Origin of the sequence: Pseudoalteromonas ulvae UL12 (genome assembly GCF_014925405.1) — a bacterium.
Classification (GTDB): domain Bacteria; phylum Pseudomonadota; class Gammaproteobacteria; order Enterobacterales; family Alteromonadaceae; genus Pseudoalteromonas; species Pseudoalteromonas ulvae.
Map to the genome: position 1 here is coordinate 1 of NZ_AQHJ01000029.1, position 230686 is coordinate 230686.

The 230686-nt window shown below is 41.1% G+C and carries 209 protein-coding genes, 1 tRNA gene and 1 riboswitch (1 of these 211 cut by a window edge); of the genes, 123 read left to right on the plus strand and 87 right to left on the minus strand.

What is annotated here, in order from left to right; all coding sequences use genetic code 11:
* Window positions 1–489: 489 nt before the first annotated feature.
* Genes PULV_RS12430 through PULV_RS12440 form a run of 3 tightly spaced genes read right to left on the minus strand, consistent with a single transcriptional unit; the run spans window position 490 to window position 4852 of the window.
* Window positions 490–1230, minus strand: coding sequence for a phosphoadenylyl-sulfate reductase (locus tag PULV_RS12430; RefSeq protein ID WP_193331875.1), 741 nt, complete (start codon window positions 1228–1230; stop codon window positions 490–492).
* Window positions 1231–1283: 53 nt separating this feature from the next.
* On the minus strand, window positions 1284–2993 hold the full coding sequence (cysI, locus tag PULV_RS12435; protein WP_193331876.1) for an assimilatory sulfite reductase (NADPH) hemoprotein subunit: 1710 nt from the start codon (window positions 2991–2993) through the stop codon (window positions 1284–1286).
* Window positions 2994–3043: 50 nt separating this feature from the next.
* Window positions 3044–4852 carry an assimilatory sulfite reductase (NADPH) flavoprotein subunit gene (locus PULV_RS12440; RefSeq protein WP_193331877.1) on the minus strand — a complete coding sequence of 603 codons (1809 nt, stop codon included), beginning with the start codon at window positions 4850–4852 and terminating at the stop codon, window positions 3044–3046.
* Window positions 4853–5304: 452 nt separating this feature from the next.
* On the opposite strand from PULV_RS12440, the gene PULV_RS12445 reads away from it, so the two are divergent.
* Window positions 5305–6933, plus strand: a complete 1629-nt coding sequence (locus PULV_RS12445) for an endonuclease (protein ID WP_227009403.1) — start codon at window positions 5305–5307, stop codon at window positions 6931–6933.
* Window positions 6934–6998: 65 nt separating this feature from the next.
* Here PULV_RS12445 and PULV_RS12450 read toward each other — a convergent pair whose 3' ends face one another.
* Window positions 6999–7379: a hypothetical protein gene (locus tag PULV_RS12450; protein WP_086744873.1), complete on the minus strand. Its 381-nt coding sequence runs from the start codon at window positions 7377–7379 to the stop codon at window positions 6999–7001.
* 164 nt (window positions 7380–7543) lie between these two features.
* Between PULV_RS12450 and PULV_RS12455 the strand changes: the two genes are divergently transcribed.
* The 4 genes from PULV_RS12455 (at window position 7544) to PULV_RS12470 (ending at window position 10393) form a co-directional block, all read left to right on the plus strand.
* Window positions 7544–8281 (plus strand): hypothetical protein, encoded by a 738-nt coding sequence (locus tag PULV_RS12455; protein WP_086744872.1) that lies wholly within the window; start codon window positions 7544–7546, stop codon window positions 8279–8281.
* Between the two features lie 332 nt (window positions 8282–8613).
* Window positions 8614–9237, plus strand: coding sequence for a chemotaxis protein (locus PULV_RS12460; RefSeq protein ID WP_086744871.1), 624 nt, complete (start codon window positions 8614–8616; stop codon window positions 9235–9237).
* Window positions 9234–9965 (plus strand): oxygen-binding di-iron domain-containing protein, encoded by a 732-nt coding sequence (locus PULV_RS12465; RefSeq protein WP_086744870.1) that lies wholly within the window; start codon window positions 9234–9236, stop codon window positions 9963–9965. Before PULV_RS12460 ends, PULV_RS12465 begins: the two co-directional genes overlap by 4 nt.
* A gap of 80 nt (window positions 9966–10045) precedes the next feature.
* Entirely contained in the window at window positions 10046–10393 is a 348-nt protein-coding gene (locus PULV_RS12470; RefSeq protein ID WP_193331878.1) for a hypothetical protein, read from the plus strand.
* A gap of 4 nt (window positions 10394–10397) precedes the next feature.
* Here the strand turns inward: PULV_RS12470 and PULV_RS12475 are convergent, their stop codons facing one another.
* Window positions 10398–10991, minus strand: a complete 594-nt coding sequence (locus PULV_RS12475) for a hypothetical protein (RefSeq protein ID WP_086744868.1) — start codon at window positions 10989–10991, stop codon at window positions 10398–10400.
* 272 nt (window positions 10992–11263) lie between these two features.
* On the opposite strand from PULV_RS12475, the gene PULV_RS12480 reads away from it, so the two are divergent.
* From PULV_RS12480 to PULV_RS12505, 6 genes are all read left to right on the plus strand, one after another.
* The gene (locus tag PULV_RS12480; RefSeq protein WP_193331879.1) at window positions 11264–13123 is read left to right on the plus strand and encodes a methyl-accepting chemotaxis protein; all 1860 of its coding nucleotides are present in this window, start codon (window positions 11264–11266) and stop codon (window positions 13121–13123) included.
* Between the two features lie 147 nt (window positions 13124–13270).
* Complete coding sequence (locus tag PULV_RS12485; RefSeq protein ID WP_086744866.1) at window positions 13271–14059, plus strand: VOC family protein; 789 nt, start codon at window positions 13271–13273, stop codon at window positions 14057–14059.
* A gap of 82 nt (window positions 14060–14141) precedes the next feature.
* The gene (locus PULV_RS12490; RefSeq protein WP_193331880.1) at window positions 14142–14807 is read left to right on the plus strand and encodes an SDR family oxidoreductase; all 666 of its coding nucleotides are present in this window, start codon (window positions 14142–14144) and stop codon (window positions 14805–14807) included.
* A gap of 45 nt (window positions 14808–14852) precedes the next feature.
* A complete protein-coding gene (locus PULV_RS12495; protein ID WP_227009404.1) occupies window positions 14853–15254 on the plus strand; it encodes a hypothetical protein in 402 nt (133 codons plus the stop codon).
* 2 nt (window positions 15255–15256) lie between these two features.
* On the plus strand, window positions 15257–17587 hold the full coding sequence (locus PULV_RS12500; RefSeq protein ID WP_193331881.1) for a fatty acid cis/trans isomerase: 2331 nt from the start codon (window positions 15257–15259) through the stop codon (window positions 17585–17587).
* Between the two features lie 151 nt (window positions 17588–17738).
* Window positions 17739–18233 (plus strand): hypothetical protein, encoded by a 495-nt coding sequence (locus tag PULV_RS12505; protein WP_086744862.1) that lies wholly within the window; start codon window positions 17739–17741, stop codon window positions 18231–18233.
* A gap of 106 nt (window positions 18234–18339) precedes the next feature.
* Here the strand turns inward: PULV_RS12505 and PULV_RS12510 are convergent, their stop codons facing one another.
* A complete protein-coding gene (locus PULV_RS12510) occupies window positions 18340–18975 on the minus strand; it encodes a peroxiredoxin-like family protein (RefSeq protein WP_086744861.1) in 636 nt (211 codons plus the stop codon).
* Window positions 18976–19088: 113 nt separating this feature from the next.
* On the opposite strand from PULV_RS12510, the gene PULV_RS12515 reads away from it, so the two are divergent.
* Window positions 19089–19709, plus strand: a complete 621-nt coding sequence (locus tag PULV_RS12515) for a dUTP diphosphatase (RefSeq protein ID WP_086744860.1) — start codon at window positions 19089–19091, stop codon at window positions 19707–19709.
* A 66-nt stretch (window positions 19710–19775) separates the two neighbouring features.
* Here PULV_RS12515 and PULV_RS12520 read toward each other — a convergent pair whose 3' ends face one another.
* Window positions 19776–22097, minus strand: a complete 2322-nt coding sequence (locus tag PULV_RS12520; protein ID WP_193331882.1) for a Tex family protein — start codon at window positions 22095–22097, stop codon at window positions 19776–19778.
* Between the two features lie 100 nt (window positions 22098–22197).
* Between PULV_RS12520 and greB the strand changes: the two genes are divergently transcribed.
* The 3 genes from greB to envZ all read left to right on the plus strand — a co-directional run bounded on the left by greB (window position 22198) and on the right by envZ (window position 24894).
* Complete coding sequence (greB, locus tag PULV_RS12525; RefSeq protein WP_086744858.1) at window positions 22198–22671, plus strand: transcription elongation factor GreB; 474 nt, start codon at window positions 22198–22200, stop codon at window positions 22669–22671.
* Between the two features lie 119 nt (window positions 22672–22790).
* A complete protein-coding gene (gene ompR, locus PULV_RS12530) occupies window positions 22791–23516 on the plus strand; it encodes an osmolarity response regulator transcription factor OmpR (RefSeq protein WP_140372860.1) in 726 nt (241 codons plus the stop codon).
* A gap of 76 nt (window positions 23517–23592) precedes the next feature.
* Window positions 23593–24894 (plus strand): two-component system sensor histidine kinase EnvZ, encoded by a 1302-nt coding sequence (envZ, locus tag PULV_RS12535; protein ID WP_086744857.1) that lies wholly within the window; start codon window positions 23593–23595, stop codon window positions 24892–24894.
* A gap of 88 nt (window positions 24895–24982) precedes the next feature.
* On the opposite strand, the gene PULV_RS12540 is transcribed toward envZ, so the two are convergent.
* From PULV_RS12540 to hslR, 3 genes are all read right to left on the minus strand, one after another.
* Complete coding sequence (locus PULV_RS12540; RefSeq protein ID WP_086744856.1) at window positions 24983–26524, minus strand: phosphoenolpyruvate carboxykinase; 1542 nt, start codon at window positions 26522–26524, stop codon at window positions 24983–24985.
* Window positions 26525–26791: 267 nt separating this feature from the next.
* Complete coding sequence (hslO, locus tag PULV_RS12545) at window positions 26792–27640, minus strand: Hsp33 family molecular chaperone HslO (protein ID WP_086744855.1); 849 nt, start codon at window positions 27638–27640, stop codon at window positions 26792–26794.
* Between the two features lie 13 nt (window positions 27641–27653).
* Entirely contained in the window at window positions 27654–28064 is a 411-nt protein-coding gene (hslR, locus tag PULV_RS12550) for a ribosome-associated heat shock protein Hsp15 (protein ID WP_193331883.1), read from the minus strand.
* 235 nt (window positions 28065–28299) lie between these two features.
* Between hslR and gspC the strand changes: the two genes are divergently transcribed.
* The 13 genes from gspC to PULV_RS12615 are packed head-to-tail and all read left to right on the plus strand — an operon-like array spanning window position 28300 to window position 40192.
* A complete protein-coding gene (gene gspC, locus PULV_RS12555; protein ID WP_193331884.1) occupies window positions 28300–29235 on the plus strand; it encodes a type II secretion system protein GspC in 936 nt (311 codons plus the stop codon).
* A gap of 27 nt (window positions 29236–29262) precedes the next feature.
* Window positions 29263–31332, plus strand: a complete 2070-nt coding sequence (gene gspD / locus PULV_RS12560) for a type II secretion system secretin GspD (RefSeq protein WP_193331885.1) — start codon at window positions 29263–29265, stop codon at window positions 31330–31332.
* Window positions 31325–32812, plus strand: a complete 1488-nt coding sequence (gene gspE, locus PULV_RS12565) for a type II secretion system ATPase GspE (RefSeq protein ID WP_176365202.1) — start codon at window positions 31325–31327, stop codon at window positions 32810–32812. The genes gspD and gspE overlap by 8 nt, the downstream gene beginning before the upstream one ends.
* Window positions 32812–34029: a type II secretion system inner membrane protein GspF gene (gene gspF, locus PULV_RS12570; RefSeq protein WP_193331886.1), complete on the plus strand. Its 1218-nt coding sequence runs from the start codon at window positions 32812–32814 to the stop codon at window positions 34027–34029. The genes gspE and gspF overlap by 1 nt, the downstream gene beginning before the upstream one ends.
* A gap of 38 nt (window positions 34030–34067) precedes the next feature.
* On the plus strand, window positions 34068–34493 hold the full coding sequence (gspG, locus tag PULV_RS12575) for a type II secretion system major pseudopilin GspG (RefSeq protein ID WP_193331887.1): 426 nt from the start codon (window positions 34068–34070) through the stop codon (window positions 34491–34493).
* A gap of 29 nt (window positions 34494–34522) precedes the next feature.
* Window positions 34523–35098, plus strand: coding sequence for a prepilin-type N-terminal cleavage/methylation domain-containing protein (locus PULV_RS12580; RefSeq protein ID WP_086744849.1), 576 nt, complete (start codon window positions 34523–34525; stop codon window positions 35096–35098).
* A complete protein-coding gene (gene gspI / locus PULV_RS12585) occupies window positions 35098–35496 on the plus strand; it encodes a type II secretion system minor pseudopilin GspI (RefSeq protein ID WP_086744848.1) in 399 nt (132 codons plus the stop codon). Before PULV_RS12580 ends, gspI begins: the two co-directional genes overlap by 1 nt.
* The gene (gene gspJ / locus PULV_RS12590; protein ID WP_086744847.1) at window positions 35493–36098 is read left to right on the plus strand and encodes a type II secretion system minor pseudopilin GspJ; all 606 of its coding nucleotides are present in this window, start codon (window positions 35493–35495) and stop codon (window positions 36096–36098) included. The genes gspI and gspJ overlap by 4 nt, the downstream gene beginning before the upstream one ends.
* Window positions 36099–36100: 2 nt before the next feature.
* Window positions 36101–37120 (plus strand): type II secretion system minor pseudopilin GspK, encoded by a 1020-nt coding sequence (gene gspK / locus PULV_RS12595; protein ID WP_086744846.1) that lies wholly within the window; start codon window positions 36101–36103, stop codon window positions 37118–37120.
* A complete protein-coding gene (gene gspL / locus PULV_RS12600; protein WP_086744845.1) occupies window positions 37117–38322 on the plus strand; it encodes a type II secretion system protein GspL in 1206 nt (401 codons plus the stop codon). Before gspK ends, gspL begins: the two co-directional genes overlap by 4 nt.
* Window positions 38319–38789 (plus strand): type II secretion system protein GspM, encoded by a 471-nt coding sequence (gspM, locus tag PULV_RS12605; protein WP_193331888.1) that lies wholly within the window; start codon window positions 38319–38321, stop codon window positions 38787–38789. Before gspL ends, gspM begins: the two co-directional genes overlap by 4 nt.
* Window position 38790: 1 nt before the next feature.
* A complete protein-coding gene (locus PULV_RS12610; RefSeq protein WP_193331889.1) occupies window positions 38791–39549 on the plus strand; it encodes a type II secretion system protein N in 759 nt (252 codons plus the stop codon).
* 19 nt (window positions 39550–39568) lie between these two features.
* The gene (locus PULV_RS12615) at window positions 39569–40192 is read left to right on the plus strand and encodes a UPF0149 family protein (protein WP_193331890.1); all 624 of its coding nucleotides are present in this window, start codon (window positions 39569–39571) and stop codon (window positions 40190–40192) included.
* 39 nt (window positions 40193–40231) lie between these two features.
* Here PULV_RS12615 and PULV_RS12620 read toward each other — a convergent pair whose 3' ends face one another.
* Both PULV_RS12620 and PULV_RS12625 read right to left on the minus strand, forming a co-directional pair.
* Window positions 40232–40432, minus strand: coding sequence for a hypothetical protein (locus tag PULV_RS12620; protein WP_193331891.1), 201 nt, complete (start codon window positions 40430–40432; stop codon window positions 40232–40234).
* 1 nt (window position 40433) lies between these two features.
* Window positions 40434–40784, minus strand: coding sequence for a hypothetical protein (locus PULV_RS12625; RefSeq protein ID WP_086744840.1), 351 nt, complete (start codon window positions 40782–40784; stop codon window positions 40434–40436).
* Between the two features lie 193 nt (window positions 40785–40977).
* On the opposite strand from PULV_RS12625, the gene ccoG reads away from it, so the two are divergent.
* The 4 genes from ccoG to PULV_RS12645 all read left to right on the plus strand — a co-directional run bounded on the left by ccoG (window position 40978) and on the right by PULV_RS12645 (window position 44741).
* On the plus strand, window positions 40978–42402 hold the full coding sequence (gene ccoG / locus PULV_RS12630; RefSeq protein ID WP_086744839.1) for a cytochrome c oxidase accessory protein CcoG: 1425 nt from the start codon (window positions 40978–40980) through the stop codon (window positions 42400–42402).
* Window positions 42403–42463: 61 nt separating this feature from the next.
* Window positions 42464–43438, plus strand: a complete 975-nt coding sequence (locus tag PULV_RS12635) for a serine/threonine protein kinase (RefSeq protein ID WP_086744838.1) — start codon at window positions 42464–42466, stop codon at window positions 43436–43438.
* A gap of 12 nt (window positions 43439–43450) precedes the next feature.
* A complete protein-coding gene (locus tag PULV_RS12640) occupies window positions 43451–44074 on the plus strand; it encodes a thiol:disulfide interchange protein DsbA/DsbL (RefSeq protein WP_086744837.1) in 624 nt (207 codons plus the stop codon).
* A gap of 34 nt (window positions 44075–44108) precedes the next feature.
* Window positions 44109–44741: a thiol:disulfide interchange protein DsbA/DsbL gene (locus tag PULV_RS12645; protein ID WP_086744836.1), complete on the plus strand. Its 633-nt coding sequence runs from the start codon at window positions 44109–44111 to the stop codon at window positions 44739–44741.
* A gap of 81 nt (window positions 44742–44822) precedes the next feature.
* Here PULV_RS12645 and PULV_RS12650 read toward each other — a convergent pair whose 3' ends face one another.
* A complete protein-coding gene (locus tag PULV_RS12650; RefSeq protein WP_193331892.1) occupies window positions 44823–47561 on the minus strand; it encodes a choice-of-anchor B family protein in 2739 nt (912 codons plus the stop codon).
* Window positions 47562–47636: 75 nt separating this feature from the next.
* Here PULV_RS12650 and PULV_RS12655 point away from each other — a divergent pair, with 75 nt between their 5' ends.
* The 11 genes from PULV_RS12655 to PULV_RS12705 all read left to right on the plus strand — a co-directional run bounded on the left by PULV_RS12655 (window position 47637) and on the right by PULV_RS12705 (window position 58231).
* Window positions 47637–48389, plus strand: a complete 753-nt coding sequence (locus PULV_RS12655) for an MbnP family copper-binding protein (protein ID WP_193331893.1) — start codon at window positions 47637–47639, stop codon at window positions 48387–48389.
* Window positions 48386–49492 carry a methanobactin export MATE transporter MbnM gene (locus PULV_RS12660; RefSeq protein WP_086744833.1) on the plus strand — a complete coding sequence of 369 codons (1107 nt, stop codon included), beginning with the start codon at window positions 48386–48388 and terminating at the stop codon, window positions 49490–49492. The genes PULV_RS12655 and PULV_RS12660 overlap by 4 nt, the downstream gene beginning before the upstream one ends.
* Before the next feature lie 223 nt (window positions 49493–49715).
* A complete protein-coding gene (locus PULV_RS12665) occupies window positions 49716–50702 on the plus strand; it encodes a sugar transferase (RefSeq protein ID WP_086744832.1) in 987 nt (328 codons plus the stop codon).
* Between the two features lie 341 nt (window positions 50703–51043).
* Entirely contained in the window at window positions 51044–51844 is an 801-nt protein-coding gene (locus tag PULV_RS12670; protein ID WP_193331894.1) for a hypothetical protein, read from the plus strand.
* Between the two features lies 1 nt (window position 51845).
* Window positions 51846–52865 (plus strand): hypothetical protein, encoded by a 1020-nt coding sequence (locus PULV_RS12675; protein ID WP_193331895.1) that lies wholly within the window; start codon window positions 51846–51848, stop codon window positions 52863–52865.
* Window positions 52862–53737, plus strand: coding sequence for a hypothetical protein (locus PULV_RS12680; RefSeq protein WP_193331896.1), 876 nt, complete (start codon window positions 52862–52864; stop codon window positions 53735–53737). The genes PULV_RS12675 and PULV_RS12680 overlap by 4 nt, the downstream gene beginning before the upstream one ends.
* Window positions 53727–54641: a glycosyltransferase gene (locus tag PULV_RS12685; protein ID WP_193331897.1), complete on the plus strand. Its 915-nt coding sequence runs from the start codon at window positions 53727–53729 to the stop codon at window positions 54639–54641. Before PULV_RS12680 ends, PULV_RS12685 begins: the two co-directional genes overlap by 11 nt.
* 85 nt (window positions 54642–54726) lie before the next feature.
* On the plus strand, window positions 54727–55773 hold the full coding sequence (locus PULV_RS12690) for a proline racemase family protein (protein WP_193331898.1): 1047 nt from the start codon (window positions 54727–54729) through the stop codon (window positions 55771–55773).
* Window positions 55770–56849 (plus strand): M24 family metallopeptidase, encoded by a 1080-nt coding sequence (locus tag PULV_RS12695; RefSeq protein WP_193331899.1) that lies wholly within the window; start codon window positions 55770–55772, stop codon window positions 56847–56849. Before PULV_RS12690 ends, PULV_RS12695 begins: the two co-directional genes overlap by 4 nt.
* A 9-nt stretch (window positions 56850–56858) precedes the next feature.
* A complete protein-coding gene (gene lhpI / locus PULV_RS12700; RefSeq protein ID WP_193331900.1) occupies window positions 56859–57806 on the plus strand; it encodes a bifunctional Delta(1)-pyrroline-2-carboxylate/Delta(1)-piperideine-2-carboxylate reductase in 948 nt (315 codons plus the stop codon).
* A 20-nt stretch (window positions 57807–57826) separates the two neighbouring features.
* Window positions 57827–58231 carry a hypothetical protein gene (locus tag PULV_RS12705; RefSeq protein ID WP_140372859.1) on the plus strand — a complete coding sequence of 135 codons (405 nt, stop codon included), beginning with the start codon at window positions 57827–57829 and terminating at the stop codon, window positions 58229–58231.
* On the opposite strand, the gene PULV_RS12710 is transcribed toward PULV_RS12705, so the two are convergent.
* Window positions 58228–58965, minus strand: coding sequence for a hypothetical protein (locus PULV_RS12710; protein WP_140372858.1), 738 nt, complete (start codon window positions 58963–58965; stop codon window positions 58228–58230). The genes PULV_RS12705 and PULV_RS12710 overlap by 4 nt on opposite strands.
* A gap of 175 nt (window positions 58966–59140) precedes the next feature.
* Here PULV_RS12710 and PULV_RS12715 point away from each other — a divergent pair, with 175 nt between their 5' ends.
* Window positions 59141–59461 carry a hypothetical protein gene (locus PULV_RS12715; RefSeq protein ID WP_193331901.1) on the plus strand — a complete coding sequence of 107 codons (321 nt, stop codon included), beginning with the start codon at window positions 59141–59143 and terminating at the stop codon, window positions 59459–59461.
* 52 nt (window positions 59462–59513) lie between these two features.
* Here PULV_RS12715 and adhP read toward each other — a convergent pair whose 3' ends face one another.
* Window positions 59514–60530 (minus strand): alcohol dehydrogenase AdhP, encoded by a 1017-nt coding sequence (gene adhP, locus PULV_RS12720; RefSeq protein WP_193331902.1) that lies wholly within the window; start codon window positions 60528–60530, stop codon window positions 59514–59516.
* 171 nt (window positions 60531–60701) lie between these two features.
* Here adhP and PULV_RS12725 point away from each other — a divergent pair, with 171 nt between their 5' ends.
* Together PULV_RS12725 and PULV_RS12730 are read left to right on the plus strand one after the other, a co-directional pair.
* On the plus strand, window positions 60702–61319 hold the full coding sequence (locus PULV_RS12725) for a paraquat-inducible protein A (RefSeq protein ID WP_193331903.1): 618 nt from the start codon (window positions 60702–60704) through the stop codon (window positions 61317–61319).
* 1 nt (window position 61320) lies between these two features.
* A complete protein-coding gene (locus PULV_RS12730; protein WP_193331904.1) occupies window positions 61321–62400 on the plus strand; it encodes a hypothetical protein in 1080 nt (359 codons plus the stop codon).
* Window positions 62401–62430: 30 nt separating this feature from the next.
* Here the strand turns inward: PULV_RS12730 and PULV_RS12735 are convergent, their stop codons facing one another.
* Entirely contained in the window at window positions 62431–63054 is a 624-nt protein-coding gene (locus PULV_RS12735; protein ID WP_193331905.1) for an FMN-binding negative transcriptional regulator, read from the minus strand.
* Entirely contained in the window at window positions 63054–63644 is a 591-nt protein-coding gene (locus PULV_RS12740) for a GNAT family N-acetyltransferase (RefSeq protein WP_193331906.1), read from the minus strand. Before PULV_RS12740 ends, PULV_RS12735 begins: the two co-directional genes overlap by 1 nt.
* Window positions 63645–63733: 89 nt before the next feature.
* Between PULV_RS12740 and pdxR the strand changes: the two genes are divergently transcribed.
* Window positions 63734–65191 (plus strand): MocR-like pyridoxine biosynthesis transcription factor PdxR, encoded by a 1458-nt coding sequence (gene pdxR, locus PULV_RS12745; protein WP_193331907.1) that lies wholly within the window; start codon window positions 63734–63736, stop codon window positions 65189–65191.
* A gap of 60 nt (window positions 65192–65251) precedes the next feature.
* Window positions 65252–66310, plus strand: coding sequence for a metalloprotease (locus tag PULV_RS12750; RefSeq protein WP_086744816.1), 1059 nt, complete (start codon window positions 65252–65254; stop codon window positions 66308–66310).
* Between the two features lie 52 nt (window positions 66311–66362).
* Here the strand turns inward: PULV_RS12750 and PULV_RS12755 are convergent, their stop codons facing one another.
* On the minus strand, window positions 66363–67718 hold the full coding sequence (locus tag PULV_RS12755; RefSeq protein WP_193331908.1) for an MBL fold metallo-hydrolase: 1356 nt from the start codon (window positions 67716–67718) through the stop codon (window positions 66363–66365).
* 282 nt (window positions 67719–68000) lie between these two features.
* Here PULV_RS12755 and PULV_RS12760 point away from each other — a divergent pair, with 282 nt between their 5' ends.
* A complete protein-coding gene (locus tag PULV_RS12760; RefSeq protein ID WP_086744814.1) occupies window positions 68001–68225 on the plus strand; it encodes a hypothetical protein in 225 nt (74 codons plus the stop codon).
* Window positions 68226–68768: 543 nt separating this feature from the next.
* On the plus strand, window positions 68769–71663 hold the full coding sequence (locus tag PULV_RS12765; protein ID WP_086744813.1) for a TonB-dependent receptor domain-containing protein: 2895 nt from the start codon (window positions 68769–68771) through the stop codon (window positions 71661–71663).
* 61 nt (window positions 71664–71724) lie between these two features.
* Here the strand turns inward: PULV_RS12765 and PULV_RS12770 are convergent, their stop codons facing one another.
* Entirely contained in the window at window positions 71725–72648 is a 924-nt protein-coding gene (locus PULV_RS12770) for an AEC family transporter (RefSeq protein WP_086744812.1), read from the minus strand.
* 432 nt (window positions 72649–73080) lie between these two features.
* Here PULV_RS12770 and PULV_RS12775 point away from each other — a divergent pair, with 432 nt between their 5' ends.
* Complete coding sequence (locus tag PULV_RS12775; protein WP_193331909.1) at window positions 73081–75912, plus strand: TonB-dependent receptor plug domain-containing protein; 2832 nt, start codon at window positions 73081–73083, stop codon at window positions 75910–75912.
* A 462-nt stretch (window positions 75913–76374) separates the two neighbouring features.
* Window positions 76375–76761 (plus strand): YacL family protein, encoded by a 387-nt coding sequence (locus PULV_RS12780; protein WP_086744810.1) that lies wholly within the window; start codon window positions 76375–76377, stop codon window positions 76759–76761.
* A 25-nt stretch (window positions 76762–76786) separates the two neighbouring features.
* On the opposite strand, the gene PULV_RS12785 is transcribed toward PULV_RS12780, so the two are convergent.
* The 6 genes from PULV_RS12785 to glnA all read right to left on the minus strand — a co-directional run bounded on the left by PULV_RS12785 (window position 76787) and on the right by glnA (window position 83070).
* Window positions 76787–77761 carry a tetratricopeptide repeat protein gene (locus PULV_RS12785; RefSeq protein WP_086744809.1) on the minus strand — a complete coding sequence of 325 codons (975 nt, stop codon included), beginning with the start codon at window positions 77759–77761 and terminating at the stop codon, window positions 76787–76789.
* A gap of 90 nt (window positions 77762–77851) precedes the next feature.
* Window positions 77852–78316: a Crp/Fnr family transcriptional regulator gene (locus PULV_RS12790; RefSeq protein ID WP_193331910.1), complete on the minus strand. Its 465-nt coding sequence runs from the start codon at window positions 78314–78316 to the stop codon at window positions 77852–77854.
* A 34-nt stretch (window positions 78317–78350) separates the two neighbouring features.
* On the minus strand, window positions 78351–79742 hold the full coding sequence (glnG, locus tag PULV_RS12795; RefSeq protein ID WP_193331911.1) for a nitrogen regulation protein NR(I): 1392 nt from the start codon (window positions 79740–79742) through the stop codon (window positions 78351–78353).
* 24 nt (window positions 79743–79766) lie between these two features.
* Window positions 79767–80843 (minus strand): nitrogen regulation protein NR(II), encoded by a 1077-nt coding sequence (glnL, locus tag PULV_RS12800; protein WP_086744806.1) that lies wholly within the window; start codon window positions 80841–80843, stop codon window positions 79767–79769.
* A gap of 169 nt (window positions 80844–81012) precedes the next feature.
* Window positions 81013–81531 (minus strand): DUF4124 domain-containing protein, encoded by a 519-nt coding sequence (locus PULV_RS12805; protein ID WP_140372857.1) that lies wholly within the window; start codon window positions 81529–81531, stop codon window positions 81013–81015.
* Between the two features lie 132 nt (window positions 81532–81663).
* On the minus strand, window positions 81664–83070 hold the full coding sequence (glnA, locus tag PULV_RS12810; protein WP_086744804.1) for a glutamate--ammonia ligase: 1407 nt from the start codon (window positions 83068–83070) through the stop codon (window positions 81664–81666).
* A 516-nt stretch (window positions 83071–83586) separates the two neighbouring features.
* Between glnA and typA the strand changes: the two genes are divergently transcribed.
* Window positions 83587–85407, plus strand: coding sequence for a translational GTPase TypA (gene typA, locus PULV_RS12815; RefSeq protein ID WP_086744803.1), 1821 nt, complete (start codon window positions 83587–83589; stop codon window positions 85405–85407).
* Window positions 85408–85485: 78 nt separating this feature from the next.
* Here typA and PULV_RS12820 read toward each other — a convergent pair whose 3' ends face one another.
* The gene (locus PULV_RS12820; protein WP_193331912.1) at window positions 85486–86130 is read right to left on the minus strand and encodes a DUF2959 domain-containing protein; all 645 of its coding nucleotides are present in this window, start codon (window positions 86128–86130) and stop codon (window positions 85486–85488) included.
* Window positions 86131–86241: 111 nt separating this feature from the next.
* On the opposite strand from PULV_RS12820, the gene PULV_RS12825 reads away from it, so the two are divergent.
* Genes PULV_RS12825 through dtd form a run of 3 tightly spaced genes read left to right on the plus strand, consistent with a single transcriptional unit; the run spans window position 86242 to window position 88595 of the window.
* Window positions 86242–87132, plus strand: coding sequence for a virulence factor BrkB family protein (locus PULV_RS12825; RefSeq protein ID WP_193331913.1), 891 nt, complete (start codon window positions 86242–86244; stop codon window positions 87130–87132).
* A 57-nt stretch (window positions 87133–87189) separates the two neighbouring features.
* On the plus strand, window positions 87190–88149 hold the full coding sequence (gene pip / locus PULV_RS12830; RefSeq protein WP_193331914.1) for a prolyl aminopeptidase: 960 nt from the start codon (window positions 87190–87192) through the stop codon (window positions 88147–88149).
* 8 nt (window positions 88150–88157) lie between these two features.
* Window positions 88158–88595, plus strand: coding sequence for a D-aminoacyl-tRNA deacylase (gene dtd, locus PULV_RS12835; protein WP_193331915.1), 438 nt, complete (start codon window positions 88158–88160; stop codon window positions 88593–88595).
* Here dtd and PULV_RS12840 read toward each other — a convergent pair.
* Entirely contained in the window at window positions 88584–89273 is a 690-nt protein-coding gene (locus PULV_RS12840; protein WP_193331916.1) for a spermidine synthase, read from the minus strand. The two genes, dtd and PULV_RS12840, sit on opposite strands and share 12 nt — an antisense overlap.
* A gap of 158 nt (window positions 89274–89431) precedes the next feature.
* Between PULV_RS12840 and PULV_RS12845 the strand changes: the two genes are divergently transcribed.
* Window positions 89432–90331 carry a bifunctional GNAT family N-acetyltransferase/hotdog fold thioesterase gene (locus tag PULV_RS12845; protein ID WP_086744797.1) on the plus strand — a complete coding sequence of 300 codons (900 nt, stop codon included), beginning with the start codon at window positions 89432–89434 and terminating at the stop codon, window positions 90329–90331.
* A gap of 56 nt (window positions 90332–90387) precedes the next feature.
* On the opposite strand, the gene PULV_RS12850 is transcribed toward PULV_RS12845, so the two are convergent.
* From PULV_RS12850 to PULV_RS12875, 6 genes are all read right to left on the minus strand, one after another.
* The gene (locus tag PULV_RS12850; RefSeq protein WP_086744796.1) at window positions 90388–91413 is read right to left on the minus strand and encodes a phospholipase A; all 1026 of its coding nucleotides are present in this window, start codon (window positions 91411–91413) and stop codon (window positions 90388–90390) included.
* Window positions 91414–91616: 203 nt separating this feature from the next.
* Window positions 91617–92729, minus strand: coding sequence for a succinylglutamate desuccinylase/aspartoacylase family protein (locus PULV_RS12855; protein ID WP_193331917.1), 1113 nt, complete (start codon window positions 92727–92729; stop codon window positions 91617–91619).
* Window positions 92730–92733: 4 nt separating this feature from the next.
* On the minus strand, window positions 92734–93939 hold the full coding sequence (locus PULV_RS12860) for a PLP-dependent decarboxylase (protein ID WP_193331918.1): 1206 nt from the start codon (window positions 93937–93939) through the stop codon (window positions 92734–92736).
* Window positions 93939–94679, minus strand: a complete 741-nt coding sequence (locus tag PULV_RS12865) for a 2,3,4,5-tetrahydropyridine-2,6-dicarboxylate N-succinyltransferase (protein WP_193331919.1) — start codon at window positions 94677–94679, stop codon at window positions 93939–93941. Before PULV_RS12865 ends, PULV_RS12860 begins: the two co-directional genes overlap by 1 nt.
* A 12-nt stretch (window positions 94680–94691) precedes the next feature.
* Window positions 94692–95576: a 4-hydroxy-tetrahydrodipicolinate synthase gene (dapA, locus tag PULV_RS12870; protein WP_193331920.1), complete on the minus strand. Its 885-nt coding sequence runs from the start codon at window positions 95574–95576 to the stop codon at window positions 94692–94694.
* A 122-nt stretch (window positions 95577–95698) separates the two neighbouring features.
* Window positions 95699–95892: riboswitch (Lysine riboswitch) on the minus strand.
* Window positions 95893–96168: 276 nt separating this feature from the next.
* Window positions 96169–96789, minus strand: a complete 621-nt coding sequence (locus PULV_RS12875; RefSeq protein WP_086744791.1) for a hypothetical protein — start codon at window positions 96787–96789, stop codon at window positions 96169–96171.
* A gap of 546 nt (window positions 96790–97335) precedes the next feature.
* On the opposite strand from PULV_RS12875, the gene ilvG reads away from it, so the two are divergent.
* The 9 genes from ilvG (at window position 97336) to PULV_RS12920 (ending at window position 107417) form a co-directional block, all read left to right on the plus strand.
* The gene (gene ilvG, locus PULV_RS12880) at window positions 97336–98985 is read left to right on the plus strand and encodes an acetolactate synthase 2 catalytic subunit (RefSeq protein ID WP_193331921.1); all 1650 of its coding nucleotides are present in this window, start codon (window positions 97336–97338) and stop codon (window positions 98983–98985) included.
* Window positions 98982–99221, plus strand: a complete 240-nt coding sequence (gene ilvM / locus PULV_RS12885; RefSeq protein ID WP_193331922.1) for an acetolactate synthase 2 small subunit — start codon at window positions 98982–98984, stop codon at window positions 99219–99221. Before ilvG ends, ilvM begins: the two co-directional genes overlap by 4 nt.
* Window positions 99222–99281: 60 nt before the next feature.
* Entirely contained in the window at window positions 99282–100205 is a 924-nt protein-coding gene (locus PULV_RS12890; protein WP_193331923.1) for a branched-chain amino acid transaminase, read from the plus strand.
* Between the two features lie 57 nt (window positions 100206–100262).
* Entirely contained in the window at window positions 100263–102119 is a 1857-nt protein-coding gene (gene ilvD, locus PULV_RS12895; RefSeq protein ID WP_193331924.1) for a dihydroxy-acid dehydratase, read from the plus strand.
* Between the two features lies 1 nt (window position 102120).
* Complete coding sequence (gene ilvA / locus PULV_RS12900) at window positions 102121–103662, plus strand: threonine ammonia-lyase, biosynthetic (protein ID WP_086744786.1); 1542 nt, start codon at window positions 102121–102123, stop codon at window positions 103660–103662.
* A gap of 106 nt (window positions 103663–103768) precedes the next feature.
* The gene (locus tag PULV_RS12905) at window positions 103769–104836 is read left to right on the plus strand and encodes an ABC transporter substrate-binding protein (protein ID WP_086744785.1); all 1068 of its coding nucleotides are present in this window, start codon (window positions 103769–103771) and stop codon (window positions 104834–104836) included.
* Window positions 104837–104891: 55 nt separating this feature from the next.
* Window positions 104892–106079: a methyltransferase gene (locus PULV_RS12910; RefSeq protein ID WP_086744784.1), complete on the plus strand. Its 1188-nt coding sequence runs from the start codon at window positions 104892–104894 to the stop codon at window positions 106077–106079.
* On the plus strand, window positions 106076–106732 hold the full coding sequence (gene can, locus PULV_RS12915; RefSeq protein ID WP_086744783.1) for a carbonate dehydratase: 657 nt from the start codon (window positions 106076–106078) through the stop codon (window positions 106730–106732). Before PULV_RS12910 ends, can begins: the two co-directional genes overlap by 4 nt.
* Window positions 106710–107417, plus strand: a complete 708-nt coding sequence (locus tag PULV_RS12920) for a substrate-binding periplasmic protein (protein ID WP_193331925.1) — start codon at window positions 106710–106712, stop codon at window positions 107415–107417. Before can ends, PULV_RS12920 begins: the two co-directional genes overlap by 23 nt.
* A gap of 37 nt (window positions 107418–107454) precedes the next feature.
* On the opposite strand, the gene ubiK is transcribed toward PULV_RS12920, so the two are convergent.
* Window positions 107455–107712, minus strand: a complete 258-nt coding sequence (gene ubiK, locus PULV_RS12925) for a ubiquinone biosynthesis accessory factor UbiK (protein ID WP_086744781.1) — start codon at window positions 107710–107712, stop codon at window positions 107455–107457.
* A 184-nt stretch (window positions 107713–107896) separates the two neighbouring features.
* Between ubiK and rep the strand changes: the two genes are divergently transcribed.
* Window positions 107897–109912 (plus strand): DNA helicase Rep, encoded by a 2016-nt coding sequence (gene rep, locus PULV_RS12930; RefSeq protein ID WP_086744780.1) that lies wholly within the window; start codon window positions 107897–107899, stop codon window positions 109910–109912.
* Window positions 109913–109919: 7 nt separating this feature from the next.
* Here the strand turns inward: rep and PULV_RS12935 are convergent, their stop codons facing one another.
* A complete protein-coding gene (locus PULV_RS12935; RefSeq protein ID WP_227009405.1) occupies window positions 109920–112490 on the minus strand; it encodes a bifunctional diguanylate cyclase/phosphodiesterase in 2571 nt (856 codons plus the stop codon).
* Between the two features lie 143 nt (window positions 112491–112633).
* Complete coding sequence (locus PULV_RS12940; protein ID WP_086744779.1) at window positions 112634–113029, minus strand: c-type cytochrome; 396 nt, start codon at window positions 113027–113029, stop codon at window positions 112634–112636.
* A 363-nt stretch (window positions 113030–113392) separates the two neighbouring features.
* Between PULV_RS12940 and PULV_RS12945 the strand changes: the two genes are divergently transcribed.
* The 3 genes from PULV_RS12945 (at window position 113393) to polA (ending at window position 119357) form a co-directional block, all read left to right on the plus strand.
* Window positions 113393–114730: a M16 family metallopeptidase gene (locus PULV_RS12945; protein WP_193331926.1), complete on the plus strand. Its 1338-nt coding sequence runs from the start codon at window positions 113393–113395 to the stop codon at window positions 114728–114730.
* Window positions 114714–116099, plus strand: coding sequence for a M16 family metallopeptidase (locus PULV_RS12950; RefSeq protein WP_193331927.1), 1386 nt, complete (start codon window positions 114714–114716; stop codon window positions 116097–116099). Before PULV_RS12945 ends, PULV_RS12950 begins: the two co-directional genes overlap by 17 nt.
* Window positions 116100–116609: 510 nt before the next feature.
* Window positions 116610–119357 carry a DNA polymerase I gene (gene polA / locus PULV_RS12955; RefSeq protein WP_193331928.1) on the plus strand — a complete coding sequence of 916 codons (2748 nt, stop codon included), beginning with the start codon at window positions 116610–116612 and terminating at the stop codon, window positions 119355–119357.
* Window positions 119358–119643: 286 nt separating this feature from the next.
* On the opposite strand, the gene yihA is transcribed toward polA, so the two are convergent.
* Window positions 119644–120306: a ribosome biogenesis GTP-binding protein YihA/YsxC gene (gene yihA, locus PULV_RS12960; RefSeq protein WP_086744775.1), complete on the minus strand. Its 663-nt coding sequence runs from the start codon at window positions 120304–120306 to the stop codon at window positions 119644–119646.
* A gap of 300 nt (window positions 120307–120606) precedes the next feature.
* Between yihA and PULV_RS12965 the strand changes: the two genes are divergently transcribed.
* From PULV_RS12965 to PULV_RS12980, 4 genes are all read left to right on the plus strand, one after another.
* The gene (locus PULV_RS12965) at window positions 120607–121239 is read left to right on the plus strand and encodes a c-type cytochrome (protein WP_086744774.1); all 633 of its coding nucleotides are present in this window, start codon (window positions 120607–120609) and stop codon (window positions 121237–121239) included.
* Window positions 121240–121826: 587 nt separating this feature from the next.
* The gene (locus PULV_RS12970; RefSeq protein WP_086744773.1) at window positions 121827–122465 is read left to right on the plus strand and encodes a class I SAM-dependent methyltransferase; all 639 of its coding nucleotides are present in this window, start codon (window positions 121827–121829) and stop codon (window positions 122463–122465) included.
* Window positions 122466–122520: 55 nt separating this feature from the next.
* On the plus strand, window positions 122521–123090 hold the full coding sequence (yihI, locus tag PULV_RS12975; RefSeq protein ID WP_193331929.1) for a Der GTPase-activating protein YihI: 570 nt from the start codon (window positions 122521–122523) through the stop codon (window positions 123088–123090).
* Window positions 123087–123590 carry a DUF2489 domain-containing protein gene (locus tag PULV_RS12980; protein ID WP_086744771.1) on the plus strand — a complete coding sequence of 168 codons (504 nt, stop codon included), beginning with the start codon at window positions 123087–123089 and terminating at the stop codon, window positions 123588–123590. The genes yihI and PULV_RS12980 overlap by 4 nt, the downstream gene beginning before the upstream one ends.
* A 51-nt stretch (window positions 123591–123641) precedes the next feature.
* Here PULV_RS12980 and hemN read toward each other — a convergent pair whose 3' ends face one another.
* Window positions 123642–125012 (minus strand): oxygen-independent coproporphyrinogen III oxidase, encoded by a 1371-nt coding sequence (hemN, locus tag PULV_RS12985; RefSeq protein WP_193331930.1) that lies wholly within the window; start codon window positions 125010–125012, stop codon window positions 123642–123644.
* A 598-nt stretch (window positions 125013–125610) separates the two neighbouring features.
* On the opposite strand from hemN, the gene PULV_RS12990 reads away from it, so the two are divergent.
* Entirely contained in the window at window positions 125611–126852 is a 1242-nt protein-coding gene (locus PULV_RS12990; protein ID WP_086744768.1) for a malic enzyme-like NAD(P)-binding protein, read from the plus strand.
* Window positions 126853–126899: 47 nt separating this feature from the next.
* On the opposite strand, the gene metJ is transcribed toward PULV_RS12990, so the two are convergent.
* Complete coding sequence (gene metJ / locus PULV_RS12995; protein ID WP_086744767.1) at window positions 126900–127223, minus strand: met regulon transcriptional regulator MetJ; 324 nt, start codon at window positions 127221–127223, stop codon at window positions 126900–126902.
* A gap of 237 nt (window positions 127224–127460) precedes the next feature.
* Here metJ and metB point away from each other — a divergent pair, with 237 nt between their 5' ends.
* Window positions 127461–128720, plus strand: coding sequence for a cystathionine gamma-synthase (metB, locus tag PULV_RS13000; protein WP_193331931.1), 1260 nt, complete (start codon window positions 127461–127463; stop codon window positions 128718–128720).
* A 5-nt stretch (window positions 128721–128725) separates the two neighbouring features.
* Window positions 128726–131071 (plus strand): bifunctional aspartate kinase/homoserine dehydrogenase II, encoded by a 2346-nt coding sequence (gene metL, locus PULV_RS13005; RefSeq protein ID WP_193331932.1) that lies wholly within the window; start codon window positions 128726–128728, stop codon window positions 131069–131071.
* 51 nt (window positions 131072–131122) lie between these two features.
* Here metL and PULV_RS13010 read toward each other — a convergent pair whose 3' ends face one another.
* The 4 genes from PULV_RS13010 to PULV_RS13025 form a co-directional block, all read right to left on the minus strand.
* Window positions 131123–132973, minus strand: coding sequence for a cation:proton antiporter (locus PULV_RS13010; RefSeq protein ID WP_193331933.1), 1851 nt, complete (start codon window positions 132971–132973; stop codon window positions 131123–131125).
* Between the two features lie 212 nt (window positions 132974–133185).
* Window positions 133186–134700: a polyamine aminopropyltransferase gene (locus PULV_RS13015; RefSeq protein ID WP_193331934.1), complete on the minus strand. Its 1515-nt coding sequence runs from the start codon at window positions 134698–134700 to the stop codon at window positions 133186–133188.
* Window positions 134700–135515 carry a hypothetical protein gene (locus tag PULV_RS13020; protein WP_193331935.1) on the minus strand — a complete coding sequence of 272 codons (816 nt, stop codon included), beginning with the start codon at window positions 135513–135515 and terminating at the stop codon, window positions 134700–134702. The genes PULV_RS13015 and PULV_RS13020 overlap by 1 nt, the downstream gene beginning before the upstream one ends.
* Before the next feature lie 8 nt (window positions 135516–135523).
* On the minus strand, window positions 135524–136360 hold the full coding sequence (locus PULV_RS13025; RefSeq protein WP_193331936.1) for a DUF350 domain-containing protein: 837 nt from the start codon (window positions 136358–136360) through the stop codon (window positions 135524–135526).
* Window positions 136361–136649: 289 nt separating this feature from the next.
* On the opposite strand from PULV_RS13025, the gene PULV_RS13030 reads away from it, so the two are divergent.
* The gene (locus tag PULV_RS13030) at window positions 136650–137966 is read left to right on the plus strand and encodes a tyrosine-type recombinase/integrase (protein ID WP_193331937.1); all 1317 of its coding nucleotides are present in this window, start codon (window positions 136650–136652) and stop codon (window positions 137964–137966) included.
* A gap of 54 nt (window positions 137967–138020) precedes the next feature.
* Here the strand turns inward: PULV_RS13030 and PULV_RS13035 are convergent, their stop codons facing one another.
* The 6 genes from PULV_RS13035 to PULV_RS13060 form a co-directional block, all read right to left on the minus strand.
* On the minus strand, window positions 138021–139322 hold the full coding sequence (locus PULV_RS13035) for a hypothetical protein (RefSeq protein ID WP_193331938.1): 1302 nt from the start codon (window positions 139320–139322) through the stop codon (window positions 138021–138023).
* 133 nt (window positions 139323–139455) lie between these two features.
* Window positions 139456–139698 carry a hypothetical protein gene (locus PULV_RS13040; RefSeq protein ID WP_182732031.1) on the minus strand — a complete coding sequence of 81 codons (243 nt, stop codon included), beginning with the start codon at window positions 139696–139698 and terminating at the stop codon, window positions 139456–139458.
* 490 nt (window positions 139699–140188) lie between these two features.
* The gene (locus PULV_RS13045) at window positions 140189–140977 is read right to left on the minus strand and encodes a replication initiator protein A (protein WP_193331939.1); all 789 of its coding nucleotides are present in this window, start codon (window positions 140975–140977) and stop codon (window positions 140189–140191) included.
* 8 nt (window positions 140978–140985) lie between these two features.
* Entirely contained in the window at window positions 140986–141186 is a 201-nt protein-coding gene (locus PULV_RS13050) for a helix-turn-helix transcriptional regulator (RefSeq protein WP_033032042.1), read from the minus strand.
* A 517-nt stretch (window positions 141187–141703) separates the two neighbouring features.
* Complete coding sequence (locus PULV_RS13055; RefSeq protein ID WP_193331940.1) at window positions 141704–142081, minus strand: hypothetical protein; 378 nt, start codon at window positions 142079–142081, stop codon at window positions 141704–141706.
* Window positions 142082–142139: 58 nt separating this feature from the next.
* Window positions 142140–142349 carry a hypothetical protein gene (locus PULV_RS13060; protein ID WP_193331941.1) on the minus strand — a complete coding sequence of 70 codons (210 nt, stop codon included), beginning with the start codon at window positions 142347–142349 and terminating at the stop codon, window positions 142140–142142.
* Window positions 142350–142463: 114 nt separating this feature from the next.
* Between PULV_RS13060 and PULV_RS13065 the strand changes: the two genes are divergently transcribed.
* The gene (locus PULV_RS13065; RefSeq protein WP_193331942.1) at window positions 142464–142745 is read left to right on the plus strand and encodes a helix-turn-helix domain-containing protein; all 282 of its coding nucleotides are present in this window, start codon (window positions 142464–142466) and stop codon (window positions 142743–142745) included.
* A gap of 23 nt (window positions 142746–142768) precedes the next feature.
* Here the strand turns inward: PULV_RS13065 and PULV_RS13070 are convergent, their stop codons facing one another.
* Window positions 142769–143695, minus strand: coding sequence for a hypothetical protein (locus PULV_RS13070; protein WP_193331943.1), 927 nt, complete (start codon window positions 143693–143695; stop codon window positions 142769–142771).
* A gap of 493 nt (window positions 143696–144188) precedes the next feature.
* Between PULV_RS13070 and PULV_RS13075 the strand changes: the two genes are divergently transcribed.
* Window positions 144189–144410 (plus strand): hypothetical protein, encoded by a 222-nt coding sequence (locus PULV_RS13075; RefSeq protein ID WP_193331944.1) that lies wholly within the window; start codon window positions 144189–144191, stop codon window positions 144408–144410.
* Window positions 144403–145284 carry a site-specific integrase gene (locus tag PULV_RS13080; RefSeq protein ID WP_193331945.1) on the plus strand — a complete coding sequence of 294 codons (882 nt, stop codon included), beginning with the start codon at window positions 144403–144405 and terminating at the stop codon, window positions 145282–145284. Before PULV_RS13075 ends, PULV_RS13080 begins: the two co-directional genes overlap by 8 nt.
* A gap of 3 nt (window positions 145285–145287) precedes the next feature.
* Here the strand turns inward: PULV_RS13080 and PULV_RS13085 are convergent, their stop codons facing one another.
* The 8 genes from PULV_RS13085 to cutA form a co-directional block, all read right to left on the minus strand.
* Window positions 145288–146235: a sce7725 family protein gene (locus tag PULV_RS13085; RefSeq protein ID WP_193331946.1), complete on the minus strand. Its 948-nt coding sequence runs from the start codon at window positions 146233–146235 to the stop codon at window positions 145288–145290.
* Between the two features lie 27 nt (window positions 146236–146262).
* Window positions 146263–147129 carry a sce7726 family protein gene (locus PULV_RS13090; RefSeq protein WP_193331947.1) on the minus strand — a complete coding sequence of 289 codons (867 nt, stop codon included), beginning with the start codon at window positions 147127–147129 and terminating at the stop codon, window positions 146263–146265.
* 177 nt (window positions 147130–147306) lie between these two features.
* Window positions 147307–147383, minus strand: a tRNA-Ile gene (locus PULV_RS13095).
* Window positions 147384–147694: 311 nt separating this feature from the next.
* Window positions 147695–149035 (minus strand): acetyl-CoA carboxylase biotin carboxylase subunit, encoded by a 1341-nt coding sequence (gene accC, locus PULV_RS13100; RefSeq protein WP_086744760.1) that lies wholly within the window; start codon window positions 149033–149035, stop codon window positions 147695–147697.
* A 26-nt stretch (window positions 149036–149061) separates the two neighbouring features.
* The gene (gene accB, locus PULV_RS13105; protein ID WP_086744759.1) at window positions 149062–149514 is read right to left on the minus strand and encodes an acetyl-CoA carboxylase biotin carboxyl carrier protein; all 453 of its coding nucleotides are present in this window, start codon (window positions 149512–149514) and stop codon (window positions 149062–149064) included.
* Between the two features lie 35 nt (window positions 149515–149549).
* Window positions 149550–149996, minus strand: coding sequence for a type II 3-dehydroquinate dehydratase (aroQ, locus tag PULV_RS13110; RefSeq protein ID WP_086744758.1), 447 nt, complete (start codon window positions 149994–149996; stop codon window positions 149550–149552).
* Window positions 149997–150203: 207 nt separating this feature from the next.
* On the minus strand, window positions 150204–151988 hold the full coding sequence (locus PULV_RS13115; protein ID WP_193331948.1) for a protein-disulfide reductase DsbD: 1785 nt from the start codon (window positions 151986–151988) through the stop codon (window positions 150204–150206).
* Window positions 151988–152290 carry a divalent-cation tolerance protein CutA gene (gene cutA / locus PULV_RS13120; RefSeq protein ID WP_193331949.1) on the minus strand — a complete coding sequence of 101 codons (303 nt, stop codon included), beginning with the start codon at window positions 152288–152290 and terminating at the stop codon, window positions 151988–151990. Before cutA ends, PULV_RS13115 begins: the two co-directional genes overlap by 1 nt.
* 212 nt (window positions 152291–152502) lie before the next feature.
* Between cutA and PULV_RS13125 the strand changes: the two genes are divergently transcribed.
* The 3 genes from PULV_RS13125 to groL all read left to right on the plus strand — a co-directional run bounded on the left by PULV_RS13125 (window position 152503) and on the right by groL (window position 155127).
* Window positions 152503–153015, plus strand: a complete 513-nt coding sequence (locus PULV_RS13125) for an FxsA family protein (RefSeq protein WP_193331950.1) — start codon at window positions 152503–152505, stop codon at window positions 153013–153015.
* Between the two features lie 110 nt (window positions 153016–153125).
* Window positions 153126–153413 carry a co-chaperone GroES gene (locus PULV_RS13130; protein ID WP_086744754.1) on the plus strand — a complete coding sequence of 96 codons (288 nt, stop codon included), beginning with the start codon at window positions 153126–153128 and terminating at the stop codon, window positions 153411–153413.
* A 67-nt stretch (window positions 153414–153480) separates the two neighbouring features.
* Entirely contained in the window at window positions 153481–155127 is a 1647-nt protein-coding gene (gene groL / locus PULV_RS13135; protein ID WP_086744753.1) for a chaperonin GroEL, read from the plus strand.
* A 421-nt stretch (window positions 155128–155548) separates the two neighbouring features.
* On the opposite strand, the gene PULV_RS13140 is transcribed toward groL, so the two are convergent.
* A complete protein-coding gene (locus PULV_RS13140; protein ID WP_193331951.1) occupies window positions 155549–158026 on the minus strand; it encodes a penicillin-binding protein 1A in 2478 nt (825 codons plus the stop codon).
* A 135-nt stretch (window positions 158027–158161) separates the two neighbouring features.
* Between PULV_RS13140 and PULV_RS13145 the strand changes: the two genes are divergently transcribed.
* From PULV_RS13145 to PULV_RS13185, 9 genes are all read left to right on the plus strand, one after another.
* Window positions 158162–159241, plus strand: coding sequence for a pilus assembly protein PilM (locus PULV_RS13145; protein ID WP_086744751.1), 1080 nt, complete (start codon window positions 158162–158164; stop codon window positions 159239–159241).
* Window positions 159229–159795, plus strand: a complete 567-nt coding sequence (locus PULV_RS13150; RefSeq protein ID WP_086744750.1) for a PilN domain-containing protein — start codon at window positions 159229–159231, stop codon at window positions 159793–159795. The genes PULV_RS13145 and PULV_RS13150 overlap by 13 nt, the downstream gene beginning before the upstream one ends.
* Entirely contained in the window at window positions 159792–160391 is a 600-nt protein-coding gene (locus tag PULV_RS13155; RefSeq protein WP_193331952.1) for a type IV pilus inner membrane component PilO, read from the plus strand. The genes PULV_RS13150 and PULV_RS13155 overlap by 4 nt, the downstream gene beginning before the upstream one ends.
* Window positions 160391–160921 (plus strand): pilus assembly protein PilP, encoded by a 531-nt coding sequence (locus PULV_RS13160; RefSeq protein ID WP_086744748.1) that lies wholly within the window; start codon window positions 160391–160393, stop codon window positions 160919–160921. Before PULV_RS13155 ends, PULV_RS13160 begins: the two co-directional genes overlap by 1 nt.
* Window positions 160922–160940: 19 nt before the next feature.
* Window positions 160941–162986, plus strand: a complete 2046-nt coding sequence (locus PULV_RS13165; RefSeq protein WP_086744891.1) for a type IV pilus secretin PilQ — start codon at window positions 160941–160943, stop codon at window positions 162984–162986.
* 151 nt (window positions 162987–163137) lie between these two features.
* Window positions 163138–163656 carry a shikimate kinase AroK gene (gene aroK / locus PULV_RS13170; protein ID WP_086744747.1) on the plus strand — a complete coding sequence of 173 codons (519 nt, stop codon included), beginning with the start codon at window positions 163138–163140 and terminating at the stop codon, window positions 163654–163656.
* Between the two features lie 22 nt (window positions 163657–163678).
* Window positions 163679–164758 carry a 3-dehydroquinate synthase gene (gene aroB / locus PULV_RS13175; protein ID WP_193331953.1) on the plus strand — a complete coding sequence of 360 codons (1080 nt, stop codon included), beginning with the start codon at window positions 163679–163681 and terminating at the stop codon, window positions 164756–164758.
* Window positions 164748–166208 carry an SPOR domain-containing protein gene (locus tag PULV_RS13180; RefSeq protein ID WP_193331954.1) on the plus strand — a complete coding sequence of 487 codons (1461 nt, stop codon included), beginning with the start codon at window positions 164748–164750 and terminating at the stop codon, window positions 166206–166208. Before aroB ends, PULV_RS13180 begins: the two co-directional genes overlap by 11 nt.
* A 3-nt stretch (window positions 166209–166211) precedes the next feature.
* Complete coding sequence (locus PULV_RS13185) at window positions 166212–167030, plus strand: Dam family site-specific DNA-(adenine-N6)-methyltransferase (protein WP_086744744.1); 819 nt, start codon at window positions 166212–166214, stop codon at window positions 167028–167030.
* Here the strand turns inward: PULV_RS13185 and PULV_RS13190 are convergent, their stop codons facing one another.
* Window positions 167031–167204, minus strand: coding sequence for a DUF2970 domain-containing protein (locus PULV_RS13190; protein ID WP_086744743.1), 174 nt, complete (start codon window positions 167202–167204; stop codon window positions 167031–167033).
* A gap of 10 nt (window positions 167205–167214) precedes the next feature.
* Window positions 167215–167529, minus strand: a complete 315-nt coding sequence (locus tag PULV_RS13195; RefSeq protein ID WP_086744742.1) for a hypothetical protein — start codon at window positions 167527–167529, stop codon at window positions 167215–167217.
* 182 nt (window positions 167530–167711) lie between these two features.
* On the opposite strand from PULV_RS13195, the gene rpe reads away from it, so the two are divergent.
* From rpe to speD, 9 genes are all read left to right on the plus strand, one after another.
* Window positions 167712–168383 carry a ribulose-phosphate 3-epimerase gene (gene rpe, locus PULV_RS13200; protein WP_086744741.1) on the plus strand — a complete coding sequence of 224 codons (672 nt, stop codon included), beginning with the start codon at window positions 167712–167714 and terminating at the stop codon, window positions 168381–168383.
* A 100-nt stretch (window positions 168384–168483) separates the two neighbouring features.
* Window positions 168484–169488, plus strand: a complete 1005-nt coding sequence (trpS, locus tag PULV_RS13205; protein WP_086744740.1) for a tryptophan--tRNA ligase — start codon at window positions 168484–168486, stop codon at window positions 169486–169488.
* A gap of 60 nt (window positions 169489–169548) precedes the next feature.
* Window positions 169549–170127, plus strand: a complete 579-nt coding sequence (locus tag PULV_RS13210; protein ID WP_086744739.1) for an anthranilate synthase component II — start codon at window positions 169549–169551, stop codon at window positions 170125–170127.
* 434 nt (window positions 170128–170561) lie between these two features.
* Entirely contained in the window at window positions 170562–171770 is a 1209-nt protein-coding gene (locus PULV_RS13215) for an aspartate aminotransferase family protein (protein WP_086744738.1), read from the plus strand.
* 77 nt (window positions 171771–171847) lie between these two features.
* Window positions 171848–172864, plus strand: a complete 1017-nt coding sequence (gene astA / locus PULV_RS13220) for an arginine N-succinyltransferase (RefSeq protein WP_086744737.1) — start codon at window positions 171848–171850, stop codon at window positions 172862–172864.
* 18 nt (window positions 172865–172882) lie between these two features.
* Window positions 172883–174349, plus strand: a complete 1467-nt coding sequence (gene astD / locus PULV_RS13225; protein ID WP_086744736.1) for a succinylglutamate-semialdehyde dehydrogenase — start codon at window positions 172883–172885, stop codon at window positions 174347–174349.
* 150 nt (window positions 174350–174499) lie between these two features.
* Window positions 174500–174850, plus strand: a complete 351-nt coding sequence (locus PULV_RS13230) for a DUF3802 family protein (protein WP_086744735.1) — start codon at window positions 174500–174502, stop codon at window positions 174848–174850.
* A gap of 88 nt (window positions 174851–174938) precedes the next feature.
* Complete coding sequence (locus PULV_RS13235; protein ID WP_086744734.1) at window positions 174939–175343, plus strand: OsmC family protein; 405 nt, start codon at window positions 174939–174941, stop codon at window positions 175341–175343.
* A gap of 105 nt (window positions 175344–175448) precedes the next feature.
* Complete coding sequence (gene speD, locus PULV_RS13240) at window positions 175449–176255, plus strand: adenosylmethionine decarboxylase (RefSeq protein WP_086744733.1); 807 nt, start codon at window positions 175449–175451, stop codon at window positions 176253–176255.
* A 59-nt stretch (window positions 176256–176314) separates the two neighbouring features.
* Here speD and PULV_RS13245 read toward each other — a convergent pair whose 3' ends face one another.
* The 3 genes from PULV_RS13245 to PULV_RS13255 form a co-directional block, all read right to left on the minus strand.
* On the minus strand, window positions 176315–177214 hold the full coding sequence (locus PULV_RS13245; protein WP_086744732.1) for a phosphoribulokinase: 900 nt from the start codon (window positions 177212–177214) through the stop codon (window positions 176315–176317).
* A 161-nt stretch (window positions 177215–177375) separates the two neighbouring features.
* Window positions 177376–177939: a PhnA domain-containing protein gene (locus PULV_RS13250; protein ID WP_086744731.1), complete on the minus strand. Its 564-nt coding sequence runs from the start codon at window positions 177937–177939 to the stop codon at window positions 177376–177378.
* Between the two features lie 96 nt (window positions 177940–178035).
* Complete coding sequence (locus PULV_RS13255) at window positions 178036–178935, minus strand: substrate-binding periplasmic protein (protein WP_086744730.1); 900 nt, start codon at window positions 178933–178935, stop codon at window positions 178036–178038.
* A 46-nt stretch (window positions 178936–178981) separates the two neighbouring features.
* Here PULV_RS13255 and PULV_RS13260 point away from each other — a divergent pair, with 46 nt between their 5' ends.
* Entirely contained in the window at window positions 178982–180238 is a 1257-nt protein-coding gene (locus PULV_RS13260) for an EAL and HDOD domain-containing protein (RefSeq protein ID WP_193331955.1), read from the plus strand.
* A 69-nt stretch (window positions 180239–180307) separates the two neighbouring features.
* Here PULV_RS13260 and gorA read toward each other — a convergent pair whose 3' ends face one another.
* Window positions 180308–181666 carry a glutathione-disulfide reductase gene (gene gorA / locus PULV_RS13265; protein ID WP_086744728.1) on the minus strand — a complete coding sequence of 453 codons (1359 nt, stop codon included), beginning with the start codon at window positions 181664–181666 and terminating at the stop codon, window positions 180308–180310.
* A 79-nt stretch (window positions 181667–181745) separates the two neighbouring features.
* On the opposite strand from gorA, the gene PULV_RS13270 reads away from it, so the two are divergent.
* From PULV_RS13270 to PULV_RS13305, 8 genes are all read left to right on the plus strand, one after another.
* Window positions 181746–182420 (plus strand): DUF2461 domain-containing protein, encoded by a 675-nt coding sequence (locus PULV_RS13270; RefSeq protein ID WP_193331956.1) that lies wholly within the window; start codon window positions 181746–181748, stop codon window positions 182418–182420.
* Window positions 182421–182487: 67 nt separating this feature from the next.
* Complete coding sequence (gene prlC / locus PULV_RS13275) at window positions 182488–184527, plus strand: oligopeptidase A (protein WP_086744726.1); 2040 nt, start codon at window positions 182488–182490, stop codon at window positions 184525–184527.
* Window positions 184528–184816: 289 nt separating this feature from the next.
* A complete protein-coding gene (locus PULV_RS13280; RefSeq protein WP_086744725.1) occupies window positions 184817–186025 on the plus strand; it encodes a response regulator in 1209 nt (402 codons plus the stop codon).
* A gap of 66 nt (window positions 186026–186091) precedes the next feature.
* The gene (locus tag PULV_RS13285) at window positions 186092–186850 is read left to right on the plus strand and encodes a class I SAM-dependent methyltransferase (protein WP_086744724.1); all 759 of its coding nucleotides are present in this window, start codon (window positions 186092–186094) and stop codon (window positions 186848–186850) included.
* 136 nt (window positions 186851–186986) lie between these two features.
* A complete protein-coding gene (locus PULV_RS13290; protein ID WP_193331957.1) occupies window positions 186987–188921 on the plus strand; it encodes a methyl-accepting chemotaxis protein in 1935 nt (644 codons plus the stop codon).
* 82 nt (window positions 188922–189003) lie between these two features.
* Window positions 189004–189477, plus strand: a complete 474-nt coding sequence (locus tag PULV_RS13295; protein ID WP_193331958.1) for a peroxiredoxin — start codon at window positions 189004–189006, stop codon at window positions 189475–189477.
* A 145-nt stretch (window positions 189478–189622) separates the two neighbouring features.
* Window positions 189623–190147, plus strand: a complete 525-nt coding sequence (gene ftnA, locus PULV_RS13300; protein ID WP_086744721.1) for a non-heme ferritin — start codon at window positions 189623–189625, stop codon at window positions 190145–190147.
* 90 nt (window positions 190148–190237) lie between these two features.
* Window positions 190238–191422 (plus strand): BaiN/RdsA family NAD(P)/FAD-dependent oxidoreductase, encoded by a 1185-nt coding sequence (locus PULV_RS13305; protein WP_193331959.1) that lies wholly within the window; start codon window positions 190238–190240, stop codon window positions 191420–191422.
* Between the two features lie 42 nt (window positions 191423–191464).
* Here PULV_RS13305 and PULV_RS13310 read toward each other — a convergent pair whose 3' ends face one another.
* Window positions 191465–191725: a TIGR03643 family protein gene (locus PULV_RS13310; protein ID WP_193331960.1), complete on the minus strand. Its 261-nt coding sequence runs from the start codon at window positions 191723–191725 to the stop codon at window positions 191465–191467.
* A gap of 296 nt (window positions 191726–192021) precedes the next feature.
* Here PULV_RS13310 and PULV_RS13315 point away from each other — a divergent pair, with 296 nt between their 5' ends.
* Complete coding sequence (locus PULV_RS13315; RefSeq protein ID WP_193331961.1) at window positions 192022–192321, plus strand: DUF6172 family protein; 300 nt, start codon at window positions 192022–192024, stop codon at window positions 192319–192321.
* Window positions 192322–192650: 329 nt separating this feature from the next.
* Here PULV_RS13315 and PULV_RS13320 read toward each other — a convergent pair whose 3' ends face one another.
* From PULV_RS13320 to PULV_RS13360, 9 genes are all read right to left on the minus strand, one after another.
* Window positions 192651–193220 carry a hypothetical protein gene (locus PULV_RS13320; protein ID WP_193331962.1) on the minus strand — a complete coding sequence of 190 codons (570 nt, stop codon included), beginning with the start codon at window positions 193218–193220 and terminating at the stop codon, window positions 192651–192653.
* 206 nt (window positions 193221–193426) lie between these two features.
* Complete coding sequence (locus PULV_RS13325) at window positions 193427–194053, minus strand: hypothetical protein (RefSeq protein WP_193331963.1); 627 nt, start codon at window positions 194051–194053, stop codon at window positions 193427–193429.
* A gap of 1683 nt (window positions 194054–195736) precedes the next feature.
* On the minus strand, window positions 195737–196489 hold the full coding sequence (locus tag PULV_RS13330) for an NUDIX hydrolase (RefSeq protein ID WP_193331964.1): 753 nt from the start codon (window positions 196487–196489) through the stop codon (window positions 195737–195739).
* 126 nt (window positions 196490–196615) lie between these two features.
* Window positions 196616–198151: a CHASE domain-containing protein gene (locus tag PULV_RS13335; protein WP_193331965.1), complete on the minus strand. Its 1536-nt coding sequence runs from the start codon at window positions 198149–198151 to the stop codon at window positions 196616–196618.
* 108 nt (window positions 198152–198259) lie between these two features.
* Window positions 198260–198943, minus strand: coding sequence for a hypothetical protein (locus tag PULV_RS13340; protein WP_193331966.1), 684 nt, complete (start codon window positions 198941–198943; stop codon window positions 198260–198262).
* Window positions 198944–198954: 11 nt separating this feature from the next.
* Entirely contained in the window at window positions 198955–199674 is a 720-nt protein-coding gene (locus PULV_RS13345; protein ID WP_193331967.1) for a substrate-binding periplasmic protein, read from the minus strand.
* 158 nt (window positions 199675–199832) lie between these two features.
* Complete coding sequence (locus tag PULV_RS13350) at window positions 199833–200996, minus strand: DUF3103 family protein (RefSeq protein WP_193331968.1); 1164 nt, start codon at window positions 200994–200996, stop codon at window positions 199833–199835.
* 139 nt (window positions 200997–201135) lie between these two features.
* A complete protein-coding gene (locus PULV_RS13355) occupies window positions 201136–204210 on the minus strand; it encodes an efflux RND transporter permease subunit (RefSeq protein WP_193331969.1) in 3075 nt (1024 codons plus the stop codon).
* Window positions 204210–205259, minus strand: a complete 1050-nt coding sequence (locus PULV_RS13360) for an efflux RND transporter periplasmic adaptor subunit (protein ID WP_193331970.1) — start codon at window positions 205257–205259, stop codon at window positions 204210–204212. The genes PULV_RS13355 and PULV_RS13360 overlap by 1 nt, the downstream gene beginning before the upstream one ends.
* 191 nt (window positions 205260–205450) lie before the next feature.
* Between PULV_RS13360 and PULV_RS13365 the strand changes: the two genes are divergently transcribed.
* Window positions 205451–206059: a TetR/AcrR family transcriptional regulator gene (locus PULV_RS13365; protein WP_193331971.1), complete on the plus strand. Its 609-nt coding sequence runs from the start codon at window positions 205451–205453 to the stop codon at window positions 206057–206059.
* A 93-nt stretch (window positions 206060–206152) separates the two neighbouring features.
* Here the strand turns inward: PULV_RS13365 and PULV_RS13370 are convergent, their stop codons facing one another.
* The gene (locus PULV_RS13370) at window positions 206153–206788 is read right to left on the minus strand and encodes a LysE/ArgO family amino acid transporter (RefSeq protein WP_193331972.1); all 636 of its coding nucleotides are present in this window, start codon (window positions 206786–206788) and stop codon (window positions 206153–206155) included.
* A gap of 99 nt (window positions 206789–206887) precedes the next feature.
* Here PULV_RS13370 and PULV_RS13375 point away from each other — a divergent pair, with 99 nt between their 5' ends.
* Window positions 206888–207799, plus strand: a complete 912-nt coding sequence (locus PULV_RS13375) for a LysR family transcriptional regulator ArgP (protein WP_217895807.1) — start codon at window positions 206888–206890, stop codon at window positions 207797–207799.
* Window positions 207800–207821: 22 nt separating this feature from the next.
* Here the strand turns inward: PULV_RS13375 and PULV_RS13380 are convergent, their stop codons facing one another.
* The 6 genes from PULV_RS13380 to PULV_RS13405 form a co-directional block, all read right to left on the minus strand.
* Window positions 207822–208682 carry a hypothetical protein gene (locus PULV_RS13380; protein WP_193331973.1) on the minus strand — a complete coding sequence of 287 codons (861 nt, stop codon included), beginning with the start codon at window positions 208680–208682 and terminating at the stop codon, window positions 207822–207824.
* 295 nt (window positions 208683–208977) lie between these two features.
* Complete coding sequence (locus PULV_RS13385) at window positions 208978–209361, minus strand: DUF1294 domain-containing protein (protein WP_227009406.1); 384 nt, start codon at window positions 209359–209361, stop codon at window positions 208978–208980.
* A gap of 237 nt (window positions 209362–209598) precedes the next feature.
* A complete protein-coding gene (locus tag PULV_RS13390) occupies window positions 209599–210417 on the minus strand; it encodes an ABC transporter permease subunit (protein WP_086744707.1) in 819 nt (272 codons plus the stop codon).
* A complete protein-coding gene (locus PULV_RS13395) occupies window positions 210418–211320 on the minus strand; it encodes an ABC transporter permease subunit (protein ID WP_140372855.1) in 903 nt (300 codons plus the stop codon).
* Complete coding sequence (locus tag PULV_RS13400) at window positions 211317–212429, minus strand: ABC transporter ATP-binding protein (protein ID WP_405127492.1); 1113 nt, start codon at window positions 212427–212429, stop codon at window positions 211317–211319. The genes PULV_RS13395 and PULV_RS13400 overlap by 4 nt, the downstream gene beginning before the upstream one ends.
* Window positions 212430–212505: 76 nt before the next feature.
* Complete coding sequence (locus PULV_RS13405) at window positions 212506–213621, minus strand: polyamine ABC transporter substrate-binding protein (protein WP_193331974.1); 1116 nt, start codon at window positions 213619–213621, stop codon at window positions 212506–212508.
* A gap of 799 nt (window positions 213622–214420) precedes the next feature.
* Here PULV_RS13405 and PULV_RS13410 point away from each other — a divergent pair.
* On the plus strand, window positions 214421–216661 hold the full coding sequence (locus PULV_RS13410) for a TonB-dependent receptor (protein ID WP_086744705.1): 2241 nt from the start codon (window positions 214421–214423) through the stop codon (window positions 216659–216661).
* 101 nt (window positions 216662–216762) lie between these two features.
* On the opposite strand, the gene PULV_RS13415 is transcribed toward PULV_RS13410, so the two are convergent.
* A complete protein-coding gene (locus PULV_RS13415) occupies window positions 216763–218109 on the minus strand; it encodes an alpha/beta hydrolase (RefSeq protein WP_193331975.1) in 1347 nt (448 codons plus the stop codon).
* 18 nt (window positions 218110–218127) lie between these two features.
* The gene (locus PULV_RS13420; RefSeq protein WP_193331976.1) at window positions 218128–218871 is read right to left on the minus strand and encodes a helix-turn-helix domain-containing protein; all 744 of its coding nucleotides are present in this window, start codon (window positions 218869–218871) and stop codon (window positions 218128–218130) included.
* A gap of 131 nt (window positions 218872–219002) precedes the next feature.
* Between PULV_RS13420 and PULV_RS13425 the strand changes: the two genes are divergently transcribed.
* From PULV_RS13425 to PULV_RS13455, 7 genes are all read left to right on the plus strand, one after another.
* Entirely contained in the window at window positions 219003–219356 is a 354-nt protein-coding gene (locus PULV_RS13425; RefSeq protein WP_193331977.1) for a hypothetical protein, read from the plus strand.
* The gene (locus PULV_RS13430) at window positions 219346–220152 is read left to right on the plus strand and encodes a DUF2145 domain-containing protein (RefSeq protein ID WP_193331978.1); all 807 of its coding nucleotides are present in this window, start codon (window positions 219346–219348) and stop codon (window positions 220150–220152) included. The genes PULV_RS13425 and PULV_RS13430 overlap by 11 nt, the downstream gene beginning before the upstream one ends.
* A 226-nt stretch (window positions 220153–220378) precedes the next feature.
* Window positions 220379–221629 (plus strand): alpha/beta hydrolase, encoded by a 1251-nt coding sequence (locus PULV_RS13435; RefSeq protein ID WP_086744700.1) that lies wholly within the window; start codon window positions 220379–220381, stop codon window positions 221627–221629.
* 169 nt (window positions 221630–221798) lie between these two features.
* Entirely contained in the window at window positions 221799–225011 is a 3213-nt protein-coding gene (locus PULV_RS13440) for a choice-of-anchor A family protein (RefSeq protein WP_193331979.1), read from the plus strand.
* Between the two features lie 105 nt (window positions 225012–225116).
* Complete coding sequence (locus PULV_RS13445) at window positions 225117–225332, plus strand: ParD-like family protein (protein ID WP_086744698.1); 216 nt, start codon at window positions 225117–225119, stop codon at window positions 225330–225332.
* Complete coding sequence (gene map, locus PULV_RS13450; RefSeq protein WP_193331980.1) at window positions 225329–226105, plus strand: type I methionyl aminopeptidase; 777 nt, start codon at window positions 225329–225331, stop codon at window positions 226103–226105. Before PULV_RS13445 ends, map begins: the two co-directional genes overlap by 4 nt.
* On the plus strand, window positions 226105–226662 hold the full coding sequence (locus PULV_RS13455) for a ribonuclease H family protein (RefSeq protein ID WP_086744696.1): 558 nt from the start codon (window positions 226105–226107) through the stop codon (window positions 226660–226662). The genes map and PULV_RS13455 overlap by 1 nt, the downstream gene beginning before the upstream one ends.
* A gap of 40 nt (window positions 226663–226702) precedes the next feature.
* Here PULV_RS13455 and PULV_RS13460 read toward each other — a convergent pair whose 3' ends face one another.
* Window positions 226703–227500, minus strand: coding sequence for an AraC family transcriptional regulator (locus tag PULV_RS13460; protein ID WP_193331981.1), 798 nt, complete (start codon window positions 227498–227500; stop codon window positions 226703–226705).
* Window positions 227501–227582: 82 nt separating this feature from the next.
* Between PULV_RS13460 and PULV_RS13465 the strand changes: the two genes are divergently transcribed.
* Window positions 227583–228728: an MFS transporter gene (locus PULV_RS13465; RefSeq protein WP_193331982.1), complete on the plus strand. Its 1146-nt coding sequence runs from the start codon at window positions 227583–227585 to the stop codon at window positions 228726–228728.
* Here PULV_RS13465 and PULV_RS13470 read toward each other — a convergent pair whose 3' ends face one another.
* Together PULV_RS13470 and PULV_RS13475 are read right to left on the minus strand one after the other, a co-directional pair.
* Complete coding sequence (locus PULV_RS13470; RefSeq protein ID WP_193331983.1) at window positions 228729–230459, minus strand: BamA/TamA family outer membrane protein; 1731 nt, start codon at window positions 230457–230459, stop codon at window positions 228729–228731.
* Between the two features lie 138 nt (window positions 230460–230597).
* Window positions 230598–230686: the 3' end of a DUF3630 family protein gene (locus PULV_RS13475; RefSeq protein ID WP_086744692.1), read on the minus strand. 196 nt of this gene lie beyond the right edge of the window; the window shows 89 of its 285 coding nt (coding positions 197–285); its start codon lies off the right edge, out of view — the gene reads right to left on this strand; its stop codon occupies window positions 230598–230600.

Genomic DNA, 230686 nt, shown 5'->3' on the forward strand with positions numbered 1-230686 from the left:
TACCTCAAACATTGAAAAGAGTCTTATTAGGCCATTATTCTATACTCATCTCTTTCTTGAGGCGCATCGTCGTACATTTTTCTCTTCCTTTAATATATTTTCCTATTAGCTCCTTCCAACTGGTAAGCAATATTTCTATACGCGACTTTTGAGGAGGTGATTACTTAGTAATATTGCATCCCGAAGTAAGTATTCTCTTAATAGGTCCTAAACTGAATGAAATTATTGAAGCATGTCAGTTGATAAACTAAAAAGAGTGGTGCAGTTTTTAGTTTAATTAATTTGTTTGAAGGGTGCTGTTATCTATGTATTTCAATAATTAGTACAACTGTTCCGTGGATGAAAGGGTTGTTTCATATTGGAATTGGGTGTGCAGTTTGCTTGTTTTGGCAGGAATCAATTTTCTTTAGGTGACTTTAAGAAATCGAGTAAAAAAAAGCGTAACCGTTAAGTTACGCGAAATGTTTCATGTTGGATTTTTACTAGTACTTAGATGCCATCACCATCTATATGAAGGCCGCATTCTCTGTTTAGGCCAAAGAAGCGAGTTTCTTCTTCTGTCATGCCGGGCTCTAGTTTTCGAGTGGTATGGACATCACCCATAGAGACATAACCTTGCTCCCAAAGAGGGTGGTATGGTAGTTCGTGCTTTGTCAGATATTGATAAACATCGCGATTATTCCAATCTATGATTGGGTAGAACTTTACAGTGCCACGGCTTAATTCAACAATATTTTTGTCTGCTCTGGTAGAAGATTGTGCTCTTCGTAAACCGCTATACCAAGTGCCTGCGTTGAGATCGTTTAAAGCACGAGTCATTGGCTCGACTTTGTTCAATTGATTATATTTTTTAATCCCTTGCTCATCTTGTTCCCAAAGTTTTCCATATTTAGCTTCTTGCCAAGCTGGGCTGTGCTCGGAACGATATACTTTTAGATTTAATGATAAACGCTCAGTTAGGGTGTCGATAAACTGATAGGTTTCCGGAAATAAGTAGCCAGTATCTGTTAGAACGACAGGGATATCTGATTGTTGGCTCGTGAGTAGGTGCAGCATAACTGCAGCTTGGATACCAAAACTAGATGATAGAAAATGGGTGTCCGGTAAGTTTTCTAACGCCCAAGCGACACGCTCTTCAGCTGTTTTTTCAACAAGCAGCGCGTTTGCCTCGGCCAATAATTCCTTTTGGCTTTGTGGGTCTAGCGTTAAAATATTTTTGAATGTATTCATTATCACAATCCAGTTCTCAGATTGCTGTGTGCAGTGCACACAGCATTGACTTATTATGCGTAAAAGTCAGTCTTGCTTACTTTTACTTCTGCCACAACGCCTGTTCGGATGACGAAATCACCAAAGCATTCGTCTTCATTACGTTGTGTTGCCCAGTTTCCAATTAATTGGTCTAACTCGGCGAGGATGACATCTTCACCCACATTTTCTTTATAAAGCTTAGGGATGCGCGTACCTTCTCTGTTGCCCCCTAAGTGGAAGTTATATTTACCCGGTCCCTTTCCGACAAGGCCTACTTCAGCAAGCATGGCGCGGCCACAGCCATTCGGGCAGCCGACAACACGAAGAATGATGTTGTCATTAGCAATACTATGCTTAACGAGTAAACCTTCGACTTTTTCGATTAAACTAGGCAAATAGCGCTCAGCTTCAGCCATTGCTAATGGGCAGGTTGGTAGTGACACACAAGCCATAGAATTGATTCGTTGTGGTGTGTGAGTATCATCAATTAAGCCGTGTTCACGAGCTATTTTTTCAATGATGTCTTTTTGATCTGCCGGCACACCTGCAATAATCAGGTTTTGGTTTGCAGTCATGCGGAAATCACCTTGGTGGATCTCTGCGATTTTGCGACAACCCGTTTTAAGCGGTTGATTTGGATAATCTAAAATACGGCCACTTTGGATAAACAAGGTTAAATGGAATTTACCATCGATACCTTCTACCCAGCCAATGCGATCACCACGAGAAGTGAACTCATAAGGGCGGCTTGCCTCAAATGTTACTCCTGCACGGGCTTCGACTTCGGCTTTAAATGCATCTGAGCCGAATGTATCAAGGGTATATTTTGTTTTTGCGTTTTTACGGTTAACACGGTTACCCCAATCACGTTGCACCGAGACTACGTGCTCTGCGATTTTCAACGTGTGTTCTAATGAAATAAAACCGAAGTCATCAGCTTTACGTGGGTACGTAGCGGTATCACCATGAGTCATGGCTAAACCACCACCGACTAGTACGTTGAAACCAATTAATTTCCCGTTATCTGCTATGGCAACAAAGTTTAAATCGTTAGCATGCACATCCACTTCATTATTGGGTGGGATCGTTACCGTCGTTTTAAACTTACGTGGTAAATAAGTCGAACCTAAAATGGGCTCTTCAGTTGTTTCGGCTTTTTCACCATTGAGCCAAATTTCAGCATACGCCTTGGTATGTGGGAGTAAGTGCTCAGAAATTTTTGTTGCCCACTCATACGCTTCTTGATGAAGTTCAGACTCAACAGGGTTGGTTGTGCATAAAACATTTCGGTTTACGTCACCGGCTGTTGCAATCGAATCAATGCCGACACTATTGAGCATTTGATGCATGTCTTTGATATTTGGCTTAAGCACACCGTGGAACTGAAAAGTTTGGCGAGTTGTTAAGCGAATACTGCCATAGCTTGTTTTATCATCAGCAAATTTATCAATCGCTAACCATTGTTCTGGTTTGATGATACCACCTGGCATACGCGCTCTGAGCATCACGTTATGAAGAGGCTCAAGCTTTTGTTTGGTGCGTTCAGGGCGAATATCACGATCATCTTGCTGATACATGCCGTGAAAGCGGATCAGTTGGAAGTTATCGGCAGTAAAACCCCCGGTGATTTCATCTTTTAAGTCTTGCTCAATAGTGCCGCGCAAAAAATTACTTTGTGTTTTTAAGCGTTCGTTGTCGGCAAATTTTGCATCTTTGTCATGTTTACTATTTGGCTTGCTCATTTTCTTTTCCTAGAATTCTTTACTGTGACGGTAGCGGATGTGTACAGAGCTTAGTACACATCTTTTTGGTAGCGATTGTTACTGCGCAAGTCTTTGAGGTATTGCTCTGCTTGTTCAGCATCTTTGCCGCCATGTTCGATAATGATATCGATTAATGCTTGATGGACATCTTTCGCCATACGATTTGCATCACCACAAATATAAAAATGCGCGCCTTGCTCTAGCCATGAAAATACTTGTTCACCTTGTTTGCGTAACTTGTCTTGCACGTAAACCTTTTGTGCTTGGTCTCGGCTAAAGGCTACGTCACACTGTGTTAATAAGCCTGATTTTAAATATGATTGAATTTCGACTTGATATAAAAAGTCTTGCGTGAAGTGAGGGTTACCAAAAAACAACCAGTTTTTACCTTCAGCGCCTTGGCTGTCTCGCTCTTGCAAAAATGCACGGAAAGGGGCAATCCCTGTACCCGGGCCAACCATAATGATTGGTGTTTCTGGGTTGGCTGGTAATCTGAAGTTATCATTGTGCTCAACAAATACTTTCACTTTACTGCCTTCCTCGGCGCGATGCGCTAAGTATCCAGAGCATCCACCTAAATGTTGGCTACCAAAAATATCAAATTCAACCACTCCGACAGTTAGGTGTACTTCCTCTTCTACTTCTGACTGACTTGAGGCGATTGAATATAAGCGAGCTTGAAGTTTACGTGCGCAGTCAGCTAATGATTGTGCATCAATCGTTGCTGGATATTGACGAATAATGTCGAAAATCTGACGAGGCTCAATGAATTCACGCATTGCAGCTTTATCTTCGGTGAGCGCTAAAAGCTCTGCGTTGTTAGTTGCTTGCGCATACTTTTCTACAAAACCAGGGTAAGACTGAGTCAGTTCTAATTTTTCGATTAGCGCATCACGAAGTGTGAGTGTTTCTGCTGCGAGCGTCACTTCTGATGCTGCTGAGTTGCCAGTCAGTGCAATGATTTCGTCGACTAAGGTTTCATCATTTAAAAAGTAAACCCCAAGGGCATCACCAGCTGTGTAAGTGAGGCCTGACTCTTCCAATGAAATTTCGACATGGCGAACATCTTTGGTTGAATCACGTCCTGTAATTTTTTGAACAACAGATAGCTCTGCAGCAAATGGGTTTTGTTTGTTGTACTGGCTTGTGGTCGCTGCGCCACCCAAAGTCGCCATAGGAATAACTTGCGCACTTGATTGTGCACTTAGTTCCGGTTCGAAAGCATCTAGAGCTGAATTAATCCATTGAGTTGCTAATGCATCGTAATCAACATCTAAATCAGCACGTTCGAGAATAACGTCAGCCCCAAGTTTTTGTAAGCGTTGTTCAAAGTCGATAGCTGTCTGGCAGAAAAACTCATAACTTGAATCACCCAACCCTAACACGGCTACTTTAACACCCTCTAATTTAGGTGCTTTCTTAGAGGCAAGAAACTCATGGAGGTTCTCAGCGTCTTCTGGGGGCTCACCCTCACCATATGTTGATACAACAACAGTTAGGTACTTTTCTTTTTTCAGGTTATTTGGTTTGTAATCAGCCATGTTTACAAGGTTGACAGCCAGACCGCGAGATTGCGCTTGATCTTTTAATTGTGTTGCAACACTTTTTGCATTTCCGGTTTGAGAGCCATATAAAATAGTCAATGAAGCGGCTTCACCTGCTTGTACCGCCGCTCCTGGGGTGGTTGCACCTAAAATTGCAGAGTTGGCATTTGCAGTTAAATAACCACTGACCCAAGCTTGTTGAATTGGATTTAGTTCAGCCACTAATCCTTGAAGCTTTTGCACTTGCTCTTGTGTAAGCGGACTTGCCGCAGCTGATAGTTGACCTAACAACATTGTAGATACCCCATAAACCTGAAAAGACCCGTGTTGCTTACAGTAAAAACAACAAAGATTAAAAATTGTGTTACCAATTTTGCTCGCGCTTAAAGCGATGAGCAAAAGGATAATCCTGAGTGTGAAGAATACTCCTGACTGGGTGATACAAAAAATAATAGAAAGTGCTTTGATATTCTTTTTTGGAATGAAAGAGCTGTATTTTTATAAAATATGGTTTAAAAACAATCCACGAAGATGATTGTATATAAATTATTCTAGTTGCTGTGATGTGAGCTCATAAAAAAAACTAAATTTCAGTGTGTTATCTATTTTCGAAGGTTTAATTAAAATAAACACTCTAATGTGTGTTTTTTGTTAATTATTGTAATATATAATTAACATTGAACATCTATAGTTGCTGTTCAAATGAGAAAAATAACCTCAAATTTAATTAGTTTAAGGATTGTCAGGTGAGAATAAATAAAAAAATAGCATTAACTATTTTGTGCGCGGCAGGTTTTTCTGCCCAGGCAGATGTCGTTAATGGTGGTTTTGAGTCTTGGCAAGGAAGTCGTGCAGCCGGTTGGGACACCATTGATTCAGGCATTGTTGTTACGCAGCAAAGTAATATTGTTAAAGTGGGTTCGTCATCTGCGCAGGTGACGGTGAACACCGCTAGTCAAGCATCGACTGATTTATTGCAAACAGTTGATGTGATTGCAGGGCAAACTTATGCTTTTTCTACTTGGGTTTATCATACTGAAGGAGCTGTTAAAGCACGGTTAATCGTTGATGGCTATCAAGGTTACTCTGATGAACATAGCGTAAATCAATGGCAACAAATTCAATATGCCTACACAGCAACATCATCAAAAAAAATCACTGTGGGTTTACGTTTTTATGATGTAACCGGGTTTGATGGAAGCGAAATTGTTTATGTAGATGATTTTCAGCCGAGTGCGACGCCTCCTCCAACAGACAACAACCAGTGCACTGAAGATAATGCCACGCTTTCGCTAACCACAGACAATTATGGCAGTGAAACGAGCTGGTCATTAACAGGTTCGGCTGGCGAAGTCGCATCTGCAACAGGGTTGTCTAATAATACGCTTTATACAAAAAGCTATTGTTTACTTCCTGGTGAATACACTTTCACCATTAATGATGCTTACGGCGACGGTATTTGCTGCACGTATGGTCAAGGATCTTATCAAATAACCGTTGCAAATAATGTGGTGGTATCGGGAGCCAGTTTTGGGCGCAGTGAATCTAAAACATTTACCATTGCTGCAACATCACCAGGTAATGGCGGAGGCACTCCTCCAACAGATCTTGAGACTTATTATACCCCTGTGACTGGTTTAACAGGCTTTGATCTTAAAACTGGGCTTTACAATATTATTGCTGGCCACAATGCACAAGGTTATGGCGCAATTTGGGGATTTTATGAGCTACATGCGCTGGATAAATACTATGAAAATGATGGTTCTATTTTAGATATTTATTCTGAAAAGCCACAAGGTACTGATTCATATAATTATATAAAAGTGAGTAATCAATGCGGCAGCTATAGTGGTGAAGGTGGTTGCTATAACCGCGAGCACTCATTCCCGAAAAGTTGGTTTGGTGGACAAGTGGAGCCAATGAATTCAGATATTCATCATATTTTCGCAACGGATGGATTTGTTAACTCTAAACGCAGTAGTTTTCCATACGGTGAAGTAGGTGCGGCTACGTTCACATCTTCTAATGGTAGCCAGTTAGGACAAGCTGTGAGTACTTTAGGTTTTTCAGGTACTGTATTTGAACCAATTGATGAATTTAAAGGAGATCTTGCGCGTGCGTATTTTTATATGGCTACTCGCTATGAGAATGTGATTGCTGGCTGGCAAAGTAATAGTAGTTATGGTGATGCAATATTAAACGGCAGCAGTGATAAAGTCTTTGAAAATTGGCATATAACTATGTTGTTACGCTGGCATCAGCAAGATCCAGTGAGTCAAAAGGAAATTGATCGCAATAATGCCGCATTTGAACATCAAGGAAATCGCAATCCATTTATTGATCATCCTGAATTTGCGACCATGATTTGGCAGTAAAGATGTAAAAAAGAACGCCCCTTATTGACTGTACAAGTCATAAGCGGCTTTTTTATAAGCTTGATTTAACGAGCGAGCGGATAAATTGTAATTTCCATTCCAGCGCCAATCGCAGAAATTCGCAGTAGCGTGTTATCACTTAATGCTTGATTGAAGCATTTCGGTGAAGTGCCAGATTCAAATCCAATATCAAAGGTGCGTTTTGAACAGGTTAACCACTGTTTCAGTGCCGCACGGGAGCATGATTCAATCAATTCGCATAAATGATTGATGGTTTTATCAGGAGTACTATTTGAGAGCTTAGCTTCAATACGTGCAACTTGTTGATATTCATCGTTATGATAGTGCAAGATGACGGCATGTTTTTTTAAATCATTAACTAAGACACTAATATCGTGTTTTGATTCGAGTTCGAGATCGACATTTAAAAATTGAATTTCTGACATGTTGGCCGTTATTAGTGAAAATGGGTTAAAAGTGATAAGCGGTTACTCTAACCCAAGTTGGACTTAACCTCTAGTGTAGAAGGTTTTTTGTTAATAGTTTTCGATGTTTAATGATGGCTTATGGTAGTCTTTAAAATCGAAAAAGTAATCACTAAACAAACGATATGAATAAACGCCTTTTTAAACGCGCTCGCACCTTACACAAATGGCTTGGCTACTTACTGGGTTTGCAAATCTTTTTTTGGTTATTAGGTGGCTTAGTGATGAGTGCGATTCCATTAGAGATGGTGCATGGAAAGCATTTAGCTCAAAGAGAAATCAACCATTCATTTACTGCAGATAATTTCCCAGCCTCACTCGATAACATTATTGCTAATCTCGGTGATATTCGCTCAATATCCTATGGTGGGGTGCTCGCAAAGCCAGTTTATAAAATTGAAACTTCCGATGGGCAGCTCATTTTTAATGCCGTAACAGGTGAGCAATTAGCGTTGCCATCAAAGCAAGAGATTCAACAACTTGCAGAGCTGCATTATTTAGGAAGCGGTAAAATACTCAAGGCGCAGCTCCTTGATGAAGGCCCAAGAGAAGTCGGTTATCGAAAAGATATATGGCAAGTGATTTTTGATGATGCAGTTACTACAACCCTTTATTTCTCCAAGCAAAGCGGCCAGATAATAACAGTGCGCAGTACAATTTGGCGCATATTTGATTTCTTTTGGATGCTCCATATTATGGATTATGAAGACCGCGAGGATTTTAACAATCCACTCTTAATTAGTTTTTCAGTTGTAGCGGTTTTATTCTGTTTAAGTGGCATCTTGATGTTATTTCAAGGAGGGTTAAGCAAGCGAACACGTTTGTTTGCGCTGTTTCGAAAAGTTAAGGTCAGAAATAACTAAGGTGACAACGAAAAAATAGCGACAGATATTTCCTAAACTCCCATGCAAGACAAGTTGCGCCCTCTCAAAATCCAAGAGCTAATGATAGGGTGCAGAAAAAATCAAATCTTAAAGAAAAATATTCCCAGAACATCACCAACCACAGTAATTACATCAGCTGCAATTGTCAGTAATACTTACTTTATGGGGGTCGTTTAATCATTGAACTATCTTTATTTACGTTTTTTCAAGAGGCTCGTTGCTAGATCAAAAATAACTGTATGCAGATTTTTAAGCAAAATATAAAAAGTTTTCTATGCTTAAGCTAAGTCAAAATTTTTATAGTAAAAACAATGCCTATTAAAGCTCAGCAAAATCCAGAAATCAGTTGTTTTGTTATTGTGGCGACAGTCGTTGCACAGCTCGATGTTATTTTAGTTGAGGCGAAGAACTTGTCATTAACTGCTAAGAATGCCCGTGTAGTTGCCATTCGAGCGGGTCAATCTGCGCTAGGCTTTAAATCTATCACTAATTTTATTGATGAGTTTTCAGCTCGAACCATTAAGACCACTCAAGATATCCATAACCACTCTCATTTATTATTTAAACTCGCGTTAGAGCAATTGCGCGCCTCTCAGTTTAAAAATCATATGGGTCGAGCGAATGAATTAACCGATGGAAAAAACGCAAAAATTAAACAAATTAATCATTTAGCGAATAGTCAATTAAGGGAATGCTGGTCTCATTTAGGAAGTGAGATGCAATCATTAACATCACAGTTTGAGGAAATTCGCCAGCAAATGCGGGCTGCAGAATATATTGCGGTGACATCGCGAGTTGAAGCATCGCAGGCGGGCGAATACTGCGACAGTTTAGAATCGGTTTCTGATTATATTGCCTCAGCGGCACTGAGAATAAAAACAGCAATTACGATTAACTTAAATACCCTCTCACAATTACAACGGATCATTAAATGAAATCAAGTGTTCTCTATCAAGGTAAGCATCATAAATGGATTGTTTTTGCACGAGATCCGGCTAAGCCTGAAAAAATAATCGATACTAATCAATACCTCATCGTTAACGATAAAGAGTCTGTGTTACTTGATCCAGGTGGTATTGAATTGTTTTCGCCTATGCTTGCAGGAGTGTTAAGTCATATCGAGTTAGATAAATTAACGACTTTATTTGCCTCACATCAAGATCCTGACATCATTTCATCGCTTGGGTTGTGGGATAAAACCATTCCGAATGCCAAACTCTATGCTCCTTGGTTATGGGAAGAGTTTATTAGGCATTTTGGCATGGAAAACATTCAGTTTATGCCAATAAAAGACGAAGGCGGCGACTTTATGCTCGGCAGCACTAGCTTAAAGTTCATCCCTGCGCATTATTTACACTCTTCAGGGAATTTTAATGTTTATGATCCTGAAGCAAAAATCTTAATGAGTGGCGATTTAGGGGCTGCACTTGAGTCTACTAAAGCCCCTATGTTTGTTGACGATTTTGCTAAGCACATTCCAAAAATGGAGTATTTCCACAAGCGTTGGATGCCATCAAATCGTGCCAAAATGAACTGGATTGCGCGCGTACGTGAACTCGATATTGAGATGATGGCGCCTCAGCATGGCCGAATTTTTAAAGGAGACAGTGTTGGGGAGTTTTTAGCTTGGTTTGAAAAGTTGGATGTCGGTTCGGCTGTTTAATCTTGCTTTTAGTGGGCTATTTTTGCATTGTGCCACTTTATCACATGATAAAGTGGCTTTTTTATTTAGGTGGGTCGTTAATGTTATCAAAAATACTCGGGTTATTATTGTTGGTGAGCTGCGCAGGTCAGGCTGAACAACTCGCTAAAGCTGAGCGCTTGTACGACTTTGATCATAAAGTTCATTACTCACTGACGGCTTATTCAGAACAAGAGTTTTTGCTTGAAATAGACGCAGATACGTACACGCATTTTGCTAATCAAAGTGTCTTTTTATTACGTCAGGCATCAGTGTTGTGCAAAGAGCAGCCATTTGCCCTTAAAGTCATATCGGGGGTGCAAGAGTACCGTGCGCTCCCAACTGAGCCTAGGGCGTATCAAGCGCCTTTAACTGTTCAGCTGCGCTGTGAATTAAAGGCGAATAAATAAAGACCTAATCTTTGTAGCCCCACGGCGCAGGTGGTGCCTGTACTGGTTGAGTGAGGTCAAAATCAACTCGAAACTCTCGGCCTTCTCGAGTCAGACGATAAGTGAATTTTTCAGGGTAAATATACATGTGCCATGTATTCCCAGTCGATTGTGGAATGCCAGAAGCAACAAACAGCTCTTTTGAATAGTGGTCTGCAGGAAATGATTGAGCCTGAGGCCAACCAGCATCGACAGTGTGTCCACCGTACATGGTTGATTTATCATCTTCGCCATTCTTCATTCTATGATCATGCTTAAGAGAGAGCCCAGAACCTGTTTTAGTTATTATCCAAGTACGAGAAGCATTATCACCAACATGAAAAGGTATTTGTAGCTCTGAATCGGTACAACGCCTGACGTGCATGACTAGTTTCTTTTCACTAAAAGCACTATCAGCACTGTTCCCTTCGGTCACTTTTCCGCTAAAAGCTTTGCCACACAGTACACTTAGTTTGTCAAAAAATTGATCTTGGGTTGGAATGGAAACAAGAGGAGCTTGCGCAAATGCGCTGTGTCCCCAAAGTAAGCAGCTTGCAGTGGCGATAGTCGATATTTTCATTGTGCACTCTATTGGCTAATTTAAATCACTAGCATAATTTGTTTTTTTGACAGCGCAAGGCTTCTTCGATGAATCACTAATAGCGCGAAATGCAAATGTGTTTCATTTGTTAAATAAATGATATTTAAATGATTTATTTATCAATTTAAGAAAATTTTATTTTAGTTTATCACTGTGCTGCCGATAATAGGTTCAGTGGTTATGTTACACATAACAGCCCTGAAAAGGATCTAGTCACCGCATCGGGATCTGCGATCAACGAGAGTACCTCTATGTTCAAAGCGTTAACAATAAAAAGAAAACTACAACTATTAGCTCTAATGGCGATGACATCGCTTTTATGTTTGTCATTGTTAAATTTATATATTGCCAATAAAAAACAAGTTATTGCCGATGCCAAAGATCAATTATCTCTGATTGAAAGTGCAGTGACTGATTCACTAAGAATCGAAGTGGCATTTTTAGCTAAACCTGACCCTAAATATTTACCACAAATGGAAGAGGTGGTGAACCACGCATTAAAAACCAATGCCAACCTACAGCAAGTGATTAATCAATTGGATTATCGCTCTGGTAAATTTGACTCTATTTCACAGGCATTCAATGACTTGTTAAGTAATTTTGAGCAAATGAGTCATGCCATGGAGCAGTACGGATACGATCAAAACCAAGGATTGCGAGGTGAGCTCCGAAGTAAAGTTCATGAGTTGGAGGCATTGGCACAGCAGAATCAAGATGATAAAGCGTTGGTGCTGTTATTGCAGATCCGCCGCAGCGAAAAAGATTTTATTATTCGCGGTCAAAGTAAGTATCTAGATAAAGTAGCAAGTGGTGTTAAAGCGCTCAAAACCTATATGCAACAATCGGGTCACCGTAATCTCAAAGCGATAGATCAATATTTGATTGCATTTATGAAAGCGAGTGAGCAATACAATCATCTCGGGTATAAAAACACAGACTCAGGATTGAAAAGTGAGTTAGATAAAATACAACAGCGCCTAGATGATACGGTTGAAGCGCTGGTGGCGGAGTTGCATCAAGTACAAGTGTCAGAATACAACGATGCTCAAACGCTGCAGTGGTCATTTAGTATGCTGATGGCGGTTATCTTATTAACACTTTTATTACTGGTCATTCGTTCGATCACCAATAGTATTGATAGTGCAATAACCGATATTGCCAAGGTGACACAAACTGGTGATTTACGTTTAACCATTACTCAGCACAGTCAAGATGAGATTGGGCAATTAGCGCGCTCAGTGAATGAGTTGTTAGGAAAGTTTTTATCGGTAATTCGCTCTATTCATAGTGCTGTTGATATCGTCAATACTGAATCAACACGTGTGGCAATGAGTGTCGATCAAAGTGGTCAGCAATTAGTGCAGCAAAAAATGGAAGTTGAAACAGTCGCCAGTGCTGTGACTGAAATGGGGGCGGTTGCTCATGATATAGCCATCAATGCAGAGCAAACAGCCAAACGTGTTGATGCGGTATCAACTAACGCACAAAGTGGGCAGGTTCAAGTGCAGTCAACTATTTCAGCCATGACTGCGTTGAGTTCTCAATTAGTCGAATCAGCTAAACAAGTGTATTTATTGCAGGACAAAAGTAATGCCATCAATGCCGTGTTAACGGTAATCAAAGGAATTGCCGAGCAAACCAACTTATTAGCGTTAAATGCAGCTATTGAAGCTGCAAGAGCCGGTGAGCAAGGCCGAGGTTTTGCTGTTGTCGCGGATGAAGTGCGCTCTCTTGCTGTTAAGACCCAAGAATCGACAGCAGAAATCACGGATATAATTAATGAGCTGCAAGCTAGTACATCAAATATTGTCGGTAGCATTGACCAATGTAAACAGCAGGGGCTGTTAACTGCAGAACAAACTGAGTTGGCTGGTGCGGCGTTTTCCGACATTATTGCCGATATCCAAGAAGTATCCGATATGACCTCGACTATTGCTGTTGCGGTTGAGCAACAATCGACTGTTGCGCAAGAAATAAACCTCAATATTGTGCGAATTAGCGATTACGCAGACGAACTTGCCAATAATTCCCAGCAAAATGCTCAGGCCTCTGCACAAGTCTCTGAGCAAGCACATCAATTAGATGATGCAATCAGTTGGTTTAAGAGTTAATAAATTCCAGAACTCTGGATAATAAACCTCTCAACCAGAGCTGAGGTTATAGAGCTACAAAGAAAGTATGAAATCGCCACTCTTAAGTGGCGTTTCTGTTTAAAGTCTTATATTTTAATAGATTACTGAATAACATTTGGAATGAATATGGCTGATTTTTCTTCACACCAAGCAGGAACGTTTTGTTGGTCTGAGTTGTGCACACACAATTGGCAGCAAGGTAAAGAGTTTTATACTACTTTGTTTGGCTGGGGGGTCGATGACCAGCCTATAGGACCCGATTTGTTTTACACTATGCTGCAAAAAGAAGGGGCAGATATTGCAGCTATGTACCAAATGGAAGCGACAAGGATAGAGCTTGATCTTCCTAGTCATTGGTTAAGTTATGTCGCCGTTGATGATGTTGACGTGGTTACAGCAAAAGCGCAAGCATTAGGTGCCAGATTGATTCACGGCCCTCATGCAGTGGGCGATGCGGGTAAAATGGCTTTATTTGAAGAGCCACAAGGAGCTGTTTTCGCTATTTGGCAAGGTATGGCTCACCCAGGTGCGCGAAAGTTACACGAACCAAGCACTGTGTGTTGGACTGAGCTTGCCACGAAAAATGCTGAACAAAGTCGTGCTTTCTATTGCCAATTATTTGATTGGGAATCACATGTCGAAGATATGGAAGGCATGCTTTATACCCAATTTAAAATCGCCGGTCAGCCTGTCGCGGGTATGCTAGAGATGAACGATGAATGGGGAGATATCCCCGCGCATTGGATGACTTACTTTGCTGTAGACAACTGTGACGCAATGGCAGATCAAGCAACTCAATTAGGGGGCATAGTTTGCGTTCCGCCTACCTCAATAAAAAATGTTGGTCGGTTTAGTGTGATTACCGATCCACAAGGGGCCGTTTTTTCAATTATTGAATTAGAAACGCCGCAATAGCTTGTGTTGGCACAATTCGCCCTTATGTTAAAAGGTGTAACAGTAGTTACACCTTTTTTATTTCAATTTATAAGGACTTAATATGTCTGCACATGTAGTTATCACCGGAGCAAATCGTGGGATTGGACTGAGCTTTTGTCAGCATTATTTAGCAAAAGGATATGAGGTGACAGCGGTTGTGCGAGAAGCGTCTTCAGAGCTAAAAGCGCTAGCGCTTAATGTAATTGATGGCATTGATGTCAGTTTAGCTGAAGATGTTGCCTCGTTAACGCAACGACTTAATGGACGCAGTATTGATATTTTAATTAATAACGCAGGGATTTTTCATAATGAAACCCTCGCTGATATTGACTTTGATGCGATAGTAAAGCAATTGGAAATTAATAGCTTAGGTCCTATTCGTGTCACTGCTGCATTGCAAAAGAACTTAGTAGAAGGCGCGAAAGTTGCAATGATCACCAGTCGTATGGGATCGATAGCGGATAATACCTCGGGTGGGTATATCGGTTATCGAATGTCTAAAGCGGCTCTTAATGCAGCAAGCGTTAGCCTCGCACATGAACTTAAACCACGAGGCATTGCTGTAGCAATTTTACATCCCGGTTTTGTGCAAACACAGATGGTTGGCTTTGCAGGCGATATTTCTCCTCAAGAGGCATCGAGTCGATTAATTGCGCGTATTGATGAGTTAACTCTAGATACAACTGGTACTTTTTGGCATTCCAATGGTGAAGTTTTGCCTTGGTAGATCGTGATTCTATCGATTAACTACTGCCGCGAGTAAGTATTTGCTATGATCCGACTAACTTTGTTTATTCGGATCTTTTTTATGGAACTCGTTGCTGGAAACTTACTACGTTTACCTTTATTTATTTTAAATGACACGCTGGCTGAGCGTGACATAGAGCAACCTGACTTATGTATCGATATCACGTTAAATCAAGATTTAATTGATGAGTTATGTGTGAATCCCGATGTTGATAATAATGCGTGTTTATATCTTGATGATTATCAGCTAGAAGCCATCAACTCGGCATATCACGGGTTATTACAAGAGTCCCACGCTGCACAATTGCAAATTAGCCACGGCCCGTTAGTTGCTGCCATGCTCACAACTGATGACGAACGTGTCTTTGTTTCTCCACATATGGATTTTATGCCAACCTTTGACTTAGGTTTAGAAGGCGAGGAATAACAATGTTTAATCGTTTCGCGTTAGTGTGTTTGATCATCACGATGACAGGGTGCGCCCTGTATGGCGTGACGCAATTTGATACTCTTTATGGTGAGCCTGCGCCACAGTTAAGAATGACTCAGTCACACGATCGCGAAGCAATTCATTACCTCGATACCGTCAAACCTATTATAGAGAGTCGCTGTGTCGTATGTCATGGATGTTACGATGCCCCTTGCCAGTTAAAGCTATCTTCTCCAGAAGGCATTGATCGTGGCATCACAGAAGAACTAGTTTACGATGGTGCACGGTTACTCGCGGCGACTCCACAGCGACTATTCCTTGATGCGCATACTATAGAGCAATGGCGAGAACGGGGATTCAAACCGGTTTTAAATGAACATCTGCAACATCCGGACGTAAACTTAGCAGCCAGTGTCATGCATCAGTCATTGGTGTTAAAGCTGGCTCACCCTTTGCCTGAGCAAGCGGTGTTGGGTGATGAGTTTGATTTTTCTCTCGATCGTAATCAAAGTTGCCCTTCAGCAGAAGGTTATCAGCAGTTTGCACAAGATAATCCGTTGGCGGGGATGCCATACGGCTTTCCGGGGTTATCCCAACAAGAATTTAGCACTTTACAAGCTTGGCTGATGGATGGCGCTAAAATGGCGCAGATTAATGAACCCAGTGTGTTGGAGAGTGAGCAAGTTGCTCGATGGGAAGCATTTTTAAATCAGTCATCAAATAAACATCAGTTGATGGCTCGTTATATTTATGAGCATTGGTTTTTGGCCCATATTTATTTTGATGCTCAGCCTAATCGTAGCTTTTTCAAATTAGTCCGTTCAAAAACCCCACCAGGGCAGCCCATTGAGCAAATTAATACCTTACGTCCGATTGATGACCCTAAAGTGTCTCGGGTGTACTATCGTCTTCGCCACGATAAAAGTACTGTGCTGGCAAAGACGCATTTACCTTTGGCATTGAACGATAGTAAGTTAGCGCGTATTTACCAGCAATTTCTTGCTCCTGACTATCAGGTTGCTTCGTTGCCTAGCTATCGGCCAGAGATTAGCGCCAACCCTTTTAAGGTTTATGAAGCTATTCCTACATCAGCTAAATACCAATTTATGCTCGACGAAGCCCAACTTGTTATTATGGGTTTTATAAAAGGGCCTGTCTGTCGAGGGCAAGTTGCACTCAATGTGATTAATGATCATTTTTGGGTGTTTTTTGTTGATCCCGATAAAAGCAGTAAAGCAGATATAGGCCAATTCTTAGCTAAAAATCAAGATGTATTAACTTTACCTGCTCAAGATCAAAGTGCCGTCCTGCCAGTGGCCTCTTGGTTTAAATATGCTCAGGCTCAGTTAAAATACTTTTCAGCCAAGATGGATCTTATGAACACAGTATTCGAAGACACCAGTAAGTTAAATCTCGACTTAATATGGCAAGGTGAAGGGCATAATCACAATGCCGCCCTGACTATTTTTCGCCATTTCGATAGTGCGACCGTTACCAAAGGGTTGGTAGGTCAACCACCCAAAACAGCATGGGTTATCGATTATGCTTTGTTTGAACGTATTCACTATCTGCTGGTGGCGGGCTTTGATGTTTACGGAAATGTGGGTCACCAGCTTAATACCCGACTTTACATGGATTTTCTGCGTATTGAAGGCGAGCAAAATTTCTTAGCATTGCTTCCTGCCAATGTCCGAGAGCGCACCCATCAATACTGGTATCGAAATGCTACTCTGAGCTTTAATGAATATATGCAAGATAAAAATCGCTTCATTCAAGAGTCTGGGGTGGCGTATCAAACAGATGATCCACAAACGGAGTTATATACCAAACTCAAACAGCATCTTAAGCCAGTGTTATCGCAAACTCATGAGTTCACGCAAGATGACTTTAGTCAGCTCAGAGCGCTTGAGCAGGTATCAAGCCACAGTATGAGTCATTTACCTCAAGTCTCGTTTATATTGATTCCTGATAACGATAGTCACCGCGCGTATTCGATAATTAAGAATAATGCTCATTTCAATATTACTAGCTTATTAAATGAAGCATCTCAGCGCGCGTATGCTGAAGACACGTTAACAGTGGCTAGAGGTTTCATTGGTGATTACCCTGCCGTAATTTGGTATGTCGGTCCAAATGAAGTGTCTTCGTTCATTTCGCAGTTCAAGAATATAAAAACCTTGGCTGATTATCAGGTGCTCAAATCTCGTTTTGCGATTCGCCGTACCGATCCTGACTTTTGGAAATATAGTGACTTATTACATGATGTTGCGAAACAATATACCGGTGATGCCTTTGGTTTGTTCGATTACAATCGCTTTGAGAACCGATGACAATTAAAAAAGAATGTTCCGATAGCGGATGCTTATAGTTGTTGCTGACATAAAATTGCGGTAGCATTTGTAAATTAAATGTCAATTGAACACCCGCACACAGTGTTGGTTGATGATGAAAATGTTGCCAAAAACATTGTTGAGAATAAAAATGAAATATCTAATAGCGTTATTGTTGTTATTACCAACAATGAGCTTTGCTCAAAAACAATTAAATAAATGTGTAAGCCCAACAGGGGAAATACGATACACCACTCGCAGTTGTACTGCAGGTGAGCGCCAAATGGAAGTGGATCAGCAGCAATCTTTATTACAGTTCGCGCGCCGAGCAAAGTCTGTTGTTGAAGAAGTTAAAGATCCAATCGACAATCGTGACTTAACCTTCTTTTTAACTCAAAATTTCCCAGACTCGGATTGGCCTGAGAATGTGGAGCGCAGTTTTTTAGAAGGTAATGAGGCCGTTGTCGTGATGGACAGCTTTCGTTTACATAAATTGGAAGCGGTTTGTCATGCAACTATGGATTGGATCAATAATTACCCGCATCCACTATTTGATTTAAAAGCGATGCGTATTGAATTTAATACCGGAGAAACCTTTGCAGCTCGTTACGTCATTGTTGATGAATGTGATTTTGAACTGAGATAAGGCCTCTGGATATTTAAGACACAAAAAAGCACACATCAGTGTGCTTTTTTGTGTCTTCTGGTTTTATCAATCTTTCAACGAGCCACTGTAATTCAATTTACTTCAATTAAAGAGCTTGCGTATCTTTGATCATTTGTTGTGCAGCACTGAGAAGGACATCGTTGCTTAAACGTACTTTGTAATTAGGGTTAGTATATTGAAAGTGCACCATGGCACGTGTGTCGATTAAAAAGACTGCAGGCACAGGCAAGGCGACTTGAGTCTTCCCATCGATCCCGACAAAATTGACGCCAAGTTTATCTCGGTATATTTGCGCTGTTTTATCTTCTAGATAAAAAGCCAATCCCATTTTTTGACTAAAACTTAAGTCAATATCAGACAGTAATTGATAGCCTGCACCGAGCTTGCTGGTTTTTAAAACAGAGGGTTTTTCTGGCGAAATAGCAACGACTTGTAGCCCTAGCGCTTCAAGTTTACTGGTTATTTGCTGTAACCCCATTAATTGGCGACTGCAAAATGGACACCAACCACCGCGATACACAACCAGCACAGTTGGCTTTTTAGCGAAAAGGGAATCAGTAGAAAGCGCTTTGCCTTGCGGATTGAGTACCTGACTATTTGGTACTGTTAAACCCGGTAGCAGCGGACTGACTTGCTCTGCTGAGGCTTTAATATTAAACGCTTCAGCACTGAGGGTCAGAGGGCTAATAAACATCAAAATAGCTAAATAAATATATTTCATAATAGGTCTTATTTGTGAGTGTGGTGAATAAGAACGGAGTTTATGTAAAAAAATTTCACGTACTCTGACTTTCGAGTATGATGAGCCTTTCAGTTTCAAAATAGAGAATAGCGATGTCTGCAGATATTTCAAAATTAGCGACCATGCTTGAAATGCAAAATGCGATGAACACTAAAATTCATCCGCAGTGGTTCGAGCAGGGCTTTGAATGGTATCGAGCAATTTGGGTTGAATGTGCCGAAATGCTTGATCACTATGGTTGGAAATGGTGGAAAAAACAAACCCCCGATACCGATCAAGTCATCTTAGAGTTAGTGGACATCTTTCATTTTGGCATTGCGATGCGTATTGATGGTCAAACAAGTTATCACACTTTAGCAGAGCAACTCTTTGCTGATATTTCCCAACCGGTTGTTGCCGATGATTTTAAGCAAACATTAGAGTTATTAGCGGGCGCTGCTGTTATGGAAAAACGTTTTGATGCGGCCGCTTTTGCGGGTTGTATGCAACAAATTGGCATGAGTTTAGATGACTTATACCGAGGTTATGTGGGTAAGAATACGCTTAACTTTTTTCGTCAAGACCATGGCTATAAAGATGGTAGCTACATCAAGGTATGGAATGGCCAAGAAGATAACGAGCATTTAGTTGAAGTGGTGAAATCTCTTGATACTTCACACCCTGAGTTTGCAAAGCAAGTCTATCAGGGTTTAGAAGCCCGCTATCCAGCTTAATTGTAAAGGTTTAAGCGAATAAAAAAGGCTCTGAAAAGAGCCTTTTTAACATCTAACTTTTAGCGCTTATTTTTTAGTTTTTGCTTTGGCAAAGGCATCGGCAAAGGCATTACCAAACGCTGGGTTTGGCATCTCTTTTTTCGCTCTGGCAGGTTTACTGGCTGCATGATGCCCAGACTTTTTCGCTGGCGCAGATTGTCCCTTACTCTGCGGCGCAGGTAAGTCATCATTTAAACGCATCGTAAAGCTAATGCGATTACGAGATGCATCGACTTCAAGCACTTTGACTTTGACAATATCACCGGCTTTGACCACTTCACGTGGATCGGAAATAAACTTGTTGGTAATGGCCGATATGTGCACTAAACCATCTTGATGAACACCGACATCAACAAACGCACCAAAGTTAGCGACGTTTGATACGACACCCTCTAAGATCATGCCTGGTTTTAAATCGGATACTTTTTCCACGCCTTCTTTAAATGAGGCTGTTTTGAATTCAGGGCGAGGATCGCGCCCTGGTTTGTCGAGTTCACCAATAATATCGGTAATGGTAGGCACACCAAACTCTTCAGAGGTGAAGTCACCTGGATTCAGCGCTTTTAATACCTCACTGTTACCAATTAAAGCAGCCACTTCAACTTGGCTTGATTGAGCCATCTTTTTGACCACTGAGTAAGCTTCAGGATGCACAGCAGATGCATCTAGCGGATCTTTACCTTGATTGATACGCAAGAAACCAGCGGCTTGTTCAAAGGCTTTAGGACCTAAACGCTCTACTTTTTTGAGTTCGGTTCTGCTATTGAATTCACCATGCTCATCACGAAAGCGAACAATGTTTTGCGCTAAGGTTTTATTTAAACCTGACACACGGGTCAGTAATGGCACTGAGGCCATGTTGACGTTGACACCTACAGCGTTTACACAGTCTTCAACAACAGCAACTAAGCTTTGACCCAACTGGCTCTGTGACACATCGTGCTGATATTGGCCCACACCAATCGACTTAGGCTCAATTTTAACGAGTTCAGCAAGAGGATCTTGTAAGCGACGAGCAATGGAGACCGCCCCACGCAACGATACATCTAAATCAGGAAACTCGTTTGCTGCAAATTCAGAGGCTGAATATACTGACGCTCCGGCTTCGCTGACGACGATTTTATTGAGCTTTAAATCGGACTCAGCTTTGATGAGTTCAGCTACGAGTTTATCGGTTTCTCGAGAGCCAGTGCCGTTGCCAATCGCGACTAATTCAACCTTATGCTGACGGCAAATTTGTGCCAGTGTTCGTAATGACTTTTCCCAGTGATTTTGCGGTGCATGAGGGAAAATAGTGTTGGTAGCAAGTAATTTACCTGTTTGATCAACCACTGCAACTTTCACACCTGTACGTAAGCCAGGATCGAGTCCTAAGGTGGTTTTAGCACCGGCAGGTGCAGCCATCAGCAGGTCTTTTAAGTTTTTTGCAAATACATCAATCGCAGCCGTTTCTGCTTTTTCGCGCATGCTGGCTAAAAACTCATTTTCTAAATGCAGTTTTAGTTTAACTTTCCATGTCCATTGCACGACGGTCAGTAACCATGCACTGTTTGCGTTATTTTGAGTGTCGAGCTTAAAGTGTTGAGCAATCATGTTGCTGCATACTTCGTGCGGAGACTCAGACTGAGGATCAGGGTTGAGTTCTAAATTAATAAAACCTTCGTTACGGGCACGTAACATGGCCAATGCTCGGTGAGAAGGCACTTTACTAAGCAACTCGCTATGAGCAAAATAATCTTGATATTTAGAGGCTTCTTTTTCTTTACCTGCGATCAATTTGCTTTCAATAAATGCATGTTGTTTTAAGTGGGCGCGTAGTTTGGCAAGTAACTTGGCATCTTCAGCAAAGCGTTCCATTAAAATGAACTTAGCGCCATCAAGAGCTGCTTTTTCATCAGCAATACCAGCTTGAGTGTTGATGAAATCTCGAGCGGTCACATTAGGGTCAAGATCGTTGTTGCTGTAGAGCGTTTCAGCAAGTGGTGCTAACCCTGCTTCAATGGCTATTTGACCTTTAGTGCGGCGTTTTGGTTTATAAGGTAAATATAAGTCTTCTAATTCTGTTTTACTTTGCGCGCTTTGAATATCACTGGCTAAAGCATCGCTGAGCTTGCCTTGTTCGTTAATGGTATTGAGTATGAACTCTCTGCGTTCATTTAATTCTCTCAAATAACCTAAGCGTTGCTCTAATAAACGCAGTTGTGTGTCATCTAAGCCGCCGGTTACTTCTTTACGGTATCGAGCGATGAATGGCACCGTTGCACCTTCATCGAGTAATTTGGTGGCGGCAACGACTTGTTGTTGAGATGCGTTTAATTCGTGTGCTAGCTGCTGTGAGATTGTGGTCATTCATGAACCTTTTTTCAGTTTTCACTTGTTTCTTAAATCAATCAGATGAATTATTAGCACCAATTGATTGTAACTAATGGCCTGATTGTCTCTATTCACTATGAAGAAGTCCAATTATATCACACGAGAAGGCTATGATTGCCTTGAAAGAGAGCTGCGCTATTTGTGGAAAGAAGAGCGGCCACGGATCACTAAATCAGTGTCTGAAGCAGCAGCTTTAGGCGATCGTTCAGAAAATGCAGAATACATTTATGGTAAACGACGCTTGCGAGAAATCGACCGTCGCGTTCGTTTTCTAAATAAACGACTTGAAGAATTACAGGTTGTATATCCGTCACCTCAGCAAGAAGGAAAAGCGTATTTTGGTGCTTTTGTCACCGTTGAGAAAGATGCTGAAGAGGAGATTGAATATCAATTAGTTGGGCCTGATGAATTCGACTTGCGCCAAGGAAAATTAAGTATCGATTCGCCGTTTGCACGAGCGATTTTAGGTAAAAAAGTCGATGATGAATTTGAATTTAGTTCTGCTGCAGGCGTATCTGAATATTACATAGTGGCAATTCGTTATAAATAATCAGTACTTAAATAAGCGTAGGTTGAAACTTTGTGTAACAATCTTATCGCGAAAACACTTTCTTAATTTGTGCTATTTCTTTTATATTAAAATCATAACTTGAATAAGAATAAATAATTATGACTATGGGACATGAAACTACCAAAATTTTAGTTGTTGATGATGACATGCGTCTTCGCAGTCTATTAGAGCGCTATTTGGTTGAACAGGGATACATTGTTCGCTCAGCCGCTAATTCTGAACAGATGGATCGTTTGTTAGAGCGTGAGAATTTTCATTTGTTGGTCTTAGATTTAATGTTACCAGGGGAAGATGGCTTATCTATTTGTCGTCGCTTGAGACAAAAAGAGAATGACATTCCTATTGTGATGCTTACTGCAAAAGGTGATGAAGTCGATCGTATCATTGGCTTAGAGCTTGGTGCAGATGATTATATTCCAAAGCCGTTTAACCCTCGTGAATTACTCGCACGCATTAAAGCGATATTAAGACGTCGTTCTAAAGATGTGCCAGGAGCACCAACCGCAGAAGAAAACTTGATTACGTTTGGTGAGTTTACTTTAAATCTAGCGACCCGAGAAATGGGCAAAGGGGATGAAGTGATTTCGCTGACCAGTGGTGAGTTTGCGGTTCTAAAAGCCTTAGTAACACACCCAAGAGAGCCATTGAGTCGCGATAAGTTGATGAATTTGGCCCGAGGTCGCGATTACAGTGCACTTGAGCGCAGTATTGATGTGCAAGTATCGCGTTTGCGTCGAATGGTTGAGGTCGACCCTGCAAGCCCTCGATATATTCAAACCGTTTGGGGTTTAGGTTACGTATTTGTGCCTGACGGTGATAAATAACTCTGATTTTATTGATAAAGGTGAACTAAGGTTCACCTTTTTGCGTTCTACCACTTAATTTTTTAGTGATGATTCTATGCGAATATTTCCACGTAGTGCATTTGGGCAAACTGTTTTTTTAGTCGGCGCTTTACTGCTGATTAATCAGATTGTGTCTTACATATCAGTGACGTTTTATGTGGTCAAACCAACCATAGAGCAAGTTAATTTGATGCTCGCAAAGCAAGTTAAAACGGTGTTCATTGGAGTTGAAGATGGCGTTGAAGTTTCTGCGGATATTTCGCAAAAATTTTATGAGGCCACAGGTGTAGAAGTGCTCAGTGAGTACGATGCGATGCAGCAAGGGTTGGAGTTTGCATCAGAATACCCAATGTTGTCACGTATTATGACCGAGCAACTCGGTGGACAGTCGCATGTTCGTATTAGTCAATCAGATACATTGGTTTATTGGGTTGAGCCACCCCAAATGCCCGGTTATTGGGTGCGGGTGCCACTGATGGGATTTAAAGAAACTAATCTTGAGTTTTTGTCTTTTTATTTGGCGTGTATTGGTGTGCTCAGTGTGTTGGGTGGGTGGTTATTTGCAACCCACCTTAATCGGCCTTTGAAAGAGCTCCAGCAAGCTGCAATGAAAGTCGCTGTGGGGGATTTTTCTTCACAAGTAAAAGAACAAGGCTCAACAGAAGTCATTGAAGTAACAAAAGCCTTTAATCAAATGTCCCGAGGGATTGCAGCACTTGAAGAAGATCGACGCTTATTAATGGCGGGTGTGTCCCATGACTTACGAACGCCGCTAACCCGAATCCGTTTGGCGACAGAAATGATGGCTGAAAATGAAGATTATCTTCGTGATGGGATCATTGCAGATATCGAAGATATGAATGCGATTATTGATCAGTTTATTGAGTATTTGCGCCATCATAAGCTGGCTGACTTACAATCAGAGGATCTCAATGCGTTGGTAGCAGAAGTTATTAGCTCAGGGCAACAGCATCACCGAACGATCACTTCGGACCTCAATGACAGCATTGCGAATGTGCCGTTGAGTCATGTGGCCATTAAGCGTGTTATCACCAATATGATTGAAAATGCGTTGCGTTATTCTGATGGTGATATTCATGTTGTGACAGGGATTGAAAAAAACAAAAAATATGCGTTTGTCGCAGTGCAAGATAAAGGGCCTGGGATCCCAGAGAATGAGTTAGAGCGGGTTTTTCAGCCTTTCACACAAGGTGATTTAGCCCGAGGTAGTGAAGGCAGTGGTTTAGGCCTGGCAATCATTAAGCGGATTGTCGATATGCATCAGGGAAAAGTTACACTTAGAAACTTGCCAGAAGGTGGGTTAGAAGCAAAGGTGAGTTTTTTGTTTAAGCACTAAGTGATGTTTTTTATCAGGTCGAACAGAGTTTAATTGGATCAAAAAAGCCCGTATTTTACGGGCTTTTGGTATTTAGGCTAAAGTGAGATTACTCAGCTTTAGGGCCTGCTTGTTTGATTGCATCTGATACATCGTATTGTGCGAAGTTTTCAGAGAAATCAGTTGCAAGCTTTTGTGCGTACTCAACGTATTTCGCCGGTTCTGCCCAAGTATTAACTGGGTTAAGAAGCTGGCTATCAACGCCTTCAACAGCAACAGGCACATCTAAGTTTAAGATGTCGATATGTTGTGTTTCAACACCGTTTAAGCTACCTGAAACGATTGCTTCAATCACTGCACGAGTTGTTGGGATATCAAAACGCTTACCAGTACCGTAAGGACCACCAGTCCAGCCAGTATTTACTAGGTAAACTTTTGCACCGAACTCACGAACACGCTTCATTAATAATTCTGCGTAAACGCCTGCAGGACGTGGGAAGAATGGCGCGCCAAAACAAGTAGAGAATGTTGACTCGATGTCAGACGTTGAACCGATTTCAGTTGAACCTACTTTTGCTGTGTAACCACTTAAGAAGTGATAAGCCGCAGCTTCTTCAGAAAGTACAGACACTGGAGGTAATACACCGCTTACATCACAAGTTAAAAACACAACAGCTTTTGGCTCGCCGGCGCGGTTTTCAACTTTACGTTTTTCTACGTGCTCAAGGGGATAAGCTGCACGCGTGTTTTGAGTCAGGCTAGTATCATTGAAATCAGGTACACGGTTTTCATCTAATACGACGTTTTCTAAGATAGTGCCGAACTTAATTGCGTTCCAGATAACTGGCTCGTTCTTTTGAGAAAGGTCGATACATTTAGCGTAACAACCACCTTCGATATTAAAGACGCTACCAGGTGCCCAGCCGTGCTCGTCATCACCGATAAGGAAGCGAGTAGGATCAGCAGATAAAGTTGTTTTACCCGTACCAGACAAACCAAAGAACAATGCAGTGTCGCCAGCTTCGCCAACGTTTGCACTACAGTGCATAGGTAATACACCTTTAGCTGGAAGAAGGAAGTTTTGTACAGAGAACATCGACTTCTTCATTTCGCCTGCGTAATGCATGCCCGCTAATAATACTTTGCGTTGTGCAAAGTTGATGATGACTGTGCCGTCACTGTTGGTGCCATCACGCTCTGGGTCACAGACGAATGAAGGAACATTCATCACTTGCCATTGTGGTAAATCAGACACATTGTATTTTTCAGGCTTGATAAACATGTTGTTTGCAAAAACATGGTGCCATGCTGTTTCAGTTGTGACAACCACGGGTAAGTAGTGCTCAGGATCAGCACCGACTTCAAGGTGAGAGACAAAGTGGTTGTTTTCTTGTACGTGTGTTTCTACACGTGCCCATAGCGCATCAAACTTTTCAGCATCGAAAGGACGATTAACGTTGCCCCATTGAATGTCATTTTGTGTGCTTGGCTCTTGCACAATGAAACGATCTTTTGGAGAACGGCCAGTACGACGACCTGTATTTGCAACAAATGCACCATTTGCTGCTAGGGTACCTTCACCTCGGGCGATGGCGTGTTCAACTAATTCTGCAACTGTTAAATCAACAAAACGAGTAGCGCTTGAAGTCATGTGTATACCTAAAATGTGAGAGATTGAACGGGTAACTCAATAAATCATGAGATTAAAAAGTCAGCTAAATAGTAACAGAACAAGTAGGGATATACGACCGTTAAAAGTGGCTAAAAAGCCTATTTTCCCTAGATTTAATGTGATTTTTTTCATGATACCGGTGTCATTTTTTTTGCCTGAAATTATGATACCGGTGTCATTGTTAAATATAAAAAAATCGAGCTGAGCTCGATTTTTTTCAAAGGTGAATAAAGGGCATCTTATTGTCTAAAACAAACCGCGGATTTCACTTTCATTGAATTCATAGTCTTTTAAGCAGTAATGACATGAAATAGTTACTTTGCCGTCTTTTTCGATATCTTCTAATAAAGGCTCTAATCCAACATTGATTAGAGCGGTCATGGTTTTCGTACGGCTACACGTACATTGGAATTTAATCGGCTGCGGCTCAAAGACTTCAGGGTTATCTTCGTGGTAGAGACGTGTAAGCAAGGTCATTGCATCAAGATTGAGCAATTCATCTTCTTTAATAGTATTACTAAGCGCTTCGAGATGAGTGAAGTCATCGGCTGATTTTTCTTTATTGTTGGTCACAGGTAGCGTTTGCAACAATAAACCTGAGGCTTTTAATCTATCTTGCTCAATGTCTGTGGCAATCCACATGCGTGTACTTAGCTGCTCTGATTGTTTGAAGTACCCTTCAAGGCATTCGGCTAGCGAGTCAGAAGTCAGTGGCACGACACCTTGGTAGCGCTCACCTTGCACCGGAGTGAGGGTAATGACCATGTAACCATTACCGATTAAGTTGCTGACTCCGCCCTTGGTCACTTCACCAGTGACTCGGGCAATACCACGCATGTTTTGGTTGTTGTCGCCATTAATAACAGCGTATTTAACCGGCCCATCACCTTGTAGTTGAACCGCAATGTCTCCTTCAAACTTTAAGGTGGCAGTCAGCAAACAAGTCGACACCAATAGCTCGCCCAGTAATTGCTTAACCGGTGCGGGATAATTATGGCCAGCCAACATTTCAGTGAACGTTTGCTCGATTTGAACAAGCTCTCCGCGAGCATCTAATTTTTCAAATATATATCGATGAAGTAAATCGTGTTGCATGATTATCTGTTACCTAGCTTTGCTTAAATTTAATTAATGTACGACGCTGCTTTTTGTCGGGTTTGTGATCTGGGCTGGGTGAAAAGAAGCTATTGTTCTTTCTTGCCCAACTGGTTTCTTCACGTTTTTTAATACTATGCTCAGACTCTTGATAAAGTTGCTGAGCAATGTCGGCCTTTTGCCGATGCATAGAGAGTTTTAATACCGTGATGGTTTTTTCATCGGGCCCCATCGTGACTTTGATGATGGCACCCACTTCGACTACTTTGCTGGGTTTGCATCGTTGACCATTATAATGAATTTTACCACCTAAAATCATTTCGCGCGCTAATGATCGGGTTTTATAAAATCGTGCAGCCCAAAGCCACTTGTCTAAGCGTACACTGTTGTCATCTTTATCTGACTGTTTGGTTATTTTAGCCACAATATCTATCAATCAGCTGGGTGAAATTTGCGCGAAAGGTAGCATAGTTTGCACGATAAAAAAAGTGACACTCATCGGCGCATTTTCTGCTCTGTACCCCGAAATACAAGCCTTTGATGGCACTTTAATAACTGTGACATGGCCCGTGTCACCATAATTCACATGAGTGCGCTTGTTGTATTAAAGTTGAAAGGGTACTATTGATGGGCTTTTTATTATAAAAATACAGCAGGTCATGCAAGTTAAATTAGAACAATTAAAAAAACTAGTTGCGAAGTTGCCAGAGCAAAAAATCAGCCAAAGTGTGGTCGTGATCATTCTGATTTACTTGGCCTTTTTAGCTGCAAAATTTGTTTGGTTGGTTGTGCCCACTCCGGCTAAAGGACCTGTGATTTCGCCACCACAAGCCAGTCTTTCTTCATCTACCTCAGCGTTTAATAGTCGCTCAGTCACAGATCAAAATTTATTTGGCTCGGTATCAGCCAAACCTGTGGTCAAGGTCGAACAACCTAAAGTGATTAATAATGCCCCTGAAACTCGCTTGAGCATTAGTTTAACAGGTGTTGTAGCGGTTAATTTAGATGATCAAGCCGGGCTTGCGATCATCGAAAGCCAAGGCGCACAAGAAACCTACCAGTCGGGTGATGTGGTGAAGGGTACTCGCGCGCAAGTGAAGCAAGTATTTGCTGATCGGGTGATTTTGCAAGTCAACAGCGGCTTTGAAACCTTAATGCTGGATGGCATCGAATTTAGTAAAACACTTGCGTCAACTCGTCATCAAGACGCACCTCGCTCAAGATTAACCCCAGTTGAAGATGATGACATGCGCGTCATTGAGCCGACTGAGGATGAAGGTGTCCAAGAAGAGCTGCGCGAAACGCGCGACGAGATTATGGATGAACCTGGTAAGCTCTTTGAGTATATCCAGGTCTCACCAGAGCGAAATGGCGGTGAATTAGTTGGCTATCGCCTGCGTCCAGGCAAAGATCCAGAACTATTTAATCGCATGGGATTACAAGCAAATGACTTGGCCACTTCTATTAATGGGTATGCGCTCACTGATATGAAACAAGCGATGACCGCAATTAACGAATTGCGAAGCGCCACATCAGCTAGCATCACTATCGAACGAGATGGAGAGCAAATTGATGTGCAATTTAGCCTTGAATAAAACAATAAGATTCGGAGTTTATAAGTAATGAATCACTTGCTACACCTAAAAAAAATCAAAAAGGGGTTAGCAAAATACACTGCGCTGTTTATTGCTGCGGGTATTTCTTGTTCAGCCATGGCGGTTCAGTATTCGGCTAATTTCAAAGGCACGGATATTAATGAGTTTATTAATATCGTTGGTAAGAATCTGAATAAAACCATTATTATTGATCCAAATGTGCGCGGTAAAATCAATGTCCGCAGCTATGTTTTAATGGATGAAGAGCTTTATTATCAATTTTTCTTAAATGTACTTGAAGTACATGGTATTGCCGCTGTCGAAATGGATAACGGTATTCTTAAAGTAAAGAAAAGTTCTGATGCGAAGAAATCAAGTGTACCTGTACTGGGCGATGAGTCCGAAGTACAAGGGGATATGCTGATTACTCGAGTTGTACAAGTTAAAAATGTCAACGTTCAAGAACTCGGCCCGTTAATTCGCCAGTTTAGCGACCAAAAAGATGGTGGCCATGTCACCAACTACAACCCTTCAAATGTAATGATGCTGACGGGTCATGCGTCATCGGTAAATCGTTTGGTTGAAATTATCCGTTTAGTTGACCAAGCGGGTGATCAACAAGTTGATATTGTGAAACTGCAATATGCAACTGCCGCTGATGTGGTCTCTGTAGTTGATAATATTTATAAACCTGCCACAGGTAAAAACGATGTCCCTGCCTTTTTGATTCCAAAAGTAGTGGCCGATGAGCGAACCAATAGTGTGATAGTGAGTGGTGAAAGCCAAGCTCGTGAACGTGCGATTACCCTAATTAAACGTCTTGATAATGAACTTGAGAATCAAGGCAATACCAAGGTTTTCTACCTCAACTATGCCAAAGCAGAAGACTTAGTTAAAGTGTTGCAAGGGGTCAGTAAAACCATTGCTGATGAGCAAAAAACAGCAGCTAAAGCCTCTAGCCGCAATCGCAACGATATCAGTATTGAAGCGCACCCTAATTCAAATTCACTGGTTATTACAGCCCAGCCAGACATTATGCGCTCGTTAGAAGGAGTGATCGCCAAATTGGATATGCGCCGTGCGCAAGTCTTGGTTGAGGCAATCATTGTTGAAGTGTACGAAGGCGATGGCGTCAACCTAGGGATGCAGTGGATTAATGAAAAAGGTGGCATGCTGCAATTTAACAATGGTACAACAGTACCTGTGGGCAGTTTAGCGGTCGCAGGCCAGCTTGCGCGTGATAAAACCATTACCGACAATGTCATTGGTGGTGATACTGGTAATGTTACACCTATCGAAAAAACTGTTGAAGGCGATTTGACCGCATTAGCAAGTCTGCTTGGCGGCGTGAATGGTTTAGCGCTAGGTTTTGCCAAAGGCGACTGGGGCGCGATTATTCAAGCGGTATCAACAGATACAAACTCGAATATTCTCGCAACACCTTCAGTGACCACTATGGATAACGAAGAAGCCTCAATGATTGTTGGTCAAGAAGTGCCGATTATTACTGGCTCTCAAACTGGTACTAATAATTCAAATCCATTCCAAACAGTTGAACGTCAAGAAGTCGGTATCAAGCTTAAAGTGACACCACAAATCAACGATGGCAGTGCGGTACAGCTTACGATTGAGCAAGAAGTCTCGAGTGTCAGTGGCGCGACAGCAGTTGATATTACGATTAATAAACGTGAAGTCACCACCACAGTGCTCGCTGATGACGGTGCAATGGTGGTTCTGGGTGGCTTAATTGATGAAGACGTGCAAGAAAGTGTCTCTAAGGTGCCATTATTAGGTGATATTCCAATCTTAGGTCACTTGTTTAAATCAACTAATACCAGCCGCAGAAAACGTAACTTATTGATTTTCATTCGCCCAACGATTGTGCGCGATAGTGCCACCATGAATCAGCTTAGCAATAGTAAATACAACTACATTCGCACTGAGCAACAAAAACAAAAAGATGATGGTATCGATTTAATGCCAGCATCAACGACACCAGTCTTGCCTGAATGGAACGACGAGCTTATTTTGCCACCAACTTATGAGCAATATTTGCATTCAGAAAACAAAAAACTACAAGAGAAAAAAGATGACTGAGCAAGTGGGCTTAATTAAGCGCTTGCCATTTTCTTTTGCAAAGCGCTTTGGTGTATTACTCGCACAAGAAGCGTCGGGTTATGTTTTATATTGCCATGGTGATATTCGCAGCGACACGTTATTAGAAGTGCGTCGTGTTGCAGGCAATGAATTTAAAATCGAAGCCTTAACCGATGATAAGTTTGAGTTGCTGCTAGAATCTGTCTATCAACGTGATAGCTCAGAAACCCAGCAAATCATGGAAGACATCGGCAACGAAGTGGATTTATTTTCCCTTGCTGAAGAAATGCCACAAACAGAAGATTTGTTAGCGGGCGAAGATGATGCGCCAATCATTAAGTTAATCAATGCGATGCTCGGCGAAGCGATTAAAGAAGGTGCGTCTGATATTCATATCGAAACCTTCGAGCAAGACTTAGTGATCCGCTTTCGTGTTGATGGCGTACTTAAAGAAGTCCTCAAGCCCAATCGTAAGTTAGCGTCTTTATTGGTTTCGCGAATAAAAGTCATGGCGAAGCTCGATATTGCTGAAAAACGTATCCCACAAGATGGCCGTATTAGCTTACGGATTGCAGGTCGAGCGGTTGATGTGCGGGTTTCGACCATGCCTTCGAGCTTCGGTGAGCGTGTGGTGTTGCGTTTATTAGATAAGAATAATGCTCGTCTTAATCTTGAAGATCTCGGCATGCTGAAGCAAAACCGTGAGCGATACGCTGATCTTATCCGTAAACCTCATGGCATTATATTGGTGACTGGCCCAACAGGTTCTGGTAAAAGCACCACCTTGTACGCCGGTTTAACCGAGATTAATTCACGCGATCGCAATATTCTCACCGTTGAAGATCCGATTGAATATGAGATCCCAGGTATCGGTCAGACACAAGTTAACTCTAAAGTGGATATGACCTTTGCTCGTGGTTTACGGGCGATTTTACGTCAAGATCCTGATGTGGTAATGGTCGGTGAAATACGTGACTTAGAAACCGCACAAATCGCTGTGCAAGCGTCGTTAACGGGTCACTTAGTGATGTCTACCTTACATACCAATACCGCCTCCGGTGCGATTTCGCGGATGGAAGATATGGGGGTTGAGCCTTTCTTGCTGTCTTCATCTTTACTTGGTGTGTTATCGCAGCGGTTAGTGCGTACGCTGTGCAAAGATTGTAAAGAACCCCATTTGGCCGACGAAAAAGAATGCAAATTGTTAGGCGTTCCTTTTGGTCAGCAAACCAAAATTTTCCGCGCAGTAGGATGCGAAAAATGTAATCACAATGGGTATCGGGGTCGAACAGGTATCCACGAACTCTTGATTGTTGATGAAGCCATTCGTGAACTCATCCACAACGGTAAAGGTGAACAAGCCGTTGAAAAGTACATTCGCAAGCACACTCCAAGTATTCGCCAAGATGGCTGCGCACGAGTATTAGCCGGTGATACCACATTAGAAGAAGTACTCAGGGTTACCAGAGAGGAAGTCTAATGGCGGCATTTGAATACAAGGCACTGGATAAAAAAGGCAAAACCAAAAAAGGCATTCTTGAAGCGGATACAGCCAAGCAAATTCGCCAGATGATCCGTGAGCAAGGTATGACGCCACTCGAAATCAATCAAGCGGCGGATCAAGAAAAAGCACAAGCACGGCAAGGTTTCTTTAAAACCAGTATTTCGACCTCAGACTTGGCGTTAATTACTCGTCAATTGGCAACGTTGATCCAATCGGCATTACCCGTTGAAGCGGCTGTTTTAGCGGTGGCTGAGCAAAGCGAAAAACCACGCCTAAAACGCATGTTAATGGCGGTACGCTCAAAAGTTGTCGAAGGTTACAGCTTGGCTGATGGTTTGGCTGAGTTTCCGCATATTTTTGATAATTTGTTTCGCTCCATGGTGGCCGCTGGCGAAAAGTCAGGTCACTTAGATCAAGTCTTAAATCGCCTTGCTGATTACACGGAACAGCGCCAGCATATGCGCAGTCAAATCACCCAAGCGATGGTGTATCCAACCGTGCTGGTGGTATTTGCAATTGGTATTGTGGCGATTTTGCTGGGTACTGTGGTGCCTAAGATTTTAAAAACGTTCGAAAAATCTAAACAAGCGCTTCCTTGGACGACCGAATGGGTCATGGCGGCGAGTCATTTTGTGCAAAATTACTGGATGATTTCATTGATTTTCATAGTGGCAATGGTTGTGGGCATTAAACAAGCGTTGAAAAAGCCTAAGGTTCGTTATTGGTATGACAGTCAATTGCTGACATTACCGGGAATTGGCAAAGTTGCGCGCGGCGTGAATACTGCGCGATTTGCGCGAACATTGAGTATTTTGTCTTCATCGGCGGTACCGTTATTGGAAGGTATGCGCATTTCGGGTCAAGTACTGTCGAACTCACGGATTCGTGAAGCGGTGGCTGGTGCGTCGACTCGAGTCAGTGAAGGTGCGAGTCTACGGGCATCGTTAACAGAAACTAAGTTATTCCCTCCTATGATGCTGCACATGATTTCAAGTGGCGAAAAGTCGGGTGAACTGGAGCAGATGTTAGAGCGAGCGGCCGATAATCAAGACCGAGAATTTGAAACATTAGTAAGTGTGTCACTTAAGTTATTAGAGCCCGCCATGATTGCAGGTATGGCGGTGATTGTGTTGTTTATCGTGATGGCGATATTGCAACCGATTATGGCAATGAATAAAGCGATTGGTTTATAAAACCAAACGCAATTAAAAACAGTAAAAGAGGTATTTTTATGCGAAAACAAAGTGGATTTTCATTACTCGAAGTGATGGTGGTATTAGTCATCATTGGCATGATTATGGCTATCGTCGCGCCGAACATCATGGGTCAGCAAGAAGAAGCAGCTGCAGATAAGGCTCGCTTAGATATCCAGCAACTTGAAGATGCAATGAGCATGTATAAGCTGCGTAATAAAGCGTATCCAAGTACAGAGCAAGGGCTCGAAGCGTTAGTGACTGCGAGTAATATCGACCCAGTACCTAAGCGTTTTCCTGACGGTGGTTTTATTGAATCACTGCCTGAAGATCCGTGGGGTAACCCTTATCAGCTGCTTAGCCCGGGTGAACGTGGCAAGTTTGATATTTTATCGATGGGACCAGATGGGAAGATTGGCACTGAAGATGATATTGGTAACTGGAGTGATGAAGAGCAACGTTAAGCTCTTTATCTAAAGATAAGTAGTCGTTCATGAAAAAACGCCAAGTTGGATTTAGCTTAATCGAGATTTTAGTCGTACTGGTGATTATTGCTTTTGCGACCAACTTGGTGGTGTACACCATCAGCGATGGTGATGAAGAGTTATTAGAAAAACAATCGTTACGCGTACACACTTTGATTAATCTTGCTGCAGATTTTGCTGTACTTAATCAAGTTGAGTTGGGTTTTCACTTAGATAAAAACAAATTTGAATTTTTAGCGTTTGATGGTGAAAAATGGCTGCCGTTTGAGCAAGCAGCAGAGCAAGAAGTGTTTAAAGCTTTTGAGTTCGAGCCAGTCCTTGAGGTTGAGCTCACTTTAGATGATTTACCTTGGGCTCAAGATAATTTACTCGAGCAAGTCGACTGGCGAGAGCTTATTGATGCGGAAGATGAAGAGAGTTTTTTGGAGTTGGAAAAAATGAAAATTCCTCAAGTGATCATTTTGTCTTCTGGAGAAATCAGTCCTTTCTCTCTAGTGTTTTCAATCAAAGAGAAGCGTGAGCCTATTTTTTTAATTGAAGGTGAATTTATGGCCCCAGTTTCTCTGCGACGCGAGCCTGAATAATGCGTTTCCCACCTGTTTTACTTCCCTCTCGCAGTCGAGGATTTACCTTACTTGAAGTGCTGGTTGCCCTAAGCATATGCGCTATGGCGGGTATTGCGGCGATGCAAGTATCGGGTGAGCACATCAATCATTTATCAACCCTTGAAGAACAAGCTTACGCCTCGTGGGTCGCAGAAAACCAGTTAGTCGAAATTATGGCGCAAGGCAATGAATGGCCGGCTCGCAATAAAGCCAAAGGCAAAGAAGAAATGGCTGGGCAAACGTGGTACTGGCAACAAGAAGTCACCAAAAGTGAAGTGAATAGCTTTGTTGAGGTGCGAGTATTTATCTACCGCGACGAAGCACTAACCGAATCCGTTTACGATTTATCGACTTTTGTCTTCACGGGAGGCAAATGAAGCAGCGCGGGTTTACTTTGCTAGAAGTGATGGTTGCACTGGGCATTTTGGGGTTCATTGTCGTGGCCACACATCAAATATTCCAAACATCGCTACGAACAAATGAGCTATCGGAACAGACCATTGCTGAGCTTGAAGGGTTGCAAACAACATTTCGACTTATGGAACAAGATTTTAGCCAAATTTCGCGTCGTATCGGTCGTAATGAGGCCGGTGATTCAGCCGAACAATATTTAATCGCGGGTCGAAATCTCCTCGACAGCCAATTTGATGGAGTGGGCTTTGTTCGCGAAGGGTGGCGCAATCCGGCATATTTATTACCCCGCAGTGAACTCCAAGCGGTTGGGTACCGTGTATTTGATGATAACTTAGAGCGTATTTATAAAGTGTACGTTGATAGCCTTGATAACAGCGAGCCTCGCAAACACGTGTTATTAAACAATATCGAAGAATTTAAAGTGACTTATCGAGATAACAAAGGTAAGTGGCTTGAAAAGTGGCAAAACAAAGAATTGCCCTTGGCTGTGGCGATAGAAATCACAATAAAAGATATGCAGCCAATTAAGCGTTTATTTTTAGTGCCTGGCAGTGGTGAGAAATAACCATGGGATATGTTAAATCTAGGCACATAACTGCAAATACTCACTCGCAACAAGGGGCTGCGTTAGTCATTGTTTTGTTTGTCGTGGCTCTGGCTGCGACGTTAGCTGTTGAGATGAGTAGCCGACTAATGGTGCAGGTGCAAAAAAGTAGTAACCTGCAAGATTATCAGCAAGCGAAATGGTTCGGTTACGCTGCAGAGTCCTTAGCCAAAAAAGTAATTAAAGAATCTAAAGCGAAAAATAAGAATAAAACCAGTTTAGATCAAGTTTGGGCTGCAGATGAAACGACTCTTCCAGTTCAAGGGGGAGGAACAATTAGTGGTAAAATTACGGACTTACAAGGTTGTTTAAATTTAAATGCGCTACGCGCGGCAACAGCCCCTGGTGCGCCGTCTAATTCAACAAACGATGGGCATAAAGCCTTGTTTGCGTTAATAGATAGTATGGATGACTTGCCGATTGACGAGACCCCGCAAGCGTTAGCCGATAGCGTACTGGACTGGGTTGACGCCAATAGTAATACCTATCGAGATGGTGCAGAAGAAGATGAATATTTATCGCGCAGTACGCCATATTTAACTGCGAATCATTTTTTAGCATCGATATCAGAGTTACGGGTTATCAAAGGGTTTAACCCGCTAGTGATGAAAAAATTAACTCCTTTTTTATGTGTGATCCCAGGGAGTGATTTAATGGCAATTAATGTCAATACCATTCCCCAAGAGAGCAGTGTTATTTTGGCGGCGCTGATTGATGTTGATGCTAGTGCAGCCAGTTCAATTTTATCGGCAAGACCCGATGGCGGCTGGGACTCATTTGCTGATTTTTATAATGAAGCTAAAGCGAGTAACCCGAAAAATTTGGCTAATCCCGACCCAAGAATTGTTATAAATAGTAACTATTTTCAGCTGGCAGCAACTGCCACTTATGCTGAAAGTCGTTTTCAATTGACGACTCAGTTTTATGTCGATGATAAAGATAACGTAACCATACTGGCGCGAAAATTTGGAGCCGTACAGTGACAGAAGCATTAATAATAAGAGTAAATGGTAGCCAATCGGCAGCCATTAATTGGCTAATTTGGTCGCAAGCAGAACACGAAATTATCGCCAGTGGCACACTAGATGGCGCAGATGAATTAGATGCATTAACTGATAAAGCACAAGGTCGAGAGTGTGTCTTGTTGTTACCCGCATCACAAGCGCAATTAAAGCGAGTCACGTTACCGAGTAAATGGGGCGCGAAACTTCAGCAGGCACTGCCATTTATTATTGAAGATGAAATCGCCAGCGATATTGATGATGTATTTATTGCTGTTGGGCAAGCACATAATATTGACGATAAACACCAGCTTGATGTGGCAATTGTCGATGAACAATGGATGACGCAGTGGCTGGAGTGTTTAACCTCGCATGGATTAGCGCCGAGCAAAGTCCTTCCTGATGCGATGTTATTGCCGCTTCCAGAAGATGAACACCATGTTAGTGCTATCGAACTTGATGGAAAATGGTTGTTTAGAGGGATGCCTTGGCATATTGCGCAAGTAGAGCGCCCTTGGTTGGAGATGTATCTTCATGCGCAAAAAGTGGAGACGGTTCGTCATTATTCGCCGTGTGATTTTACTGGGGTGAACTTAGAGTCAAATCCTGATGATGTTGACCTCCCTTTAGCAATTTTCGCGCGTCAATTACCTCACTGCACATTTAATTTATTACAAGGTCAGTACAAGGTTAAAAAACAAGGCTCGCCGTTTTGGCGCACTTGGCGGGCACCACTGATTGCAGCTTCTGTGGCATTGGTTTTATCCTTGGGCTTTAAAGCAACTGCCTTGTATCAAATTAATCAGCAGTTAATACAAAGTGAAGCAGACATTACTGCGCAGTATTTGTCGGCCTTTCCTGGCAGTAAGGTTCGTTTTCATTTAATTCGTAATCAAATCCGAAACAAACTCGCGGCAGTTGATGGTGAGTCAGAAAGTGATTTCTTAGCATTGATGGAGTCGGTAGTGCCTGTATTTTCATCGGTCAAAGCATTCCATCCTGAGTCATTACGTTATGATGCCAAGCGACAAGAATTACGTTTTAGAGCGGTCGGTAAAGACTTCCAAAGTTTTAACCAAGTAAAAACCGAGCTAGAAAAACGGGGTTTAACTGTTGAGCAAGGTGGGTTAAATAACGAAGGTGATACGGTTGTAGGAGAGCTAAAAGTGAGGGTTCAAGCATGAATCAGGTAGTTAAATATTGGCAATCCTTAAATGCGAAAGAGCAAAAACTACTCAGCATTGCGGGTGGAGTATTTGTTTTGTTTGTGTTGGTGATGGGTGTGATTCGCCCTTTGAATGCCGCATTAGCAAAAGCTGAAAAAGAGCTCGCCAGCCAGCAACAATTAGCGGTGTGGTTGCAAACAAGTATTCAGAAAATCAAAGCCAGTAACCCTCGTGCTGTGTCTAGTTCGGCGTCGTTGAGTAGCCTAGTTAATACCAGTAAAAATCGCTATAACATCACTATTAACCGGATGCAGCCAAAAGATGATAGCTTGCGGGTGAGTATCGATACTGTCGAGTTTAATAAATTGGTCGATTGGTTAGCAGAATTAACCGCTCAACACGGAGTGATGATCACCAATGTTGAACTGAGCAAGCATGATAGTCCTGGATTTGTGAAGGTAAACCGTTTGGTAATTGAGAAGTAATATGAAAAAAACGATCTTTTTAGTCATCCTGTTTATGGTCTCTTGGTTATTTTTTATTGTGTGTTTAATGCCAGCACATATTGCGGTAAGTGCTGCGCAGCCATATTTGCCAAAGCAGTTACAAATCGGCGATGTATCGGGCACATTATGGCAAGGCCGAGTTAGCGAACTTCTCTATCAGGGCACGTATATCCAAGGTGTAGATTGGCAGTTGTCTGGAGGAACATTACTCCTTGGGCAAGCGAAATTGGCCGTCACCTTTGGTGATGCGAAGCAGGCTCAATTGTTATCAGGAAAAAGTGAGATCAATTATGGTTTGTTTAACGCGCAGCTGACATTATCAAATACATTGTTACGCGCTCCTTTACAAACTGTGATTAGCCAACTGCAATTACCACTACCTATTAATATCAAAGGCCGCTTGTTGGCTGATATCCCGCTTTATCAGTTAGGGGCTCCATACTGTGAATTACTGCAAGGGGACTTGATGACTCAAGATGTCTCAGTGCAAGGTACTTCAGGCTGGTTTAGTCTTGATACGATTTTAGGGGAAGCTTCCTGCCAAGAAGGAGGGGTGGCATTAAAGATTGAGCCTGATAATGAATTAGGGCTTGAGCTTAATGCGGTGTTATCGGGTCCAAATCAATTGGCCGCTTCAGGGTTTGTTAAACCTGCTGAGTCATTGCCGCGAGATGTTCATAACGCAGTGAAATTTTTAGGCCGTGCTGATGCCCAAGGGCGTTACACGCTTCGTTTTTAATTAAAAAGGTTTTGATACGGTGCAACAACTTCATTTAACATCCGATGAAAAGCAGGCGCTAGCTGCGTGGCTCACTTCCCCTGAGCTTGCTGGCAAAGCGATGCCATTTGCTCAGCTCGAAGGGTATTTGTTCGCCTTAATTTGTGCCCCAGCTCCACTTGAAATGGATGTATGGGTCAAGCAAGTGATCGGTGAAGATATTAGTGCACTATCGGAAGATCAATTATTTGCATTAATGGCGCTTCATAATGAGATGAGTGAGCAAGTCTTTGAAACGGGATTTGTATTACCGAGTTATCTTAAAACGTTGGCTGGGCAATGTATTGAAGATCAAACCCAAGGAGATGGTCAGCTTTGGTGTTTAGGTTTTGCACTCGGTGCGATTGACTATGTCAGTGATATTTTGAAAAGCGGTCAACTTGATCAGCAATTAAATGAAAGTTTTACATTGGCATTTAATTGTTTATCTGTGCTCGCGCAGCCAGAACAGATAGCTTCGAATGCAAAACAGCTCTCGATGCCAGATGACGTCTATTTGACCAATATGATTTCTTTAATGCCTGATTTTGCGCTTGGTTTTGCCGAGTTGGTCGAAATGGCTGCTTTGCAAAGTGGCTTATTTGATCAAGAAGGTTGGGAATAAACAAGGTTAAATAAAAAAAGGAAGCGTGGCTTCCTTTTTTTATGCGAAATCTAACGCGATATCCGTACAGCCTTTATCACAGCGGGCGCCCGGGTTGGCACTTTGTTGTGGTAAGAATAAGCGGATATTCTGTTTGCATATCGGGCAGGGCACCGAGCGACCTTGCATCAGTTTTTTAATCGTCGCTTTTTGATCATTAAATGATTTGGCGGATGATTTATTCAGTGCTGAGAAGTCCATATTATTTGCGCTTTATGCGAGTGGCCATAATTTGGCAGACTTGGCGTAATTTATCCCCATAGAAAAACGGGTTCAGATCGCGCTGATCACAATAACGTTTGTGCCAAGCAATGACTTTGTCATCCGACGTGGTGGTTTCTTCAATATGAATCCGCTCTTTTTCTCGTAAGCGAATGGTGTCTATGATCTCGATTCTCACGTCTTTTGCTAAGCTTTCTTTTTGCAGTTTTGTTGAATCGCTGAGCTTGCCTGTAATTTGTTCAAAGAGTTTGTCGCGAGGTTCTTTAATTGTCGGGTGGTCAATACTTAGTAACGCTAAGATGATGACTACAAATATAAAAAAATTCTTCATAAATCACTCTGTTTCTTGATCTAATTTCAACATTTATACAACGATTGTAATAAAATGCAATTCAGTTACGGGCGTTTTCGGTATTAGTTTCGTAACAAGGGGCATTGTAAAGATAACTTCGCGCTCAAGCGACACATTTATTGCGCAGTTGTTTATACTCAAATTAGTTTATCCAAAGGGTCGAGGAACGTCGATGGACAAGAAAATAGACATTAAGAATATTCCGGTTGATGTAAAAATTCAGCCGCCGAACCCAGATAAGTCCGATCGATTTAATCCTAGAAACAGAATTTATGTTAGGGCGGTGAATGGCTTACATCAAATGTTGCGCCAGCGGTTAGGCTTTATCGCTATGCTGTCTTTTATGTTACTGCCTTGGATAACCTTTAATGGTCAGCAAGCGATTTTGTTTGATATTTTTGCACAAAAATTCAATATTTTTGGTATGACGCTTTGGCCACAAGATCTAACCATATTGGCTTGGATTTGTATTATTGCTGCATTTGCTTTATTTCTGGTGACCGCATTTTATGGTCGGGTTTGGTGTGGTTATATGTGCCCGCAAACAGTGTGGACTTTTATTTTTATTTGGTTTGAAGAAAAGTTTGAGGGCAGTGCAAATCAGCGTAAAAAGCTCGATCAACGGCCGATGGATTTTGATAAATTTTGGCGCAAAACGGCAAAACACAGTAGTTGGGTGGCTTTCTCTTTATTTACCTCATTAACCTTTGCTGGGTATTTCACTCCAATAGCACAATTAATGGTGGACTTTTTTACTTGGCAGGCGAGTGCCTATGCGGTTGGTTGTGTGTTGTTTTTCACTGTGTGTACCTATGGGAATGCAGGCTGGATGCGTGAAATCATGTGTTTGCACATTTGCCCATACTCACGCTTTCAATCTGCCATGTTTGATAAAGACACCTTTACTGTAACTTATGATGCGGCTCGTGGCGAAAGTAGAGGGCCACGAGGACGTAAACAAGATCCAAAAACACTTGGTCTGGGTGACTGTATTGACTGCAACTTATGTGTGCAAGTCTGTCCAACCGGAATCGATATCCGTAATGGCTTACAGTATGAATGTATCAACTGTGGTGCTTGTATCGATGCATGTGATGGCGTTATGGATAAAATGAATTATGCCAAAGGGCTAATTGCATATACGACTGAGCGCAATCTAAGCAGCGGAAAAAATACCAAAGCAGTGCGACCAAAATTGATAGGTTATAGCGCAGTATTGATCATTATGATTGGCGTGTTGGCTGCTGACATCATTAGTCGCAAGCCAATGGATTTGGATATTATTCGCGATCGAAATCAGCTATTTAGAATGACAAATGAAGGTTTAGTTGAAAATACCTATACCCTCAAAATATTAAATAAGTCGCAACAAGACCAATATTACAATATTGAAATCGAAGGATTAGCGCATTTTAATTATTTGGGCAAACAAGAAGTGCATATTAAAGCTGGTGAGTCATACAGTTTACCGCTTTCTATCGCGATAGACCCATATGATTTGAAGAAGCCAGTGACAGAATTCAACTTTGTTTTATTCAATAAAGACACCCCGGACAGTCGCATTGCGCAACCGAGTAACTTCTTTAAAGGGCGTTAAACCCACGAATAATGATAAACTCTCAAACGAGGCACATGCCTCGTTTTTTTTACGGTGAACTATGAGTCAATTTAATTTTAATGATTTAACCCCTGACCTTATTTTAGATGCGGTCGAGTCTGTGGGTATTTATGCCGAATCAGGATTGCTGGCGCTTAATAGCTACGAAAACAGAGTCTATCAATTTAAGGCAGAAGATGGTCTTCGTTATGTCGCAAAGTTTTACCGTCCTGAACGCTGGAGCGCGCAGCAGATCAAAGAAGAGCATGCATTTGCTTTTGAGCTTGCGGACGCTGAAGTGCCAGTTGTCGCGCCGATTTTGCGAGATAACGAGAGTTTATTTAGTCACCAAGGTTATTTGTTTACGTTATTTCCAAGTGTGGGCGGGCGAATTTTTGAGGTCGATAACCTCGACCAGCTTGATGTGCTTGGACGACTTATTGGTCGGATGCATCAAACAGCGAAAGCTAAGCCATTTAGCCATCGCCCAACTATTACGACTCAAGAATATTTGCATCAAGCACGCGCGCATTTGGTGGCAAGTGATTTGATCCCCATGACACTCACCACTTCGTTTTATACCATTTTAGATTTAGTGATTGAGCATGTTGCGCAACAATACCATGCGGCTGATCTCATTCGCTTGCATGGTGACTGTCATGCAGGCAATATTATGTGGACCAATGATCAGCTAAGGTTTGTTGACTTGGACGATAGTCGCATGGGGCCAGCTATCCAAGATTTATGGATGATGCTCAGTGGCGATCGCCAAAACCAGCTGATGCAGCTTGATACGTTAGTTGCAGCGTATGAGGAGTTTTGTCCTTTGGATGCGAAGCAATTTAAGTTGATTGAGCCTCTTAGAGCGCTTCGTATGGTGCATTACATGGGGTGGGTTGCTAAACGTTGGCAAGATCCTGCTTTTCCACGGAACTTTCCGTGGTTTGCATCAGACAAATACTGGGAACAACAAATCTTAGCTCTAAAAGAGCAATTATCAGCATTACAAGAGCCTGCGCTTAGTTTAATGCCTTAAGAAGAGACGATTATGATTAAAAAAATTTCACTGACTTTATTAATGTGCCTGATGCCTTTAGCTGTTTGGGCTGGTCAGTTTGAGGCTGGCAAACATTATGTCGAAATCAATACCGCCAAAAGTGCCAAGCCACAAGTTACCGAGTTTTTCTCTTATTACTGTCCGCACTGTTACAAAATGGAGCCGGTAGCGATTGCATTAGCGCAACAATTACCTGCAGGAGTTGAGCTACAGAAAAGCCACGTCGACTTTTTGCGTGGATTGAATAAAGAGCAGCAAACGATTTTATCTCGTGGTTATTTAGTTGCTAAAGAAAAAGGGGTTGCTGATAAAATGAGTGCCGCTATTTTTAACTATATTCACCGTGATCGCGCTCAGTTTGATTCAATCAAAGATGTGCGTGACCTGTTTGTGCTCAATGGCTTTGAAGGCAAAGAGTTTGATGATTTGGCGTTTACTATGCCAATTGAAGCGCAAATCAATGAAATGGCGGCAGCACAAACAAAATACAGTGATTTAGGTGCGTTATCTGGCGTGCCTACCTTTATCGTAAATGGTAAATACAAAGTGAATTACCATGAAGTGAGCTCTCAAGAAGAGTTCAATCAACTAGTTAGCTTTTTACTAGAAAAATAATTTTAATAATCATAATGAGTGGAGAATACAAAGCATGAAGTTTGTCACAGGATTGATTTTAGCAGCACTAATGTCACCGTTTGCATTAATGGCGGCCGATTACGAAGAAGGTGTGCACTATGAGGTGATTTCTGACCGTGCGAGTAAAAAACCAGAAGTAAAAGAGTTTTTCTCTTTTTACTGTCCAGCCTGTAATAACTTTGAACAAGTGGTGTATGACTTAAAAACGTTATTACCTAAAGATATCGCGTTTAAGAAAAGTCATGTTGATTTTATGGGTGGAAATACAGCTGAAAATCAGCAAATGTTGACCCAAGCACTTGCTACCGCTGAAGTCTTACCACAAAAAGATAAAATTATTGCGGCGATTTTTAATCATTACCACGGTAAGCGTAATAAGTTTAATGATGTTGCTGATGTGAAAGATATCTTTGTTGCACAAGGTGTGGATGCTGATAAATTTGATAAGCTGTACCAAGGTTTTTCGGTCAGAACTAAAGCGGCAAAAATGAAGCGCGATCAGGACTTCTTTAAAGAAAAAGGCGCACTTGCATCAGTGCCAACGTTTATTGTTAATGGCCAGTATAAAATTAACTTTGGCGGTAAAACAGGCATTGCCTCTGCAGAAGATATGAATAAGTTAATTACCTATTTAAACAATAAATAATACTGTTTAGCTGCATTTAAAAAGCCCTCAGCGTTAACGTTTGAGGGCTTTTTTGTAGCTGATGTATTCATTCAGTCAGTGTTAGCTGAAGCGTCTTCTTAGTGCAATTAGTAAGGCGAACAAGCCAAAAAAGGACACTGCGCCACCCGAGCTGCTTTTGGGTGGTTCGACAGGTACTACAGGGTCGACTGGAGGCGGTGTGACCGTTGAACCGACTATTTTGATGGTTAACGTATCACTTGTGCTTGCTCCTCGTTCATCGGTTGCGGTCAATTCTAACACTAAGTCGCCTGCTTCGTTGCTACTTTGAATGCTGACAATTGGCTCACTCGTTTGTGTCAGAGTGACCGCAGGGCCCGAAACTTTGAGCCAATTATAAGTGAGCTGATCCCCTTCAGGATCACTGACTTGTGCACCTTGATGATTGAAAGTCACATTTGTTGATTCTTCAAAATTTTGGCCGGCATCGACAACAGGAGCTTGATTGTTTTCATCGTCGAGAATTGTAAACTCAAAGCGTGCTTGTTCAATCAGGCTAGAATCATTCGGGTGACTTAAGACAATCTCAACGGCTTCATTAGGCTCTGATTCATCATCATTGATTAATTGCACTGTAATGGTTTTATTGCTGGTATCGCCATCAGCCCAAGTTAGTGTTCCTTGCTCGGCATTAATATCATTGGATGATGCAGTGAGCGGGTTAACCTGATACTCAATGTTCAATTCACCTTCACTGCCGCCGTTTCTAAGCACGGTGATTTGATATTGTGCTTGGTTTTCTGCGATGGTGGTTTTGATGTTTGCAAAGCTGACTTTACCGCTATTGAGCTTGCCAGAAAGATTGACTCTCAAGTAATGGTGTTGTCCAAGTGTTGCGCCATTTTTTGGATCGAATAAGCGAACAAAAAAGGACTGTTTGAGTGCTTCAGGCGTGGCAGGTAAAATGGGAATTTGAATCGTTTTAGCGTTCATATCTGACGTGTTCCAAACGAGCGTCCCAGTTACGCTTTGGTAGTCAATGCCATGCTCTGCACTACCTGGTATGGTTTCATAGCCAACTTGAGTCGCTGTGCCATCGCCACTGCGCGTGACTGAAATTGTCGCGGTTGTGTCGCGTTCTGTGTCGATAGCGGCTTGTTCAAACGAGAGACTGCCTTGTGTGACATCACGTGTATGCTCTCGCAACACATACAAACCACTATTAATGTCACTGATTAAAATCAGGCCTGAAGGTAAATATGGGTAAACCCCCCATGCGCCATGGTAGGAATTGTTGTTAGAACTTGGGAAGGAATCAAAAAAGCCGACTTCTTTTGGGTTGGTTGCATCTGTGATGTCTAAAATAGTTAAACCGCGCTCGTAGTTTGACATGTAATAGCGATTGCCACGAACAAAGCCATTATGATCGATAGCTTGCGTAGGCCCTTGCCACTTGCCCGCAAGAGTTGGTGTGTTGAGATCTTCAATATTCAAGATTCGGACTGTGGTGTTTAGCCCGCCATAGTTTTCATCCCATTCGTCATGTACAAAGACATACTGTTTATCGTCACTAAACCAGCCAGAATGCACATATTGGTAAGCTTTATCGACATCATTATAGCCAATTTTACTGAGCTCTTGTGTATCTTGTGGGTTGGTGACATCCCAAAAGCGAACTTCATTTTCATTAAAGTCGACTAGTAAAGTACAACCAAGCGCATTGCCATTAACGCAATCTCGTTGATTGCGTTCATCATCGATGAGTAAAGAGGTGGCATCGTGAGTGTAATTACTACGAAGTGACACGGCGGGAGTATAAACCCGCTCGATATTAACCGGATCATTCAATAAATAACTGGTAAACGCGCCGCCAAATGAATTGGCGCCAACAATTTGAATCGCAGGCTGCGCATGGGTTAATTTACTATTGAGGGTGTAGTCGATATTACTGATGTAAATGTTATGAGAGGAGCTGACCGTGCTATTGCGTTTCGCTAGGCTGACCGATTGCGGTAAGTTATTTAAATCAATAATTTGTATGCCGTCGCTGCCTTCTGAGGTGACATAGGCATAAGCGCGATAGCTGGCAAAGTTGGCGTCGTAATATTGATAGACTTTAATGTCTCGCCAGCTTGTATTGCTGCCATTAATATGGCCGATTTCAACTGGGTTAAGCGGATCGGCTAAGCTAAACACTTTTGTGCCGGTGTTGTAGCCCATTATGGCGTATTCAGTGCCGGTATTTAAATCAACGTGCCCCCATACGTCAGAGCCAGACACTCCCGATGGCATCGGAGTGTGAGAAACTAAGTCAACGTTATGACAGGCAAAATTACCTGCTTTACCATTGTTACAGGTTAAGTTTTGCTGTGCTTGGCTAAGCATTTCGAAATTGGCGAGTCGTTGCGTTAATGCTTCGGACATGGCTTCGCCTTTACGGTCGGCCATCACTTTAAAGCCAGCTTGTGTCAGGCTCTCTCTAAGCGCTTCAGGGACACCGGTTAAAAGGGTTGGGTTCACATCAGGGCTTTGCACTTGGAAATGGTCAAATTTATTAAATCCGCCTTTTACTGGCACCAATTGGCTTTGCAAATAAAACAGATCTGATTCGTTACTGAGAGGATACTCACCGCTGGCAACCAAGACTTTGTCGCCTTTGTTGGCTTGGCTAACTGCATAATGGATGCTTTTACAAGGTCGAACTGGGTTGTCACATTGGCCAGCATCTTTACCACTTTGTGCCACATATCTGGCTTTATCATGCTCGGCATGAGCAAAAACTAGTTGGCTGCTGCACAGTAAGCCAAGCCCTATTGGGATTAAAAAAGAGTGCTGGTTCATCGCGGGTTCCTGTGTTTATAATTGTATTTGTTGCCATTTTATTAACAAGCTATCTGTTTATTCGTTGAGGTACAAGTGCAATTTTGTAAAGCTTTGTTGGTTATTTTATGTTGTCTGCAGTTAGTTGCTTGCAAAGAGCCTCAAGACATTGATTTAGAATTTATACCTGTTTACCAAGGGGTGCCACTGGCATGTGATGATTTTTTGCCACTTGAGCAGCATACAGGCTGGCAAATAAACACACTCCAATTTTTTATTGCCAATATTGCACGAGAGCGAGCAGGTGACTCACATTCTTTGACATTGCTCCCTTCAGTTAATAGTAATGCTCGGTTGGGCTTAGTGGGCGGGCAGTGCCGCGTGGCCGATTATTGGCGCTTAACGGCACAAGGTGAGGCGTTAAGCGCTGGTGATGTACTGAGTTTTGACTTAGGTGTGCCATTTGCGTTAAATCATGCCAACCCCCTGACTGCTGAAGCGCCATTGGATCAAGCCGATATGTTTTGGAGTTGGCAAATGGGGCATAAATTTTTCCGTTTAGATTTAGTGAATGCCGTAAAAGTTGACACATTCTCTTTTCATTTAGGCTCGACAGGTTGTGATGCTGTATCGAGTTTGCGCGCACCCATCACACCTTGCCAGCACGACAATCTATTTCGGATAACGATTGAAGATTTTAATCAAGATAAGCCAATTTTGATTGATTTAGGGGTGTTATTAACCGGCACGCAGTTGATGCAAGAAAACAGGTGTATGAGTGATGTGAATACGTCCAGTTGTCAGCGTTTATTTGAGCAATTGCAGCACCAGAAGGTGTTTTATCAATGAAATATTTGTTTGGATTACTGCTATTGTTGACTCTGGTTGGGTGCGATCAACCAGCGCAAGTTAAAGAATATCAATGGCCAATCCCCAAGGGGTTTCCTAAACCTCAAGTACCTGCAGATAACCCAATGAGTGATGAAAAAGTCGCCTTAGGGCGGTTTTTATTTTATGACCCGCAGCTGTCAGCTAATCAGACACAAAGCTGTGCATCATGCCATCAGCAACAGCATGCATTTGCTGAAGCTCTACCAGTATCAATCGGATCAACAGGGCAATTGCATCGCCGCAACGCGCAGGCTTTGGTCAATATTGCCTATAACAAAACACTCACGTGGGCGCACCCGAGTCTTGATTCGATTGAGCGACAAATGTTGTTACCTATGTTTGGTGAAGAGCCCGTAGAGATGGGCATTACCGGTCATGAAGAACAAGTGTTAGCGCGCTTTAATACACCTGAGTATCAAGTGCGTTTTCGCGCCGCATTTGGCGATAATGAGATTAGTTTTAATAAAATTAATCAAGCGATAGCCAGCTTTGTGCGCAGTCTCATATCTTTTAATAGTGCCTTTGATCGTTATGCGTATCAGCTTGATGATGAAGCATTGAACGAGAGCCAATTAAGAGGCATGAATTTGTTTTTTTCTGAGCGCTTAGAGTGCCACCATTGCCATGGTGGCTTTAATTTTACCCAATCAACCAGTCATGAAAAGCAACTACTCGATCGTCGCCCGTTTCATAATACTGGCTTATATCAGGTAAAAGGCTCTTATCCTAAAAAAGATTTAGGTTTAGCTGAACTCACTCTCGACCCCCGTGATAATGGCGCATTTCGTGCCCCGACATTGCGCAATATTAGCTTGAGCGCGCCTTACATGCATGATGGCAGTGTGGCGACATTGTCCCAAGTGATTGATTTGTATGCTTCGGGTGGGCGAGAGATAACGTCAGGGCCGTTTGCTGGTGACGGACGTACTCATCCACAAAAAAGCCCATTTGTGACAGGCTTTGAACTCACAGAGCAAGAAAAAACAGACTTACTCTTGTTTTTACACTCTTTGACAGATCAACAGTTTCTCAAAAATCCTGCACTGAGCTCCCCTTTTTGAAAGTTACATTATCGTTTCAGTAATGTGTAATAAAATTGACATGCTTAAGGGGTATATTAATAGTGCAGTTTTGCATGTTTAGCTCATAAAAAAGTTGCATTTTGTTTCTGTTTCTGGCATATGTTACTTTATTGTTAAAGTTTTGATATTTTTAGACGGAAATAAATATAACTCTGGGACGAAGTGGTATCTATAACTAATGTAGTATTTAGTGAATTTATAGATGATTAGTAGAGTTTTAGAGTATAAAAAGACGGCAGTCAATACGACGCAAAACGTCAATGCATCCAAATTATCAAAGGGTTTGCGATCATCTCCAGGGTTACCTGTTTTTTTAATTTGCCCTCATTCAGAAATAAGTAGTATTCAGTCTTTCCTATCTGAACACCCATCTATTTCAGTACTGGATAATTTTGACATATTACCTAGTCGTTATGTGTTGTTATATTTTCAGCATGAAAAACTGGCAGATAGCCAAAAAGACTACCTTAATGAATGTTTGGCGCGTGGTCAGCGCGTTGACTCATTAATAAATTATATTGAAAAGACTCAGGGTTATACTGAAATATCTCTGCTTACAAGCAGTTGTTTATTAACTAGCCAGCCTTCCAAGTTGTTAAATAGTTCTTTTGTTAAAATAATAAAGCAAAGTGTAGAGTCTCTCTTTGCCGCTTTGCTACTTATCCTGACTTTTCCGGTTATGTTGCTTACAGCTGTTGCAATTAAAGTGGGAAGCGAGGGCCCTATTTTTTATCGTCAAGCTAGGGTAGGTCAATTTAATAAAGAGTTTGATGTTATTAAGTTCAGATCTATGTCTACTAATGCTGAAGAGAAAGGAGCTCAATGGGCAACAAAGAACGACCCAAGAGTTACTCGCGTTGGTCGGTTTATTCGTTGTACTCGCATTGATGAGTTGCCTCAGTTGCTCAATGTTTTACGCGGAGAAATGTCTTTAATTGGCCCGCGCCCAGAGCGACGTTTTTTTATTGAACAGTTAGAACAAGAAATCCCCTATTATTCATTACGCCATGCTGTAAAACCAGGTATTACTGGACTTGCCCAAGTAAAATATGCGTATGGCTCATCGTTGGATGATGCAATGTGGAAGCATAGATATGACATGCATTATATTAAAAATTATAGTTTGTGGTTAGATTTCAAAATATTCATTAGAACAGTTAAAACTGTAATCTTAGCATTGGGTAATTAATCGTTAATATTGTGAACATTAATAGCTCAAACTTAAAAAGTAAATTATTAGACATTTCTTACCGCAGTTTACCTGCGGTATTTTTGTTTTTATTATTAAAAGGCGCATCTGACTTTGGCTCCTTAAATACGCAATCTATATTGATTGATATCATCGTTATTGCCCCTTTTTTAACGCCTTTTTTTCGGCTCGGTTTCCCAGTTATTTCTCAAGGATTAGCGGATAAATCGGCGCGATTAGCTCTATATAAACAAATATTGCTAGTGCAGTTATTTATTGTTGTTTTAATTCAGCCTTTGTTTTGGTTTGATAACACGGCTTATGTGGTCACAAATATCGCGGTGATTATGGCAATTTGCTTCAATTTTGGCTCACACCTTATTCGCTCTGGTGTGCGGGGTGGTTTTTTATGGCAAAATGGATTGGTTAACCTTTTGTTACTCGTTGGCTTTTTTTGTTCGCTTTGGGTGTTTAAAGAATCATTTATCATTTACATTCAACTGTTAATTGCCATTATTTTTATATTTACAGTGTTTTATTTTCGCCCCTCGCTCACCTTGATATTTTCTTATCGATTAAATATCGGGAAATTTACCTTAGATGTGCTGGCTACATTTTTAATTCCGCTAATAATTTGGTTTACAATTGCGATATCGATTCCAAATAATGCTGACTTATTAATTTTAATAAAGTTGAGCGCCTTTATATCAGGAATGTTTGGATCGTTATTATTACTCAATATGAAAAGTTTAGATTTATTACCTAGAGAAGAACGATTGCATGGGTTTACTCAATTAAAGTTAAAACAACAGCATTTTTTGTGGTGTTTTTTGGTAATCGGCTTGCTCGCAAGTTTAGTATTGCTGCCTGCAACTTATGCCGCCTATTTTATAGCTTTTATGATGATGGAATGGTGTGTTTACAGATTTGGGCATTTCAATTTATTATTAAATCATGCAGGTAGATCATTAAGTGCTATTTATGCCAATGTAGCCGCAGGAATGATATGTACAGTCACTTTTTTGCTGTTTAACTTCGTTGGCGATGTGAAAAGTCAGAAACTGGCAATTATCTTTTATATTTTCTCAATTGTAGTCACACATAGCGCTTATCGTTTTTACTATGTAATGAATAAACATTAATATGACCAGTTTGATGTATGCTTTCTGTATTAGTCTAGCGACGGTTCCGTTACCTTTTGTTGGATTAAAGTTGTTTTTTCCATTTGCAATATTAATCGCTTTAACACAATTTAAAAAAATACCCCTACAAAGGTTGTTAGTTGGCCTAGTAATAATATTTTTACTTACTAGCCTATCTTTCTTGTTTAAAAATGAACCGGGAAAAGTGCTGATTATTTTATATTGCTCTTTATCAGTCAGCTTAGTTTTATTTGATTTTACCATTAAGACACTTGACTGGGTTAGAGTGGCCAATTTTCATATTTTTGCATTTTTGGTGTCACTAATTTCAATTTTCTTATTAGATTTTGATATTGTTGCCAAATTTATATATGGAGAGTCTCGTCATTTAACCGGGGCGTTTGAAATGATTCGTTTTAGAGGTTCAGGTGTGTATCAAGAGCCTTCTACATATGCATACCACTTACTTGCAATCGTATTGCTGATACAAATATTAGAACCCGAAGAGTACTTTTATACCAAGCTGTATATATTGTTTTTTTCTTTGTTAAGTTTTTCTGCAGCGGCAGCAGTATCGTTAATTTTCATTGGTTATTTAATGATAAAATCACCAATTAAATTCAAATTAAAAATAGCGATATTTACCGTTCTTATTCCTGTTGTTGCCTATGTGGGTTATATCGTTATCGAGTTTATGCTCTATAAAATAAATGTGTATGCTCAGTCAGGTTTTACAGATGTGACTCGTTTTCAGGCTGTTAATTTATATATAGAGACTCTCCCTTTGTTGGGACTGTCGGAGATAGAATTAAAGCAATTTGTAGTGTTCGATTTAGGTCCGTTGTTTTCAAGCATTATTATGTTCGGAGTCGTAGGTTTATTCGTCGTTTTTCTGTTTATATATAGCTGCTTCAAACAACCTCTTTTTAGCACGCTCGTAGTGACCAAAATACCGCTTACAGATCCTTTATTATGGATGGTTGTGAAACAAATACTAACAAAGTCAGACAGGCTTAAATGAAATACTTATCTGTGAACATTAATCCCCTTGAGAAGAAGAGATTTACTGAAGATATACTTGAACACGATTGTGAGTTTTACTTTCATGAGGAGTTTAAGTCGGTATTTACTCGTTGTAAGTTTAAGCAAGCAAAAACGGTCTTTATTTGGGGAAGAAGGCCGCCAGATATTAGCGCATTTAAGTTGGCCGTTAAGACGGTTGAAAATATCGTGATTATGCAACATGCAAAAAATCCACGTCGTGAAGTCGTGCCTATTTCATATTTTTTCACCAATTTTAAGAAAGTATGTAAGTGGCTCGTCTCTATGGGGCGCTTAAAGGTCGGTAGACCCATGGCACGAAAGGGTGATTCCCCAAGAATTTTAGTGTTTTATTTTACTGATGCATATCGGGATGAATGGCAAAGCCATACTCATGGTTTACAAGATGTGAGTTTTATTAAGTGCGAGCCTCCTCGGGTGAATAAATACGGTGTGGTTATTGAACCCGATATATCGTTAGAGTCAGTGAATTGCTTTTATGTCGATGAACCTTTAACAACTACATTAGGCATCAGTGAAGCAGAAGAGCGGCAGTTGATTCTCAGCCTTGCTCGCAAAATTGAAGGACCCATCTTAGTTAAACTTCATCCACGCTCTTGTGTGAGTAAGTTTAATGGCTTATCGCAATTTCAGGTGGTGGATGCCATTTATCAACATGCTAGGATTATTGCAGGGTACAACTCAGCGTTGTTAGATTTTAATTTTTCAGCAAAGCTAATGTTTAAATTGCAAAGCTCAGGCGAATGGCTTGAAGAACCGAGAGTGAAGACAAATCAAAATGGTGATTATGTGACGCAAATTAAGGAGCACTTAAACGATTATGATTTATAACATTTTATGGAGTGATAAATCATTTGGTGGCGCTGAAATCTATGTCCGAAAAATGAAAACGCAATTGGGTATAGAGTTTATTGCTCTAAAAAATAGTACATTTAAAGAAAAGTTATCGCTATTAAAGTTGTTATTAGACAGAAAAAACCAGTTTATCTTTCATGACTCAAGAGCGTCTTTATTATCACTGACGCGCTTTTATTTATTTAAAGATGTTTGTGTACTCCATGGTCCGGGTAAGCATGCAAAGCTCAATGAGTTTTTGTTTAGGTTTATGGCGTGTTACCTTAAAAAGGTCGTGTTAGTAAGTGGGTCTATTTTTAACCGTTTATTCTCAAGCGGCTTCATCGTCATTGAAAATGAGTCATCTTTGATTTCTCAAGCCAATTATCACTCTCAAGATGCTATTTATTTTGGTCGGCTCGAACAGTCTAAAAATGTCGATGCACTGTGTGATTTTTGGTCGAGATTTGATGGGAAAGGGGTGCTGCACCTTGTGGGTGATGGTCGCTTATTAAATGTTTTAAAATCCCAATATGAAGGGAGTGATAAAATTATTTTTTATGGGGCTAAAACTCATATTGAAATAGAAAAAATCATATTAAAATGTAGTTTTTACATTAGCTTAAGTGCTAGAGAAGGAAAATCACTAGCCTTACAAGAAGCGATGAGTTGTGGATTGCTTCCGATTGTAACTGATATTCCAAGCCAGCATTATTTGCAGGCGAAATATGATCTGAAGCTCGTCGATCACGATCTCGTCAATACCTTAGTGACGTTGGCTCACTTCAAAAATTATACAGAATCCCAGAGAGCAACCTTAGGGCATAAGATAAAAGCAAACAACTCTCAAGCGGCAGAAGGTGCATGGAAACATAATTGGCTAGCGCTACTCGATTCTTAGGGTCGACAAATAATTGTTATCGATAGTTGATTAGTTTTAAATTGAGGTATATTGTATGCAAAATTAACTTTTTGCTAACGTTAATATGAACTCAAATTCTTTTGCTGATTGGCAGCCGCCTATTGAGCAACGCGTGATCACCAGTTTAGATATGCACACCGCAGGGGAGCCTTTACGGATTGTCACCGCTGGTTTCCCTATGCTCGATGGGGAAACGATCCTCGAAAAACGCCAATTTTGTCTAACCCATTATGATCATTTACGCACTGCGCTAATGTTTGAGCCGCGTGGGCATGCAGATATGTATGGCGCGTTGATTACTGAACCAGAGCGTCCACAGAGTGATTTTGGCGTACTGTTTTTGCATAACGAAGGTTATAGCACCATGTGCGGGCATGCCATTATTGCTTTATCTAAGGCTGCAGTTGAAGCAAACGTGATTGATGTTGATGAAGGCATTAATTTACTTAAAATCGATACACCTGCTGGGCTGATTGAGTCGCAAGTGCTGGTTGAGCAAGGTCGCGTTATGAGGACCTCTTTTCGTAATGTGCCATCATTTCTCGCTTTAGCTGATCAGTGGCTCGATGTGGAAGGTGTTGGGCGGGTGCAGTTTGATTTGGCTTACGGTGGTGCGTTTTATGCTTTTGTGGATGCTGACACTATTGGTTTAAGCCTCGGGGCTGACAATAGCAATCAGATCATCATGTTTGGTCAGCAGATCAAACAAGCTGTAATGAAAAGTACACCGGTGAGTCATCCTTTTGCTGATGAACTGAGTTTTTTATATGGCGTTATTTTTACCAGTGAACAACAAACTTTACAGGTTGACTCCCATAGTCGACATGTATGTATTTTTGCTAATGGTGAGTTAGATCGTAGCCCAACAGGTACGGGAGTCTCAGCGCGAGCTGCCCTGTGTTATGCAAAAGGTCAATTGCACTTAGGGGATGAAATCAACATTGAGAGTATTTTAGGGTCTCAGTTTAGTGTCAGTGTGCACTCGCACTGCCAATTTGGTCCATATCAGGCTATTGTGCCTGAAGTTTCCGGCACTGCGTTTGTGACGGGCAAAAACGAGTTTTATTTTGATTTGACCGATCCTCTCTCACATGGGTTTATTTTTCGATGAAAGCAATTTTTTTACAGCGTCAGCAACAATTACTGAGCCAATTAACCGAACGCCAATTAGATGGTCTGTTAATTTTAGGCCATGAAAACATTCAATATATTACAGGGTTTACCGGTAATGCCGCGTACGCAATTATCACACCTAAACATCAGTTTTTAATTACTGATTATCGCTATTTCGAGCGTGCTAAAAATGAATGTCAGGGTTTTGAAGTCGTGTCACGAGACCGTGATAATGAAAGCTTAGGAGCGTGTATTGGTCGCCACTTGTTTGATGTCAAAGCGCTGGGGTTTGATGCCGCTTTTATTAATGTTAGTGCATGGCACGGGATTGAGAGTGAATTAGGTAATCGTGAAATACAGGCTGTCACTGGATTAATTGAACGCCAGCGGATGGTTAAAGATGATTGGGAAATCAAACAAACGCAACTAGCTGCAGCCATTGCCGATCAAGCTTTAGCAGAAACGATGGGTTATTTCAAAGCGGGAGTGACTGAGCGAGATGTTGCATTAGAGCTTGAGTACCGCTTACAAAAGCTTGGCTCACAAGGCATGGCTTTTAGCACCATTATGCTTTTTGCTGAGCGTACGTCGTTGCCGCACGGCAATCCGGGTGAGCAACAGTTGCATGAAGGGGATTTTATCACCCTCGACTTTGGTGCGGTGATTAATGGGTATCGTTCTGATATGACACGAAGCTATATTTTAGGTGCCGCCAATGATGAGCAAAAAGCTATTTATGATACGGTCAGTGCAGCGCAACAAGCGGCTGTGTCAGTACTTAAGCCGGGTGTAAATGGCCATGATGTATATTTGGCTTCCCAAGCTGTACTGCAATCATCTGCGTATGCTCAATGGGCTGGTGAAGGTTTGGGGCATGGGGTGGGGCTTTTTTTGCATGAACAGCCAATTTTAGGTCCTAAAACCGATTACTGTTTAGAGCCTGGCAATATTATTACCATTGAACCTGGAATTTATATCCCAGGCTTGGGTGGAGTACGTTTAGAAGACGATTATTTAATTACGAAGTCAGGGTGTCAGGTACTAACCCACGCGCCTAAACCTTTTGAAATATAAGAGATAGCTATGCGAGTGATAGACAAACAACAAGTTGAGGCATCATTAGACTTTCCAAGTTTAATTGCTGCGTTAGATAAAGGATTTTCTGGCCAATTCTCTATGCCAAAACGACAAGTGTTTGAATTGCTCCCAGGTGATGCTGCCCATAATGCCTTTGCTGTGTTACCAGCCTGGAATGAAGAGGTGATAGGGGTGAAATCATTTACCTATTTTCCTCAAAATAGCAATGAAGGGTATGAATCTTTGTATTCAAAAATCATGTTGTTTGATCGTAAACACGGTGTGCCGCTGGCTCTTGTTGATGGCACTACTGTCACGTATTGGCGAACTGCCGCTGTATCGGCATTGGCTTCGAAGTATCTTTCCCGAGAAAACAGCCAGACCTTATTGTTTTTTGGCGCGGGTAATTTAGCTCGTTTTATGATTGCAGCCCACCTCAGTGTTAGGCCGCTCACAAAGGTGCTCGTTGCTGCGCGCAATCAAATCAAAGCAGAGGCATTAATTGCGCAGCTAGAGGCAATTTATCCGCATATTATGTTCAGTTTATGTGGCGATGTGCAATCAGCTGTAGAAGAAGCTGACATTATTAGTTGCGCAACCGGAGCGAAAGAGCCGCTATTTGATGGGCGCTGGCTTAAAGCAGGTGTGCATATTGATTTGATAGGTAATCACCATAAAGATTGTCGAGAGTGTGATACGAAAACTGTGGTTCGCGCGAGTGTGTACTTAGATAGTATCGTTAATGTGATGAATGAAGCGGGCGAATTGTTATTACCAATTGCCGAAGGCGCCATTACAGAAGCGCATATCAAAGCGCAATTAGCTGATTTATGTGCAAATAAACAGTATGCAAGGCGTGACGAGAATGAAATTACTTTGTTTAAATCGGTAGGCACGGCATTAAGTGATTTGATTGCGGCACATACTGTGTATAAAAAAGAGCTAGCATCATAAAATAATAATCAAAGGATGCAATGATGGAACTTGAACTGACTTTATTGGGTATGGTGGTGGTCTTTTTAGGGTTAGAGCCTTTTGTTCGCCATGCGCTACAAACGATGAAAAAACGCACATGGCGAGTCTGTAAAGTCGAAGCTGTCACGCTTGTTTCAAGCAATAAAGCGATGCCATTTGCCACAGCGGCTAACCAACAAATGTTGGTTGAATATTCTTTTGAGCAGCAGCGCTTTAGTGTGGTAATGAATTATGACAAGCATTTTTACAATAGCTATGTCACGCAATCGGACTGCCATTTATTGGTTGATCCACACGCGCCCGAACGTATTCAAATGCGGTCGCTAAAGCACCCTTATGTTGCCGTCGTGTTTATGCTAATAGGCACGTTAGTCATTAGTTATTCACAACTTGGCTTGAGTTAATGAGCTTGTAAGGCATGCTTCATATACCAGAGATTGAGCAGGCTAATGAACACAACTTGCTGCTTTGCAGCGGGTAAGTCATTCAGTAACCATAACTCAGCGGGGTTATTCATCGAAATCGCGGCTATTTTTTGTTGGTCATAAAATTCAAAGCCAATAAAACTGCGCTGTGGGAGTGGTAACTGGTTATGATTGAGTGCGTTTATTGTGAAGGTATCTCCCTGATTATTGTGTAATTGGTAACTTACTTTGCCAAAATTGTCCGCTAATACCAATAATTGCCATTGGATTTTTTCTTGCTGAAACTGACAGGCGTAACTAAAGCTCGCATTAAAATTTAGCGGTAAGCTGAACCCTTTATTGATTGTCCATGATTGCTCATATTCGCTGGTATTTTGTACGCATTGCACTGAGCTTGTACCATCAGGGCCCGTAAATTGGTAACTAAACGCTTGTTCTGATTGGGTTGTTTGTTGGTTATATCCCAAGTCATTGATTAAGGCGCGAGTCCCATCTTCACTGCTCGTTTGCCAGCCGATATTCATATTGCTAACTCTGTAAGGGCCTATGGCGACATTCATTTTATCTTCATGCCAAAATTCAGCTTGCTCATCAACACTATAAAACTGGCTGTTGGCCAAAAACTCAGTAGAGTGGGGCATGATTGGCAGTGGCGTGGTGGTTTGGCATGCCAAAAGTAAGCATGATGCGCTGAGGAGTATTGTGTTTTTCATCTGTGATCCTAGGGTGTTATGCAAATATTGGTTGGGCAAACTTTTAGTTGAGCCTGCTTACTATGTGCCAGATGGTATGGGTTTAGCAAGCATCGAAGAGTGAGAAATTGTTGAGTGTTTGTTCCTTTTTTGTTCATTTGTCGTTAAGCTACAAAAAAGTATTTAAGAGTATGAAATGAAAGCTAAAAAACTAATCTTGATTGTATTTTCATTAGCAGTGAGTGCGTGCAGCATGACCAGTGAGTTCGATGAAAAATTCCAACAAGTCAGGGAGTCATTACCTGAGTACGATGCCAGAATGAATTTAGATGAGCTCAAAGAACACAAAGGGCGCAAAGCATTTGCATATGTTCATACTGCTCAAGGCAGTGCCTGGGGTTATGCTTATGGCTACACCAGTACCAGTCGAGCGGAAGAAAAGGCATTGGCATTGTGCCAACAAAAAGCGCTCAGTTTAGGGTTAGATAAAGAGTGTGAAGTACTGATTAAGCATTAAACACTCACTCAAAGACAAAAACTTGTTTGGAGTGAGTGTTATATCGGGGTGTTTAAGCCATGGTCATCACAACTCGGCCATTGATTTCACCTTCAATCATATCGGTAAAGATTGCATTAATGTCTTCGAGTGATTTTTCAATGGTGATGGCCTTGACCTTACCACGCGCCGCAAAATCGAGGCATTCAACTAAATCTTGGCGAGTGCCGACAATTGAACCAATAATACTCACCCCATTGAGTACGGTATCAAAAATAGGAATGGGCATTTCTTCTGGAGGTAATCCTACCAATACGCATTTACCACCACGGCGAATGGCGCGATAGCTTTGCTCAAAGCCCGCTTTACTCACAGCGGTACAAATACTGGCATGCACTCCTCCTTGTGTTAGGGCAAGAATTTGTGCGACAACATCGTCCGTTTTAAAGTCTAGGCAGATCTCTGCCCCCAGCTCTTTCGCGAGGGTGAGTTTATCTGCGCCAGTATCGATGGCGACCACATTTAACCCCATTGCGACCGCATATTGCACCGCCAGATGACCCAGTCCACCGATACCAAAAATTGCCACCCAATCGCCCGGTTTAATCTGAGCGACTTTGAGTGCTTTGTATGTCGTGACTCCGGCGCAAAACAGCGGTGCAGCTGCAACATAACTTAAATTATCAGGGATTTTAATGACATAATCGCCATGGGCTTTACAGTATTCAGCATAACTTCCATCGACGGAGTAACCCGCGTTTTGCTGGGCTGAGCAGAGGTTTTCATCACCACTTAAACAATATTCGCAGTGCCCACATGCACTGTAAAGCCATGGAATGCCAACGCGATCGCCAATGCTTAAATGACTGACTTGATCACCTAAAGCGACAATTTCACCAACACCTTCATGCCCAGGTACTAAAGGGAGGGTCGCTTTAACGGGCCAATCGCCATGACATGCATGCAAATCGGTATGGCAGACGCCGCAGGCATGAATTTTAACCAAGACATCGTGTCCTTCAATGTGTGGGGTGGGGCGTTCTTCAATTACCAGTGGTTGTTTATAACCGTGTGTGACCGCTGCTTTCATATCATCCTCCTATTAACTGAAGCAATTTTAAATAATACGCTGACAAAAGATCTGAACTAGATCAAATAATTGGTGGTTATTAATACGTTAATTTGCTTTACAAAAAACCACAGACAGTGCCATTGCGCAGTGTTAGCATGCACCATTATGGTTTTAGAAAATGTAAAAACGATGAAACAAAAACTGATATCAGGCCTGTTAATTTTAGTCGCGCTGGGTCTACTCATCCCCGGAGTGACCTTACCTGTGTTGACATTAACTGGGCACATTGAAAAGTCTCAACTGGCGCAAACAGGTATAGAAATGCTCGCTGATGAGGGAGGGAGTCGCTCGCGAGGGATGCTGCAAATGGTCTCTGGTATGTTAGGGCTTGATAAATTAGAAGGGCAAGTTGAAGTCTATCAAAAAACACGCAGTATTTTTGGGACAGTCACTGAGCTTAAAAACAACGGTAATTTACTCGTTGCAGGATTAGTGGCTTTATTTGCAGTGATTGTGCCGATAATAAAACTCACATCACAGCTGCTTTATACCTTATTGCACCGATGTAAATTTAGGCGTTTGTTAGGCTGCTTTATTGAATTGATCAGCAAATGGAGTATGGCTGATGTGTTTGTGATTGCGCTGATTGTGACTTATTTAGCCGGTAACGCAGATGGTCAAATGGGTGAGTTATTGGTGATGCAAGCTGAGCTTGGGCAGGGTTTTTGGTATTTTGTTGGTTATTGTATTTGCGCTATTTTATCGAGTTATTTTGTCTCGAGTAATAAAGAAGAAAAGGAAGTTTGAGATGTTTCAAAATAAAAAGCTCATAGTCGTGAGTGTTAGTGCGTTATTGCTGGCTGCGTGCTCTGATGATGATCCGGTTAATATTTCCGATGTAACCTTTGCCGATAGTCAGATCAAATCTTGTATAGACAAGCTAGTAGAAGATAATACATACCAATATACTTATGAGATAACCTCGTTATCGTGTCCTGCAACTGCAGAAACTCCAGTATTAAAACTCGATGGTATTGAGTCTCTTTCAGAATTGACCAGCCTACAATTAACCTATAACGGCGTAACATCCTTGTTGCCACTGAGTGATTTAACATCCCTTAAATCGGTTAATTTAGCAAAAAGCCTTAGTCTTGATTGCCAACAAGCGAAAGACCAATTAGCTATTTCACGCTTTAGCACTTTGTCACTGAGCGGGTTTTGTCACACTCCAATAGCTTCGGTTGAGGATGATTTTAGCCAGCAATTAAAGTTGGTGCTGAGCGGTGATCTTGAGCTAGCTAAACAAGCTGAAGAACAAGTAGTTTTACAATCTCGATTGGATTCTGACCAAGATGAAACCTTGCAGCAAGGTGAGCTTGCGTGGCCATTAGATAAAACAAATGATGGCATCGGCTTTATTGCAAATGTGTCGAGTAAGGTGGCAAATTTAACGGGCTTAGCGAAGCCTATTTTTGAAACGCAATTTTCGCAGTTGATGCCTAATGAAAGTGCGCAGCTGGATTTTATTTTTGATGCCGCTTTAGCGGGTGAGCAAGTACCAGAATTAGCCATTAGCTATCAGTATGTTTTTTTGCAAAATAGCCATCAATTCACCGGAAACATAGCTGTGCTTGGGGCAAGTTATGGTTTTTCTTTGTACAAAGATGCGCAGCGCGAAGAAAAACAAGTTGAGCATTTAGATATTGATTTAACGTTTAAAGCACAACTAGTCAAACCAACACAAGACGCAGTATTGCCACGTTTTGTGTGGCGTGTTTCGGGGCCAGGTAGTCGTGATACAGTGCTTAATGAAGGGCAAATTAACCTCAATACAGTGACGGCTTCTTTTGCCCAAATTTATGACATGAGTGACTTAACGGCTCAATAGGTTTGAGAGAATCTCAACAACAGGGTGCAATTAACTTTGCGCTCTGTTCATTAGCGCGGCTAAGTCAGGTTGTTGGTGAGCCTTAAGGTGTTTGGTCATTGCCTCGATAGCCAAAGGTGGTTTATTTTGGCTCAATTTTATATTCCCTTCAGTACGACAAATTGCGACCTTGAAAATACTGATGGCGTTTATCATGGCATCGAGATGCTTAGTGGGGAGTGTATCGATAGACCAAGGCTCGGCAGAAAATTGATAATGTAATTGTTGTTCAAAATGATGACTAATTTGTGCCATCAGTGCACCTTGTTCGGTTTTATCGCTCACGATACTCGCTTGTCCTGTGACAACCACTTTGGCGTAATTCCAGGTAGGAACCGTTTGTGCATCAGGACTATAAAGCGGAGAAATATAACCATCTGGGCCATTAAATATGAGTTTGAGCTCAACATCCCCTTGAGTGAGTTGATTTGCAAGCGGGTGCAAACGACTGATATGCCCAATCAACATTCCTTGGTCGAAAATGAATGGAATGTGGCTGATATGAGGCCATTGCTCACCTGCCTGATTAAACAATAAAGTTGCCAAGGGTGATTGCTCGATGATGTGCAGCAATAAAGACAGATTTTGGCTTTGATAATGTTGACTCGGGTACATTACTGCTGCTCCTCAATAATTTTTTCAAGTGTGGCTTTGATGGTGGGCCAATCATCATCAGTGATACTAAATTGCGCACTGCTACGATATGTATCACTGGGTAAAAGACGTACTTTTCTAATGATCCCTTCAAAGGTCGCGCCTAAGCGACTGATCGCATTACGAGAGCGGGTGTTTTTTTCGTGAGTGACAAATGACACTCGGACTATACCGAGCGTTTCAAACGCATATTTCAACATTAAGTATTTAGCGTGTGTGTTGATGTGGCTGCGCTGCCAGTCAGGATGAATAAAGGTGTGGCCAATTTCAAGGCTGTGATTATATGTGTCTAAGCGAAACAGACGAGTCGTGCCTACTAAGGTGTGGCTGGCTTTATCAAACGTTGCAAAAACAAGTTGTTGTTTGGCATCAAATTGGGCGCTCGATTGATACCATGTCGCGAGTGTGTGCTCGTTTAAGCAGTAGTTTTCAAACACCCACTGCCAAATGCTAGGGTTTTGCCCAGCTTGAAGTAAAGTCGGTAGGTGGTCGTTTTCTAGTGGGACTAAGGCCACTTTATCAGTTTGTAAGGTGACTTTTTCAAATTGCATGTGATGACTCCTTCAACAATATTAAGCAGATTATTAAGTTGTTTTGGTATAAGGTTAACAACCAGTTTTGATTATTTTCCTAGACCAGAATGCATCCACTTGAACTCACCTTGACCAAATCCTCTTCACCTAAATATTTGCAATTGGCGCATGCGCTGCGTGAGGCGATTAAAAAGGGCTTACTTCAACCAGGAGAAAAACTCAGCTCAGCACGGGAATTTGCCAAGGTTTTAAAGGTCAATCGGCATACGGTGATGAATGCGCTGGCTGAATTGGTTGCTGAAGGGTGGATTGTTGCTCATCAGCGTTCGGGTTATCGCGTCAATCAAGCGCTCCCGATAACACAAAGTTGTACTGCCACACCTCAGCCGAGTGTGCCGGTTCATCAATTTGAATTTACTCGACCTTTACCTTATCAAGTAGCAAGAAACATCAGTGATTATCAATATTGCTTTGCTGGTGGATTACCTGATTTAACTCAGTTTCCATATCGCGAATTTCAACGGGCTTTGGTTAAGTCGAGTCAACACAGCGCGTTTGCTTCGTTTCACTATGGTGAAGCAGATGGTTCAAAATTACTGAAGCAGCAAGTAGGTGAGTATTTACGTCGTGCTCGTGGTATTCAGCCTGTCGACGATAAACAAGTGATGATTTGTAATGGCTCTCAGGAAGCATTGTTTTTAATTGCCAAAGCATTACTTAACCCAGGTGATAAAGTCGCGGTTGAAGCATTAGGATATCCTCCCGCTCGTGCAGCATTTTCAGAATGTGGAGCTAATTTGGTGACTATTGCCCAAGACAGCGAAGGTTTGTGTATCGCTGATTTTGAACGCCAGTTGCAACTAGGTGGGATTAAATTAGTGTATTTAACCCCTTTGCATCAGTATCCCACCACACTTACTCTCTCAATCGCTAGACGAATGCGGTTGTATCAGCTGGCCTGCGACTATAATGTCATCATCATCGAAGATGATTATGATCACGAATTTCATTATGCCTGCCAGCCACTGCAACCAATGGCGGCTGATGACCCCGCTCGGCGAGTGATTTACTTATCCACTTTTTCTAAATTGATGTTTGCTGGGGCGCGGGTTGGTTATATTCATGGCGCACGAGAAGTGATTACTCAGCTCAGTGGCTTGAAGCAAATTATCAATCATAAAAATGATATCGTCATGCAGCAAGCTGTCGCATTTTGGATGCAAACGGGAGGATTTGAGCGCCATTTGCGGCGCATGACAAAGCTTTACCAAAGCCGACTAATCGCCATAGTGAATGAGTTGCAAGGTTATCAAGAATTAGGTTATCCGATCGAATTTCGAGTTCCAGATGGAGGGATGGCGCTTTGGGTCAACGTGCACCGTTCAGTGATTGGTTTAAAAGCCGCTCTCGAAAAGCAGGGGGTATATTTACAAACGGAAGATGAATTTGTGGCTGGCTCTCTTGGTACCGTGAGTTATATTCGTTTGGGTTTTGCGGGCCAAGATGAAGAAAAAATGCGTGCTGGATTGGCGATTATTGTCGAGCAGCTGTATGCGCACAATTAATTTGGGGATCTTTGTTTGCAAGCGTTACAATGGCCTATCACACAAAAAATGCTGTAAATCATGAAACAACTTCAACTTGAAATGTTTGGCCAAGCGCTGCGCATTGAATTCTATCCAGATCTAACCCAAAAAATATTTGCAAACAGTGAACTACAAAGTGAAATGTTAGCCAGTACAGACTCAAGCAGCACCCATCATTTTTCTATTGAACATCAAGGGGCTCAGCAAGAAATATCAATGAGCTTGTTACCTGATTTTGCCGCTGACACGGTGAGAATGCAGGTTTCAGTTAATGGCGAGTATATCGAAGGGGTGCAGTATCCGCTGATTGATGTAAGTGGTGATTCAGCAACAAGCAAAAAAGGCTGGTTTGGTCTGGCTGCTTTGGGTTTTAAGTTATTTAAAAGTGCAAAGGTGATTAAAGCGACGTTAGCAGGCGCGTCGATTGCGGGTTATGCTTGGCTGTTTACGCTTGAATTTGCCTTAATGCTGGTGGCGTGTTTAGTGGTGCATGAATATGGCCATGTGCGTGCGATGAAATATTTTGGCATTAAAACAAAAGGGATTTATTTGATTCCTTTTGTGGGTGGGCTGGCCGTGTCGGATGAAAAAATTACCACTCGTTGGCAAGACGTAGTGATTTCAATCATGGGGCCTGTGTTTGGCTTGTTTATGTCGATATTGTGTTTGGTGCTTTATTACGCCACCGATCTTGAGTTGTTTGCAGGTGCGGCGGTATTAAGTGCGTTATTGAATTTATTTAACCTCTTGCCAATGCTGCCACTGGATGGTGGTCATGTCCTCAAAAGCATTAGCTTTTCAATGCGCTCTTGGGTGGGATTATCTGTTTGTCTAGCTGGCGTCGTATTTGGACTGTGGATATCTTATATCTTTGGTTTAATGCTGTTGGTATTTTTCTTGTTTTTAGGGGCATTGGAAGTCGTCTTTGAGTGGCGTCAGCGTCATTTTTCTCATTTAGTGCCACTGGATATGTATGGCCGAGTGTTTTCTGCTCTTTGGTATTGTTTAGTCGTTGCAGGTCATGTGGCGATTATTTACCATTTTGCAGATTCTCAGAGTGAAATACTGTCCTTGCCGATGAAAATCCTATCGAGCTAATCATCGACGAATAAAAAACGCAGCATTAGCTGCGTTTTTTATGTGGTGCAAGCTAAAGCTGCACTTGTTGCAAATATTCAGCAACGGTTGCTTCCACGTCTAATTGTTCCTTTAAATGGCAACGCATCACGTCGCTGGCTTTGGGCTCACCATGAGTAATGAATATTTTTTTAGGCAGTGCCTGAGCTTGCTTGAGCCAGTTGATGATGTCTTGATAATCCCCATGCGCAGAAAAGCAGTCTAGATTGAGTATTTTTGCGCGCACAGGCACGTATTCACCATGAAGTTTGATGCGGGTCGCTCCATTGATTAATGCCTCACCACGGGTTCCTGCGGCTTGATAACCTAAAAATGCAATCGTGTGTTTATCATCAGGTAGTAAGCTTTTTAGATGATGAAGTACACGACCACCCGTTGCCATACCACTGGCAGAAATAATAATCGCAGGCATGACTTTGCTGATCAGAAGCGTTGATTCTTCCATGGTTTTTACATATTGCGTGCCTTCATCAATCGCAGTGCATTGCTCTGAAGTGAGTTTGTGCTCTTGATGAAAATGGTTATAAACGCTGGTGGCTTTGATGGCCATGGGGCTATTTAAATAAACCGGCACGTTAGGAATGCGCCCAGCTGCTTTGAGTGTTTGAATTAAATGCAACATGAGCTGCGCTCGGCCTACAGCAAATGCGGGCATTAAAAAGCAGCCACCGCGCTTGAGAGTATCGTTGATAGCATCAGCAAGCAGGCTTTCACTATCGAATGTTTGATGACGGCGATCGCCATAAGTAGACTCAACCACTAAAGTATCGCATGCGGGGAGAGGCTCAGGTGAGTGCATAATCGTATCATCATGGCGACCGACATCACCGCTGAAAATAATCGATTGGTGTTGAGTGGTTATTTCAACGGTTGAGGCACCTAAGATATGACCGGCATGGCGCAAAGTGAGAAATACTCCTTCTGCAATTTCAGTTTTGTGATGAAATTCAGTTGGGACAAACAGATTTAGGCAGGCTTTAGCATCTTCGACTGTGTATAACGGCTGAGCAGGGTGATGCTTCGAAAAACGTTTGTCATTGGCGTATTTTGCGTCTTCTTCTTGCAAGTAGCCTGCGTCGGGTAGCAAAATTTCACACAGTTTAAAGCTGCCGAACGAGCTGAAAATTGCGCTGCGATAGCCTTGTTTGTATAAGACGGGCAAATAACCAGAGTGATCAATATGGGCATGTGTGAGCACAACAGCATCAATCTCTTTTATATCAAAGGGAAGTTGGGCCCAGTTTCGTTCTCTGAAATTCTTGACTCCTTGGTATAACCCGCAGTCGATTAAAATGTTTTTGTTGTTGACTTGTAATAAATATTTAGAGCCTGTCACAGTGCCTGCGGCACCTAAAAATGTTAATTGCATCGCGTACTCCTTTTACTCAAGCGTAGACTGAGATAAAAAGAGTGACTTGATTAAGCGCAAAGAATGAGCGGGTGATTTCACTAAAAATTAGGCTATCATACTAAATGTTAGTCACGCGGGTCGTTCTGTTTGTTTTAATGCATTGTTTTTAAATGAAATTTAATTGGCATATAAATTGATTGAAAGAGAGTAAATTAATATTCGACGCTAACTTGCGATATTATCTTAAACAATACAGATATCATTGTTAAAGCTAATAAAAACGAAAATGGAGAGGTGACTATGTCAGGACAAGGTTCAGGTGGAAATGTTATTGCCGCGATTTGTAATATTTTTTTTCCAGGTTTAGGCCAATTGGTACAAGGGCGAATTTTACCCGCTATCGCATTTTTCTTATCTTGGGTTATTTCAGGTGCATTGACTTGGGTGCTCGTCGGTTGGGTGTTACTGCCAATCGTCTATATTTGGGCAATTATTGATGCAGCGAAATACCGCTCAGATCACTAATTAGCCTGATTTCAGGTTAATTGCTCAATTTTAAAAGCCTCTGATGCATGGTGTCAGGGGCTTTTTTGTGCCTGTTATTAGGTCGTTGCTGGCAGTTCAGCTTGATATTAGCGCTGTTCATTGGATGAAAAAGCCATAGTGATAGCGTGTATATTCCTAAATTGTAAAAGGCTTGTGTATGTAATGTGGGTTTAAGATATTTTTAAGTTACAGCTTGATAATTGAATGTTGGTATGAAATCTGAACTAGCATTGTAAACGAATGTAAATGACTTTTTTGTTGTTAAATTTACTGGAGTGATTTATCAAATTGTTTACTTTTTCAAGATTATGAAAACACATATAAAAAGTTTTTTTTGATCGTTAATCCATCATGCTGTTAATTAGTTGTTTATATGTGGTTGTTTTTGTGGTTCTTTTTTAAATTTCTGGATGTGGTAAAAAAGAGCCAATCTAAAATCAAGCAATGCAATTGTTTTATTTTTAGAAACAACAAAACAAAAATTCAGGGAAATTCATTTTGAAAAAACTAAACATATTAGCAATGAGTGTTAAAACCGCATTGTTGGCTGGTGCGGTAGCAGGTAGCAGCTTTGCAATGGCAAACTCAGAAGAGCAAATGGCTGAAGTTGAAAAAATTCAAGTTACAGGTTCTCGTATTGCTCGTGCAGAGTTATCGCAACCCACTCCAGTTGTAACGCTAACAGCTTCAGATATTGCAAAGTCAGGTAGCCCAGATTTAGGTAGTATTTTAGCGGAGTTACCTTCTATAGGTGCTACTTCAACACTTGTTGGTAACAACGACAGGAATGATTCAGCTGGTGTAAGTTCAGCTGATTTACGTCGTTTAGGTGCATCTCGTACGCTTGTGCTTGTTAACGGAAAGCGTCATGTTGCGGGGTCTCCTGGATCTTCACAAGTTGATTTATCAACAATTCCTTCAGCTCTCATTGAAAGAGTAGAAATCATTACTGGTGGTGCATCTGCTATTTATGGTTCTGATGCTGTATCTGGTGTTGTGAATGTAATTTTGAAGCGCGATTTTGAAGGTTTAGAGTTTAACGCTCAATATGGTAACTCAACAGAAGGTGTCGGCTCTGAAAATTACTCATTTAGCTTATTGGGTGGTGCTGACATGGCTGATGGTCGTGGTAACATCACTTTCTTCCTTGGAAAAGATCGCATTCGTGAAGTGATGGCGACTGATTTGCGCCAAACCTCAAATTGGGGAACTGTAAATAACCCTGAAAATACTGGTGAAGATGATGGTATTGTCGATCGTTTTACCGTGCCTAATGTTATGTCTGAGCGGATTGGCGAAAATGGTGTGATTAATCCATTTGGTGCAGCTGATACAATTTGGACATTCGATAATGCAGGTCAACCTATATTGATGCCAAATCGTCAATATACAGGTAGTTTTGCGTTCGGAAACTTTCCTGATGGCTGCCAGTATTGCTTTAAGCCTCAAGATTATGAAAATGTGTACCCAGAATTAGATAAAACGACAGTGGGAAGTACATTTAATTTTGAACTAAATGATCAGGTAAGCTTTTACAGTGACTTCAAATTTGTACGTACAGAAGTACAGCAGCAATTTCAGCCATCATTCCGCTTTGGTAATGTTTCAATTAATGTAGAAGACAATCCATTTTTGGATGCAGGATTAAGAGATTCACTCCTTGCTGACGGAACAACTGATATTGCATTTGCGAAATTCTTCGGTGAATTAGGAAACCGCTCAGCAGATAATAAACGTGAATTATTCAGAGTAGTAGGTGGCTTTGAAGGTGCGTTTGTATTGAGTGATACAGACTTTAATTTTGACGCGTATTATGTTTATGGCCAGTCGGATAATCGCCGTCAAACTCTCAACGATCTTATTCCAACTAATCTAGTTGCTGCACTTGATGCTGTTGTTGATCCTGATTCAGGAAATATTGTTTGTCGCAGTCAAGTGCCAAGCTTACAAGGCGATGGTTATTCAGACCCAGCTAAAGTCAATGGCAGTGATTGTGTAGCATATAACCCATTTGGTTATAATCAAGCCTCAGCAGAAGCAAGAGATTGGGTTTCTGCTGACGTTACACGTACAGATAAAATAACTCAGCAAATTGTCGGTGGCTCAATTACATTTGATACCGCTGAGTTTTTTGAACTTCAAGGTGGTCCAATTGGGTTTGCTACAGGGTTTGAGTACCGTGAGGAAACGTCACAAAGTATTACAGATGAGTTTACAAAGGCTGGATTTCTAACTAACGCAGCTACTCCTGATTCATACGGTGAATATGATGTTACAGAAAGTTTTGTTGAAATAACATTACCTATTTTGACTGATGTGGCATTTGCTAAAGAATTATCATTGGATGCAGCGTTCAGAACCGCAGATTACTCTCATGCGGGCAAGGCTGATGCTTGGAAAATTGGTTTGCTATGGGCTCCAATTGATGACTTACGTTTACGCGGAACTTATGGTCAAGCTGTAAGAGCACCTAATATTTCAGAAGCTTTTAGTCCTGTTTCACCTGGTTTTGCTAATATCAGTGATCCATGCGATGCAGATAGAATTAATAATGATCCAGATCGTACCGCGAACTGTAAAGCGATTGGAATGCCCGATGGCTTTGAGGCAAATGATAACGTAAGTGTCGATGCGTTGAGCGGTGGTAACCCTGAGTTAGAGTCTGAGACTTCAACCTCTTTGACTGTTGGTGCAGTTTGGACTCCAACTTTTATTGATAATTTCTCTATAACGATTGATTATTATGATATTGAAATCGAAGATGCTATTTCTTTTATTGCATCACAAAGCGTTGTAGATAATTGTGTTGATGCTACAGGTGGACCTGATACAAGCTTCTGTAGTCAAGTAGATCGTAATCCTGAAACATTTGACGTTGAACTTGTTCGTTCTGGCTATTTAAATGCAGCAGCACTTACAACACGTGGTGTAGAAGCACAATTTGATTATCGAACTGATTTAGATGCATTAGACCTGCCGGGCAAGGTGAATTTTAACCTTCTTGTAAATCATTTATTAGAATTAGAGGATTTTGAATTCCAAAATCGTCCTGATGAAGTAAATGTCGAAAATGGCGAAGTAGGAGATCCAAGCTGGCAGTTCCGTTTTGGTGCGAATTATAAACTCGATGATTTAACTGTTTCTTGGTCTACTCGTTTTATCGACCGTTCAGCTCGAATTGAGTTGTCGCCAAATGGTGATATAGAAGAAGATTTAAGCCCTGCATATGTAGGCTCAATTTTAACGCATGATATTTCAGCTAGTTATTATATAACAGATAAAACAATGGTTGATTTAGGTATTCGTAATTTAACTGATAAATTGCCACCAGCATATATTGCTGCGAGTGGTGGTAATGAAGCGATATACGATGCTGTAGGCCGCCGTATGTTTGCTAACTTAAAAGTAACTTTTTAAGTTATAACTTCTAAAAATGCCGCTCAAATGAGCGGCATTTTTATTGGCGAACTTTTTGAAATCACAACAAAATGGCTAACCAGAAACTAAAACTGATCACACTCAATAAAGTTGAAATAACCACACTACTGGCGAGCGTTGATTGATGTTGTTGAATTTGATTAGCGACTAAATAAGCATTGACGCCAAGCGGGGAGGCGCTGAGTAAAACCACCACTGCTAACATCTCAGTATCAAGCGACAGATAGTAGCCGCCAAAGAGATACACTAATGCAGGTAAAAGAAGTAACTTAATGACACTAGCAATACTGGCTGCTTGCCAATCATCCGATATTTTATAAAAGGTTAGGTTTGCACCGAGCACAAATAAAGCACAAGCGATAGCAGGTTGTGATAACAAAGACAGACCATTAATCAGGTCACTGGGTAAACCAAATGGTGCCAAGTTAATCGCTATGCCAGATGAAATGCTCAATACCACTGGATTAAGTAGCATTGTTTTAGCAAATTTTCGCCATGAAAAAGACTGTCCTTTCTCACAAGCACTGAGCAAAAAGGTCAGTGCAAATAGCAATGCGCTATGAAATGTGATGATCATAAAGACATTACCCACCACATGCTCACCCAGCGCCGCAATTATAATAGGTAGACCAACCAAAACGGTATTTGAATAACTCGTCCCGAGCGCAAATACGGCATGACGAGCCGGTTGAGCTTGCCTTGAAATAAAAAAGCGGTCAACCAATACACCCACTATAAATATGCTGATCACCGGAATATAAAAAGCCAGCAAGCTCGCAATATTAAAACTTTGACTTAAATCAGCTTGCGCCATATGCACAAATAAAAAGGCAGGAACGCTGATATAAAACGTAAACCGACTTAAACCTGTGATGTGCTCTTTATTCAAGAAGTGTTGAGCAGAGGCTAGGTAACCTGCAGATACTAAAAAAATTAGCGGGAAAATAATTGAGAAAATACTCATAAAATAGCCGTCACTTATAAACCTCTATTATGCGTGTAAGTAGGGTGAGATCAAAAGGCTCAAGCTGAAAAAGACGACTAAAATACGGTTATTGTAATTTAAAGTGCTACATAAATGATTAGTTTGCTAAAGGCGGATTTTTAGTTGCCTTTATTGTAACTGTTTGTAAACGGTGAGTTTTTTTGGTTTGTATTTTAGATTGTTGTGTTTTTTGCAGCAATTCTTAATTACTGATTTATATAGTGTATTAGGGATGTTTTCATATTTCAAACATTATGTTTATTTGTTGTTAACAGTCTTTGTGATAAGCGGCCTTTTAATCTGTCCCTTTACTATGATAAAAAATGTTCGTTACATAAATATGCATATATATCACGTAAATACGTATTTATTAACGACTAATAACAAAATACATACTTCAGGGAAAACATTTTGAAAAAATTAAATTTATTAGCAATCGGTGTTAAAACCGCATTGTTTGCAGGGGCCGTTACAGCCAGTGGTTTTGCAATGGCTGCAGATGAAGAAACCGTAGAAAAAGTAGAGCGTATCCAAGTTACAGGTTCTCGTATCAAACGCTCAGATATGGAAGGTGCAGCCCCAATAATTAGTATCACAGCAGCTGATTTGACAGACAAAGGTTTCGTGACTGCGTATGATGCTATTCAATCTTTAAGTGCCGCTACCGGAACAAATCAAGGGCAAGCCTTTGGTGGTTTTACAGCTAATGCAGAAACAGTTAACTTTCGTGGATTAGGTCCTAACCGTACTTTAGTTCTTCTTAATGGTAAACGTGTCGCGAATTATCCTCGCGCCTATAATGGCCAAAATAATGTTTTTAATCTTGCAACCATCCCAATGGCTGCTATTCAAAGAATTGATATTGTAACTGGAGGACAATCTGCAATTTATGGTTCTGATGCGATTGCGGGTGTAATGAATATCATTACTAAACGAGGCGTTGAAGAAACAACTCTGAATATTGGGGGTTCTACCACAGCCCATGGCGGTGCTAATAATAAAAAAATATCACTTGTTACCGGCGGTCAAAGTAATGATTTCAATTGGACTCTTGCATTGGATCATGATGTACAAGATGCGCTAATGGCAAAAGAGCGTTCTTGGTTAGATGATCGTTTTGATCGCCCTTCAGATATAAAGGATTACCCAGAACACGCACTAGTTATGCCTCGTACCTTGATGGCAATGCAATTTGATGATGGTTGGAAATATTTAGATCCAGGTAAAGAAGCATGTGATCAGTTTGATAGCCTGCAACATGCAAACCGCCCCTCTCGTGGTTATTATTGTGGAGTTGATGCTTCAGGTACTTCAACTATGATTAATGGCCGTAAAAATTCATCTATTTATTTCAATAGTAGTTATGAAATAAATGATGATCACCAGTTTAATGCTGATATTTTGTTTTGGAACTCTGATTCTGAACGTGAGGGATCTCAGTTTTGGGATACGCGATTTTTACGAGATGAAATTGTTGAAGGCCCAAATTATTTAGGGAGTGGTTATTTCTATACCCCTGGTGACGGTAACTATAATTATCTTCAGCGTACTTTTCAGCCGCAAGAAATGTTCGGAAAAGGGAATACAAGTAAGTTTGATGAGCAAATGCTTACTACTACTTTAAGTTTCACAGGAACAGTTCTTGAGGATTATGATTACGAAGTTTTTGCTTCTTATAGCCAATCAAAAGATGAGCAATCTGGATACCGAGTTAAAAAGGAAGTCGGCTCTGACTACTTTGTGGCTTATGATGCAGAAAGTGGTGCGCCATCGATTAACTGGGACAGATGGTTTACTCCCTTAGACGAAGCTGGGTTTAATGAAATATTTGGGTTGAATAACTCAGAATCAGATTCAAGCGTCTTAACAACAGGAGCCAATATCACTGGTGATTTATATGAATTACCAGCAGGTGCAGTCGCATTCTCGGCCTTAGTGGAATACGAAAAGTCAGAATATGATATTAATGTGAATCCTCGTACTTTAGGGAAAGAAGGGCAAGGGTGGGCCGGTTTAACTGGAACGGAAGGTTCCGGTGAGCGTGCTCGAACAGCTATCGCTCTTGAGCTTTCAGTACCTGTCATAGATGGTTTATTGCTGAATTTAGCTGCTCGTTACGATAATTATAATGATGATACTCAAGTGGGTGGTGCTCCAACCTATCAAGTTGGTGTTGAGTATCGTCCAGTTGATGAACTATTACTTCGAGCTAACTGGGGAACTACATTCCGTGCTCCAGATTTACATAATGTATTTAAAGATCCATCAGGCTCTTATTCAAGTGTTACCGACTATACATTGGTAGCTTCTTGTAATGCAATCGCAGAAGGAAATCCTGGAGGGGTGTTAATACCTGGGGCTGATATTGATAGTTTAACCAAGACATGTACGGAAGACTTTAATGAAAGTTATACTGTATTCGGTGTTTCTCAAGGTGAGAAAAATCTAAAAGAAGAAACCGGTGAGTCATTAACAATTGGGTTTGTTTGGCAACCTCTTGATAACTTAAGTATGACTTTTGATGTTTATAATATCTTAATGGAAGATGCAGTTAGAACATATCCAACAGATCGTGTAATGCGTCAGGAGCGTGATTGTTTAGCTGGTACTGAAGATATTAATAGCAACCTTTGTAAAGATACATTTAGCCGATTAGATCGCTATGCAGATACTGGGTTTAATACATCATATAAAGTGAGAGAAACACGCTCTAGTTTTATAAATGCAGCTATGCAAGAGCAAACAGGCTTTGATTTCCAGTTAGATTATGACTATGAAATTGCTGATTTTGGTGTGGTTGGTTTCAAGACTGAATACTCACATGTTCTTAAAACTGAGCGCCAGACATTTACCGGTGATGAAATAGAGAAAGACTATCGCGATGATTACCAAAACAGTGAATTTCGCTCAAAAGTTACTAATTCTTTAAGCTATGATACTGATGAATGGCATTTTGTTTTAACTCAATATCGTTATGGTTCATTACCAAATGATGTAGATGAAGATGATTGGACTCAAGTTGAAAAGCGCCGTTATGCACCGTTATTTATGTATAACTTAGGGGTTTCTTATGAAATAAATAGCAGTAACTTAATTCGTTTAGGTGTAAACAACTTAATGGATTCAAGAGCTCGTTATGATGCATCAGAGCAAGGTTCTCCTTATTTCAATATATTTGCTTATCCTAGTACAGCGATAATTAAAGGACGTGAGTTTACTTTAAATTATACAGTTACATTTTAATTGAAAGTAGTTGTTGTAAAAAGCTCTGAGAAATAACCCTGATTAGTTAGGTGTTTTCCACCTGCACTAATTGATCTATTTTCAGAGTATAAAAAATCCGATAAGTTATCTTATCGGATTTTTTTATACTTGTTTCACACTTCTTAGATATCATTAGCAGTTGGTAGCTTTTTATGATTTTTCTAAACTGATTCTATTGAACAACTTCTAAACATATTTGTAGCTCCAGTTAGGTATAGGTTTTACTCTCTATAAAGTATTTAGTGCTCACAGTTAAAAACTTTGAGCACTTTAACTTGATCGCTACAACCACAACGGTGACAGAATAGCTATTGAGCCGAAAGGTAATGTATTTTATAAATTCACTAAGCCAAAAAGCAGAAAGCAAAGCTCAAGTTCAAGAGATTTTTCCTTCCTTTGCTTTAATCCGCTATACTCCTCGCTCTTTTTTAAGGGGTGAAGATGGAATACCAATTTGTCCGCGATCCTATCTTTGGGTTTCGCGCAAAATTTACTGATGAGCAAGCGTTATTTGGCCGCTGGTTGACGGAAGAAATCAATACCGATCGACAGCAATTAACTGCTTTGCTGGGGTTAATCGAACAAGTTAAAGCGGTGCAGGTTAATGAGCTAAAACTACTTGGTAAAGAAGTCAGTTTAACATTAAGTGATGCTGAAGCGCTGCTTGAGGCCAATATTCTTCATCAAGGAGATGAAGATATCTCTATGTATCAAGATGATGCATTGGCATTGGATGAAGACGGCTTGCTGGCTGTGTGTGGTTATGAAGACTTTGTGGCATTAATCCATGCTTGGTGCGAATTTATTCGTTTTAGTATCACGCCTTAATTCACACCTTTAATACTGATATTAATTACTTGAGCATATTGAGCTTTTTTTGTGTGAGCTTAGTTAATTTAGCGTCGACACTATTAAGAGCAAGCCAGCCGAATATGTCTTTGGCTTCAACCTCTTTATCATGTTCTAAATACAGGCTAGCTAAGTTGTAATGTGCCCATAAAAAGTAGGGGTCATTGTTATCTTTGTTGTGAGCATCAATAAATGCATTCAGGGCGACGATCCCGTTATTAAGCTGTGTTTGGTTTTGTAATGCAAAAAAGCCCATATAATAGCGTGTCATTTGCACTAAAGAATGCGGGTACTGCTGTGACTCAATAAGCTGGTAGCTATAAAGTAGTGCCTGCTCTGCTAGATCCTCTTCTTGTTTTTTTATTAACACTAAACCAATATTGAGATGCAGCAATAGGTCATCTGGAAACTGTGTTTTGGCTTGCTCTACAAGCTCTGCTAGCTCATCTGAATTGCTATGAAAGGTTGATTTTGCTAACAGATGATAACGAGGTGAGCGCTGACTTAATTGTTCCAGCCAATAATCACCATCATCGTCACCACCACCGAACAACCAAGGTGTTAAATGGTAGTAACCAGTTAAATGGAGCATAAAAAAGCCATTGTTGGGTGCGAGTTCTTGCGCGCGGGTAAAGTGTGTTTGCGCTTTATTGCTTAAACTAAAGGCGCTGAGGTAGCTTTCTTTTGCTTCTTCCAAACAGGTTTTAGCATACATAAAATGCGCAGCCGCAAGATTGGGTGCTTGTTGTAAAAATTGCTTGCTCAAAGTGTGGGCTAAAGAAAAGTTTTCATGGTTTAGGGCGCGATCAATATCAAAAATAGTTTGTCGTTGGCTAGCATTGAGGTCGCCAAGTTCGCCTTGCTCGACCAGTGCAGTGAGCGCCGCTGTTGGCGCGAGCAGTGATGATACCGCGCTGTTTGCGTGTAAACTCAAGGCTAGGAAACAGCAAACGATAGCGGCTTTAAATGCGATGCTCATAACAATAAATCCTTAAATATCAACAATGCTTAGCATATCAGTGTTTCATGGGTTTGAAAAATACCCATTGTAGGAATTTGTAAGCATTCGTTAACCACTTTGTTTTGCTTCGAGTAACTTGCTGAGCGCTTCAATGCGCTGACTCATGCCGAAAATGATTTGGTCTTTGAGTTTATCTTTCATCGCAGCTGGCAGGCGAGTTAACACTATGGGTGACAGTGAGAGCAAAATGGTATCTTCGCTTGCTTGTGCGTTGATACTGCGATTACGCCCAGCAATAAAGCTGCCTTCACCAATAAATTCACCGGGCAAAACATTACTTAATTCAACCTGATCGTTTTGTCGGTACATGGTCAGTTGGCCGCTGAGCACTAAATACAAGTTTGCATCGTGATCGTATTGCTGAAATACAAAACGATGCTGTTTGACTAAATATAATTGTGAAAAGGACTCAAGCAGCACTTGGCGCTCATCTAAACTGAACACTTTAAAAAACGCTAAACGGTTGATAATTTCCATCCGTTTTATTAGCGGGATATTTTCTATTAATTTCATAACAAAAGCGAAACTGAACCAACAGCTAAATAGGTTAATCGTTAAGGTTGCGCTCTTTTAACTTTCTCGTCAAGGTATTGCGACCCCAGCCAATTTTGATCGCGGCATCTTGTTTATGACCATTACAGTGCTGTAATGCGGTGTTAATAAGTTTAACTTCAAGCTCTGCTTGCACGTCGGGCCAAATATTTTCGCGGCCTTTTTTGAGTTCTGCATCGAACCAAGCTTGAAATTGGCTCAGCCAATCACCAGATGCAGCATGCTGAATCGGATTAGTTAAAATCTCCGGCGGTAAATCGGCTTCGGTGACAGTTTGCCCCGGTGCCATAACGGTGAGCCAGCGACAGGTATTTTCAAGTTGCCTGACATTACCTGGCCAGTGAAAAGCTTTGAGTTTTTGGCATGCATCAGAGGCAAGAATTTTGCTTTCGACTTTTAGCTCTTTGGCACTTTTAGTTAAAAAGTAATGAGCAAGTTTTTCTATGTCTTCAGTGCGCTCACGTAAGGCAGGAAGTTTTAAACGAACAACATTTAAACGATGGAATAAGTCTTCACGAAACTTACCTGTCGCAGCTAGTTCTTCTAGATTCTGATGGGTGGCGGCAATAATGCGTACATCGACCTTAATGCTTTGATGGCCGCCCACTCGGTAAAATTCACCATCAGCCAGCACTCGTAGCAATCGAGTTTGTACATCTAATGGCATATCGCCAATTTCATCTAAAAATAAGGTGCCGCCATTGGCTTGTTCAAAGCGGCCTTTTCGCACGCTGTCAGCCCCGGTAAAAGCGCCTTTCTCATGACCAAATAGTTCCGATTCAACTAATTCTTTAGGGATCGCGGCCATATTGAGGGCGATAAATTCTTTTTCTTTGCGTGGACTGTGGTTGTGAAGCGCCCCTGCGACTAATTCTTTACCTGTGCCGGATTCTCCGTTAATTAACACACTCATGCTTGACGCCGAGAGTTTACCGATTGCTCGAAACACTTCTTGCATCGCAGGCGCTTCGCCGATGATATCTTGGGTTTTTTGTTCGGGTATTTTGTTTTTCTTTTTCAGGCCCTGATTCGCGCGACAGGCGCTTTCAACTAAATTAACGGCTTCGTTAAGATCAAATGGTTTGGCTAAGTATTCAAACGCACCTTTTTGAAATGCTTGCACGGCTGAATCGAGATCAGAATGGGCAGTCATAATGATGACAGGTAAGCCTGGGTTGTTTGTACTGATCCCTTCAAGCAATGTCATGCCATCCATGCCAGGCATACGAACATCCGACACGAGTACTGTTGGTTGACTGTATTCTAAGGCGCTTAAAACAGACTCTGCGCTGGCAAAGCTTTCGGTTTGAAAACCGGCGCGGCTCAGTGCTTTTTCAAGAACAAACCGTATCGACGCATCATCATCAACCAGCCAAACTGTTTTCATTTATCACTCCAAACGCATTCTTTGTTATTGTTGGTTAACAAAGGGTAGATATATATTAAATTCTGTATGGCCTGGCCAACTTTCACATTCGATATAACCATCGTGTTGATCGATCAACGTTTGTGCGATGGCTAAACCGAGCCCTGAGCCACCATCTTTGTTGGTGACCATAGGGTAAAAGAGTGTGTCTCTTATTGCTTTGTCGATTCCAGGGCCATTGTCTGACACTTTAATCATTAAGGCATTCTTCATCGCTTTGTTGTGAATGCGCATATGGTGACGAATGCGAGTTTGCAAGGTGATTTCACCGCCTTCGGTGAGTGCTTGCTGCGCATTTCGCACGATATTGAGCACAACCTGTTGAATCTTGCCTTGATCAATAAAAATATCAGGAATACTCGGATCATAATCTTTAATCACATTGATTTGACTGTGATTTGATAGCATTGTCAGTTTTACTACTGACTCAAGAGTTTGATGAATATTGCACCAGGTTTTATTCGGTAGCTGATTTGGTCCAAGCAGGCGGTCGACTAGCTCTGTCAATCGGTCAGCTTGCTCAATGATCAGCGTTGCGCATTCATCTCTTTCTTGTTGATCAACCTCGTATTGCAATAACTGCGCCGCTCCGCGAATTCCACCTAAAGGATTTTTTATTTCGTGGGCTAAACCGCGAATAAGCGTACGGGCAGCAATGTATTGATGCATTTGATGTGAGGCTTTGTCGTGTTTAATTTCTTCATCAAGCGCTCTACATTCGAGCATAATATAAGGGTTGGATTCGATGGTGATCTTGCGACTGCTTAAGGTTATTTTGGCATGGCGAGAATCAAGGAAAACCGCGTCAGCTCTGTGTTGGTGGCAGTCACTGCCTTCATTTAAGGTATGGCTAATAATGCGTTTGATGTCGATGTTGTGATAGTTAAATAATGACTCAAACTCTTGGCCTAAAAAGCGCTTATGGCCCAATGCAAATAACTCACTCGCGCTGTCGTTTGCATAAACAACAATGAGCTGCTCATCAAGCAAAATAACGGCCGTGGCTAGATTTTCACAAATAGAAAGCAAGGTGTCGTGTTTGAGAGTTTTATTTTTGGGCATCTTTGCACCATTTTAGTGCGTTGCTATTTGAGTCGTATTTCAGCTATCACTTTGCTCTAGCAACGGAAAATTAATCATGAAGTTATTTGAGCTGAAAAACAGATTATCATGAGGCTATTATACGTGAAAGTGTTGATTGCGTGGGATTGAATACGTAATCAAAAAATGATTAGAGACCTTTACGATGTAAGTAAATCGTCACGATTTCACTTTGACCGATTTCTTTTCCTTTGGCATCAATTAACTTTAATTGCAGCGTGTGTTCGCCGCGATCAACGTTACGCAGTGCAAAAATAGCTGAGCTTTTTGGGGCTTGAGTGGCCATGCCATCTAAGTACAATTGAATTGAGAGACCGCTTTCAAAACGTGGACTTACTTTTCCGCTGACGTAAATGGAGCCTGTATTGTCTCGAATGGTGGCTTGATCTTTAGGCTCTGTGATTGAAATACTAAACTGAGTTTGAGTGTCTTGTTGTGATTCTGCTTTGTATAAAGTACTGGTATCAACGGCTTGCATATCGACTGTATTGATATTGAGATTCAACTCTTCAGAACCTTTTTGAGGAGTATCAGAAAAAACAAGCACGCCTTTAGCGTCACGCCAAACGTAGATTTTTTTCTGGCCAGCTATAGAAGGAGCTGCAAGTAGCGTCATGCAGACAGCAAATAGTATTAAGCGTTTTGCCACCTAATTTTCCTTCTATTTTTATAGCTTGTTATTGAATAGTTAATAACTTTATATGATTAGCGCTAATTTTGCTATAAAAAAAGCCTGCGAAGCAGGCTTTGGAACACACATTGAAACAAATAGTTAGCTTACTTAGCAGCTGTAGTACATTTCAAACTCAACTGGGTGAGTTGTCATGTTTAATTTTTCGACTTCTTTACTCTTAAGTGCAATGTACGCATCGATTAGGTCGTCAGTGAATACACCACCTTGGGTTAAGAACTCACGGTCAGCGTCTAGAGAATCAAGTGCTTCTTGTAATGAACTTGCAACCTGTGGGATTTCAGCCGCTTCTTCTGCTGGTAAGTCGTATAAATCTTTATCCATTGCATCGCCAGGGTGGATCTTGTTTTTAATACCGTCAAGGCCAGCCATTAGCATTGCAGAGAACGCTAAGTATGGGTTTGCTGTTGGATCTGGGAAGCGAACTTCGATACGACGTGCTTTTGCAGACGGAACAACAGGAATACGGATAGATGCAGAGCGGTTACGTGCAGAATATGCAAGCATAACTGGAGCTTCAAATCCTGGCACTAAACGCTTGTATGAGTTAGTAGAAGCGTTTGCAAATGCATTGATTGCTTTAGCGTGCTTGATGATGCCGCCAATGTAGAATAATGCTTCTTCAGATAGACCTGCATACTTATCACCAGCGAATAAGTTTACGCCGTCTTTTGCTAAAGATTGGTGACAGTGCATACCTGAACCGTTATCGCCAACAACAGGCTTAGGCATGAAGGTTGCTGTTTTACCGTATAAATGAGCCATGTTATGAATAACATATTTCATTTCTTGGATTTCATCAGCTTTTAAAACCATAGTATTGAAGCGAGTCGCGATTTCATTTTGACCGGCTGTTGCTACTTCGTGGTGATGCGCTTCAACTACTTGACCCATTTCTTCAAGGACTAAACAAGTTGCTGAACGCCAATCTTGGAAATCATCAACAGGTGCTACTGGGAAGTAACCACCTTTTACGCCTGGACGGTGACCTGTGTTGCCATCTTCATAGCTTTTATCTGAGTTCCAAGCTGCTTGCTTAGAATCGATTTTGTACATAGAACCAGACATGTCAGTTTTGAATTTAATGTCGTCAAATACGAAAAATTCAGGTTCTGGTCCAAATAAAACAGTGTCCGCAATACCTGTAGAGCGCATGTATTCTTCAGCACGCTTTGCAACAGAGCGTGGATCGCGCTCGTAACCTTGCAATGTAGATGGCTCAACAACATCACAGCGAACAATCAGTGTTACTTCTTCAGTGAACGGGTCTAATTTTACAGACTCTGCATCTGGTAGTAAGACCATGTCTGATTCGTTAATGCCTTTCCAGCCGGCAATTGAAGAACCATCAAACATTTTACCATCTTCAAAGAAATCTTCGTCAATTTGGTGATGTGGAATAGAAACGTGCTGCTCTTTACCTTTGGTATCAGTAAAGCGTAAATCGATAAACTTAACGTCATTTTCTTTGATAAACTGTAAAACTGAATGAGACATGCGTCCTCCAAACTGTGTGTTGTTTAATATTATTTGCTTTTGCAATTTTTCATTCTATAAGCTCAATGTGTGCCAACTTTTCAACTTCATGATAAATATGGAATTTATATTTTTAGATGCAGTGTTGACTCATTTTGGTGCACCACTTTGATCGTTGATTGCACCTTGTTGGTGCGTTGAAATGCCCAGAAATTATAGTCCAAAATGTTCTTTTTATTGGTTTATTTCACCTAAGTACGATTTTTATCTCTTGATGAAAAAAATAGAAAAACATTTCTGTGCGTAACTAAATGTAATCCATCACTAATTGTGTAATAAAACAGCAGTAATCTAAGCTTTTTTAAATAAAGTTTAAAAAATTCTGTTGGATAAACTTTCATCCCTGCCATTATTAAGGGATAATATGCGACCATTTTTTTTAAACGCTATGCCGCTTGTTTTTCGATTCTTTTTGAATGTCGAACAAAGAGCGTAGATATTTTAGGATCAGCCAGATTAATTCTACTGAGTAAGTTTATGAGCATCGAAAAGTTAAGAAATATCGCGATTATCGCGCACGTTGACCACGGTAAAACAACCTTGGTTGATAAACTGCTAGAGCAGTCAGGTACGTTAGAAACTCGCGGCGGTAATGAAGAGCGCGTCATGGACTCTAACGATATCGAAAAAGAGCGTGGTATTACCATTCTTGCAAAAAATACTGCAATTTCATGGAATGATTACCACATCAATATCGTAGATACTCCAGGACACGCCGATTTCGGTGGTGAAGTTGAGCGTGTTCTTTCGATGGCTGACTCAGTATTATTACTTGTTGACGCGCAAGAAGGTCCAATGCCACAAACGCGTTTTGTGACACAAAAAGCATTCGCGCAGGGTTTAAAGCCAATCGTTGTAATTAACAAAATCGACAAGCCTGGCGCTCGTCCTGATTGGGTTATGGATCAAATCTTTGATTTATTCGATAACTTAGGTGCAACTGACGAACAGTTAGACTTTAAAGTAATCTATGCATCAGCTATCAATGGTTGGGCAACATTAGATTTAGACGAGCCATCAGATAACATGGAACCTATGTTTAAGATGATCGTTGACGAAGTATCTCCACCAGATGCTGATCCTGAAGGCGCATTCCAAATGCAAATTTCTCAGCTTGATTACAACTCGTATGTAGGTGTAATCGGTGTTGGTCGTATCAAGCGTGGTTCTGTTGCTGTGAATCAACAAGTGACTATCATCAGTGCTGACGGTTCAAAACGTAACGGTAAAATTGGTTCAGTTCAGAGCTACCTTGGTTTAGAGCGTATCGAAACTGAGCGCGGTTATGCGGGTAACATCGTAACAGTAACCGGTATTGGTGAGCTGAAAATCTCTGATACTGTTTGTTGTCCAAACAATGTTGAAGCTTTACCACCATTAAGTGTTGATGAGCCAACAGTAACAATGACGTTCTCTGTTAATAATTCACCATTTTGTGGTAAAGAAGGTAAGTTCGTAACTTCACGTAATATCCGTGAACGTTTAGATAAAGAATTAGTACATAACGTTGCACTTCGTGTTGAAGACACAGCTAACCCAGATAGCTTCCGCGTATCGGGTCGTGGTGAATTACACTTAGGTATCTTAATTGAGAACATGCGTCGTGAAGGTTACGAGCTAGCTGTTTCTCGTCCTGAAGTAATTTTACGTACAGTAGATGGCGTTCTTGAAGAACCGTACGAAACAGTTACCATTGACTGTCAAGAAGAGCATCAAGGTTCTATCATGGAGCAAATAGGTCTTCGTAAAGGTGAACTAACTGACATGTCTCCAGATGGTAAAGGCCGTATGCGTATGGACTTTATGATCCCTAGCCGTGGTTTAATCGGTTTCCAAACTGATTTCATGACGCTTACATCTGGTTCTGGCCTTATGTATCACACATTCGATCACTATGGTCCTCACAAAGGTGGTGAGCTAGGTGTTCGTAAGAACGGTGTAATGATTGCTAATGCAACAGGTAAAGCGCTAACAAACGCATTATTTAACTTGCAAGAGCGTGGTAAATTATTCATCGGTCATGGTGTTGAAGTTTACGAAGGAATGGTTATCGGTATTCATAGCCGTGATAACGACCTAACAGTTAACGCCCTTAAAGGTAAGCAACTAACTAACGTTCGTGCATCAGGTACTGATGAAGCGCAAACGTTAACGCCGCCATTGAACTACACACTTGAGCAAGCGCTTGAGTTTATCGATGACGATGAATTAGTTGAAGTGACACCTCTGAATATCCGTATTCGTAAACGTCACTTAACTGAAAGTGATCGTAAGCGCGCAGGACGTGCACCAAAATAATCGTATGATTAATTTAAAAAACCCGCTGAAAAGCGGGTTTTTTTATGAGCCAAATAAATTTTTTACTGAGGATTTTGTTTAGCCAGTTTTGTTCATTTGCTCAATGAATTTATTTGAGTCAGCGATTGATTTGTTCATGTCTGTCATCAGTGATTGGATATCACGTTTAAGATTATTAAATTCGCCTTTAATGGCGCTGATTGCTTGAGCATTGAGGTTATGCTTTAGATACAAAACATTATCTTGCAAAGCCGACAAGACAGGGGCCATTTTTTTCTCTGATGTTCGCATCGAACGAAGTAATTTATCAAACTGGCGTTTAGTTTGGTTGAGCTTTTTTTCGCTTTCACGTTTGAGATTAGCGTTGGAATATTGTGCTAATTCTTCATTCCATTCATCAAACAGTGCTTCAGCGACATCTTCAACTTTATTAATGCGATTAGAGACATCTTCAGCTGCTTTTAAGCTGGATTCATAATCATCATTAAGCTCTTCGTATACAGTTTGTAACTCACCACCATCAAAATTAATCAGTAAACTGAGACGTTCAAGCGCAGACTGAAACTCTTGTTGTGACACTTCTTGGGATTCTTTCGCTTCTTCAACGCGATCGACTAAAATATCACGTTTGTGAACACCTACTTTTTCCATTGCCGAATAATAAGCTGTTTGGCAGCCGGTTAATAACAATGCCAAACTGGCAGCAAGTAATATTTTTTTCATTTTAAAAACCTTTTAGTGCCAGTGGATAAGTTCACTGACTTAACTCTGTAATTTATACGGATGCATGGTATCTTAATATTAACAGATTAAATCATAACAGAATAAATTGATATGCAAGGTAAAATTAGTCAATTCATCACCTTAATCAGGCCCGTGATGCGCCAGCATTGGGCATGGTGGCGTTTATACTTTAAGCGTTGCAGTGAAGACGCGATTACAGTTAATGCGGGTTATTTAGCATATGTCACCTTACTTTCTTTAGTGCCGCTAATGGCGGTTGCCGTGGCTATTTTTTCTGCTTTCCCAGTCTTTGAAACGCTTAGAGAGGGGATAGAAAACTTTATTTTTACCAATTTTGTCCCGACCTCAAGTGAGGTGATCCGTGAACATATTGGTGCTTTTGCTGGTAATGCCAGTAAGATGACCACAATAGGTGTGGGCTTTTTGGTGGTCGTGGCGCTTTTTTTGATCCGTAACGTTGATGGCACATTAAATCGAATTTGGCGAATTGAGAAAAAGCGTAATCCAATGATTTCATTTGCTATTTATTGGATGGTGCTCACTCTTGGACCAGTCTTGCTTGGAGCGAGTATTGGTGTCACATCCTATATTATTTCACTGGCCAGTATTGCCGATCAGGGGATACCGGGTCTGAGTGGATTTATATTGACCTTAATCCCATATTTTATATCTATAATTACCTTTACGTTACTTTACACCGTCGTGCCAAATACCGAAGTGCCTTTTAAAGCTGCGTTACCAGGGGCGCTTTTTGCGGCCATCTTGTTTGAAATAAGTAAGCAAGGTTTTGCACGTTACGTGAGTGAGTTTCCATCATATGAAGTCATTTATGGTGCATTGGCTACAGTACCTATATTGTTTGTTTGGGTGTATTTATCTTGGATTGTCGTGTTGCTCGGTGCTGAGGTGACGGTGTGCATTCAGCACTCATTAGATCGGAATCAACAAGTTGAGCTTGAAGAGGTCGACTCTCTAGAGTGAGGATAAGCGCCTAAAAGATGTGTGGTTGGTTTAAGTTAATTAACAGGATGACCATTGATGGCAACACTTTATGAGATCACTGACGCGATTAGTTACCATATTCCGGTTGGACAAGGACATCAAATTCATGTCGAGCAATATGGCAATCCAGAAGGACTACCTGTTTTAGTTTTTCATGGTGGCCCCGGTGCTGGGGCCAACGTATTAAACTGCCGCTATTTTAACCCCGATAAATACCGCATTATTTTATTTAGCCAGCGAGGTTGTGGTTTATCAACACCTCATTTTGATTTTCAATTTAACACTACCTCTTATCTGGTATCTGACATTGAAGTTATCCGGGAGCAGTTAGGCATCAAAGCATGGTTGATAAGTGGGAACTCATGGGGGGCAACACTGGCGTTGTTATATGCCATCGCTCATTCCGATAAAGTGTTGGGGATGGTGTTACGAGGAACTTTTTTAGCCCGTCAGCAAGACTATGAATGGTTGTATTCAGCGCATGGCAGTGCACAGTTATTCCCTGATTATTATGCCAAGTTTAATCCTAAGCAGCTCCCGTGGACTGAGTTACTCAGCGATTATCAGCAGCAATTAAATAGCTCCGATCAACTAGCTCAAATCAAAGCTGCTAAAGCATGGTGTGAATGGGAGATGGTGCTATCGGGTTTATATCCAAAATATACTCAGCAGTTTCAAATTTGCGACAATCAAAGTGCCACTAACTTGGCATTGTTGGAGTTGCATTATTTTAGTAATCAATGTTTTATCGAAGAAAATTACATCATGAACCATCTTGGTGCAATCAAACATCTTCCGATTCACCTGCTACATGGTCGGCATGATTTTGTGACGCCATTAAGTGGAGCGTATGCTTTATCCCATGGTTTAAATGCAAAGCTTGATATTTTAAACGATGTTGGTCATAGCAGTGAAAATGTAGTGTACGCCCAAGCTATGCGCCGTGCGGCAGATACTTTATATTGTAAGGCCAAATTAAGTTACCAAAAAATATAGAGGTTGTTTTGATTGCAGTAATTCAGCGCGTCAGTGAGGCAAAAGTGGTAGTCGCAGGGCAAACTGTGGGTGAAATAGGGCAAGGTTTATTAGTTCTGTTAGGTGTTGAAAAAGCCGACGAAACTGAGACTGCCGACAAGCTATTACACAAGGTAAGCAGTTATCGTGTTTTTAGCGATGAGCAAGACAAAATGAATTTAAGTTTACTGGATATTGAAGGGGAGTTACTGGTTGTCTCGCAGTTTACCTTGGCTGCGGACACGAAAAAAGGCATGCGTCCGAGCTTTTCTAGTGCAGCAACGCCTGATCATGCCAAAAATATGTATGAGTATTTTGTAGAGCAAGCAAAGATGAAAGGGCTTAATGTAGCGACTGGGCAATTTGGAGCAGATATGAAAGTCCACTTAGTGAATGACGGACCAGTGACGTTTCGTTTAGAGGCTTAACCACATAATATGGTTCGCATAACCCGGAATTTTTTCGACCTGTACGTCAATTCCAAATGCAGCCCGCAATAGGCGTTTTAGTTGAATTATTTGCGAATCATGTTGCGCTAAAAAGTTAATAAAAAGGCTGCCATTTAAACTCAAGATATGACTCAGTGATTCATAAAACTCTTGATTAAATAAAAAAACGGGCGCATCTATTTGACTGAAAATATCGATGATGACCCAATCAAACGTCCGTTTTACTTTTATTTCATTGAGCGCATCTTGGCAATGTAAGCTATTAGACGCTTCTCCACCAAAATATTTTTTATAGCAATGGATTATTTCAGGGTTTTTCTCTGCGGTAATAATTTCAGCTTGTGGGTAGTGAAACTGAAGGTAATTACGTATCGCGCCTGCGCCAAGCCCGATTTCAAGCACGGACGAAGGAGCGGGGAGATGCCGCCAGATATTTGAAAGAGTCTGTAAATGCGGAAACAGCAAATGATCCGGTTCATCAATCTGAATCACGGATTGCAATACTTCATCAATTAACAACCATCGCAGCTGTTTAAATTGTCGTACTTGCACATTTTGGCCCAAATGTTTATGCCAATAAATCAGCTGGCCAATTTCATTGCAATGACGAATGAAGTGGGGTTGAATCGCGCCTGTTTCGGCTTGCACATATTTCATAGTCTAATCAGGATAGTAGAGCATTTTATCTCTGTCACGTTTTGTGCCAAAGTGGTGCAATATGACTATTTTATCTCAGTGGTAATTGATGTAAGGTGAACCACAATCACACCCAGTGAAAAATAAAAAAGTCTTTATAAATCAAAGAAGGTGTCAATATGTTTCAGGTTACGACTCCGCAAAGTAGTCAAGATTGGCAAGATTATTACCAGCTGCGCTGGCAAGTATTACGCGCTCCTTGGCAGCAGCCTCGCGGCTCAGAGCAAGATGACTTAGAGCAAGATTCAGAGCATCGCTTTATCCGTAACACGCAAGGTGAAGTGTTGGGAGTGGCGCGTTTGCATTTTAATAATCACCAACAAGCACAAGTTCGTTATATGGCGGTTGCTGAGCAAGCGAGAAACCAGCACATCGGAAGTCGCTTATTACATGAGTTAGAATTAATTGCGTGGACACAAGATGCAGAGCAGCTCGTTTTATTTGCTCGGGAACGTGCTCTGGCCTTTTATCAACGTCATGGTTATGAAGTTGCAGAGAAAGCGCATTTGGCCTATGGCGATATACAGCATTTTAAAATGGTAAAAAATAGACCCTCTGAACCGGGTTGGTTCCGTCATCCGGATTGGACGCAAGTACTACAAAATACATGGCGTGAAGCAATTCCAATTAGTGATGCGATGGGGATAAAAGTGCACAGCTACACAGACTGGGAATTCTCAACTCAGGCTGATTTTGCGGCCAATGTGAATTTACACGGCTCGATGTTTGCGGGTTCAATATATAGCTTAGCCACGTTAACAGGTTGGGGGGCGACTTATTTAGCGCTTAAGGAAGCTGGATTAGAAGGTGATATCGTGCTGGCTGATGCCAACATTAAATATCTTAAGCCATTAAAAACAACACCTCGAGCAACGGTGGTACTCACTGAATGTGAAGGGGAGTTAAGTGCTATTACTCAAGAAGGTAAAGCGCGCTTTACTGTGCCCGTCACTGTATTTGATGGCGAGCGTAAAGTGGCTGAATTCATGGGGCAATTTGTGGTGATTCAACCAAACTGATCCTGTCCGGTTGCTTTCGACAGCGCCTTGTTGATACAAGGGCGCTGTCTGGTCATTTATAATAAATCAGTTAATAAAATGCCGACGCCGAACCGCTCGATATCAGCGTTATAATCAATTAAGCTCTCGCCATAACCATTAAAATATTGCGCATAACCACGTAATCTTCCCCAAAGTGGAAATGACCAGTCGAGCTGGATAGCTCCGCGATTATCAGAACTGATGTTATTGCGAGTCATAAAGCTAAATTCATGCTCTTGGTAGCGATAAGCACCAGAAAACTCCATATAACCCATGTACTTATAAATATCTGGATTATCATCTCCTTTGGGATCCATAGGATCTGATTTTTCATTTTCAGGAATGCGGTACCAAGGCTTCAAGCTAAATACAAAACCACGGTTTTCCCAAATAAAATCAGCATAAATACGATTCCAAGAGCGAGAGTTGGGTTGGCTGCGGCCGTTTGATTGGTGGACAGCGCCAAGAACAATGGCCATCTCATCACCCCAAAGCACATGCTTTTTATCAAGAAAGTTTATCCAGAAAATTTCCGGTTCGTAATTGGTTTCACGAAACGGTGAGGAGATTTCTTTATTATAAACTTGCCAATAAGACTGTAATGTAAAACCAAAATAAATCGCCTGATCTTTGTCTGAAAAATCATTAAACAAAGGCACCTTTATTGATAGCTGGTATTTGGCCTCTAGGTTATCCAGTGGTTCTTCTTTGTTATCATCAAGTCGGTCATAACGATTGAAAGGTGCGGAATTAGGATCATCCATGTAGGTCAGCGGTAGAATATAATTTCTACGGTGCGGCGTAATGACATTACGATTATCTTGTGAATAATGCTCGCGAGCCATACGTTTATCTAAAGCTGTGATTGCACGTGCCTCTTCAGGATTTTGGCAATTTTGCTTAATTTGTCCAATGGTCCGGCTATCATCACTGGTGAGCAGTTCAGTTAATACACATTCTTTAATTGCATCTACTTTTTCTGTCGGTGCTGGAGCTTCATTAGCAGATAACAAGGTGCTGTGGGCGCTTAACCAAAACAAAAATAGGGTAATCTTATTCATATTGTTATTATTTGTCTGTCGTTATGAATGAGTAGTATATCGTGATGAGAAAAAAAAGTATTAACTTCGTCAAAACAATCATGATGAAAGGCGCTAGGTAGTTATTGCAGAACCATATAAAAAGAAAGGCTGCGACATACATGTCGCAGCCTAGATTTGCCACGGGATACATGGCTACTCTCACGCAATTAGAGTTCGGTTACTTATAATTCGGTGTAATTGGTAAAAAACTTGTACAGTTCAGTGCCTTGATTGACGCTCGCTGAAGCAAAATGCAAAATTGCGATTGCATCGTGGTCATAGGTCAAAGTGTGTAAAGGGGTTTCACTTAAATAGCGCTCCATGCGCAAAATATTCGCAATCGGATCACCTGCTTTGATATGACTCCCTAATGGTGCCAAATACTCCACCATGCCCCCCATAGGCGCATAATAAGCAATATAATCATCAAGGTGGCAGGCGTAACGGGTCATTGTGACCGGGCGATATTGCCCATTGTTAAATGTTTCTTTATACGTGAGATAACTTAAAATGCTGAGCGCGTCTTCTTTGGCGGCAGCGAGATCGATTTTTTCTTGCGATCCTAATTCAACAGTAAATGCTTCAACAGCAACATCAAACTCTCGACCTTGTTTGGCAAAGGCGTGACTTAAATCCCACCATGGGCAAAAACTCGCTTCATCTAATGCCCCTGCAAAACCGTTATCAATCAATAGGACATGCTCAATGTTGAAATAGCTCGCACTGTTTTTTGCATAAGTTGGGCAGTATAGGTGCTTGCTTGAAATCGGCCCTGTGTGCAGATCAAGAACGATATCAGCATGATGTGCGAGGCGCTGCAAATTATAGGCGATGCGTTGGCCTGTTGTGAGCTGATAAGCTGGACCACTGAGTTTATCATCAAGTGTATTGATTATCGTTTGGCGAAACTCCTTGATAACAACGTCGTGGCTACTGTGAATATGTTGCGCCGCAAATTCATCAACTAAGTGGGTTGTATCATAATACATGCGGTTCCAATTAGTGCCGGTAATTGGGTCAAAACGCCCGAGAGTGAATTCACCTGATTTTTGGTTGCAACCAATCGGATTCGCATAAGGAACTAAGGTAAAGTCAGCACGTAAATCAAGGTGTTTAAGTTGCTCTAGTAGCTGGTAAATAACGGCGTTACCTTGCACTTCGGCACCATGCATATTGGCTTGGATAAATACATGGGGCCCGCTGCCATCTCCTTTGATCCGATAAACCGGTATCGTCAGTGGTAAACCATTGGCTATTTCGCCGACTAAGATGTTTTCTTGACTGATTTGATTCATGGCATTATCTCAAATAGTAATCAGCACTTTCGCTTTGACGAATACAGCTGACAACCTTGTTCTCTATTACATATTCAGCAGCGAGTTCATGGCATAAAAAATAAGGCATGCTCTCGGTAAATCCGTATGCACCGACTTGGCTAAAGACCAAATGATCGGTGTTATGCACATCATTAGGTAGCAAGTGCTCACCTAGGCTGTCGAGCGCAGTACAAAGCGGGCCGTGTACTAGAAACGCCTGTGTAGGTGCTGACGAATGGCGCAGTAATTGCGCCGGAAATGCTTGATTGGTCACCGCAGGGCGTAAAATATGATGAATGCCACCGCGAGTAATCAATTGGTGATGACCAAAATTCTCTTTTTGTTCAACCACAGGATTGATGTAATGGCCGCATTCTCCCACTGCATAGCGACCCAGTTCCATCCAAAGCTCTTTGACGCCAGCCGCTTGCTTTATGGTTGCAAGCGCATCAACTAACACAGGCCAATTTAACCGAGCGTCGTTTGTTTGGTAGGGGATGCCCAATCCGCCGCCTAAATCGAGTACATCAAGTTGAAACCCTAACGTTTGCGCTAATTGCTGCAAAGGAGGCACCATTTGCGACCACAGTTGCGCAAGTTTTTCGGTACTGAGCAGATTGCCCCATTGGAAAATATGTAAACCGACAAAGTTTAGCTGGGGGTAATCGGCAATGGTTAAGGTCTGCCATTGCTCACAGCCTAAACCAAATGGCGTTAAGCTATTGCCTCCTAGCGGGTTTTTTTCGCCATCAGGCCAGCGAAGCTGAACCCGAAGAAGAATATCGAGTTTCACTTCGTTGTCTTGTGCCGCTTGATTAAGCCACGTGACTTGATTCAAGCTCTCAGCAACAAAAGTGCGCACGCCTGCGCCAAGAAAGTGCGCAATTTGTAGCTTACTTTTTGCAGGGCCGGTATTGAGCACTCGTTCGGCAGCGATCCCTTGTTTTAATACCTGATTTAGTTCACCACTGCTGGCGACATCAAAATTAAAACCGCATTTATCTAAGGTTTGGATCACCTTTGATAACGGGTTCGCTTTCACTGCGTACCAGAGCTTGACCACATTTTGTTCCGTCAACGGCTTTAGGTGGTTACTTAGTTGGTCTAAATCATAGATAAAAAATGGGTTCTGCTCAGTCTCAACCAATTGGTTGATATGACTACGAACATGAGTGCTCAAAAAACTCATTAACGTAATACCTCTTCCAGTGCTAATGATGCATTTGATTGCTCGTCGCGATATTTCACAATCAAAGCACAGGACATGTTTAATCCTTGATTGCGACCCCATTCACTTGAAGCAGGGCGAGAGCCGGGGACAACAATCGCATATTCTGGAATTGCTTCACCACGTTCAAGTTGACGCTCATTCACGCAGTCATACACAGGGATAGTCGCAGATAAACGGACACCCGGAGCGAGGACCGCACCTTTTTTAACGACTACACCTTCAACAATGACGCAACCTGCACCAATAAAAGCGTCATCTTCAATCACTACTGGGCTTGCACCTACTGGCTCAAGTACCCCACCTAATTGTACCGCGGCACTCAGGTGAACATTTTTACCTACTTGCGCGCATGAACCGACTAATGCATGACTATCAACCATAGTGCCGCTGTCGATGTATGCACCGATGTTGACATAGGCTGGAGGCATAATAATGGTGCCCGAGGCGACGTAAGCGCCTGGGCGTACACTGCTTCCACCTGGGACCATACGTACACCGTCTTCAGCTGAAAAGCCACGTACAGCAAGATTGTCTTTATCAACAAAACCACCAGGGAATTCAATGTTAGTGCCATTTTTAAAGACATCTAAAATGCCTTTTTTCACGTCAACATTGGCATGCCAATCGCCATTTTCATCTTGTGTTGCAGCACGTACAGTGCCCGCTTCTAAATTTTGTAATAATGCTAACCAGCTCATGAATAGTCCTGTTTAGTTAAAAGATAAGATAGTGTGATTTGCTGCATCAATAGCGGCATGATCAGTTAATTCGGTGTGAGTTAAAGGTGGGCGTAAGTCAGGGCAATCAATACGTCCTTGCTTATGCATGAGTACTTTAACGGGAATGGGATTAGCGACAGTGAATAAGCTGTTGATTGCGCGTGACCATTGACTAAATAAGTTCGGATAGGTGCCAGCGAGTGAACGGCGCACAAATTCAGCTGTTTGCTTTGGCCAGGCGTTGGCCGCGACAGAGACAAGTCCCTTCGCTCCAGCTTGAGCAAAATAAGGCATCAGGGCATCATCACCACTGTAAATCGCGAGTTCTGGGGCTATTGAGCGAAATGCTTCAAATTTCGCGATGTCACCGCTGGCCTCTTTCATTGCCCATAACGTTGAATGATGGCTTAAATTGGCGAGTACCTGCGGGTCAATTGCGACTGCACTTCGCCCTGGTACGTTATATAACATACAAGGGTGAGCTGAGTTTGCCAGTAAGGTATCAAACCAGTGTGTTTGGCCTTGAATACCCGGTTTTGCGTACAAAGGAGAGCCAAGCAAGTAAGCATGAATTGGCATGTCGTTACAAAACTCAAGCCATTGCACTTGCTGCTTTAAATTAAAGCCACCGACAGCAACCATGAGTGGCACATTGGGAGCTAGATTACACACAAAACGGACGATCTCTTGTTGCTCATCCATTGTGAGTGCAAGCCCTTCGCCGGTGCTTCCGAGTAATAAAATACCATTGTTGGCTTGAACTTGTTCAGCTACAAGTTGCGCTAAGCCATTAAAATTAATGGTGTCTTGTTCTGTAAACGGCGTAATTAAGGCCGTCCATAATGGATATTCAGATAAATCGAATTGTTGGATCATCTCTACCGAACTCATAACACGTCGATAGGATGCAAATGATGAGAAGTCATATCGCTACCGAACATATAAAATTCGAAGAGCGAATGGACTTAAATAAAATAAAGCGCATGGCCTTATTTTCTAAGACCAGAAGCTCTCCACCAAACATACAACAGCATCGCTGTTATTGGTGACAGTCGCTGGGATTCAGCCCAGTCGCCCGAAATTGTATTGCAGCAAACAATACGCATTCTCGGCGTTAATTCCCCTCATAAGTGGTCAACGGAGTTTGCTCTCCTCGTACTTATTACCTGAATAACGCACCTCTTCTAGCCCTAAAGTATCTGCTATGTTGCGATGCAAATACTTTGTAATAGGGTGTATGGCGCAAATTGAAACATTTTAGCCATCTATATGTCAATAATGATTTATTAAATTTTATGCAATGGCGCGGGTGTTAGTGTGTTTTTAGAGGCGTTATTAATCTTGAGAGTATAAAAACCATCAAATTAAAGTTATTAAAAATTAATGTGTTAATTGTTGGCGCTTGTGTTTTTAGACGTAGAAAGAAAAAAAGCGGCACGAGCCGCTTTTTTTGCATTTTTAGGTGTGGTTAGTGGCGAACTCGAATATCACCAACACCCACTTCGAGGTTTAAAGTGAACTCGCCTTGGCCGCGGTATTGAATTTCAGAGCTGACCATCTTGCGGTTTTCTTTAATTTCATTCACTAAACCCGTTACGCGAGTATCACCCACTCCTGAGTCTAAATCGATGCGCTTAAAGTCATTTAATACGGTATCAACACGAATTGAACCCACGCCTACTTCGATATCGGCAGAATTGGCTAATTTGTTCACTTCTATGCTACCAACACCTAAGTTGATATCTATTGCTGCCGAGCGCGGAACTCGAAGAGTCCATTCTTGTTGCAAATCATCCTCATCGATTTCAAGTTTCACTCTATTGTCGGTCACTTTTTTAGATAAAGTGATATTTGATAAGTCTTGGCTTGACGAAAACCAACCATTTTTCTTTGGTTTAATCTCTATTTCAACTTCGAGTTGGTTGCTGTCAGTGACTTCAATCTCAAGACTGCCAACTGGAAAATTAATATGTAAGCTCTGTTGTTCAGTCATAGTGAGATTTTCACTGATCCGCTTTTCGCTATCGGCCAATGCCGCAGAAGCAAATAAAATAGAAGCAATTGCGATGATGTGTGTGGCTAGTTTCATGAGTGGTCTTCCTGAATCATTATTTGTAGTTATCTATTAAGACGCAGCATCGGTGCAAAAAGGTTTAAATAAATTTAAAATTTTATTTGTATATTGAATTCAATTTTGCGTGTAACATAAAATTAATCTATGTATGCTGTTGTCCTAAGTGGAGTGAACGATTCATCTTACACATAACAATTGAATAAAAAATCCTTTTAATGTGATTTAAATTGCTTTTTAGGGTGTTTTTTTTCAAAACTAGGTTTTTATTTGGATTGAATTTATGGTTGACTTGCCGAGGCGAAAAGGTTACTAATAAAAAGGTAATCAACGCAGGTGATGATGCCCTGCTTAATAAAATGAATTTTGGTTAACAATTTAATGTCTAAAAACACACTTTCTCTAGTCCTTATTATTATCAGCGTGGTGATTATTATCACCGCGGGGGCGAGTTAGTGTCTAAGTAAAATTGCTTAACTACCAACCCTCCGCACTGAAAAGTTCGGGGGGTTTTTTGTTTCTAGGTGTTGTGAAAAATTAGTAAAAATTAAAGGGTTAAATACGATGACAGGCGCGCAGTTATTAATAGAGTTACTAGCCAAGCATGGCGTTAATGAGGTTTTTGGTTATCCGGGTGGAGCAATCATGCCTATTTATGACGCTCTGTATGGCGCGCCAATCAAGCATTATTTAACTCGTCATGAGCAAGGTGCCGGATTTGCTGCGGTAGGTTTTGCTCGCAGCACCGGCAAGCTCGGTGTGTGTTTTGCGACCTCGGGGCCAGGTGCGACTAATTTAATCACATCACTTGCTGATGCCATGATGGATTCAGTGCCTTTATTAGCCATCACAGGGCAAGTGCCAACGGCTGCGATTGGATCCGATGCGTTTCAAGAAATTGATGTTTTAGGGATGTCGTTGTCATGCACAAAACACAGTTACTTAGTCGAGCGAGCAGAAGATTTAGCGGAAATATTACAAGAAGCAATACATGTTGCACAGTCTGGACGTCCCGGACCAGTTTTAGTTGATATCCCAAAAGACATTCAGTTAGCGCAAGTGCCGTTCCATCCATGGCTTGCAGCGGATGATTACAAGCCGACAGTCAACATGAGTGAAGTTCAAAAGGCCAATAATTTGTTAGCCAATGCCGAGCGACCGGTAGCATACATAGGTGGAGGGGTGCAGTCGGCTGACGCTCAAACGCATTTAATGGATTTTTTAACCCGTACGCAAATGCCTGCAGTTTCCACATTAAAAGCATTAGGGTCAGTGTTACCTGAATATTCATTGGATATGGGCATGCTTGGCATGCATGGCGGACAAGCTGCCAACATAGCAGTGCAAGAGTGTGATGTTTTAGTCTGTATTGGTGCTCGTTTTGATGATCGTGTTACGGGTAACTTAGCTAAGTTTGCCGCTAAAGCGAAAGTGATTCATCTCGACATTGACGCTGCCGAAGTGGGTAAGCGTAAGCCAGTTGCTGCCTCTTTGGTGGCCGATCTAAAAGACTCATTACCACACTTACATACACCATTAACTAAAGCGGCGTGGCAGACACATTGTCAGCAGATGATGAAAGAATATGCTTGGCGTTATGATTACCCAGGTGAGAAAGTTTTCGCACCATATTTACTGAATACACTTAGTAAAATGATGCCTAAAACGGGTGTCGTTTGTTGTGATGTGGGCCAGCATCAAATGTGGGTGGCGCAACATATGAAGTTTCGTCATCCGAGTAACCATTTAAGTAGTGGTGGTGCTGGCACGATGGGGTTTGGCCTACCTGCAGCCATCGGAGCGCAAATCGCTCGGCCAAATGATTTTGTGATCACGGTATCCGGTGACGGCTCCATCATGATGAATATCCAAGAGCTTGCAACCATCAGGCGCAATAATTTACCAGTCAAAATATTGATCCTTGATAACCAACGCTTGGGCATGGTGCGTCAATGGCAGCAGCTATTTTTCGATGGCCGTTATAGTGAAACAGACTTATCGGATAATCCTGATTTTGTCGCGCTTGCAGCTGTGTTTGGTATTCCTGGGCAAACCATCACCCATGCGAACGAAGTCGATGCGGCGCTTGAGAAGTTAGTAAATTCAACCGGCCCTTATATTTTACATGCTTGTATTGATGATAAAGAAAATGTGTGGCCACTTGTCCCGCCAGGTGCAAGTAATGAACAAATGATGACAGAGGTGCAATCATGAAACACTATTTACAAGTCGAACTGAAAAATCAGAGCGTTGCTGTTGAACGCTTTTTACGTGTGACGCGTCATCGTGGATTTTCTCTAACTCATATGCAACTCGAAGCAAAAGATGAGCGTTATTTAGTGAATTTTACCGTCGATAGTGATCGCCCTATATATTTACTGACACAGCAGCTGAATAAACTGATTGACGTCAGTTTTGTTGAACACCAATTACAACAGCAAGCGGGTTAATTCATCGCTTAATTATAATTTTACCGGTTTGCCGGGTACTTTATTAACAGGAAAGCCTTTATGTCACAACAGTCAGAATTTATTTGGTTAAATGGCAAGATGATCCCTTATGAGCAGGCGACAACGCATGTATTGAGTCATGCAATCCATTACGGAAGCTCAGTGTTTGAAGGGATCCGAGCATACGACACACCAAACGGTCCGGCCATTTTTCGATTAACTGATCACATGAAGCGCATGTATGACTCGGCGAAAATATATCGAATGGAAATCCCTTACTCGCTTGAGGAATTAATTCAAGCCTGTAAAGACACGGTGGCGCAAAATGGTTTTAAAGATGCTTACCTTCGTCCTTTTGCATATTTAGGTCACGTAGGTTTGGGGCTTAACCCGAAATCACATATTGCTGATGTCTCGGTTGCTGCAATGCAGTGGGGCGCATATTTAGGTGAAGACAGCCTTGCTAACGGGGTCGATGTCTGTATTTCTTCATGGAATCGTTTAGCGCCGAATACAATGCCAACTGCAGCCAAAGCGGGAGGCAATTATTTATCTTCTCAGCTGATTTCTGGTGAAGCTAAGCGCAATGGTTATGTTGAAGGAATTGCTCTTGATACCAATGGCATGCTAAGTGAAGGAGCGGGAGAAAACCTTTTTGTTATCAAAAATGGCGTGTTATTTACCCCACCGACGACAGCATGTATTTTGCCTGGTTTAACGCGAGATACCATCATGACCTTGGCTAAAGAGTTTGGTTATGAAGTACGCGAAGAAGCAATTGCCCGTGAAGCCTTATATTTGGCTGATGAGTTTTTTATGACAGGCACAGCTGCAGAAATAGTCCCTGTAAGAAGCGTAGATAGAATTCCAGTTGGAACAGGCGCTCGAGGACCGATCACTGCAAGATTACAAAAAGCATATTTCGATTTGGTTAAAGGGCAGACTGACGACCCTCATGGCTGGTTAGAGTACGTAAACGTATAACATTAATTTTTGGGAATGAGGACTAGGAGATGCGTCTCCTAAAACACAGAGGTAACTATGGCTAAATTAAGAAGTGCAGAAACAACTGAAGGTCGAAAACGCGCAGGAGCACGCGCTCTTTGGCGTGCGACAGGGATGACAGATAAAGATTTTGGTAAACCGATTATCGCGGTTGTTAACTCATTTACTCAATTTGTGCCTGGACATGTTCACCTCAATCAACTGAGTGAATTAATGGCACAAACCATCACCGATGCCGGTGGGGTACCAAAAGAATTCAATACTATTGCCATTGATGATGGGATTGCAATGGGACATGGTGGCATGTTGTATTCATTGCCGTCACGGGATTTAATCGCTGATTCGGTCGAATATATGGTTAATGGTCATTGTGCTGATGCCATGATTTGTATTTCAAACTGCGACAAAATTACACCAGGGATGATGCTTGCTGCTTTGCGTCTAAACATACCAGTGATTTTTGTATCAGGTGGCCCAATGGAGGCGGGGAAAACGCGTTTGGCTGGTATCGATATCAAACTTGATTTGGTTGATGCGATGGTCAAAGGCGCTGATTCGACTGTGAGTGATGCGGATTCTGAACAGGTCGAACGTTCTGCTTGCCCAACGTGTGGATCATGCTCGGGTATGTTTACGGCAAATTCAATGAACTGTTTGTTAGAGGCCATCGGGTTAGCGTTACCAGGTAACGGTACTACCCTTGCGACTCATAAAGATCGTAAACAGCTCTATGTCGAGGCGGGTGCGCGAATTGTCGATTTATGTCGTGAATATTATCAAAAAGATAACGCTGCTGTATTACCCAGAGCGATAGCTAATCGCACTGCATTTATGAATGCTATGGTAGTCGATATTGCGATGGGTGGATCATCAAATACAGTTTTGCATTTATTAGCGGCTGCGCAAGAGGCGGGCGTTGACTTTGATATGTCTCATATCGACGCATTATCTCGTAAAACACCATTTTTATGTAAAGTGGCCCCAGCGACACCCGATTACCACATTGAAGATGTGCATCGTGCTGGTGGCATGATGGCGATTATTCGTGAATTAGGTAAAGCGGGTTTGGTTGATTTATCGGTTGATCATGTGGCGGGCATGACGATGGCTGACTTAGTGAAAAAATGGGATGCGACTGATCCCACAAATGAAGCTGCTCAGAAATTCTACCGTGCAGGCCCTGCCGGTATTCGCACCACCAAAGCCATGAGTCAAGAGTGTCGTTGGCCTGAAGGGGATAATGATCGCGAAAACGGATGTATCCGCAGTGTTGAAAATGCGTTCCGACAAGACGGTGGTCTTGCGGTTCTTTACGGAAACTTGGCAGAAGATGGTTGTATAGTTAAAAGCGCCGGTGTGGTTGATGAGATGCTGCATTTTGAAGGGCGTGCAGTAGTCTATGAATCTCAAGATGATTCAGTAGCCGGCATTTTAAATGATGAAGTAAAAGCGGGTGATGTGGTTGTTATCCGTTATGAAGGGCCTAAAGGTGGACCAGGGATGCAAGAAATGCTGTATCCGACCAGTTACTTGAAATCAAAAGGATTAGCCGAAAAATGTGCGCTTATCACAGATGGGCGTTTTTCAGGCGGCACGTCAGGGCTATCGATAGGGCATGTATCACCTGAAGCTGCTAGCGGTGGCGCGATTGCTTTTGTTGAAAATGGCGACAAAATCATCATTGATATTGCAACACGTCAAATTCAACTCGACCTCAGTGAAGAAGAGCTTGCAGCGCGTAAGCAAAAACAACTTGATCGCGGTAAGTTAGCATTTAAACCTCTTGACCGTGAACGATATGTTTCATCAGCATTAAAAGCTTATGCATTATTGGCAACCAGTGCGGATAAAGGGGCGGTGCGTGATTTAGCTAAATTAGAGGAGCTAAGCTGAAATGGTGTCAAAAGAGCTTGAGTACTTCAGAGCAATTATCCAAGCCAATATGGAGCCATTGGCTAAATTGACTCAAGTGAGTGACATGCCAAGTTTAGAAAAAAAACTGGGCAATAAAATTTGGTTAAAACGCGAAGATCAGCAGCCTGTTTATTCGTTTAAGTTGCGTGGTGCCTATCATAAATTAAAGCAACTACCTGAAAAATCTAAAGTTGTCACTGCCTCTGCAGGTAATCATGCCCAAGGTGTGGCACTGAGCGCCAGTTTTTTAGGTCACACAGCTAAAATAGTGATGCCAGTGACGACACCAGAAATTAAGGTCAATGCTGTTAGAGATTTAGGTGGGGAAGTCATTTTGCATGGCCATCATTTTGATGCCGCCAATAGCTTTGCTTTGAATCTAGCCGAGCAAGAAGGTGCGGTGTTTGTCCCGCCGTTTGATGATCCTGATGTTATTGTGGGTCAAGGCACGATTGCACGAGAGTTAATGCAGCAACTCCCAGAGTTAGATGCTGTATTTATTCCGGTTGGTGGCGGTGGATTACTCGCTGGCATGTCGGTGTATATTAAATCGCTGCGCCCTGATATTAAAGTAATTGGCGTAGAATCAGAAGAAAGCGCATGTTTAAAAGCTGCGCTGGAAGCGGGTCACCCCGTTGAGCTTGAACGGGTGGGAAGCTTCGCCGATGGTGTTGCAGTGAAGATTATCGGCAAAGAAACGTTTCGTTTAGCTCAGCAATTTTGCGATGAAGTAGTGACGGTGAGTAGTGATGAAATTTGTGCCGCCATGCAAGATGTCTTTGTTGGAACCCGAGCTGTCGCTGAGCCTTCAGGGGCACTCGCGCTGGCAGGATTAAAAAAATGGGTCAGTGACAATCAAGCGCGCAATATGAATTTAGCCGCTGTTTTGTCTGGCGCTAATCTTAACTTCGACCGATTACGCTATGTTGCAGAGCGCACCGCTTTAGGTGAAAAAAATGAAGCGTTACTTGCTGTCACTATCGGTGAAGAAAAAGGCAGTTTCCGCAAATTTTGTAAAGCGTTAGGTGGGCGAGCGATTACCGAGTTTAACTATCGATACAGCGCTGTCGCGATGGCACAAATTTTTGTTGGTGTGGGTTTGCGTCGCGGCCAAGTGGAGTTAGATGAGTTAAAAAATGAATTAACGACACTTGATTATGATTTTGCTGATTTATCTGATGATGAATTAGCTAAGCTCCATTTGAGATATATGGTTGGGGGAAAGCCCGATCAAATCTTACAAGAAAGGTTGTTTCGTTTTGAATTTCCTGAATATCCGGGGGCGCTTGAGCGCTTTTTAGATACCTTAGGTACAAATTGGAATATTACTTTATTTCATTATCGCAACCATGGTGCAGCCACGGGCAACGTGTTGGCTGCGTTTGAGATCCCGGCAGAAGACGATAGCGCGTTTTCGGAGCATTTAGCCCGTTTAGGTTATGAATACCAAGAAGAAACGTGCAACCCATGTTATCAACGATTTTTGGCGGCAAATGTTGAGCGTCTCGCAAATGTAGGATAAACGAGCCGTGTACAAATTAAGAACGCTGCAGATTGTGGCGTTTTTTTTTATTTATCAACTATAGTTTAAAGTCATAAAGCACAATGAATTCAGCAACAAGGATTGTATGCGAACCTTACTCATCGGGTTGTTTTTTTTCTTATCGCCTTACCAAGTCAAAGCTAATGATAGCGTTGTGTTGCAATTAAAATGGCAGCATCAATTCCAGTTCGCGGGTTATTATATGGCAATTGAGCGGGGTTACTATCACGAGCTGGGTTTAAATGTGACCATAGTTCCTGCTGCGCCTCAAGATATCGATACGATCCCCAAAGTGGTGTCTGGTCAGGCTGATTTTGGTATCGCCAATTCCGGCTTGCTTTTACATCGCATGGAAGGCGAGCCATTAGTGGCCATGTCGGCTATTTTTCAAAGTTCACCATATTGTTGGTTGGCAAAAACAGATCAGGGGATTAGAAATGTCGCTGATTTTAAAGGAAAACGAATCGCATTTTTTAACCAAAAAGAGGGGGCAGAGCTATTTGCTATGTTGTCTCAGCACGGCTTGAGTGCAGCTGATTTTGTTTTAGAAGATAAGAAAGTCACTTTGCAAAATTGGATCAATAATGAAGTGGATATTTTGAAGGTCTATGCCACTAATGAACCGTTTTTACTCAAGCAGCGGCAAATAGGTTTTCATTTGTTTTGCCCTAAAAAGCATGGCTTAAATGCATATTCAGATGTGTTATTTACGCGTCAGGACGTCATCGATAAAAATCCGCAATTAGTACAGAGATTTTACACCGCGACCAACAAAGGCTGGCGAGAAGCCATTAATCACCCAGAAGAAGCTATAGAGGTGATTAAAACACACTATAACAGTCAAAAATCTCGTGCTCATTTGGCATTTGAAGCAGAGAAACTGATTAACCTGGTGCATTCAGATCACACTCAGTTAGGGCAAATGTCGAGTGCCCGTTGGCGAGTTATTGCTGACATGTATGGTATTGATAGGCAAATTGTTGAGCAAAACTTACCTGGTTTTATATATCAAACAGCCAAAAGTCAGCCATGGGATATCTCATGGATGCATATTTTGGCATGTATCATCATTGTTGTGTCATTTCCGAGTTATTATCGCCTGTTGTCGACAGAGGAAAAGCGTAAAAATAAGCTGTTGGTGAAGTTAAACTGACAAGCAAGAAACGAAATTGTTATGATAGCGTGTTTTTTCGTTTGAGCTTTATTTCATGAATTATGATGCGCACTTCTTCGCTTTAGATCAATTATTATCTCGCACTCAATGTTATTGGCAGTTAGTTGCATTTGATCACAGTCATATCCCTTGGCCTGAATTAGTATCGCCTTTGCAGGCACTCAGTGATGACGATGTCGCTGAACTGGACAGTTGTCCGCATAAGTTGCAGCAATGGTTGGCGCAGTATATTCCTGATGTCGCTCAATTAGCGCCATTAGAAATATTACCAAGTCTAGATAATCAGAATGTTGCGTGGCCATTTTGGCTTGAAAGTGGTATCAAAGGTCGTAAGATTGCCCAACTGAAAAGCTTTGTATCTGCGGTGGATGAGCAGCACTTACCGGTTTTGGAGTGGTGTGCAGGAAAAGGTCATTTAGGCCGCATGTTGTCATATTCTGGTGCACCACGTGTGCAAAGTGTCGAATTACAATCACACTTATGTGAACAAGGAAAACATCTCGCTCAGAAATATCAGTTGAACATCCAATTTGATCAACTGGATGTTTTGAGTAAACGAGCTTCACACTTTGTTGAACAGCAACAGCATGGGGTAGCTTTACATGCCTGTGGGGCGCTGCATCAGCAATTAATGCAGTTGGGGGTGGAGAAGCAAACTCAAAAGCTGACATTATCCCCTTGCTGTTATCATTTAATCGAGCAAGATTATTACACTGCGATGAGTGAGCGTGCTAAGCAATCAGCCTTGCAATTGCAAAAATCCGATTTAAAACTCGCTTTACAAGAAACGGTTACAGCCGCAGATCGAATCACTCAATTGCGTCAAACTGAAGTCGAATGGCGTCTAGCTTTTGATTCGATGCAGCAAATAGTGTGTGACCGAGACACATATTTAAGTGTCCCTTCAGTAAGTAAATCGATGTTCAATGGCACATTCAGCGATTTTTGTTTCTGGGCAGCTGATAAAAAAGGCATCACATTACCTGACGACATCGACTTTGATGCTTATTTAATTAAGGGAAAACAACGAAAGCAAGTGACAGACCGTATTGAATTAATTCGCCATGCTTTTCGCCGAGCGATTGAGTTATGGTTAGTATTAGATCGGGTGTTATTTTTACAGCAGCACGGTTATCAGGTTACCTTAAGTGAGTTTTGTGCTAAAACTATTACTCCTAGAAACGTGTTAATTCAAGCCATTAAAAATAAGAATAAAGAATGAAAAAACTAGGTCAGTTATTTGCGAACAATCGGCATTGGGCATGCAAGATGACTGAAGGTAACAGTCAATTCTTTAAAATATTGTCTATGCAACAAAACCCTGAGTATTTATGGATCGGCTGCTCCGACTCCCGAGTACCTGCGAATGAAATTGTAGGTTTATTACCAGGGGAGTTATTTGTCCATCGTAATGTAGCCAATGTGGTGGTGCATACCGATCACAATTGTTTATCTGTGATGCAGTACGCAATAGATGTTCTGCAAGTTAAACACATCATGGTTGTCGGTCACTATGGTTGCGGTGGAGTCAAAGCAGCATTAGATGGAGCTAGATTTGGCTTAATCGACAATTGGCTGCGTCATGTTAGTGATGCAAAAGAGAAAAACCAGCAGCAACTCGATGCGATTATTGATCCCCTGCGTAAGTTTGATGCCATGTGTGAAATTAACGTAATAGAACAAGTTAGGAATGTGTGCCAAACTAACTTAGTAGAAAACGCATGGGACAGAGGGCAGGAGCTTTCTGTACACGGTTGGATTTACGGTCTCAAAGATGGTCATCTAAGAGATCTTTGTTCTGGTATTAGTCATACGAATGAGATGCACTCTATATATCAACTTGCGATTGAAGATGTTTTTTCATCAACTCGCTAAGTTATTTATTGGCTTTTTTATCGGGTTGCTCTTTTTTCCCTTTAAGGTTGCGGCTTTTGAAAAGTTGCTCTTAGATGTGCCTATTTTTCCTCCTTACACTTATGTGACTAGCGAGCAGCGCCTAACCGGGCAAGGTGTTGAAAAGATCAGTGGTATATTGAATAAAATTGGTGTGCCATATTCATTTAAAATTGTTGCTAATCATGGTGTTGCATTAGATGGCCTTAAGCGAGGTCATAATAATGGTTTTTGTTTGGGGACTCAAAACCCTGAACGCGATAAATATGGTGTGATGTCTCGGGCGGTATTGGTTAATGACTGGGCTTGGTTTTATTTATCCGATAATGAACTGACTCCTGATTCTGCTAATTTCAAACAAGTAGCAAGAGTAGGAACTAAGCTCAATACCAATACTTACCAATGGCTTAAACAAAATAAGTACCATATTGCCTCACTTCCAAATGAAGCAACCACACTGACAAAAATGCTTTTTAAGCAGCGAATTGATACTGTGTTTCTTTCTGCGGATGTTTTTTGGTATGCATTACGTGCCAATGGGTATGATGTCAGCAAAGTTAAGCAAAAAACCCAATCATCACGGCCTTTTGGTTGTTATTTTTCTAATGAGTATCTAGCGGAAAACCCTGGTTTTCTGGCTGAATTTAATCAACAAGTGGGGCAGTGAAAGCGATCCAGAAGCATTGTCTCTGGATCATGGTCTGTCATTCCTGCTCTGAAGAGAGTTTCGCTTCAAGTTCAGATACTTTTTGCTCTAATTGACTCAGCTTTTCACGCGTGCGGATCAGCACTTGGCTTTGAATGTCGAACTCTTCACGAGATACGAAATCCATTTGCGCTAGTTTATTTTGCAACACTTGCTTGGTTTTGTTTTCCAAGTTCTCAGCTAAGCTTTTAACGCCTTGCGGCATATTGTCTGTTAGTTGCTTGGCTATTTCTTCAATTTTTGTTGGGTTAATCATCTCTTCAATCTCAATAGCGTTTAGTTCTCTTATGGTAACGCATCGCCCCTGTGCTTAGCAAAAACTGTGTGGTTTTTATGCTCAGATGCGGTGGCATTAAATTTTTTAACTTGTTTTCGTCGCTGGTAAAAGTACTGAGATCCGTTAAAATCCCTGTTCTTCTTTTTTTGCACGTTGTTCTGTTATGAAATTAAATCCCAATCAAGATGAAGCGGTAAAATACATCAGTGGTCCTTGCCTTGTTCTAGCTGGAGCTGGTTCGGGTAAAACCCGTGTTATTACTAATAAAATCGCTTACTTAGTGCAAAAGTGCGAATACAAGTCAAAGAATATTGCTGCGGTCACATTTACCAATAAAGCCGCACGAGAAATGAAAGAACGCTTGATCCAAACCTTAGGCAAAAAAGATGCAAAAGGGGTGTGGGTGTCGACATTTCACACCTTAGGGTTGGAAATCATTAAAAAAGAGCTGATGACCTTAGGGTTTAAGCCGGGTTTTTCGTTATTTGATGATCAAGATATTGCTCAGCTGGTGGCTGAGTTAACAGAAAAAGAACTAAAAAAAGATAAAGATCAGCTCAATGCATTAAAAATGCACATCTCCAACTGGAAAAATGATTTGATCCACCCTGAACGGGCTATTCAAGAGGCAAAAGAGCCTCAAACAGCTTTGTTTGCTCAGTTATATGCGCGCTATCAAAATCAGTTACGTGCATATAATGCGCTTGATTTTGATGATTTGATCATGGTGCCCACGGTGTTACTGGCCCAATACCCAGAAGTCAGAGAGCGCTGGCAAAACCGATTTCGATATTTACTGGTTGATGAATATCAAGATACAAATACCAGTCAGTATTTGCTGGTTAAATATTTGGTTGGCGAGCGAGCTCGCTTTACCGTGGTTGGGGATGATGACCAATCGATTTATTCTTGGCGGGGCGCTAAACCACAAAACTTAGTGCTACTCAGTAAGGATTTCCCTGCATTACGCTTGATTAAATTAGAGCAAAATTACCGAAGTGCCGGGCGGATCCTTAAAGCGGCCAATATCTTAATCGCTAATAACCCCCATGTGTTTGAGAAAAAATTATTCAGTGAGCTTGGTTATGGAGAGCCAATCAAAGTGATTGGTACCCGCGATGAAGAACACGAAGCAGAACGTGTGGTCGCTGAAATTATTTCTCATAAGTTCACGAAACGTACTAATTATAAAGATTATGCGATTTTGTATCGTGGTAATCACCAAGCAAGGATCTTCGAAAAAGGATTAATGGCCAACCGTATCCCCTACAAAATCAGTGGTGGTATGTCGTTTTTTAGTCGCTCAGAAATCAAAGACATCATGGCCTATTTGCGTTTACTGGTTAACCAAGATGACGATAATGCTTTTTTACGCATAGTGAATACTCCGCGACGCGAAATTGGTACCACGACCTTAGAAAAGTTAGGTAATTTTGCCAATCAAAAGCATATCAGCCTATTTGCAGCTGCATTTGAGCCTGAACTCAATGACTATTTAACTGGGCGTGGTTTTAATGCGTTACAAGGATTTGTTCGTTGGGTGGTGGAATTATCAGACAACGCTGTACGAGGTGACACGTTAGAAGCTGTGAAAACCTTGATCCGTCAAATTAACTATGAAGATTATTTATACGAGTCTTCCACGAGTCCTAAAGCTGCAGAAATGCGCATGAAGAACGTCTCTGAGTTATATCGCTGGATCACAGATATGATCACTGGCAATGATGATAACCCACCGATGACACTTGCGGAGGTAGTCACTAAACTTACCCTTCGCGATATGATGGAGCGAAATGAAGACGAAGATGAGTCTGACGCTGTGCAGCTATTGACTTTACACGCCTCAAAAGGGCTCGAGTACCCGTATGTGTTTATGGTTGGAATGGAAGAAGGTTTATTGCCCCATCAGGCCAGTATTGATGAAGACAATATCGAAGAAGAGCGCCGCCTTGCCTATGTTGGTATTACTCGTGCTCAGCAAGAGCTCATTTTTACCTACGCGAAAGTTCGTCGTCAGTTTGGTGAAACCTCAAATACCGAAATCAGTCGTTTTGTAGAAGAGCTTCCTCAAGATGATTTAGCGTTTGAATCACGAAAGCAACCAGCAACACAAGCTGAGCGAATGGAAAAAGGCCAGGCTCGCGTTGCCAACTTACGTGCGATGTTGAAAAAGGACTAGTCCCGACTCAGCGTATTGATGCTATTTGTGTACTTTCACTCATATCAGGTAATGATGCTGAAAAGTCTTGTTGGCTAGAAAATAATGCAATGCCATGTTTTTCTAATAAAACTTGGTAGTTTAGTATTGCAGGCCCTTTGGCTATCACTTGGCTGTTACAGCTGTTTGTAATAGCTAATAAACCTTGCAACTGTAATTGATGTGACGTTTGCTGTAACAGGCGCTGGCTAAAAATAGGGCTCAATACGATATAATCAAACTGGCAACGGGTGACAATATTTAAATCACACCGGTATTTGGCAAAGTCGTTGAGTCCTATTTGAATGCCCATTTCTTGAAGTTGATTTAAATGCTGTATTTGTTGATTATCAGCTCGGCTAATTGCTTCTTCATTAAATAATAAACATAAAACGCTTGAGCCTAGGTGCGCCATTAGGGTGCGTTTAAGTGCAGTAAAATGACCGACGTTCAACATGTTGATATTGCAGTTGAGTAAAATGGGTTGCAGCGTGTTATTTTGTGTGAGGATTGATGTGAGTAAGTTAAGTTCACATTCGATCAGCTGCTGCGTATCACTAAGATACTTTTCGATTTGACTAAATTGAATCTTCCCAAGGTTTGGATGTAGCCAAAAACGTTCGACCAAACAAGCTTGTGTTTCGCCATTGTGAATAGCAATGATGGCTTTGCCGTTAAAGTGCAAATCTTGAGGCTGTAGGGTGTCATTTATCTGGGTAATTGTGCCGCTATTCATATCAAGTTGGCGCAACAGTGGGTGAAAAAATTCACATTGACCGCGACCATTCTTTTTCGCTTGATACATTGCAGTATCAGCATCGCGAATTATTTCATCAGTATGCTGATAGTTATTATGACTATGGGTAATGCCAACACTTGCGCCTGATTCAATGCAAAAGCCATCACGGCAAAAAGGCACTCGCATGATTTCAATTATACGATTAGCAACATCAATGGCTTCTTGCGGATGGTGTAAATGATTGAGCAAAATCACAAACTCATCTCCAGCCAGTCGCGCAAGTAAATCATGCTCGCGAATACAGTAGCTAAATGACTGTGCCACCTCAACCAAAAACTCATCGCCCGCTTGGTGGCCTAAATTGTCATTAATTGCTTTGAAATTATCTAAATCGATAAACAGCACAGCAAAGCCATGCTGTGGGTGGCGGATATATTGTTGGAGCTGTTTATCCAATTGCATTAAAAACAGACTACGGTTTGCAAGACCTGTGAGTGCATCATGGTGAGCGTCATGATAAAGCTGTTGTTCGATTTTTTTGCGCTCTTCAATTTGGAGCTGCAAATGCAAGTTACTTTGTTGCAGTGCTTTAGTTTTATCTTTGACTCTTTTTTCTAACTTCTCATGGCTTTGCTTTAATGCTTGATTCGCCAGATGTTTTTGCAGCACATTCGCGATTTGTTGCGAAACAAAATTGATAAGCTCAACATCATCTGCATTGTAGGTATGCTTATGATCATAGGATTGGCAAGCAATCACACCAATCACATTGCCTTCACTGATCAACGGCGCGCCGATCCAAGACGTTTCACTGCTATTGGAGCAATGATTTTCTGTGCGAACAATGTCACCTTGTGCAATTAATTCTTCTGCGCGTTTATTATCTATCAGCTGAGCACATCGCTGTGTGATGACGTATTCTGTAAAGCCTTTTTGATATGGACGAGTTCGATAAGTGCTGATCCGCTCATCGACAGCATAAGGAAAAGAAAGTTGCTTAGCTTCTTTGTCATACAAACAAATATAGATGTTTTCAGCATAGGTAATAGATTGCAAAATATGATGAATTTGCTGATAAAAATCAGATAAGTGCTCAGTTTTAGTCGCTAGCCGTGAGATTTTAAATAAAATCTGTAGACGGTCGAGGGCTTGCTTACGTTGGCCGATTTCATTTTGCAATGCTTGGTTGCTTTGCATTAACGCGTAGGTGCGATATTTGACCTCAAGCTCAAGTAGCTCTCGCTTTTTCACTCGCTCTATCGCGGTTGATAAATAAAGTGAGATAACTTCAAATAACTCAACATGGCTTTGATTGAATAAAGCGTTGGCGTGGTAACTTTGCGATACCATGACACCCATAATTTCCTTATCTTGGAAAATAGGCACACCGAGCCAATGTTCACACACAGTGCCAAGCACTTTAAATTTATCTTGTTTATGGCCACTTAAAATATCAGCTTGAGTAAATAACTGGGTTTTCCCAGTTTTAAATACATAACCTGTTAGCCCTTCATTAAAGTGATGTTCTTCAGCTAAAGGGACTGATTTATCATCTTTTTCATCACTGAAATAAGTGAGTTCTAATGTATGCGTCAGTTGATTTTCAAGGACAACATAAAAATTACTACTAGGCAGGTATGCTTCAAGGATTTTATGAATAGCGGGATATAACAACGTCAGCTCAGGGACATTACTCGCCTGTTCAGATAATTGAATGAGTGCATGCTGCATATTGTGGGCATGCTGGTATTTTTTTATTATTTTTTTTAAGCGTGCAATTTTAGTATTAAGTTTTTTATTGCCGCTAGTCAAATCATCCACTGACTAAAACCGTTATCGTTATTATGCGGTTATATTTTACACATCATATTTTCATTGATTGTGTTTTAGGTCAAGATTTAATGAATCATACGCAATAAAAAAGGCCGCACTTGCGACCTCTTATTGAGTTTAACTGGCAAGCGTTATTCGCCTTTACTCATAAACTCAATTGATGCTTTAATTTCATCATCCGAACAGTCCATACAGGTACCGCGAGGAGGCATAGAGTTAAAGCCATTGATAGCGTGATCTAATAAGACATCCATACCTTTTGCTACGCGTGGAGCCCAATCAGCTGGCGTTTTTGGAGCACCGAGTGCACCCGTACCATGACAAGCAAAACAGCTTGCTTGGTAGACTTGTTGGCCAGTACGTGGACCTGCAGGAACCACTGGACCGGCTGGTTTATCACCTTTCAAATAAACAGAACCAATCGGTGCTAAACGACTTTTGATCGCTTCTTCTGTCATTGAATTATCATAAGCCTGGGCTGTTGCTGTTGTTGCTAGCAGTAAAAATGCTGCGGATAGTTTTTTCATTGTACCTTGCTCACTTCGATTAGAACGCGATCAAACACGATAGACGGAAATTAAACCAATTATAACGCCAGCGACGAATTTATAAAATGCTTAGAGGCTGTATAAACCTATAAAAACCAAAAAATTTGCGTTAGCGCAAAGAATTCGGACAAATTGTATTTCTCACGTCATGGTTTTTTGTCTTCTTTAACAGGTTTATTTAGCCGAAATGCTTTTTTACATATAAATAATTAAAACTCGGCTTAATTACGTTAATATGGCTCAAAGATGTAAAAATAGGTGTTTATTGCCTGTTTTTAGCCGAATAATGATGTGTTTATTGTTTAATTAAACACTATTTTGTAAGTAGTTGGAGGTTCTGGCATGAAACTAGCCTGGCGAGTTTTGTTGGCGATTAGTGCCATTGGCTTTTCTAGTGCGCAAGCACTGGTCAATGCAAAAGATGTAGAAACATTTACATTAGATAACGGTTTAAAAGTGATCGTATTAGAAGATGACTCGATCCCTAATGCCAATATGTACACTTTTTGGAAAGTCGGTTCTCGTAATGAAGTGCCTGGGATTACAGGTCTGGCGCACTTTTTTGAACACATGATGTTTAATGGCGCGAAAAAATACGGCCCTAAAATGTTTGACCGTACAATGGAAAATCACGGCGGTCGTAATAATGCTTACACGACAGAAGACTTAACCGTGTACAGTAATTGGTTTCCTGCTGCGTCTTTAGAAATCATCTTTGATTTAGAAGCCGATCGCATTGCCAATTTAGATATTAATCAACAGGTACTTGAAAGTGAGCGTGGTGTGGTGACTTCAGAAAGAAGCACAGGCCTTGAAAACTCGAATTGGCGCACTTTATCTGAAGAAGTAAAAGGAGCGGCATTTCGTGCTCACCCCTATTCGTGGTCGGTGATTGGTCATCAATCAGATATAGACAGTTGGGCACTTAAAGACTTAACTGCATTTCACAAAACTTATTATGCTCCAAATAATGCTGTGATGGTGATTGTTGGTGCCGTTAAAGTGGCGCAGGTTAAGCAATTGGCAACCCAATATTTAGGTCCAATTGCAGCGCAAACTCCACCAGAAGCAATTCGTACGATTGAGCCTGAGCAGCGAGGAGAGCGACGAGTGTATATCGAAAAAGCATCCGTTTCTTCACCTAACATCATGATGGCTTATCATGTTCCGGCGACCTCTAATGTTGACTATTATGCTTTAACTTTGCTTTCTGACATTTTATCAAGTGGTAAAAGTTCACGTTTGAATCAACAGTTAGTTGATAAGCAAATTGCGTTGGATATTGCTACTTATTTACCGCAATCGTTTGATCCTAATTTATTTTATGTTTATGGCATTGCTGCAAAAGACATCGATGCAGTTCAATTAGAACAAGCTTTAGTGCATGAAATAAATCGAGTTATTAAAGAAGGTGTGACTGAGCACGAGCTTGAAAAGGTGAAAAATCAACGTCTCGTTTCTTTATATCGAACCTTAGCGACGATAGATGGTAAAGCAGATCAAATGGGCACGTATGAAGTCTTTTTTGGCGATTATAAAAAGCTATTTAATGCCCCTGAAGACTTTTCTAAAGTGAGCGTTGCGGATATTCAACGTGTTGCTGCAACCTATTTAGTTAAAAAGAACCGCACTGTGGGTGTATTAGCAATGCAGGAGGATAGTCATGAAAATGATCTTTAATACTTTCGCTTTCTTGATGTTGGTAAGCACTACAATTGTCCATGCGACCAGCTTCACTTTTCCTCAGTATGAAAAAATGGTGCTGGATAATGGCTTAACTGTTTATTTACTTGAGCAGCATGAAGTGCCACTGATTGATATGTCGGTTGTTGTTAAAGCCGGTGCAGCTGCTGAGCCTCAGCGACCAGGAGTTGGGTATTTAACGGCGCAAAGTTTAATGTTAGGTACACACAAGTTGAGTAAAAGTGACATAGAAGAAAAACTCGACTTTATAGGTGCGCAAGTCAGTGTCTCGATGAATCAAGATGCGGCGCAAATGAATGCATCGTTTGCCGCAAAAGATCAAGCGGTTGTCATGGCGTTAGTTCGCGATATGCTAGTGCAACCTAGCTTTGATACTAATGAGTTTAATAAATTAAAAACCCGCCATCAAAGTATCTTGAGTCAGCAAAAAGAAAGCCCTCAAAGTGTTATTACGGCTTATTTCAGTCAACTTTTTTACCAGCAGCATCCATATGGCTTACCTGCCTCTGGTGATGAGGTGAGTGTAGCTAAAGTGGAATTAGAAGACGTGCAGCGTTTCTACCAAACTCATTATGTTGCTAATAATAGCGCTGTAGTCATTAGTGGTGATTTCAATAGCGCAGCCATGAAGGTTCGCATCCAAGCTTTATTTGCCTCTTGGCAGAATAAAGAAGTGTTACAATCGGTTATCGCAGCTGTTAACGAGCCCAAAAAAGCACATGTCTTGTTAGTGAATAAAGCCGATGCCAATGAAACGACGATTTTAATTGGTGGCCAAGGCATCCCTAAAAATGCCAAAGATGCTGCGCAACTCCAAGTGATCAATACGATTCTCGGTGGGCGCTTTACTTCATGGCTCAACGATGAACTAAGAGTCAATAGTGGTCTTACATACGGTGCAGGTAGTGTGTTTAAAAGTCAAAAACACGCAGGTGTCTTTTACATCACCACTTTCACAAAAACCCAGACAACCATAGAAACGATAGACTTAGCATTAAAAACATATAAAAAACTATGGTCAGCAGGAATTGATGAAGCGACTTTAGCCTCCGCGAAATCGTATGTAAGAGGGCAGCTTCCTCCTAGATATGAAACCAGTGGTGACTTAGTTAACTTTTTAACCGACATGTTTGTGTATGATATCGATGCAGGCTTTATTAATGGCTTTGAGCAAGCAATGGATGAATTGACACTCAAGCGAGCAAACGAGTTAGTCGTCAACTATTTACCATCAGAAAACCTTCAATTTGTATTGATTGGTCAAGCTGAGGCATTGCGCGAACAGGTCAAGAAGTATGGCGAGGTGAAGGAAGTAGAGATAACCCAACCTGGGTTTGTTTTGTAGTCATTGAGCGTGTACTGACCTTGGAAAAAAGTCAAACAGAGATGTTTGGCTTTTTTTGTGATGCCTAAAGCTTGGAGCATGGCGAGCTAACTGAGCTTAGATGTTTTTATCGTGAACAATTCTACCTAAAGAATAAAAAAATATAAAAGGATCACTAGGATCTTTGATCCTTTGTGGTAAAGTATCGCCTCTGATAATTAAGCCGTGTTAATTATCTAAGTCAAAGCAGTACATATTAATATTTTCCACATTGGTAAATTATAAAAAAAATAATATTCTTACCGAAAATTATTTTATATATCCTTTAAAAGTAACAGGTTACATAAACTCCAGATTATTTTATTAGCCTGGTGAAATTACTCCTGCCTTTTTATCTACAAACTTATCCACAGTTTATTCTGATTCATCTGTGTTTAGATTGTCGTTGTGACTCGTTTTCTGAAAGGCCTTATGGCATGCTTGATTATCAGAATGCATTATTAAACTTTATTGATTATAGGATCCTTTAAAATGGCGCAGATCCAAGAAAACCCCCTTATTTTAGTCGATGGTTCTTCCTATTTATTTCGTGCTTTTCATGCGCCGCCACATTTAACAAATTCCAAAGGTGAACCCACAGGCGCGATCTATGGTGTGGTGAACATGCTTAAAAGCTTGGTTAGACAGTTTGATCCAAGCCATATGGTGGTGATCTTTGATGCGAAAGGTAAAACCTTCCGTAATGATATGTTTGCTGATTATAAGGCTAACCGCCCACCGATGCCGGATGATCTGCGCTCACAAATTGCGCCTTTACATGAGATTATTCGTGCTATGGGTCTTCCGCTGATCAGCATTGAAGGGGTGGAAGCGGATGATGTGATTGGTACCTTTGCGCGGATCGCGACTGAGCAAAAGCGCAATGTATTAATTTCTACAGGTGATAAAGACATGGCTCAATTGGTCAACGAGCATGTCACTTTGATTAATACAATGACAGATACGGTACTCGACCCAGCTGGAGTTACGGACAAGTTTGGTGTACCACCAGAGCTGATCATCGACTATTTAGCCTTGATGGGCGATAAAGTCGATAATATTCCAGGTGTTGACGGATGCGGTCCAAAAACAGCGGTCAAGTGGCTTGATCAATTTGGATCTTTGACTGGTGTACTTGAAAATGCCGATTCAGTGAAGGGTAAAATTGGCGAGAAGTTACGTGCAGCACTTGCACATTTACCACTGAGTTATGAATTAGCGACCATTAAATTAGATGTGGCAGTAGATGCAGATCTTGAGCAGTTAAAGATTCAAGATGCCAATAGTGATGAGCTGATCAAACTATACGGTGTGTGTGAGTTTCGCCGCTGGCTTGCAGAATTACTCGATAGCAACCCATCAACGTCTACACCTCAAGGAACTATCGCTCCAGAACTAGAGAGTCAGCAGCCCGTTCAGGCCGCGATTGAAACGGATTATGAAACTATTTTAACAATGGAGCAGTTTGATTCGTGGCTTGAGCGTTTAAATTCTGCAGACTTATTTGCATTTGATACAGAAACAACCAGTTTAGATTATATGCAAGCCGAGTTAGTCGGGATGAGTTTCGCTGTTGAAGCAGGTAAGGCTGCTTATTTACCGATTGGCCATGATTACATGGGGGCACCAGAGCAGCTTGACCGTGATGAAGTGCTTAAAAAGATCGCCCCATTACTTGCAGATGAAACCAAAGCAAAAGTGGGGCAAAACTTAAAATACGATAAAAGTGTACTCGCACGTGCAGGCTTAGTGCTTAATGGCATTAAATATGACACCATGCTTGAGTCTTATGTCTTAAATAGTGTTGCAACACGTCATGATATGGACTCGTTGGCGCTTAAATATTTAGGCCATAAAAATATCAGTTTTGAAGAGATCGCTGGCAAGGGTAAGAATCAGCTGACTTTTAACCAAATCGAGTTAGAAAAAGCCGCGCCTTATGCCGCTGAAGATGCCGATATTACATTGCGTCTTCATCAAGTACTTTGGCCAAAACTCGAAGCAGATAAAAAGTTAAAATCTGTTTTTGAAGAGATTGAATTACCCCTCGTAAATGTGTTGTCTGATATTGAGCGTACCGGTGTCGAAATAGATAGCGCGATGTTAGCCAAGCAAAGTTTAGAGATCGGCACTCGTCTTGAGCAACTTGAAAAAGAAGCGCATGAATTAGCGCAAGAGCCGTTTAATTTAAGTTCTCCAAAACAGCTTCAAGCCATCTTGTTTGAAAAGCAAGGACTGCCAGTCATCAAAAAAACCCCTAAAGGGGCTCCTTCTACGGCAGAGGAAGTATTGCAGGAGTTGGCGCATGATTACCCGCTTCCTAAGTTAATTATTGAGCACCGTGGTTTGTCGAAATTGAAGTCAACCTATACAGATAAGCTTCCGTTAATGGTTGATACACACACCCAGCGTGTACATACATCTTACCATCAAGCGATTACGGCTACAGGGCGTTTAAGCTCGACTGATCCGAACTTACAGAATATTCCGATTAGAACAGAAGAAGGACGTAAGATCCGCCAAGCGTTTGTCGCAGCGAAAGGCTATAAAATTGTTGCAGCCGATTACAGCCAAATTGAATTACGTATTATGGCTCATTTATCACAAGATAAAGGGTTGTTAAATGCGTTTTCACAAGGGCTCGATGTGCATAGTGCGACGGCTGCAGAAGTTTTCGCTGTACCGGTTGAAGAAGTCACAACCGATATGCGCCGTAAAGCAAAAGCTGTTAATTTTGGTTTAATTTATGGAATGTCAGCATTTGGTTTAGCGCGTCAACTTGATGTGCCTCGCCATGAGGCGCAGCATTACATCGATAAATACTTTGAGCGTTTCCCTGGTGTACTCGACTATATGGAAACCACTCGAGAAAAAGCCGCTGAATTGGGTTATGTCGAAACTCATTTTGGTCGTCGTTTATACCTGCCAGAAATAAAAGCACGCAACGGCGCACGCCGTAAAGCCGCTGAGCGCGCAGCAATCAATGCACCTATGCAAGGAACCGCGGCTGATATCATTAAAAAAGCAATGATAACAGTTAACTCGTGGGTAAAAGCGCAACCAGACAATACAGTAAGGTTATTAATGCAAGTTCACGATGAATTGGTCTTTGAGATACAGCAAGAGTGTGTTGAATCATATACTCAACAAATCTGCCAGCTGATGTCTGAAGCTGCGGATTTAGATGTACCATTAATTGCAGAATCCGATCAGGGCGATAACTGGGATCAAGCACATTAATTTTTGAAACGTTTGGCGTAACGAGAATAAAAAGTTGCGTCGAACGTTAATGAAAATGATGGGATTGTAAGTAATTGGTAAGCATTGTGTAGGGATTGAGCAATTAGTTGCAATTGTTTACAAAGGCGCTTTATTTCTGCTGGGGGCTTTGCTAAAGTGCGCGCCGTCCTACTTAGGTAGGCATCCTGTTGATGATGTATCTGCCTTTTTGGAGGTACAGCGTATTAATAGCTTCTCCCCAGAATTGCTATAACCGGCTTATTGTATAATAAGCCGGTTTTTTTATTTATTCGGCAGAATTGCCTGACTCGGTAGGCTCTTTATCTTCAGGAGCTTGATGGATAATCTCTCCTAAATACCAGTTGTCGAGTTGTTTGCCAAGCTCAGGTAAACCAATGCCGTTGAGTGATGAAAAAGCATGGACGGTGATATCACCCTCAAGCTCTTTTAATTCTCTACGAACACGCAGCACTTCGCCTTTGCGCTTACCTTGTTTATATTTGTCTGCTTTAGTCAGCAACACCAACACTGAAATTTTGCTGTCAACAGCCCAATTAATGAGGTCGCGATCAAGATCTTTTAATGGATGGCGAATATCCATTAGAATAACAAGCCCTTTTAAGCTTTTGCGCTTTTCTAAATATTCCCCAAGCGAACGCTGCCACTTCTTTTTCATTTCGATTGGAACTTTAGCATAACCGTAACCGGGTAAATCGATTAAGCGCATGTTGTCGCCTAAATCAAACGCATTGATTAATTGCGTACGACCTGGGGTTTTACTGGTTTTAGCAATTTTCTTATCTGTTAATGTGTTAAGTGAACTGGACTTGCCAGCATTTGAACGTCCCGCAAAGGCCACTTCTATGCCTGTGTCAGGTGGGAGTTTGCTGATATCGGGCGCGCTGGTTATAAAAGTTGCAGCACTGTATTGTACACGTGATTTAAGCACAGTGACTCCTTAAGGTATGCTGGGATAGAGGCAGGCTAGCTGCGAAATGTTAGATTTATCTGTCAATTGGCCATTTTATACTAATATCAATAAAATGTTGAGTAACTATCGAGTCCGATTAACGCCTATAAGGTAAAAAAAGGCCGAAACTTATTAATCTAGGTCAAAACCCTTATATTTTATAAGTTTTTACTTGGCATAAGACGTGCCAGAGAAATTAATATCGTGTAGAATAAGATTCTAATGCTGGTAGATATACCTGCATTGCAGGTTAATAGGGTCGAAAACAGAGAATCCACCATGAAAAAAATAGCACTATCTTTAACTATGTTGTTTGGTGCATTGGCTGCAAACAACGCAACTGCATTTGATGGCGATGCAACTGCAGGTAAGGCAAAGTCTGCAACATGTGCAGCGTGTCATGGCGCCGATGGCAATGCGCCAATTAGTATGTATCCTAAAATTGCGGGTCAACATGCTGAGTATATCTACAAGCAATTAGCAGAATTTAAAACCGGTATGACTTCGGGCGGAAAAGAAGGTCGTATGGATCCTGTAATGAGCGGTATGGCGATGCCATTGTCTGATCAGGATATGAAAGATCTTGCTGCATATTTTAGCTCTTTACCAATTCAAGAGGGTGAAACCCCTAAAGAAGTGGTTGAAGTTGGTAGTAAATTATTCAAAGCTGGCGATGCAGAACGTGGTATTCCTTCTTGTGCGTCATGTCATGGCCCACGTGGAAATGGTACTTCTTTAGCTGGTTTCCCGAAAATTTCTTCGCAACATCCAGAATACGTCAAGTCACAACTTGAAAAATTCAGAAGTGGCACACGTAATAATGACTTAAATGGCATGATGCGTGACATCGCGAAAAAATTGACTGATAAAGACATCGAAGTATTATCAAAATACTTAAATGGCCTTCATTAATTAATAGAACGTTTAAAAAAGCAGCTAAGGCTGCTTTTTTTGTGTCTGTGACCTTGAGATATATCTCACAAAGAATGTAAGTAATTAGCTAGCTTTACGTGTGCGTAAAGTCTCTTTGTGAGCTTTTGATAAGACTTAAGTCTATGTTATTTCGCGGATTGGAAAAATCAGATTAAAATTTTATTATTTATTTTATATAAACCAGTTGTAACAAAATTATTAACAAGTATATTAACCCCTGTCGCAGAGACAATAAAAACAACATGGATAGACGTAAATACGGAAGTTATAGCGATAAATTTGTGCAAGGGGAAAGAACATAAGACATTTGATTTTATGTTCATTAATGGAATGATAAGAAAGCGTCAGGAAGACCGAAAATAATAAAATTCATGGAAGTTAAATAATAAAAACAATACGGATAGAAAAAAATAATAAAAATATGACTGAAGACATAGATCGAACAGTCGAAGGGAGAGGTGTCCAGATCACTAGACACTCGAATTAGCAGGCGGTAGAGCAATCTACCGCCTTTTTATTTGTTTTTTTGTTATACTCACGCCAATATACTTTATCTTAGTGTTTATATGACTCTTAGTTGCACGTTATGTGACTCAACAGAAGTAACACATTTTTTCACCGACAAACATCGTGAATACGTTCAGTGCAAGCAATGTTCATTGGTTTTTGTACCTGCTCAGTTTCATTTGACGGCTGAGCAAGAAAAAGCATTGTACGACAAGCATGAAAACCATATTGAAGATAAGGGATACCAGGCCTTTTTAAGTCGGGTTGTTTCCCCATTACAAACATATATAGCTCCACAAAGTGATGGACTTGATTTTGGGTGTGGTCCAGGTCCTGCACTGGCGCATATGTTAACAGGATTAGGTCATACCATGAGTGTGTATGATATTTTTTACGCACCTCAGACAGATGTACTCACAACACAATATGATTTTGTAACGTGCACAGAAGTCATTGAACATTTTCATACTCCCGCGAAGGAGTGGACAATATTAACTGAGTTAGTTAAACCACAAGGAACCTTGGCGGTGATGACTAAACTCGTAATTGATAAAGATAGATTCTCTAACTGGCATTATAAGAGCGACCTCACACACGTTTCTTTTTTTAGCCAAACGACTTTTAAGTTTTTAGCGCAGCGTGATGGATTAAGTGTCGAGTTTTTTGGCAATGATGTGATCCTCTTTAAAAAGCCATAACTAAATTCTTAGCCTTGATGTAAAATGACTCCAATTATTGAATGGTTGATAGCAAATGAGCAGAAAAAAATCTCGTAAAGGTGGCAGTAATGGCCCAACACGATTAAGTAAAGATAAATTGAAAGAATTACGTGCATTGAAAGAAAGCCGTGTTAAAGCTCAAAAGGGCAATAAAGCGGGCACACGTAATGCTGTTGAGGCAAAAAAATCTCAGCAAGATGATCAAAAAAACAAAGATCATCAAGCAGGGAAAGGTAGTAAAAAGCCAATTAGCTTAATGATCGAACCTAAGGTTGTTGAGCAAGAACCCGTTTTAAAACGCCATCTTAAACCTCAAGCAGAGCTTAAGAAAGCCGCCCCTCTAGAATTGACAACAGAGCAAGAACTGGAGCAATTAGAAAATGATCAGCGATTACTCGACTTGATTGATCGCCATGAGAGCGGTGAGTTACTGGTAGGGAAAGACGCGAAGTATTTCAATACTAAAGTCGCACGCCATCAAGCTTTGTGTGAGTTGCTGGGTATTGATGATGAAGATGATGAGGCAAGTGGTGACGATTTGCTGGATCAATTTATGTCAAATAATCTTGCTGATGAATGGCTTGATGAGGAAGATGATAAATGAGTATGTGGTTAATCGTAAGCTTAGTGTTAGGTACGATTATTATTGCAGGCCTTGCATATTATGCTGGTCGCTTGTTAATTCAAGTCAAAGCGCAAAATGCACAGATCGCAGCCAAGCAAGCTCAATATCAAGCCCAACAGGCCGAAAAAAATCTCAAATTGTCTGACAGTATCAATTTGATTGCCAAAGCAATGAAAGAAAAGCAATGTGAATACTCTGAAGGCTGTTTAAGAATTTGGGTATTAATGTCGCAATATCAATTTGAGCAGGACGTTGATCTTATTACCGAATATCCGGGAGTGCACAAAATGTATGAAGTCGTCAAAGATATGCCGACCCATCAAGCCCGAAAAAAATATTCGAAAAAAGAGATCTTTCAGCAAGACTCTTTACGTTGGCGTAAAGAGGAAGAGTTAGCAGAAGATATTATGGGTGATTTAACCTTGATTATTGAACGCTTTCCTGCGGATCCTGCCACTAAAACGGTGATGTCAGTATAAATTTATTGATTATAAAAAAGGCTGCACAAATATGTGCAGCCTTTTTTTTGTTTATATCACCTGAGAAAAGCGCGTAAGCTTAGCTTGGCGTTGTAAGTGTGCATCAAATGCCATGCAAATGATGCGGATAAACAATAAACCTTTAGGTGAAACCGTAATACCGTTTTCAGTAATACTGAGCATGTTATCTTGCGCTAACCCATGCAGTGAGGTTAACGCTTCTTTGAAGTATTGCTGGAAATTGATTTGATAACGGGCCTCAAAATCTGCAAAGTCTAACTCAAAATGACAAATCAGCTGACGAATAACAGCAGCACGGATGCAATCATCTTCACTTAAAGTGAGTCCTTTAACGACTGGAATGTCACGTTCGCTAACGGCTTGATAATACTCTTTGAGATCTTTTGGATTTTGAAAAATGCTATCACCGACTTGAGAAATTGATGAGACACCTAAGCCAAGCAGATCACAATCACCGTGGGTAGTATATCCCTGAAAATTTCGATGAAGTTCACCTTTTCGTTGTGCAATAGCAAGGCTGTCGTCCTTTTTAGCAAAGTGATCCATACCTATGAGTACATACCCAGCTTGTTCCATCTGCGCCAAGGTATTTTTAAACATAGCGAGTTTTTGAGATGCAGATGGTAAGTCCTGCTCACGGATTTTTCGTTGAGCGGCAAATCGGTCGGGTAAGTGGGCATAATTAAAAACCGAGACTCTATCAGGTGAAAGGGCGATTAACTTATCCATTGTTTCAGTAAAGCTCTCTGGCGTTTGTAATGGTAGCCCATAAATCATATCTGTATTGACGGATTTAAAACCTAATTGACGCGCTTCAACAACTAAATTAGCAACATTATCAGCACATTGCTCCCGATTCACAGCTTGTTGCACATCATCATTAAAATCTTGAATCCCAAACGAGACTCGGTTGAACCCTAATCCTCTTAAAGTTGGCAGCATGCCGTTGGCTAAAGAACGTGGATCAATTTCGATCCCTTTTTGCGCATCAGCCGTAAAGGTGAAGTGCTTATTGAGTGAATTAACCAAACGAGCCATTTGTTCGGTTGTTAAAAATGTGGGGGTCCCGCCGCCTAAATGCAGTTGGTCAACTTGGTAATGTTGATATAACTTGGCTTGCGATGCCATTTCTTGTTCTAAAAAATCAAGATACAAGTCCGCTTTATGCTGATGGCGGGTAACGATTTTATTGCATCCGCAGTAATAGCAAAGTTGATGGCAAAATGGGATATGAATATATAAAGACAGAGCCTTATTGGTCGAATGACTGATCGCAGCCCTCACGTTTTCCTCGCTGTAGCCATCTTGAAACGATAAAGCCGTTGGATAAGATGTGTAGCGCGGACCAGATACATTGTATTTTTTAATGAGGGAATCATCCCACTCGATAGAATTTTGCACGACCAATACTCTCTCAAATTAATAATTTCGCACATTATAAGCAGCTGAGAAATACACTCATTGATCTGGCACAACTTTGTTTGGTTTAAGCTAGGCTGATTGAAAGTGATAAATTATTCAATCTAAGAATGTTATAAGTCGCTTAGTGACTTAGGTTAATTTTAGTTTCGAATGTGTGATTTTTATTAACCTAACAGTGCGAGCTTAAAAGATAAGTGTAGTAATTAAGTTGCTAAAATTTTCATTTTAGGGGTTATTTTGAGTAACTTTGCTGCGAATATGTTTTTTGTTTTTTCTGGTGAAGTGCTGGTTGTTTTTGGTTATAAATAACTTGTTTTATATGTTTTTTAGTTTTTATGTTGCTGGTTTTATATTCATTATTGATTAAATTAATATGCACATAACAACTGGTTTGATGAGTATCTTCGGTGAAAATGCGGTTAACGTCTGTAAAATTACGGCTCAAATTAAATTGACTGAGATTTTTGCAGTTTGGCAGTATTTTACTTGAAATTCTGGTTAATAAAGGTATCGTTAAACTCAATAGCGAATTTTATCTCACTCTCACATTTAACTTCTTGCAGGAAAAAATCGCCCCATGTCAGACTTTAGACAACAAGCTTTAAATTATCACGCTGAACCCGTTCCAGGTAAAATCAGCATCGAGTTAACTAAATCAGCAGAAACGGCCAAAGATCTTGCTTTAGCATATAGTCCTGGTGTTGCTGAGCCTGTTAGAGAAATCGCTGCGAATCCTGCGGATGCTTATAAATATACAGCCAAAGGTAATCTTGTTGCGGTTATTTCTAATGGTACCGCGATTTTAGGCTTAGGTAATTTAGGGCCACTTGCTTCAAAACCCGTTATGGAAGGTAAGGCACTGTTATTTAAACGCTTTGCAGGCATTGATTCGATTGATATCGAAGTAAAACACCGTACTACAGAAGATTTCATCAATACGGTTGAGAACATTGCTGACACCTTTGGTGGTATTAACTTAGAAGATATTAAAGCCCCAGAATGCTTCGAGATCGAAAAAGCGCTGATTGAGCGTTGTGATATCCCCGTTTTTCATGATGATCAGCATGGCACAGCTATTGTAACCGCAGCGGGCATGCTTAATGCGCTAGAAGTACAAGGGAAGAATTTACATGACGCGCAAATCGTGTGCCTTGGCGCAGGAGCTGCTGCAATTGCGTGTATGGAATTATTAATTAAGTGTGGTGCCCAGCGTGAACATATTTATATGCTTGATCGCAAAGGTGTGATTCACACCCGCCGTGATGATTTAAATGAATATAAAGAATTGTTTGCCAATAATACTGATAAACGTACCTTGCAAGATGTGATTGCAGAAGCTGATGTATTTGTCGGTGTATCGGGCCCTGATTTAATTACTGCGGATGATCTAAAGCTAATGGCTGACAAGCCTGTGGTGTTTGCATGTTCAAATCCAGATCCTGAGATAAGTCCAGATGTAGCGCATTCTGCACGCAATGATTTAATTATGGCTACAGGGCGCTCTGATTTTCCAAACCAAGTAAATAATGTGCTTTGTTTTCCGTTTATTTTTCGAGGTGCGTTAGATGTGCGTGCTAAAACGATTAACGATGAAATGAAAATCGCTGCGGTCAATGCTATTCGTTCAATTGCAAAAGAAGCGGTGCCTCAAGAAGTGCTACAAGCCGCTGGGGTTGATTCGCTTGAGTTTGGTAAAGACTATATTATTCCTAAGCCGATGGATCCTCGTTTACTTCCACGAGTTGCTCGTGCTGTTGCTGAGGCGGCTATTGCATCAGGCGTTGCGCGTATCGCGCTGCCAGAAAACTATATGCAATAAGCATGGTAAATCACACAATAAAAAAGCCTCAAAATTGAGGCTTTTTTTTATTCATCTTCGAGTATTGGCAAGTCTAACCCCATGTTTGTCATGATTGCTCTTACTTCAGCAGGAACATGCTCAGGGTTATCTTTTCTTAAATCTTCATCATTTGGCAGTGGTTGGCCAGTAAACGCGTGCAGAAAAGCTTCGCAGAGTAATTCACTGTTTGTGGCATGGCGAAGATTATTCACTTGGCGACGTGTACGCTCATCTGTTAATACTTTTAACACGTTAAGCGGGATAGACACGGTGATTTTTTTCACTTGCTCTGATTTTTTACCGTGCTCTGCGTAAGGGTGAATATATTCACCATTCCATTTTGTTGCCATAAGTTTAGATTGCCTTTTAATAACTGCGTGCCTGTTTGCCAATGAATTAGTCTGAAGATAAAAATATTATCTATAATTTTTAGTTATTGGCTTTATCGTGGCGAAATTTTATCGGTTTAAAATATATAGTCAATTATCATTTATTTAGCTATTTAGACGTATAAATGTTTTGACTTCTCATCTTTAGTAATCTAACCTTTTGGACGTCTAAACATCCAACTGTTTGCGGGTTTTAAAATGAACAAAGCTAAAAAAGCAACTATCGCAGTGCGTAAAGGAATCGAAGCCGATAAACATCATGGCGCAGTCGTTCCTCCTCTTTTCTTATCAACGACTTATTCTTTTGCTGATTTTGATACTAAACGTGCTTACGACTACGGTCGAAGCGGCAACCCAACTCGCGATGTTTTAGCTGAGACATTGGCTGAACTCGAAGGTGGTGCCAAAGGTATTGTCACAGCAACGGGTATGGCTGCGGTTCATTTGGTCACTCAACTGTTGTCGAGTAACGACACACTTGTTATCCCACATGATTGTTATGGTGGCAGTTATCGTTTATTCACCAGTTTAGAAAAACGTGGTTTATTAAAATTAAAAGTCGTTAACTTCACCCTAGACAAAACCTTTGCTGAAATTGAAGCACTTAAACCTGCACTAATTTGGATTGAAACACCAAGCAATCCATTATTGCGCTTAACAGATATCGCAAAAGTGGTTGAAACGGCCAAAAATTGCGGTGCCTTGGTTGCGGCTGATAACACCTTTTTATCTCCTGCATTACAAAACCCTATCGAATTTGGCGTTGATATTGTTGTGCATTCGACGACTAAATACATTAATGGTCATTCAGATGTTGTCGGTGGTGCGGTTATCGCTAAAACGACTGAGTTGGGCGAAGAATTAGCCTGGTGGGCAAACAATATTGGTATTACCGGTGCGCCATTTGATAGTTATTTAACACTTCGCGGTATCCGTACATTGAATGTTCGTATTAAGCAACATGAACAAAATGCATTTCTAATTGCTGAGTATTTAGAGCGTAGTCCTTATGTTAAGAGTGTTTACTACCCAGGTCTTGAGTCTCATCCTCAACATGTATTAGCGAAACAACAGCAGCGTGGGTTTGGTGGTATGGTCAGTTTTGATATTAAAGGTGATATCAACGATGCTGCACGATTCTTAACAAATTGTCAGCACTTCACACTGGCTGAATCTTTAGGCGGTGTTGAAAGCTTGATTTGCCACCCTGCGACCATGACACATGCAGGTATGGAACCAAAAGCTCGTTTAGAAGCGGGTGTGGGTGACACGCTTATTCGGATTTCTGTTGGCATTGAAGATGTGAATGATCTTTTAGCTGATCTAGAGCGCAATTTTGAGCAGGTTCGCCCAGGGCAAAGCCAATTAAAGTCTAATGCTGTTAAAGCGCCAGACAACGATAAAACATCCGATAACTGTGCGAATTTTGTTAGTCCTGCACATATCGCATTATGGTAATTAAGATGAGTAGAGCAGTTCATAAATTTGGCGGATCGAGCTTAAGTAGTGCCAATCGTTATCACGCCGTTGCAAATATAATTCTAAGCCAAGCATCTGAAGGAGATGTGATTGTCGTTTCGGCTGCAGGTAAAACAACCGATACCTTAGTTAAACTTTGGCAAAGCTACCAGCAGCAAGATCAACAGGCTTTGTCTGATGTGCTTGCGTTGCTTGAGCAACACCAAAGTGAATTAATTCAAGAGTTATTAGTAGCGCCATTTCAGCAATCAGTTTTGTCTGCGCTTGCGGGAGAGTTGGCCGATATCTCAGAACAAATCAATACCGCTCAGCTGCAAGAAGCGCAGTTGCTGGCGCATGGAGAATTATGGTCAGCAAGGTTGCTGGCTCACTATTTGAAGCAATTAGATGCCAATGCACGAGCATTTGATGCACGCCAATTGCTCACCTTGGCCGATGGTCAACTGCAGCATGAGACAAATAAGCAAGCGTGTGCGCAACTAGGATTGACACAATATAATGTTGTTACGGGTTTTATTGCTGCTGATGAAGCTGGTAATACGGTGACGCTTGGGCGCAATGGCAGTGACTACAGCGCAACGCTCTTAGCGCGTTATATTGACGCGCAAAGTGTGTCGATTTGGACTGATACACAAGGTGTCTTTTCGACCGATCCTCGCAAGGTCAAACGGGCGATCCGTTACGGGAAAATTTGTCGTGCTCAGGCTAATTTACTTGCGCGCTTAGGTAACCCTGTGCTGCATGCTAAAACGTTAACCCCCCTTAAAGACTCTACGATCAAATTGGTTGTTCGAAGTAGTTTTGATAGCAGTAGCGCAGCCACAGAGATTGTTACCGAAGGGTTAGCCAAGCAAAAGCGTTTTATCACTAACCTTGATAATTACGATTTACTCAAAGTGGCAGACTTACATGAAGGTGAGGTCGGTGAGTTAAGTCGTGTTATTCAACATGCATTGCATCATTTCGATCACGGTGACGATACTTTTCTATTGGTACCAGCACAATATAGTAATCAGATTTCAGCGCTGCTTACAGGGCGTAGTAACTTGGTTGAATCAAATGTGTCTGGCCTTGCGATTGTCTGTGAGCAAGGCGCTGGCCATACATTAGCGGCGCAAGCAAAAGCGATTTTAGCCGAAAATAATGTCACCTTACGCTTTGTCTCGTCTCATGATGAATATTGTCTCTTATTATGTGAGCAGCAGCTCGATACAGACAGGCTGACAATTCTTCACGATCAACTGGTGAGTGTTTCACAAGAGCTTGCCGTGGTGGTTGCTGGATTAGGCAATGTTGGCGCTGTGTTTATTGAGCAGCTTGAAAAACAATTACTTCGTCTAAATCAATTATTACCTGTTAAATTAGTGGGGTTAGTTCGCAGTCAGCATATGTTATTTAATCCAAGTGGGCTCAACCCTGAAAATTGGGCCGATACATGGCAAAATCAGGCTGTTCCATTTGTCAGTGCTGATTTATTGAATCATTTATCTGAATTAGATTATGAACATAAAGTGGTGATTGATATCACAGCAAGTGAGTCGTTTAGCCAGTTATATCCACAATTTGTTGATGCAGGGTGTCATTTAATTTGTGCAAACAAATATGCAGGGACTGCTGAGCTAAGCTGGTATCAAGCGTTACAAGAAAACTTAAAGTTGCGCAATTTACAATGGCGTTATAACACCTCTGTTGGAGCCGGGTTGCCGATTAACTTTGCTCTAAATGACTTGTTGAACTCTGGTGATAAAGTCGAGCGGTTAACTGGGGTGTTCTCTGGCACATTGTCTTGGCTTTGTGCGCATTATGATGGCAGTCAGCCTTTCTCTGAATTAGTGATGCAAGCTAAGGAAATGGGGTACTCTGAGCCTGATCCAAGAGAAGATCTGTCGGGCCGAGACGTTCAGCGAAAATTACTTATATTAGCCCGTGAACTCGGACTAACACTCGATTTAGATGATATTGAATTAAGCCCATTGATGCCTCAGGCGTTAATTGATGGCGATTGGGATTTCTTTATCGATAATCTCGTGTTACTCGACGAATACGTCAGTAAGCTTGCTGCACAAGCGGCTGCGCAAAATAAAGTGCTACGCTATGCTGCAGAGCTTGAATTAAACGCCGATAAGTTAGTGGCCAAGGTTGGGCTTAAGCCTGTAGACAAAGATGATGCATTAGCGACCTTAAAGCCAGGCGATAATATTTTTGTCATTAATAGCCAGTGGTATCAAGACAACCCATTAGTGATTCAAGGCCCTGGGGCAGGAAAGGAAGTCACCGCTGCAGGGATCCACTCGGATTTATATTGGTTAAGTAAATCGTTAGCAAAATAAGATTAACGCATTTTAATAAAAAGCCCGCGAATATTGCGGGCTTTTTATTATTTAGCTTTTTTCTGATTCAGAACTGACCGGTGTTTTACTGGCCGGTTCTTTTAAAATCGACATTTTTGGCGGTTGCATGGCTACAATCATATCGCCGGTGTTCGGCGGCCGTTCCATATTGGGTGTGAAGGGAATAAGTTGAGTATCTTCTTCATCGTCGATTTGTAAAATAAACAGAGGCACCGCATCTTTATTTACTTCTAAATAATCTTGCCAAGAGAACGCCTCAGCAATTTTAGTTGCGCTGACTTTGCCCCCTTTAGCTATCATGCTACTGAGCCTCGCATAAGATGCATTATCACCAAATAAAATTTGCCGAGACAAAAATGTTGCACTGTCTTTATTTGCCTTGGCATGGATATCTGAAGATTTGAGGGAATAAACGTTTTTTTCTTCGAGCATGTGAGAAAAATACTGTACTCCCAAAGCATTATGGTGACGATTAGGAGATAACCCCAATACCGTTTTTAAGCTCGACATAGGTAAATAGCGCTCAGCATGTTCTGATTGCGGGTTACCGTAGTAACAAGCAAGACCATCCATTCTCGCCATGCGGCAGTTTTCCCAAGCAGGGTCAGACAAGTACACATCAATTTTTTGATCTTGCAGGCCTTTTGCTATCGCTCGAGCTAAATGATTAGCACCAATGATTAGCACCGTTGAAGGCTTGGGTTGACGCATTTTGAGTAACTTAGCGACCGGGATAGCGGTAAGGCTTTGTAAAACCACCGTAACTATAATGACCGTAAAAATGATAGGCACTATTTTTTGAGCATCGGCGATCCCCGCTTTAGTCATGCTCAGCGCAAATACAGAGCCAACAGCAGCGGCAACAATCCCCCTAGGTGCGATCCAAGCCAAAATAGCGCGAGCACGCCAAGGTAACTCAGAATTGTAGGTTGACAGGGCAATACACACAGGGCGAGCTACAAATAATACAATCAATAAGAACACAATAACGGCCGGACCCAGTAGCATCAAATCAGGCAGCTTTAATCTAGCAGCGAGTAAAATGAATAAAGTCGAAATTAATATCTGTGATAAATCTTCTTTAAACTCTAAGATTGAATCGAGCTCAAGGTCATCTTGGTTAGCCAAATAGATACCAAATACAGTGACTGCGAGTAATCCTGACTCATGACTAATTGCATTAGAAACCGTAAAGCTGACCAGAACGAGTGCTAACACTCCAAACTTATGCAACTCATAAGGCAGCCACTCACGGCGAATTAATACACCGGTAATATAACCGGCTAAAATACCTATCGATAAGCCAACACCGACCGTTTTAAATAAGGCAAATAAGGTATGGCTCAATACGCCACTTTTACCTGCAAGCATCACTGCTTCAAATACTAAAACTGCAAATAATGCCCCTATCGGGTCGATAACAATGCCTTCCCAGCGCAAAATACGATCAATTTCTTTTGTCGGGCGCATCGCATTTAAAAGCGGAGCTGTAACCGTTGGGCCTGTCACCACTAAAACGGCACCAATGACTGCGGCAACACGCCAATCGAGGCCAAGCAACCAATAGCAACTCAAACCTAGGATGATGGCTGTTGCCACCATGCCTATTGAACATAGGTTTCGGACGACTTTGCCGATCCCTTTGAGCTCTTTAAAATGCAGTGTCAGCGAACCTTCAAACAGAATGACAGCCACAGACAACGAAATCAGTGGAAATAATAAATCACCAAATACAGCATCAGGATCGAGTACAGAAAAAACTGGACCGAGTAACAAACCTGTGATTAACAAAAATAAGATAGCTGGCACTTTTACCGTCCAAGCTAACCACTGTGCCATGACTGAGCATAAGGCAATTCCTGCGATATAAATTGCTGTCATTAATACATTTCACCCCGAGTTAAAATTGGCGCAATTATACGCATCTCTTTTGAACAATCACCCTAAATAATAAAATAAATGCCTGTTTTTATTAGGATGATATAAGTATCAGTACAGAGCCAAAACTTCTCTATTTTTTAGGCTCGGCTTCTGTTTAGAGTAGTTTGTAATTCAGCTGATTGAAACTGAAAAAGGTGAAAAATAGTCACTAATTAGTTCCAGTATTTCCAGCCTTGTAGGTAGTAGTAGAGAACTTGCGGATTATCTAATGTGCTGATTGCTTCATCACTTCCTTTTAAATCATCAGGGAATAAAAACAATTGAGGCTCAATCGGTTGTTGGTAAAAGCGGGTGTCGATAGGTTTGGCTTGTGGGGCAGAGCACTGTTGATGGCATGCCATTACAAATCCCCATTCGCCGAAGGAAGGGACATTGACATGGTAAGGAGCCACTCGGGAAAATTGAGCTGCATTTAAGGTGTTATGAATAGACCAAAAAGTTTGTTTAGCAAAAAATGGGCTGGTTGCTTGAGTCACTATGATCCCGTGAGGGTATAAGCGCTTTTTCAATTGTAAGTAAAATTGTTTGCTGTAAAGGCGTGCTAAGCTGATGGTTTTGGGGTCGGGCAAATCAATAATAATTAAATCAAATAATAAGTCTGTTTGTTCGGTATAGACATACCCATCAAGGTGCAAGATCTCTACTTTTGGGTTGTTTAATGCATCTTGGTTGAGTGAGGTTAAATAATGATTGGTTTTTGCCAATTGTGCGACAGCGGGATCTAAATCTACCAAGATAATTTTGTCGATAGCGGGATATTTGAGTAGTTCGCGTACCGCTAAACCATCACCGCCACCCAAAATTAACACAGTTTTGGGTGTATTAAGCCTCGCCATAGCTGGGTGGATCAGCGACTCATGATAACGATATTCATCAATGGATGAAAACTGCAGGCCACCATTGAGATACAGTCGAATATCATCTTTATTTCGGGTTAACACGATTTGCTGATAAGGAGTTTGTTCAGAATGGACGACATGATCTTCATACACCTGACTATTCCACATTTTGTTCAGCTGATGACTGGTAAAAAAAGTAACCAGTAATATCCCAGCCACGACCACTAAAGTCGATTTAAGGATTGTCTTACGTGCGGCGTTGAAATGGTCGATAAAATACCACAGCAGCACCAGAGCGATGGATAAATTCATCAACCCAAAAGCCAGAGATGTTTTAAATACGCCGAGCCAAGGTAAAAACAAAAACGGAAAGAGTAAAGTGGCCAATAACGCGCCAAAATAATCAATAGACAGTACATTAGAAAGGTTTGCTTTGAGTGTGTAATGTTTTTCCATTAAGCGGCTTAATAATGGAATTTCTAACCCGATCAGTACGCCTATTACAGCGGTCAATACAATTGAACAAAGCTGCAGTGGCAAACCAAACGCATAAGCAAAATACAATATTGGCACACTCATTCCGCCAATCAATGCTAATGCAAGCTCAAAACAAATAAATAGGCTTAACAAAGAGTGATCAGGCACCCAGCGAGAGACATACGATCCTACGCCCATAAAAGCCATATAAATGCCAATCGTAAGCGAAAATTGCGTAATACTATCGCCAAGAAAGTAAGCGCCTGTAGTCGCGATGAGCAGCTCATAAATAATCGAGCATAAACCCGCAATAAAAATACTAAATAGCAGGATATGGCTTTCGCGAAGCATTATTTTCCGCCTCGTGAGCCACCAGTTCGAAATTGAGCACTAGCGACACTATGCTCGCGCAGCTCTCTGTCGACATAAATGTGATTGTGCCGGTATGAATAACTGAGCCAGTTTATTTCATCTTCATCATCACTGTAAGCCCATACACTGGTCAGTAACGTCGGAATAAAAAAGAGTAATAAAATAGGCCACTCTTTCATGGGCGCCGTCTTCATCGCATCGAGCTGCTTAGTGGTCAGGCGCTTAATCGGCTTATATTCAATTTCATTTTTTTCTTGTTCGAGACGATGGATAAAAACAAGTAAGCAAAAACCTGCAACTAAACCACTGAGCCACAGAATGATATTCATCTTACCTGCATCGCCACGTATTGCTAAAATACGAAAGTGAAAAGGAGACTGTTGACTCGCTTGTTTACTCGATGAGTTATCAGTAATAAAGGCTTGATACATGCCTTTTTTTGGGAAGCGTTGATCTAAATGTACTTGAGTATGATACTCAGTCCACGATCCTTCCGAATCACGACCACTTTCAGCCCAGAGCTCATCCGTGTAAGCAAAAAGATAATTTCCCTCACTATCAAAAACCTCGATATCGATACTTTTCCATGAATTGAGCGGCAAACGGCCTCTCACTTCGAAACGTATCATTTGCCCGTCTCGTGTTACTTCAAATGGGTATGGAGTGTCTGTATTACTGTATTGCGCACTATTTGCAAAAGGTTTTGAAGTCTCGGGGGCGGCGACATGAGTATCAATCACCCAAGCGAAAATAAATGTCACAATCGCAATGATAAATAATTTCATGGTAGTCATTTTAAGGCCTACAACGCAACGAGGATGGCAAGGGCGACACAAATAGCAAGGCTGCCTTCAATCAATGCAACGGCGATATTGCGCTCTGCAATTGCGGTATCGAGCACAATATTAGGCAGTAAAACTTTATCTACTAGCAAGCGCATAAAAGGTAAGACTAAAAATGCAATCGCGCTATCAATCGCAAATAAGGTCAGACTTTGTTGCCAAGAAATAAATTGGCCGCTAATCGCATGAAATAAAATGACCCCGACTGCGATTAAAGTTGCTGAAAAACTCACTGCAGCGGCTAGGTTTTGCTCTTGCAATTGTTCTTGTACATCAAATTGCGTTAAATAGTCATAAAGCCTCGCAAAGAGGAGCAATAGTGCTTGCCCTAGCAGATAAAACACAACCGCAGATAACCAAGAGCCTTCGCCGGCTAAAGCGCCACCAATCAGCAAGCTACTACTTAAGTAACTGGCAGCTTGCGCGATACCTGTAGCGAGATTTTGTTTATCGATTAATTGCTCAGTATTGCAAAAAGCGTGTAGTAAAAACTTATCGTTGATCCAACGCGAGAGCACCAACAAAGCCATGCCCAGAGCACTGTAAATACTGACGTTGATTAAATCGTTAAGTAAACCTTGGCTTGGTCCTGCTAAGACGCAAAAATAAATAATACTGACAGCAAATAAATAACCAGAAATAGAAATAGCCAATGAGGTATTTCGATGCTCAGAAAGTTGCTTTACCGTATCGTACGGGGTGGTAAGGTTGTAAACCCACTTGGCAGCAAGTAGCACAATGATAAACAGGCCTAAATAAGCACTGTTGACTAAGTAATTATCTAAATAAATATCCATATCTATGATTCTTATGTGATTTTTTCAAGATAGTAACATAAGTAAAAAGACAGAAAAATAGTGAGTGTTGGGATAAAAATGGTGGCCCCTCCCAGACTTGAACTGGGGACCTAACGATTATGAGTTGCAAAAAAAGGACTTACTACGAGTTACTTTTTGATATAACTATTTACTAATTTTTGTAGCTATATCATAGGGTTATTGAATAACTCCTACCTCTGATGCATAAATCATTATGTATTTCAGAACGTTAAATTTTACGTTCAAAGTAGCACAGAGGTAGCACCAGATGTCAGACACCAAATTTCGCTTCACAGAATTGTCGCTTGAAAAGATCGAATCAAACGGAAAACGCACTCGCTATTATGACAATCTATTGTCAGGACTCATTTTAGAAGTGAGCGCAGCAGGTAAGAAGTCATTTAGAGTCTATAAAAAGATACCAGGAAGAGACACCCCTATTAATGTCACCCTTGGGTACTTTCCATCAATTTCACTTGATGATGCAAGGCGAATGGCTAGAAAAGTAATGGCAGATATCGCTGAAGGTATAAACCCAAACGATCTTAAGCGCCAATTTAGAGCGGCTTCGATTACTCTGAAAGAAGCTTTTGATTCATACATCGAATCTAGAGATCTTAAACCTATAACTGAAAGAGGTTACCACCAAAAAATAAACTGCTATTTACCAGACTGGCATAACAAGCGCCTGGCCGATATTAATCAAACAATGATTTTAAAGCGCCAGCGAGAAATAACCTCAAGAAGCCCTGCTCAAGCAAATTATACCATGCGCCTAATGCGTGCTTTATTTAACTTTGCTAAAGCTGAATACAAGTCTTCAGAAGGTCGCTCATTATTTCCAGAAAACCCTGTTGATGCACTTTCTGAAAAACGAAGCTGGAATAATGTAAAGCGTAAGACAACAAGACTACGTCGTTCACAACTAAAACCATTCATAGACGCATTATATGAAGTTAGAAATGAAGCTGCTAAATATCGTCAAAATAGCCGTGTCGGCTTTTGTGATTATCTGGAGTTCTTAACCTTTTCAGGCCTGAGAAGGTCTGAGCTACTGCAACTCCAATGGTCACAAGTACACCTTGAAGATAGGATATTCATTTTAGAAGATACAAAAAATGGCTTAGATGTCGAGTTCCCTATTACAGATCGATTAGCAGAGATATTTAATCGACGAAAACAATATAAGGTATCTGACTATGTATTTGGGACAAATAGTAAAAAGGGCTATCTAACTGATCCTAAAAAGACGTTGAAACATGTATGTCAAATTGCAGGAGTAAAAATCACTTCGCATGATTTGCGCCGTACATTTACATCAATGGCTGAGAGTAGCGGAGTGTCAGGATACCTCCTGAAACGCCTTCTAAACCATATTACAGATAAAAGTGATGTTACTGCTGGCTATTTAATTTTAACCGCTGAGGAGCTTAAAGAGCCCGCAGAAAAAGTAACAGAAACAATAGCCAAATATGCAGGTTTGATTGAAGAAAAGCCTGATGATCAAATGAGTGAAATGAAAAGTCTGTTAGCAAGCTTAACTAAAGAACAAAAAGTAGAATTAATGAGCACTTTGTTAAGTTAAAATTGGGAAGTGTTAGCTAATAGCTCTAGAGCTCAATTTGCTAACACTCCAAGCTTAAGGACTGACAGCAAAATCTAAAGCAACAATCACTAATACAGTAGCAATAACCGTAGCTACAGCTTTGAATATACGTACTAGCTGATTACGACGAAACTTTTTATCCTCAACGATATAATTTTTTTCTACCCAAGCAATAAGGCCTTCAGTATTAAGTGTATTTTCAACTTTTCGCTTAACAAGGTTAACGTACAAATAAACAGAGCAAAGCAAAAATACAACTACTAAAATTAGCTGCAAAGGCAACCCACCTGGAACTTCAAACTTAGTTGTATCTGGATATTTAACAAATCCCTTTATAACTACAAGCCATAAAATACTCACTAAAGAAAACGCCCAAGCGACATATGTTCTGTAAGTTGATCTAATATCAGACTCGCTCTTATCTCTTCTATCTCGTTTTCCTGATTGGACATAAAACGAATTAGACAACGAATTTAAATACTCTTTTTCCCTATTGTAAGTAGATGGCTTTAAATATCTAGCCGATTTAAGTGATACGCATAAAGAGTTCATATATGAAATAATCCCTTGCTCTTCACCAAAAGCTTTTTGACCGCCGCTAGAGTAAGTTCTCTTAATACTTGTTAACTCTCGTTTAAGCTGGCCTAACAACTTTAAACCCACAGCATATGGAGATTCCGCTTCATAGGGAACTATTGTGGTTAAAGAGTCTTCTTCAATATAATGATGTTTATGAGAGTGCAAAGAGTACTTTATATAATAAAAAGCCTGTCGCATTGCTAAATACGCTTTATTCTCAGCTACTTTAGATAAAGAATTAGTTAACTTCAATTTTGTGAAACCGCGAGGATCTACACTAAAACTGATTTCATAAAAATGCTGTTCAATATACTTATTAAAGTTTTTTGATAAATCTTTAACGACAGAATTATAATGTCGATTCAAGTCTGTTTGAATCCCTTTCCACTCAGCTGATGTTAACTTACTGGAAATTTTTTTATGCAAAGGCTTTGCTTTATGAATGTGTTCAAACCAAGGGAGAGAACTTTCTCCATCCTTCGTTAATTTTGGTTCTTGAGCCAAAGGATAAATAAATAACTTACCTTGTAAGTTTCTTTCATCTAAGTTTTCTGATTCATTAGTTTCAGCAACAACTATTACTCTAAATTGCCCATCACAGCCTTTAGTATTAGAATCTTTCCAATCTAACTTTGACTGCAATATTATTCTGCGAGCATGATGGTCATACTGCTTCAAAAAACCATAATTAATTTTAGTAGTTTTGGGATCTTGTAGTTTCTTATTTGTAAAACTTCCAGAAATGCCTGGTGCCATTAACCCATAATCCAAATGGCCGTTAATGCAGGGAATCCAGCCTATATGAGTGTAATCCATTTATTAATAATTCCTAAATACAAAAAAGCTCACCCAAGGTGAGCTTTGTTACATCAAAATTCTATTTTTATTTTTATATTAGACGCTTATACCACACAGCTGACGGTTTTTGGTCAGCAACCAGCTCACCGCTATCTTGGTCTATATACATACCATGAGACAAGGTTGATCCAGAAGGTGTAACTCCAGCCTTACCTAATTTACTTTCGACTTTTTTCATTTTATTTCTTTGTTTGCTATCCGAAAAAATAGAAAAAGCTTGGTTCAAGGCAATAGTTAAGCCAATGAAAGCAATCAATGTGTATAGAATGTACATAGTTTATCCTTTTATCGTCCAGCACTAAAATTAGTCGGAACCATCGTCCAAAGCAATAAAATAAATATAAAATTTTATATGCCCGGGGTGCAGATATTAACAGCATACCAATTCAAAGATCAATATAGGCGCTCTTTTTTTACTCAATCAATCTCTTTATTTACAGTTTGGCGCTCTGATTCTAGAAATTCTATTCTTTGATAAACAAGGCTTTTTTAACAGTAGTGGCTAATGAACCGATAAATGTAAAAACACTTAAATTATGATTGTGTTTATTTCTATATTTATAAATACGTTTAGTGCTTTTCCCTGTTTAGAACATTGAATATACAGCTAGTAAAAGGGCTACAGAGGATATAAAAAATCAAAAGTACGAATCAAAAAAGTTAAAGGTACGACAGCTTTCATCAAAAGTACGATACTATTCAAGATCAAAAGTACGACGTTATTCAAGATCAAAAGTACGACACTAACCAGTGTTTTACCCTGTTTATAAAAGTTCGGAGTTCAGTTTCGCGAGTTCCATCCTTCCACTTCCAGTATCACGAAAAATATATAAGCTGTCGCCTTCCACCTTCAATCGGTAATCGAGTATTTTTTCTATCTTTTTAAGCCGCTTTTTTAAATCTGACAATGACGATCTAATACCAATTCTTTCCCGTAAATTATCTAGCTTTATAACTTGCTTAGAAGGCCTACCGCAGCGCTTCCGGCAGACTTCATAAAGTCTGCGATCAAATGGTTTTGATAATTGAAAGTAGTCTTCATGTAATGTTAATACATCATTGTCATCAATCGTCTCGATGAGCCAATCGGGCAATGTTACTTGCCAGCGGCTTAAACCACTACCTTCGATTAACTTAAAGCCTTCGATGAGACCCATATTTTCCAAAAATCTTCGGCCATTAAACTTGTAATCAGTCGCAATTAAAGTTCCTGCGAGTCGATATAAAGCCTTTTCAACAAGTTTGTACTCTTTTCCTGATGTTCCTCTCCCTGTAGCCTTTAGGAGATCATAGGTGTTGAAGCGAACCGTGTTACTGAGCTCTAACTTAGCATTTTTTGCAGCCATGATATGGCTCAAGCAATAAATGAGTACTTCTTTATCTTTGATGGTTGCTCGACCCAGGACGCTCGGAACAATTTTTATCGATACGCCTTTATATGAAAAATCCAAAACACCTTTAGACTTCCCGTCTAATGCAAACACAGGCCACACCATTGAAAACATATCTGATTTCAAATTGACATGAGTCATTTTGCATTCGAAATACGCCATAGCTTGCGTTACTTGTTTCTTGGTTGAGAAGCTAGCCAGTTGTGAAAATCTTCAACAGGGAAAAGTAATCGAGCGCCAATTTTAATATGCGGTGGTAATGGATAATTTCCACAGCCTTGTTTGTTCTTAGAGATTTGATTAAAAAGAGCTTGTTTGCTGATAAAAAGTAAGTCGGCTACTTCTTCTGAACGATAAAATACCTTTTCCATTATTATTGACCTCAAAGCGTAAGCGTTGAGCTCAATTATTAGCTCAACACATTATTAATTAGTTGAGCGACAATGGTAATTAAGTGGTAAGAAGCTTGTCCTTGAAAAACAGGGGTAACTTTCGGGGGGTTTTTAACAGTTTAGAGGAAAAGTAACTTAATTTAGTTATCAATAAAATTAAATAACTGATTTTTATATGTATTATTTTTTAGATTTGGAGTTAGCTAGTAAAAAGGCCTACAAAAAAATTTTCTTGATAATCTTTTTAAGTAGGCTTTTGGAGAGGTCTACGTAATATCACTTACATTTAAGATAAAACAAAGTAGCGAAGAAGATCACAAGACTTAGAATCAGAGCGCAACCAGCGAGTACAGGAGCCATGTTTAAATCCTGCCTTCTTTAATTGCTGTGAAAAGGTCATTTTTCAGCTTGTCGTAGCGTCGAGTAGCGCGAATCGCTAACACCATTAAAATCCACATTTGAAACCATTCGTATAATGTCATAACTGCAATCTCAGCTAATGCTTTGCACTTGAGTATAGAAAAGATCCTTCCCAATTACACAAAGCAATAATCCACTCACTAATATTTTGTTGCTTCTGCTCATTACAACCCATGAAGGGGAAGGTGATTTTTTTGCTTCGAGACTTAAAATGACTGAAAGGCTCTAATCTAATATCCCAAACCTCACCGATTTCATTTGTTAAGTCAAAAGCCAGTGCTTTCTGAGAAATCAAAGCAAAAAAGATTTCCTGTTCTGACTGAACTTCTTTCTCAAATGATAGCCCTAATGGTTCACATTCAGCTTCTATACCAGCTAAACGGCTTTGAAACTCAGCTACTACAGGTATAAATGGCCTTAGCTCAACATTTTTGTATAGATCTAAAAGTACCATACATTGCTCCTTAAAATTAGGCATGCCTAATTTTGCTCACCCCCTATTCTTTAAATGATTAGTAATAGGTGTCGTAAAGCTCACCACGTGATTGTGCATCTTCAGCTTCTTCACGCGACATAAATTCACCATCAGCGATAATATTGCCCATACCATCATTCAATTTATCTAGTTGCTCGTTTTCTTTCGACGACTGCTCATCACTTGTAAATATACTTACCAACAAGTAGATAGTCCTGACTGATACACACACAAATGTTTCAAGCATATTCATTCCTCCAAACCCAATTTGGCATGTCAAATTAAAAGCTAAGTATTCCTTAGTATCAAACATTCATTAAAGCTAAGAAACTCTTAGTTTTCAAGCTAAGAACTATAAATAATGAAAACTAATGACGAATCACCATTTCCAAAGCGCTTAAAAAAGGCTAGAAAAGCCAAAGGGCTATCACAAAAACAGTTAGGGATTTTAGCTGGCATGGATGAGTTTGCGGCATCGGCAAGAATGAACCAATACGAAAAAGGCGTACACGCACCAGACTTTAAAACAGTGAAAGCACTTGCTGATATTTTAGAAGTACCCACTGCTTATTTATATTGTATTGAGGATGAATTAGCAGAAGCTATTCTAGAACATTATGGTGAAGCATCTGATAACACCTAAGATTACTTTTACTAATTAATATTTTATTTTAAAAGCTTAGGAAGCTTATCCATATGATATTCAACTTTTAAAATTTCTGATGATTTAATTTTCTCAATGGTAGAAGTTTTTTCATTGTATATTAGAAACCAATTATGACCTTCTTGAATGATTTTAACTTTAACTTTAGCTTTTGAGTCAGCTAGATAGACTGTTGCATTAATTACTTTTGAGCCACCCAAAGCAGTTGGTATATAAGGGTAAATATGATTCGAATAAATAGAAATAAATTGAAAAAGGCCATATCCCAAGCAAAGAAGAGCAAACATTAGAGAAAAATATTTTTCATGTTTCGGATCTGAGTCCAGATCTAAATGATTAAGCTGTACCCCCTTTTTTTCATCATCTTGAGAAATCGCTATTCCATAAGCACCTAAGAAAAAATACAAAGTAAACTTTGAGTACTGACTCAATAATTCACTCTCACTGCTTGCAAAGAAAAGAAGAGCTATAAAAGGGATTGTAATTATATAGATTAATATCTTAAGTAACTTTGACTGAAACCGCTTTCCTCTTATGACCTCTATAGCTAACAAAGAAAAACTACTATAGAAGATATAAACACCAAAATTCATGTAAGCGCCAAATGCTGAGAAAGGTAATTCTAAAAAATCAGCACTATGCAAAATACTGTATATTCCTGCTGGTATCGATGAAATTCTCAGTAGCCAGGGGAACAAAATTTTTGGCTCGTAACTTTTAGAAACATCTGAGATATTCGTTCTATAAAACACAAACAGGAACATTGATGTAAAAATAAAAACTGAACCAAATCCAGTAAGCATATACCTAGCTTCTACAAGCTCAAATTCATAACTACCATAACTTGCCAAATATGAGTTATGTACAACAAAACCAACTAGGTATAACAATATAGGAACTCGTATGAAATTATTTTTTAAAAAATCCATTTTATTCTCAGTAATTTAAAGCTTTTAATAGTGCGAATTACATCATATGTACTTCTCTTGGTCGATGGAACTTCAATTTAAATATTTAAAATTGAGGCATCATGAGCAATTGCCTCCTCTTTTCTGGGCTTCGCCCATACCCCGCTATGTAGAAGCCTAAAATAGGCTTGCACATAGCGGGGTATGGGCTCTTGAGCATCTTACACGCAGATTTTTATTTGCAGATTGAAATATAAATTAAAGCTGCTAATCTAAATATTAATCCAGCCCTTCGGGCAAGAATAAAATAGGCGCTGCACTGCTGCCTTCAACACGTTGTTACATTCTCTGTAACCCCCACTTCAGAAGCTTTCCGCTTCAGTATAAAACCAAGTCTTTTGATTTTTAGGCGCGATCAGTCCGAGCCTTACGCATGCGTAAAACAGGGGCGAATAGGCGTTAGCCGCTGAGCTTTATCAGCCAGTTTTTCTTACAATCACACCGGAGAATAACTATGACCTTTAATGCTAAAGCAGAAGCATTGCGCCTAAAAAATGAGAAAAAATTGATCAGTAAAAAACGATTTAAGCCATCCAAGCTCGATAAACATAAACAACGACTTCTGGCTCTTTACGAAGAAGATACGAATATAGCTAACCTACAAAGATGGCTCTTGCGTAAAGGAGTGAGAGCACATTGGACAACTGTAAAACGGTGGGTACAAAAGAATGGCTAAGTTCGCAAAACCAGAAACGCAAGCGGAAAAGCTGGCTAAAAACTTATACAAGCACAAAATTATTAAATCTCTAGGTACCGCTCGAAGCTATAAAACAGCACTTATAAAAATAGCTCGGTGGTCAAAGGATATTGGCATTAATGGTGTGCAAGGGATGAGCATTCAGGATGCTTATAAATACCTTGATTATCGCAGTGAGTTTGCAGGCCAAAAAACGTTAGATATGGAACGTCAAGCAATCCAAGCTATGTTTAAACTCAACGGCAAACTTGGCCCTAAAGAAACGCTGACTGTAATAAAATCCGAAAAAGAGATTATCGAAAAGTCTCGCGCCTACACTCCAGTCCAAGCTCATGCAATCAGTGAACATCAAACTAGAAAATATAATTTATCTACACAAATAGCCTACGCAGCAGGATTAAGAGCACATGAACTTTTAACAATAGCCAGAGTATCAGAGCGAAAAGCAGATAGCCGCCCAACGTTAGACAGCAAATGGCTTGGTCGAGAAGGTTGTATTTATACAGTTAAAGGCAAAGGTGGCCTAATCCGTGATGTACTAATACCTAACACTTTAGCTAACCAGCTAGAACAAAGGCGCTTAGCGCAGCCTATAACGGTTCGTGATAGGGAAATTAACTATTTGCAACGTTATGATATTGGTGGTGGTCATAAATGGTCATGCTCATTCTCAAAAGCATCTAGTCGCACACTCTTTTTTTCTAATGGCGGTCATGGCCTCAGGCATAGCTACGCACAAGAGAGAATGGCTGAGCTAAAGAGTTTCGGTTTAAGTAGGTCTATAGCTCTTGAGACAGTATCGCAAGAGCTAGGCCATTTCAGGGCTGAAATTACTCAAGTTTACTTGAGATAAAAGCTACCCATTGATTAGTACTTTATGCATTAATTCAAAGTGATGAGCAATTGATAGCTTTTTAATATATGCCAAGCTGGTTTGACAACCATTCTGATAGATTTCTAGCAATTCGTTGAGAGACTTTGACCACACTAAGGTTTCAGGTTTAGTTCTTATAAAAGCCTCTAATTCTGAAATAGCCTCTTCAAGCAAAATCGGCACTTCATCAGCTACTTGCCTCTCAGCTGATAAAAAATGCCTCATATATATTTCTAAAGTCGGCTTATCAAAAGTGATATGAAGAGCAGCTGTTATGGCCTGCCCGCCTCCCTCTGAGAAGTAATCACCCACCACAGAAAAGTCACCGTAGCCTTGAAAACCTCGACTTGCATAGTTGACATGCAAATCAGTAAAAAACTCTTCTAACTGAGCTCTATATTCTCTATTAGTGGACCTACGATTAAAGCAATCATCAATTAATACACGCTCAAAATCACTAAATTGTGATTGATAAAAGTTACTTGAGCAATGCTCTATAAAAATATGCTTTTTAAACTGCCTATTCGTTGCTGATATCTCTTGTAATAATTGGATATCCTGAAATTGACCAAAATGAATAATTGAAAAACTATGTTGTGGGTACCTATCGAGAATAGTGTTAATTTCTGTATTTGTAGATGTATCATTCACAATTATTCCAAATTCAGCATTAGGATAGGTATTAGAAATTCCATCTAAAAGTTGCTCTCTTGCGAGCGAATTGTTGGCTAACTCTCCAACTTTAGGGTTTGAAACAATGATATAATTTGAATTATTTTCTTCTAAGACTTCTATACATTTAAGAATGTCTCTGCTTGACTGCCTAACTGGCTCAATAATGGGTGTAGAATTGCTCTCTGTAATTTTGTCGATAACATAACGAACAGCTAATAATTCAAACTGCTTACCACGTAGATAAGAGTGATACATTTTCACATTCCTTGTATTGTGTATTTACTAACCAACAATACAGGATTGTAAATTTAATAAAAGCTTTTTATTCAAGCGACTTGACAACAAGACTGAGGTTAATGATTTAGGAAAATCCTTAAAAGTGCTTTTTTCTAAATCTGAGTATTCCCTAGCTCTAATTTGTTTCAGATATTCCTTATGAAGAGTGTTTATATCAAGTTTTGCAAATAGCTCGATACAATCTTGTTTTCTTTTTGATGGGCTCAGTGCTGGGCTGTAATCAAAGTTATTGCTAATAATCTGCATATACTCAGGCACTCTTAAACAATTTAATATTGTTTCTGAACAAAAAGTTTCTATGTTTGTAGATGCTTCTCTTAACATTTTTAGGCTATATCTATCTGTTAATTCATAAAGCCCAGTAGTACCGTCTACAACTTTTAGAGCCTTCTCTACATCAACACTTGGTACAACAAGATAAACCCTTTCAAAAGCTTTTTTATAAGTTTTCAACTGAGAGTCTAATCTTTGAAAAGAGTCAAACTCAGTTTTAATTTCATATGCTGTTGAAGTACCATTAAAAATAGCAACATCCGCAATAGTATTATTAACCTTGAACTCTGTGACATAGAGTGAATTTGAGAGCTTATGCCTCCCTCTTACTATTTTTTCTGCGATAGCATTTTTATATATATATTCATTTGGGTAATGCTGTCTCAATAAGTGAAATGCCCGCTCAAAAAATGCAGGTAGGTTCTGATAATCGAGGCGAATCACATTGGCTTCTAACTCAGAAACTATCTTTTCAAGCGTATGACTCTCACCAAACTTGGCAAGCTCCACTAGGATGCTTTTATTAAAGACCTTGCTCATAAGTTGAAAGTCGTATTTGGTCAGTTCGATATTTTTCATAACCAGTTAAGTAAAAAACATTCCATTTAATTTACCCATAAACAGAGTAACCCATGAATTCAAAATATACATGTAATTATTGCATCATTTTAGGTTCATTAATATTATAAAAAGTAGCACAGAGGTAGCACAGGGTAAATTCTGTTAGTAGGTGTTTACTTAGGAAGCTTGTAAAAATGGTGGCCCCTCCCAGACTTGAACTGGGGACCTAACGATTATGAGTCGTGTGCTCTAACCAACTGAGCTAAGGGGCCATTTAGACGCGTTAGCCATAAACTGACTAAGCGGGGAGCAGTATAAAAATTTTTACTTCGCTTGTCACTAGCAAAAAGCGTAAATCTCTGAATAAGCAGCACAACTGCTTATATAGTGTGCAGTGTTGGCGGTTTTGGGTTGTTTAAAGCAAAAATGATGCTAATGATAAAGGGGTAATTAAATGAAGCTTGTGTTGTATTGATGCCTGTTATTCGAATTAAAAAAGGTGTGGTGGGTTGGCTATGAGGGTACCGATATAAAAAACCAGCACTTTGTGTGCTGGTTTTTGCATGAAACTCAGAAAATAAAATTAGAGACCTAATTTTTTCTCTAAATAATGGATGTTAGTACCGCCATTTTGGAAGTTCTCGTCAGCCATAATCAGTTTGTGAAGATTGGTATTGGTTTTTATACCGTCAATCACAAGCTCATTGAGTGCATTTTTTGCACGGGCTATCGCCACATCGCGGTTTTCACCGTAAGTGATTAGTTTACCAATCATTGAGTCGTAATGAGGTGGCACAGTGTAATCAGCATAAATATGAGAATCCCAACGAATTCCTAAACCACCTGCAGGGTGGAAGCGAGTAATTTTACCCGGAGAAGGAATAAATGTTTCAGGATCTTCAGCATTAATTCGACATTCAATCGCATGACCACGGATCACAACATCATCTTGAGTGAAAGATAACGGTTGTCCCGCTGCAATTTTTAACTGCTCTTTGATTAAATCAACACCGGTGACCATTTCGGTTACTGGGTGCTCAACCTGAATACGGGTGTTCATTTCAATGAAGTAGAACTCACCATTTTCATATAAAAACTCAAACGTACCAGCACCACGGTAACCAATCTCGATACATGCACGGGTACAGCGTTCGCCGATAAATTTGCGCATTTCAGCAGTGATACCCGGAGCTGGCGCTTCTTCAACTACTTTTTGGTGACGACGTTGCATCGAACAATCACGTTCACCTAAATGAACGGCATTGCCTTGACCGTCAGCAAGTACTTGCACTTCGATATGACGTGGGTTTTCTAGGAATTTTTCCATGTAAACCATGCCATTACCAAAGAACTGTTTTGCTTCTTGTTGCGTTAATGCTATAGAATCAACCAGTTCAGCTTCGCTACGAACAACACGCATACCACGACCACCGCCGCCACCGGCAGCTTTAATAATGACCGGGTAACCAATGCGCTTAGCGATTTGAATGTTACGCTCATTATCAGCGGTTAATGGGCCGTCAGAGCCTGGAACACATGGAACACCGGCTTTGCGCATTGCTTCGATAGCGGCAACTTTATCACCCATAATACGGATGGTGTCACCACGAGGGCCGATAAAAATGAAACCACTTTTCTCGACTTGATCTGCAAAGTCTGCATTTTCAGATAAAAAACCATAACCTGGGTGAATCGCTACTGCATCTGTTACTTCTGCCGCTGCAATAATGCGCGGGATATCTAAGTAACTTTCAGAAGCAGCTGGTTTACCGATACAAATAGTTTCATCAGCTAAAAGTACGTGTTTTAAATCTCTATCAGCTGTAGAGTGAACCGCTACGGTTTTAATACCGAGCTCTTTACAGGCGCGCAATATACGAAGTGCTATTTCACCTCGATTTGCGATAACTACTTTATCTAACATAGAGTTGGCCTTCTAAACTTGCTCGATTATTCAATGATGAATAGCGGTTGATCAAATTCAATTGGATCTTCGTTATCAACCAAAATAGCTTTAACTACACCCGATTTGTCAGCGACGATTTGATTCATCATTTTCATCGCTTCGATGATGCATAATGTATCACCTACATTTACCGACGAACCGACTTCAACATATGATGCTGATTCAGGTGATGGCGAACGGTAGAAGGTACCAACCATTGGTGATTTTACGGTGTGGCCTGTTTCAACTGGAGCTGCTTCTACTGCAGCAGGAGCCGCGACAGAAGGCGCTGCTGGTGCAGGTGCTGCGTATTGTTGTTGAGGAGCAGCAAAAACTTGTGCGTTACTGAAGTTGCTACGATTGATGCGTACTGATTCTTCACCTTCAGTGATTTCTAATTCAGCAATACCTGATTCTTCAACAAGTTCGATTAATTTTTTTATTTTGCGAATATCCATTGAATACCCCGCCTTTGGGTTAGCAATTAATAATGTTAGTTTTGTAATTGGTTAACGGCAGCCGTTAGCGCCATTTGGTAACCCATTACTCCGAATCCGACAATGACACCTGAAGCAATATCCGAAAAATACGAATGATGTCTAAAGGCCTCACGTTTGTGCACATTGGATAAGTGCACTTCAATAAATGGTATTTCCACACTCAGTAACGCATCCCGAAGGGCTACACTGGTATGGGTGAAAGCTGCAGGGTTGATAATAATAAAATCAACTTGATGCCAAGCTGAATGAATTTTATCTATCAATAAATGCTCTGCATTACTTTGAAAGTGTTCTAACTCAACATTAAGCGTACTGGCTTGTTGAGTTAACAATGCCACAATATCCGCTAAGCTTTGTGAACCATAAGTTTGTGGCTCTCGTTTGCCTAGCATGTTTAAGTTTGGCCCATTAAGGACTAAAATCTTAGATTTTGTAGTCATTATTCGTGAACGTCCTCTAAAGTAAGCTGAATTAGCTTTTTTATATTTACAAAGCCTTAAACTAAGTTTTAAAGCAGTAAATAGCAACTTTTTTTCACTTTAGCGCACTATTATAGAGTGTTCGAAGAAAATAGCAGCAAAATACTGGTCTAATCAGACGTGAGGCATTTATAACAAAAAAGCGACTCAGTGAGTCGCTTTTTTGGTTTATAGGTTTTGCGAGCGCCGCAATTTTTCGAGGTGTTCACTAAAGTCAGTCGCATCTAAAAAGCCAGTGACTCTTTGTTCTGTAAGCTCGTTACCTTGTAAATCAAAAAATAAGATACTCGGTAGTCCAAACACAGTGAAGCGTTCCATAAACTCCATAGTGACTTCGTCAGATTCGGTTAAATCGGCTTTGAGTAACATGTAATGCTCGAACTCACCTTGCACTCTTTCGTCTGGGAACGTTTTATGTTCAAACTCTTTACAGGCGACACACCACTCGGCATACAGATCAAGCATTACTAGCTTATTTTCTTGTTGCGCGCGAGCAAGCATATTATCGAGTTCTGAAAGATTACTAACGTTAATAAACTCATTAGAGGCCGGGGCTGTTTGTAGCCCAGAGCTGGTTTTCACAACAGAAGAAGATGGAAATATCTGATTTTGCAAAACACTCAAGCCTATAAACGCGAGCACAAATGCACTGGTCCATAATATCGTTTTAGCTTTGGCTGACTGGGTTTGTATTTGCCAGTAGTAAAGATAAATAGCGGTAGCAAGGAGAAGTAATGCACCTAAAATTAAGATGATGTCGAATGCAACAATGCGCTCAAGTAAAATCAGCGGCACCATTAGCATGATAAAACCAAATAAAGTTTTAACTTGGTTCATCCAAGCGCCTGCTTTAGGCAGTAGTTTGCCACCAGATGTCCCCATCAGAAGTAGTGGCACACCCATACCTAAGCTCAATACATATAATGTCACCGCACCAAATACGTAATCGCCACTTTGTGCGACATAAAGTAAAGCAGCAGAAAGCGGTGCTGTGGTGCAAGGAGAGGCGATTAGGCCTGATAAGATGCCCATTAAAAACACCCCAACGTACTGGCCATTTTTTTGTTTGTTGCTCAGCTGGGTTAATCTTGTCATCCAAGATTCGGGCAATTTGATATCAAAAAAGCCAAACATTGAACACGCAAGCACGACAAACAAAACACTAAAGCTAATTAGTAAAATCGGGTGTTGAAGGTAACCGGTAATGTGCCCGCCTAATTTGGCGACAACAAGGCCAAGTGCTGCATAGGTTATTGCCATGCCTTGCACATAAATAAAGGACAGCATAAAGGCTTTTTTAGTTGATAATACGCCTGACTGGCCTGCGATTAAGCTCGATAAGATCGGGAACATAGGAAATACACAAGGTGTGAGTGCAAGACCAAGCCCTAATAGAAAAAATACAGCAAGATTGGTTAATAAGCTTTGATCAGCCAAGCGTTCTGTTAACGAAGAGTCAGTGCCTGAGGTTTTGTCTGCTTCGGCTTGTGAAGATGGCTCGCTGTTTGGCGAAGTTGCATAGCTCACTAATGGAATCGTGATAGTTTCGGGCGGGTAGCACAGCCCTGCTTCGGCACAGCCTTGATAGCGGATTTTTAAAACCGCCCCTTCTTTTATCTCGCTAAATTTCAGGACCGTGACAAACTCACCGAAATACACATCTGTTTTACCAAAGTATTCATCTTCAATCATTTCGCCTTCGGGTAACGTAGGTTCAATAAGTGTGGCTTCTTTGGCGACAAACTGAAGTTTTTGTTTGTAAAGATAATAGCCATCGGCAATATCAAACGCTAAGAAAAGTTGTTTTCCTTGTTGGTCAAAGTCGTGTTTGAATGCCTGATCGACTTTCAAAAAAACAGGTTGATTCGGTTTAATCAAATCGTCTAACACATTATTATTCGCTTGCGCGAAGCTGAGCCAAAAGAGGCTAATAAAAAGTACTATAAATCGCATTAACTGATTACCTTATCAATCCAGTTAAAATAGTCGGGATTACCAGCAATCACAGGCACCGCCTGAATTTCTGGTACGTCGTAGCTATGATGTAGCTTGATCGTACTGATGACATCATTTACTTTTTCTTGTTGTGTTTTTATCAGCAATTTACTTTCTACGCTTGTTTCAAATTCACCTTGCCATAGATAAAGTGATTCGACTTCAGGCAAAATATTGATACAAGCAGCAAGTTTTGTTTGCAATAAATGCATCGCGATTTTGCGTGCTTCATCTTGATTTGTACAGGTACAAAAAATCATACAGTATTGCGACACCTAAACACTCCGGTAATACGTCAAAGAAAATGAACTGGATTGCTCATTTATAACGTATTTTTAAATTGAATTCAGTAAATGTGCAGCAATCTGATTGAACTTATGCGCAATCTTTATCAGTCACGATACAATGCTATCACTTGAATTAAGACCTGAAGATCCCCATTTAACTTTCATATTTAGAAAAGAGAATCGTTATGTTCAAAGCCCTTTTTGTATTGTTTATTGTTATTCCGATTATTGAAATTGCATTATTACTGCAAGTGAGTGAGGTGATTGGGGGCTGGAGCACATTAGCACTGGTGGTTGCAACTGCATTTATCGGTGCGAAATTAGTTAAGCAACAAGGTGTCAGCGCGCTACAAAATGCACAGCTGCAAATGGCGCAAGGGCAAATGCCGGCCAATGAATTATTAGCGGGCATTTGTATAGTGATAGCAGGAGTGATGCTATTAACACCGGGTATCATGACGGATGTATTGGGTTTGTTGCTGCTAACACCGGCGGTGAGAAACAAACTAGCAGCACAATTGGCTAAAAATGCACAGATCAAAATGTCAGGCCAGTCACAAGGGTTTTATTATCAACAAACCTCGCAATCAAATCCTAGCGAGCCAAACACCTACGAAGCAGAAGAATTTAGAGAAGTACCAGAGCAACGACTCGAGTCAAAAGATGCGTTAGAGGGTGAGTATCAACGCAAAGAATAATTTTTAATTTTTTTACTTGGGATTTGTTCATTCAATCCCCATTTATGAAGTCATATTAAACCTTAGTTAATTTTTTCTGAAACAACAGAGATAGTTAGGAGAACAATCCAATGAATATTCGTCCTTTGCACGACCGTGTAATTGTTAAGCGCTTAGAAGAAGAAACTCGTTCTGCAGGCGGTATCGTACTTACAGGTTCTGCGGCTGAAAAATCGACCCGCGGTGAAGTGGTTGCTGTCGGTAATGGTCGCGTGTTAGAAAACGGCGAAGTCCGTGCGTTAGAAGTAAAAGCTGGCGACACCGTTTTATTTGGTTCTTATATCGAAAAGAATGAAAAAATTGAAGGTCAAGAATACTTGATCATGCGTGAAGACAACATCTTAGGCATTGTGGGTTAATTTAATCCAAGCCTGTTAACGTATTTAAATGTTTTTACGAAAATAAAGAATTTAGAGGAAATAAAAAATGGCAGCAAAAGAAGTTTTATTTGCAGGTGATGCACGCAGCAAGATGCTAGCGGGTGTTAACGTATTGGCTGATGCGGTAAAAGTAACGTTAGGTCCTAAAGGTCGTAACGTGGTAATAGACAAATCATTTGGCTCACCTGTTATCACTAAAGATGGTGTTTCAGTGGCAAAAGAAATTGAGCTAGCTGATAAGTTTGAGAACATGGGCGCGCAAATGGTGAAAGAAGTTGCTTCTAAAGCCAATGATGCCGCTGGTGATGGTACGACTACCGCGACTGTTCTTGCTCAATCTATTGTTAATGAAGGTTTAAAAGCAGTTGCTGCTGGCATGAACCCAATGGATTTAAAACGCGGTATTGATAAAGCGGTTATCGCAGCTGTTGCAGAATTAAAAGCTCTTTCTGTACCGTGTGCTGACGCTAAAGCGATTGCGCAAGTAGGCACCATTTCTGCGAACTCGGATACTGAAATCGGTGAAATCATTGCAACTGCAATGGAAAAAGTTGGCCGTGAGTCAGGCGTTATCACCGTTGAAGACGGTCAAGCACTTGAGACTGAGTTAGATGTAGTTGAAGGGATGCAATTTGATCGTGGATATTTATCTCCGTACTTCATCAACAATGCAGAAAAAGGTGTGGTTGAGCTAGATAACCCATTTATTCTTTTAGTTGATAAAAAAGTATCAAATATCCGTGAGCTATTACCAACACTTGAAGGGGTAGCAAAAGCAGGTAAGCCATTACTTATTATTGCTGAAGACCTTGAAGGCGAAGCGCTTGCAACACTTGTTGTGAATAACATGCGTGGTATCGTGAAAGTATCAGCTGTAAAAGCACCTGGTTTTGGTGATCGTCGTAAAGCTATGCTGCAAGACATTGCAGTATTAACTGGCGGTACAGTGATTTCTGAAGAAATCGGCCTAGAACTTGAAAAAGCAACATTAGAAGACTTAGGTACTGCTAAGCGCGTTGTGATCACTAAAGACGATACAACTATCATCGATGGTGCAGGCGAAGAAGAAGGCATCACAGGCCGTGTTGCTCAAATCAAAGCACAAATCGAAGAAGCGACATCAGATTACGACAAAGAAAAGCTTCAAGAGCGTATGGCGAAGCTTTCTGGTGGCGTAGCAGTGATCAAAGTAGGTGCTGCTACTGAAATCGAAATGAAAGAAAAGAAAGATCGCGTTGAAGATGCATTGCATGCAACGCGTGCAGCGGTTGAAGAAGGTGTTGTCCCTGGTGGTGGTGTTGCGCTTGTTCGTGCAGCGAGCAAATTAGCAGAGCTTCGTGGTGAAAACGAAGATCAAAACCACGGTATCAAAGTTGCACTTCGTGCAATGGAAGCACCACTTCGTCAAATCGTGACAAACGCAGGTGATGAAGCCTCTGTTGTTGTAAACAACGTCAAAGGTGGCGAAGGTAATTATGGTTATAACGCTGCAAGTGGCGAATATAACGATATGATCGAAATGGGTATCTTAGATCCAACAAAAGTAACCCGCTCAGCATTACAATTTGCAGCATCAATTGCGGGTCTGATGATTACGACAGAAGCCATGATTGCTGAAATCCCACAAGACGCCTCTACTGGTCCAGATATGGGCGGCATGGGTGGAATGGGCGGCATGGGTGGAATGATGTGATAATCACACGCTCATAGAAACGCATATTCATTTCATTGAAATATAAAAGCCCGAGCAGTGATGTTCGGGCTTTTTATATATAAAGTGTTGTTCTCTTATAGATCGAGTAGAAAAATCAATTCGATATGAGTTGAGCTTGAGGGGGATTTTATATCCACAGTTCTGGTTTATATCAACCTAATCTGAAACGAGAGCTGTTGTTTGAGTATTGTTGGAGGAGCTGATTTAGACGTCGGCTTTAGTGAGCAAGACTTGATTAGAAACTACTTGATGTAAATTTATAGAAAACCATAAAAAATCCACTAAAGCGGATTTTTTATGGTTTAAGTGAAGAGTGGTTTCTACTGCGGCTATTATTTAAAAATAAGCACCTAGAATGTTGAAGCCACATTCATTCGTGGTGTGCATGCATGGTGGTTCATTAAAATAGCTCTTCCTCTTCTTCTTTAGTTGGTTCAGGCTCACTTACTTCAAAGATAGTGTCATTAATAGGCTGTGCATATTGTGTTGGTACGGTCGATTTAGTGAAAAACTCAAAACCACTCGTGTGATCGGTTTTCTCACTTAACAGGCCTGTAGCGTGGTCAATTCTAACTGATACGAGGCCATCGGGCTGATAAACGGGTGCGCTAGGCATGCCTTGTAATGCTACTTCCATGAAAGCTAACCAAGCTGGTAGAGCTGTTTTTGCGCCTGATTCTCCACCAAAGGTTTGATCTTTTCCGAGATTGCTATTGTAGCTAGTTCGGCCAAGTGGGATGCCAGGGCTATCAAAACCGACCCAGGTTGTGGTTAAAAGGTTGCGATTAAACCCAGTAAACCAAGTATCCACAGCATCATTGGTGGTACCTGTTTTACCTGATAAATCATGGCGTTTGAGCTTTTGAATTCGCCAACCAGTGCCACGCCATGATGTTTTATGTTTCCAGCTACCACCTCCCCAAATAGCACTTTTCATTGCATCGGCAATTAAAAATGCATTTTGTGATGAGATAACGCGTGGTGCATATCTAAAGTTGGCGTTTTCATTGATCTCTTCATCGCTACACTGTGCGCATGCAATGGCCGGTTGTGCAACGACCAGTGTTTCATCATTCGCATCATGTATTTTTTCTATGAAATATGGATTGATAAGGTGCCCACCATTTGCAAAGGTCGCAATACCTGTTGCAAGCTCAAGTGGTGTGAGCGCCATGCTACCAAGTGCCAAAGATTCATTGCGCTGAATATCTTGCGGTTTAATGCCAAAATTAAGCAGGTAATCTGCAGTCTGGTGAAGACCCACGCCCCTTAACAATCGTACAGAAATGACGTTTTTTGATTCGGCAAGTGCACGCCTAACTAAAATTGGCCCGATATAGATTTCAGGACTATTTTTTGGCCGCCATGCCGTACCATTACTTTTGTCCCATTTATTGATTGGAGCATCATTGACAATGCTAGCTAAGGTATAGCCATTCTCTAGCGCAGCTGAATAGATAAAAGGTTTTATATTTGAGCCCACTTGGCGCTTAGCTTGTGTGGCTCGATTGTATTGGCTTTGCTCGAAACTGTAGCCGCCAACAATGGCCTCAATGGCACCATCTTGCGGGTTTAATGAAACAAGCGCACCGGATACTTGCGGAATTTGCGACAATTGATATTGACCGGTTTGAAGTGGTTTTAGCCAAACAAATGCACCTGGGTGTAAAATATCCGAGGTTGTAGAAGGAGCTGAACCTTGTTTTTTATTACGTAAATAAGGACGAGCCCACTTTAAGCCATCCCAATCGATAGTGACAAATTGACCGTCTTTGAGCAAAGCGGTCATGCTTTGTTCAAATGTTTCGGTAACTACCGCCGCTTTTAGATCATTGATTTCTTGCTTATCGGTAAGAAAGTCTAAAATATCGCTTGGCAGCCAACTATTGTCAGTTTCTGAATTCCATAAGTATTGTTCTGGGCCGCGGTAACCATGGCGTACATCATAACGTTCTAAGTTTTCAATGACCGCTTTTTCGGCTGCCATTTGGGTGGTCGAATGAACCGTAGTATAAACGCGGAATCCTTTATTATAAGCGTCTTCAATACCGTATAAGCGAACCATTTCAGCTCGCACCATTTCTGATATATAAGGAGCGGATACTTCAATTTCAGCACCATGAAACTTGGCTGTAATTGGTTCTTGGATGGTTTTTTTGAAAAGATCTTCAGTAATGTATTTTTCGTCTAACATTCGCGCTAAAACGATATTGCGACGTTTTTTAGCTCTTTGCGGATGACGAATAGGATTTAAAGCTGAAGGGGCTTGCAAAAGACCTGCGATCATTGCGTGTTGCGCAAGTGTTAATTCACTAATGTCTTTACCATAATAAACTTGTGCAGCAGCACCGGCACCAAAAGCACGGTTGCCAAACTCCATTTTATTTAAATACAGAGTCAGAATTTCATCTTTTGTCAAAAGTTGTTCTATATGAAGCGCGATAAAAATTTCTTTTATTTTGCGTATATAGGCTTTTTCTCGAGTTAAGAAGAAGCCACGCGCGACCTGCATGGTTAAAGTACTAGCGCCTTGTTTTTTCTCTCCTGTTGATATAACAACAATAGCGGAGCGTAAAATACCAATTGGATCGATGCCCGGGTGGTCATAAAAACGGCTATCTTCCGTTGCGATGAGTGCATTGACGAGATCTTGCGGGATTTGTTCGCGCGTTAATGGGATACGGCGTTTCTCGCCGAATTGATTGATTAGCTTGCCATCTTTACTGAAAACTAACAGTGGAGATTGCAGCTGTACATCTTTTAAAACCTGGACACTTGGAATGTCAGATTTGACGTAATAGTAAAGTGAAACGATCCCTAAAATACCGACAACGGTACAAATGATAAGAAAACGTAAAATGTTTTTAAATAAAGTCACTTAAATATCCTTCAACAGACTCCCATTTAGGTTTTAACACTGGTAGTATATCCTGATTAAAAAATGAATAAAATTTTTTCGCTAGATTTTATAAAGTTATTATAATTATAAAAAAATAGGGATAGCGTTAGGGTTATGTTAACAAATCTAATAAAAAAGCCAGTTGTATGGATGGTAGGGATCGATATTGGTTCACATTCTGTAAAAGCTGTCTTACTCAGCCAAAAAGATGCGCATATGCGTCTTGAGGCGATAGCAATTGAGCCTATGCCTAAAGGTGCGATGGTTGAGCGATCAATTCAAGATATCGAAGCTGTCTCACGTGTAATTAGCAAAATTCGCAAAAAAATGCCTAAAAGTGTTCAGCAGGCAGCTGTAGCTGTGTCTGGCCAAACGGTAATCACCAAAGTTATTTTTATGGATGTGGCGCTTTCTGATGCTGAGCTCGAATCCCAAATCGAAATTGAAGCCGATAGTCTTATTCCTTACCCGTTAGATGAAGTCAGTTTGGATTTCGAAAAGCTTCATATTAATGAAGCGGATCCATCGAAAGTAAATGTACTTCTTTCGGCTGCGCGAACTGAAAGTATTGAAGCGCGAGTGGGTGCTATTGATGGCGGTGGGTTTATGCCTAAAGTTGTTGATGTTGAAGCGTATGCACTTAGTCGTACCATTGATCTTTGCTATTCGTCACTACCTGATGATGCACCAGCTAAAACGGTGGCTTTCATTGATGTAGGTGCGGCCATGACGCTAATTAGCGTGGTACAAAATGGCGAAACAGTTTACACACGTGACCAAGTGTTTGGTGGTGAGCAATACACTAATACTATCGTTTCTTATTACAACAAAAGCTTTGATGAAGCTGAGTTAGCAAAAATAAGCGGCGATTTGCCCCCTAACTATACGTTTGAAGTATTAGCGCCATTCCAAACTGCGTTTTTACAACAAGTCAGACGCGCAGTCCAAATGTTTTTAACAACCAGTGGTAAAGACCAAATAGATTACATTGTGCTCTCTGGTGGGACATCATTGATTCGTGGCCTTGATAAATTACTCGTAGATGAGTTAGGTATCCATTCAATTATTATTGATCCTTTTAATCAAATGGAGCTAGCTCCTGGTATTGATAGAGAGCAATTAGAGAAACAAAAGGCGCAATTGGCTGTCGCGACAGGCTTAGCGTTAAGGAGCTTTTCATCATGCCACATATAAATCTCTTACCGTGGCGTGAAGAGTCACGAAAAGAAGCGCAAAAGCAATTTCTGTCTATTTTGTTTTTGATTACGTTAGTGTCATTTGGCTCGATGTTTGTGATCAGTATGGTCTACGGTTCTATGAAAGAAGGCCAAAATGTCCGAAACAATTTCTTATCCGCAGAAATTGTGGTTCTTGATAAGCGTATTGCTGAGATTAAAGAGCTTGATAAAAAGAAAGAAAGCCTTCAGCAACGCATGCGATTAATCGAAGAATTACAAAGTAGCCGAAACTTGGGTACGCAAATTATGGATGAATTGGCCAAAATGGTTCCATCAGGCGTTTACCTTACAAGTTTAGAGCGTCGTGATAGAGCTCTACAGATTATAGGTAAAAGTGAATCTAACAACCGTCTGTCATCTATGTTACGTCAGTTAGAAAACTCATATTTATTTGAAAGACCTGTCATGCAAGACATCACCGCTGCAGAGCAACAATCTCGCCTATTGAGTGATTTTAATATGCAGTTTAGTGTTAAACCATTTGAGCAAATTGGTGAGGGCGACAAATGAAAATAGATTTAAACGCCCTTAATGAAATTGATCTGAGTGAATTGGATCTTGAGAATATTGGTTCGTGGCCGCTTGTTGTTAAGATTATAACGGGTATTATTACCGCCGCTGCCGTGTCGCTGTTAACCTACAATTTGTTAGTTTCAGGTGAAATTGAAGGATATGACAGAGCGTTAGAGAAAGAAGAAGAGCTTCGAACCACTTTTAGAGTCAAATATGCTGTGGCGAGTAATTTAGAAATCTATAAGCAGCAAATGATTGAAATGGAAGATAAGTTCTCTCAATTGCTAAAGCGCTTACCGACATCGAATGAAACACCAGGTCTACTTGATGACTTATCTTATGTTGGAACCACCAGTGGTTTAACATTTAACAAGATTGGTTGGTTACCTGAGATTGAAAAAGAATTTTACACTGAATTACCTATTAAGATTGAAGTGGTGGGTAGTTATCATGAATTTGGCGAGTTTGTCAGTAAGGTTGCACAGCTTCCTCGTATTGTGAGCCTTCATGACTTCAGTATAAAATCGAACGGTGATGAGCGACTACAATTTAGTGTTGTAGCGAAGACTTATCGCTATGAGGAGACACAATAATGAAAAAAATCATGTATATTGTGTTACCTTTAGTGTTAACAGGTTGTTTTGATGATATCACTGAGCAACAAGAATTTATTAATCAAGTACGTGCGGGAACAAAAGCAAAAGTAGAGCCTATCCCAGAAATAACTAAATTTGAGCATTTCTCTTATAATGCTCAAGAGTTGCGAAGCCCGTTTGTGGCTCCAAAGCCTGAGGTTATTCAAGATAATTTGCTACAAGTGCAAAACTGCCTGCACCCAGATCCAAAACGTAAAAAGGAACCATTGGAAGGTTATCCACTTGATAACATCGCGATGAAAGGGACTTTGGGCAGCGGGATAAACACTTGGGCATTGATAACTGCTTCTGATGATACCTTGTACCGAGTGACTCGTGGTAATTACATGGGCTTATATCACGGTCGAGTATTACAAGTTAAAAGTAGTTATATCGAATTATTAGAAATGATACCTGATGGTGCAGGATGTTGGAAAGAACGCCTGACAAAAGTAGAAATAGTGGAGGCGGGCAATGCATCCCAATAATAAAATAGGGCTTAATTATATGCACAAGGGAATAACTAAGTTGAATAAACGACTATCAGCAATAATCTCATTATTGTTTTTACTGATGGCCACTTCAGCAAGTGCCGTGCCTTTGTTATACGATGTACGATACAACCCGCTATTAGAAGGCGAAACAGAAATTGAATTTGTGTTCGATGAAGAAATTTATATTGAACCAAAAATTCAGGTTTTCAGTGAACCAGCTCGTATCGAGTTATTTTTTGATGAAGCTGACTATGAAGAGAATTTAACCGAAGTATTGATTAATAAAGCTGGTGTTAAACGCGTCACTCATGAATTTCAAAATGACGGCTTCAAAGTTACAATTTACTTAGACCATCTTAAGATTTATCAGACGCGTACAGATAAAAACTTGTTTTACTTACACGTTTCCGATAACCCAACACAAGATGTCGCCGAAACAGCTTCTATTGATGATTCGCAAACGTACATTAATAAAATCCAAGCTGTTGATTTTCGCCGTGGCGAAAAAGGTGAAGCGCGTATTTTGATTTTCATGCAAGAAAATATGGCTGCGATTGATGTGAGTGAACAAGCTGGCAAAGTAGTGGCTGTTTTTCACAACACTGACATTCTTGATGATCTTCTTTATCAATTAGATGTAATGGATTATGGCACTGTTGTAAGTACGATCGAAACGTTTAAAGATGGTGCTAATAGCCGCATCGTTATTGATACTACAAGTGAATTTGATTACAACTATCAACAATTAGATAATATTTTTACATTAACAGTTGAGAAAGATACATCTAAAAAGAGCTTCCTAGGTGATGGTAAAAATTACCAAGGCAAGCCTATGTCGCTTAATTTCCAAGATATTTCGATCCGCTCAGTCTTGCAAATAATCGCAGATCTAAATGGCTTTAACCTAGTAACCAGTGATTCTGTTTCAGGTAATGTCACATTAAGACTTGATGGTGTGCCTTGGGATCAAGCCCTAGATATCGTCTTACGTGTTAAAGGTTTAGATAAGCGTATGGATGGCTCAATCTTAATGGTTGCCCCAACAGAAGAATTAGCCGCAAGAGAAGCGAAAGAATTACAAGCTAAGCAAGCTGTCGAAGACTTAGAGCCTCTTTATAGTGAGTATATACAGCTGAACTATGCAAAAGCTGAAGAGTTCTCTGGTTTGCTTACATCACAAGGTAATTCAATTATTTCGGCTCGAGGAGCGGTTTCTGTAGACCCTCGTACAAATACTTTATTAATTAAAGATACAGCAAAGAGCATTGAAAACGTTCGTCGTATGGTTGAGACTCTCGATGTAGCCGTGAAGCAAGTAGTTATTGAGTCAAGAATGGTGACTGTTCGTGACAATGTCCAAGAAGACTTGGGGATTCGTTGGGGATTTAGTGATCAGCAAATGACCGATGGTATTGCAGGTACGATTACTGGAGCAGAGAAAATATCAAAAGGGATTATTCCTTCATTAACTGAGCGTTTAAATGTAAATCTACCTGTTAGTAGTCCTGCGGGAAGTATTGGTATGCACGTTGCTAAATTAGCTGACGGCACATTAATTGACTTGGAACTATCAGCTTTAGAGCAAGAAAATAAAGCTGAAATTATTGCAAGCCCACGTATTACTACAGCCAATCAGAAAAAAGCAAGAATTGAACAAGGTACAGAAATTCCGTATGTTCAAGCTGCTTCAAGTGGTGCAACAACGGTAGAATTTAAAAAGGCTGTATTAAGCTTGGAAGTAACGCCGCATATTACTCCGGACAACAAAGTTATCTTAGACTTAGTTATCACTCAGGATACGCGTGGCGATACAGTACAAACCCCAACGGGCCCTGCGGTTGCAATTGATACGCAGCAAATTCAGACGCAAGTATTGGTCGAAAATGGTCAAACGGTCGTGTTAGGTGGGATCTATCAGCAGCAAATAGTCAGTAGTACGAAGAAAGTACCTCTGTTAGGTGATATTCCTTACCTTGGTACCTTGTTTAAGTCGACAAGCGAACTAAACGAGAAAAAAGAACTACTTATCTTCGTTACACCAAAGATTTTAAAAGACTAACGAAAAATAAAAAGGCCCATATGGGCCTTTTTATTTCATTTCACTTGAAATACCTATTCGAATACTGAGATAATCAGCCCCTTAATTTTTGGGGCCAGCTCAGTAGGCGGGGTTTATTTTAAATTTTAGAGTTCGATTGTACTAAACAGATATGGCTGAAAAACGTAATATATTTCTAGTGGGTCCAATGGGTGCAGGTAAAAGCACTATAGGTCGTCATTTAGCAGAGCAACTACACCTCGAATTTTTCGACTCTGATCAAGAGATCGAACGTCGCACAGGTGCAGATATTGCTTGGGTTTTCGACATCGAAGGTGAAGAAGGTTTTCGACGTCGTGAAGAAACTGTAATTTCTGATTTAACTGAAATGCAAGGTATAGTTCTGGCAACTGGCGGTGGTTCAGTTATCAGTAAAGATGTCCGCAATAAGTTATCAGCACGTGGTATTGTAGTTTACCTGGAAACTCCAATCGAAAAACAAGTCGCTCGTACTCAAAGAGATAAAAAACGTCCTTTGTTACAAACAGAGGAAGATCCGAGAGAAGTGCTCGAGCGATTGTCAGAAGAACGTGTTCCTTTATATGAAGAGGTTTCTGATATTGTTGTTCGCACAGACGAACAAAGTGCAAAAGTAGTTGCAAATCAAATTATTGAAAAACTCGATTTTTAAGAGTTAAAGGAGAGGTACGCTTATGCTTGAATTGACCGTTAATTTAGATGAGCGTAGTTATCCAATCTATATTGGCCCCGGAATTTATCAGTCCGGGGTTAACCTTCCTGAGTTTATACGAACCAACAGACCGATTATTGTCACAAATGATGTGGTCGCACCTTTGTATCTTGATACACTTTTAGAGCAACTAGCTCCATTTAACCCCTTGCATATAATTTTACCTGATGGTGAACAGCATAAAAATCTTGCGTCTTTTGAATTAGTATCAGCATTTTTGCTGGAGAACAATTGTGGACGAGATACATGCTTAATAGCATTAGGCGGAGGAGTTATCGGTGATTTAACGGGATTTGTTGCTGCCTGTTATCAACGCGGGGTTCCGTTTATTCAAATCCCAACGACTTTACTATCTCAGGTTGATTCATCTGTTGGCGGTAAAACAGCAGTCAATCATCCATTAGGTAAAAACATGATTGGGGCTTTTTATCAACCAGACATGGTTTTGATTGATACGCTTAGCCTATCGACCTTACCTGCCCGTGAATTTGCTGCGGGAATGGCTGAAGTGATTAAGTACGGCTTGATTTATGATACTGAGTTATTTGAGTATTTGGAACAAAATGTCTCTACATTGAAGGCGCTTGATAATGACGCTTTACAACATGTGATATACCGCTGTTGTGAAATTAAAGCCTTGATTGTCGCTGAAGATGAGAAAGAGCAGGGTGTGAGAGCTCAATTGAACCTAGGGCATACTTTTGGTCATGCTATCGAAGCTGAGATGGGGTATGGGCAATGGCTTCATGGAGAAGCTGTCGCGGCAGGGATGATGATGGCCTGTCAGCTAAGCGAGAAACGTGGAAAGTTAAACTTAGACGAAGTAATCCGAGTCCAGCGTTTGTTGGAAAGCTTTAATTTACCAACTTCGTTTCCCATTGAAGTGAGCTATGATGCATTCATCAAGCATATGAAAAAAGATAAAAAGAATAAACAAGGCACTATTCGCTTTATTTTGCCTAAATGTTTTGGACAATGTGAACTTGTCTCGGACGTTACTTTGGATGAGCTTCAGGATCTGATATCTCCAAATGCAAGCTAAGATCCTACCTAGTCGTCAGGCATTGGTAGATCGCATCGAGCTTCAATATGAGTATGGTCAACCAATCATATGTTTACTCGGCCAGTCAGGTATTGGCAAAAGTTATTTACTTGAATCTTTTGTATCAGAAAAATATCAAAACCATATAAAATCATATGTTCAACTAACGGCTAAAATGACCGATCTCTCGGTTATGAATTCAGTACTTGAGCAATGCTTTTCTTCACCTTTAATCGATCAAGCACTTAGTTTTTCAGAAAATTTTGACGAGCTATTTCGAGTGGACGAAAGTAAGAGCATTTTGATCGTGCTTGATAACGTTCATCATTGCAGTGACTTGTTATTAAGTGAATTTGAGTTGGTTGCCAAGCAGTATTCTCAATTCGTTAAGCTTTTATTAGCAGCAAATAAACCAACATCACTCAGTACAATTACTAATATACATTTAGAACCTATTAGTTCAGATGAAAGTCGACAATTTTTAGCTATGTATTATGACGAGTTACCACACCGTTATGATCCAGTTTTTTTAAGCTTTCTAGAGTCCGCACATGGCAACCCCACGTTGTTGCTTGCGTGGCAAGATTTTCAAAATCAACAGATTGAGAATGACAGTTCATCGAAAAAGCACCTTTATGTAATGCTGATTGCTTTACTATCGGTTGTTTTGATCGTTATCTCAGTATCGCTTTATGTTTTTGTATTTAACAAACAACAGCCTGTTTTACCGAAACCGAATACTCCAAATTCAAATCCCACCTCGTTAGCATTATCGACTGATAAATTGACCGTCCGTTCAGATTCGAATGAAGAAATGGCGAATAACCAATCAGAGGTGCAACAAGCAAGTGTAAGCGAAGTAACTGAACAGTTACAATCAGGTACAAGAATATTGAATAATCAGCAGGATCCTCAGGTGGAGGAGAATGAGCTGCAGGATAAAAGCTCGACTCAGGCGATCTTAAGTGATCTTATGGTTGTTAAGCCAAAACCTACTGAAATACTCAACACTGAAGAAATACCCAGTAGCGAAATAGAGGTCGCATCGACTCCTAAAATTGAAAATGCTTCGACAGAACCAGAACCAGAACCAGAACCAGAACCAGAACCAGAATCAAGGCTGGCTGTTGGATATGATAATCAGTGGTTTATAGAAAAAGATCAACAACTAGTGATGCTGCAATTAATTGCGGTGAGCGATGAAGAAACATTACAGCAGTTTATAATGAATCACTCTCTCAATCAGGTTAGAATATATCAAACACAACGAAACAACGCACCTTGGTGGGTCGTTACTATTGGTCCGTACCAAAATATCGCGCAGAGTCAACAAGCTAAGTCGCAGCTAGAAGCTAGCTTACTAGCCTTAGCTCCCTTTTCAAAAACGATAAAAACTATACAAGCAGAAATTGCTCGTATTCAGCCTAACGATAAAAAGACTGTTAATTAATAAATGAAACAAAAAACTCGCGCTTTTCTAAAGTGGGCAGGCGGAAAATACAGCTTAGTCGAAGAAATTGCCAAACGCTTACCAGAGGCAGACACGCTGATAGAGCCTTTTGTTGGAGCTGGTTCTGTATTTTTAAATACAGACTTTAAGCATTATATTCTTAATGATATCAATGCTGATCTAATCAATCTTTATAATGAATTAAAAAACGAGCCTGATGAGTTTATTAGTGATGCACGTAAGCTTTTTGTCGATTTAAATAATCAGAGTGACGCGTATTACCAGTACAGAGTACAATTTAATGCGTGTCAGGATGCGTATGAACGTGCAATTTTATTTTTATATCTAAATCGACATGGTTACAACGGGTTATGTCGTTATAATCTAAAGGGTATTTTCAATGTGCCTTTTGGAAAATATAAAAAACCGTACTTTCCTGAAAAAGAGCTCTATTTCTTCGCTGAAAAGGCTCAAAAAGCGACGTTCACCTGCAAGAGTTATTCGGATGTGTTTAAGGATATGCCTGATTCATCTGTGGTCTATTGCGACCCTCCTTATGTTCCATTAAGCAAAACGGCTTCATTTACCTCGTATGCAAAAGGTGGGTTTGGTTTGGATGATCAAGCTCAATTAGCTAATTTGGCTGAGCAAAGCGCTTTTAAACTCAATACACCTGTACTTATCTCTAATCATGATACGGTTTGGACAAGAAAAATTTACGCTCAAGCATCACTTGATATGATTCAAGTAAAAAGAACGATCAGCCCCAAAGGTGGCTCTAGAAATAAAGTAGATGAATTAATGGCTTTGTATTGTAAGTAGTTAAGCTAAGATAAGTTGTACTAAAAAATAGAGAGAAAATATAAAAACCGCGAGACTAATAATGCCGACAATAATTAGCTTGGTCGCTGAATGTTCTGTCGCATCTGCTTGGCGCTTTCTTTCGCTTTGCACTCCAAAGGCGGCAGCAGCAATACTCTGTAGTGTTGAAAGCATATTGTTCAACTTAGTTGGTAGGAGTAAACTGCGCTGATGGAGGTGTATCTTGTTCAGAGTGGCTAAGTAACTCTAACAAATCCAAGTAATGAAATTGAGCACTGCGACTATCTCCCTTTAGCCATGCAAACCAACTTTTATTGGACGCATTGTCTAATCGGCATTGTGCTACCGCACGATTATAAGCATATTGATTGGAGTAGTTACTAGAGCAACTGCAATGTGAATTTTGAGAGGTTGGGGTAGTGATCACAGAAAACGTAGTCGCTGAAAATAAAGCGACAGAAGAAGCAACCAACATTCGTTTTGTTCCTTTGACTTTCATAGCTATTCCCCTTTGCATAAAACGTGGTCAAAGCTTAATCAAATAAACAGTAAAAAACAAGCAGAATGATAAATATAATATATGCGAAGATAAATAATATTAATCATTTGTTAAATGTTTGTAAAGGTGAAATTCAAAATAAAATAGTATACATTAGCAACCCCAATATGTAAGAGGTGACCATGTCAAAATTTCTAATTGCACCATCGATTTTATCGGCTGATTTTGCTCGCTTAGGCGAAGATGTCGATGCAGTTTTAGCGGCCGGAGCTGATGTTGTTCACTTTGATGTAATGGATAATCATTACGTGCCTAATTTAACGATAGGTCCAATGGTCTGCCAAGCGCTTCGCGATTACGGGATCACAGCTCCGATAGATGTGCATTTAATGGTTAAACCTGTAGACAGTTTAATTCCGATGTTTGCAAAAGCGGGCGCGAGTATTATCACATTTCACCCAGAAGCGAGTGAGCATATTGACAGGACATTGCAGCTAATTAAAGAGCATGGGTGTCAAGCCGGTTTAGTACTCAACCCTGCAACCCCACTTTCTTGCTTAGAATATGTTATGGATAAACTAGACGTCATTTTATTGATGTCTGTAAACCCAGGTTTTGGCGGGCAAAGTTTTATTCATCAGACCCTTGATAAACTCAAGCAAGTAAAAGCACTCATTAATGCTTCAGGCAGAAATATACGTTTAGAAGTAGATGGTGGCGTGAATGTTGCCAATATAAAAGAAATTGCTGAAGCGGGCGCTGATATGTTTGTTGCGGGCTCTGCTATTTTCAATCAGCCTGATTATAAAGCGGTGATTGATGAAATGAGAGCTGAATTAGCACAAGTCGAATAAAAACACGTATTTCACTTTGCCGATGAGTTACAAAGGATTAAAATCCCAAGTAATTAAGCATACAAGTACGATTTATCATTTTAAAGAGAGAAAAACGAACATGAGTAAACCTGTTGTATTAAGTGGCATTCAGCCAACTGGTGGCATGACTATTGGTAATTATATTGGTGCAATCAACCAATGGCTGACCCTACAACAAGATCATGATTGTTTTTTCATGTTAGTTGATTTACATGCGATCACAGTGCGACAAGAAGCTCAAATGCTTAAGCAGCGTGTATTAGATGGCATTGCGCTTTATAGCGCTTGCGGAATTGACCCTGAAAAATCAGCACTATTTGTTCAGTCTCAAGTACCTGAGCATGCTCAGTTAAGCTGGGTGCTTAACTGTTATGCGCAAATGGGTGAACTTAATCGCATGACGCAATTTAAAGATAAGTCAGCGAAAAATACTAACAACATTAACGTTGGTTTATATAGTTATCCAGTGCTACAAGCCGCAGACATATTACTTTATCAAGCGGATCAAGTTCCTGTTGGCGAAGATCAAAAACAGCATTTAGAGCTAACTCGCGATATAGCAAACCGCTTTAACAATATTTATGGTGATGTGTTTAAAATTCCTGAACCGTATATTCCTGAATTTGGCGCACGAGTGATGAGCTTGCAAGATCCAACCAAGAAAATGTCAAAGTCCGACGACAACCCAAATGGCTATATTATGTTGCTGGATGAGCCGAAAAAAATCGAGAAAAAGCTTAAAAAAGCAGTGACTGATTCAGATGAGCAAGCACGTATCTATTTTGATCCTCAAGAAAAAGCAGGGGTATCAAATTTATTGACCTTGCTTTCTGTGGCAACAAAGCGCCCCATCGAGCAATTAGTCCCAGAATACGAAGGCAAAATGTACGGCCATTTGAAAAAAGATACAGCTGATGCTGTTGTCGCGATGATTGAACCTATCCAAGCTCGTTTTCATGAGATTCGAGATGATCAAACCCGTCTTGATCAAATCATGCGTGCAGGTGCTGAAAAAGCAGGTGAAAGAGCAGAGAAAACATTAAAAGCCGTTTACGATGCGGTTGGTTTTATCCCTCGCCCATAATCACTATCGTTGTTATTAAAGCCAGACAATGTCTGGCTTTTGCTTATCAGAGAATTATTTATGTTGTTAATGATCGATAACTACGATTCATTTACCTACAATTTGGTCCAGTATTTTCAAAGACTCGATCAGCATGTCGTAGTTAAGCGTCATGATGAAATAACAGTGCATGATATTGCCAAGCTTAATCCCGATCATATTGTCATTTCTCCAGGTCCTAAATCACCATCAGAAGCGGGCGTGTCGCTTGATATTGTCGACAAATGCCGTTATGACTATCCAATATTAGGGATTTGCTTAGGACATCAAACCATCGCACAAGCTTTGGGGGCGAAGGTTGTCAGAGCCAAAGAAGTCATGCATGGTAAAACCTCTCTTATTAGGCACACCAATTCAGGGGTGTTTACAGGGCTCGATAATCCACTGACAGTGTGTCGTTATCATTCGTTGGTTGTTGAACCTGATTCATTGCCGGCTGAGCTTGAAGTCACTGCTTGGGTTGATGTTGAACACCAACCAGAAATAATGGGGTTAAAACATAAAACCTTACCTTTAGAGGGAGTGCAATTTCATCCGGAAGCGATTCTCACTCAGTCAGGTTTAGCACTCTTAGCCAACTTTATCCAAGCATATCCATAACCTATTGGCATCTCATGTCGAAGTTGTACTTTAGGTGCTGAGGGTTTGTGGGTAATTCAGCTATTGACTTACAAATATTGGCACCTACGCTAGAATTAAGTAGCAAAATGCTGATTTAGCCCTAAAAATAACCAATTTATTGAAATTAATTGCCGTATATTAATGCAGTATTCATTTCGAGAGGTAAATCTATCTAGGATAGTCCCTGATAGGCTTTTGCTCAGAATGACTCAAATACTTATGCATATTCATTGAAATATTATCTTAACCCTTGAATATAAAGGCTTGTAGCGACTTTTTGTTACAAGACATAAGCTGTTTTTTTTGAAATAATGCTAATCTAAATCTTGTCTTTGACACCAGAGACAGCGTACAGCAAATGATAAAATATCATTTTGTTTATCTAGCTTGTACTCACTTATAGAGGAAATACAATGACTGTAAATCGCGAATTATTTGACGAAGTAATGGTACCTAACTATGCCCCATCAGCGGTGATCCCTGTCCGTGGTGAAGGCTCACGAGTTTGGGATCAAGCCGGTGATGAATATATCGACTTCGCGGGCGGTATTGCGGTTAATTGTTTAGGTCATTGTCACCCTGCACTTGTATCTGCATTAAAAGAGCAAGGTGAAAAGTTATGGCATGTTGCTAATGTAATGGCGAATGAGCCTGCTATTCGTTTAGCAAAGAAATTAGTTGATGCGACTTTCGCTGATAAAGTTTACTTTGCAAACTCGGGCGCTGAAGCGAACGAAGCAGCGTTAAAGCTCGCTCGTCGTTGGGCGCTTGATAATCACGGCGAACAAAAATCGCAAATTATTGCATTCAATCAAGGCTTTCACGGTCGTACTTTCTTTACCGTCACTGTGGGTGGCCAAGCAGCGTATTCAGATGGCTTTGGTCCAAAACCTGGCAATGTTGATCACTGTGCATATAATGATTTAGCGGCATTTGAAGCGCTAATTTCAGACAACACATGTGCTGTGATGTTAGAGCCTCTTCAAGGTGAAGGCGGAATTGTTAGCCCTACAGCTGAGTTTATTCAGGGCGTTCGTGCTTTATGTGATAAGCACAATGCATTACTTATTTTTGATGAAGTGCAAACAGGTGTTGGCCGTACTGGTGAATTATATGCTTACCAAGGATTAGGTGTAACACCTGATATTCTGACAACTGCAAAAGCGTTAGGCGGTGGTTTTCCAATTGGTGCGATGATCACAACAACTGATATTGCAAAGCACCTTAAAGTGGGCACGCATGGCTCAACTTATGGTGGTAATCCATTAGCATGTGCTGTGGCTGAAGCGGCATTTGATACAGTCAATACACCCGAAGTACTTAATGGCGTAAAAGCGAAAGAAGCCTTGTTCCGTGAGTTACTTGAAGAAGTGAATGCTAAATACAATGTATTTAGCGAAATCCGTGGCAAAGGTTTACTGTTAGGCGCCGTTGTTAACGAACAGTACCAAGGTAAAGCCCGAGACTTTATGCTTGCGAGTGTTGCAAATGGTTTAATGGCTTTGGTTGCGGGTGCAAACGTGGTGCGTTTTGCTCCTTCTTTAGTGATTCCTGAAGCCGATATTCGTGAAGGGATGGCACGTTTTGAAAAAGCGGTCGCGTCAGTAGTTAACGCCCAGTAATAATCCTATCTGCGAGCAAGCTTTTCTGGTTTGCTCGCACTTTACCGTCACTTACATACAAGGGAGTAAGCGCCATCATGATGATCGTTCGCCCTATCCGAAAATCAGATTATGCTGAATTGCTAAAAATAGCGGATGAGTCTGGACATGGTTTTACTTCATTACCTGTTAATGAAGAACTACTAACAAAGAAAATTGCTCGTTCAGAAGCTTCATTTGCCAAACAGGTCGCTCAACCAGAAGATGAAGGGTACTTATTTGTACTTGAAGATACTGAAACTGGTTTAGTTGTAGGGACTTCTGCAATCGAAGCTGCTGTCGGTCTAGATGATGCTTTTTACCATTACCATTTAAGCAAAGTGATTCATTCATCGCGTACGCTCAATGTTTATAAAGCAGTCGATATTTTAACTCTGTGTAATGATTACACCGGAGCGACTGAGTTATGTACCCTCTTTTTACGAGATAAATTCCGTAAAGGTGGTAATGGAAAACTATTGTCTAAAATGCGCTTTATGTTTATTAAGGCACATCAGCAACGTTTCGCAGATACTGTATTGGCTGAGATGCGTGGTATTTCAGACGATCAAGGGCGTAGTCCTTTTTGGCAATGGCTCGAAGAGCATTTCTTTTCGATGGACTTTCCAACCGCTGATTATTTGACAGGGATTGGCCAAAAAGTATTTATTGCTGAATTAATGCCAAAGTACCCAATTTACGTCAATTTATTGAGTAAAGATGCACAAGCGGTGATTGGTAAAGTGCATGATAAAACTCGCCCAGCCATCCAGCTGCTGAAAAATGAAGGGTTTACCTTCAATGGTTATGTCGATATTTTCGATGCAGGCCCAACAGTTGAGGCTAAAGTTGATAATATTCGTACAGTTCGTATTGCTCAAAAGCGAACGGTCGTGATAGGCGACAATCAAGGCGGCATGCAAATGATGCTTTCTAATGATGGCTTAGTAGAATTTAGGGCAACGCTTGCTGATATTTCGGTTGAATTTAATACCGATACTGTGGTTATTTCACAGCAAATTGCAGATGCCTTACTCGTTCAAGCGGGCGATACAATTAGTATTGCTGAATTATAAAATTAATGGAGAATTGAGATGTCTCACGCTGCTCAGTTTATTAATGGTCAATGGGTTGAAGGCCAAGGTGAATTATTTAGTTCCCTAAACCCAGCAAAAAATGATGTTATCTGGCAGGCCAGCGCCGCTGATGCCAATCAAGTCGATACAGCAGTAAACGCTGCACGTGAAGCGTTTTACTTATGGACAGATCTTAGCTTTGAAGAGCGTTTAGTCATCGTTAAGCGCTTTGCAGAACAATTAACGCAAAATAAAGAACAATTAGCGCAAGCAATTGCGTTAGAGACAGGTAAGCCGTTATGGGAAACTGCAACAGAAGTTGGAGCGATGATCGGTAAAGTCGCTATCTCTGAAAAAGCTTACTTAGAGCGCACCGGTACAGTCGAAAATCCAATGCCACAAGGCAAAGCGATTATTCGCCATAAAGCGCACGGTGTTGTGGCTATTTTTGGCCCTTATAATTTCCCTGGGCATTTACCTAATGGTCATATAGTGCCTGCATTACTTGCGGGTAACACGGTTGTTTTCAAGCCTTCTGAATTGACTCCAATGGTTGCTGAACTCACATTGAAATTGTGGGAAAAAGCCGGTTTACCAGCAGGCGTTATCAATTTAGTTCAAGGTGAAGTGGAAACGGGTAAAGCATTAGCTGCACATCGTGGCATCGATGGTTTGTTCTTTACTGGTTCTTCACGTACAGGTCATTTAATTCATCAGCAATTTGCGGGTCAGCCAGGCAAAATTTTAGCATTGGAAATGGGTGGGAATAACCCACTAATCGTTAAAGATGTGGCCGATACTAAAGCTGCCGTTCATGACATTATCCAATCTGCATTTATTTCTAGCGGTCAGCGTTGTACATGTGCTCGAAAACTCTTTTTAAGTCAAGATGCGCAAGGTGATGCTATTTTGGCTCAGTTGATGACTGCAACGCAGGCGATCAAAGTGGGTCATTATGATGATGAAGTCCAGCCATTTATGGGATCGATGATTTCAGAAGCAGCGGCGCTTTCGATGGTGAAAGCGCAGCAAGAGCTTGTTGCGCTTGGTGGTAAGGTTTTAGTTGAATTAAAGCATACTGCTGGTACAGGCTTTGTGACGCCAGGCATCATTGATTGTACTGATGTAGTTGATTTCCCAGATGATGAGCATTTTGGACCATTACTAAAAGTATTCCGTTACAGCGACTTTGATGCTGCGATAGCAAAAGGTAATGACACAGATTTTGGTTTATCTGCTGGTCTTTTAAGTGATAATGAAACAGATTATGAGCATTTCCTTCGTCGAATTCGTGCGGGAATTGTGAATTGGAATCGTCCTATCACCGGGGCATCAAGTGCTGCGCCGTTTGGCGGGATAGGGGCGTCAGGTAATCATCGTGCGAGTGCGTTTTACGCCGCGGATTATTGTGCTTACCCGGTCGCTTCGGTTGAGCTTGAGCAGGTTAGTATGCCTGCAACGTTAAGCCCAGGTTTATCGTTATAATCTCCAAAATAAAAAAGCAGCGAAAGCTGCTTTTTTTGTCTCTACTGCTCGCTTGCTCAGTGAATTGGCTAATACAGAACTGTACCTAGTATTTCATTGGGCTTTCTGCTTAAATAACGTTAAGCAAACTATCAAAAGACAGGGTCCATTATGGTTACTAATACGCCGGGTTATGATGAGCTCATCATGTATTTGACGCAGCACTTATCTATTTTTGAGAAGCCAGGCAAGGTAGCTGAAGGTGCGCCGACGGTAATTTCGTTTATTGAAGACGATATTGCTGAGCGAATTATGACTTTTTGCCAGCAACACAAAGGGCTTACGACAGAGCAGCGTAGCCTGATTGTCAGAGAGATTGATGGCATTGTTTATGATTTACAAGAAGTGCTCTCAGGTGTCATTAATCAACCCGTCACCGTTGAACAAAAAGAGTTTATAGATGAGTTTGCAGGGCTAGTTAAAAACTTGTTTGACTCAGCATTTTCGAATGCAGGACAGTAGTTGAGCTTTTTTACCTTGCACTCTGATGGTAAATCCATACACTTTCGCTTGGGCAAATAAACCATAAAAATAACAAGTGGAGAGAGTCATGCAAGCAAGTGTGAAGTGGGTTGAAGGCGATACGTTTATCGGGTTATCAAATTCAGGTCATAATGTGGTCTTTGATACAGGGTCAGATAGCGCAGCGCCGAGCCCAATGGAAATGGTGCTTATGTCGGTAGGCTGTTGTTCATCGGTTGATGTGGTGAGTATCTTGCAAAAGTCTAAGCAAGATGTCAGCAATGTTGAAGTAAAACTCAGCGCTGAACGAGCTCAAACGGCTCCTAAAGTGTTTACAAAAATCAATCTACATTTTGTCGTGACTGGCAAAGATGTCTCTGAAAAACACCTTGCACGTGCGATATCTTTATCGGCTGAGAAGTACTGTTCAGTTGCATTAATGCTTGATAAAACGGTCGAAATTACCCACAGCCATGAGGTAGTCTCTCTCTAGGGGAAAATAAAGCTTTGTGATGAGAGATTATTCGTATAAAATCCGCAATCTTTTTTCATGCTGCTTTGCGCAGATTTACTCAGTCAGATATGAGGGTGGTTTATCGTGAACGAACCATTTACAAAACTTAAACTCCACGGTTTTAACAATTTAACTAAAAGTTTAAGCTTCAGTATTTACGACATTTGTTACGCAAAAACTGAACAACAACGTAAAGAATACATTGAGTATATTGATGAACAATATAATGCCGACCGTCTGACTGATATTTTAGGCGAAGTAGTCGATATTATTGGTGCGAATATTCTAAATGTGGCACGCCAAGATTATGATCCACAAGGTGCAAGTGTCACTATCTTAGTCTCTGAAGAGCCAATAATTAATGATGTCGATCAAGAGGAAACTCCGGGTCCTTTACCTGATTCAGTGGTTGCTCATTTAGATAAAAGCCATATCTGTGTTCACACGTATCCAGAATCTCATCCTCATGATGGTATTTGTACATTCCGTGCCGATATTGAAGTCTCAACCTGTGGTGTTATCTCTCCATTAAAAGCATTGAACTTCTTAATTCATTCTTTAGAGTCTGACATTGTGACGATTGATTATCGTGTCCGTGGGTTTACACGTGATATTGATGGGCAAAAACATTACATTGACCATGCAATCAACTCGATTCAAAACTTTATGACTGAAGATACACAAGATGCGTATCAGATGACTGACGTGAATGTGTACCAAGAAAACTTATTCCATACTAAGATGATGTTAAAAGAGACTGATCTTAATATGTATTTATTTGGTATGACCACTGACGATTTAAGTCAGGAAGAAGAAGACGAAATTCGAGCAAAACTAACGCGTGAAATGCAAGAAATCTTCTACGGACGTAATTTGCCCGATCCGGTTTAATCAGTCTTGATTATAAAAAAGCTGCATGATTGCAGCTTTTTTATATCTGTAAAATATGATTAGATTGGCAGCTGTGTCGGTTGCAGTGAGGCAAGGCCTCGTTTTTTATTAATAATATCTTCAATTAATGGCCGCAGTAAAAGCTCCATAGCTAAGCCCATTTTCCCCCCAGGAACCACCATAGTATTGCGGCGCGACATAAAACTGCCATCAATCATTTGTAAGTAATACGGGAAGTCCACATCCTCAATGCCTCGAAAGCGAATGACCACAAAACTTTCATCTAAGGAGGGGATATCTTTGGCACTGAATGGGTTGGAGGTATCAACAGTTGGTACACGCTGAAAGTTAATATGAGTACGTGAAAACTGCGGCGTAATGTGATTGATGTAGTCATCCATACTGCGCACGATAGACCCCATTACGGCCTCTCGAGAGTGACCACGCTCGTTGGTGTCGCGGATCAGTTTTTGGATCCATTCAAGGTTGATAATTGGCACCATACCAATGAGTAAATCGACGTGTTTAGCAACATCATGATTTTCATCTACAGCTGCACCGTGAAGACCTTCATAAAAAAGAATTTCTGTATTGGCATCTAAATCCTGCCAAGGAGTAAATGTGCCAGGTAATTGATTGTAGGGCACGGCTTCATCAAATGTGTGTAAATAGCGGCGGGTTTTGCCTTCTCCGCTTGTTGAATAAGTAGAAAACAATTCTTCAAGAGCGCCAAAGTCGTTTGCTTCTGGACCAAAATAGCTGATATGGCGTCCATCTTGCTGCGCTTCTCTGATTTTTTTATCCATTTCTGGTCGGGTATAACGATGAAAACTATCACCTTCAACAAAGGCGGCTTCAATATTCAAGCTACGAAAAATATGCTTGATTGCATTGGTCGTAGTAGTTGTTCCTGCACCTGATGAGCCGGTGATGGCAATGATAGGATGTTTAGCTGACATAGTAGCACCAATTTATTTGATACCACGTTTATAAAGCTATGGACTCATCAGGTCAAGAGGGGGAGCGTGAGATGTTGGGTAAACGTAACCCAACATACAGCACTCAAACTGATGGTTCAGGTGGTAGAATGTGACAAATCATCCCATCCCGATAAGCTTGATTATTTTTTTACGTACTTGGTTAAAATAACAATGCGCTGACCTTCAACACGTCCTTCGATGTGCTCAGGATTGCTGGTGAGACCTATATTTCGTACCGCAGTGCCACGTTTTGCAACTAGGCTACTTCCTTTTACATCTAAATCTTTAATGAGCGTCACAGTATCACCGGCTTGTAAAGTGACACCATTACTGTCTACATGCTTGATGTTATCAGACTCAGCAACTACTTTTTCAGCCCATGCTCTGGTGTCATCTTCTAGATAAAGCATATCAAGTAAATCTTTAGCCCAGCCTTCGCTGGTTAAACGGCTAAGCATGCGCCATGCCATCACTTGAACCGCAGGGGTTTGACTCCACATGCTGTCGTTGAGGCAGTGCCAATGGTTTATGGTTAGGTCAGTTGTTTTTTCTATCTGATCTTTACACACTTTACAGGTGTAGATGCATTTGTCTGAATGCGCTTCGGCAACAGGGGGGACTTCATACACAGAGAGGTCGTGTGTTGATCCACAAAGTTCACATTTATTGTCACTACGTTCTATTAAAGCTTTCTCAATGCTCATGGGGATGCGTTCCTGTATATATCAAAGGCGACATTATACTCATGGATTGTTCTAGTGCGAGCCACTTAACCTTATTCACAGATAAAAAGTAGGGTTTTATTTTTCAGAAGTGCTCTGTGGGGTGTTGGAATAGGCCATAATTTGTAAGTACCGCTGCACGATAACGTCGAGCGTGCCCTTTTCAATCAAGTTGTTAAGGGCTTTATTGAGCTGAGGCAATAAATGCTGATGTTCATCTCTTAAACGAATATGCACATATCCTTGTGAATGGATCGGTCCTAATTGAATCGGAATATTTAACTTCTGTGACCAAAATAAAGCGGGCAAGTCACCCGAAATCCCGACGTCGATACGCTCTTTATACAAGGCTTGAATGATCTCTTTTTCAGAAATTAGATCAAAGCGAAAAAAAGTGTCGTCATCATGGTAAAAATAGCCCCGCACTGTCCCCACAGTCTGACCTAAAATAGACTTGTTGTTGGTAAAAAATTGCTCCTTTTGAGGGAGGTAAATTAAATGCTCTGTCATTTTCAATAATGGATCAGACAAGACAAACCCTTTAGGGATTTTATGGTTTTTAAACCAACTCGGGCTGATAATATCAAAATCAAGCTCACCTCTTGCCAGCGCCAGTTGGGTGCGCGCGGGAGGAAGAACAATCGACTCGCCTTGAATATTGGCTTCTTTTAATACCAGGTGAATAAACTCAGGGAAAATTCCCGGGAAATCTGGGTCATTATTGTAATAAGGAATGAGACCATTCGAGGCGCTAAGGTCATACTTAAGGCGCACGTCAGGAGCAGCTAATACACTGACGTTTATCAACAATAAAAGAAATACCAGCCTATGTAATGTGAACATATCGTTTCCGAAAGGTGTCTTATTATAAGAGTGACCTACAATGCCGATAAACTCAAAAAATAGAGTGGATTTTCTATTTATAGTGTAACTCTCTGTGAAATTTTGTTCTGTATAGACTAGAGTTAACACTGACATTGGGCAGAGTCTTTTTTCTGTTGTTATTGATTTATTGAGATGAGATATGGAAAACCCCTTAACCGAACACTCCCCTGCTATTGATCAACAATTTATCGCAAGACAAGCCATTTTTAGTGCTGATAGGCAAACATATGCTTATGAGTTGCTGTACCGAGATTCAGCATCTAATTTCTTTCCTAGCCATTTGACAGATGATCAAGCAACAGGCCGAATGTTTTTTGATGCATTACTGCTACACGGCATTGATAAACTGACCAATAACCACAGGGCATTCATTAATTTATCTACATCAGGATTAATCTTAGAGCTGCCACATTTAGTTTCTCCTAAACAAGCGGTGATCGAAATTGTCGAGCGCACGGATGAAGTTGAGAAGGTGTGTGGTTATGTCGAACAAATGCGTAACAAAGGCTATATATTTGCACTTGATGATTATGATGGCGATAAGAAATGGCAGCCATTACTGAGCCAAGTCAATTATATTAAACTCGAAGTTGAAGTGCCGCTAATGCGCACGTTACTTCAAGTGAAGAGGCTTAAGCGCGAATACCCACATGCAAAAATAGTGGTTGAGCGTATCGAGGATTATCAAACGTTTACTGAACTTGTCAACGTTGGGGTTGATTTATATCAGGGCTACTTTTTTGCAAAGCCTGAAATGATGAACCTAAAAAATATTACACCTTTGAAACTCGTCGTCATCGATTTGATGAAATTAGTACTGCGAGACAGTCTCGATTTTTCAGAGGTTCAGAGTAAAGTTGCCAAAGACATCAGTTTGTCAGCACGCGTTTTGAAAATGGCCAATGGCGCATGTAAAAGCGCTAAATCTTCGATTAGTTCCTTATCCCAAGCGATTATCTATTTAGGTGAAGATTTAATTCGCCAATTTATCACTGTGCTGGCATTAAGTGAGTTAGGGCAAGACAAACCTTCAGAGTTAACTAAGTTGGGATTAACTCGCGCACGGTTCATTGCTGATATGTTAGAAGAGCATGGTGATGAAGTCATGAGTACAGGGTATTTAGTCGGGCTTGTTTCAGTGCTTGATGCAATTTTGGATAAGTCCATAGCTGAAATCTGCGAAGAGTTTTTGCTCAGTGAAGAATGTAGATCTGCATTGTCAGATCACAATGGCCCTATTGGAAAAATGCTGATGCTAGCTAAAGCAATTGAAGTAGATGATCATGAATTAATGATTGCAGCGTTTTTACCGCAAAAGCCCAGCTTTCGACATATAGGTAAAACGTATGTCTCGGCACTTTTGTATGCAGATGACACCTTGTCATTTATTAGCTGAAATTAAGTCTGCCTAAGAAGAACTGAATGATTAAGAGCGAGCCTTTAATCATTCAGTTCTACATGCAAATTAGCGCATTGTAACAAACTCTTCAGAGCCAGTCGGGTGGATAGCAACAACAGCATCAAAATCGGCTTTGGTCGCGCCCATCTTCATTGCGACCGCAAAGCCTTGGATCATTTCATCAACCGCAAAACCAATACCATGCAAGCCAACAATTTTTTCATTTTTACCTTGGCAAACCAGCTTCATTTTACAAGGCTGACGATGTTGAGTTACAGCTGTGTACATCGCGGCAAAGCTCGAAGTATAAACTTTGATGTCTGCTTCACCGTATTGTGCAATGGCTTCTTGCTCTGTTAAGCCAATGGTACCAATTGGTGGATGGCTAAAGACAACCGTAGGGATTAAGCTGTAATCCATTTTGGCATCAGGCATTTCGGGGTTAAATAACCGCTCAGAGAGCAAGCGACCAGCTTTAACTGCGACAGGTGTTAACTCGACGCCACCTTCAATGATGTCACCCACAGCGTAGACGTTTTTAGCTGATGTTTGTTGGTATTCGTCGACTTTGACATAACCGTGCTCATTAAGCTCAACACCTGCTGCGGCGATATTAATGGCATCGGTTGCTGGGTGGCGACCAATTGCCCAAATGACTTGATCAACTGTATGTGTTTCGCCGCTTTCAAGGTGCAATGTGACACTGCCGTCAGACTCTTTGGTGAGTTTGCTTGGTGTCGCATGAGTATGTAATGTCGGCCCTTCAGCCGCCATGACTTCCGTTAAGGTATCGACAATCAACGGATCAAAACTGCGCAGTGGTGCATGTTTACGAACAAATAAATGCGTTTCTGTCCCTAGGCCATGTAAAACACCAGCTAATTCAACCGCAATATAACCCGCTCCGATTACCGCCACACGCTTAGGCTGTTCGGTTAATTCAAAAAAGCCATTCGAATCAATGCCATACTCAGCGCCAGGAATGTTAGGAATACTCGGGCGGCCACCTACGGCGACTAAAATGTGATCCGCTGTGTAGTGCTCACCGTTTACTTCTATGGTTTTGTTATCAACAAATTTAGCAAAGCCGTTGATCACCGTGACACCATTGCTGGCGAGATATTTATCATAACCTTGATGGATACGGCCAATATAAGCTTGGCGACTTTCGATGAGTTTGGACCAATTAAAGTCTTTTATTTCAACGTCGAAGCCATAATCAGGTGCGTAAAGTTTAATCGCCTCAGCGACTTGTGCGCCATGCCACATAACTTTTTTAGGAACGCAGCCTACATTCACACAGGTTCCACCCATGTGTTGTGCTTCAATTAGGGCGACTTTTGCGCCACGCATGGCGGCTCTGTTGGCAGAAGCGATACCACCGCTTCCGCCACCAATAGCAATATAATCAAAATGTTGTGCCATTTTGTATCCTTAACCGTTGAATGTTATTCGCGTTAGCATAACATTAAGTAATTAAAAGAAAGAATAAATAAGGTGACCCATGTTTAGTGAAAAAACATTCACATTTCTCACACAGCTAGAGCAAAACAATAACCGAGATTGGTTCAACCAACGTAAAGATCAGTATGAACAGTACGTCAGAGAGCCTGCATTGGATTTCATACGGCAGATGCAAGCTCCGTTGGCCGACATGTCGAGTCATTTAGTCGCATCCGATAAAAAAGTCGGCGGGAGCTTAATGCGTATTCACCGCGATGCACGTTTTAGTAAAGATAAGACTCCTTACAAAATAAATGTAGGAATCCAATTTCGCCACTTTATGGGCAAAGATGTTCATGCACCGGGGCTTTATTTTCATTTATCTAATCAGCAATGTTTTGTTGGAGCAGGGATTTGGCGACCAGAATCCAAAGCATTGAACAAAATACGCCACTGTATTGATGAAAACCCAAATAGTTATAAAAAAGCAATTTACAGCCCTGACTTTCAATCTTTTTATAGCTTATCTGGCGAGTCTTTAAAGCGTCCACCTCGTGGTTTTGATAAAGAACATCCCTTATTAGATGAACTCAAGCGCAAAGATTTTATTGCTATTAGTCCACTGACGGCCAAGCAAGTATGCTCTAACGAGTTGATTGATCTTGCTGTTGAACGCTATAAAAAAGCCATCCCTTTAATGGGCTACTTGTGTTTTGCTTTAGAGCAGCCGTTTTAACAGAGTTGATTTTTTTTCTTTAGCCCCAACGTATTGATTAATGCACGTTAACGCAAAGAGACTATTTATGAGTAATCCACTGATCAACCTTGAGGGTTTACCCCCGTTTTCACACATTAAACCAGAACATATTGTTCCCGCATTAAAGCAAGGGATAGAAAAGTGCCGTACCACGATTGATGACGTGTTAAAAAACGACACTTATACATGGGACAATTTTATTACTCCTTTAGAAGAAGTGGATGATCAATTATCACGTTTATGGTCACCTGTTTCGCACATGCATTCTGTGGTCAATAGCCCAGAGCTGCGCGAACAATATGATTTATGTTTACCGCTGATTTCAGAATACTCGACCTTTGTGGGTCAACATCAAGGTCTCTATCAGGCTTACCAAGCAATTTTTGATTCAGCCGAGTTTGCTTCCCTCACCACTGAGCAGCAAAAAGTGATCAACAATGCGTTGAGAGATTTTAAGCTATCAGGTATTTCGTTATCTGCAGACAAACAAAAACGTTATGGCGAAATCAGTAGCCGTTTATCTGAGCTTGCAGCCAAATTTGGCAACAATGTGATGGATGCCACACAAGCATGGCAAAAACATATCACTGATGAAAGCTTGTTAAGTGGCTTACCTGAGTCAGCACTCGCATTAGCGGCGCACACAGCGCAAAGTAAAGAGCTTTCAGGATGGGTGTTTACTTTGGATTTTCCGTCATATTTACCCGTTATGACCTATGCCGATAACCGAGAACTCAGAAAAGAAACCTATGTGGCGTTTGCAACGCGGGCTTCAGAGCAAGGCCCCAACGCCAATGAATTTGATAATTCAGCCATTATGGATGAATTACTTGCGCTACGTCATGAGCTGGCACTGTTACTTGATTTTGCACATTACGGTGAGCTCTCTTTGGCAACCAAAATGGCGCAAAATACTCAGCAAGTATTCGACTTTTTAGATAACCTCGCTGAGCGCTCAAAACCACAAGCAGAGCAAGAGTTAGCCGAAGTACTGACATTTGCCAAAGAGACTGCAGGCTTAGATTCTCTCGAAGCATGGGATTTAGGTTATTTTAGTGAAAAGCTAAAACAGCAAAAATATGCCATTTCTGATGAAGTGCTTCGTCCATATTTTCCAGAAAATCGCGTCTTAAGTGGCTTGTTTGCCACCGTAAAACGTTTATTTGGTATTGATGTGACCGAAGTCAAAGACACAGATACTTGGCACCCTGATGTACGCTTTTTTGAAATTTCAGATGAACAAGGTCAGCATCGCGGTTCATTTTATCTTGATTTATATGCCCGCGATAACAAACGCGGTGGTGCATGGATGGATGATTGTATTGGCCGAAAAATCCGCGCAAATGGTCAATTACAAAACCCTGTCGCCTATTTAGTGTGTAATTTTAATAAACCTGTCGGTGATAAGCCTGCGTTATTTACCCACAATGAAGTCACCACGTTATTCCATGAGTTTGGTCATGGTATCCATCATATGCTAACGCAAGTCAGTGCCGGTGCAGTATCTGGTATTAATGGTGTAGCTTGGGATGCGGTTGAGTTGCCAAGTCAGTTCCTCGAAAATTGGTGTTATGAAGAAGAAGCGCTGGCGTTTATTTCTGGTCATTACGAAACTAATGAACCACTGCCTAAAGAGTTGCTCGACAAATTACTGGCAGCGAAAAACTACCAATCAGCGATGCAAATGTTGCGTCAGATTGAGTTTTCATTATTTGATTTCCATATTCATGCTGATTTCACACCTAATAAGCAAGGTCATATTCAGCAGGTGTTGAATGATGTTCGTAAGCGCGTTGCTGTATTTAAAGCGCCAGAGTTTAACCGATTCCAACATGGTTTTAGCCACATCTTTGCTGGTGGTTATAGCGCAGGGTATTATTCGTATAAATGGGCTGAAGTGTTATCTGCCGATGCGTTTTCTCGTTTTGAAGAAGAGGGGGTCTTTAATCCTCAAACCGGACGTGATTTTATGCATGCTATCTTAGAAATGGGTGGTTCAAAAGAACCAATGGAGCTGTTTAAAGCGTTTAGAGGGCGAGAGCCGCAAATTGACGCCTTACTTCGCCATAGCGGCATCGCAGCATAAAATGCAGACCAAACAAAAAGCGCCATTTTGGCGCTTTTTGTTTTTTAGCTGAACCCTTTGGGATGCGTTTGTTGTTGATTGTTACTGTATTATCGGTTTTTTGAATAACGACACCATACAGCTTCAGCCTTGATTAAATGAACAATAATTCGCTGTAAAAAACCATCTGGCAAAATCAACACGCCCTAATCATTGATTTGATATAAAAATTTTTCAAATATCCCGTTGCGTACTATGCTTTTTAGACAAATATAATGCCAAGCCATTTTTACAAAAAGGAAGTGCTAGTATGTCTAAGCTGGTTCTCGCGATTGATGATGACAAGTTTATTCGAAACTTAGTCGAACAAACGTTATCCGACTATTGTGAGGTGATTCAGGCCGAAAATGGCGAGCAGGGGATCCGCGCGGCGATCCGGCATAATCCAGATATTATTTTGCTGGACGTTGAAATGCCCGGGATGACAGGTTATGAGGTTTGCCAACAACTAAAAAAAGACGCTTCAACAAATGAAATACCCGTGATGTTCTTATCGGGTCGTGGCGCCCTTGAAGATCGAGTGCGTGGGTATAATTCAGGGGCTGATGACTACATAGTCAAGCCTTTTGCAAAAGATGAACTCTTGGCCCGAATTGAAGTGCTCTATCAGTACCGCCAGCAATCAACTCAATTAAAAAATCATATCGCTCGAGCCGAATCTACGGCTGAAATGGCCCTGACAGATTTTAGTGATATGGGACGTGTGATGCGTTATGTGGGGCAAACGTACAATGCCCACTCTTTAGAGCGTTTAAGTGACCATTTTTTTGAGTTTTTTAATCCACTTAATTTAAATGTTGTCGTTGCGTATTGGTACAAAGAAGGTGCAGCGTTTTTCAGTAATCACGATGCAGTGTGTCCGCTTGAGCAAGAGTTATTGGAAAAGTGCCAAGAGGGCGATCGATTTATCGATTTTGGCACACGCACGATAGTAAATTATCCAAAAGTATCCCTGTTAGTTAAAAATATGCCACTTGCTGATGCCGCCACGTATGGCCGCTATAAGGATTTATTTCCACACGTACTCGAAGCAACCAACGCCAAGGTTATGTCGATGGAAATTAACGAATTAATCATGGCTCAGGCCAATGAAATCACCGAAACATTTAATCTTGTTGATACCACTTTACGCACGCAAGTTGAAGAAATCTACGCGCACGGTCAAGTGTCTGTTGATATGGTCAAAGCCTTATACAGTAATTTTATTAATACTATCCCAGCGCTTGACCTTGAAGATGAGCAAGAAGAGTACGTGTTAAATTCCGTTGAGCACACAGTTAAAGAGTTACAAGCGCATTTAGAGTTGACTCAGCAAATGCGCTCGTCTTTCAATGATGTTATCGAGTATATGGAGCATATTATGGCGCAACGTGCACAAATGCTTGAGCAGTTTTCTCAATTGCATCAAGAAGAAACCGTAAACGAAGTCACCTCTCAAATCGACATCGAATTATTTTAATCAGTTACAGCAGTTTTATTTTGCTTTGGGTATAATGCACGAGTCTATTTTTATGAGAACCGTGCCTTGATTATTCATAGCCCTTTTGCAGAACTTCGTGATTATCTAGCTAAAATCGAGCAGCAATTCAATCTAGCGGCTTGGCACAATCCTAATAATCTCTTCCAGCTTCACTACGATGAACTTGGCTTGAGCCTTCATAAGACAGACGAAAAAAAACTCGGTGCGATCCGGGTGGACTTTGTGACTGGTGCAGCGGCACATCGTCGTAAATTTGGTGGTGGGAAAGGACAAGCCATTGCCAAAGCCGTCGGATTAAACAAAGGTGTGACACCCACAGTACTGGACGGTACAGCAGGGCTTGGCCGTGATGCTTTTGTATTGGCTGCGCTAGGCTGTAAAGTTATTTTGCATGAGCGTAACCCTGTGGTCGCCGCCTTGCTATACGATGGTTTACAGCGGGCTTATCAAGATGCTGAAATTGGCGCTTGGATGAAAGAAAATATGCGCATGGAGTTTGGCAGCAGTCATCAGCTACTTCCTCGCTCCACTGATGATATTGACGTTGTGTATCTTGATCCTATGTACCCACACAGAGATAAATCTGCGTTAGTAAAAAAAGAAATGCGGGTTTTTCAAGATCTAGTGGGTCAAGATTTAGATGCAGATGGATTGCTACCGGACGCGCTAGCATTGGCCAACAAACGGGTTGTGGTGAAACGCCCCGATTATGCGCCCGATTTAAATCACCAAAAACCATCAATGGTGATAGCCACCAAGAAAAACCGTTTTGATGTTTATATCAAAGCCGCGATGAAAAACTAACAACATCGCATTGCTTTGGTCACTTAAAAGAGAAGCCTTGCTTTTAAGTGACTTTAACTGTCATAAATATTAAATAAAAATGTCATGAAAAAAAGATACTCTCGGCGCGACTAGCTAGCCAGATGGAGCCTTTGCAATGCGTGTGTCCTCTTTTACTCGATTACTTGCGGTACTGTTGCTCGGTGCCAGTATTATTTTGGCCGCCACTTTGTATTGGGCGACACAGGTGCAGCAATCCCTCACGGCACAAACTCAGGCTTACAATACTGTTAAACATGCATTGGTGGTGAAGTTATCACGGAAAATTGAAGATTACCTCGCATCAGGCGACAGCCAAGAGTTAGCTCAAGCACAAACCTTGATCAGCCAAATTGAAGCTGAGCAATTATCGAGTTTACCAAGTGCCTTACAGCAGCAACTCCTAGCCAAATTTAGTACCTTACAACAAGGTGTTGAAACCAAATATCGTGCATTAGGTAAGTTATCGGGGAACGAGAACGCCTTAATTGATAATGCTATCAGGCAGATGTCCGGCAGTGCGACTTCGTTGACTAATTACGCACAAAAAGCCCCGACAGATAAACAAACATTAGCTAAAAAGTACTCTGTATTGGCGGCTGATTATGCGGCTCAGACTCTCAATTTGGCCATGTATAGCCATGCCTTAAGTCAGCTGTATTCATTAGATGGTGAAAATAACGTCAAGCAAGTGGTGCAGTCACTACAAGCATTGGCTAAAAAAATTCAAAACTTACCTACACTTGAGCTCTATTTAGAATCAGACGATGACGACAGTCTCTTCATTGATGATGAAAAAGAAGAATTATCTGATGAAATTAAAGCGGAGCTAAGCAGCTGGCCAAACCGTTTTATGCGTGATTTAAGCAGTACCGTTGAGCAGGCGAAAGAGCGTTTAATTGGAATTGACGCCCTACGCCAAGAAATTGCAGGGCTTGCTGAAACGGTACTTGAAGCAGAAAAATCGCTTTTAAAAGAGCAACAAGCAGCGCAACAGCAAGTTTTACTCATTTTCACTGCAAATATCAGTGGCTTATTCATTTTGGCTATTGCGGTATATTTCACCCAGCGCCAACAAGTGTTGAATCCATTACGCAACTTACGAAACGCGTTTAAAAATCTACTCGAAACGAATGAACTCAAGGCGCTCGATAACCATCGCGCAGACACTGAAACCGGTGAAATTACTGAGTACTTTAATCAGTTAATCGAGCAGCAACGAGTGCAAATGACTGAGCGTGAACAAATGCTCGGTTTGATCAATGAATTTATGCAAGACATGAGCGAAAACCTTAATAACATCAATGGGCATTCTCATCATACTTTCGACCAAGTCGAGCGTAATGAATGTTTGTTAGTGGATATTAAGCAAATGGCAGAGCAGCTCAATCAGGTGAATGCTCAGGTTGAAGATAATGCCCAAAATACCTTCAATGCCATGGATCATAGTCTTGGGTATGCGCAATCAATGCTCACTGCAAGCTCTTCTACTCACGATAAAGTCCGCCAAGGCATGGAAAGTTTAAATGAGTTACTTAAAGGTGTGTCGGATGTTCATAATGTGGTTGATGTCATTCAATCTATCGCTGAGCAGACAAACTTACTCGCGTTGAATGCGGCCATTGAGTCAGCGCGTGCTGGTGAGCATGGGCGCGGTTTTTCTGTGGTCGCTGATGAAGTACGCAAACTTGCGCAGCAAACACAAAGTTCATTGGCAGATATAAAAAGCCAGCTTGATTTGCTCACCGAGAGCTCAAAGCAAGTATCAACGCAAATTAACGCCTTATCTGAAGACTCTCAAAGCCAAACCAGTAATGCAGAACAATTGAAATTGAACTCAGAACAAGTGGCGCGCAATGCGCAGTCTGCCAGCCAAGTCGCGAAAGATGCCAGCCAAGTGGCCGCTAATCAGCATCATTTATTAGAAAACTTCTCAAGTGCGATGGGACAAATGAAAAATCAGGTCACGCAAGCAAATGAGTTGGTCGATCAGGTGCAACAGAGTTTACAGCAACAAATGCAAACAGTGCGACTAAGCCTAGGGCTTAAATAATCCCAGTCACTGGCTGGCTTTTCGTGCGCCGATGAGTTACAAGTAATGGGTTGTACTTAACAAATTAAATTAAGGAACTCATATGATTACAGTAGGACAGGCTCTCCCAACTCATGTATTTAATGTCTTAACCGCCGACGGAATGAGTAACCCAACCACAGCAGATTTATTTGCAGGTAAAAAAGTGGTGTTATTTGCCCTACCAGGGGCGTTTACCCCAACGTGTTCAGCTGCGCACCTACCAGGTTATGTGGTATTGGCTGATGAACTAAAGGCTAAAGGGGTGGATAGCATTATTTGTTTATCAGTGAACGATGCATTTGTGATGAAAGCATGGGGTGAAAGCAAAAATGCAGAACAACTGATTATGCTTGCAGATGGCGACGCCAGTTTTAGTAAGGCGCTTGGTCTTGAACAAGAAACAGGCGCATTTGGTGGCACACGTGCGCTGCGTTACGCAATGATTGTTGAAGATGCTGTTGTAAGCTACCTCGCAGTTGAGCAAGGCAAAGAGTTTGAGGTATCTAAAGCGGAACACATTCTCGCGCAACTTTAAATGCGAACTTGGTTCGTAATGCGAATTACAATCAAATAAAATCAGCAAAAAATATTATAAATCAAGTTAATAGAGCAATCTGTTAACTTGATTTTTTGTGTGAAATCACCAACAATGCCCCCTCATTTTTTAGAGGAGAATCTCCATGCTAGCACCTGCTATGGTCGAAAAGTTAAACGAGCAAATTAACCTTGAGTTTTATTCTTCCAATTTATATCTGCAAATGAGTGCATGGTGTGAAGATAAAGGGTTTGAAGGCGCAGCAGAGTTACTTCGTAAACATGCCCGTGAAGAAATGGATCATATGAATCGTTTATTCACATATGTAAGTGAAACCGGCGCATTGCCAATTTTAGGCACAATTGAAGCGCCACCACATGAATTTGCCAGCTTAGGTGATATTTTTAAAGCAACATACGAACACGAGTGTTTAATTACCCGCGAAATCAATGAGCTGACTCATACAGCGTTCACAACCCATGATTACTCGACGTTCAACTTTTTACAATGGTATGTGGCTGAACAACACGAAGAAGAGAAACTATTTAAAGGCATCATCGATAAAATTGACCTAGTCGGTGAAGATGGTAAAGCTTTATTCTGGATAGACAAAGACTTAGCGCAACTAGCTAAATCAGGTTCAACTTCTATTATGGATCCCACTGCGTAATGCGGTAAAATCATTCCATTAGAAAAAAGGATGCAGATGCATCCTTTTTTTATCGGCTAGACTTAGCGACACAGTGAAAAGGTTTTTACAATGCAAGAATTTGATGTAGTCATTATTGGCGCGGGTGCCGCGGGGCTAATGGCTGCTGCTACAGCGGGTTATCGCGGACGATCAGTCGCGGTGCTGGATATGGGCAAAAAGCCAGGCCGAAAAATTCTGATCAGTGGCGGTGGGCGATGTAATTTTACCAACGAATATGCCAGCCCCGATAATTACCTGTGTCAAAACCCACATTTTGTGAAATCGTGTTTAAGTCGCTATACCCAACATGACTTTATTGAGTTGGTGGACAGACACGGCTTGGCTTATCACCATAAAACCTTAGGCCAACTGTTTTGCGATAATAGCGCACAAGACATAGTTGATATTTTACTGACCGAATGCGAATGGGCGGGTGTACAAGTAATGCTGCGTTCAGAAGTCTTCGCCGTGAGCAAAACAGATGCCGGTTACCAAATCAGCACATCGGCAGGCAGCTATCAGTGCCAATCGCTCGTGGTCGCATCAGGCGGTTTAACCATGCCAAAATTAGGCGCATCTCCCATAGGTTATAAAATTGCAGAGCAATTTGGTTTAAAGGTGCTACCAACATGCGCGGCGTTAGTGCCGTTCACATTGCATGATCATGATAAACAACGCTTTGATGGCTTATCAGGTGTGAGCGTTGATTGCCTGGTTAGTAGCGAAGATGGCACGCAATTTCGTGAAAATATCTTGTTTACTCATCGCGGTTTATCGGGCCCTGCGATTTTACAAATCTCCTCGTTTTGGCAAGCAGGGCAAGCCATTACAATTAACTTACTGCCCGAGCTTAACTTAGCTGAGCACATTCATACGCTTCGTGAGCAACAAGGGCAAAAATCATTAAAAAACACCCTGAGCGTGTTACTCCCTAAGCGTTTAATTGAGATTATGATTGCCCAAAATGACATTCCAGATAAAGCATTGAACCAGCTTACTCACGGCGAAATTGACTCACTGGCCAACTATATTCATCAGTGGCAAATTAAACCTAATGGCACTGAAGGGTATCGCACCGCTGAAGTGACATTGGGAGGGGTTGATACCGATGAGTTATCGAGCAAAACATTTGAAGCCAAAAAAGCCCCCGGATTATTTTTTATCGGCGAAGTCATCGACGTAACTGGTTGGTTGGGCGGTTATAACTTCCAGTTTGCATGGAGCTCTGGCGTCGCCTGTGGTGGCGCGGCTTAATCTATAAGCTTGTCAGTTAGTTGCGCGCTGACTCTGCGCCATCTATCTGGGTTTGTACTGCGTTTTACAATGACTGCGTAGGATATCTGGGGAGCGTAACTTTAAATGTTTAGTGACGCGGCCATTGTGGCGTTTTCGCCACGTTTTGAATGAGCCAGCGCTCATTTCTTTACGCATGAAATTGACTAACTGACTGTGGTTCAAGCCATATAATTGCTCAATGGCTTCGAACGGGGTTCTATCTTCCCATGCCATTTCGATGATGCGAGAGGTGTCGAGCGCGTTGAAGGTTTGTTTACTCATAATCATTTGTAAAAGATAACGTTGCCACTTAATACGAATAAGCAAAATAACTCAGATCATTTTTAATTTCTGTTTAGTGGTGAGCATTTTAAAGTGGAAAGAGTTTGTCATTACGGCAAGGGTTGAAGAACCATTTGAAGATTGAAAGGCGTGTGTTTGAAAAATATCTGGGATGATTGCTGGATGCCATAGCGATAATTTTTGAATTCACAGTATAATAGGGTATCAAATTCAATTTCACCGACTGAACTTAATGCTAGGTGTGATTGAATACATCATTTGTAGCTAGGAAAACCATGAAAAAGACCTTTGTATTATCTCATCCAAAAATCAAGTTAGAGCGTTTGGTCGATTCTTATAAATTTGAAGCCAAAAAATACATCAAGCGTGAGCGCAATAAACAGTTACCTGAAGGCGCAGATTTTTGGGATTTTGATTGTCGCTTTGGTCAAACTGAAGAAGTCGCAGAAGACATCCGTTTGTCGGCGATCAATAAATGCATTGATCAGATTGTCAGTGATAAGCATGAATCGTTTTATTTAGAAATTTTAGCCAAACCTGGTTTCAAAAATATCGATTTTGGTGATGACGAATAAGCCCGATTTTTAAAATCGAACAAAAAGCCACTTAATACAGCATTAAGTGGCTTTTTTGTATCTGTGCATTATTTGAACAGTATTGTTTGAATAAGTCTTTACGTAATCTATCGGATTTTGCTCAAACCTGATAGTCGAATATGAGCCAAAAGCGAACATTGATGATTAGTGATGTCTGAAGTCAAGATTTGACCCTTTTTGTTTCTTTTTGTTTTGCCCATTATAGTGGTTTTTCCATGAGTATTTATGGCTATCTCATATTTTGTTCATTGTGAACCCGCATGATGAATGGTGTGGTAGTTGAAGGTTAGAGACCTTCAGCTACCCAATTACATGCATTTTGCACAAATCCATGTTTTCTTGTTTTTTGAAACGCGTTGGATTTTATTTGAGTTAATTAAATTATTTAATGCTCGAGTAAAATCAGACTTTGGTTGCTTAAGCTTTTTCCTCACCGTTTCAGTTTTATTTTCAGATTTAAAGTGGTTAAAAATTTGTTGCTCAAGAGTTGGAGTCGGTTTATTTTGCTCAATAGTATGTTGAGCTTTTGGTTTTTCTTTTGGCTCTAAAGGTATAGTATATTGAACTTTATGGAGTTTACATTGAAAAGAAAAAGCCGTTACCAAAGAGTTATCTTGAGAATATAAAACAAATTGACAAGCTGTTCGATGTTGCTCTGTTATAGAAGCAATAATACCTACCAAATTACCAATAATATAAAAGTCAGCTTGATTAGAGCCTGTAGGATAACTTGAATTTAAAAGAAATAACTTTCTTTCACAAAGGCTTTTTATTGCATCATTCTTTGAGAAAACCAGAACCTTATCCGCAATCGACGCGTTTATTGTTTCAACTTCCTTTAGACCAATATTTTCTGCATCTACAAAAATGAACCTCAAAATTTACTCCTTATATTTTGAGCATAATATATGTCAGTGCTGATATTTTTAATATCTATTTATCAGAAAACCACATGAACATATGTTAACGAACAAAAAGAACACACTATTTATTTTGTATTTTTTACAAGATAAAAACAGCTCATGCTTGCAAAGTGGGTCGTGTCCATATATGTCTTGTTTATTTCTGCAAAGCCTATAAATTTTCAAACTTCACTGAGCATCTCTAAAAATGTACTTTCAAGATCTCTCTCAATTTGGGATAGCAAACGAGTCGGTTCCATATCAAGCTGAGCTTTTGGTTTAGTTTTACCAGAGCTTTGCTGAGTATAAACATAAAAACGATCGTATTCTTTTCGCATCTGGTCAACATCATGCTCAATCACATTTATAAGCTTCATTTTCTTTAAACTACTTAACTTTCCTCTAAGTACGTCTATTTTATTCACAAACTCAAGCCGATCAGGTTCTGAAAACACCCATTCTTGATCGTTTCTGCCCGAGTCATACTCATCATAATATTTAAATTTATGCTTGAGCCAGATTTCTCTTATTTCGATACAAAGAGACTTTATCTCTTCATGTTTTTCTCTAAAGATCTTGAGCCTTTCTGGTTTAAGCCAATGCTTAGTACCTTTTACAGCGCATAAAGCAATTACGATATTTGCGAATGCGATCACCAAATCCGTAAGACTACCTGTTATATCTGTAACTTTTACCTCTTTGCCTGTCATTGAGTAGGTCATTAATACAAGCAGGAATACAATAGCCAAACTGGCGCAAACAAAAGCAATTAGCTCTAATAACATCTCTAATATTGTTTTTCGTTCCATGATGAACCTTATGAGCTAAGAATTAGCGGCAAAATACATGACAGCCATAAATATCTCATTGATTTTAAATAATTTGCATTGAAAATCAATACAGAATCGGTATCAAAATTGGTGATGGGTTGAATAACTTCTGTTTAGAACTCATGGATTGTACAAATCACAAACAAACCATATCGCGACGTAAAGTCGCTGCTACACAAAAACCGAAATTCACACCAATGCCCCCCCGTGATCACGCCCGAAAAATAACCAATTGATGAGTCATGCATTTCATGGATGAAATGCAAGGTGAAGCTTGGCCATGGATGGCTTATCTTCACCGCTGACGTTCATATCAATTGATTATTTGCATGATAAAGCGTGATGTCGGTGGCGCTGGGTGAGTCCAGAGAGGGGTCAGCGCCAGCCCCTCTTTGGCTGCCGTCGCCAGCGCGACAACAATGCTAATTTAAAAAGCAGATATTTATGGCTGTCTCATATTTTCCTCAAATCGGATATGAGCCAAAAGCGAACATTAATGATTAGTGATGTCTGAAGTCAAGTTAAAAGAATTTACCATTTGCTAGCACCATCAGTTGCGACACAAAATCCTTGCTACACATATAGCTTACAAATAACACCGATGCCAATCCCCCCGTGATCACGCCCGAAAAATAAACAATTGATGAGTCATGCATTTCATGGATGAAATGCAAGGTGAAGCTTGGCCATGGATGGCCTATCTTCACCGTTGACGTTCACATCAATTGATTATTTGCAGGATGAAGCGTGATGTCGGTGGCGCTGGGTGAGTCCAGAGAGGGGTCAGCGCCAGCCCCTCTTTGGCTGCTGTCGCCAGCGCGACAACAATGCTAATTTAAAAATCAGGTTTGTGAAGATTAAAGCGCGTGTTGATTTAACAACAATCAATGCTCTGCTATTACTGTCGGGCTAAATCCCGACCTACAATTTACACATCAAACAAGTCGCGACGTAAAGTCGCTGCTACACAAGCGAATAACCATAAAATACATGACAGCCATAAAAAACCGAAATTCACACCGATGCCAATCCCCCGTGATCACGCCCTGAAAATAACCCATTGATGAGTCATGCATTTCATGGATGAAATGCAAGGTGAAGCTTGGCCATGGATGGCTTATCTTCACCGTTGACGTTCACATCAATTGATTATTTGCAGGATAAAGCGTGATGTCGGTGGCGCTGGGTGAGTCCAGAGAGGGGGCAGCGCCAGCCCCTCTTTGGCTGTCGTCGCCAGCGCGACAACAATGCTAATTTGCAAAGCAATTATTAAAACTAGGCACATTGGTGAATTTGAAAACGAGGAAAACGTTTAAGTCGTTGTCGAGCTAAAGCACGACCTACGATTGGCAAGCTCGGCCAGTAGCGACCGACGCCATCCTCTCTTTGGCTGCCGTCGCCAGCGCGACAACAACGCTAATTTGCAAAGCAATTATTAAAACTAGGCACATTGGTGAATTTGAAAACGAGGAAAACGTTTAAGTCGTTGTCGATCTAAAGCACGACCTACGATTGGCAAGCTCGGCCAGTAGCGACCGACGCCATCCCCTCTTTGGCTGCCGTCGCCAGCGCGACAACAATGCTAATTTGTTAAAGATGCAAACCAATTTGTCAAAGCGGTCAGCTCAGATATGAACTATCACAGGTTATTACTACAGATTATTAACCAATATATATTTCGAGTTCGTCTGCAGTTGCCGACAGGCTTGGCAGTGATTGTGGCAGCAAGCCGTTATCATTTAAGGCGCTTTTTAAAATAGCTTTGTTATACGCGCCAATTTTTTCATCGTTCAAATATTCATTGATATCCATCCAGCGTGCATCGGCGATTTCACTCGCTTGCAACACTATCTCGTGATTGAGTGGTGTGAGAAGGCACACAATATAAATATTCGAGGTGTTAAATTGCCCTTTGTGGTAGTGGCGACAACCTAGCAAGCGCTTGAATTGAGTCTGTATCCCGGTTTCTTCAAATACTTCGCGTATTACGCCTGCGTGAATGTGCTCTTTTGGATCAAGCATGCCTCCGGGGAATTTCCAATTGTGCGGGTGGGTATGAATATGATCTTGCTCTCGGATGGTCAGTAATTGTTGTTTGTCATTGATGACAAGTCCGCCGACCCCAATTGTATGTGTGGCAAAATGGGGGATCAGCGCATGTTCGATCAAGGCTTTAGTGAAGGTAAAGCCATGTTGGTGACTGTGGTGGTTATCAAATCCGGCCGCAAGCACCTGGGGGATTAAATGTGCTTGAGGTAATAAAATCGTCAACCATACTGCTGCGTGTCCAGCGTTTTGCCAATGTGCAAGGGATAACTGCAGTTGCTGTTTAAATTCTTCGGGTGAGTTGGGTAATGCGTGGCCATCGATGACTATGCCGTTATAAGGGTTGATGCTTGCTTGTAAATAAGTCATATAAATTCCGACGACCTTGAGTATGGCTGTAAAATACAGGCCTTTTATTTTTATATCAACAACCCCTAGATAACCTTGTAATAAAAGTGAATTCAATTAAGGGGGTTAAATATGAAAGGGATTTTGCTAGGCAAATACAACGCAATTTCGTCCTTGCTCTTTGGCTTGGTACAGTGCTGTATCGGCTTGAACAATCAGTTGATTTAAGTCCTTATCAGCGTCAGGAGTCAATGTGGCAACGCCCACTGTGATGGTGACTACTGAACCTGATGGAGAGTTTCGATGTGGGATTTGTAATGCCTCGACATTGTGTCTACATCGCTCAGCAATGAGGTTAACATGGTTTGATAACGGTAAGATAATAGCGAACTCTTCGCCACCATAGCGGGCAACAAAGTCATACTCACGAGTCACAGATTGATTGAGTGCTTGCGCAACTTCTTTTAGGCATGCATCGCCTCTTACGTGGCCATATGTATCGTTAAAGACTTTAAAGTGATCGATATCGATCATCAGAAGAGTTAATGGCGTTTTTTCTCGACGAGCACGAGACCATTCATTCAATATGACTTCGTCAAAATGGCGCCTGTTTGCAATATTGGTGAGGCTATCGGTTCTGCTAATGGCCTCTAAATGCAATTTTGATTGCTCAAGTAGCTTATTTTTTATGACTAATACATAACTAAACGTCATGATTAATACCACAAACAGCAAACTAACCACGCAGGCAATATAAGGCATAGGTGACATTGTTTGCTCAAAATAGGCCTCACTGGGAGTGGCAATCAATGTCCATTGACGGCCATGGATAGGTTTAAGGGCTTTGGAAAAGTACGAGTCTGTTTCTGCTTGAATGGTCGAAGAGGTGGTGTGTACAAAAAGCAGCGTGTCTTGTGATTCAGTGCTATCAAAGATCTGAATATCATAGTAACTAGCGTTAGAACGATCAAAAACCTCGGTTAGCAAATCTTCAAATAAATAAGCGCCAATGATCAGTCCTTTAGTAAATTGTCGGCGCTGCTCTGTAGTGATAGGTTTGTTTTGATACACAGGCAAAAAGACCAAAAAACCAGCTTTTTCAGCACTAAATTGTATCAAGTTTATCAGCTCAGTTGCCTTGGCTTGGTTAGTATCGATAGCAGAATGAATGGCCTTAGCCCGTTTGGGTTCTGAGAGCAGGTCAAAACCAAATATCAACTCGTTTTGTGATTGAGGCTGGTAATAGACAACCGGAAAATGGACTGGGCGACGTTTTGCAGGCAGCATCAACCCTTGGCTGTGCTGTTGGGTTATTTCAAAGTGCGGGTATAGTTTACGTTTTTCAGCAGTAAAAGTGCTGCGATCATCTTGCTGTATTTTTGGCGCCCATTCTAAGGCGAGGATATCTGGGTGACGAGCTAAAATAGCTAGAGTGAAATGGTTGAATTCGACTTCGGATACAAATTCTGAATTATTAAAAAAACTTTTAATAGCGTACAGCACCTCTAGCTTGACCGATATTTCACGTTCGATACTGGCTGCTTTTTCGTTCATTTCATTTTTGAACTGAAGGTTTAGTGCATTAATTTCATATTGATAGGCCGCAAGTCCCATCAAAATAGAAAAACCCGCACCGAGTATGGCAACCATGATTAAGGTGATATTTTTGGAATCATTGATCAAGGTGGCTCTCCAGTTGGCTTAAATCATTGTTGTCTATCGCATCATAAGAATAGTTTGATAAACCTAGAGGTGCATTTAAAAACCTGAACTTTAGGAGCTTATCTAGGGTTAAATCGCTTGATAAACTTGTTTAGCTGTTAGGCCGTAATATGCGCCAATCAAACCTATCCGCTCTATCTGATCATCTAAAATAAGTACTTGTTGCTGTAAGTGCTTCGCGACTTGTTTAAGCGTGTCTGTAAGGTTGTGCCGATTTGCCGGATTAAATGTTTGCTCAGCTTCCATCAGTGCCAATAACGCGTTGAATTCATGAGGCGCTAAAGGTGAAAACTGTTTGTTAATACGTAAATACACTTCGATGGGGGTGAGGTTTTTACAGTCGCGCTGGCACAGTGCTTGTGCTAAGTGTTCATTGGATTCAAAGAGCAATAATGAACGCAGGTAATTAAAGGGAGGGGTGTCGCCTGCGAGTAAGTAGTGAACGACATTTCTTTTCAATTCATTGGTTTTACTAAAATGACTGTCACATTGTAAGGCTGGGGTAAAAAAGCTTAAGGCATCAGCGGTGTTAATTTGTTGAATGATAAGCTCAGGCAGGCCATTACTCTGGATTAATTTAGTGGCGATATGTTGATAAAATTCAAACACGCTGAGTGACTTCAAACTTTGTTGATAAACAAACGCTAAAATATCAATTTGTTGGTGTACGTCACAGCGTTGGTAATGAGTTAATAACCCGCTGAAATCTTTGTTTGTTAAATATTGAATGAGGGAGGTGATGTGCGCTTTCATAGTTCGCTTATTTAGTGTTTATTGGTATTCATATATTGTTTGATTACATAATTTTCGGCCTGAGTGATCATACTTTTAAGTTCGCCAGAAGCGCTCAGCTCGTGTATTTTTTCATCCAATAATGATACCAAGGGCAGATTTTTTTTATGTAAGTAATGGTACAGAGGAAGTGTTGCGAGTGGCTTTTCCATGGCTTTAATGTTGGTAAATGGGTAACTTTGTATGATCACGTTGCCATCAAGCGTGTTTGTCAGGGCAACGTCAATACGGTCTTGTTCTAATAATTCAAACATTAATTGTGTGCTGTGAACATCATAAATATCAGTGAGGCCTTCGGTGATATTATTGGTATGTTTGACTCCTCGCACTCGGCCAATGCGCAGTGATGCCAAATCACTGACAGAGTTAACTTTAATAAGACTGTCTGAACGAACAAACGCCATGGTTTCTAAATAATAATAAGGAGTAGGGACCCGCACTGTATCTGGGTTTTCTTCCCCATAACTCCAGATCCTCATAATTTCGCCATCAAATTCACCACTGTTAACGACATACTGTGCACGATTGCCGGGCAGAGGGCTGATGTCGACAGTGATGCCTAACGTTAAATAAATTTGCGGAAGAACCAGCCGCCCAACTTCTTGCTCGAATAGGTACTCAATAGAAGCAAATTGATAATGGTGCTTTATTGGCGCGTCATTCGCATTGCTGCTGATACTGCAAAATAGCATGACGACTGTACACAAACGAATAATAGAAATAATGCTTATCTCGAAGTTTGAAAGTCCTAATTATAGTTAACGGGTGATGGGATAAGCCAGTGTTGTTTGTCAGAAAACCAAAGCAAAGTAATAAATACTTGCTTTGGTTTTAGATTGGCGCTCTTTAATTATCGAGGGTTGATCATTAAAGGCGTGAGTGTGATGGTTGCATTACTGCTGGCACCTCGGTGACCTTGATATTGCCGACCTTCGAATAACGTATAAAAAACATCAACGTAATCATCATCATTGGTGAACCAACCGTCAGGCATTGCTTTGAGTAGTTCGTTGGTTAACTGTGGAATAATCGCATAACCTTGAACTTGAGGATCAGGAATCGTACGCATTATTTGCACTACAATATCCAGTAATTTTGAAGCCAGTGTTTTGTAATTTGTATTGTCATCTTGCTCCATTAGCAGTAAATCAACAGCCTGCCAACGGTAGCGTTGCCAATGGATGATCACTTGGTTGGGATGGTAGTCTGTTCCGTCATAGTCTAAATAAGGTAAATCAATCACATCTAGTATCGGTTGATCACGGCTCGGATCGATACCGGTGACAATGCCATATACTTCTGCTTTACCTGAAATCCAAGGCTCTTGATCGTTGTTTAAGCGAATTTTATTTAAGACACTCGTTGATAAGGGCTCAGCATCGCCTTGTGGGGTCATCTGTAGCTGTTCAGTTTGACTATGATTGGCTGCAAAGATATTTTTCATCACTGCAAGGCCGGCTTGCTGAGTTTTGTGCTGATCTAGCTCAATAATAAACGTCGGCTGAGTAGGGAGCTCATTCACATCGAGTGTATGAATTTGGCCAAATTGATCAAACGCTTCAATGTGTGTCCAATGCTTGTCATTCCCTTGTGGTGCAAATGCAAACAGAGGGGCTTGCCCTTGCTGCCATTCAACCAGCATATCGCTGTGCGCTAAACGTAATTGCAATAAATCACCTGTTTGACTGGGTAAGCCTTTTAAGTGATGCAATGCTTGATTGGCTTGTGAGAGCTCAAGCGGAATATTGGCACTTAAAGTGTGTAATGCTTGGGGATTAAATACCAAGTTATATTGGCTAAGTTGCTGTTTCAGAGCGGGGGCAATCATAGTGTAATTGGCCGCTATTTTTTGTGCCAAAGTACGTTTAATCGCGCTGACATTCTCATATTGTGCTTGTTCGGTCAGCTGTGTTAGTTGCAATTGAGTCATTTCAGTTGCATGTAGCGGTGAAAAAGCACTTGCACAACTGGCAAGGGCCATAAGGGTGAGCAGTTTTGTTGTTTTTGTTGTCATCATGAATCCTATTGATAAGCAATTTGTACCTATATAGAAAACATCAATTAGAGTAATTATTCAAGTTAAGATTAAAAAAACAGCATTTTTTATTAGTTTTTACAGCAGTCTCGTATTGAGACTGCTGGTAAGCGTGTATTTAAATGGATTCTTCAGTCGAATAAGACGGTGACACTTTGCGGCCTCTTTTTCGTTCAGCGAGCAATAAATAGGCGGCTGGGACAAAATAAAATGACAGCAAGGTTGTGAGTACAGTACCACCTGCAATGGCTACAGCAAAAGGAGGCCAAAATCCGCCGCCCGCTAAAATCAAAGGTAAAAACCCACCCACAGTGGTAATTGTGGTTGAGCTGATATGACGAGAGCATGTCATGACCGCCGCGACAATTTTTGTTTTATCAGTTGAGGCATTGCTCGCATCAAGCTCAGATAAAATGACAATAGCCGCATTAATCGCCAAACCCATTAACCCCAGCAATCCAATAATCACCGTAAAACCAAAAGGGTAACCGCCGATAAAAACACTCAAGAGTCCAAGCATCACAGCTTGCAGGGCATTGATTAAAATAAGGCCTGTTGTTGTAAATGAGTTAAAAGAAATCACCAATACAGTGATGAGCAACACCACAATAATACCGACTTGGCCTAGCAGTTTGCTGACAGCCTCATTGCGCTTTTGTGATTCACCGCCAATTTCCAAGCGATAACCATGAGGAAGCACAAAGTCCGATGCTGCAAGTGTGGCACTAACATCGTTGAGTACCGTTTGAGGCAGCACGCCAGTAATTAAGTACGCCTCAATAACATTCACTCGCTCACCATCACGTCGTGCAATTGAACCGCGAGATGGGCGTAATTCGGCATTGGCAAAAGACTCAATAAGCAAAGGTTGAGCAGCTGATATTTGAGTCGCATAGAGTGCATTCATATCATCCCGTGCACTATCGGCTACGCGCACACGCACAGGGACGGTTTCAGTATTATCAATAATGCTGCCAACTACCGTGCCATTGAATTGCTGTTGTAACTGGGTTGCCATATCCGTTAACCGTAACCCTGCATGATTAAGGGCTGCTTCATCTGTTTGCAACCATAGCTTAGGTGAGCCGGATAATAAGGTTGGACGAGTATGCGTGATGGCCTGATGGGCAATCAGCTGAGTACGGAGTTGCTGACCAAGCTCACTGAGGGTGTCGAGGTTCGGGCCATAGATACGCAGCTCAATGGGGGCATTAAAAGGCGGGCCTTGCTCGAGTTTACGCACTAATGTTTGTGCATTAGGAAAGGACTTGTCAAGATCTTGTTGTAGTTGGGTTATCAATTGATTGGCGCGTTTAAAATCTGTGACTTTCACCAATGCTTGGGCGTAATTATTCGCGCCTCGGTTGCGTTGCAGCATATTGTAATAAAAACTTGGAAAGTTAGTGCCTATCATCCAATCTAGTTTTTCAATACCAGGGTATTGGCGAATATGTTGATCCATCTTGGTCACCGCTTGTTGGGTGGCGGCAATGCTGTACTGCGGAGCAAAATGCACTTCGATATGAAACATATCGCGATCAGAAGGCGGGAAAAATTGCTCGGTGAGTTTACCTGCGCCAATAAACCCAGCCACAGGTAAAATAAACACAATGCAAATAGTGAGCAAAGGCCGTTTCAGGCTGAGTTCAAGCGTTGCCGAAAATCGTCGACTGAGAGCTGGTAAATGGATGCCATTATAAAAAAGACCACTGCGCGCATCATTTTTAATAAATTGACCTGCAAATACAGCAACCAAACTGTGAGAAATTAAATACGAACCGATTAAAGCAAAAATAACACTTAGCGCAATCCCACCGACAAACTCTCCAGACGGTCCCGGCATTAAGACTATCGGGGCAAATGCCAAAATGGTGGTTAGCGTTGAACCTAGTAAGGGGAGCCAAAAATGTTGGACTGCTTTTTGTACCGCAGCGAAGGCTGTTTCACCTTGCTGGCGCAAACGTTGGACTGCGTCGGTGATCACAATTGCGTTATCTACCATGATACCTAAAGCAACCACGAGTCCAGTGACTGACATTTGATGAATGGGCAACCCATACATGTGCATGCTGACTAAAGTAAATAACACGGTCAGAGGCAGCGCTGTGCCAACAATGAGTGCCGCTTTAAAACCTAACGTAACCAGTAATACCGCTAATATCAGCACAAACCCAAGCGCAATGTTACCGAGCAAATCACCAAGCCGCTCATCGGTGTAACCTCGTTGATCAAAAATAGTTTGCAGTGCAATCTGATCGGGTAAATCAGACTCAAATTGAGAAATCACGGTGTTGATGGTGTCAGAAAACTTATCAATACGCAGTTTTGGCAGCATTCTGATCGCAAGGTAAATACCAGGTTGGCCATCAATGAGTGCAATTTCTTTGACGGGTGTTGCCATGGTGCGCTCAATCTTGGCTAGATCCGCCAGTTGGTACTGACTGGCATCTTGTTCAGAGCTAAGAACAATTGCACCGATACGGGCAACAGAATCAAATGCACCCGATACTTCAATTTGCATTTGTGAATGCTGGTTGGTTAAGGTGCCGGCAGCTACTTTGGCATCTGCTCCCGCAATAGCAGCTTGAATTTGTGTTAAAGAAATTCCTGCTTGGCTGGCTTTATCTAGATCGACAGTGACACGAATTTCCTCGTCACTGAGGCCAAAAAAATGCACCAGTTCAACCCCAGAAATATTACGTAAGCGATTTTGTAACTCTTTACCGTAGCGATTTAAAGTGGCTGTCGGTGTGCTTTCATTTGGGCTGCTCAATGCGATGATTCGGGTATAGGCGTAGCCGCGTTCTTCATCTAAAAATGGCGCAGAGGCGTTACTGGGTAATTGAGGGCGCACATCTGAAAGTAAATCTCGCATCCGTGACCAAATCGGTGCAGCTTGTGTGACTTCATCTTTTAATTCTATGGTGATGACCGACAAACCCGGGCGAGAAATAGACGAAATATGTTTGACGGCCGCTTGTGATTTCAATCGTTGTTCAATCTTTTCGCTGACTTGTACTTCGACCCGCTCAGCACTTGCGCCAGGTAAAGCGGTGCTCACAATGGCGTGACGATTGGTGATTCTAGGATCTTCACTGCGCGGTAAGCTGCTGATAGCAGCCAACCCGCTGACGACCAATAATGCAATAAGTAGCGCTTGAAAGCGCCCATGTTGAAATAAGTAACGGATCATCACAGCACCTTAGTCGGTTGTAGTTCAACCACATTCACTGAGATATTTGCGGATAGCTTATGCATGCCATTGGCCACAATTTGCTCGCCATTTTCTAAGGGAGCGTTGATAAAAGCATACCCATTTTCAACATAATAAAGCTGCACTATGATTGGCTTGAGGATATTGTCTTTAATTTGATAAATCTGCCAAGTCCCACGTACACCATCTGCTAGTGCATCAATCGGCACCCAAAATCCATCTTGCTGGTGGTGTTGTTTGAGGGTTAATTTAGCTATTTGACCTGCAAAGACAGGGAGTGATTCAGGTAACGCAAAGCGCATGGTTAATGTTTGTGTCCGAGGGTTGACACTGGCGCCTTTACTTAACGCTTGACCGTTGACAGTTTGTCCTGCGATCGTAATCGGCATCGAGTCTGTGACCGCAGACTGAAGAGCTTGCGGGATCCCAATACTCACTTGACTATGTTGGTCTTCAATTAAGCGCACAATAGGCGTACCAGCAGCCACGTTTTCACCATGAGATACAAAGCGTTGACCTAACATGCCATTAAAAGGTGCAATGAGTAGGGCTTTTTTGATGCGTAAATCAACTTCACTGAGATTGGCAAGCAGGCCAGCAAGCTCTGCTTCGATGACCGCAATATTGGTTTTGACCTGATCTAATTGCGCTGCGGCAGAATAATTTTGTTTATCGAGTTTGCTTAGGCGGTTTTTTTCAAGCTCGGCCTGAGCAAGTTGTGCCAGTGCTTTTTGTTTGTGAGCTGCGAGTTTTTGTTGTTCGATTTCAAGAAACTCAGTGTTTTGTCGTGCAATCACATCCCCTTGGCGAACCGATTGGCCTTGATCTAAGAGGATTTGATCAATTTTACCCGCAAACTCAAAGCTTAAGTTGGCATCATGTTGCTTAATAACTTGCCCGGTGAGTTGTCTGGTTTGAAAGTAATGAGTGTCTTTTTGTACTGTGTAAGCTGCGACATGGACAAGGGTATCGGCTTGATTACAAAAAGGGAGAATTAACAACGTGAAACTAAGGAGATGCTTGAACATTGGGGTATCCATCTTGTTTTGCAATTTAAGTCTATTGGTCAACTCAAGCAAGGTTAAGGTTGTTTTTATGGTGTAAAACAGTGTTTAATTTGCGCTGTTGACAAAGTGTAAGCTAAAACTAGACTCTCAAGTCTAGTTTTAGTGAATATAAATCAATCAAACTAGACTGTCTAGTTTGATTTGGGGTGATGATGGAAATAACTACTTTGAGCCGTTCAGAGCAAAAGCGGCAACAAATTATTGTGGCAGCTACGACGTTGTTTATGGAAAAAGGATTTATTCATACCAGCATGGATCAAGTGGCGAAATTAGCTGGGGTGTCAAAGCAAACGGTTTACAGTCACTTTCAAGATAAAAATAACTTATTTGTTGAAACGATTACCGCGCATTGCTCATCTTCAAATCTGCGTAAAGAAATGTATCGCAGTGAGCAAACAGTGTCGCAAAATTTACTGCGGATAGTAACCAGTTTTGTTGGGCTGGTATTTTCGCCCGAAGCGCTGCGGGTGTTTGATATCTGCGTTGTTCATAAAGAAGATTATCCCGAGTTGGGAGCGCTTTTTTTTGAAGCGGCCCCGCGTATTGTACTCGAGCAAATAGAAGCTTGTCTGGCTGAGTTAGATGAAAAAAAATTGCTGCGTGTTGATAATCCGCAATTTGCTACGTTTCAGTTGCTAGGTATGGTGCAAGGGGACTGGAAAATGCGCCATGCACTGGGTGTTGTAAAAGCCAATGATGTGCCGACGCAAGCGTATTTAGAAGATTGTGTAGACCGATTTATCAAAGCGTATAGCGAATAAACACAACTGCAAATTAACACGCGACCTAGTGTATGAGCTACCTGTTATACTTGAGGTCAGCGCATACACCAGCCGACTTGATAAATAATCAGCTTAATAGAGTGTTTTGAATAACGACAGGGCAATGAGGAACATGACGATTGCCACTAATATATCAATAATTTGGCGTATTTTAGGCTGACTTAACCAAGGAGAGAGTTTGGCAGCTGCCGCAGCTAAACTATAAAACCAAATAATTGATGCCAACATAGTGCCAAATGCAAAGGCTATTTTTTCTGTACCATCAAATTGCCCACCGACACTGCCTAAAATAACCACGGTATCGAGATAAACATGCGGATTAAGCAGTGTCACTGCAAGGGTGGTGCTGATCACAAGAAAGCGAGTTTGAGTGAGCGAGCCTTGATTGTTTGCTTGTGAGTGTTGGTAATTATTTTGCCAAGCACTGCGACATGATAACCCCCCATAAACCAATAAAAAAACAATCCCAGCCCACGTTATCAATGTTAATAAAACTGGAGATGTGGCTAACAGCGCCGCCCCGCCAAATACACCGATGCCAATCAGCATTACATCACAAAGCATGCAAATGGTTGCTGCACTAAAATGATGGTTTCTCATCAAACCTTGGCGAAGAATATGTGAGTTCTGCGCTCCCAAAGGCAAGATCATGCTTGCGCCGAGAAAAAGCCCCTGAAAAAGAGGGATGAATAAAGAAGTGGTCAACATAGTGTGCTCCAGATAGATGGCAGAGCAATGTATCTCGGCTTTCTTTATAAATAAAATTAATTATTATAATAGTTAATTAAATTTATTTATGTGGTGTATATGTTTGATTATAAATTACTGCATGCTTTGAATGTGGTTATTGCCCAACAAAGTTTTGAAAAAGCGGCGGTGGAATTATGTCTAACTCAGTCCGCAGTCTCTCAGCGAATCAAGCTACTAGAGCAAACATTGGGTCAGCCCGTGCTGATTCGTTCCCAGCCCATAGAACCGACGCCTTTAGGAATGAAGTTACTGGCCCATTACCAGCAAGTTTCGCAATTAGAACAAGCAATCATGCCGCAAATCAATGCACAAGGAGCCAGTGAGAATATTCAAGTCAACTTGGCGAGTAACGCAGATAGTTTGGCGACTTGGTTGATTAGTGCGATTGGAGAAATTAGCCATGACTATAATTTATCAGTTAATTTTTTAATTGCTGATGAAAATAGAACATTGAATTTTGTCAAAAAAGGCGAAGCATTTGCTGCGATTAGCACAGTTGAAAAGGCACTGTCAGGATGCAGCGTGGATAAATTAGGAGACATGACATATATCCTCGTAGCATCTAAGCCGTTTCAACGTCGTTATTTCTCAAATGGGATTGATTCAGACAGTTTAAAACATGCCCCCGCTGTGGCGTTTGATCAAAAAGACGATATGCATATTAACTATATAGAGCAACATTTTGGCCTCAAAGGCGGAGGGTACCCTTGTCATACGGTGCGTTCGTCTGAAGCGTTTGTCGCATTTGCGACTCAAGGATTAGCTTATTGTTTGATCCCGCAATTACAAATTCAAACAGAGCTCGCACAGGGGAAACTGATTAACTTATTACCCGACAAAACATTAACTCGAACCTTGTATTGGCATCGCTGGTCGTTACTACGAGGGGCATTCAAAGCTTTATCGCAAGTAGTGTTGAAACAAGGGCAAGCCGCACTAAACGATACATGTGTGAACAATCAACAGTGATAACGAGTTTTTATATGTGCTGCTAGGTTTTTGGCTGCTGTCTTGTTATTAAAAACACTAATAAGGAGATGAGAATGCAGTGCATGATGGTCAGGCTGAGCAGCATGACATATCCAGATTGGCGCAGTTGAGTCTCGGTTTCTTGGCGAACCGATAGTGATAACTGGGTAATTTGTTGTTCACTGAAATGAACGCTTGTTCTGAGTTGCCCTTCTGCGCCTTTGTTTTCATTACTGCCGAGTTTTACTTCAAGAGTAAACAATTGATAAATTAGGGTTTCATATTGCTCAAAAAGGCGATGTTGAGCAGGTGTCAAAATAGCAATTAACGCGGCTTTTTTATGCTCAAAATGAGTGACATTTTCTTTTGCATCAAAACGTGGCAGCAGCAACGCTTGATGAATTTCCTGACTGAGAGTGTGGAAAATAATCAAGGATAAAGGTGCGTCAGCTAATGCGTTTGAGATAAGTGCAGACTGTGCTTCGATATCCTGCATGAGGGTGTATTTTTGCTGATGAAGTTGAGCGAAATGCGCAAAAGCTACTTGGTACTCTTGTATTGAATTCAAAATAGTATTGAGCTTGGTGTAGGTGACATCAAGTTCTGCTAACTGCGCTTTTAATTGAGAAATAGTGCTTTGCATCTCCTTCACTATGGTTTGGTGTTCAGAAAGATAATGTTTTTTGTGGCGCAACATGAAGTCTTTTTCGTGACGACGAAGCAAGAGTAAAGAGTGAGTCAATGCTTCTGTATTTTTCGTGGCTGAGAGTATGGTTAACATGTGTGTGTGCTTGGCGTAAAGAGCATACATAAAGCAAGTCATGCTCAGTACGGTGACACCGAGTAGTAAATATAATGTGCGTTTTGTTGACCAAAAACTCATAATTTTAATTACTATCGCTTAGGGGGGTAAAATGTTCATGGTTGAATTGTTTTCTATTTAAAAGTGCTGTTAGTTAAATCCTTTGCGCCACATTTGTGGGGAATTTTTACTACGTTAGCGTTTTTTCATGTAGTCAGTTACACCTCAAACACGCTGCTTTGTATAAATGCCCAACCATTTGCTGCAAAAAATCACGAAAGATCAACTGCCCTCGTAAAAGGGTGATGGATTGAGTATAGACTCAATGGTGCTATGGTGATTTTTATTCCCACCTTTATGATTGCAACACTGAGCGTTACGATAAGTTCAGCTTTTCAAGCCCGCGTAAAATAGGCTGCAAAAACGACGAAAATAAACACGTTAATAAGGCTAGATTCCCGATCACGGTTAACCAAAACACATTGCGAAATGGACGTTTAGTTGATTTGTGACGAAGAAGTTGCTGCGCCCAAATCGCACCTGGCCACCCTCCACAAAGAGCAAAAAGATGTAAGGTGCTTTCTGGTGTGCGCCAATCACCATTTTTGGCTTTATGTTTATCAAGCCAATAAACGATAAACGTCACCCCGCTTAAAAATAAATATAAGGTTGTGATCAGATGTGGGATCAGATTGAACCATGCACCGAGTAACAAGCAGATCACCATGCTATTGGCTAAATAGAGTGAAAACTTAGCCATTATTGCATGCCTACAAGTACGAACTGTATGCTGTTGCAGGTTGGGTACATATAGTTGTTTCAACAAGAAAAAAATTGAGTTTACCAGCTTTGACTCATAACTCAATTTCAAGTAAAGAAGAGGATAATAAGGGAGGTTATTTGTTAATTAAGTTTGGGCGACGACGAATGACGGTCTTTTGCAAACGTGCCATTTAGGTGCGCAGATTGCCCAGTGGTGGCACTGGGCGTGAAGAGATTAAATGTGGCGCTTGAGTTGAGCTTGTTCTTTTTTATACATAATGATGCCAGATACTAAAACGGCAAAACTCACGACAGCAATTATAATCGTCGCTAAAGCGTTGATTTGTGGGCTGACACCTAAGCGAACACTGGAATACACCACCATAGGTAACGTGGTTGCACCTGGGCCTGAAACAAAATTAGCCACCACTAAATCGTCCATCGATAAGGTGAATGCCAATAACCAGCCAGCAGCAAGGGCGGGAGCTATGAGTGGCAGTGTAATGGTAAAAAAGACCTTAAGGGGTTTTGCACCTAAGTCCAATGCCGCTTCTTCAAAAGAGCGATCCATATTTTTCAGACGGCTTCGCACAATGACAGTGACATAGGCCATCGAAAACGTACTGTGTGCTAAGACTATGGTTAACATGCCGCGATTTTCTGGCCAGCCAAACATATCTTTGAGTGCCACAAAGAGCAGTAACATTGATAAGCCGATAATAATTTCGGGCATCACTAATGGCGCTGTGGTCATAACTTCAAGGGTTTGTTTTCGTTTTGATTTAGGAAAACGCACTAAGGCAATCGCAGCGAATGTGCCAAGCACGACCGCGAGCCAAGCATTAAAAAACGCAATTTTAATACTCAGCCAAGCAGCGCTCAGTAAAGGTTCGTTATTTAATAACTCGACGTACCATTTGGTACTAAACCCAGCCCAAACCGTCACTAAACGGCTTTCGTTAAATGAATAAATAATCAGGCTAAAAATCGGTGCATATAAAAATGCAAAACCAATTAACAGCACGATAATCGAGAGTAATTTTGTTTTTTTCATTTAAATATCGTCCACCACTTTGCGTTCATAATTTTGCATAAAAATGAATGGAATAATCAGTGCAATCAGTAATACCGTGGTTAAAGCCGAGGCAACTGGCCAATCTTTATTATTGAAAAATTCAATCCACATCAGCTTGCCGAGCATTAATGTATCAGGCCCGCCCAGTAAGTCAGGAATAACAAATTCGCCCATAACAGGAATAAAGACCAACATAGAGCCGGCTAAAATGCCTGGCACAGATTGCGGTAAAGTAATAGTGAAAAACTGCGTGATGGGTTTGGCGCCCAGATCCGCTGCGGCTTCAAGTAATGAACGGTCGAGTTTCACTAAGGTTGCATACAGTGGCAGTATAAAAAACGGCAAATAGCTATACACAATGCCGATATAAACAGCAGTAGGGGTATGAAGTATCTCCAGTGGTTGGTCAATAATGCCTAGCGAGATTAAAGTGTTATTGATGACACCATTGCTTTTTAAAATCCCAATCCATGCATACACACGAATTAAAAATGAGGTCCAAAAAGGTAAGATAATCAGCATCATTAACGGCATACGCCACTTTTTGTCGGCTGTGGCAATAGCATACGCCATTGGAAAGCCAACTAAAATACATAATATTGTCGAAATAAAAGCGACTTTTAGTGAGCCGAGCAAAGCGCTGAAATACAGTGAGTCTTCAAGTAATAACAGGTAGTTGGCAAAGTTAATTTTAAGGGTCACTAAGCCATCTTCGACATCTCGAACTAAGTCAAGATAAGGCGGTTGGGCTAAGGCTGCTTCCGATAAGCTAATTTTAAGCACAAACAAAAAGGGCAGCACAAAAAACAACGTTAGCCAAAACGTCGGAATAGCGGTAATGATTGTTTGACTACGCAGCTTGAGTCTTAACTGAGGCATCATTGCGTTAAAATCCCACAGCTGTATGGAGACCAATTTAGCGAGACAGTTTGATCCCAAGTAAACGGTTGCTCAGCGAGAGGTTGAATGTTCGATTGCGTAAATTTGATTCGTTTGCCGCTCTCGAGCTGCGCATGGTAAATCGAGACATCCCCCAAGTACGCAATTTCTTTAATTACACCCGTCACTGCATTGGGCGAGTCGGTTTCACCTTGGTGTACTTTAATTTTCTCAGGTCTGACAACCACACTGACTTCCATGCCAGCTACAAGAGGTTGGCCATGACTAACCTGAATCTCAGTGCCTAAATCATCACTGTGAATGGTCACTATGTCTTCTTCTTGTGAGATCACCACACCGTGCGTGATATTGGCTAAGCCGATAAATTTAGCCGCATACACAGAAGATGGAAATTCATACATACGTCGTGGTGTATCGAGTTGCTCAATGCGTCCTTCGTGCATCAGTGCAATACGTGTCGACATGGTCATGGCTTCTTCTTGATCATGAGTGACAACAATAAAGGTCGTTTTAAGACGTTCTTGAATATTCACTAATTCAAATTGTGTTTCTTCACGCAGTTTTTTATCTAGCGCACCAAGGGGCTCATCGAGCAATAATATTTTAGGGTGTTTTGCTAATGAGCGAGCCAAAGCGACCCGTTGGCGTTGCCCGCCTGAGAGTTGATCGGGTTTACGGTTGGCAAATTTGCTAATTTGCACCAAGGCCATCATTTCATTGACTCGCTCTTTACGGGCTTGGCGAGACATTTTTTCTTGTTTTAATCCATAAGCAATATTGTCAGCCACTGTCATGTGAGGAAATAAGGCGTACGATTGAAACATCATGTTCACTGGGCGCTCGTAGGGCGGTAAATCCGTCACATCTTGGCCATCGATGATAATCCGGCCGCTGCTTGGGGTTTCAAAGCCTGCAAGCATACGCAGTAGAGTGGTTTTTCCACATCCTGAGGCACCTAATAACGAGAAAAATTCCCCTTGGTGGATCTCAAGGTTAATGTTATCAACCGCGTAAGTGGCGCCAAAATTTTTAGTTAGGTTTTGTATTTGAACGATGGGGACGTCAACAGGCTCAGTTTGAGTCATTGGCATGCGTACCTTTATGAAAAAATAAAATGTTTCGGCGCTGAGCGCCGAAATAAATGAGTGTAGATAATTAACCGAAAAATTACATGTTGGTTTTTAGGCGTGTCCATAGACGATTAAGAGTACGGCTCTCTTTGTCTGACGGGCTATGTAAGATCACTAACTTTTCAAGTGTCGCTTTCGGCGGATAAATCCCAGGATCGGCTGTGATTTTTGGATCCACAAATGAGTCAGCTTGGTTGTTTGCATTGGCATAAGAAACATAGTTAGTCACTTGTGCGATTTCTTTCGGGCGCATCATAAAGTTAATAAATTGATGAGCTGCCGCAACATTTTTAGCGTCTTTGGGAATTGCCATTACATCAGTCCAGACAACAGCGCCTTCTGCTGGGGCTAAATAAATAATTTCAACGCCATTGTTTGCTTCTTCTGCACGTGCTTTTGCTTGTAATACATCGCCTGAGTAACCATGAGCCACACAACTATCACCATTTGCTAAGTCATTGATGTACTGAGAGCTATGGAAATATTTAATATGTGGGCGAATTGCTTTGATCGTCTCGGCCGCACGCTCGGTGGCTTTTTTACTAAAATCAGATGGATCATTGCCGTTAAAAATTCGCACTGCCGTGAACACTTCGGTTGGGTCGTCCATCAAAGAGACCCCACAACTTGCTAATTTAGACACTATTTCAGGGTTGAAAAGCAGTTGCCACGTATCGAGTGGCATGTCATTGCCTAAAATTTCTCTGACTTTTTTCACATTAATCCCCACTCCTGTCGTGCCCCATAAATACGGGACCAAGTGGGTATTATTGGTATCTAAGTCAACTAATGAATTTAAAATAATCGGGTCGATATTGGCTAAATTGGTTAGCAGTGATTTATCAAGAGGTTGATAAATACCGGCTTTAATATGGCGTCCGGCAAATGGGCGTGAGGTTGGAAACACTAAATCATAGCCGCTGTTTCCTGCAAACAGCTTTGTTTCTAAAATTTCATTAGAATCATACACATCATAAGTGACCTTAATGCCAGTTTCTTTTTCAAAATTCGCTACTGTATCAGGCGCAATGTAATCAGACCAATTGTAAAGGTGCAGAGTCTGTTGCTCATTGGCAACAACCGCATTGCTGAGTGATAAACAGGCCGATAACGCAACAAACACGGCTCCCGTTTTGAATAAAGAGTGAAACATGGCATAGCTCCTGTAAATGTTGATGCTAGCTTAATGTAGAAGCTAATTGGTGTTTTTTGCATCAAAAATATGATTTAGGAGGAGAAATATGACAAAAAAAAATAAAAATGGAAAGCAAATAAATCAGCACAATAATGAATTATTTTTATAGTAAAAATAAAGTATTTGAGTGATTGAATTTAATAGTTTTTATTTGGTTTAGGGGTTGTTGATCTTTCGTGATGATTTTTGCAGCGAATTGTTGGGTATTTATACAAGGCAGCGCTTTTGTGGTGTAGCGAGCTACACGAAAAAGCGATAACGCAGTAGAAATACCCAACAAACGCTGCCCGAAGGGTTCGGCTAAAAGCGTATTTCTCTTTGTTGAGCAGTATTTGCTTAGAATGACTAGGCTACACACTGCTCGCCGTGATAAAAACGCTTTTATCTCGAACAAAATTAAACCACGAAAGATCAACAACCCCTAGTATAAAGGCTCTATTGATGGTTTTTATGTTGAAGGATTGATTGCATGAATGAAGCGAGTACGTGGTTTTATTCTCGGTACTGATTGAGCAAGTGCTGCATGTTTTGCGCGGGTGAAACCTCACTTAAGTAAGGACTTTTTATGTTACTGTTGAGTTTAGTGAAATAATTACTGATTTTTGTTTTCATAAAATACTTGCAATGCGTTATATTATCCTTCCAGAGGAGAGATGTTGCTAAGCAGCGTCTTTTTTTATGTCTAGGTTTTACTGGTAGGGTGTTTTATCCACACAGTCAACCTCCCCCTCACAGACGCAATCCTTTGGAGAAGAGTTTGAAATCACAACATCGTTTTACTGCAAAATTATCCGTTCTAAATCTTGCTGTTTGCTTAAGTTTATCTGGTCATGCAGTTGCAGAGACAACCGAAGCAAGCACTGCTGATAAAAACAGTTTTGAGAAAATAGAAGTGACAGCGCGTAAACGCACTGAAAGTCTGTTTGAATCACCTACGGCGATTTCATCAATTGGTGCGGGTTTAATTGATAGTGCCAATATGAGCAACCTTGATGATATAGGAAAATATGTTCCTAATCTGAATATTACTCGTTATGGCGTAGGTAATGCTGCTCATGCTTCGGTCTTTATTCGTGGTATTGGTTTGCAAGATCATATTATTACCACCGATCCAGGTGTTGGGGTTTATTTAGATGGTGTGTATCTAGGTCGCCAAATGGGCGCAAACTTATCATTACCAAACGTCGAGCGTGTTGAAGTATTACGTGGCCCTCAAGGTACCTTGTATGGTCGCAACACCTTAGGTGGCGCTGTGAATATAATTACTAAGCAGCCTGGTAGCGATAATATCGTGACTGTTAACGCCAAAGCGGGAAGCCGTGGGCGTGTTGCGGGTGATGTTTATTTAAATAGCGAAGTGAGTGAGAGCGTTAGTTTTTCTGCCAGTGGTTCGTATAAAAAACGTGATGGTGTGGGTAAAGCAATCAACCTTGCAAATCCTGAAAAAGAAATCGGTGAAGAAGAAGAGCTCAGTGGTCGTATTGCCGCTAAATTCACGGTGAATAATGCGCTGAGTTTCACATTTACAGCCGATGCTGTTGATAATGAAGCTGGTCAATCACCTTATACGATTGAATTTACTGAACCACTTGATGGAAGCAATCCATTTAACGGTGATTTCCCATTGTTGACGCCGGATATGATCCCAAGTAATCCAGATGATTTGGCAACGACAGTCGCAGGGATTGAATCGACGGGTTATTCAGGTTGGGGCACTGCTTTAACTGCTGATTGGCAAGTGAATGATGTATATACCGCAAAATTTATCAGCAGCTTTAGAAGTTCTGAATATGAAGGTGGTTTGGATGATGATGCCTCAGCATTGAATCTGTCAGAGTTTCCAGAAGAAGGCGGTGCAGATCAATACTCATTTGAAATTCAAGTGAATGCCACGTATGAAAATATGGACTTTGTTTCTGGACTTTATTACTTCAACGAAGATGGTTACACCCGCTCTGGACCTTTTGTGTTTAGCCCTTGGAATACGCCCAATGGTTTACTCAATGATGGAGTCACTCCGTCGTTTGGTGATTATGGTTACTTTGATATCAATCAAGTGACTGACTCATACGCGCTGTATTTTAATACCAGTTATGATGTGAGCGATCGTCTGACTGTTGGCGGCGGTTTGCGTTACTCTCAAGATGAGAAAAAAGCAGATGCTCAATTCCCTTCTTTTGCAGAACGAAAGTTTGAAAGTGCCAAGTTTGATGCTGTTACCTGGGATATCAATGCATCGTATAAATTAGACAATGATATGAATGTGTACGGGCAAGTACAAAAGGGCTATCAAACAGGTGGGTTCCCTCCGCGTCCGTTTGGTGGGCCAGCACAGTTTGTATCATTTGATGAAACCCATGCAATTAACTACGAAATGGGCTTAAAAGGCCAAGTTCTTGATAATGTATCGATGTTACTAGCTGTTTTCAAAACAGATTACACTGATTTGGCTTTACCATTTTCAGATCCAACCGCGGGTGGTGGATTTGTAACTATCGTTGAAAATGCGGGTGAATCAGAAGCGATGGGCTTTGAGCTTGAAACGACCATTGCGGTCACACCTGACTTTAGTATCCGCAGTGCGATTGGTTACCTTGATGCTGAAATTACCCATGTTGATGAGGGCGTAATTGGTATTGGTAAAGGCGATACACCTGCGTTGACACCGAAATGGACTGTGATGGTTGCGCCTTCTTACTTTGTTGATTTAAGTAATGGTGCCACCGTTGCGATGAACGCTAATTACTCTTACCGCAGTGAGATTCAAGGGCAATCTGTTTATAACGCATCTGAGACGATCGATTCCCGTGAATTGGTAGGCTTTAATGTGTCGTATCAAGCACCTGAAGGTGATTGGGAAGTGACACTTTATGGTGAAAATGTCTTGAATGAAGTGTATGACCAAGGTCGATTACAGCAAAGTGGTTTTGTTGGCGTGATGCGCAGTAATGACCGCAGTGAGTTTGGTATTAAATTCCGTCAAGACTTCGATTTGTAATTCGTTTTAGCTGATTAAGCTGAGCACAGGTTCAGAGGTGTATGCTCCAGAGTTCAGATTAATCAAATAGGGCGCGACATGTTCGCGCCCTGTTTTTTTTGTTATTGAATGAATTCACCAATACTGGCCAGCATGTGTGGGTAGTAAGGGTTAAATGTCAGGCGTTTGATTGGACTAAAAGCCTGAATATTATCAGCGGTTGTTTCACCGACATTCACCTGCTCTTGTGTTTTACATGCTTGGTATAAATCTGGTTTGCTTAAGTAATGACCACAGTTACGATACACGCCATCCACGCCATAATGAGGATTACTTGGGCTGTTGGTTGGAGATGTATGGGCTATCTCTTTGACTTGCGCGCACAGTGATGTTTGCTTACAACTTGGGATCACTAAGGCTTGCTGTGTATCAAGTAGCGGCTGCGCTTTGTCGCGTTGTCCATAATAAATCACTTTATCTTGTTTTTGGCTGCGTCGGTCAGGATTTTGATACCAAAATTTGGCTAATTTTAAACTGGCACGTGTCTCGATGGTTTGATCGACTTCACTTGCAATCAGCAATAGTGGGATATCATGACGGTTGAGGGTGTTAAATTGCTTTTCCTCGATGCGATTCATTAGGCTATAGACTTGCGCCCCGGCATTAAATGAAAACGATTCATACTTGGCAAAATCCACATCGGCGTCTTTATCGAGCCATGTCACAAATGGAATGGCAGCGATGTATTTGGCTAACCACGCTTGTTCACTTTTGGCTTGTGAGGCGGGAGACCACATTAATAGCCCTTTAATCTTATCGCTCACCTGAGCTTGGTGCATCAAATGATCAAAAATCAGCGCGCCTCCAGTCGAAAAGCCACCTAAATAGACTTGCTCAAAATCAGCAATCGTTCGCTCAATGGCATAACGTGCGCTTTGTTGCCACTGCGTCATCTTGATGTTGGCTAAATCTGCTGGGGCAGTACCATGTCCGGGTAATAAAATGGTCCGAACATTAAAGCCTTGTTGATAAAAATACCCCGCTAAATCATGAAATAAATAGGGTGAATCGGTCAGGCCATGAATAAGTAAAATGGCTTTATGGTTATTTGGCTGGCGCAGTTCAAAAGGAGCTATGAGGTCACTGACCACTTGAGCATGGGGGACGCGCTGCTGCACCTGAGTCACCGCGGTAGAAATGGGGCACGGTCGTTGTGCGTGAGGGTTGCGCGCTTCGATGAGTGCTTTGCTTATATTGAGGTATTCACTAAATGCGAGGGTCTGATCAAACTGGTACTGCGCTGAACTCGACTGCATCGCTTCTCGATATAAACCATGTTTTTTAGCTTGGATAATATGGTTAAAGTCTTGGTTTATCGTTAGACAATTATAAGGGTCTTGCTCGGCATGCACATTGGCTGCGAGTAACAGAGTCAATGCAGTAAGCATGCATTTTATGGTGTGTTTCATATCAATAACATCCTGTGTTTAATCGGGTTGAGTTCGCTTTAATTGCTCAAAAAAAGAGATTTGCCAAGGTCGCATTGCCATGAGTAAACCAACATGTTGGCGTTTTGCTAAAGGCAACTGTGCATCTTCTTGATTGAGTAATGCCACTTCTTTCGTTAATTGGTTGAGCTTACGTTCAATAATGGCGAGTGAACTTGAAGAGTAACTCCCGCGTAAATAAAAACGAAAACAATTAGGCTGATCAAACTTATCGGCCATAAATGTGCTGATCACTTCGCGTTCCATAAACTTGGCTAACGGGCCGCTAGGGATCCAACGAAAATCTTGTGCAATACGCAGTTTATAATGATTGTTTGGCAATAAATCGATCATTTTTAATTTATCAAGCTTGGCAAGCAATTGAATGCACTCATGCTGACTGATTTGATATTGGCGAATAATTTCATCAAATTGCCAGCCATCACGCACGCACACCGCGACCAAAAATAGCTTAGGATCGTCAATTAGTTCTTGCTCTTGCTCTAAGGTTAATTGCGTGAGTTGCTCGGTTTGTTTTTCAGCAAGTAAAAACAAGTCAGATAAATTGATGTGAATGAGCTGACAAATTTCCTCTAATCGCTCTAACGTAAAACTTTGCGTGGCAAAAATACGCTTAATATTGGCTTCACTCATGTTTAAGGCTTGTGCGACATCTTTATAAGTAAGCTGATGCTGCTTAAGCAAGCGTTTTAGTGTTTGATTAACGTGTTTGATTTGACTCATAGGTTTAACAGAAACTTAAAGTATTGAATTACTATACTTTAAGTTTCTGTTAAGTAAACAAAGTCTGACGTGATTTACATAACATCGGAATCATTTATTGTAATGACGCTTTAAACAATTAAGGATTCATTATGAAAAAAGTTATTTCAATCATGGTATTAACAAATGTTTTATTGTCAGGGAATGTGTTTTCATCAGAGGCGATGACCCACAGTGCTAAAGCAAGTAAACACTTAGCATTGGCCGTGAGTAAAGGCGCGCAATCGGTTGGTAAAGTAGCAAGTGTTGCGGTTGCCGTCCCTGTCATCGTAGTGGGCGGATCCGCTATGGCTGTTGGGAGTGCCAGTGTTGCTGGTGCTCAGCGAGTCTTAGATGCGACAGTGAGCAAAAAACCTTTGGTAATTACTGACAAAGCGCTTACGGCTGATTTACCACCCAATAAACAGATGTTGATTAACAAGGACACATCACCTAATGAAGCTTAATGACTTTGTTTCTAAATGGGTAATACTGCTGGCGATCTTAATATCGCCGGCAGTATTTGCAGGCAGCACAGCTAAGCAAAGCGCTCATTTTTCAGCTGAGCAAATAAGCGCATTTGCAAAAGATGTAGAATATTATGCTGCAAAACAGGGTGCGCGAGCATTTATCATTGCCCGAGTTGGGCGCCCAGCAAGTTCATTACCAAAAGGTGTATCCTATACACATACCGCGGTGGCTATTTACTCTGATATCACACTCGCTGATGGCGCGGTCGAGCAAGGTTATGCCATTCATAATTTATATCAACAAGCAGAAAATAGTGCGCAAAGTGAGCTTGTAATTGATTACCCGGTTGATTTCTTTTGGGGAGCGCAGCAATTAAAAGCGGGTATTTTAATCCCAACGCCACAATTGCAGCAGCAATTAATTGAGTTAGTCGCCAGCGGCCAACATCGAAAGTTACATAACCCGAATTATTCAGTCATTGCTAATCCATTTAATAATCAATTTCAAAATTGCACAGAATTCACTTTAGATATGCTTAATGCGGCAATTTATCACACGACTGAGTCGAGCAAACTGAAACAAAACGCCCTTGCGTATTTTAAGCCACAGGTTATTAAGACAAATCCATTGAAATTGATGTTTGGCGCACTGCTGTTAGATGAAGTCAGTACAGCTGATCACCCACGACAAATTCAGACTGCGACCTTTTCGAGTCTTGTTGCTTATTTAAAACGTTATCAATTGAGCGATGAGGCCATTCATTTTACAAGTCAAGCAATCACAGTAATCTAAGGGTTGCGCTTAGTAATCTGATAGAGGCACTGTTTAGCGATCACTCCCATGAATTTAACGGGTCTAGATGCGTTGTTGATGTGTAAATTTGCCTTGCCTTGAAACTCTCCGGCTGGAGAGTTTTGTAATTTTTATATAAATTAAATCAATTCGTTAGTAGGGCTATTAACTAGTTGGATAAGATCTTATGCTACAGTGAACGGGCTTTGATTGAAAAGGAATGGCAATGCGTTTATTTATATTCACTTTAGGTTGTTTATTTTGTGCATTTTGTACGGCAAACACTCTGACACAGACTCCGATTGTGACGGGGGAAATGATCACTCATCAATCTGCACTTTTCAAAGAAGAGCGTCGATTTATGGTGGCATTGCCAGAGCAGTACTCGCTTAATCAGCGTGATTATCCGGTGTTGTTTGTTATTGATGGCGATTTTCAATTTCAGCATGTTTCAGCCACGGTGCATAATTTAGCTCGCATAGGAAAAATAGCGCCCATGATTGTGATTGGTGTGGCAAATCAGGGTAATGCGGATTATCTAAAAAGTAATACTTGGACAAGTGAATCTGAAGGCAATGACTTTGGTGGCGTTGTGTTATTTGAACGTTACTTAAAAGAAGAGTTGATACCGTTAATCGAACAACAATATCGGATCGGTAGCCAAAGGGCGTTAGCAGGGTACTCGTTAGGTGGATTGTTTGTGATGCAGCAATACATAGCACCTGAGCCGCTATTTAATGCTTTTCTCGCGTTTAGTCCGAGCCTATGGTTTGACGAATATGGGTTTAAATCAACCCTAAGCACTTATTTAAGTGAAAAAGGAGTGGGGCAAGGGCCGTTATTTATCTCTTTGGCAAATGAAAAAGGCATGGGAATAAAACCCGTGGTTGATGTATTCAAAAACAAAGCTGCCAAAACGGCTCGTTGGCAGTTTAAACAGTACCCCGATGAAACGCATTACAGTACCGCTTTGCCAGCTTTGTATGATGGTTTGGTTTTTTTAATGCCTAATTACTTTATCGATTTAGACCAGATGATGGCGTTAAAAGATTATCAAGCAGTGCTTGATGAATTTGCGAATAGGTCAAAGCTGTGGAGTGGATTTCACTTTGGTTGGTTACAAAGTTACACCTTGAGTAAGTATTTTTTTGCATCAAAGCAAAGTGCACAGATCCCAACAGCCCTTACGTGGGTAAACACTCATTACCCAGATTCATATTTAGAGGTGCTGATCAATTTTGCTTTAGGGTTTAATAAAAAACAGCAACCAGAACAAGCGCGAGATTTACTCTTGAGCGCAGAAAAAATAGGAAAAGCACACCCTAAATGGCATTACCAATTAAGTTTAAGTTATCAAGCATTATCGCAAATAGATCTCGCGAAAACTCATCATCAGCAAGCCATTGAATTGGCCAAAAAGCATCAGCTTGAAAGTTGGGAGTATTGGGAGTTATCGCCACATCAACGCTTTGATTAAAAGAGTCTTTAGCGCGCAGTAATATCGGGTAATACTTTTAAAGTCCCTATCTCATTACACTAAATAGTGTCACAGATTACGTTAATGCCTTTAACGCAATCTGTGTAAAAAAATTGGATTAAAATTATTCAATTCTGTAAAATTGCGCTCCTATTCTACGAGGGAAATTATGTTTAAACATAAATTAGCATTAATAGCGGGAGCTGTTGCAGCTGCTACAGGCAGCATGCATGCTACCGCAAGTGACAGCGCTGACATTGGGCTTTTATCAAATGGCTATTCAGTCATGGTGTGGCAAGATTTTATTGCTCGCTCTGGTTCTGGAAATGGCGCCATTGCAGCAGGTAATAATATCTATATAGATTATGATAATCCGAGCTTTAATAATCGTTATGGTGTAGCACAAAGTAATGGCGGGTACTCATTATCTTCAGGAAAAGTGACTACAACTGAAGCACTTGTTGCGGGTAATAATGTTGTTTTTGGCGAAAGTTCGGTATTCGGTAATATTTATGCGGGTAAGACGGTCGATTTGGCAAAAAACTATGTGCTAGGTGGTACAAAACAGAAATTTGAGAACGTTTCTGCAGATGATCTGCCATTTGATTTTGACGATGCCAAAGAAGATGCGACAGAATTAAGCCTAGAGTTAAACAAAAAAGACAGCACAGGCACAGTGACTTTAAAATCCAGTGCTGAGTTAGTGTTAACAGCTTCAAAAACGGATGATGATATTCAAGTTTTTACCATCAATGGTCAAGATGAATCAGGAAAGCCGTTTGATCTTGCAAATATCCGCTCTATTTATCTTGAAGGTGTTGATCAAGACACTACAGTTGTGGTCAATTTTAAAGGTGAGCACCCACAGTTGAGTGGTGGTTTGCATGGTTTTCATTCAGCAAAAACCGTTTTCAATTTTGCTGAAGCAACAACGTTGAACATCACTAGTTTTATCGACATTTTAGGAGTTGTTTTAGCGCCAAATGCAGATATCGAGTCATCTTCAGGTAATGCCTATATGGCAATCATTGCCAATAGTTTAGTGGCGCAAGGTGGCCCAGGTGCACAGCTAACGCTTAAAGGCGGTGTGTTTAGCGGTGATTTATCGTTAGATGATGACGATGATTCAGACGACGATGATGACTCGGACGACGGTGATACTGGCGGCGGTGATACAGGCGGCGGTGACACAGGCGGCGGTGATACAGGCGGCGGTGATACAGGCGGCGGTGATACAGGCGGCGGTGATACAGGCGGTGGTGACACTGGCGGTGGTGATACTGGCGGCGGTACAACTAAACCTCTAGCATGCAACGGGCTGTATGGTGTTAGCGGACGTGATGGTAAACCAATGGTTTACGTTGATTTGGAGAAAGGTATTGTAAATCAACCATTTGATTTTGATGCACCCAACCATAAATCAGATGCTGTAGCGTATGATGCTATTAATGATCGTCTTTATTACATCACTAAAACCAATGGCTCACTTGCACCTAAAGTGGCTTATGTTGATATGCAAACTGGTGCTGATGTTGAGTTGGCAACGATCGGTGGTGGATATCGTTTAGTATTTAGTCCAGACAGCACGCGCTTATTTGCCTCAAGTGGTCGCAATATAGTTGAAATCAATCCTACAAACGGCGCTGTGATCAGTACGATCCAACTTGCTGCGAATGACGAGTCAATTACATTCGGCATGGGTGATTTAGTCTTTATTAATGATGACTTACACATTGTTACTAAGCAGCATTTAGTTCTTGCTGATTTAGAAAACAAAAAAGCCACTGTGATTGGCAAGCATGGCGTTGATGGTGCAACGGGTGCTGAAGTGGGTGCCGATGGCCATTTATTAATTTCTAAAATTAATGCAGCAACATCGCAAACAACCATTTTTAAAGTTAATCCAAATCAGTTACAAGATCAGCCAGTAGTGATTGCAACCGTTGATTATGCAATTAATGATTTAGCACTGCGTGATTATGCCGGACAGACATGTGATACGGATGTTGTCGATCCTGTTGAGCCAACGATGCCATCCATCTTGGCAATCGAAGCAATCGCTGATCGTCAAGTTGAAGGTGATGCACTGATTGCTAAGGTCACATTGACTGGTGAAGAAGAAGCTGTATTAACGATTGATTTAGCGTCAAATACTGCGGATATCGATGTTGATTTTTCATCAAAAGTATCTGTTTCTTTTGACGATGGTCAAACTTGGCAGTCAAATATGGATGCAAAAGCTGGTTCTGTGACTGTTCCTAAAGGCGTGACTTCAGCCCTGATTAAAGTGGCGAGTATCACTGATGCTGATAATGAAGGTGATGAAAACTTCCGTTTAGCTGTTGCATTTAGTCATGCACCAGATGTAACTAAAACCGCATTATTAACTATCGTTGATAAGCCAGCTGGTGGCGGTAATGGTGGTGGTAATAACGGCGGTGGGACTGTGTGTGACATGCCACGAGTTTCCTTTATTACGGCTTTATCAATCTTTAATGGTGAATACACTCAAGATTCAAAAGCATTCACTTATGAAGGTGGAGAAATGCAGTTTGAGGTTGGATTTAATGGTCCAGCTCAATGTAATGGCAACTATCAATTTAATCTGAATGATATTGAGACCACTCAAGGCATTGATTATTCTGAGCGTGTTTCTGTCTCTTCTTTAAGTGATTCGCAGTGGCTGGATAATGTCAGTGTCGCTTCTGGTTCTGCTACGTATGCAGTCAAAGAAGGTGATGAAGGCTTTATTGTACGTGTGAAGACCTTAGCGGATACTCAAAAAGAGCAAAACGAAGTATTTACCTTGTCAGTATGGAGCAAATCGGATCAATCAGATGTGAAATACAAAGATCACTCGATTGAAAACAATGCGGATACCGATGCGGATGATAACCCAGGTACAGGTGATCCTGATGCAGGTAACCCAGGCTCTGGTAATCCAGGCACAGGCAGTGGAGATAGCTGCTCATCAGAAGATGAAGTGCCAGCGATGAAGTTTATTACTGCGCTATCAGTTGATGAAGGCCGTTCATACACCAAAGAAGGTGGACAAATGGAGTACTACGCTGGTTTTGAAAAAGAAGCGAGCTGCTCGGGTACTTTCTACTTTGAGTTTGTCGACAGACACACAGTGAAAGGTGTTGATTACTCGACACTGGTTGATATCGAAACGTGGGATGACCAAGCAAAGCAAACAAATGTTGATGCATCAGCAGTTGCAGCTGTACAGGTTGTAAAGGGTACCGCTGGCTTTACCATTACGCTTACAACGACCACTGACAATGAAGCTGAAGGCTTGGAAGAGTACTTACTTCATACTTGGCGTAAAGCTGATAAATCAGACCTTTATGTGAAAGATCATACCATCATGAATCGCTAAATTTCTTAAGTGAAGAGGGTAAAAGCGGCTTATTAAAGCCGCTTTTTTTGTGTTTAGTTTTAATGCGTATATACTTTGCGTGTGTTTTATATATAAAGCGTATTTATGGGTATCATTAAAGTTTCCGACCAACTCCATCAAGAAATTAGAAAAGCCAGTACTGTGATGGCGCGTTCGATTAACGCACAAGCAGAATTTTGGGCCAAAATGGGCATGTTAGCCGAGCTCAATCCGCACCTCACCTTTAATGAGCTAATTCAGCAAGAGCTTGCCAAGGTCGATTTACATTCTTTATCACATCATGAAAAGAGCAACCTATGAGTGACGTCATTATTAAAGATGCTGCGCAAATAGAGTTGATGCGCCATGCAGGAAAGTTATTAGCGCAGGTTTTTAAGGAGCTTGATTCGTTTGTTAATGCGGGCGTGTCGACCATGGCCATTAATGATTTTGTCGAGCGTTACATTGTTGAAGAGCTCAATGCTCGACCGGCGAGTAAAGGGCAATATGGTTATCAATACTCGCTCAATACATCTGTTAATGAAGTCATTTGCCACGGTATTCCAAGTGAAAATCAGATTTTAGAAGAGAGTAATATTATTAATGTCGATATCACTTTAGAAAAAAATGGCTATATCGCAGATTCAAGCAAAATGTATTTAATCGGCAGCTGTCAGCCACCTGCACAGCGCTTGTGTGATGTGACTTATCAGGCGATGTGGCAAGGGATCAAAGCGGTCAAACCGGGAGCCCGATTAGGGGATGTTGGTTATGCAATAGCCAGTTTTGCTCATCAACATGGTTACACTGTGGTTAAAGAATATTGTGGTCATGGCATTGGCGAGCAAATGCACGAAGCACCGCAAGTGCTGCATTATGGACGAATGAATACCGGAATGATCCTCGAACCCGGCATGACCTTTACTATCGAGCCAATGATCAACGAAGGCAAAGCCAAAGTAAAAAATTTAGCTGATGGCTGGACGGTGATCACCGCAGATAAAAAACTGTCGGCTCAATGGGAGCATACTATTTTAGTGACAGAGCTTGGGTATGAAGTCCTCACACTTCGCGACGAAGAAACGCTTTTTTAGTGACGCAACAAGCGGGTGATTTACCTCAGTTATATGGATACGATGCACTGTTACTGATTGACGCGAGTGTCGATCCTAAAAGTAAAATAGGTGTGGCTGGTTTTAGTATCATTGTGAGCTCAAAGAATAACGATTTGGCCATACAACAACCTCTCATTAAGACCCAAGTATTTGAACAAACCAGTTCAACTGATCTAGAGCTGCGCGCGGCTTTGTGGGCTCTCTCTGATGTTGTTGATTATCGGGGAGGGCTCGCAGTGGTCAGTGATTGCCAAACGTTATGTCAATTGCCAGAGCGTCGCGAGCGACTTCAAGCACGTCAATTTTGCAATCGTAGAGGCGTTCCATTAAAGCTGGCTGAACTTTATCGGAAAATATTGGCAAGTGCTGATTTCAGGCTCGAAACTACGGGGATGACACTGAATTTTATACACATAAAAGGGCATCGAAAATCATCTCAGCGCAGTGCACTTGAAGTTGAGTTCTCTCATTTAGATCAAACAGTGCGCAGGCATTTACGCTCATATCTAAAACTCAATCGACAGGATGGATCATAACAGCCGAGTGAGGTTGATGCTCTCATTTTGAGGGCTTGAATTAATTATGCTGGCGATATTGTTTTGGTGGTTGCCCCATTTGTTGTTTAAAGGCTGCGATAAAAGAGCTATCGCTGTCATAACCTAACGTGGCTGCAATGTCTTTAATCGGTAAATCCTGTTCTAATAGTGCAAGCGCCTTCATTATTCTGATCCTTTGTTTCCACTGATTAAACCCCATAGCAAAATGTCGTACAAACAAACGATGTAATGTTCGTGTCGAGGCGCCAACTTGCTTGGCAAAGTCTTGTAACGTCTGTTTGCTGTCTGGTTGGTGATTAAAGTGGTTGATAATGGGTTGTAGCCGTTTATCACTTATGTTGGGAATAAAAAAGTCTTGTCTTTTCGCCGCCGCCAATTGATCCACTAATACATCAATAAGGCGTTGTTTATCATCGCTGAGTTGATAGCCCTTGCCCCAATCGCATACTTCTAAAATCAAAGCTTGCAGTAAAGGGCTGACACTTAAAGTTAAAATATCAGCGCCAAGAGAAGTGGTAATCGGTGCCTGAAAATGTAAGCTGCGAAGACGGGTTGGATGCAGACAAGATATTTGATGGGTAACATTGGGTGGTAACCATAAAGCTTGTTGTGGTGGTACGACAAATAAGCCTTGCTCGGTTTCAATGTGTAAAACGCCTCGGCTTGAGTAGGCTAGTTGGGACCAAGGGTGAGCATGTTTAATGACTTGCGTTAAAGGGGTAAAGTCACCACAAAGTGGCATAACGGCATGAGGTAACCTATTCGGATAATGGGTATGTTGACGTTTTTTAAGGTGAGAACTTGGCTGATTATCCATGTATTTTGTCTTTATTGATGATATCAGACAGTGAAACTTAGCAATATACTGCAGAAAATCATAGTGAATGAGCTCAAATATCATGGAACAATTAAAAAAATGGCAAACCCCCTTTGTGTTTTTAGGGGTAGCCAGTGCTGTTATCGCCATCACGTTCAGTGCATGGATGGCTATGTTGAATAACTTTGCCATTGAACGAGCTCAGTTTGGTGGTGCAGAAATTGGTATCCTACAGTCACTTCGCGAAGTGCCAGGCTTTTTAGCCTTTACCGCAGTCTTTATTTTATTAATGATTAAAGAACAGACTTTGGCAGTCGTTTCGTTAGCACTTTTAGCTGTAAGCGTATCAATTACAGGGCTGTTTCCTACTATTTACGGCTTATATGCCACCACAGTGCTGATGTCGATTGGTTATCATTATTTTGAAACAGTTAATCAATCCTTGGCTTTACAGTGGTTTAAAAAAGATCAGGCTCCCCAGTTACTCGGTCGATTATTGTCGTTAACGTCGATAATTTCTTTATTGAGTTATGGTTTTGTCTGGCTTGGTTTTCATATTTTTTCTGCGCAATATCTTACTATGTATGCCATTTGTGGTGGGATAGGATTGCTCCTAACGATATTTTTATGGGTTAGCATGCCGGCTTTTAAGGCTGAGCATGTGCAGCATAAGCATTTAGTTTTACGAAAAAAGTACAGTCTTTATTATTTATTGACGTTTTTATCAGGGGCGCGCCGACAAATTTTTGTGGTTTTTGCCGGTTTCTTGATGGTCGAGAAATTTGGTTATAGCGTGGCGCAAATCAGTGCGTTATATATGCTAAATCACCTCATCAATATTTTTGCTGCGCCACAAATAGGCAAACTTATTCAGGTCATTGGTGAGCGAAAAGCGCTAACTTTAGAATACATTGGCCTTATTTGTGTATTTGTTGGTTATGGTGTGGTAGAGCAAGCCGAATGGGCTGCTTTTTTATACGTGGTTGATCATTTATTTTTTGCGATGGCGATTGCGCTCAAAACGTATTTTCAGAAAATAGCTGATCCGAAAGATATCGCATCAAGTGCTGGCGTGAGCTTCACCATCAATCATATCGCGGCAGTGATCATCCCTGCGGTATTTGGAATGATTTGGCTGATTAATGCCAGTCTAGTTTTTTACGCTGGTGCGATGCTAGCATGTTGCTCTTTGTTGGCTAGCCAATGGGTGAAGATCAACAACCCCTAGTTAGAATGAATTTTTAACGGTCATTAGCCATTGCACAGAGTCAATTTCATCTGGTGGATTGATAGGCATTGCTAAATCAAGGTGGATGACCGTTCGGGCATTGGCGCGACTAGGAGCAAGTCTAAGCCCAATGCCGACATTGTGTAAGATGTCTTGATTTCCAAGTAACTCAGGTGTTGTCCGTGTTTGATACCAGGCATGACCAATGTCATAGAATGCAGCCGCGCCCACTTTAAATAGTTGCAGTAAGTGATATTCCCAGTAATAGCGTTTTTCAACACTCAGTAACACGCTTCTATTACCAGATTGGTAGTTGAGCGGGTAACCGCGCAGGCCAGTTTCGCCTCCTAAGGTGATCTGCTGATCAGCGGTTAAGTTATCTCCTAAATTAATACGGATCAGCGAATACCAAGATTGAGTTAAATCTGTATTGTGATGCCATTGTACCGCGCCGGATAAGACAGCATTTTCTACTTCATTATCTTCAACATTCCAGTAGCCACGCAGGCTAGCATTGAAGCGCCAAAGGGTCTGACTATTTTGAAAAAGGGCTTTTTTTAATGAAGCTTCATACACTATTCGGGCATCATCATCACTGATCTGCTCGGGTGAATAACCGAGTCTCGTCAGAAGGTTCCAGCCTAAATTTAGATCTTCAGTACGATGGATTGAATCAAAATTATTAACTTTGATGTAGTTGTCTTCCAGCCAGTGCGCAGACATCCAAGGGAACGCTAATTTCCGGTCTTGTGCTCGGGTGATATTTGTCGCTGGAATATCCGAAAATTGATGATCTTCGACTTGAATACCAAAGCTGAGTCTGCGGATCCATTGTTCAGATTGAGAGGATGTCGCAAAATAGGCTGAATTGATTTTTGAATGTTGTTGGTACTGAGACACCACTAATCCATCGCGATATAAAGACTCAGTGCGGTTATTGGCATAACTCAGCATACCATAGCTGTAAGGAGTGCTGACAGAGTAAAAAGGCAAAGATAAATCGACGTAATGGCGCTCACCATCGTCGTTATCACCATACTCGAGCCGACCTTGGTAGCGACTGCCCCAAATATTAGGGTCTTCATAAATAAAATTGTACCCGCTACGCTCTTCATCTGAATTATAAGTCATGGATAAGCGTTTTCCCCATCCTAACAGATTGGTATCTCTGATCCCTAAACTTGAACTGTTTTGACCACCGGTACGGCTAAAGTCAACTTCGGGCATTAAGGTCCATAATTCCCGAGTGATAACAGTGACATCCACTTGATCTGCGCATGTTTGCTCTACTTTAATACGAGCATCGTAAAGATAGCGTTGATTTCTGAGCATGCGCTCAGACTCTAAGATCAATTTAGGATCGTATGGATCACCAGATTGGAACAGTAAGATATTATTGATGACACTTTCATCAGTGATTAAATGGATTTTATTTGCAAAGTTAAACAGGGCATTATTTTCATCTGGATTGTCAGCATTAAAAATATTCAAACGTTTAAATCGAATGTTAGCGACTGTCATGCCGGGTTGTGGAGTTGGTAAAGGATCCAGTTGATCCATCTGATAACGCATTTCAAATTCAGAGTACTGATCAGGGCGTGTTTGCCATTGGCAGCTTTGCTCTGATGCAAACACATTCGTGCTTTCAGCGCGAAGCTCTTCAGCCGAAACAAGGTGTCCGGCGAAGCTTGCAAAAATAACAGTACTAATTGAAATAAAAAGAGTTTTCATTAATCACCAAACACATTCGCTGTATTTTTAGTCTATATCAACTCCTGATTGGCTGCTTAATTATTTCACTATAAAGGTGAGCAAAAGCAGCTTCATGGCACTGTTTTTAAGGCCTTCAGCAGAGAAAATAATCTTCTGTTAGGCAATGATACTTCGTAGATCTCCGAGTAATTCTTCAGCAAAAGCCCCTTCACCAGAAATCCAGACACTGGCGCTGTAATGCTCAA

Coding starts and splice junctions, on each gene's coding strand:
- PULV_RS13160 (WP_086744748.1), top strand. CDS start 160,391: ATGAAAAAAATCATGTATATTGTGTTACCTTTAGTGTTAACAGGTTGT.
- PULV_RS12480 (WP_193331879.1), top strand. CDS start 11,264: ATGTTCAAAGCGTTAACAATAAAAAGAAAACTACAACTATTAGCTCTA.
- PULV_RS12455 (WP_086744872.1), top strand. CDS start 7,544: ATGAATAAACGCCTTTTTAAACGCGCTCGCACCTTACACAAATGGCTT.
- PULV_RS12645 (WP_086744836.1), top strand. CDS start 44,109: ATGAAGTTTGTCACAGGATTGATTTTAGCAGCACTAATGTCACCGTTT.
- PULV_RS13180 (WP_193331954.1), top strand. CDS start 164,748: ATGCAAGCTAAGATCCTACCTAGTCGTCAGGCATTGGTAGATCGCATC.
- metB (WP_193331931.1), top strand. CDS start 127,461: ATGAACAAAGCTAAAAAAGCAACTATCGCAGTGCGTAAAGGAATCGAA.
- adhP (WP_193331902.1), bottom strand. CDS start 60,530: ATGAAAGCAGCGGTCACACACGGTTATAAACAACCACTGGTAATTGAA.
- aroB (WP_193331953.1), top strand. CDS start 163,679: ATGCTTGAATTGACCGTTAATTTAGATGAGCGTAGTTATCCAATCTAT.
- PULV_RS12790 (WP_193331910.1), bottom strand. CDS start 78,316: ATGAAATTAATAGAAAATATCCCGCTAATAAAACGGATGGAAATTATC.
- PULV_RS13190 (WP_086744743.1), bottom strand. CDS start 167,204: ATGCTTTCAACACTACAGAGTATTGCTGCTGCCGCCTTTGGAGTGCAA.
- PULV_RS13185 (WP_086744744.1), top strand. CDS start 166,212: ATGAAACAAAAAACTCGCGCTTTTCTAAAGTGGGCAGGCGGAAAATAC.
- PULV_RS13090 (WP_193331947.1), bottom strand. CDS start 147,129: ATGAAAAATATCGAACTGACCAAATACGACTTTCAACTTATGAGCAAG.
- PULV_RS12970 (WP_086744773.1), top strand. CDS start 121,827: ATGACTCTTAGTTGCACGTTATGTGACTCAACAGAAGTAACACATTTT.
- PULV_RS12980 (WP_086744771.1), top strand. CDS start 123,087: ATGAGTATGTGGTTAATCGTAAGCTTAGTGTTAGGTACGATTATTATT.
- PULV_RS13400 (WP_405127492.1), bottom strand. CDS start 212,429: ATGCCAATGACTCAAACTGAGCCTGTTGACGTCCCCATCGTTCAAATA.
- ftnA (WP_086744721.1), top strand. CDS start 189,623: ATGCTAGCACCTGCTATGGTCGAAAAGTTAAACGAGCAAATTAACCTT.
- PULV_RS13365 (WP_193331971.1), top strand. CDS start 205,451: ATGGAAATAACTACTTTGAGCCGTTCAGAGCAAAAGCGGCAACAAATT.
- PULV_RS12460 (WP_086744871.1), top strand. CDS start 8,614: ATGCCTATTAAAGCTCAGCAAAATCCAGAAATCAGTTGTTTTGTTATT.
- PULV_RS12580 (WP_086744849.1), top strand. CDS start 34,523: ATGAAAAAACGCCAAGTTGGATTTAGCTTAATCGAGATTTTAGTCGTA.
- PULV_RS13340 (WP_193331966.1), bottom strand. CDS start 198,943: ATGAAAGCGCACATCACCTCCCTCATTCAATATTTAACAAACAAAGAT.
- PULV_RS13115 (WP_193331948.1), bottom strand. CDS start 151,988: ATGCGATTTATAGTACTTTTTATTAGCCTCTTTTGGCTCAGCTTCGCG.
- cutA (WP_193331949.1), bottom strand. CDS start 152,290: ATGATTTTTTGTACCTGTACAAATCAAGATGAAGCACGCAAAATCGCG.
- cysI (WP_193331876.1), bottom strand. CDS start 2,993: ATGAGCAAGCCAAATAGTAAACATGACAAAGATGCAAAATTTGCCGAC.
- aroQ (WP_086744758.1), bottom strand. CDS start 149,996: ATGACTACAAAATCTAAGATTTTAGTCCTTAATGGGCCAAACTTAAAC.
- PULV_RS12860 (WP_193331918.1), bottom strand. CDS start 93,939: ATGAGTTTTTTGAGCACTCATGTTCGTAGTCATATCAACCAATTGGTT.
- PULV_RS12675 (WP_193331895.1), top strand. CDS start 51,846: ATGACCAGTTTGATGTATGCTTTCTGTATTAGTCTAGCGACGGTTCCG.
- PULV_RS12735 (WP_193331905.1), bottom strand. CDS start 63,054: ATGTACCCGAGTCAACATTATCAAAGCCAAAATCTGTCTTTATTGCTG.
- gorA (WP_086744728.1), bottom strand. CDS start 181,666: ATGGCACAACATTTTGATTATATTGCTATTGGTGGCGGAAGCGGTGGT.
- accC (WP_086744760.1), bottom strand. CDS start 149,035: ATGTTAGATAAAGTAGTTATCGCAAATCGAGGTGAAATAGCACTTCGT.
- PULV_RS12470 (WP_193331878.1), top strand. CDS start 10,046: ATGTTATCAAAAATACTCGGGTTATTATTGTTGGTGAGCTGCGCAGGT.
- PULV_RS12520 (WP_193331882.1), bottom strand. CDS start 22,097: ATGACCACAATCTCACAGCAGCTAGCACACGAATTAAACGCATCTCAA.
- greB (WP_086744858.1), top strand. CDS start 22,198: ATGAAGAAGTCCAATTATATCACACGAGAAGGCTATGATTGCCTTGAA.
- PULV_RS12650 (WP_193331892.1), bottom strand. CDS start 47,561: ATGAACCAGCACTCTTTTTTAATCCCAATAGGGCTTGGCTTACTGTGC.
- glnA (WP_086744804.1), bottom strand. CDS start 83,070: ATGTCTCATTCAGTTTTACAGTTTATCAAAGAAAATGACGTTAAGTTT.
- PULV_RS12845 (WP_086744797.1), top strand. CDS start 89,432: ATGTTTCAGGTTACGACTCCGCAAAGTAGTCAAGATTGGCAAGATTAT.
- prlC (WP_086744726.1), top strand. CDS start 182,488: ATGAGTAATCCACTGATCAACCTTGAGGGTTTACCCCCGTTTTCACAC.
- PULV_RS13125 (WP_193331950.1), top strand. CDS start 152,503: ATGTTCAAAGCCCTTTTTGTATTGTTTATTGTTATTCCGATTATTGAA.
- PULV_RS12660 (WP_086744833.1), top strand. CDS start 48,386: ATGAAATATTTGTTTGGATTACTGCTATTGTTGACTCTGGTTGGGTGC.
- PULV_RS13015 (WP_193331934.1), bottom strand. CDS start 134,700: ATGCTTCGCGAAAGCCATATCCTGCTATTTAGTATTTTTATTGCGGGT.
- PULV_RS12640 (WP_086744837.1), top strand. CDS start 43,451: ATGATTAAAAAAATTTCACTGACTTTATTAATGTGCCTGATGCCTTTA.
- PULV_RS13470 (WP_193331983.1), bottom strand. CDS start 230,459: ATGAAAACTCTTTTTATTTCAATTAGTACTGTTATTTTTGCAAGCTTC.
- PULV_RS13280 (WP_086744725.1), top strand. CDS start 184,817: ATGTCTAAGCTGGTTCTCGCGATTGATGATGACAAGTTTATTCGAAAC.
- PULV_RS12610 (WP_193331889.1), top strand. CDS start 38,791: ATGAAAAAAACGATCTTTTTAGTCATCCTGTTTATGGTCTCTTGGTTA.
- PULV_RS13080 (WP_193331945.1), top strand. CDS start 144,403: ATGGCTAAGTTCGCAAAACCAGAAACGCAAGCGGAAAAGCTGGCTAAA.
- PULV_RS12855 (WP_193331917.1), bottom strand. CDS start 92,729: ATGAATCAAATCAGTCAAGAAAACATCTTAGTCGGCGAAATAGCCAAT.
- PULV_RS13345 (WP_193331967.1), bottom strand. CDS start 199,674: ATGCTATTTTGCAGTATCAGCAGCAATGCGAATGACGCGCCAATAAAG.
- PULV_RS13370 (WP_193331972.1), bottom strand. CDS start 206,788: ATGTTGACCACTTCTTTATTCATCCCTCTTTTTCAGGGGCTTTTTCTC.
- PULV_RS13445 (WP_086744698.1), top strand. CDS start 225,117: ATGGGTATCATTAAAGTTTCCGACCAACTCCATCAAGAAATTAGAAAA.
- PULV_RS13260 (WP_193331955.1), top strand. CDS start 178,982: ATGGAAAACCCCTTAACCGAACACTCCCCTGCTATTGATCAACAATTT.
- PULV_RS13395 (WP_140372855.1), bottom strand. CDS start 211,320: ATGATGCCTCAGTTAAGACTCAAGCTGCGTAGTCAAACAATCATTACC.
- ilvM (WP_193331922.1), top strand. CDS start 98,982: ATGAAACACTATTTACAAGTCGAACTGAAAAATCAGAGCGTTGCTGTT.
- PULV_RS13375 (WP_217895807.1), top strand. CDS start 206,888: ATGTTTGATTATAAATTACTGCATGCTTTGAATGTGGTTATTGCCCAA.
- PULV_RS12730 (WP_193331904.1), top strand. CDS start 61,321: ATGTTTCAAAATAAAAAGCTCATAGTCGTGAGTGTTAGTGCGTTATTG.
- PULV_RS13330 (WP_193331964.1), bottom strand. CDS start 196,489: ATGACTTATTTACAAGCAAGCATCAACCCTTATAACGGCATAGTCATC.
- PULV_RS12685 (WP_193331897.1), top strand. CDS start 53,727: ATGATTTATAACATTTTATGGAGTGATAAATCATTTGGTGGCGCTGAA.
- PULV_RS13305 (WP_193331959.1), top strand. CDS start 190,238: ATGCAAGAATTTGATGTAGTCATTATTGGCGCGGGTGCCGCGGGGCTA.
- PULV_RS12760 (WP_086744814.1), top strand. CDS start 68,001: ATGTCAGGACAAGGTTCAGGTGGAAATGTTATTGCCGCGATTTGTAAT.
- envZ (WP_086744857.1), top strand. CDS start 23,593: ATGCGAATATTTCCACGTAGTGCATTTGGGCAAACTGTTTTTTTAGTC.
- map (WP_193331980.1), top strand. CDS start 225,329: ATGAGTGACGTCATTATTAAAGATGCTGCGCAAATAGAGTTGATGCGC.
- PULV_RS13440 (WP_193331979.1), top strand. CDS start 221,799: ATGTTTAAACATAAATTAGCATTAATAGCGGGAGCTGTTGCAGCTGCT.
- PULV_RS12485 (WP_086744866.1), top strand. CDS start 13,271: ATGGCTGATTTTTCTTCACACCAAGCAGGAACGTTTTGTTGGTCTGAG.
- PULV_RS12820 (WP_193331912.1), bottom strand. CDS start 86,130: ATGAAAAAAATATTACTTGCTGCCAGTTTGGCATTGTTATTAACCGGC.
- metL (WP_193331932.1), top strand. CDS start 128,726: ATGAGTAGAGCAGTTCATAAATTTGGCGGATCGAGCTTAAGTAGTGCC.
- gspD (WP_193331885.1), top strand. CDS start 29,263: ATGAATCACTTGCTACACCTAAAAAAAATCAAAAAGGGGTTAGCAAAA.
- PULV_RS13290 (WP_193331957.1), top strand. CDS start 186,987: ATGCGTGTGTCCTCTTTTACTCGATTACTTGCGGTACTGTTGCTCGGT.
- PULV_RS12705 (WP_140372859.1), top strand. CDS start 57,827: ATGATGGAACTTGAACTGACTTTATTGGGTATGGTGGTGGTCTTTTTA.
- PULV_RS13025 (WP_193331936.1), bottom strand. CDS start 136,360: ATGGATATTTATTTAGATAATTACTTAGTCAACAGTGCTTATTTAGGC.
- PULV_RS12740 (WP_193331906.1), bottom strand. CDS start 63,644: ATGCAATTTGAAAAAGTCACCTTACAAACTGATAAAGTGGCCTTAGTC.
- PULV_RS12965 (WP_086744774.1), top strand. CDS start 120,607: ATGAAAAAAATAGCACTATCTTTAACTATGTTGTTTGGTGCATTGGCT.
- PULV_RS12750 (WP_086744816.1), top strand. CDS start 65,252: ATGAAACAACTTCAACTTGAAATGTTTGGCCAAGCGCTGCGCATTGAA.
- gspE (WP_176365202.1), top strand. CDS start 31,325: ATGACTGAGCAAGTGGGCTTAATTAAGCGCTTGCCATTTTCTTTTGCA.
- PULV_RS12905 (WP_086744785.1), top strand. CDS start 103,769: ATGCGAACCTTACTCATCGGGTTGTTTTTTTTCTTATCGCCTTACCAA.
- hslO (WP_086744855.1), bottom strand. CDS start 27,640: ATGCAACACGATTTACTTCATCGATATATATTTGAAAAATTAGATGCT.
- PULV_RS13210 (WP_086744739.1), top strand. CDS start 169,549: ATGTTGTTAATGATCGATAACTACGATTCATTTACCTACAATTTGGTC.
- PULV_RS12950 (WP_193331927.1), top strand. CDS start 114,714: ATGAAAATGATCTTTAATACTTTCGCTTTCTTGATGTTGGTAAGCACT.
- PULV_RS12755 (WP_193331908.1), bottom strand. CDS start 67,718: ATGCAATTAACATTTTTAGGTGCCGCAGGCACTGTGACAGGCTCTAAA.
- PULV_RS13130 (WP_086744754.1), top strand. CDS start 153,126: ATGAATATTCGTCCTTTGCACGACCGTGTAATTGTTAAGCGCTTAGAA.
- PULV_RS13155 (WP_193331952.1), top strand. CDS start 159,792: ATGAAAATAGATTTAAACGCCCTTAATGAAATTGATCTGAGTGAATTG.
- PULV_RS12890 (WP_193331923.1), top strand. CDS start 99,282: ATGTCACAACAGTCAGAATTTATTTGGTTAAATGGCAAGATGATCCCT.
- gspG (WP_193331887.1), top strand. CDS start 34,068: ATGCGAAAACAAAGTGGATTTTCATTACTCGAAGTGATGGTGGTATTA.
- PULV_RS13250 (WP_086744731.1), bottom strand. CDS start 177,939: ATGAGCATTGAGAAAGCTTTAATAGAACGTAGTGACAATAAATGTGAA.
- PULV_RS12475 (WP_086744868.1), bottom strand. CDS start 10,991: ATGAAAATATCGACTATCGCCACTGCAAGCTGCTTACTTTGGGGACAC.
- PULV_RS12690 (WP_193331898.1), top strand. CDS start 54,727: ATGAACTCAAATTCTTTTGCTGATTGGCAGCCGCCTATTGAGCAACGC.
- PULV_RS13085 (WP_193331946.1), bottom strand. CDS start 146,235: ATGTATCACTCTTATCTACGTGGTAAGCAGTTTGAATTATTAGCTGTT.
- PULV_RS12785 (WP_086744809.1), bottom strand. CDS start 77,761: ATGAGCATCGCATTTAAAGCCGCTATCGTTTGCTGTTTCCTAGCCTTG.
- groL (WP_086744753.1), top strand. CDS start 153,481: ATGGCAGCAAAAGAAGTTTTATTTGCAGGTGATGCACGCAGCAAGATG.
- PULV_RS13355 (WP_193331969.1), bottom strand. CDS start 204,210: ATGATCCGTTACTTATTTCAACATGGGCGCTTTCAAGCGCTACTTATT.
- PULV_RS13380 (WP_193331973.1), bottom strand. CDS start 208,682: ATGAGTTTTTGGTCAACAAAACGCACATTATATTTACTACTCGGTGTC.
- typA (WP_086744803.1), top strand. CDS start 83,587: ATGAGCATCGAAAAGTTAAGAAATATCGCGATTATCGCGCACGTTGAC.
- PULV_RS13145 (WP_086744751.1), top strand. CDS start 158,162: ATGTTAACAAATCTAATAAAAAAGCCAGTTGTATGGATGGTAGGGATC.
- PULV_RS12450 (WP_086744873.1), bottom strand. CDS start 7,379: ATGTCAGAAATTCAATTTTTAAATGTCGATCTCGAACTCGAATCAAAA.
- PULV_RS13215 (WP_086744738.1), top strand. CDS start 170,562: ATGACTGTAAATCGCGAATTATTTGACGAAGTAATGGTACCTAACTAT.
- PULV_RS12940 (WP_086744779.1), bottom strand. CDS start 113,029: ATGAAAAAACTATCCGCAGCATTTTTACTGCTAGCAACAACAGCAACA.
- PULV_RS13420 (WP_193331976.1), bottom strand. CDS start 218,871: ATGAGTCAAATCAAACACGTTAATCAAACACTAAAACGCTTGCTTAAG.
- PULV_RS13070 (WP_193331943.1), bottom strand. CDS start 143,695: ATGGATTTTTTAAAAAATAATTTCATACGAGTTCCTATATTGTTATAC.
- rep (WP_086744780.1), top strand. CDS start 107,897: ATGAAATTAAATCCCAATCAAGATGAAGCGGTAAAATACATCAGTGGT.
- PULV_RS13315 (WP_193331961.1), top strand. CDS start 192,022: ATGAAAAAGACCTTTGTATTATCTCATCCAAAAATCAAGTTAGAGCGT.
- ccoG (WP_086744839.1), top strand. CDS start 40,978: ATGGACAAGAAAATAGACATTAAGAATATTCCGGTTGATGTAAAAATT.
- PULV_RS13235 (WP_086744734.1), top strand. CDS start 174,939: ATGCAAGCAAGTGTGAAGTGGGTTGAAGGCGATACGTTTATCGGGTTA.
- PULV_RS13010 (WP_193331933.1), bottom strand. CDS start 132,973: ATGACAGCAATTTATATCGCAGGAATTGCCTTATGCTCAGTCATGGCA.
- PULV_RS12780 (WP_086744810.1), top strand. CDS start 76,375: ATGGAATACCAATTTGTCCGCGATCCTATCTTTGGGTTTCGCGCAAAA.
- PULV_RS13255 (WP_086744730.1), bottom strand. CDS start 178,935: ATGTCAGTGTTAACTCTAGTCTATACAGAACAAAATTTCACAGAGAGT.
- PULV_RS13055 (WP_193331940.1), bottom strand. CDS start 142,081: ATGGTACTTTTAGATCTATACAAAAATGTTGAGCTAAGGCCATTTATA.
- PULV_RS12840 (WP_193331916.1), bottom strand. CDS start 89,273: ATGAAATATGTGCAAGCCGAAACAGGCGCGATTCAACCCCACTTCATT.
- astA (WP_086744737.1), top strand. CDS start 171,848: ATGATGATCGTTCGCCCTATCCGAAAATCAGATTATGCTGAATTGCTA.
- PULV_RS12495 (WP_227009404.1), top strand. CDS start 14,853: ATGATCCGACTAACTTTGTTTATTCGGATCTTTTTTATGGAACTCGTT.
- PULV_RS13035 (WP_193331938.1), bottom strand. CDS start 139,322: ATGGCACCAGGCATTTCTGGAAGTTTTACAAATAAGAAACTACAAGAT.
- PULV_RS12920 (WP_193331925.1), top strand. CDS start 106,710: ATGTTTTTTCATCAACTCGCTAAGTTATTTATTGGCTTTTTTATCGGG.
- pdxR (WP_193331907.1), top strand. CDS start 63,734: ATGCATCCACTTGAACTCACCTTGACCAAATCCTCTTCACCTAAATAT.
- PULV_RS12945 (WP_193331926.1), top strand. CDS start 113,393: ATGAAACTAGCCTGGCGAGTTTTGTTGGCGATTAGTGCCATTGGCTTT.
- yihI (WP_193331929.1), top strand. CDS start 122,521: ATGAGCAGAAAAAAATCTCGTAAAGGTGGCAGTAATGGCCCAACACGA.
- PULV_RS13415 (WP_193331975.1), bottom strand. CDS start 218,109: ATGAAACACACCATAAAATGCATGCTTACTGCATTGACTCTGTTACTC.
- PULV_RS13195 (WP_086744742.1), bottom strand. CDS start 167,529: ATGAAAGTCAAAGGAACAAAACGAATGTTGGTTGCTTCTTCTGTCGCT.
- gspJ (WP_086744847.1), top strand. CDS start 35,493: ATGAAGCAGCGCGGGTTTACTTTGCTAGAAGTGATGGTTGCACTGGGC.
- PULV_RS13460 (WP_193331981.1), bottom strand. CDS start 227,500: ATGGATAATCAGCCAAGTTCTCACCTTAAAAAACGTCAACATACCCAT.
- PULV_RS12430 (WP_193331875.1), bottom strand. CDS start 1,230: ATGAATACATTCAAAAATATTTTAACGCTAGACCCACAAAGCCAAAAG.
- PULV_RS13060 (WP_193331941.1), bottom strand. CDS start 142,349: ATGCTTGAAACATTTGTGTGTGTATCAGTCAGGACTATCTACTTGTTG.
- PULV_RS13065 (WP_193331942.1), top strand. CDS start 142,464: ATGAAAACTAATGACGAATCACCATTTCCAAAGCGCTTAAAAAAGGCT.
- ilvD (WP_193331924.1), top strand. CDS start 100,263: ATGGCTAAATTAAGAAGTGCAGAAACAACTGAAGGTCGAAAACGCGCA.
- PULV_RS12865 (WP_193331919.1), bottom strand. CDS start 94,679: ATGAGCTGGTTAGCATTATTACAAAATTTAGAAGCGGGCACTGTACGT.
- rpe (WP_086744741.1), top strand. CDS start 167,712: ATGTCAAAATTTCTAATTGCACCATCGATTTTATCGGCTGATTTTGCT.
- PULV_RS12500 (WP_193331881.1), top strand. CDS start 15,257: ATGTTTAATCGTTTCGCGTTAGTGTGTTTGATCATCACGATGACAGGG.
- PULV_RS13020 (WP_193331935.1), bottom strand. CDS start 135,515: ATGACTACCATGAAATTATTTATCATTGCGATTGTGACATTTATTTTC.
- PULV_RS12465 (WP_086744870.1), top strand. CDS start 9,234: ATGAAATCAAGTGTTCTCTATCAAGGTAAGCATCATAAATGGATTGTT.
- PULV_RS13350 (WP_193331968.1), bottom strand. CDS start 200,996: ATGACAACAAAAACAACAAAACTGCTCACCCTTATGGCCCTTGCCAGT.
- PULV_RS13325 (WP_193331963.1), bottom strand. CDS start 194,053: ATGGAACGAAAAACAATATTAGAGATGTTATTAGAGCTAATTGCTTTT.
- PULV_RS13430 (WP_193331978.1), top strand. CDS start 219,346: ATGAAGCTTAATGACTTTGTTTCTAAATGGGTAATACTGCTGGCGATC.
- gspC (WP_193331884.1), top strand. CDS start 28,300: ATGCAAGTTAAATTAGAACAATTAAAAAAACTAGTTGCGAAGTTGCCA.
- PULV_RS13045 (WP_193331939.1), bottom strand. CDS start 140,977: ATGGCGTATTTCGAATGCAAAATGACTCATGTCAATTTGAAATCAGAT.
- glnL (WP_086744806.1), bottom strand. CDS start 80,843: ATGCCCAAAAATAAAACTCTCAAACACGACACCTTGCTTTCTATTTGT.
- gspI (WP_086744848.1), top strand. CDS start 35,098: ATGCGTTTCCCACCTGTTTTACTTCCCTCTCGCAGTCGAGGATTTACC.
- ubiK (WP_086744781.1), bottom strand. CDS start 107,712: ATGATTAACCCAACAAAAATTGAAGAAATAGCCAAGCAACTAACAGAC.
- glnG (WP_193331911.1), bottom strand. CDS start 79,742: ATGAAAACAGTTTGGCTGGTTGATGATGATGCGTCGATACGGTTTGTT.
- PULV_RS12715 (WP_193331901.1), top strand. CDS start 59,141: ATGAAAGCTAAAAAACTAATCTTGATTGTATTTTCATTAGCAGTGAGT.
- PULV_RS12770 (WP_086744812.1), bottom strand. CDS start 72,648: ATGAGTATTTTCTCAATTATTTTCCCGCTAATTTTTTTAGTATCTGCA.
- PULV_RS12825 (WP_193331913.1), top strand. CDS start 86,242: ATGCAAGGTAAAATTAGTCAATTCATCACCTTAATCAGGCCCGTGATG.
- PULV_RS13295 (WP_193331958.1), top strand. CDS start 189,004: ATGATTACAGTAGGACAGGCTCTCCCAACTCATGTATTTAATGTCTTA.
- polA (WP_193331928.1), top strand. CDS start 116,610: ATGGCGCAGATCCAAGAAAACCCCCTTATTTTAGTCGATGGTTCTTCC.
- PULV_RS12875 (WP_086744791.1), bottom strand. CDS start 96,789: ATGAAACTAGCCACACACATCATCGCAATTGCTTCTATTTTATTTGCT.
- PULV_RS12665 (WP_086744832.1), top strand. CDS start 49,716: ATGATTAGTAGAGTTTTAGAGTATAAAAAGACGGCAGTCAATACGACG.
- PULV_RS13165 (WP_086744891.1), top strand. CDS start 160,941: ATGCACAAGGGAATAACTAAGTTGAATAAACGACTATCAGCAATAATC.
- PULV_RS13050 (WP_033032042.1), bottom strand. CDS start 141,186: ATGGAAAAGGTATTTTATCGTTCAGAAGAAGTAGCCGACTTACTTTTT.
- PULV_RS12680 (WP_193331896.1), top strand. CDS start 52,862: ATGAAATACTTATCTGTGAACATTAATCCCCTTGAGAAGAAGAGATTT.
- PULV_RS13390 (WP_086744707.1), bottom strand. CDS start 210,417: ATGAAAAAAACAAAATTACTCTCGATTATCGTGCTGTTAATTGGTTTT.
- PULV_RS12725 (WP_193331903.1), top strand. CDS start 60,702: ATGAAACAAAAACTGATATCAGGCCTGTTAATTTTAGTCGCGCTGGGT.
- PULV_RS12515 (WP_086744860.1), top strand. CDS start 19,089: ATGTCTGCAGATATTTCAAAATTAGCGACCATGCTTGAAATGCAAAAT.
- ompR (WP_140372860.1), top strand. CDS start 22,791: ATGACTATGGGACATGAAACTACCAAAATTTTAGTTGTTGATGATGAC.
- trpS (WP_086744740.1), top strand. CDS start 168,484: ATGAGTAAACCTGTTGTATTAAGTGGCATTCAGCCAACTGGTGGCATG.
- gspF (WP_193331886.1), top strand. CDS start 32,812: ATGGCGGCATTTGAATACAAGGCACTGGATAAAAAAGGCAAAACCAAA.
- dapA (WP_193331920.1), bottom strand. CDS start 95,576: ATGATCCAACAATTCGATTTATCTGAATATCCATTATGGACGGCCTTA.
- PULV_RS12505 (WP_086744862.1), top strand. CDS start 17,739: ATGAAATATCTAATAGCGTTATTGTTGTTATTACCAACAATGAGCTTT.
- PULV_RS12510 (WP_086744861.1), bottom strand. CDS start 18,975: ATGAAATATATTTATTTAGCTATTTTGATGTTTATTAGCCCTCTGACC.
- PULV_RS13465 (WP_193331982.1), top strand. CDS start 227,583: ATGGAACAATTAAAAAAATGGCAAACCCCCTTTGTGTTTTTAGGGGTA.
- PULV_RS13360 (WP_193331970.1), bottom strand. CDS start 205,259: ATGTTCAAGCATCTCCTTAGTTTCACGTTGTTAATTCTCCCTTTTTGT.
- PULV_RS13310 (WP_193331960.1), bottom strand. CDS start 191,725: ATGAGTAAACAAACCTTCAACGCGCTCGACACCTCTCGCATCATCGAA.
- PULV_RS12625 (WP_086744840.1), bottom strand. CDS start 40,784: ATGAAGAATTTTTTTATATTTGTAGTCATCATCTTAGCGTTACTAAGT.
- PULV_RS12440 (WP_193331877.1), bottom strand. CDS start 4,852: ATGTTGTTAGGTCAACTATCAGCTGCGGCAAGTCCGCTTACACAAGAG.
- ilvA (WP_086744786.1), top strand. CDS start 102,121: ATGGTGTCAAAAGAGCTTGAGTACTTCAGAGCAATTATCCAAGCCAAT.
- lhpI (WP_193331900.1), top strand. CDS start 56,859: ATGCGAGTGATAGACAAACAACAAGTTGAGGCATCATTAGACTTTCCA.
- aroK (WP_086744747.1), top strand. CDS start 163,138: ATGGCTGAAAAACGTAATATATTTCTAGTGGGTCCAATGGGTGCAGGT.
- PULV_RS13385 (WP_227009406.1), bottom strand. CDS start 209,361: ATGGCTAAGTTTTCACTCTATTTAGCCAATAGCATGGTGATCTGCTTG.
- PULV_RS12990 (WP_086744768.1), top strand. CDS start 125,611: ATGTCAGACTTTAGACAACAAGCTTTAAATTATCACGCTGAACCCGTT.
- metJ (WP_086744767.1), bottom strand. CDS start 127,223: ATGGCAACAAAATGGAATGGTGAATATATTCACCCTTACGCAGAGCAC.
- can (WP_086744783.1), top strand. CDS start 106,076: ATGAAAAAACTAGGTCAGTTATTTGCGAACAATCGGCATTGGGCATGC.
- PULV_RS12710 (WP_140372858.1), bottom strand. CDS start 58,965: ATGAAAAACACAATACTCCTCAGCGCATCATGCTTACTTTTGGCATGC.
- PULV_RS12850 (WP_086744796.1), bottom strand. CDS start 91,413: ATGAATAAGATTACCCTATTTTTGTTTTGGTTAAGCGCCCACAGCACC.
- gspM (WP_193331888.1), top strand. CDS start 38,319: ATGAATCAGGTAGTTAAATATTGGCAATCCTTAAATGCGAAAGAGCAA.
- PULV_RS12540 (WP_086744856.1), bottom strand. CDS start 26,524: ATGACTTCAAGCGCTACTCGTTTTGTTGATTTAACAGTTGCAGAATTA.
- PULV_RS12695 (WP_193331899.1), top strand. CDS start 55,770: ATGAAAGCAATTTTTTTACAGCGTCAGCAACAATTACTGAGCCAATTA.
- accB (WP_086744759.1), bottom strand. CDS start 149,514: ATGGATATTCGCAAAATAAAAAAATTAATCGAACTTGTTGAAGAATCA.
- PULV_RS12910 (WP_086744784.1), top strand. CDS start 104,892: ATGAATTATGATGCGCACTTCTTCGCTTTAGATCAATTATTATCTCGC.
- PULV_RS13040 (WP_182732031.1), bottom strand. CDS start 139,698: ATGTACATTCTATACACATTGATTGCTTTCATTGGCTTAACTATTGCC.
- PULV_RS12765 (WP_086744813.1), top strand. CDS start 68,769: ATGAGTGTTAAAACCGCATTGTTGGCTGGTGCGGTAGCAGGTAGCAGC.
- PULV_RS13230 (WP_086744735.1), top strand. CDS start 174,500: ATGGTTACTAATACGCCGGGTTATGATGAGCTCATCATGTATTTGACG.
- astD (WP_086744736.1), top strand. CDS start 172,883: ATGTCTCACGCTGCTCAGTTTATTAATGGTCAATGGGTTGAAGGCCAA.
- PULV_RS12490 (WP_193331880.1), top strand. CDS start 14,142: ATGTCTGCACATGTAGTTATCACCGGAGCAAATCGTGGGATTGGACTG.
- PULV_RS12620 (WP_193331891.1), bottom strand. CDS start 40,432: ATGGACTTCTCAGCACTGAATAAATCATCCGCCAAATCATTTAATGAT.
- PULV_RS13030 (WP_193331937.1), top strand. CDS start 136,650: ATGTCAGACACCAAATTTCGCTTCACAGAATTGTCGCTTGAAAAGATC.
- PULV_RS13245 (WP_086744732.1), bottom strand. CDS start 177,214: ATGTCAGCTAAACATCCTATCATTGCCATCACCGGCTCATCAGGTGCA.
- ilvG (WP_193331921.1), top strand. CDS start 97,336: ATGACAGGCGCGCAGTTATTAATAGAGTTACTAGCCAAGCATGGCGTT.
- PULV_RS13435 (WP_086744700.1), top strand. CDS start 220,379: ATGCGTTTATTTATATTCACTTTAGGTTGTTTATTTTGTGCATTTTGT.
- PULV_RS13405 (WP_193331974.1), bottom strand. CDS start 213,621: ATGTTTCACTCTTTATTCAAAACGGGAGCCGTGTTTGTTGCGTTATCG.
- pip (WP_193331914.1), top strand. CDS start 87,190: ATGGCAACACTTTATGAGATCACTGACGCGATTAGTTACCATATTCCG.
- gspK (WP_086744846.1), top strand. CDS start 36,101: ATGGGATATGTTAAATCTAGGCACATAACTGCAAATACTCACTCGCAA.
- PULV_RS13075 (WP_193331944.1), top strand. CDS start 144,189: ATGACCTTTAATGCTAAAGCAGAAGCATTGCGCCTAAAAAATGAGAAA.
- PULV_RS12635 (WP_086744838.1), top strand. CDS start 42,464: ATGAGTCAATTTAATTTTAATGATTTAACCCCTGACCTTATTTTAGAT.
- PULV_RS13425 (WP_193331977.1), top strand. CDS start 219,003: ATGAAAAAAGTTATTTCAATCATGGTATTAACAAATGTTTTATTGTCA.
- PULV_RS13270 (WP_193331956.1), top strand. CDS start 181,746: ATGTTTAGTGAAAAAACATTCACATTTCTCACACAGCTAGAGCAAAAC.
- PULV_RS13150 (WP_086744750.1), top strand. CDS start 159,229: ATGCCACATATAAATCTCTTACCGTGGCGTGAAGAGTCACGAAAAGAA.